This is a genomic window from Shouchella phoenicis (assembly GCF_047238345.1).
GTDB lineage: Bacteria > Bacillota > Bacilli > Bacillales > Bacillaceae_D > Shouchella.
In genome coordinates, this window is sequence record NZ_JBDFMQ010000001.1 from 3,331,285 (window position 1) to 3,561,970 (window position 230,686).

The 230,686-nt window shown below is 40.5% G+C and carries 237 protein-coding genes, 1 pseudogene and 1 riboswitch (2 of these 239 running past the window's edge); of the genes and pseudogenes, 78 read left to right on the forward strand and 160 right to left on the reverse strand.

Going from position 1 to position 230,686, the window contains the following annotated elements:
• The 3 genes in view from ABC361_RS17830 to ABC361_RS17840 are tightly spaced (at most 14 nt apart) and all read left to right on the forward strand, a layout consistent with a single transcriptional unit that may run on beyond the window.
• Nucleotides 1-212, forward strand: the final stretch of a protein-coding gene (locus ABC361_RS17830; RefSeq protein ID WP_413075192.1) for an SDR family NAD(P)-dependent oxidoreductase. Its footprint begins 505 nt before the window's first position; only the last 212 of its 717 coding nucleotides appear in the window; the start codon falls outside the window, past its left edge; its stop codon occupies nucleotides 210-212.
• The gene (locus ABC361_RS17835; RefSeq protein WP_413075193.1) at nucleotides 209-1,219 is read left to right on the forward strand and encodes an S-adenosylmethionine:tRNA ribosyltransferase-isomerase; all 1,011 of its coding nucleotides are present in this window, start codon (nucleotides 209-211) and stop codon (nucleotides 1,217-1,219) included. Before ABC361_RS17830 ends, ABC361_RS17835 begins: the two co-directional genes overlap by 4 nt.
• Before the next feature lie 14 nt (nucleotides 1,220-1,233).
• The gene (locus tag ABC361_RS17840) at nucleotides 1,234-1,686 is read left to right on the forward strand and encodes a VOC family protein (RefSeq protein ID WP_413075194.1); all 453 of its coding nucleotides are present in this window, start codon (nucleotides 1,234-1,236) and stop codon (nucleotides 1,684-1,686) included.
• Here ABC361_RS17840 and ABC361_RS17845 read toward each other — a convergent pair.
• The 4 genes from ABC361_RS17845 to rpsN form a co-directional block, all read right to left on the reverse strand.
• Entirely contained in the window at nucleotides 1,595-2,227 is a 633-nt protein-coding gene (locus ABC361_RS17845) for a response regulator (RefSeq protein WP_413075195.1), read from the reverse strand. The genes ABC361_RS17840 and ABC361_RS17845 overlap by 92 nt on opposite strands.
• Nucleotides 2,224-3,672, reverse strand: a complete 1,449-nt coding sequence (locus ABC361_RS17850) for a GAF domain-containing sensor histidine kinase (protein ID WP_413075196.1) — start codon at nucleotides 3,670-3,672, stop codon at nucleotides 2,224-2,226. Before ABC361_RS17850 ends, ABC361_RS17845 begins: the two co-directional genes overlap by 4 nt.
• 74 nt (nucleotides 3,673-3,746) lie before the next feature.
• Nucleotides 3,747-4,007 carry a hypothetical protein gene (locus ABC361_RS17855; protein WP_413075197.1) on the reverse strand — a complete coding sequence of 87 codons (261 nt, stop codon included), beginning with the start codon at nucleotides 4,005-4,007 and terminating at the stop codon, nucleotides 3,747-3,749.
• A gap of 151 nt (nucleotides 4,008-4,158) precedes the next feature.
• A complete protein-coding gene (gene rpsN / locus ABC361_RS17860; RefSeq protein WP_413075198.1) occupies nucleotides 4,159-4,428 on the reverse strand; it encodes a 30S ribosomal protein S14 in 270 nt (89 codons plus the stop codon).
• Nucleotides 4,429-4,713: 285 nt separating this feature from the next.
• On the opposite strand from rpsN, the gene ABC361_RS17865 reads away from it, so the two are divergent.
• The 4 genes from ABC361_RS17865 (at nucleotide 4,714) to ABC361_RS17880 (ending at nucleotide 8,773) form a co-directional block, all read left to right on the forward strand.
• Entirely contained in the window at nucleotides 4,714-5,679 is a 966-nt protein-coding gene (locus ABC361_RS17865) for a metal-binding protein ZinT (RefSeq protein ID WP_413075199.1), read from the forward strand.
• A gap of 69 nt (nucleotides 5,680-5,748) precedes the next feature.
• Complete coding sequence (locus ABC361_RS17870) at nucleotides 5,749-7,257, forward strand: metal ABC transporter solute-binding protein, Zn/Mn family (protein ID WP_413075200.1); 1,509 nt, start codon at nucleotides 5,749-5,751, stop codon at nucleotides 7,255-7,257.
• Nucleotides 7,258-7,292: 35 nt separating this feature from the next.
• Nucleotides 7,293-8,000: a metal ABC transporter ATP-binding protein gene (locus tag ABC361_RS17875; protein WP_413075201.1), complete on the forward strand. Its 708-nt coding sequence runs from the start codon at nucleotides 7,293-7,295 to the stop codon at nucleotides 7,998-8,000.
• Nucleotides 7,946-8,773: a metal ABC transporter permease gene (locus tag ABC361_RS17880; protein ID WP_413075202.1), complete on the forward strand. Its 828-nt coding sequence runs from the start codon at nucleotides 7,946-7,948 to the stop codon at nucleotides 8,771-8,773. The genes ABC361_RS17875 and ABC361_RS17880 overlap by 55 nt, the downstream gene beginning before the upstream one ends.
• 980 nt (nucleotides 8,774-9,753) lie before the next feature.
• On the opposite strand, the gene ABC361_RS17885 is transcribed toward ABC361_RS17880, so the two are convergent.
• From ABC361_RS17885 to ABC361_RS17935, 11 genes are all read right to left on the reverse strand, one after another.
• Nucleotides 9,754-9,939 (reverse strand): hypothetical protein, encoded by a 186-nt coding sequence (locus tag ABC361_RS17885; RefSeq protein WP_413075203.1) that lies wholly within the window; start codon nucleotides 9,937-9,939, stop codon nucleotides 9,754-9,756.
• Between the two features lie 50 nt (nucleotides 9,940-9,989).
• Nucleotides 9,990-10,208, reverse strand: coding sequence for a hypothetical protein (locus ABC361_RS17890; RefSeq protein WP_413075204.1), 219 nt, complete (start codon nucleotides 10,206-10,208; stop codon nucleotides 9,990-9,992).
• A gap of 343 nt (nucleotides 10,209-10,551) precedes the next feature.
• Entirely contained in the window at nucleotides 10,552-11,811 is a 1,260-nt protein-coding gene (locus ABC361_RS17895) for a ribulose-bisphosphate carboxylase large subunit family protein (protein ID WP_413075205.1), read from the reverse strand.
• Nucleotide 11,812: 1 nt separating this feature from the next.
• Nucleotides 11,813-12,472, reverse strand: coding sequence for a class II aldolase/adducin family protein (locus ABC361_RS17900; RefSeq protein ID WP_413075206.1), 660 nt, complete (start codon nucleotides 12,470-12,472; stop codon nucleotides 11,813-11,815).
• Between the two features lie 14 nt (nucleotides 12,473-12,486).
• Complete coding sequence (locus ABC361_RS17905) at nucleotides 12,487-13,761, reverse strand: TRAP transporter large permease (protein WP_413075207.1); 1,275 nt, start codon at nucleotides 13,759-13,761, stop codon at nucleotides 12,487-12,489.
• On the reverse strand, nucleotides 13,762-14,256 hold the full coding sequence (locus tag ABC361_RS17910) for a TRAP transporter small permease (protein ID WP_413075208.1): 495 nt from the start codon (nucleotides 14,254-14,256) through the stop codon (nucleotides 13,762-13,764).
• Nucleotides 14,257-14,274: 18 nt separating this feature from the next.
• Nucleotides 14,275-15,255, reverse strand: a complete 981-nt coding sequence (locus ABC361_RS17915) for a TRAP transporter substrate-binding protein (RefSeq protein ID WP_413075209.1) — start codon at nucleotides 15,253-15,255, stop codon at nucleotides 14,275-14,277.
• Complete coding sequence (locus tag ABC361_RS17920; RefSeq protein ID WP_413075210.1) at nucleotides 15,227-16,285, reverse strand: zinc-dependent alcohol dehydrogenase; 1,059 nt, start codon at nucleotides 16,283-16,285, stop codon at nucleotides 15,227-15,229. The genes ABC361_RS17915 and ABC361_RS17920 overlap by 29 nt, the downstream gene beginning before the upstream one ends.
• A 15-nt stretch (nucleotides 16,286-16,300) precedes the next feature.
• Complete coding sequence (locus ABC361_RS17925; RefSeq protein WP_413075211.1) at nucleotides 16,301-16,936, reverse strand: GntR family transcriptional regulator; 636 nt, start codon at nucleotides 16,934-16,936, stop codon at nucleotides 16,301-16,303.
• Nucleotides 16,926-18,239 (reverse strand): four-carbon acid sugar kinase family protein, encoded by a 1,314-nt coding sequence (locus tag ABC361_RS17930; RefSeq protein WP_413075212.1) that lies wholly within the window; start codon nucleotides 18,237-18,239, stop codon nucleotides 16,926-16,928. Before ABC361_RS17930 ends, ABC361_RS17925 begins: the two co-directional genes overlap by 11 nt.
• Before the next feature lie 407 nt (nucleotides 18,240-18,646).
• Entirely contained in the window at nucleotides 18,647-18,808 is a 162-nt protein-coding gene (locus tag ABC361_RS17935; RefSeq protein ID WP_413075213.1) for a hypothetical protein, read from the reverse strand.
• Between the two features lie 112 nt (nucleotides 18,809-18,920).
• Between ABC361_RS17935 and ABC361_RS17940 the strand changes: the two genes are divergently transcribed.
• Both ABC361_RS17940 and ABC361_RS17945 read left to right on the forward strand, forming a co-directional pair.
• Nucleotides 18,921-19,142, forward strand: a complete 222-nt coding sequence (locus ABC361_RS17940; RefSeq protein ID WP_413075214.1) for a helix-turn-helix domain-containing protein — start codon at nucleotides 18,921-18,923, stop codon at nucleotides 19,140-19,142.
• A 360-nt stretch (nucleotides 19,143-19,502) separates the two neighbouring features.
• A complete protein-coding gene (locus ABC361_RS17945) occupies nucleotides 19,503-19,706 on the forward strand; it encodes a helix-turn-helix domain-containing protein (protein ID WP_413075215.1) in 204 nt (67 codons plus the stop codon).
• Nucleotides 19,707-19,980: 274 nt separating this feature from the next.
• Here the strand turns inward: ABC361_RS17945 and ABC361_RS17950 are convergent, their stop codons facing one another.
• From ABC361_RS17950 to galU, 14 genes are all read right to left on the reverse strand, one after another.
• Nucleotides 19,981-20,739, reverse strand: coding sequence for an excalibur calcium-binding domain-containing protein (locus ABC361_RS17950; protein ID WP_413075216.1), 759 nt, complete (start codon nucleotides 20,737-20,739; stop codon nucleotides 19,981-19,983).
• 148 nt (nucleotides 20,740-20,887) lie between these two features.
• Nucleotides 20,888-22,207 carry a UDP-glucose dehydrogenase family protein gene (locus ABC361_RS17955; RefSeq protein WP_413075217.1) on the reverse strand — a complete coding sequence of 440 codons (1,320 nt, stop codon included), beginning with the start codon at nucleotides 22,205-22,207 and terminating at the stop codon, nucleotides 20,888-20,890.
• An 80-nt stretch (nucleotides 22,208-22,287) separates the two neighbouring features.
• Entirely contained in the window at nucleotides 22,288-23,289 is a 1,002-nt protein-coding gene (locus tag ABC361_RS17960) for an NAD-dependent epimerase (RefSeq protein WP_413075218.1), read from the reverse strand.
• Between the two features lie 3 nt (nucleotides 23,290-23,292).
• Nucleotides 23,293-24,603 carry a lipopolysaccharide biosynthesis protein gene (locus ABC361_RS17965; RefSeq protein WP_413075219.1) on the reverse strand — a complete coding sequence of 437 codons (1,311 nt, stop codon included), beginning with the start codon at nucleotides 24,601-24,603 and terminating at the stop codon, nucleotides 23,293-23,295.
• 20 nt (nucleotides 24,604-24,623) lie between these two features.
• Nucleotides 24,624-25,532, reverse strand: coding sequence for an ATP-grasp fold amidoligase family protein (locus tag ABC361_RS17970; RefSeq protein WP_413075220.1), 909 nt, complete (start codon nucleotides 25,530-25,532; stop codon nucleotides 24,624-24,626).
• 23 nt (nucleotides 25,533-25,555) lie between these two features.
• Nucleotides 25,556-26,767: an O-antigen ligase family protein gene (locus ABC361_RS17975; protein ID WP_413075221.1), complete on the reverse strand. Its 1,212-nt coding sequence runs from the start codon at nucleotides 26,765-26,767 to the stop codon at nucleotides 25,556-25,558.
• 38 nt (nucleotides 26,768-26,805) lie between these two features.
• Nucleotides 26,806-27,876, reverse strand: a complete 1,071-nt coding sequence (locus ABC361_RS17980) for a glycosyltransferase (RefSeq protein ID WP_413075222.1) — start codon at nucleotides 27,874-27,876, stop codon at nucleotides 26,806-26,808.
• A 12-nt stretch (nucleotides 27,877-27,888) separates the two neighbouring features.
• Nucleotides 27,889-29,022 carry a glycosyltransferase gene (locus tag ABC361_RS17985; protein WP_413075223.1) on the reverse strand — a complete coding sequence of 378 codons (1,134 nt, stop codon included), beginning with the start codon at nucleotides 29,020-29,022 and terminating at the stop codon, nucleotides 27,889-27,891.
• A 17-nt stretch (nucleotides 29,023-29,039) separates the two neighbouring features.
• A complete protein-coding gene (locus ABC361_RS17990) occupies nucleotides 29,040-30,290 on the reverse strand; it encodes a hypothetical protein (protein ID WP_413075224.1) in 1,251 nt (416 codons plus the stop codon).
• A gap of 9 nt (nucleotides 30,291-30,299) precedes the next feature.
• The gene (locus ABC361_RS17995; protein ID WP_413075225.1) at nucleotides 30,300-31,115 is read right to left on the reverse strand and encodes a glycosyltransferase; all 816 of its coding nucleotides are present in this window, start codon (nucleotides 31,113-31,115) and stop codon (nucleotides 30,300-30,302) included.
• 25 nt (nucleotides 31,116-31,140) lie between these two features.
• Entirely contained in the window at nucleotides 31,141-32,001 is an 861-nt protein-coding gene (locus tag ABC361_RS18000; protein WP_413075226.1) for an NAD-dependent epimerase/dehydratase family protein, read from the reverse strand.
• Nucleotides 32,002-32,637: a sugar transferase gene (locus ABC361_RS18005; RefSeq protein ID WP_413075799.1), complete on the reverse strand. Its 636-nt coding sequence runs from the start codon at nucleotides 32,635-32,637 to the stop codon at nucleotides 32,002-32,004.
• A 24-nt stretch (nucleotides 32,638-32,661) separates the two neighbouring features.
• Nucleotides 32,662-34,482, reverse strand: coding sequence for a polysaccharide biosynthesis protein (locus tag ABC361_RS18010; protein WP_413075227.1), 1,821 nt, complete (start codon nucleotides 34,480-34,482; stop codon nucleotides 32,662-32,664).
• Between the two features lie 15 nt (nucleotides 34,483-34,497).
• Nucleotides 34,498-35,379, reverse strand: a complete 882-nt coding sequence (galU, locus tag ABC361_RS18015) for a UTP--glucose-1-phosphate uridylyltransferase GalU (protein ID WP_413075228.1) — start codon at nucleotides 35,377-35,379, stop codon at nucleotides 34,498-34,500.
• 678 nt (nucleotides 35,380-36,057) lie between these two features.
• Here galU and ABC361_RS18020 point away from each other — a divergent pair.
• The 3 genes from ABC361_RS18020 to ABC361_RS18030 all read left to right on the forward strand — a co-directional run bounded on the left by ABC361_RS18020 (nucleotide 36,058) and on the right by ABC361_RS18030 (nucleotide 38,211).
• Nucleotides 36,058-36,681: a rhomboid family intramembrane serine protease gene (locus ABC361_RS18020; protein WP_413075229.1), complete on the forward strand. Its 624-nt coding sequence runs from the start codon at nucleotides 36,058-36,060 to the stop codon at nucleotides 36,679-36,681.
• Nucleotides 36,682-36,747: 66 nt separating this feature from the next.
• Nucleotides 36,748-37,578 carry a MerR family transcriptional regulator gene (locus tag ABC361_RS18025; RefSeq protein ID WP_413075230.1) on the forward strand — a complete coding sequence of 277 codons (831 nt, stop codon included), beginning with the start codon at nucleotides 36,748-36,750 and terminating at the stop codon, nucleotides 37,576-37,578.
• A 45-nt stretch (nucleotides 37,579-37,623) separates the two neighbouring features.
• The gene (locus tag ABC361_RS18030) at nucleotides 37,624-38,211 is read left to right on the forward strand and encodes an NAD(P)H oxidoreductase (protein WP_413075231.1); all 588 of its coding nucleotides are present in this window, start codon (nucleotides 37,624-37,626) and stop codon (nucleotides 38,209-38,211) included.
• A 296-nt stretch (nucleotides 38,212-38,507) separates the two neighbouring features.
• On the opposite strand, the gene ABC361_RS18035 is transcribed toward ABC361_RS18030, so the two are convergent.
• Complete coding sequence (locus ABC361_RS18035; RefSeq protein ID WP_413075232.1) at nucleotides 38,508-38,873, reverse strand: nuclear transport factor 2 family protein; 366 nt, start codon at nucleotides 38,871-38,873, stop codon at nucleotides 38,508-38,510.
• A gap of 542 nt (nucleotides 38,874-39,415) precedes the next feature.
• Here ABC361_RS18035 and ABC361_RS18040 point away from each other — a divergent pair.
• Complete coding sequence (locus ABC361_RS18040) at nucleotides 39,416-41,359, forward strand: hypothetical protein (RefSeq protein ID WP_413075233.1); 1,944 nt, start codon at nucleotides 39,416-39,418, stop codon at nucleotides 41,357-41,359.
• Nucleotides 41,360-41,433: 74 nt separating this feature from the next.
• Here ABC361_RS18040 and ABC361_RS18045 read toward each other — a convergent pair whose 3' ends face one another.
• A complete protein-coding gene (locus ABC361_RS18045; RefSeq protein WP_413075234.1) occupies nucleotides 41,434-42,183 on the reverse strand; it encodes an SDR family NAD(P)-dependent oxidoreductase in 750 nt (249 codons plus the stop codon).
• Nucleotides 42,184-42,465: 282 nt separating this feature from the next.
• Here ABC361_RS18045 and ABC361_RS18050 point away from each other — a divergent pair, with 282 nt between their 5' ends.
• Nucleotides 42,466-43,305 (forward strand): YitT family protein, encoded by an 840-nt coding sequence (locus tag ABC361_RS18050; protein WP_413075235.1) that lies wholly within the window; start codon nucleotides 42,466-42,468, stop codon nucleotides 43,303-43,305.
• Nucleotides 43,306-43,424: 119 nt separating this feature from the next.
• On the opposite strand, the gene ABC361_RS18055 is transcribed toward ABC361_RS18050, so the two are convergent.
• Together ABC361_RS18055 and ABC361_RS18060 are read right to left on the reverse strand one after the other, a co-directional pair.
• On the reverse strand, nucleotides 43,425-43,877 hold the full coding sequence (locus ABC361_RS18055; RefSeq protein ID WP_413075236.1) for a GNAT family N-acetyltransferase: 453 nt from the start codon (nucleotides 43,875-43,877) through the stop codon (nucleotides 43,425-43,427).
• 105 nt (nucleotides 43,878-43,982) lie between these two features.
• Nucleotides 43,983-44,366, reverse strand: a complete 384-nt coding sequence (locus ABC361_RS18060; RefSeq protein WP_413075237.1) for a hypothetical protein — start codon at nucleotides 44,364-44,366, stop codon at nucleotides 43,983-43,985.
• Between the two features lie 729 nt (nucleotides 44,367-45,095).
• On the opposite strand from ABC361_RS18060, the gene ABC361_RS18065 reads away from it, so the two are divergent.
• The gene (locus ABC361_RS18065) at nucleotides 45,096-45,743 is read left to right on the forward strand and encodes a YdbC family protein (RefSeq protein ID WP_413075238.1); all 648 of its coding nucleotides are present in this window, start codon (nucleotides 45,096-45,098) and stop codon (nucleotides 45,741-45,743) included.
• A 271-nt stretch (nucleotides 45,744-46,014) separates the two neighbouring features.
• Nucleotides 46,015-46,380, forward strand: a pseudogene (locus ABC361_RS18070) (nuclear transport factor 2 family protein).
• 306 nt (nucleotides 46,381-46,686) lie between these two features.
• Here the strand turns inward: ABC361_RS18070 and ABC361_RS18075 are convergent.
• A complete protein-coding gene (locus tag ABC361_RS18075; protein WP_413075239.1) occupies nucleotides 46,687-47,166 on the reverse strand; it encodes a GNAT family N-acetyltransferase in 480 nt (159 codons plus the stop codon).
• 1,030 nt (nucleotides 47,167-48,196) lie between these two features.
• On the reverse strand, nucleotides 48,197-49,297 hold the full coding sequence (locus ABC361_RS18080; RefSeq protein ID WP_413075240.1) for a response regulator aspartate phosphatase: 1,101 nt from the start codon (nucleotides 49,295-49,297) through the stop codon (nucleotides 48,197-48,199).
• A 326-nt stretch (nucleotides 49,298-49,623) separates the two neighbouring features.
• Here ABC361_RS18080 and ABC361_RS18085 point away from each other — a divergent pair, with 326 nt between their 5' ends.
• On the forward strand, nucleotides 49,624-49,818 hold the full coding sequence (locus ABC361_RS18085; RefSeq protein WP_413075241.1) for a hypothetical protein: 195 nt from the start codon (nucleotides 49,624-49,626) through the stop codon (nucleotides 49,816-49,818).
• Nucleotides 49,819-49,825: 7 nt separating this feature from the next.
• On the opposite strand, the gene ABC361_RS18090 is transcribed toward ABC361_RS18085, so the two are convergent.
• The 3 genes from ABC361_RS18090 to ABC361_RS18100 all read right to left on the reverse strand — a co-directional run bounded on the left by ABC361_RS18090 (nucleotide 49,826) and on the right by ABC361_RS18100 (nucleotide 53,835).
• Nucleotides 49,826-50,014, reverse strand: coding sequence for a hypothetical protein (locus ABC361_RS18090; protein ID WP_375079515.1), 189 nt, complete (start codon nucleotides 50,012-50,014; stop codon nucleotides 49,826-49,828).
• A 59-nt stretch (nucleotides 50,015-50,073) separates the two neighbouring features.
• Nucleotides 50,074-50,898, reverse strand: a complete 825-nt coding sequence (locus tag ABC361_RS18095) for a hypothetical protein (protein WP_413075242.1) — start codon at nucleotides 50,896-50,898, stop codon at nucleotides 50,074-50,076.
• Between the two features lie 561 nt (nucleotides 50,899-51,459).
• A complete protein-coding gene (locus tag ABC361_RS18100; protein ID WP_413075243.1) occupies nucleotides 51,460-53,835 on the reverse strand; it encodes a family 16 glycosylhydrolase in 2,376 nt (791 codons plus the stop codon).
• A gap of 215 nt (nucleotides 53,836-54,050) precedes the next feature.
• Here ABC361_RS18100 and ABC361_RS18105 point away from each other — a divergent pair, with 215 nt between their 5' ends.
• From ABC361_RS18105 to ABC361_RS18115, 3 genes are read left to right on the forward strand one after another with little or no spacing between them, the layout of a single operon-like run.
• Nucleotides 54,051-54,626 (forward strand): hypothetical protein, encoded by a 576-nt coding sequence (locus ABC361_RS18105; protein ID WP_375079518.1) that lies wholly within the window; start codon nucleotides 54,051-54,053, stop codon nucleotides 54,624-54,626.
• 18 nt (nucleotides 54,627-54,644) lie between these two features.
• A complete protein-coding gene (locus tag ABC361_RS18110; RefSeq protein ID WP_375079519.1) occupies nucleotides 54,645-54,872 on the forward strand; it encodes a hypothetical protein in 228 nt (75 codons plus the stop codon).
• Between the two features lie 56 nt (nucleotides 54,873-54,928).
• Nucleotides 54,929-55,480: a hypothetical protein gene (locus ABC361_RS18115; RefSeq protein WP_375079520.1), complete on the forward strand. Its 552-nt coding sequence runs from the start codon at nucleotides 54,929-54,931 to the stop codon at nucleotides 55,478-55,480.
• Between the two features lie 528 nt (nucleotides 55,481-56,008).
• Here ABC361_RS18115 and ABC361_RS18120 read toward each other — a convergent pair.
• On the reverse strand, nucleotides 56,009-56,329 hold the full coding sequence (locus ABC361_RS18120; RefSeq protein ID WP_413075244.1) for a hypothetical protein: 321 nt from the start codon (nucleotides 56,327-56,329) through the stop codon (nucleotides 56,009-56,011).
• A gap of 110 nt (nucleotides 56,330-56,439) precedes the next feature.
• Nucleotides 56,440-56,985 carry a hypothetical protein gene (locus ABC361_RS18125; protein WP_413075245.1) on the reverse strand — a complete coding sequence of 182 codons (546 nt, stop codon included), beginning with the start codon at nucleotides 56,983-56,985 and terminating at the stop codon, nucleotides 56,440-56,442.
• Nucleotides 56,986-57,259: 274 nt separating this feature from the next.
• Between ABC361_RS18125 and ABC361_RS18130 the strand changes: the two genes are divergently transcribed.
• Together ABC361_RS18130 and ABC361_RS18135 are read left to right on the forward strand one after the other, a co-directional pair.
• Nucleotides 57,260-57,811 (forward strand): hypothetical protein, encoded by a 552-nt coding sequence (locus ABC361_RS18130; protein WP_413075246.1) that lies wholly within the window; start codon nucleotides 57,260-57,262, stop codon nucleotides 57,809-57,811.
• Nucleotides 57,812-59,577: 1,766 nt separating this feature from the next.
• Nucleotides 59,578-60,480, forward strand: a complete 903-nt coding sequence (locus ABC361_RS18135) for an RpnC/YadD family protein (RefSeq protein ID WP_413075247.1) — start codon at nucleotides 59,578-59,580, stop codon at nucleotides 60,478-60,480.
• A 99-nt stretch (nucleotides 60,481-60,579) separates the two neighbouring features.
• Here the strand turns inward: ABC361_RS18135 and ABC361_RS18140 are convergent, their stop codons facing one another.
• The gene (locus tag ABC361_RS18140; protein ID WP_413075248.1) at nucleotides 60,580-61,476 is read right to left on the reverse strand and encodes a DMT family transporter; all 897 of its coding nucleotides are present in this window, start codon (nucleotides 61,474-61,476) and stop codon (nucleotides 60,580-60,582) included.
• Between the two features lie 58 nt (nucleotides 61,477-61,534).
• On the opposite strand from ABC361_RS18140, the gene ABC361_RS18145 reads away from it, so the two are divergent.
• Both ABC361_RS18145 and ABC361_RS18150 read left to right on the forward strand, forming a co-directional pair.
• Entirely contained in the window at nucleotides 61,535-63,001 is a 1,467-nt protein-coding gene (locus ABC361_RS18145; RefSeq protein ID WP_413075249.1) for an aminotransferase-like domain-containing protein, read from the forward strand.
• A 106-nt stretch (nucleotides 63,002-63,107) separates the two neighbouring features.
• On the forward strand, nucleotides 63,108-63,500 hold the full coding sequence (locus ABC361_RS18150) for a cytochrome b5 domain-containing protein (protein ID WP_413075250.1): 393 nt from the start codon (nucleotides 63,108-63,110) through the stop codon (nucleotides 63,498-63,500).
• 162 nt (nucleotides 63,501-63,662) lie between these two features.
• Here ABC361_RS18150 and ABC361_RS18155 read toward each other — a convergent pair whose 3' ends face one another.
• Complete coding sequence (locus ABC361_RS18155; RefSeq protein ID WP_413075251.1) at nucleotides 63,663-64,055, reverse strand: RidA family protein; 393 nt, start codon at nucleotides 64,053-64,055, stop codon at nucleotides 63,663-63,665.
• Between the two features lie 388 nt (nucleotides 64,056-64,443).
• Here ABC361_RS18155 and ABC361_RS18160 point away from each other — a divergent pair, with 388 nt between their 5' ends.
• Nucleotides 64,444-64,899 (forward strand): VOC family protein, encoded by a 456-nt coding sequence (locus ABC361_RS18160; RefSeq protein WP_413075252.1) that lies wholly within the window; start codon nucleotides 64,444-64,446, stop codon nucleotides 64,897-64,899.
• A gap of 32 nt (nucleotides 64,900-64,931) precedes the next feature.
• The gene (locus tag ABC361_RS18165; RefSeq protein ID WP_413075253.1) at nucleotides 64,932-65,804 is read left to right on the forward strand and encodes a GNAT family N-acetyltransferase; all 873 of its coding nucleotides are present in this window, start codon (nucleotides 64,932-64,934) and stop codon (nucleotides 65,802-65,804) included.
• 68 nt (nucleotides 65,805-65,872) lie between these two features.
• On the opposite strand, the gene ABC361_RS18170 is transcribed toward ABC361_RS18165, so the two are convergent.
• A complete protein-coding gene (locus tag ABC361_RS18170) occupies nucleotides 65,873-66,337 on the reverse strand; it encodes an HIT family protein (RefSeq protein ID WP_413075254.1) in 465 nt (154 codons plus the stop codon).
• Entirely contained in the window at nucleotides 66,334-66,747 is a 414-nt protein-coding gene (locus tag ABC361_RS18175; RefSeq protein ID WP_413075255.1) for an NUDIX hydrolase, read from the reverse strand. The genes ABC361_RS18170 and ABC361_RS18175 overlap by 4 nt, the downstream gene beginning before the upstream one ends.
• A 126-nt stretch (nucleotides 66,748-66,873) precedes the next feature.
• Between ABC361_RS18175 and ABC361_RS18180 the strand changes: the two genes are divergently transcribed.
• Nucleotides 66,874-67,137 (forward strand): hypothetical protein, encoded by a 264-nt coding sequence (locus ABC361_RS18180; RefSeq protein ID WP_413075256.1) that lies wholly within the window; start codon nucleotides 66,874-66,876, stop codon nucleotides 67,135-67,137.
• A 317-nt stretch (nucleotides 67,138-67,454) separates the two neighbouring features.
• Here ABC361_RS18180 and ABC361_RS18185 read toward each other — a convergent pair whose 3' ends face one another.
• Nucleotides 67,455-68,207 (reverse strand): MerR family transcriptional regulator, encoded by a 753-nt coding sequence (locus ABC361_RS18185; protein ID WP_413075257.1) that lies wholly within the window; start codon nucleotides 68,205-68,207, stop codon nucleotides 67,455-67,457.
• Between the two features lie 94 nt (nucleotides 68,208-68,301).
• Here ABC361_RS18185 and ABC361_RS18190 point away from each other — a divergent pair, with 94 nt between their 5' ends.
• On the forward strand, nucleotides 68,302-68,997 hold the full coding sequence (locus tag ABC361_RS18190) for a CPBP family intramembrane glutamic endopeptidase (protein ID WP_413075258.1): 696 nt from the start codon (nucleotides 68,302-68,304) through the stop codon (nucleotides 68,995-68,997).
• 89 nt (nucleotides 68,998-69,086) lie between these two features.
• On the opposite strand, the gene ABC361_RS18195 is transcribed toward ABC361_RS18190, so the two are convergent.
• The 5 genes from ABC361_RS18195 to pgsB form a co-directional block, all read right to left on the reverse strand.
• Nucleotides 69,087-69,890 (reverse strand): SGNH/GDSL hydrolase family protein, encoded by an 804-nt coding sequence (locus ABC361_RS18195; protein WP_413075259.1) that lies wholly within the window; start codon nucleotides 69,888-69,890, stop codon nucleotides 69,087-69,089.
• 18 nt (nucleotides 69,891-69,908) lie between these two features.
• Nucleotides 69,909-71,549, reverse strand: a complete 1,641-nt coding sequence (gene ggt / locus ABC361_RS18200; RefSeq protein ID WP_413075260.1) for a gamma-glutamyltransferase — start codon at nucleotides 71,547-71,549, stop codon at nucleotides 69,909-69,911.
• Between the two features lie 153 nt (nucleotides 71,550-71,702).
• Nucleotides 71,703-72,854 (reverse strand): CapA family protein, encoded by a 1,152-nt coding sequence (locus ABC361_RS18205; protein ID WP_413075261.1) that lies wholly within the window; start codon nucleotides 72,852-72,854, stop codon nucleotides 71,703-71,705.
• A gap of 13 nt (nucleotides 72,855-72,867) precedes the next feature.
• A complete protein-coding gene (gene pgsC, locus ABC361_RS18210; RefSeq protein ID WP_413075262.1) occupies nucleotides 72,868-73,317 on the reverse strand; it encodes a poly-gamma-glutamate biosynthesis protein PgsC in 450 nt (149 codons plus the stop codon).
• Between the two features lie 13 nt (nucleotides 73,318-73,330).
• On the reverse strand, nucleotides 73,331-74,518 hold the full coding sequence (pgsB, locus tag ABC361_RS18215) for a poly-gamma-glutamate synthase PgsB (RefSeq protein ID WP_413075263.1): 1,188 nt from the start codon (nucleotides 74,516-74,518) through the stop codon (nucleotides 73,331-73,333).
• Nucleotides 74,519-74,990: 472 nt separating this feature from the next.
• Between pgsB and ABC361_RS18220 the strand changes: the two genes are divergently transcribed.
• Both ABC361_RS18220 and ABC361_RS18225 read left to right on the forward strand, forming a co-directional pair.
• The gene (locus ABC361_RS18220; protein WP_413075264.1) at nucleotides 74,991-75,155 is read left to right on the forward strand and encodes a hypothetical protein; all 165 of its coding nucleotides are present in this window, start codon (nucleotides 74,991-74,993) and stop codon (nucleotides 75,153-75,155) included.
• Between the two features lie 5 nt (nucleotides 75,156-75,160).
• Nucleotides 75,161-75,505, forward strand: coding sequence for a GNAT family N-acetyltransferase (locus ABC361_RS18225; protein ID WP_413075265.1), 345 nt, complete (start codon nucleotides 75,161-75,163; stop codon nucleotides 75,503-75,505).
• Between the two features lie 63 nt (nucleotides 75,506-75,568).
• Here the strand turns inward: ABC361_RS18225 and ABC361_RS18230 are convergent, their stop codons facing one another.
• On the reverse strand, nucleotides 75,569-76,297 hold the full coding sequence (locus ABC361_RS18230; RefSeq protein WP_413075266.1) for a hypothetical protein: 729 nt from the start codon (nucleotides 76,295-76,297) through the stop codon (nucleotides 75,569-75,571).
• Between the two features lie 256 nt (nucleotides 76,298-76,553).
• Here ABC361_RS18230 and ABC361_RS18235 point away from each other — a divergent pair, with 256 nt between their 5' ends.
• The 3 genes from ABC361_RS18235 (at nucleotide 76,554) to ytvA (ending at nucleotide 78,438) form a co-directional block, all read left to right on the forward strand.
• The gene (locus ABC361_RS18235) at nucleotides 76,554-77,156 is read left to right on the forward strand and encodes a CPBP family intramembrane glutamic endopeptidase (RefSeq protein ID WP_413075267.1); all 603 of its coding nucleotides are present in this window, start codon (nucleotides 76,554-76,556) and stop codon (nucleotides 77,154-77,156) included.
• A gap of 121 nt (nucleotides 77,157-77,277) precedes the next feature.
• Nucleotides 77,278-77,445, forward strand: a complete 168-nt coding sequence (locus ABC361_RS18240; protein WP_413075268.1) for a hypothetical protein — start codon at nucleotides 77,278-77,280, stop codon at nucleotides 77,443-77,445.
• Between the two features lie 195 nt (nucleotides 77,446-77,640).
• Nucleotides 77,641-78,438: a YtvA family blue-light photoreceptor gene (ytvA, locus tag ABC361_RS18245; protein WP_413075269.1), complete on the forward strand. Its 798-nt coding sequence runs from the start codon at nucleotides 77,641-77,643 to the stop codon at nucleotides 78,436-78,438.
• 443 nt (nucleotides 78,439-78,881) lie between these two features.
• Here the strand turns inward: ytvA and ABC361_RS18250 are convergent, their stop codons facing one another.
• Nucleotides 78,882-79,259: a YhgE/Pip family protein gene (locus tag ABC361_RS18250; RefSeq protein WP_413075800.1), complete on the reverse strand. Its 378-nt coding sequence runs from the start codon at nucleotides 79,257-79,259 to the stop codon at nucleotides 78,882-78,884.
• A 120-nt stretch (nucleotides 79,260-79,379) separates the two neighbouring features.
• Nucleotides 79,380-80,453: a type I restriction endonuclease gene (locus tag ABC361_RS18255; RefSeq protein WP_413075270.1), complete on the reverse strand. Its 1,074-nt coding sequence runs from the start codon at nucleotides 80,451-80,453 to the stop codon at nucleotides 79,380-79,382.
• Between the two features lie 478 nt (nucleotides 80,454-80,931).
• On the opposite strand from ABC361_RS18255, the gene ABC361_RS18260 reads away from it, so the two are divergent.
• The gene (locus ABC361_RS18260; protein WP_413075271.1) at nucleotides 80,932-81,105 is read left to right on the forward strand and encodes a hypothetical protein; all 174 of its coding nucleotides are present in this window, start codon (nucleotides 80,932-80,934) and stop codon (nucleotides 81,103-81,105) included.
• 18 nt (nucleotides 81,106-81,123) lie between these two features.
• Nucleotides 81,124-81,528 carry a hypothetical protein gene (locus ABC361_RS18265; RefSeq protein WP_413075272.1) on the forward strand — a complete coding sequence of 135 codons (405 nt, stop codon included), beginning with the start codon at nucleotides 81,124-81,126 and terminating at the stop codon, nucleotides 81,526-81,528.
• A 159-nt stretch (nucleotides 81,529-81,687) separates the two neighbouring features.
• Here the strand turns inward: ABC361_RS18265 and ABC361_RS18270 are convergent, their stop codons facing one another.
• The 3 genes from ABC361_RS18270 to ABC361_RS18280 form a co-directional block, all read right to left on the reverse strand.
• A complete protein-coding gene (locus ABC361_RS18270; protein ID WP_413075273.1) occupies nucleotides 81,688-82,713 on the reverse strand; it encodes a flagellin N-terminal helical domain-containing protein in 1,026 nt (341 codons plus the stop codon).
• Between the two features lie 494 nt (nucleotides 82,714-83,207).
• Nucleotides 83,208-83,885: a DUF1129 family protein gene (locus ABC361_RS18275; protein WP_413075274.1), complete on the reverse strand. Its 678-nt coding sequence runs from the start codon at nucleotides 83,883-83,885 to the stop codon at nucleotides 83,208-83,210.
• 8 nt (nucleotides 83,886-83,893) lie between these two features.
• Complete coding sequence (locus tag ABC361_RS18280; protein WP_413075275.1) at nucleotides 83,894-84,211, reverse strand: PadR family transcriptional regulator; 318 nt, start codon at nucleotides 84,209-84,211, stop codon at nucleotides 83,894-83,896.
• A gap of 243 nt (nucleotides 84,212-84,454) precedes the next feature.
• Here ABC361_RS18280 and ABC361_RS18285 point away from each other — a divergent pair, with 243 nt between their 5' ends.
• The 3 genes from ABC361_RS18285 (at nucleotide 84,455) to ABC361_RS18295 (ending at nucleotide 85,818) form a co-directional block, all read left to right on the forward strand.
• Nucleotides 84,455-85,210: a hypothetical protein gene (locus tag ABC361_RS18285; protein WP_413075276.1), complete on the forward strand. Its 756-nt coding sequence runs from the start codon at nucleotides 84,455-84,457 to the stop codon at nucleotides 85,208-85,210.
• Nucleotides 85,211-85,376: 166 nt separating this feature from the next.
• A complete protein-coding gene (locus tag ABC361_RS18290) occupies nucleotides 85,377-85,583 on the forward strand; it encodes a hypothetical protein (RefSeq protein ID WP_413075277.1) in 207 nt (68 codons plus the stop codon).
• Nucleotides 85,584-85,641: 58 nt separating this feature from the next.
• Nucleotides 85,642-85,818: a hypothetical protein gene (locus ABC361_RS18295; protein WP_413075278.1), complete on the forward strand. Its 177-nt coding sequence runs from the start codon at nucleotides 85,642-85,644 to the stop codon at nucleotides 85,816-85,818.
• Nucleotides 85,819-85,855: 37 nt separating this feature from the next.
• Here ABC361_RS18295 and ABC361_RS18300 read toward each other — a convergent pair whose 3' ends face one another.
• The 8 genes from ABC361_RS18300 to ABC361_RS18335 all read right to left on the reverse strand — a co-directional run bounded on the left by ABC361_RS18300 (nucleotide 85,856) and on the right by ABC361_RS18335 (nucleotide 97,315).
• A complete protein-coding gene (locus ABC361_RS18300; RefSeq protein WP_413075279.1) occupies nucleotides 85,856-87,034 on the reverse strand; it encodes an SEC-C metal-binding domain-containing protein in 1,179 nt (392 codons plus the stop codon).
• Between the two features lie 317 nt (nucleotides 87,035-87,351).
• The gene (locus ABC361_RS18305; protein ID WP_413075280.1) at nucleotides 87,352-87,519 is read right to left on the reverse strand and encodes a hypothetical protein; all 168 of its coding nucleotides are present in this window, start codon (nucleotides 87,517-87,519) and stop codon (nucleotides 87,352-87,354) included.
• Between the two features lie 98 nt (nucleotides 87,520-87,617).
• The gene (locus tag ABC361_RS18310) at nucleotides 87,618-90,785 is read right to left on the reverse strand and encodes a glucosaminidase domain-containing protein (protein WP_413075281.1); all 3,168 of its coding nucleotides are present in this window, start codon (nucleotides 90,783-90,785) and stop codon (nucleotides 87,618-87,620) included.
• A gap of 110 nt (nucleotides 90,786-90,895) precedes the next feature.
• The gene (locus ABC361_RS18315; protein ID WP_413075282.1) at nucleotides 90,896-92,617 is read right to left on the reverse strand and encodes a CDP-glycerol glycerophosphotransferase family protein; all 1,722 of its coding nucleotides are present in this window, start codon (nucleotides 92,615-92,617) and stop codon (nucleotides 90,896-90,898) included.
• Nucleotides 92,618-92,621: 4 nt separating this feature from the next.
• Complete coding sequence (locus tag ABC361_RS18320; RefSeq protein ID WP_413075283.1) at nucleotides 92,622-93,767, reverse strand: CDP-glycerol glycerophosphotransferase family protein; 1,146 nt, start codon at nucleotides 93,765-93,767, stop codon at nucleotides 92,622-92,624.
• Between the two features lie 12 nt (nucleotides 93,768-93,779).
• Complete coding sequence (locus ABC361_RS18325; RefSeq protein ID WP_413075284.1) at nucleotides 93,780-94,805, reverse strand: ribitol-5-phosphate dehydrogenase; 1,026 nt, start codon at nucleotides 94,803-94,805, stop codon at nucleotides 93,780-93,782.
• Nucleotides 94,802-95,545, reverse strand: coding sequence for an IspD/TarI family cytidylyltransferase (locus ABC361_RS18330; RefSeq protein WP_413075285.1), 744 nt, complete (start codon nucleotides 95,543-95,545; stop codon nucleotides 94,802-94,804). Before ABC361_RS18330 ends, ABC361_RS18325 begins: the two co-directional genes overlap by 4 nt.
• Nucleotides 95,546-95,800: 255 nt before the next feature.
• Complete coding sequence (locus ABC361_RS18335; RefSeq protein WP_413075286.1) at nucleotides 95,801-97,315, reverse strand: glycosyltransferase; 1,515 nt, start codon at nucleotides 97,313-97,315, stop codon at nucleotides 95,801-95,803.
• Between the two features lie 251 nt (nucleotides 97,316-97,566).
• Between ABC361_RS18335 and ABC361_RS18340 the strand changes: the two genes are divergently transcribed.
• A complete protein-coding gene (locus tag ABC361_RS18340; protein ID WP_413075287.1) occupies nucleotides 97,567-98,025 on the forward strand; it encodes a DinB family protein in 459 nt (152 codons plus the stop codon).
• Between the two features lie 11 nt (nucleotides 98,026-98,036).
• On the forward strand, nucleotides 98,037-98,510 hold the full coding sequence (locus ABC361_RS18345; RefSeq protein WP_413075801.1) for an NUDIX hydrolase: 474 nt from the start codon (nucleotides 98,037-98,039) through the stop codon (nucleotides 98,508-98,510).
• 259 nt (nucleotides 98,511-98,769) lie between these two features.
• On the opposite strand, the gene ABC361_RS18350 is transcribed toward ABC361_RS18345, so the two are convergent.
• The 5 genes from ABC361_RS18350 to ABC361_RS18370 all read right to left on the reverse strand — a co-directional run bounded on the left by ABC361_RS18350 (nucleotide 98,770) and on the right by ABC361_RS18370 (nucleotide 104,394).
• Nucleotides 98,770-100,278, reverse strand: coding sequence for a tripartite tricarboxylate transporter permease (locus ABC361_RS18350; protein WP_413075288.1), 1,509 nt, complete (start codon nucleotides 100,276-100,278; stop codon nucleotides 98,770-98,772).
• Between the two features lie 13 nt (nucleotides 100,279-100,291).
• Nucleotides 100,292-100,750: a tripartite tricarboxylate transporter TctB family protein gene (locus ABC361_RS18355; RefSeq protein ID WP_413075289.1), complete on the reverse strand. Its 459-nt coding sequence runs from the start codon at nucleotides 100,748-100,750 to the stop codon at nucleotides 100,292-100,294.
• A gap of 10 nt (nucleotides 100,751-100,760) precedes the next feature.
• Nucleotides 100,761-101,762 carry a tripartite tricarboxylate transporter substrate binding protein gene (locus ABC361_RS18360; protein ID WP_413075290.1) on the reverse strand — a complete coding sequence of 334 codons (1,002 nt, stop codon included), beginning with the start codon at nucleotides 101,760-101,762 and terminating at the stop codon, nucleotides 100,761-100,763.
• An 84-nt stretch (nucleotides 101,763-101,846) separates the two neighbouring features.
• Nucleotides 101,847-103,478 (reverse strand): AMP-binding protein, encoded by a 1,632-nt coding sequence (locus ABC361_RS18365; protein ID WP_413075802.1) that lies wholly within the window; start codon nucleotides 103,476-103,478, stop codon nucleotides 101,847-101,849.
• Nucleotides 103,479-103,779: 301 nt separating this feature from the next.
• Nucleotides 103,780-104,394: a TetR/AcrR family transcriptional regulator gene (locus tag ABC361_RS18370; RefSeq protein ID WP_413075291.1), complete on the reverse strand. Its 615-nt coding sequence runs from the start codon at nucleotides 104,392-104,394 to the stop codon at nucleotides 103,780-103,782.
• Between the two features lie 164 nt (nucleotides 104,395-104,558).
• Between ABC361_RS18370 and ABC361_RS18375 the strand changes: the two genes are divergently transcribed.
• Nucleotides 104,559-105,341 carry an SDR family oxidoreductase gene (locus ABC361_RS18375; protein ID WP_413075292.1) on the forward strand — a complete coding sequence of 261 codons (783 nt, stop codon included), beginning with the start codon at nucleotides 104,559-104,561 and terminating at the stop codon, nucleotides 105,339-105,341.
• A gap of 335 nt (nucleotides 105,342-105,676) precedes the next feature.
• On the opposite strand, the gene ABC361_RS18380 is transcribed toward ABC361_RS18375, so the two are convergent.
• From ABC361_RS18380 to ABC361_RS18390, 3 genes are all read right to left on the reverse strand, one after another.
• The gene (locus ABC361_RS18380; RefSeq protein ID WP_413075803.1) at nucleotides 105,677-106,342 is read right to left on the reverse strand and encodes a response regulator; all 666 of its coding nucleotides are present in this window, start codon (nucleotides 106,340-106,342) and stop codon (nucleotides 105,677-105,679) included.
• Between the two features lie 5 nt (nucleotides 106,343-106,347).
• Nucleotides 106,348-107,940 carry an ATP-binding protein gene (locus ABC361_RS18385; RefSeq protein ID WP_413075293.1) on the reverse strand — a complete coding sequence of 531 codons (1,593 nt, stop codon included), beginning with the start codon at nucleotides 107,938-107,940 and terminating at the stop codon, nucleotides 106,348-106,350.
• Nucleotides 107,941-108,249: 309 nt separating this feature from the next.
• Nucleotides 108,250-108,810, reverse strand: coding sequence for an undecaprenyl-diphosphatase (locus tag ABC361_RS18390; protein ID WP_413075294.1), 561 nt, complete (start codon nucleotides 108,808-108,810; stop codon nucleotides 108,250-108,252).
• A 186-nt stretch (nucleotides 108,811-108,996) separates the two neighbouring features.
• Here ABC361_RS18390 and ABC361_RS18395 point away from each other — a divergent pair, with 186 nt between their 5' ends.
• Both ABC361_RS18395 and ABC361_RS18400 read left to right on the forward strand, forming a co-directional pair.
• On the forward strand, nucleotides 108,997-109,194 hold the full coding sequence (locus tag ABC361_RS18395; RefSeq protein WP_413075295.1) for a hypothetical protein: 198 nt from the start codon (nucleotides 108,997-108,999) through the stop codon (nucleotides 109,192-109,194).
• 21 nt (nucleotides 109,195-109,215) lie between these two features.
• A complete protein-coding gene (locus tag ABC361_RS18400) occupies nucleotides 109,216-109,839 on the forward strand; it encodes an alpha/beta fold hydrolase (RefSeq protein ID WP_413075296.1) in 624 nt (207 codons plus the stop codon).
• Nucleotides 109,840-109,890: 51 nt separating this feature from the next.
• On the opposite strand, the gene ABC361_RS18405 is transcribed toward ABC361_RS18400, so the two are convergent.
• The 5 genes from ABC361_RS18405 to ABC361_RS18425 form a co-directional block, all read right to left on the reverse strand.
• On the reverse strand, nucleotides 109,891-110,424 hold the full coding sequence (locus ABC361_RS18405) for a YusW family protein (protein WP_413075297.1): 534 nt from the start codon (nucleotides 110,422-110,424) through the stop codon (nucleotides 109,891-109,893).
• A 95-nt stretch (nucleotides 110,425-110,519) separates the two neighbouring features.
• Entirely contained in the window at nucleotides 110,520-112,244 is a 1,725-nt protein-coding gene (atzF, locus tag ABC361_RS18410) for an allophanate hydrolase (protein ID WP_413075298.1), read from the reverse strand.
• A complete protein-coding gene (gene uca, locus ABC361_RS18415) occupies nucleotides 112,241-115,840 on the reverse strand; it encodes an urea carboxylase (RefSeq protein WP_413075299.1) in 3,600 nt (1,199 codons plus the stop codon). The genes atzF and uca overlap by 4 nt, the downstream gene beginning before the upstream one ends.
• Before the next feature lie 21 nt (nucleotides 115,841-115,861).
• Nucleotides 115,862-116,515, reverse strand: coding sequence for an urea amidolyase associated protein UAAP2 (locus tag ABC361_RS18420; protein WP_413075300.1), 654 nt, complete (start codon nucleotides 116,513-116,515; stop codon nucleotides 115,862-115,864).
• A gap of 12 nt (nucleotides 116,516-116,527) precedes the next feature.
• Nucleotides 116,528-117,268: an urea amidolyase associated protein UAAP1 gene (locus tag ABC361_RS18425; RefSeq protein ID WP_413075301.1), complete on the reverse strand. Its 741-nt coding sequence runs from the start codon at nucleotides 117,266-117,268 to the stop codon at nucleotides 116,528-116,530.
• A gap of 44 nt (nucleotides 117,269-117,312) precedes the next feature.
• Nucleotides 117,313-117,415: riboswitch (guanidine-I (ykkC/yxkD leader) on the reverse strand.
• Between the two features lie 210 nt (nucleotides 117,416-117,625).
• Between ABC361_RS18425 and ABC361_RS18430 the strand changes: the two genes are divergently transcribed.
• Entirely contained in the window at nucleotides 117,626-118,972 is a 1,347-nt protein-coding gene (locus ABC361_RS18430) for an APC family permease (RefSeq protein WP_413075302.1), read from the forward strand.
• Nucleotides 118,973-119,006: 34 nt separating this feature from the next.
• On the opposite strand, the gene ABC361_RS18435 is transcribed toward ABC361_RS18430, so the two are convergent.
• From ABC361_RS18435 to ABC361_RS18450, 4 genes are all read right to left on the reverse strand, one after another.
• Nucleotides 119,007-123,671 carry a beta strand repeat-containing protein gene (locus ABC361_RS18435; RefSeq protein ID WP_413075804.1) on the reverse strand — a complete coding sequence of 1,555 codons (4,665 nt, stop codon included), beginning with the start codon at nucleotides 123,669-123,671 and terminating at the stop codon, nucleotides 119,007-119,009.
• 569 nt (nucleotides 123,672-124,240) lie between these two features.
• Entirely contained in the window at nucleotides 124,241-125,059 is an 819-nt protein-coding gene (locus tag ABC361_RS18440; RefSeq protein ID WP_413075303.1) for an STAS domain-containing protein, read from the reverse strand.
• A gap of 125 nt (nucleotides 125,060-125,184) precedes the next feature.
• Nucleotides 125,185-125,652, reverse strand: coding sequence for a helix-turn-helix domain-containing protein (locus tag ABC361_RS18445; RefSeq protein ID WP_413075304.1), 468 nt, complete (start codon nucleotides 125,650-125,652; stop codon nucleotides 125,185-125,187).
• Between the two features lie 58 nt (nucleotides 125,653-125,710).
• The gene (locus tag ABC361_RS18450; protein WP_413075305.1) at nucleotides 125,711-125,914 is read right to left on the reverse strand and encodes a hypothetical protein; all 204 of its coding nucleotides are present in this window, start codon (nucleotides 125,912-125,914) and stop codon (nucleotides 125,711-125,713) included.
• Between the two features lie 241 nt (nucleotides 125,915-126,155).
• Between ABC361_RS18450 and ABC361_RS18455 the strand changes: the two genes are divergently transcribed.
• Nucleotides 126,156-126,770 (forward strand): DUF1541 domain-containing protein, encoded by a 615-nt coding sequence (locus ABC361_RS18455; protein WP_413075306.1) that lies wholly within the window; start codon nucleotides 126,156-126,158, stop codon nucleotides 126,768-126,770.
• 52 nt (nucleotides 126,771-126,822) lie between these two features.
• On the opposite strand, the gene ABC361_RS18460 is transcribed toward ABC361_RS18455, so the two are convergent.
• The 3 genes from ABC361_RS18460 to ABC361_RS18470 form a co-directional block, all read right to left on the reverse strand.
• Nucleotides 126,823-126,954 carry a hypothetical protein gene (locus ABC361_RS18460; protein ID WP_413075307.1) on the reverse strand — a complete coding sequence of 44 codons (132 nt, stop codon included), beginning with the start codon at nucleotides 126,952-126,954 and terminating at the stop codon, nucleotides 126,823-126,825.
• 207 nt (nucleotides 126,955-127,161) lie between these two features.
• Nucleotides 127,162-127,464 (reverse strand): hypothetical protein, encoded by a 303-nt coding sequence (locus ABC361_RS18465; protein ID WP_413075308.1) that lies wholly within the window; start codon nucleotides 127,462-127,464, stop codon nucleotides 127,162-127,164.
• Between the two features lie 80 nt (nucleotides 127,465-127,544).
• Nucleotides 127,545-128,930 (reverse strand): catalase, encoded by a 1,386-nt coding sequence (locus ABC361_RS18470; protein ID WP_413075309.1) that lies wholly within the window; start codon nucleotides 128,928-128,930, stop codon nucleotides 127,545-127,547.
• A 133-nt stretch (nucleotides 128,931-129,063) separates the two neighbouring features.
• Here ABC361_RS18470 and ABC361_RS18475 point away from each other — a divergent pair, with 133 nt between their 5' ends.
• Nucleotides 129,064-129,408 (forward strand): DMT family transporter, encoded by a 345-nt coding sequence (locus ABC361_RS18475; protein WP_413075310.1) that lies wholly within the window; start codon nucleotides 129,064-129,066, stop codon nucleotides 129,406-129,408.
• Nucleotides 129,408-129,722 (forward strand): DMT family transporter, encoded by a 315-nt coding sequence (locus ABC361_RS18480; protein WP_413075311.1) that lies wholly within the window; start codon nucleotides 129,408-129,410, stop codon nucleotides 129,720-129,722. The genes ABC361_RS18475 and ABC361_RS18480 overlap by 1 nt, the downstream gene beginning before the upstream one ends.
• A 16-nt stretch (nucleotides 129,723-129,738) precedes the next feature.
• Here ABC361_RS18480 and ABC361_RS18485 read toward each other — a convergent pair whose 3' ends face one another.
• From ABC361_RS18485 to ABC361_RS18495, 3 genes are all read right to left on the reverse strand, one after another.
• Complete coding sequence (locus ABC361_RS18485) at nucleotides 129,739-130,221, reverse strand: GNAT family N-acetyltransferase (RefSeq protein WP_413075312.1); 483 nt, start codon at nucleotides 130,219-130,221, stop codon at nucleotides 129,739-129,741.
• 72 nt (nucleotides 130,222-130,293) lie between these two features.
• Nucleotides 130,294-131,001 (reverse strand): nucleotidyltransferase domain-containing protein, encoded by a 708-nt coding sequence (locus tag ABC361_RS18490; RefSeq protein ID WP_413075313.1) that lies wholly within the window; start codon nucleotides 130,999-131,001, stop codon nucleotides 130,294-130,296.
• A 55-nt stretch (nucleotides 131,002-131,056) separates the two neighbouring features.
• Nucleotides 131,057-131,209, reverse strand: coding sequence for a hypothetical protein (locus ABC361_RS18495; RefSeq protein WP_176554431.1), 153 nt, complete (start codon nucleotides 131,207-131,209; stop codon nucleotides 131,057-131,059).
• 280 nt (nucleotides 131,210-131,489) lie between these two features.
• On the opposite strand from ABC361_RS18495, the gene ABC361_RS18500 reads away from it, so the two are divergent.
• Both ABC361_RS18500 and ABC361_RS18505 read left to right on the forward strand, forming a co-directional pair.
• The gene (locus ABC361_RS18500; protein ID WP_413075314.1) at nucleotides 131,490-132,158 is read left to right on the forward strand and encodes a potassium channel family protein; all 669 of its coding nucleotides are present in this window, start codon (nucleotides 131,490-131,492) and stop codon (nucleotides 132,156-132,158) included.
• 14 nt (nucleotides 132,159-132,172) lie between these two features.
• Nucleotides 132,173-133,477 (forward strand): TrkH family potassium uptake protein, encoded by a 1,305-nt coding sequence (locus ABC361_RS18505; RefSeq protein ID WP_413075805.1) that lies wholly within the window; start codon nucleotides 132,173-132,175, stop codon nucleotides 133,475-133,477.
• Between the two features lie 38 nt (nucleotides 133,478-133,515).
• Here the strand turns inward: ABC361_RS18505 and ytvI are convergent, their stop codons facing one another.
• A complete protein-coding gene (gene ytvI / locus ABC361_RS18510; RefSeq protein ID WP_413075315.1) occupies nucleotides 133,516-134,562 on the reverse strand; it encodes a sporulation integral membrane protein YtvI in 1,047 nt (348 codons plus the stop codon).
• A gap of 242 nt (nucleotides 134,563-134,804) precedes the next feature.
• Between ytvI and ABC361_RS18515 the strand changes: the two genes are divergently transcribed.
• Nucleotides 134,805-134,981, forward strand: a complete 177-nt coding sequence (locus ABC361_RS18515; protein WP_413075316.1) for a hypothetical protein — start codon at nucleotides 134,805-134,807, stop codon at nucleotides 134,979-134,981.
• 142 nt (nucleotides 134,982-135,123) lie between these two features.
• Complete coding sequence (locus tag ABC361_RS18520) at nucleotides 135,124-135,771, forward strand: GDSL-type esterase/lipase family protein (RefSeq protein WP_413075317.1); 648 nt, start codon at nucleotides 135,124-135,126, stop codon at nucleotides 135,769-135,771.
• Nucleotides 135,772-135,795: 24 nt separating this feature from the next.
• Here the strand turns inward: ABC361_RS18520 and ABC361_RS18525 are convergent, their stop codons facing one another.
• Complete coding sequence (locus ABC361_RS18525; RefSeq protein WP_413075318.1) at nucleotides 135,796-137,049, reverse strand: acyl-CoA thioesterase/bile acid-CoA:amino acid N-acyltransferase family protein; 1,254 nt, start codon at nucleotides 137,047-137,049, stop codon at nucleotides 135,796-135,798.
• 33 nt (nucleotides 137,050-137,082) lie between these two features.
• Nucleotides 137,083-138,261: an MFS transporter gene (locus ABC361_RS18530; protein ID WP_413075319.1), complete on the reverse strand. Its 1,179-nt coding sequence runs from the start codon at nucleotides 138,259-138,261 to the stop codon at nucleotides 137,083-137,085.
• A 295-nt stretch (nucleotides 138,262-138,556) separates the two neighbouring features.
• On the opposite strand from ABC361_RS18530, the gene ABC361_RS18535 reads away from it, so the two are divergent.
• Nucleotides 138,557-138,754, forward strand: a complete 198-nt coding sequence (locus ABC361_RS18535; protein ID WP_413075320.1) for a KOW motif-containing protein — start codon at nucleotides 138,557-138,559, stop codon at nucleotides 138,752-138,754.
• 264 nt (nucleotides 138,755-139,018) lie between these two features.
• Here ABC361_RS18535 and ABC361_RS18540 read toward each other — a convergent pair whose 3' ends face one another.
• Nucleotides 139,019-139,312, reverse strand: coding sequence for a hypothetical protein (locus ABC361_RS18540; RefSeq protein WP_413075321.1), 294 nt, complete (start codon nucleotides 139,310-139,312; stop codon nucleotides 139,019-139,021).
• A gap of 174 nt (nucleotides 139,313-139,486) precedes the next feature.
• Here ABC361_RS18540 and ABC361_RS18545 point away from each other — a divergent pair, with 174 nt between their 5' ends.
• Both ABC361_RS18545 and ABC361_RS18550 read left to right on the forward strand, forming a co-directional pair.
• Entirely contained in the window at nucleotides 139,487-139,924 is a 438-nt protein-coding gene (locus ABC361_RS18545) for a MarR family winged helix-turn-helix transcriptional regulator (protein WP_413075322.1), read from the forward strand.
• Between the two features lie 13 nt (nucleotides 139,925-139,937).
• Nucleotides 139,938-140,588 (forward strand): YczE/YyaS/YitT family protein, encoded by a 651-nt coding sequence (locus ABC361_RS18550; protein ID WP_413075323.1) that lies wholly within the window; start codon nucleotides 139,938-139,940, stop codon nucleotides 140,586-140,588.
• Here the strand turns inward: ABC361_RS18550 and ABC361_RS18555 are convergent.
• Together ABC361_RS18555 and ABC361_RS18560 are read right to left on the reverse strand one after the other, a co-directional pair.
• Nucleotides 140,585-140,965: a hypothetical protein gene (locus ABC361_RS18555; RefSeq protein WP_413075324.1), complete on the reverse strand. Its 381-nt coding sequence runs from the start codon at nucleotides 140,963-140,965 to the stop codon at nucleotides 140,585-140,587. The genes ABC361_RS18550 and ABC361_RS18555 overlap by 4 nt on opposite strands.
• Before the next feature lie 13 nt (nucleotides 140,966-140,978).
• The gene (locus tag ABC361_RS18560; protein WP_413075325.1) at nucleotides 140,979-141,560 is read right to left on the reverse strand and encodes a TetR/AcrR family transcriptional regulator; all 582 of its coding nucleotides are present in this window, start codon (nucleotides 141,558-141,560) and stop codon (nucleotides 140,979-140,981) included.
• Nucleotides 141,561-141,761: 201 nt separating this feature from the next.
• Between ABC361_RS18560 and ABC361_RS18565 the strand changes: the two genes are divergently transcribed.
• The 5 genes from ABC361_RS18565 (at nucleotide 141,762) to ABC361_RS18585 (ending at nucleotide 147,701) form a co-directional block, all read left to right on the forward strand.
• Nucleotides 141,762-142,967 (forward strand): MFS transporter, encoded by a 1,206-nt coding sequence (locus ABC361_RS18565; RefSeq protein WP_413075326.1) that lies wholly within the window; start codon nucleotides 141,762-141,764, stop codon nucleotides 142,965-142,967.
• 436 nt (nucleotides 142,968-143,403) lie between these two features.
• Nucleotides 143,404-144,723 carry a sugar ABC transporter substrate-binding protein gene (locus ABC361_RS18570; RefSeq protein WP_413075327.1) on the forward strand — a complete coding sequence of 440 codons (1,320 nt, stop codon included), beginning with the start codon at nucleotides 143,404-143,406 and terminating at the stop codon, nucleotides 144,721-144,723.
• Between the two features lie 257 nt (nucleotides 144,724-144,980).
• Entirely contained in the window at nucleotides 144,981-146,282 is a 1,302-nt protein-coding gene (locus ABC361_RS18575; protein ID WP_413075328.1) for a carbohydrate ABC transporter permease, read from the forward strand.
• Nucleotides 146,279-147,187: a sugar ABC transporter permease gene (locus ABC361_RS18580; RefSeq protein ID WP_413075329.1), complete on the forward strand. Its 909-nt coding sequence runs from the start codon at nucleotides 146,279-146,281 to the stop codon at nucleotides 147,185-147,187. The genes ABC361_RS18575 and ABC361_RS18580 overlap by 4 nt, the downstream gene beginning before the upstream one ends.
• Nucleotides 147,188-147,260: 73 nt before the next feature.
• Nucleotides 147,261-147,701 carry a ferritin-like domain-containing protein gene (locus ABC361_RS18585; RefSeq protein ID WP_413075330.1) on the forward strand — a complete coding sequence of 147 codons (441 nt, stop codon included), beginning with the start codon at nucleotides 147,261-147,263 and terminating at the stop codon, nucleotides 147,699-147,701.
• A 34-nt stretch (nucleotides 147,702-147,735) separates the two neighbouring features.
• On the opposite strand, the gene ABC361_RS18590 is transcribed toward ABC361_RS18585, so the two are convergent.
• Nucleotides 147,736-149,289, reverse strand: coding sequence for an alpha-amylase family glycosyl hydrolase (locus ABC361_RS18590; protein ID WP_413075331.1), 1,554 nt, complete (start codon nucleotides 149,287-149,289; stop codon nucleotides 147,736-147,738).
• A 243-nt stretch (nucleotides 149,290-149,532) separates the two neighbouring features.
• Here ABC361_RS18590 and ABC361_RS18595 point away from each other — a divergent pair, with 243 nt between their 5' ends.
• From ABC361_RS18595 to ABC361_RS18605, 3 genes are all read left to right on the forward strand, one after another.
• A complete protein-coding gene (locus ABC361_RS18595) occupies nucleotides 149,533-150,708 on the forward strand; it encodes an MFS transporter (RefSeq protein WP_413075332.1) in 1,176 nt (391 codons plus the stop codon).
• An 85-nt stretch (nucleotides 150,709-150,793) separates the two neighbouring features.
• The gene (locus tag ABC361_RS18600) at nucleotides 150,794-151,447 is read left to right on the forward strand and encodes a hypothetical protein (RefSeq protein WP_413075333.1); all 654 of its coding nucleotides are present in this window, start codon (nucleotides 150,794-150,796) and stop codon (nucleotides 151,445-151,447) included.
• 62 nt (nucleotides 151,448-151,509) lie between these two features.
• On the forward strand, nucleotides 151,510-152,130 hold the full coding sequence (locus tag ABC361_RS18605) for an NDxxF motif lipoprotein (protein ID WP_413075334.1): 621 nt from the start codon (nucleotides 151,510-151,512) through the stop codon (nucleotides 152,128-152,130).
• Nucleotides 152,131-152,150: 20 nt separating this feature from the next.
• Here ABC361_RS18605 and ABC361_RS18610 read toward each other — a convergent pair whose 3' ends face one another.
• Complete coding sequence (locus tag ABC361_RS18610) at nucleotides 152,151-152,576, reverse strand: HIT family protein (RefSeq protein WP_413075335.1); 426 nt, start codon at nucleotides 152,574-152,576, stop codon at nucleotides 152,151-152,153.
• A gap of 95 nt (nucleotides 152,577-152,671) precedes the next feature.
• On the opposite strand from ABC361_RS18610, the gene ABC361_RS18615 reads away from it, so the two are divergent.
• Together ABC361_RS18615 and ABC361_RS18620 are read left to right on the forward strand one after the other, a co-directional pair.
• Nucleotides 152,672-153,136, forward strand: coding sequence for an ASCH domain-containing protein (locus tag ABC361_RS18615; protein WP_413075336.1), 465 nt, complete (start codon nucleotides 152,672-152,674; stop codon nucleotides 153,134-153,136).
• A 19-nt stretch (nucleotides 153,137-153,155) separates the two neighbouring features.
• Nucleotides 153,156-153,599: a GNAT family N-acetyltransferase gene (locus ABC361_RS18620; protein ID WP_413075337.1), complete on the forward strand. Its 444-nt coding sequence runs from the start codon at nucleotides 153,156-153,158 to the stop codon at nucleotides 153,597-153,599.
• 79 nt (nucleotides 153,600-153,678) lie between these two features.
• Here the strand turns inward: ABC361_RS18620 and ABC361_RS18625 are convergent, their stop codons facing one another.
• From ABC361_RS18625 to ABC361_RS18635, 3 genes are all read right to left on the reverse strand, one after another.
• Nucleotides 153,679-154,827: an NADH:flavin oxidoreductase gene (locus tag ABC361_RS18625; protein ID WP_413075338.1), complete on the reverse strand. Its 1,149-nt coding sequence runs from the start codon at nucleotides 154,825-154,827 to the stop codon at nucleotides 153,679-153,681.
• A 79-nt stretch (nucleotides 154,828-154,906) separates the two neighbouring features.
• Nucleotides 154,907-155,347, reverse strand: coding sequence for a hypothetical protein (locus ABC361_RS18630; RefSeq protein ID WP_413075339.1), 441 nt, complete (start codon nucleotides 155,345-155,347; stop codon nucleotides 154,907-154,909).
• Between the two features lie 113 nt (nucleotides 155,348-155,460).
• Complete coding sequence (locus tag ABC361_RS18635) at nucleotides 155,461-157,200, reverse strand: glycoside hydrolase family 2 protein (protein WP_413075340.1); 1,740 nt, start codon at nucleotides 157,198-157,200, stop codon at nucleotides 155,461-155,463.
• Nucleotides 157,201-157,733: 533 nt separating this feature from the next.
• Between ABC361_RS18635 and ABC361_RS18640 the strand changes: the two genes are divergently transcribed.
• The 5 genes from ABC361_RS18640 (at nucleotide 157,734) to shc (ending at nucleotide 163,424) form a co-directional block, all read left to right on the forward strand.
• Nucleotides 157,734-158,039 carry a hypothetical protein gene (locus ABC361_RS18640; protein WP_413075341.1) on the forward strand — a complete coding sequence of 102 codons (306 nt, stop codon included), beginning with the start codon at nucleotides 157,734-157,736 and terminating at the stop codon, nucleotides 158,037-158,039.
• Nucleotides 158,040-158,256: 217 nt separating this feature from the next.
• Nucleotides 158,257-159,588: an ABC transporter substrate-binding protein gene (locus ABC361_RS18645; protein WP_413075342.1), complete on the forward strand. Its 1,332-nt coding sequence runs from the start codon at nucleotides 158,257-158,259 to the stop codon at nucleotides 159,586-159,588.
• Nucleotides 159,589-159,608: 20 nt separating this feature from the next.
• Nucleotides 159,609-160,544, forward strand: a complete 936-nt coding sequence (locus tag ABC361_RS18650) for a carbohydrate ABC transporter permease (protein ID WP_413075343.1) — start codon at nucleotides 159,609-159,611, stop codon at nucleotides 160,542-160,544.
• Between the two features lie 18 nt (nucleotides 160,545-160,562).
• Complete coding sequence (locus tag ABC361_RS18655; protein ID WP_413075344.1) at nucleotides 160,563-161,429, forward strand: carbohydrate ABC transporter permease; 867 nt, start codon at nucleotides 160,563-160,565, stop codon at nucleotides 161,427-161,429.
• A gap of 114 nt (nucleotides 161,430-161,543) precedes the next feature.
• On the forward strand, nucleotides 161,544-163,424 hold the full coding sequence (gene shc, locus ABC361_RS18660; RefSeq protein WP_413075345.1) for a squalene--hopene cyclase: 1,881 nt from the start codon (nucleotides 161,544-161,546) through the stop codon (nucleotides 163,422-163,424).
• 57 nt (nucleotides 163,425-163,481) lie between these two features.
• Here the strand turns inward: shc and ABC361_RS18665 are convergent, their stop codons facing one another.
• The 5 genes from ABC361_RS18665 to ABC361_RS18685 all read right to left on the reverse strand — a co-directional run bounded on the left by ABC361_RS18665 (nucleotide 163,482) and on the right by ABC361_RS18685 (nucleotide 167,996).
• Nucleotides 163,482-163,871 (reverse strand): gamma-glutamylcyclotransferase family protein, encoded by a 390-nt coding sequence (locus tag ABC361_RS18665; protein ID WP_413075346.1) that lies wholly within the window; start codon nucleotides 163,869-163,871, stop codon nucleotides 163,482-163,484.
• Between the two features lie 93 nt (nucleotides 163,872-163,964).
• Nucleotides 163,965-165,566 (reverse strand): long-chain fatty acid--CoA ligase, encoded by a 1,602-nt coding sequence (locus tag ABC361_RS18670; protein WP_413075347.1) that lies wholly within the window; start codon nucleotides 165,564-165,566, stop codon nucleotides 163,965-163,967.
• 221 nt (nucleotides 165,567-165,787) lie between these two features.
• Nucleotides 165,788-166,561, reverse strand: coding sequence for a tyrosine-protein phosphatase (locus tag ABC361_RS18675; RefSeq protein ID WP_413075348.1), 774 nt, complete (start codon nucleotides 166,559-166,561; stop codon nucleotides 165,788-165,790).
• A 20-nt stretch (nucleotides 166,562-166,581) separates the two neighbouring features.
• Complete coding sequence (locus ABC361_RS18680) at nucleotides 166,582-167,277, reverse strand: CpsD/CapB family tyrosine-protein kinase (protein ID WP_413075349.1); 696 nt, start codon at nucleotides 167,275-167,277, stop codon at nucleotides 166,582-166,584.
• Between the two features lie 20 nt (nucleotides 167,278-167,297).
• Nucleotides 167,298-167,996, reverse strand: coding sequence for a YveK family protein (locus ABC361_RS18685; protein WP_413075350.1), 699 nt, complete (start codon nucleotides 167,994-167,996; stop codon nucleotides 167,298-167,300).
• Nucleotides 167,997-168,270: 274 nt separating this feature from the next.
• On the opposite strand from ABC361_RS18685, the gene ABC361_RS18690 reads away from it, so the two are divergent.
• Complete coding sequence (locus ABC361_RS18690) at nucleotides 168,271-169,191, forward strand: LCP family glycopolymer transferase (RefSeq protein WP_413075351.1); 921 nt, start codon at nucleotides 168,271-168,273, stop codon at nucleotides 169,189-169,191.
• A 65-nt stretch (nucleotides 169,192-169,256) separates the two neighbouring features.
• Here the strand turns inward: ABC361_RS18690 and ABC361_RS18695 are convergent, their stop codons facing one another.
• Complete coding sequence (locus ABC361_RS18695; protein ID WP_413075352.1) at nucleotides 169,257-169,571, reverse strand: DMT family transporter; 315 nt, start codon at nucleotides 169,569-169,571, stop codon at nucleotides 169,257-169,259.
• Entirely contained in the window at nucleotides 169,568-169,903 is a 336-nt protein-coding gene (locus ABC361_RS18700; protein ID WP_413075353.1) for a DMT family transporter, read from the reverse strand. Before ABC361_RS18700 ends, ABC361_RS18695 begins: the two co-directional genes overlap by 4 nt.
• Nucleotides 169,904-170,004: 101 nt before the next feature.
• Between ABC361_RS18700 and ABC361_RS18705 the strand changes: the two genes are divergently transcribed.
• Both ABC361_RS18705 and ABC361_RS18710 read left to right on the forward strand, forming a co-directional pair.
• Nucleotides 170,005-170,589: a TetR/AcrR family transcriptional regulator gene (locus ABC361_RS18705; RefSeq protein WP_413075354.1), complete on the forward strand. Its 585-nt coding sequence runs from the start codon at nucleotides 170,005-170,007 to the stop codon at nucleotides 170,587-170,589.
• An 88-nt stretch (nucleotides 170,590-170,677) separates the two neighbouring features.
• Nucleotides 170,678-171,325: an SDR family oxidoreductase gene (locus ABC361_RS18710; RefSeq protein WP_413075355.1), complete on the forward strand. Its 648-nt coding sequence runs from the start codon at nucleotides 170,678-170,680 to the stop codon at nucleotides 171,323-171,325.
• Between the two features lie 43 nt (nucleotides 171,326-171,368).
• Here the strand turns inward: ABC361_RS18710 and ABC361_RS18715 are convergent, their stop codons facing one another.
• Entirely contained in the window at nucleotides 171,369-172,586 is a 1,218-nt protein-coding gene (locus ABC361_RS18715; protein WP_413075356.1) for an FtsW/RodA/SpoVE family cell cycle protein, read from the reverse strand.
• 136 nt (nucleotides 172,587-172,722) lie between these two features.
• On the opposite strand from ABC361_RS18715, the gene galE reads away from it, so the two are divergent.
• The 3 genes from galE to ABC361_RS18730 all read left to right on the forward strand — a co-directional run bounded on the left by galE (nucleotide 172,723) and on the right by ABC361_RS18730 (nucleotide 175,531).
• On the forward strand, nucleotides 172,723-173,736 hold the full coding sequence (galE, locus tag ABC361_RS18720) for a UDP-glucose 4-epimerase GalE (protein ID WP_413075357.1): 1,014 nt from the start codon (nucleotides 172,723-172,725) through the stop codon (nucleotides 173,734-173,736).
• 154 nt (nucleotides 173,737-173,890) lie between these two features.
• Complete coding sequence (locus tag ABC361_RS18725; protein ID WP_413075358.1) at nucleotides 173,891-174,160, forward strand: GNAT family N-acetyltransferase; 270 nt, start codon at nucleotides 173,891-173,893, stop codon at nucleotides 174,158-174,160.
• Nucleotides 174,161-174,256: 96 nt separating this feature from the next.
• Nucleotides 174,257-175,531 (forward strand): hypothetical protein, encoded by a 1,275-nt coding sequence (locus tag ABC361_RS18730; protein WP_413075359.1) that lies wholly within the window; start codon nucleotides 174,257-174,259, stop codon nucleotides 175,529-175,531.
• A gap of 14 nt (nucleotides 175,532-175,545) precedes the next feature.
• On the opposite strand, the gene ABC361_RS18735 is transcribed toward ABC361_RS18730, so the two are convergent.
• The 5 genes from ABC361_RS18735 to fabZ form a co-directional block, all read right to left on the reverse strand.
• The gene (locus ABC361_RS18735) at nucleotides 175,546-176,790 is read right to left on the reverse strand and encodes a DNA polymerase IV (protein WP_413075360.1); all 1,245 of its coding nucleotides are present in this window, start codon (nucleotides 176,788-176,790) and stop codon (nucleotides 175,546-175,548) included.
• 260 nt (nucleotides 176,791-177,050) lie between these two features.
• The gene (locus tag ABC361_RS18740; RefSeq protein ID WP_413075361.1) at nucleotides 177,051-178,571 is read right to left on the reverse strand and encodes a C40 family peptidase; all 1,521 of its coding nucleotides are present in this window, start codon (nucleotides 178,569-178,571) and stop codon (nucleotides 177,051-177,053) included.
• A gap of 442 nt (nucleotides 178,572-179,013) precedes the next feature.
• Nucleotides 179,014-179,964 (reverse strand): agmatinase family protein, encoded by a 951-nt coding sequence (locus ABC361_RS18745; protein WP_413075362.1) that lies wholly within the window; start codon nucleotides 179,962-179,964, stop codon nucleotides 179,014-179,016.
• A gap of 114 nt (nucleotides 179,965-180,078) precedes the next feature.
• The gene (locus ABC361_RS18750) at nucleotides 180,079-182,757 is read right to left on the reverse strand and encodes a YhgE/Pip family protein (RefSeq protein WP_413075363.1); all 2,679 of its coding nucleotides are present in this window, start codon (nucleotides 182,755-182,757) and stop codon (nucleotides 180,079-180,081) included.
• A gap of 289 nt (nucleotides 182,758-183,046) precedes the next feature.
• Nucleotides 183,047-183,469 (reverse strand): 3-hydroxyacyl-ACP dehydratase FabZ, encoded by a 423-nt coding sequence (gene fabZ, locus ABC361_RS18755; protein WP_255224195.1) that lies wholly within the window; start codon nucleotides 183,467-183,469, stop codon nucleotides 183,047-183,049.
• 141 nt (nucleotides 183,470-183,610) lie between these two features.
• Here fabZ and ABC361_RS18760 point away from each other — a divergent pair, with 141 nt between their 5' ends.
• Nucleotides 183,611-184,375: an alpha/beta hydrolase gene (locus tag ABC361_RS18760; RefSeq protein ID WP_413075364.1), complete on the forward strand. Its 765-nt coding sequence runs from the start codon at nucleotides 183,611-183,613 to the stop codon at nucleotides 184,373-184,375.
• A gap of 38 nt (nucleotides 184,376-184,413) precedes the next feature.
• Here ABC361_RS18760 and ABC361_RS18765 read toward each other — a convergent pair whose 3' ends face one another.
• The 38 genes from ABC361_RS18765 to prfA form a co-directional block, all read right to left on the reverse strand.
• Nucleotides 184,414-185,040: an FMN-dependent NADH-azoreductase gene (locus ABC361_RS18765; protein ID WP_413075365.1), complete on the reverse strand. Its 627-nt coding sequence runs from the start codon at nucleotides 185,038-185,040 to the stop codon at nucleotides 184,414-184,416.
• Between the two features lie 104 nt (nucleotides 185,041-185,144).
• The gene (locus tag ABC361_RS18770) at nucleotides 185,145-186,221 is read right to left on the reverse strand and encodes a Ger(x)C family spore germination protein (RefSeq protein ID WP_413075366.1); all 1,077 of its coding nucleotides are present in this window, start codon (nucleotides 186,219-186,221) and stop codon (nucleotides 185,145-185,147) included.
• The gene (locus ABC361_RS18775; RefSeq protein WP_413075367.1) at nucleotides 186,218-187,318 is read right to left on the reverse strand and encodes a GerAB/ArcD/ProY family transporter; all 1,101 of its coding nucleotides are present in this window, start codon (nucleotides 187,316-187,318) and stop codon (nucleotides 186,218-186,220) included. The genes ABC361_RS18770 and ABC361_RS18775 overlap by 4 nt, the downstream gene beginning before the upstream one ends.
• 17 nt (nucleotides 187,319-187,335) lie before the next feature.
• Nucleotides 187,336-188,850: a spore germination protein gene (locus ABC361_RS18780; protein WP_413075368.1), complete on the reverse strand. Its 1,515-nt coding sequence runs from the start codon at nucleotides 188,848-188,850 to the stop codon at nucleotides 187,336-187,338.
• 145 nt (nucleotides 188,851-188,995) lie between these two features.
• Nucleotides 188,996-189,616: a DNA-directed RNA polymerase subunit beta gene (locus tag ABC361_RS18785; protein ID WP_413075369.1), complete on the reverse strand. Its 621-nt coding sequence runs from the start codon at nucleotides 189,614-189,616 to the stop codon at nucleotides 188,996-188,998.
• Nucleotides 189,617-189,636: 20 nt separating this feature from the next.
• Nucleotides 189,637-190,413, reverse strand: coding sequence for a flagellar hook-basal body protein (locus ABC361_RS18790; RefSeq protein WP_413075370.1), 777 nt, complete (start codon nucleotides 190,411-190,413; stop codon nucleotides 189,637-189,639).
• An 11-nt stretch (nucleotides 190,414-190,424) separates the two neighbouring features.
• Nucleotides 190,425-191,213: a flagellar hook-basal body protein gene (locus ABC361_RS18795; RefSeq protein WP_413075371.1), complete on the reverse strand. Its 789-nt coding sequence runs from the start codon at nucleotides 191,211-191,213 to the stop codon at nucleotides 190,425-190,427.
• Nucleotides 191,214-191,224: 11 nt separating this feature from the next.
• Nucleotides 191,225-192,229 (reverse strand): rod shape-determining protein, encoded by a 1,005-nt coding sequence (gene mreB / locus ABC361_RS18800; protein WP_413075372.1) that lies wholly within the window; start codon nucleotides 192,227-192,229, stop codon nucleotides 191,225-191,227.
• Between the two features lie 163 nt (nucleotides 192,230-192,392).
• Nucleotides 192,393-192,668 (reverse strand): sporulation transcriptional regulator SpoIIID, encoded by a 276-nt coding sequence (spoIIID, locus tag ABC361_RS18805; RefSeq protein WP_099304463.1) that lies wholly within the window; start codon nucleotides 192,666-192,668, stop codon nucleotides 192,393-192,395.
• Between the two features lie 189 nt (nucleotides 192,669-192,857).
• On the reverse strand, nucleotides 192,858-193,676 hold the full coding sequence (spoIIQ, locus tag ABC361_RS18810; RefSeq protein ID WP_413075373.1) for a stage II sporulation protein SpoIIQ: 819 nt from the start codon (nucleotides 193,674-193,676) through the stop codon (nucleotides 192,858-192,860).
• A gap of 175 nt (nucleotides 193,677-193,851) precedes the next feature.
• Nucleotides 193,852-194,871: a stage II sporulation protein D gene (gene spoIID, locus ABC361_RS18815; RefSeq protein ID WP_413075374.1), complete on the reverse strand. Its 1,020-nt coding sequence runs from the start codon at nucleotides 194,869-194,871 to the stop codon at nucleotides 193,852-193,854.
• Between the two features lie 162 nt (nucleotides 194,872-195,033).
• Nucleotides 195,034-196,332: a UDP-N-acetylglucosamine 1-carboxyvinyltransferase gene (gene murA / locus ABC361_RS18820; protein WP_413075375.1), complete on the reverse strand. Its 1,299-nt coding sequence runs from the start codon at nucleotides 196,330-196,332 to the stop codon at nucleotides 195,034-195,036.
• Between the two features lie 41 nt (nucleotides 196,333-196,373).
• Entirely contained in the window at nucleotides 196,374-197,129 is a 756-nt protein-coding gene (locus ABC361_RS18825) for a YwmB family TATA-box binding protein (protein WP_413075376.1), read from the reverse strand.
• Between the two features lie 103 nt (nucleotides 197,130-197,232).
• Nucleotides 197,233-197,466, reverse strand: a complete 234-nt coding sequence (locus tag ABC361_RS18830; protein ID WP_413075377.1) for a DUF1146 family protein — start codon at nucleotides 197,464-197,466, stop codon at nucleotides 197,233-197,235.
• A gap of 328 nt (nucleotides 197,467-197,794) precedes the next feature.
• Nucleotides 197,795-198,193, reverse strand: a complete 399-nt coding sequence (locus tag ABC361_RS18835; protein ID WP_099304475.1) for a F0F1 ATP synthase subunit epsilon — start codon at nucleotides 198,191-198,193, stop codon at nucleotides 197,795-197,797.
• A gap of 63 nt (nucleotides 198,194-198,256) precedes the next feature.
• Nucleotides 198,257-199,672, reverse strand: a complete 1,416-nt coding sequence (gene atpD / locus ABC361_RS18840) for a F0F1 ATP synthase subunit beta (RefSeq protein ID WP_255225415.1) — start codon at nucleotides 199,670-199,672, stop codon at nucleotides 198,257-198,259.
• Nucleotides 199,673-199,699: 27 nt separating this feature from the next.
• Nucleotides 199,700-200,563, reverse strand: coding sequence for an ATP synthase F1 subunit gamma (gene atpG / locus ABC361_RS18845; protein ID WP_413075378.1), 864 nt, complete (start codon nucleotides 200,561-200,563; stop codon nucleotides 199,700-199,702).
• 39 nt (nucleotides 200,564-200,602) lie between these two features.
• Nucleotides 200,603-202,117, reverse strand: coding sequence for a F0F1 ATP synthase subunit alpha (atpA, locus tag ABC361_RS18850; protein ID WP_413075379.1), 1,515 nt, complete (start codon nucleotides 202,115-202,117; stop codon nucleotides 200,603-200,605).
• Nucleotides 202,118-202,144: 27 nt separating this feature from the next.
• The gene (locus ABC361_RS18855) at nucleotides 202,145-202,690 is read right to left on the reverse strand and encodes a F0F1 ATP synthase subunit delta (protein ID WP_413075380.1); all 546 of its coding nucleotides are present in this window, start codon (nucleotides 202,688-202,690) and stop codon (nucleotides 202,145-202,147) included.
• Complete coding sequence (atpF, locus tag ABC361_RS18860) at nucleotides 202,687-203,178, reverse strand: F0F1 ATP synthase subunit B (protein WP_413075381.1); 492 nt, start codon at nucleotides 203,176-203,178, stop codon at nucleotides 202,687-202,689. The genes ABC361_RS18855 and atpF overlap by 4 nt, the downstream gene beginning before the upstream one ends.
• A gap of 108 nt (nucleotides 203,179-203,286) precedes the next feature.
• Complete coding sequence (gene atpE, locus ABC361_RS18865) at nucleotides 203,287-203,502, reverse strand: F0F1 ATP synthase subunit C (protein ID WP_099304487.1); 216 nt, start codon at nucleotides 203,500-203,502, stop codon at nucleotides 203,287-203,289.
• A gap of 72 nt (nucleotides 203,503-203,574) precedes the next feature.
• Nucleotides 203,575-204,321: a F0F1 ATP synthase subunit A gene (gene atpB / locus ABC361_RS18870; RefSeq protein WP_413075382.1), complete on the reverse strand. Its 747-nt coding sequence runs from the start codon at nucleotides 204,319-204,321 to the stop codon at nucleotides 203,575-203,577.
• Between the two features lie 4 nt (nucleotides 204,322-204,325).
• The gene (locus ABC361_RS18875; RefSeq protein WP_413075383.1) at nucleotides 204,326-204,733 is read right to left on the reverse strand and encodes an ATP synthase subunit I; all 408 of its coding nucleotides are present in this window, start codon (nucleotides 204,731-204,733) and stop codon (nucleotides 204,326-204,328) included.
• On the reverse strand, nucleotides 204,726-204,956 hold the full coding sequence (locus ABC361_RS18880) for an AtpZ/AtpI family protein (protein ID WP_255225416.1): 231 nt from the start codon (nucleotides 204,954-204,956) through the stop codon (nucleotides 204,726-204,728). Before ABC361_RS18880 ends, ABC361_RS18875 begins: the two co-directional genes overlap by 8 nt.
• A 350-nt stretch (nucleotides 204,957-205,306) precedes the next feature.
• Entirely contained in the window at nucleotides 205,307-207,589 is a 2,283-nt protein-coding gene (locus tag ABC361_RS18885; protein WP_413075384.1) for a S8 family serine peptidase, read from the reverse strand.
• A 200-nt stretch (nucleotides 207,590-207,789) separates the two neighbouring features.
• The gene (gene upp / locus ABC361_RS18890; protein ID WP_413075385.1) at nucleotides 207,790-208,419 is read right to left on the reverse strand and encodes a uracil phosphoribosyltransferase; all 630 of its coding nucleotides are present in this window, start codon (nucleotides 208,417-208,419) and stop codon (nucleotides 207,790-207,792) included.
• Between the two features lie 176 nt (nucleotides 208,420-208,595).
• Nucleotides 208,596-209,849, reverse strand: coding sequence for a serine hydroxymethyltransferase (gene glyA / locus ABC361_RS18895; protein ID WP_413075386.1), 1,254 nt, complete (start codon nucleotides 209,847-209,849; stop codon nucleotides 208,596-208,598).
• A gap of 107 nt (nucleotides 209,850-209,956) precedes the next feature.
• Nucleotides 209,957-210,499, reverse strand: coding sequence for a TIGR01440 family protein (locus ABC361_RS18900; protein WP_413075387.1), 543 nt, complete (start codon nucleotides 210,497-210,499; stop codon nucleotides 209,957-209,959).
• Complete coding sequence (gene rpiB / locus ABC361_RS18905) at nucleotides 210,499-210,945, reverse strand: ribose 5-phosphate isomerase B (RefSeq protein ID WP_413075388.1); 447 nt, start codon at nucleotides 210,943-210,945, stop codon at nucleotides 210,499-210,501. Before rpiB ends, ABC361_RS18900 begins: the two co-directional genes overlap by 1 nt.
• Nucleotides 210,946-210,997: 52 nt before the next feature.
• The gene (locus ABC361_RS18910) at nucleotides 210,998-212,317 is read right to left on the reverse strand and encodes a methyl-accepting chemotaxis protein (protein WP_413075389.1); all 1,320 of its coding nucleotides are present in this window, start codon (nucleotides 212,315-212,317) and stop codon (nucleotides 210,998-211,000) included.
• Nucleotides 212,318-212,336: 19 nt separating this feature from the next.
• Entirely contained in the window at nucleotides 212,337-212,768 is a 432-nt protein-coding gene (locus ABC361_RS18915) for a low molecular weight protein arginine phosphatase (protein WP_413075390.1), read from the reverse strand.
• A gap of 64 nt (nucleotides 212,769-212,832) precedes the next feature.
• Nucleotides 212,833-213,375, reverse strand: coding sequence for a manganese efflux pump MntP (locus tag ABC361_RS18920; RefSeq protein ID WP_413075391.1), 543 nt, complete (start codon nucleotides 213,373-213,375; stop codon nucleotides 212,833-212,835).
• A 289-nt stretch (nucleotides 213,376-213,664) separates the two neighbouring features.
• A complete protein-coding gene (locus ABC361_RS18925) occupies nucleotides 213,665-214,468 on the reverse strand; it encodes a ribonuclease E inhibitor RraB (RefSeq protein ID WP_413075392.1) in 804 nt (267 codons plus the stop codon).
• 121 nt (nucleotides 214,469-214,589) lie between these two features.
• Entirely contained in the window at nucleotides 214,590-215,624 is a 1,035-nt protein-coding gene (locus ABC361_RS18930; RefSeq protein ID WP_413075393.1) for an L-threonylcarbamoyladenylate synthase, read from the reverse strand.
• Between the two features lie 223 nt (nucleotides 215,625-215,847).
• On the reverse strand, nucleotides 215,848-216,294 hold the full coding sequence (locus ABC361_RS18935) for a GNAT family N-acetyltransferase (protein WP_413075394.1): 447 nt from the start codon (nucleotides 216,292-216,294) through the stop codon (nucleotides 215,848-215,850).
• A gap of 53 nt (nucleotides 216,295-216,347) precedes the next feature.
• Nucleotides 216,348-216,956: a stage II sporulation protein R gene (gene spoIIR / locus ABC361_RS18940; protein ID WP_413075806.1), complete on the reverse strand. Its 609-nt coding sequence runs from the start codon at nucleotides 216,954-216,956 to the stop codon at nucleotides 216,348-216,350.
• 82 nt (nucleotides 216,957-217,038) lie between these two features.
• Complete coding sequence (prmC, locus tag ABC361_RS18945) at nucleotides 217,039-217,875, reverse strand: peptide chain release factor N(5)-glutamine methyltransferase (protein ID WP_413075395.1); 837 nt, start codon at nucleotides 217,873-217,875, stop codon at nucleotides 217,039-217,041.
• Nucleotides 217,875-218,945 (reverse strand): peptide chain release factor 1, encoded by a 1,071-nt coding sequence (prfA, locus tag ABC361_RS18950; protein WP_413075396.1) that lies wholly within the window; start codon nucleotides 218,943-218,945, stop codon nucleotides 217,875-217,877. Before prfA ends, prmC begins: the two co-directional genes overlap by 1 nt.
• Before the next feature lie 160 nt (nucleotides 218,946-219,105).
• On the opposite strand from prfA, the gene ABC361_RS18955 reads away from it, so the two are divergent.
• Nucleotides 219,106-220,425, forward strand: a complete 1,320-nt coding sequence (locus tag ABC361_RS18955; protein WP_413075397.1) for an FAD-dependent oxidoreductase — start codon at nucleotides 219,106-219,108, stop codon at nucleotides 220,423-220,425.
• Between the two features lie 62 nt (nucleotides 220,426-220,487).
• Here ABC361_RS18955 and ABC361_RS18960 read toward each other — a convergent pair whose 3' ends face one another.
• The 9 genes from ABC361_RS18960 to ABC361_RS19000 form a co-directional block, all read right to left on the reverse strand.
• The gene (locus tag ABC361_RS18960; protein ID WP_413075398.1) at nucleotides 220,488-220,922 is read right to left on the reverse strand and encodes a hypothetical protein; all 435 of its coding nucleotides are present in this window, start codon (nucleotides 220,920-220,922) and stop codon (nucleotides 220,488-220,490) included.
• Nucleotides 220,923-220,998: 76 nt separating this feature from the next.
• Nucleotides 220,999-221,571: a thymidine kinase gene (locus ABC361_RS18965; protein ID WP_099304526.1), complete on the reverse strand. Its 573-nt coding sequence runs from the start codon at nucleotides 221,569-221,571 to the stop codon at nucleotides 220,999-221,001.
• Between the two features lie 67 nt (nucleotides 221,572-221,638).
• Nucleotides 221,639-221,881 (reverse strand): type B 50S ribosomal protein L31, encoded by a 243-nt coding sequence (locus ABC361_RS18970; RefSeq protein WP_035394274.1) that lies wholly within the window; start codon nucleotides 221,879-221,881, stop codon nucleotides 221,639-221,641.
• 100 nt (nucleotides 221,882-221,981) lie between these two features.
• Nucleotides 221,982-223,250 (reverse strand): transcription termination factor Rho, encoded by a 1,269-nt coding sequence (gene rho / locus ABC361_RS18975; RefSeq protein ID WP_413075399.1) that lies wholly within the window; start codon nucleotides 223,248-223,250, stop codon nucleotides 221,982-221,984.
• A gap of 296 nt (nucleotides 223,251-223,546) precedes the next feature.
• Entirely contained in the window at nucleotides 223,547-224,512 is a 966-nt protein-coding gene (gene glpX, locus ABC361_RS18980; protein WP_413075400.1) for a class II fructose-bisphosphatase, read from the reverse strand.
• Nucleotides 224,513-224,542: 30 nt separating this feature from the next.
• Nucleotides 224,543-225,829, reverse strand: a complete 1,287-nt coding sequence (gene murA, locus ABC361_RS18985) for a UDP-N-acetylglucosamine 1-carboxyvinyltransferase (protein ID WP_413075401.1) — start codon at nucleotides 225,827-225,829, stop codon at nucleotides 224,543-224,545.
• Nucleotides 225,830-225,913: 84 nt separating this feature from the next.
• Nucleotides 225,914-226,549, reverse strand: coding sequence for a fructose-6-phosphate aldolase (gene fsa, locus ABC361_RS18990; protein ID WP_413075402.1), 636 nt, complete (start codon nucleotides 226,547-226,549; stop codon nucleotides 225,914-225,916).
• 86 nt (nucleotides 226,550-226,635) lie between these two features.
• A complete protein-coding gene (fba, locus tag ABC361_RS18995) occupies nucleotides 226,636-227,499 on the reverse strand; it encodes a class II fructose-1,6-bisphosphate aldolase (protein ID WP_099304536.1) in 864 nt (287 codons plus the stop codon).
• 227 nt (nucleotides 227,500-227,726) lie between these two features.
• Nucleotides 227,727-228,083: a response regulator gene (locus ABC361_RS19000; protein WP_099304538.1), complete on the reverse strand. Its 357-nt coding sequence runs from the start codon at nucleotides 228,081-228,083 to the stop codon at nucleotides 227,727-227,729.
• A gap of 131 nt (nucleotides 228,084-228,214) precedes the next feature.
• On the opposite strand from ABC361_RS19000, the gene ABC361_RS19005 reads away from it, so the two are divergent.
• Nucleotides 228,215-228,727 carry a DUF2529 family protein gene (locus ABC361_RS19005; RefSeq protein ID WP_413075403.1) on the forward strand — a complete coding sequence of 171 codons (513 nt, stop codon included), beginning with the start codon at nucleotides 228,215-228,217 and terminating at the stop codon, nucleotides 228,725-228,727.
• A gap of 29 nt (nucleotides 228,728-228,756) precedes the next feature.
• Here ABC361_RS19005 and ABC361_RS19010 read toward each other — a convergent pair whose 3' ends face one another.
• A complete protein-coding gene (locus tag ABC361_RS19010; RefSeq protein WP_413075404.1) occupies nucleotides 228,757-229,608 on the reverse strand; it encodes a transglutaminase family protein in 852 nt (283 codons plus the stop codon).
• 136 nt (nucleotides 229,609-229,744) lie between these two features.
• A protein-coding gene (gene pyrG, locus ABC361_RS19015; protein WP_413075405.1) for a CTP synthase crosses the window boundary here: on the reverse strand, nucleotides 229,745-230,686 show its 3' portion. Its footprint extends 666 nt past the window's final position; 942 of the gene's 1,608 nt are visible here — the last part of the coding sequence; its start codon lies off the right edge, out of view — the gene reads right to left on this strand; it ends in the stop codon at nucleotides 229,745-229,747.

The following is a 230,686-nucleotide window of genomic DNA, read 5'->3' on the forward strand; positions in this document are numbered from 1 at the left end:
ATGAACTGTCCGACACCAAAACGGAAATTTGTTTACTCGATCCAGGTGAAATGAATACAGCTATGCATGACCTTGCTGTTCCTGATTGCGATTACCCACTATTAGAAACAGAGGAACTGATGCCGCTGTTTGACCAAATTTTACAAAACCGAGGAACGGTTAATGGAAAACGGTTTGACATCTACCGTTACCTAGAGGAGGTTGGATCATGACCAATCTCATCTCGCTACACGACGCTTTCACATTACCTAAACATCTTCATGCTCATACGCCTGCTGAGCATATCAACGTTAATCGTGAAAATGTGAAACTCCTCCATACAGAGAGAGGGATGGACGGTATTCACCATCGCCAGTTAAACGACCTGCCACAACTGTTACAACCAAATGACTTGCTGATTTTTAACCGAAGCCGAACGATTCCAGCTCAGCTTTTTAGCGAATCTCAACAAGTGACGATTCGTTTAGCCAGACAGCTTAGTGAATGGGAGTGGGAAGCATTAATTCTTAACAACGACGCCAATGCTTCAGAGATCAACCTACAGGAAGGAGTGATGGTTGAACTTCTTGGCACTGGAAGCGAGGCACCGTTAACACAAATCATGTTTCATCACGTAAACGAACCGATGTTGTCTTACCTCCATAAATACGGGGAACCGATTCGGTATGAATACATCAACACGCCATGGCCACTTGAAGCGTATCAAACCGTCTTCGCTTCGGCACCTGGCTCCATTGAAATGCCTTCCGCTGGCCGGGCATTTTCCTGGACACTCATTCAAGCACTTCAAAAACACCAGATTCAAGTCGGCTTTCTGACCTTACACGCTGGCATTAGCTATTACGAAAACAACCAATGGCCAAACCCTACCCATCATCCAGAATCCTATGAAATTCCAGATGATACAGTGACCGCCATTCAACAGGCAAAAGCGAAAGGGGGCCGCATCATTGCAGTTGGCACAACGGTTGTTCGTGCCCTCGAAACCTATGCGCAAGCGCCACATGTTTGCAAAGGCGAAACCAATCTATACATTAAGAAAGAGACACCGTTACAGCTTGTGGATGGCTTACTGTCTGGCCTTCATGAACCGCACTCCAGTCATCTTGATTTATTACGAGCGTTTTTATCCGATGACACCCTGCTCGTAAGCTACCAACAAGCGTTGCAACACGAATACCTTTGGCATGAGTTTGGCGATCTTCATTTAATGCTGTAGAGGAGGCATCGATCATGTTCGTCCATCATATCGGAATCGATGTACACGACATCGACCGCTCGATTGCGTTTTATCGCAATTTATTTGACGCAACACTCGTCGATCGAATGATGCTAAATGGAGAAGAACTCGTTTTCTTACAAATCGACGCCATGCGAATCGAACTCGTTTCTTCACAAACAAAAAAAGAGGAAGAACCGTGTTCTTCCTCCATTCACCTTGCGTTTCGTACCGAGACATTTGAATTAGATCTGGCGCGCTTTTCCCGCCACCACGTCCCAGTTGAAGAAGGGCCGTACACCCTCGAAAACGGCTGGAACGTTGTCTATTTCCGCGGCATCAACAACGAACTCATTGAATTACTAGAAATCCCATCTACATCAAGCCATGCTTCACCGCAAACAACGCCGCTTGCGTCCGATCGTTCACATGAAGTTTCGAGAACACATTCGATAAATGCGTTTTAACCGTTTTTTCCGTAATCCCTAACCGATCTGCAATCTCTTTATTGCTGAACCCTGACGCCACTTCAACGAGAACATCTTTTTCACGTTTCGTTAAGTGGCCAATTGCTTGCTCTTCTTCGGACATCGGCGTCGCAATTCGATTTAACACAAATTTCGTTACTTTATCGTGAAGTTTGTTTTCCCCTTCCATAACGGCGCGCATCGTCTCAACAAGTTGTTCCGGATCAATATCCTTTAATTGATAGCCATCTGCCCCAGCTTGTAACGCTGGGATAACATGGTCTTTATCGGAAAACGAGCTAAGGACGAGGATTTTGATAGCTGGAAAATTCGCTTTAATTCGCTTCGTCGCCTCCATACCGTTTAAAACAGGCATAAACAAATCCATTAAAATTAAATCTGGCTCTACGGTCGAAAGCAGTTGGAGCGCCTCTTCCCCGTTGCTCGCCTCTCCAACAATCTCCAAATCTTCTATCGTTTCAAGATAAAAGATTAACCCCTTTCGCACGACAGTATGGTCGTCAACAATCATAATCTTCATCGCTGTTCTCCTCCCATACGCCCTAACGGCAAACGGATTTCTACCGTAGTTCCTTTATGTAATGCAGATCGAATGTCGAGCGCTCCGTTCATTTCTTGCACCCGTTCCTTCATATTTAATAGACCCATTCCTTTTTGTACTTTATCCATTTCAAACCCGACACCCTGATCGGAAATTTGGACAATCACACTTTCGCTCGCAAAACGAATTCGCACCAGCACATCATTCGTTCCAGCATGTTTCTGGCAATTATTTAAGGCTTCTTGGATCAATCTCCACAAACAAACTTCCAACGGTTCCCCAAGATGCTTTAATCCATCAATTTCAACCTCAACATCCAAGCCAATGAGCCGTGCATAAGCTTCGACTTTTGCCGCAATGCCCGACTCTAACCCCTCGGGGCGCAACTGTCGTGTTAAATCTTTTAGCTCTGCCAGCGCTTGACTCCCTAGCTGATGCACATGACCAATCGACGCTTTTAATTCCAAATCCTCAACTTTCCGCTCAACACCCTTGGCATGCATGATGAGCGAAAACAACAACTGATTGACGCTATCGTGCAAATCCCGGGCAAGCCGATTCCGCTCTTCTCGACGCAATAACTGCTGTTGCTGTCGCTTCAGCTCAAACTGCTTTAACTGTAAGGAAATATGGGTCAACACTTCATACAATACAGGGTCCACACTCGTAAGATGCTGGTCACTAAAAACGCTCAATTTAAAAACATCATCCTCCAATTGAAGCTTAACCGTTTTCATGTAGAACCCACGCTCACCTGTGAACGTCGACCAACCATTGAACGTTAACCAAACGCCCTTCCATTGAAAAAAGGTCTGAAGCGTATCGCCAATCGTTACTAAATACTCGTCTTCATGTTCCGAATTCTGCTGATGGGCTAGATATTTCCCTAATTGACCAAGTAAAAACGATTGCTTCTGCTCTTCCGTATACGCATTGAACCGCTTAATCGTCGCCCCAATTTGATACGCAACCGTTTCAAACAATTCCAATTCTTTCAGCGAAAATTCATCAATCTCTGGCGAAGCCACGTTAATTACCCCTAAAGACTCGACGCCTGCCTTAATCGGAATGGTCGCATGTCGCGCTAATCCATTCGTCTCGCCCCAGTCATTCTCTTTAGCTAGCTTTAACCGCTTACAATTCATAATATTAATCGGTTCGTGGAGCTCACCGTTTTTATACTTGTTTACACAATAGCACGTGCCCTCTTTAAGCGGCGCACATTGGCGATGACTCAAGCCCTCTGGCAATCCCGCTTGCGCCACGAGTTTCTGCGTTCCCTCAGCTGACACAATGAATATCCAACCTGTTTCAAGCCCAGTCGTCTCAAGAAGCGATTCGAGCACAGCTTGAAGAATCTCTTCTAACCGCTCTCCTTCATTTAACGTTTTGGCAATTTGTTTTAACGTCTCTACACTATCCATCCCCTGCTCCTACATCGATGTGTCTTTCTACTAGTTTACCATGAGCGGAGAACAAATAATGGCTAGTTGTATGATCAAAACAATTTGTTAGACAGGATCGACTGAATACCGAAGTAGAATCCCGGTACAACCAACAGGATTAGCGTCAGAACAGCGTACACCTTCTCATTCCTTGTCGGTTTATCCTTTACCATGATTATTGTCACAGTCAAAAATAAACTTCCAACAAAGAGAAATAAGACAGGTTCGCTCCAACCTAAATTAGACAGAATAAAGCGCTCCACGATATACCAACTCACAATAAAAATAGCGACTAACCTTACATATGTATACATTTTCCACTCACCTTTTATGGCGTGTGTTACCTTCCCTCACATCAAACCAACTTTACCATTCTAGTAGACGTTAACACGCAAAAATACCTGTTAAAATCCCTTTTCAGAAATTTTAACAAGTATCGTGATTGTGTCTGGCAAAAGCAAACTCTTACCAACTTGCTTTTTTCACACCAGGAATTTGCCCCTTATGCGCAAGCTCCCGAAACGCGATTCTCGATAATTCGAAATCTCTTAATACCCCTCTCGGTCGACCAGTCACACGACATCTTCTCGTTAAACGAGAAGGAGAAGAATCTCTTGGCAACTTCGCAAGTGCTGCGTAATCGCCCTTTTCTTTTAATTCTTTACGTCGTTCTGCATAACGTTGAACCAGTTCCTGACGCTTTTGTTCCTTTACAACTTTCGACTTTTTCGCCATGTTATTCCCACCTTTTCTTTTTCTAAATCGTAATGATTACGAATTATAGCATGGTCGTTTTTCTTTGACAATAGAATGTTCTCTCTCCTCTTCATACGAATAAAAATTTATTCACTATAATCATGATTAACTCATCATCCTTTCTCTTTCTATTATGCGGACGTTGCTCCATCTACCAATCTCATCACTCTAAGAAAAAATGATTTAATCCTTGACAAGTTTCACATTTAATTATAAATTATAAATCGTAACGATTACGATTAAGAAAATAAAGGGGCGTTCAGTTTGAAGAAATCATCATTATATCTTAGTGCACTTGCATTAAGTCTTACTCTAGCAGCTTGCCAGGACACAAACGAAGGAACAAACGAAACAAGTACCTCAGCAGATGAGCAACCTACATCAAGCGAGGAGCAGGAAGCCGTTGAAGTGGATATTACGGGTCTAGGGGATCATTACCATACAGGCGATACCGTTGAACTAGCTGCAACAGTAAGTGGTTCTGATGAACTCGATCACTGGCATTGGTATACCAAAGAAACCGGTCAAGACGATTGGGAAGTCGCATCTGGTCAGGAAGGCGATACCTTTTCAATGGAAGCTGAAGATGGCTTAGAAGTAAAAGCAGTTCTTTATGGGGATGACCATGAAGTGGCAGCGGAATCGGACCCAGTGACGATCATGATTGATGACCACCACGGTCACGATGAAGAAAGCAAATCAATCTATCAAGGCTATTTTGATGATGACCAAGTAGCGGACCGAGAGCTATCTGACTGGGAAGGCGACTGGCAATCTGTCTATCCATATCTTCAAAATGGCGACTTAGATGAAGTCTTCGCGCACAAAGCGGAAGAAGGCGATATGACAGCAGAAGAATACAAAGACTACTACACAACAGGCTATGAAACGGATGTAGAGCGCATCACCATTGATGACGGTCATGTGACGTTTTATGAGAATAATCAAGAATATTCTGGAGACTATGTGTATGACGGCTACGAAATCCTTACATATGAAAAAGGAAACCGTGGTGTCCGCTTTATCTATTCACTAACAGAGGAAGCAGAAAACATGCCCCAGTACATTCAATTCAGTGATCATATTATTGCCCCTCAAGAGTCTAGTCACTTCCACCTCTACTGGGGAGACGATCGCGAAGAACTGCTTGATGAAGTCGAGCATTGGCCAACGTACTACCCATCTTCCCTTGATGCAGATGGAATTGTCCGTGATCAATTAGCGCACTAATCCTTAGGGAGAGAAGGCAAATGCGCCTCTTCTCCCTCATTTCGTTCTAAGTAAAGGAGTTCAAAAAAGATGAAACAAACCGTAAAACCCCTATTCGTTGGTCTATCCGCCATGATCGTGTTAATGGGGTGCCAAAGTGAAGGAACAACAGGCCAAGACGCTGATGTAAATGTCGTCGCCTCCTTCCTGCCGATGTATGAATTTACAAAACAAGTAGCTGGCGATCGAGCAAATGTTCAGTTGATGGTGTCGGAAGGACAAGATGCCCATGGCTATGAACCGAGTGCGCAAGATGTGGCAGCCGTCAATGAAGCGGACGTCTTTGTTTACAGTAGCGAAGAAATGGAATTTTGGGTCGACAGCTTGTTCAATACCATTGAAAATGACGACCTCGTTATTGCCCGTGCAGCAGACGGCTTAGAAGATGCGCATCACGATCATGCCGACGCAGGCGACATCACGGTTGACGGAGTAGCGGATCATTACCATACCAGTGATGATGTAACACTAACAGCTGAAGTGTCTGAGGACGTGGACTACGATCACTGGCATTGGTACCAGCGCGCCGATGAAAGCGAAGAATGGTCAGCCGTTTCTGGGCAGAGCACAGACACCTTTTCTGTGACAGCTGAAGACGCGAGCTTTGACGTTCAGGCCGTTCTCTATGATAACGACCATAATGTGTTCGCTGAGTCAGAAGCAGTGGCGATTGAAATTGACAACCACGACGATCACCATCACGACGAAGAGGAGCATGATCATGCCCCTTCAAGCGATGAACCAATTGAGATTGTCGGATTAGCCGATCACTATCATACAGGTGATGTGGTCACACTCCAAGCCGAAACCCAAGAAGATGTGGCGTACGATCACTGGCACTGGTTCAAAAAAGAAGAGCATGAAGATGAATGGCAAGCCGTTCCAGAACAAGACTCAAGCCATTTTGAACACAAAACAACTGGCGAAAGTTTCGATGTCAAAGCCGTCCTTTACGATGATGACCACAACGTTCATGCCGAATCTCCTTCTGTTCACGTCCTCATCGATGACCATGACGATCAAGACCCGCACATCTGGTTAGATCCGGTTCTTGCACAAGACCAAGTCATGATGATTCGCGATGCATTAATCGAAGCGGACCCTGACGGCGAACAAACTTACACGGAAAATGCGGATCAGTTTATTAATGAATTACAAGCACTAGATGAAGACTATCGCGCTGCATTAGAAGGCGCAGAAAATCGGACGTTCGTTGTTCAACATCAAGCATTCGGCTACCTTGCCGATCGCTATGACTTAGAACAGATCGCGATTGGTGGCCTATCCACGGAGATTGAACCAAGTCCGTCACGAATGGCTGAGATTGGCGAACTGATAGACGAATATGACGTACCTGTTATCTATTATCAACAAGGAGCAAACTCCTCCATTGCTCAAACCGTTGCGACAGAAACCGGGACAGAAACAGCCGTCTTGTATGACCTTGAAGTGTTATCAGAAGAATTACTAGAAAATGATTTAGGATACGTAGAGGCCATGCGCCAAAACCTTGAAGCCCTACAACAAAGCATTCAATAAGCAACATGTAAAGCATGAAGAAAGGTCGAATTGACGTGTACTACATTAAAGTGAATGAACTATCGTTCCACTACGAGAAGGAACCCGTTCTCACCAACATCTCTTTTGAATTAAACCCAGGTGACTTCATCATGCTGACAGGTGAAAATGGTGCAGCAAAAACAACGTTATTGCGCACGATTTTAGGTATCTTAAAGCCTTCCGTCGGCGACGTCTCCCTATCTCCGACAAATCAAGCCGGAGAAAAACTCGTTGTCGGCTATGTGCCCCAGCAAGTCGCTTCTTTCAATGTCGGCTTTCCGAGCACCGTCCTCGAATTAGTCCAATCGGGACGATACCAAAAAGGAAAGTGGTTTAAACGACTGAATCAAACGGACAGAGAACATGTACGAAAATCCCTCGAATCCGTTGGCATGTGGGACATGCGCCACAAAAAAATTGGCGAACTGTCAGGTGGACAAAAGCAACGCATCTCCATTGCACGTGTCTTTGCGACCGACGCAGATTTATTTGTCTTAGATGAGCCAACAACAGGGATGGATGCTAAATCCAGAGAAGCATTTTATAAGCTCTTGCAGCACAATAGCGAGGTACACGGAAAAGGCATTTTAATGGTATCTCACGACCATGCGGAACTACGCAACTACTGCAACAAGCATATTGAGCTTGTTCGAAAGGAGGACTTACCTTGGAGATGTTTCTCTATGGATTCATGCAAAGAGCTTTCCAAGCCTCCTTCCTGATCTCACTCATTGCGCCGATGCTTGGACTCTTTCTCATCTTGCGCCGGCAATCGTTAATGGCAGATACCTTGGCCCACGTGTCTTTAGCTGGTGTCGCCCTCGGTTTATTAGTCAGCATCAACCCGACATGGACCAATATGCTCATGGTTGTGGCAATAGCCATTTTGCTTGAGTACGTGCGGATGCTCTATCGCTCTTATTCTGAAGTATCGATTGCGATTCTCATGTCTGCCGGAATGGCTCTCGCCCTGTTTCTAATGAGCTTGAATCAAGGCGGAACCACGCTGAACATTAACCAATTTCTATTCGGCTCTATCGTGACGATCAGCCAAGAACAAGTATGGATGCTGTACATCTTAGCCGCTATCCTTTTCACCCTTTATTTCGTCTTTCGCAAAGCGATGTACGTCTTAATCTTTGATGAGGAAACAGCCTTTACCGCTGGCTTACCTGTAAAAACGATGTCCATCTTATTTAACGTATTAATTGGCGTCACGATTGCGGTCATTATGCCAATTGTCGGCTCGCTCTTAGTATCGGCTATTCTCATTTTGCCCGCAGCCATTTCCATGCGCATTAGTCGCAGCTTCGCCAGCACCATCCTCATCGGCATTCCAATTGCGCTAACAGGCATGTTGAGTGGCTTAGTCACCTCTTATGAATTCGGTACACCACCAGGCGCCACGATTACCCTCATTCTTATCATCATTTTCACTCTCACCATCGTGCTCAAACGACTCTTTAGTTTCAAATATAAGCGTGAACCCGTGTAACCACACGGGTTTTCGCTTTTCAAATTTAGTGGCGATTCTCTCCCATATAGATAACGAGTCAATCTTTCTATTTATTTTCTACAATCGTTTACAAAATTAATTAAAGGGAATATAATAAAAGAAGAATGACAGCCTTGGCGGGCTACTATTTTTGTATAGTCATCCGGCGAAAGTCTTTTTAAGTATCATTCTCATTTACAAAGGTTTTCGCAAAAAAACAACCAGACTGCCATCTGGTTGTTTTGCTTTTTTTGTATTGATTTCTCATTAATGATCATAATAATAAAATAGGATTACCCCATAAACGTATTAAGCGTCCCCAAAATGGTCAACAACAACTAATCTAAGGTTCTGCCAAACCTTTTTCTGATTAGTGCCTAATGTAGTCTATAGAGTATCCTACTTCTTTTACGAAGTTATTATCTGAACATGCCGAGAACATATTCGAGTATAACAACAAAAATTGGGACAACACAGCCAATGGCTATGGACTGTCTCTTTTTTGTTGTTTTCTCTTTTTCTCTCCTGAGTCTTTCCACACGGGAGTTTGGCGGGCAAATTCTCATATAGTCACCTCCCCTCGTGGGGATGCGGGCAGTTGTCGCTTGCCTTTCGAGACCATAAATCTATTATAAAAGGAAATTTTTACAATTTCGATATTTCTCTGTAACATTTTAAAAAAAGGTTGATTACTAGATTTCAAGAATCTAAAGAAACATGCTTACAATATTTAATATCCCTCTCAGCGCCCCGTATATTAAAAGCTATTTTGAATGGTACGATTCTAAACACACTCTATACTTCAAATTATAGTTGTTCGTATTTAATTTCTGATTAATATTACGTCTAATCTCAACATCGAATTCATTGACGAGCCATCCATATACATTACAATTTTTAATGAATTCGCGATAAGTAGAACTAAGAGGATAACTTAAACGTAGAAAACGATTATCTTTTAGAAATTGAAGTCTACAACATTAAGAACGACGACTGCCGCTCTTCTTACTCCAGCTTATCCAGACGGCTAAACTAATCCAAAAAGCGAAGCCCATTGAAAGAAAGACGATCGGAAAAGCCTTGCCGTCAAAAAAATAAAAAATCCCAGCTCCAATGAAAAGATACATACTTGCCAACACACCGTACTTTCTCCAATGACCAGTCATCCGTTTCACCTCAGATAAAATCATATTCAGTACTATAAAACAGCTCGCACTTAGAATTCAAATAATTTAAAAACAGCCCACGCATCCACTGTAAAGAAGAAGAGAATCGAAAGAATGACGATCACACTCCCTAACACAATCGATACCATTTTTGCTCTTTTCCGCACATCTCTTAACAAGAATGGAAGTAGAATAAACAGGGCTCCACATGCAGCGAAAATAAATACAGCTAGATAATACGTACGTACAGCAAATTCTCCATAATGCACAAAACCACGCCCCTTTTTCACGTCTTCTCTATAAAGATCCGTTACCCTGTTTACTGTTATTAAATCAATATTCGGAAAACAAATCCCACATTATCGTTTTCATATATAGAAAACGATTTACAAAAAAACTTGTGTCAACGTCGACACAAGCCAGAAATCTTTTCTATTTCTTTAGTAACATAAACATCTGTCGCTAATGATCGATGCGTTTCTCTAAGTCCTCTACTCGTTTTTCTAGCGCTTTAATAGCTACTTTTATCGCAACTCTTTCTTGAGTTCCTTCATTTCCGATTCAAGACGATCAAACCGTTTATTGATGTCGTTTTTACATTCATGAAGGAAGTCAAATAGTTCTTTGTCCATCATGACCCTCAAACGCCTCGATCGCCTCCCGCAACTCCCCGTGCGCCTCCCAGTACTCAGCCAGCGCCACGCCCTTCACCGCCGCCTCCCAGCCTTGCCGCATGCTCCGCACCCCGGCCTTCGTTCCGCTCGGGTGCGCCAGAATCCCGCCCCCGGCCAGATGCATCACGTCCGTCGCCCTCGCCAGTTGATACGTCTTCACCGCACTTCCTGCCCACTGCCCCGACGACAGCACCGGCATCAGCGGACGTGGCCCATCTTCTTCCTGCAAGCATGCCGCAATGGAGCGCGCCACCGACTCATTCGCTTCGTAAAATTTGCTGTCGATCCCGTTGCAATGCAGCTGATCCGCTCCAGCTAGGCGCACCAACGTTTGATAGACGTCGAAGCTCATGCCCAGCAACGGATGGCGCGTCAGCATCCCCCATTGATTGCGATGGCCGTGAATCGGCAGTGTCGCGTACGAGCGCAATTTCGCGAGGCCTGCGAACCCGACACTGTTCACGCTCACCATCACGCCGTTCCCGCCTCCACGCACCACCGCTTCATAGTTCGCTTCCATCTCGTCCACATCCCCGGTAATGTTGCATGCATACAGCGGTCGCTTTCCTGTCACTTCCGCCACCCGGTTCAGCTCGTCCATCACAATCCGCACCCGCTCCTCAAGAGGCAAGTATGGGGGATTCGCCGTTAGCTCATCATCTTTAATAAAGTCGATTTCCGCTTCTGCCAATTCCCGCACCACCGTTCGCAAGCCGTCCTCCCGCAAGCCCACACTCGGTTTGATAATCGTGCCAATGATCGGTCCACTCGCCACACCTGCCGCCGCTCTTGTCCCCGCAACGCCAAACTGCGGGCCTTGATACGCCTCATAAAACGAAGGCGACAGCACCAGCTTCTCTAGACGCAAGCCAGTCAGCTCCCGCAGTTCGTACAAGTTTCCCGCTACCGTTGCCATAAGTTGCGGAATTGACGCGCCGATATTATGGAATGGGAACGACAACGTCACCCGCCCCCGTTGGTAGCGCTCGCCTCTTACCGACGTTTCAAGCGACGGCGTTTCCATGCTTTCCAACGACTCGATGCTGATCACATGCGCCCGATGCTGTTCCTTTACCGCCCGCGTTTCCCCAGGCACAGCGGTAAACGTCCCGGTTGATTGTTCCCCTGCTATGGCCGCGGCGGCATGGGTAAGAGAATATGGCGTTTCCACAAGGTAGGTTGCATACACCCGTTCCACATTAGCGTCCTCCTTCCATCTGTTGGTGAAGCGAGTGAGCAGGCTTGTAGCGTTCCGACCGCAAAAACGCTTCTTGCCTCGCTTCATCCACATGATTCATCGTTGCACCTGATACCTGCGCCAGCACGACCATTTTTGCCGCCATTTCCAATGTCTCAAGCGCCGCCCATGCTGCCTTTAAGCTTGTTTCCGCAATTAACACACCATGATTTTCCAGCAAGAGAATAGTCCCTTTTTTGATCGCTTCCCCAACCGCTTCCGCCAGTTCTACCGACCCTGGATCAAGATACGGCACCCGCTCAATCCGCCGTAAATAATACATCGCCTCTACAAACAGACCAGACAAGTCCTCTTGCTCCTTCATACAGCCGAGCCACGTCGTATAAAACGGTGTCGCATGAATGACCGCACCAACGTCTGCCCAAGTCTCATAGCACACCCCGTGCATCCGCCACTCTTTTGACGGCCTTCGCCTCCCGCTCCACTTTCCATCAAACGAACAAATCCCCACATCATCGAGCTGAAGACTCGCCAAATCACTGCCGCTCGCCGTAATCAACATCGTTTCTCCTTCATGACGCATACTGACATTGCCAGCAGACGCATATACATAGCGGGCTTTCGCTAAGGCTTTGCCCATCTCCCTAAGCGCTTGATTCACGTATCAACACTCCTTTACAGTAATAGACTTGGCAACCACGTTGTGAAAAATGGAAAATAGGTCACCAGCACTAAGCTCGTTACCAACACCAGATAAAACGGAATCATCCCAAGGGTGATCTCATCAATTCGTATGCCTGCAATCTGCGCCGAGATAAATAGATTCACCCCTACTGGCGGTGTACATAAGCCAATCGCCAAGTTAATAATCATAATTAAGCCAAACTGAACCGGATCAACCCCAAGCTCCATCGCCACAGGCGTTAACAACGGCGCCAAAATAATGATCAACGCATTCGCTTCCATAAACATCCCCACCGCAATCAGGAACACATTCACAATCATCAAAAACACGATTGGATTGTCGGAAATCTCCATAAACATGCCGGCAATTTGTTGCGGAATCCCTTCTCGGGTAATGATCCACGCAAACAACCCTGCGCTGGAAATAATAAATAAAATCACCGAAGTCGTAATCGCGGACGACGCCAGCAAGTCTTGGATCTTCTGCCACTTAATCTCTCGATAGATAAAGAAACCGACGATAAACGCATACAAGACCGCAACCCCTGCCGCTTCCGTTGCCGTAAAGAAGCCAAGGTAAATCCCGCCTAAAATAATCACAGGCATTACAAGCGCCAACCCTGCTTCACGAAACGCGGTCCAGAATTCTTTCGCCGTTGCCCGCTTTTCCCGCTTGTAGCCCCGCTTCTTCGCAATCCCGTACACCGCAATCATCAACCCTGCCGCGATCAGCAGTCCCGGAATGACCCCTGCTAAAAACAGCGCGCCGATCGACGTTCCCGTTGTCACCCCGTACAAGATAATTGGGATGCTCGGCGGTAAAATAATCCCAAGCTCCCCTGATGCCGACTGTAACGCCGCCGCAAACCGCTTATGGTAGCCTCGGGCAATCATCGACGGAATCAAGATGCTCCCAACCGCCGCCGCAGTCGCCGCCCCTGAGCCAGAGATCGCCGAGAAAAACAACGACGTCACCACCATGACCAACCCTAAGCCACCAGGCAAGTGCCCTGTAATCGCATTGGCAAAGTTGACGAGACGCTGAGACAAGCCGCCTACTTCCATAATCGTCCCGGCTAAAATAAACAGCGGAATCGCCAGGAGCGGAAAGGAGTCAATCGAGGTAAAGAACCGCTGCACCAAAATAATTAAGGGTAAGTTCCCATCCCATAACAAGGCAATCGCAGACGACAAGCCAAGAGCAATTGCAATCGGCACACCCATCGCAAAAAACAACAGCAACCCAACCAGTAACACAACCGCCATTTAGCTCGCCTCCTCCCCTGCTCGAAGCGCCAGCACCAGTTCTAAAAACAGCGCCACGCTATTCATGAACAACAGCATCGCCCCAATTGGAATCGCCGCATATGGAATGCCCATGGAAAACTGCGCCGCCGCTGACGTTTGCCCAGCAACCGAGCCGACCATAGCCCAGCCTTGCACAATCAAGACGAGGAAAAACCCCATCGACAGCACCAGTGTCGTCAGTTTCAACACCGTCCGCGCCCGAAACGGCAAGCTTTCTGGCAACAGCTCAATCGCAATCAAGCGGGCATGACGCAAAGCAAGCGCCGCGCCAACAAACGTCACGTAAATCATCGCGTAGCGCGCCACCTCATCCGTCCAATGGACGGAAAACGGCAGCACAAACCGACTCGCAATTTGCACGATTACTAGTACCGCCAACAGTGCCAGCATCCCCGCAATCACCCAGCGAATGACCTTATTCACCTGATCAATCGCTCCAATCACTGCTCGCATCCCCATTCCGCCTCCTCTCTACTCATCAGCCGCCGCCACAATCGCATCATAGAGGTCTTGACCGTACCGCTCCGCATACGTCCCGTGCACCCTCGTCGCCAGCTCATTAAACGGCTCCGTATCTGGCTCAATCACGGTCATGCCTGCTTCTTCCAACGTTGCTAGGAGCTCGACTTCCATCTCCGCCACCAGCGCATTCTCATACTCGGTTGCTTCTTGCGCCGCCGCTTCGACCGCCTCCTGCTGTTCAGGCGATAGCTTCTGGTACGTCGCCTCGCTCATTGTCAGCATCACATAGCCATATACATGGTTCGTTAGCATCAAATAATCCTGCACTTCCTGAAGCGTGTTGCTTTCAATCAGCGCCAGCGGGTTCTCCTGCCCGTCAATCACTCCGGTTTGCAAAGAGGAGTACACTTCCCCAAACGCCATTGCCGTCGGCGCCGCGCCCATCTCTTCCCAAGCCGAGATCGACGCTGGAATTTCCGGCACCCGAATTTTCAAACCCGACAATGCCTCAGGTGACTCGACCGCTTTATGTGCCGTTAACTGCCGCGGACCCCGCATCCAAAATTCCAGTCCGCGGACATCCGTTTCCGCCAACAGCTCTTCCTTTAAGCCATCACCCACCTCGCCATATAAGACGTTTTCCAAGTGGGCTTCATCCTCGAACAAATACGGCAGTTCCAAAATCGAAAACGGTTCGTGAAAATTGGACAACACCCCAGCAACAAGCGCAAAATCCACCGTGCCGAGCTGCATCCCTTCAATCAAGTCTCGGTCGCTCCCTAGTTGCGAACTCGGAAACACGTCCACCGTCACGCTCCCATCCGTTTTCTCCTCCACCAGCTCCGCAAACCGAATCGCCCCTTTATGCCACGCATCTTTCTCATTGGCAATATGCCCGAGACTCAGCGTCACCTCACCACCACTCGCGCTTCCGCCGCCACACGCAGATAACACGAACACACTAGCGATCACCCAACTTGCTTGTTTCATCGTCTTTCCCTCCTTCATCTCGAAACGACAGCAACACTTTCATTGCCCCGTCCCGCTTTTCGTGCACAAGCGCAAACGCCTCCCGCGCCTCCGTATACGGAAGCACATGACTCACCAGTGCTTCCACCGGCACGACCCCTTGCGCCAGCATCGTCAGCGCCACGTCCATATCTTCAGGCGTATACGTCATCGAGCCAACCAACTCCCGCTCCCCTTGCTGGAGCGCCACGACATCCAGCGGCTGCTCCCCCGGAAACATCGCCACAGCCACAGCCCGTCCACCTTTTTTCAGCAAATCCATGCTTTGGTTCACCACACCTGGCGCGCCTGCCGCGACAAAAACCGCATCACACAAGCCCTGCTGCTGCGCCCATGCCGCTTCGTCCACACCAAGCTGAATTACCTGATTCGCTCCGAGCACCTGCGCCCGCACTAACGCCTCGGCTTGCACATCGGTAATCGTGACATGTGCGACCCCGACATACCGTGCAACCGCCAGCGTCAGCAAACCAATCGGTCCTGCTCCTAAAATCGCCACACGTCCAGCGATCCCAAGATTCGCTTTCTTCACCGCATGCACCGCCACCGCAAGAGGTTCGGCTAACACCCCAGCCTCATCGCTTATCCCATCACGGAGCTTGTACACACAGCAGGCAGGCACAATCATCTCTTCCACCATCAAGCCCATCCACTCGCCGACGCCTGGCGCTTCTCGCTTCGCACATAAATTGGATCGTCCTCTCGCACAGTCGGCACACACGCCACAGCCTTTTTGCGGCAACACCGTCACCCGCTCGCCAACGTCTACCGTGTCCACATCGCCACCACATTCCACGACGACACCACTTGCTTCATGCCCCATTACCACTGGAGGCACACGAAACGGATGCAACCCTTTGTACGTATGCACATCCGACCCACAAATCCCCGCTACGTAAACCCGGACGCGCACCTCGTCTCGTTTCAACGCCCGCTTGTCCACCTCTTCAATTACCACATCGTATGGTGCCTTTACCATCACGGCTTTCATTCACTCTCCACCTTTCTATAGAAACAACTGACGCTTCGCCCCTTCTAAATGGGCCACTATCAGCCTTCGTGCCTGCCCATCCCCACGTATAAGTGCATCCACTACGTTCACATGCTCCTTGTGAAAATGGGTCATTCTCGTCATGTCTTGCTGTAAATGTTTGAGCGTGATTCGCTGAAGATGGGCATTATAGCGCAACAGCATGTGATAGATCTCTTTATTACCAAAACATTCACACAATAATAAGTGGAACTGATGGTCAATTTCTGTAAAAGCTTCGCCATCGCCCTCTTCAATTGCACGCTGTGACTCAAGTAGATTCGCTTCCAATTTTGCCACATGCTCGCGCAACAGCTTCCCGCTGATCCGTTCGACGACATACGATTCGAGCGCGACACGTAAATCATAGATATGCACAATTCGCTCGACGGTTAAATCACGGATCATCACGCCTTGATTGGATGTGACGGTCACAAATCCTTCGGATTCCAACTTTGCCAATGCGGACTTAATCGGCGTTTTGCTCATCGCCAATAGCTCAATGAAAAACCGCTCTGACAACACTTGCGTCGGATACAGCTCTCCTTTTAGAATTCGCGCTTTAATTTCTTGATACGCCACATCTCGTAGCAACGGTTTCTCAGGCGTCATCAACACAACGCCCTCGCAGCACATCAAGGAAAAAGGATTCTCGTCCAAGCTGACCACCTTTTAACGCAATCTCAAACGGTGCTTCATTGGAGTCTTTTTTATAGCCTAAGCAAAGCGGGGCACCAGGAGCTAACGGCTGTTCCACTTCGAGCGCATGAATGCCCAGGGTGCGGACGACAAAGCCTGATGTATCACCACCTGCTACCGCAACTCGTTGTAAACGATGGGTATCAACGAGTTCTTTTAATAAGTCACCGAGCAATAGCCCGAGTGCTTGTGCGGTATCCGTCACCCCTTCTCCTTGTAACGCGTGTTTCATTGCCGCAATCGCAGGATCACCGCTACCTCTTGCTGTATAAAGCAACACACTTTTGCCCTCTCTTAACGCTGTATGGGCTTGTTGCAACACATCTTCTCGATTCGTCCACGTTACGTGTAGACAACAAAACCCATTCGTTTCTGCATATTCAATCTGTCTCTTCGTTAAGGGCGACGCACTACCAGACACTGCCGCGATTTGCGTGACGTTCGTTAACCGACTTCCATTTGGTACAACCGAGCGATGCCAGCATTTCTCCTTCCAGTAAGACGCACAGCCATAGTTCAACCCGGATGAACCAACGACAAACGTACTGCCTTCATGCTCAAAGGCTTGTTCCAATACCCGTTTAGCAACTTGTTTTTGGTCATCCAACGTGACCGTATCGAACACGGCTACATGCGTACCTTCAGCGACGGTCTTTTCTTCTAGTTCAAGCACGTTCACAAGCGTCACGTCTTCCTCACTTTGCTCTCGTAGTACCTCACGCAGATCACTCTCTTGCATTGGCGTCGATGGATGTACAGACATGGTCGGATGTCGATCCAAGCGATACACCTCATCCCCTTGCTTCGCAAAATGATGCCCAAACACGGTATAGCGTCCTAACTGCGGACAAGCTGCCACAAATGGGATGCGCTGATTGGAAAACAACGCTCGTCCAGCTTTAGTCGCGACACCAAGACTGCCTCGCACCTTTGATGAATCCACCGTCGAGCAGATTTTATACTGGACAAGCAAAGGTTCTAGCTCTTCCAAGGCTCGAAACGCCTTGCTCACTTCTTCTTTCATCGCCTTCGGCGCCATTGATCGACTTGTCCCTGCAATCCCAACACACTGAAGATGCTCATAATCTCTTAAATCCTCCTGCTTTGGCGGTTCAATAAACAGCAACGTCCGCAGTCCATGTAGCGCCATCGCTTCCATTGCATCTGTCGAGCCTGTAAAATCATCCCCATAAAACCCAAGCAACAACTCGCTCATTTAGTCCCCTCCGATCTCATCCAGATCTCCATTAGATCTCGCCTGCCGAAACGATCGCTCAAGCTCCTCCACCTTTTCGACCACATTGAATAATTGTCTGCGGTAATCCGCATCCTCAAGACCGTCATCCATTTTCAAATCATAACCAAGCGATAGAAGTTCGTACCGTATTTCCGCTAAACAAAGACGAACATAGTAAGAGATACAACCACCTCCCCTTTTAGTTAAACGCTTTCATAATGAACTAGATGTTCAAACAAGACGAATGAGATGCTATACTTAACTAAGATTTCTAATGTTTTTGACTTTCGACACAAATATAATTTAAAATTATAAATATTCTGTTTAAAAATTTGATACTCACATAATCACTTCACTTATTGCTGTTTTGTATAAATAATAGGACGTTAGCATTTCTGAATATCTTTATCCATTTCGTCTATTTTATTGACTGTCTTCATGATGTGCTCTAGCAACTCGTTCATGTCGTTCCCTTCGAGCATGTGAGCAACTAACAACAATTCCATACGCACTTCAGCAAGAAGCAACCTTGAATAGATGTTCGACATTGTCACCCTCCAATCATAGGATTATTTACCTCATCCAAAGGTACTTTAAGAACCTATTTACAATATATAGGTAATTTAAGTTCCTGTCAATAAAGAATGAAAGGATTTTTTTATGAGCAATTTATTTTCAGTTCGCGTTAAAGAATTAAGAAAAGAGCATAAAACACCACAGAAAGAAATTGCTGATGCACTTGGCATTTCTCCAAGAGCGTATCGTTTCTACGAATCAGGCGACCGCTATCCAGATTTTGAGGGTTTGCTAATTCTAGCTGATTTCTATGGGGTGTCTTTAGATTACCTAGCTGGTAGAAGTGACGTGCGGGAAAGAAGATAGAAAAATACATAGTTATTAGATACCTTCTAATGAAAAGTTGAATGTAACTACGTGAATTAATTAAAAAATGTTTAAACGTAAAGGTTACATAATTTGCGAAACGCCCAGCATTACGCGACCGGGTCGCGCTACCCTGACTTTGAAAGCCTAATTAAACTTGTAGATTATTTTACTGTCTTGTTGGATTATCTTGTTGGGAGAAGTGATGTGCGGGAGAGAAGGTAATTGATAAAGACTCTTAGAAGTGAATTTCTAAAGTAGTACTATGTTTTTTCAACAAACAAGACGCAAACCGTCCGTTTAATAAACTCAATATTACAGGACGCTTTACGTCTTGTCAATACATACTGAGGTGATTATTTGAACTACTTTGCAAGTCGCTTAAAACAATTGCGAGAAGAACAAAATTATACGCAGCAACAACTAGCAGAATATCTCGAAATTTCTATTCGTCAATATCGTAGGTATGAAAAGGCAGATTATGAACCTAATATAATAACTCTGATAAAAATAGCAGATTATTTTGAGGTCTCATTGGATTATCTTGTGGGAAGAAGTAACTAGCGAGAACGAAACAACCATCAGTAGCTAGACATTTAAATGAAATTCACTGCTCAAATTCATTTTCACTTCATTGTTTGTTTAGTTGTAATTAAATAATCAGTTGCAAAAAAACACTTCACACAGCAATCATTTTAGTAAATAAAAGTGATGAGTAAATCCTGCGCATTAAAAGGAGTAGAATATCCGTCTACTCCTTAAATGAGTTATTATTAATCTTTAACTACTGCTAATAGAATTTGAGTGCTCTATGTTTATATTTACGATAATTCTTAACCTATTCACAGCCGATACCATCACCGTCACGGTCAAGATGCTTACCGTATCCAGGGTCTCCTTCATAAACTGGCGCGGCTCCAGCTGCACGAGCCTCACTACAATTCTTATAGTATGCACTCCCTGAAGTACCCTCTGAAGAAGAAGCAGACCCTTGACCTTGAGAACTTGAGCCAGTGTTCGCACTCGAGCCAGAACTATTAGAAACTTCCACACTTGTGGCATCATCTAATTCCTCTTGACGCTCATTTAACGCTGTTTCTTTTATTGACAATTCATCTTCCTTTGACGCAAGTGACTCTTCTTTTTTACTTAATTCGTCTTGCCTTTCGTCCAGTTCCTTTTTCTGCTGAAGAATGTCTTCAGCTTCCGTTTCTCTTTTTTCTAAGTCTTCTTCTCGTGCTTGCAACTCTTGTTCCTGATCTACTTCTGCCTGCGTGATTAAATTAAATCGCTCATCCAATTCTTGCTCGCGTTTCTTTAAATCTTCCTCTTGCTCATCTAATTCCACCTGCATCTTAGCCAATTTTTCCTCTTGTTGAGCCAAGTTTGCCTGCCTTTGATCTTCCAAAATGTCATCTCCACCGATGGAAAGTAACAAAATTCCCACTATTAAACCTGCGGTGGATATTAAATTCACCTTTTTAGGTAACCCGCTCCAATTAGGCTTTCTCAGTAGTATTCTTAATAAAAACCATACGAGACCTACTAATAACCCGATTATTGCAAAGAAAATCAAAAAACCGCCTAACATTCCCATATCCGATCACTCCATATGTCTTAAGGTTTATGCATGTACTAAATCTTATTTCTATCAAACTAATTTCTCTTTAGATACTAGCCCATGATTGAGCACACTTAAAAACACCTGCATGTTTTTAATCAACATACAGGTGTGTCATAAATAGTTAAACCATTTCTTTCTCTAGTTTCACAACAGGTCGCCCCACAGAGAAGTAATCCAGCTTTGCTTCTTTCATTTCTTCAATGTTAAAACAGTTTCGCCCATCGAAAATAACGGCTTCTTTCAAGTTGTCTTTAAACTGCTCGGTAGTAAGAGAGCAAATCTCATCCCATTCTGTAACAATAAATGCTGCATCAGCATTATGAATCGCTTCTAACGCACTGTCGGCATAGTTTATTGCTTCAGGAAGAATTTTCTTTGCATTATTCATTGCGATTGGATCATAGCCTACGACATTTGCTCCTGCCAGAACTAATTCCTGAGCAAGAATGATTGACGCAGCTTCTCGCATATCATCGGTATTCGGCTTGAACGCTAGTCCAAGCATCGCAATGGTCTTACCACGAAGAGATCCAAAATACTCTTTAGCTTTGTCTACTAATAAACGTTGTTGTTTATAATTCACTTCAATAACAGCTTTAAGCAGTGTGAATTCGTGTTCAACATTCCCTGCAATTTGAACAAGAGCGCTCGTGTCTTTAGGGAAACACGAACCGCCGTATCCAATACCAGCATTTAAGAACTTGTCCCCTATACGCTTATCTTGACCCATACCCTTCGCGACATCATCAATATTTGCATCTAACTTATCGCAAAGATTAGCAATCTCGTTTACGAAACTAATTTTTGTAGCAAGAAACGCGTTAGAGGCGTATTTAATCATTTCTGCGCTTCGAATATCTGTACGGAATACAGGGATTCCAAAAGGTTTATTAATCTCTTCAATTAAGTCACCGGCAATTGGACTGTCAGCACCTATGACAATGCGATCTCCATGGAATGTATCTTGAACAGCAGAACCTTCTCGAAGAAATTCTGGATTCGATACAACGTCAAAAGGAGTATCTGTTCTTTCTTCTATAAAAGACTTAATATAGTCATTAGTTCCAACTGGTACAGTACTTTTTGTAACGATAACAGCATAGTTATTTAAATGGTCTGCGATGTTTGTTGCAACAGACTCTATAAATCTCAAATCAGCTGTACCATCTTCTTTTTGAGGAGTTCCAACAGCAATATAAATTGCATCGGCGCCTTCGAATGCCTTTTGATGTTCTGTTGTAAATGAGAGGCGCTCTTCTTTAATATTTTTCACCATCAACTCAGATAAACCAGGTTCAAAAATTGGTGATACTCCATTAAGCATGCTATTAACCTTATTTTTATCAACATCTACACAATTAACAAAATGACCTACTTCTGACAAAGCTACCCCAGTAACCAGCCCAACATATCCAGTACCAACAACAGCTATTTTTTTCATTAAACAGACACCCCTTTTAAATTGATTACACACAGAAGAGAGACTTTATCTAAAAAGTCTCTCTGAAACAGTTATTTATTCTAGTAGTAATAGGACTTGTACCAATCAACAAACTTGCCAATACCTTCATCAATTGTTGTATCAGGACTAAAGCCAATTGTTTCCTTCAAGTCATCAATGTCAGCATAAGTTGCTTGAACATCCCCTGGTTGCATTGGCAAGTATTCTAATTTAGCTTCTTTACCCACATGTTTTTCAATGGTTCGTATAAAATCCATTAATTTCACGGGTTTATTATTACCAATATTATAGACTTTATATGGTGCATGGCTTGAGCTTGGATCTGGATAATGATGGTCAAAATCCACCGACGGTTCAGGTTTCTTGTCTATTAATCTTACAATGCCTTCAACTATGTCATCAATGTAAGTAAAATCACGCATCATCTCACCATTATTAAAAACCTTAATCGTCTTTCCTTCCATAATGTTTTTTGTAAAAGAAAAATAAGCCATATCAGGACGTCCCCACGGTCCGTATACAGTAAAGAAACGCAGTCCTGTTGTAGGAAGATTATACAAATGACTATATGTATGTGCTAGAAGTTCATTAGATTTTTTAGTGGCAGCGTAAAGACTTACTGGATGATTCACACCATCTGTTGTAGCAAAAGGCATCTTTTTGTTGGCACCGTAAACAGAACTTGAGGAAGCGTATATTAGATGTTCAACATCGTTATGTCTACAAGCTTCCAATATATTTGTAAAACCAACTAAATTAGATTGAATATATGCATGAGGATTTTCTATGCTATAACGGACACCTGCTTGTGCCGCTAAATTTAATACAACATTTATATCATTCGTATTAAACAATTCTTCTACAGATCTACTATCTGATATATCTATATTATGAAAATTGAAATTGTCATCAATTAATAATTTTAACCTATTATTCTTTAAAGACACATCATAGTAATCATTAATATTGTCTATTCCTATTACACTATAACCATCTGTGACCAGTTTCTTAATTACATGTGAACCTACAAATCCCGCTGCGCCAGTAACTAATATTTTCAAAGCTTACGTCTCCTTACTGTATTTCATATTATTTTTATCAAATTTCATTGCATATATATGTGTCATTACTATCAACAGAAGATTCATAAAAGCGGAGGTTAAACTCAGAAAAATTATGGCTACTAAACCATTGTTGTATATAATAAATCCTAGGGTCATCGCAACTAATCTTAGAATGCCACTTATGATTTCATATACTAAAAAAGGACCTTGAATTTTTAACAAGGGAATAGCTTTTGTCGATGGTCTATTAATAAAAACAAAGAAAAACCAAATTGATAACCAACGTGCATAATATCCAGCCTCTAACCATTCAGAACCTAAGATTAATTTAAATATTGATGGACCGAAGACAAATACTACACCAAATATTCCAATGCCTAAAACTGATAAACCTAAAGTTAGCCTAAATAGTGGTTTAAAAATGGATTTTTTATTTTTTGCTGTAATTACTATATGAGGATAAAAAACATCCCCAATTGATTTACTTAATAGCTCAGTTGGTACTTTCATGACTGTTCTTGTTATTGTATAATACCCAGCATATACAGGTCCTAAAAAGCTAGTTAAGAGAAGAACCGGCAAATTAGTTGATATTCCATTTATTAGTTCTTGTGGTGCTCTATATAAAGGAAAGTCCTTATATTTAAGCAGTAACACCTTTATTTTTATGAATTTTAACCTGTTGAGTTTTAGATTTTTCTTTATATTAGGCTTCAACCCATTCATAATTACTAAAGTATGTATGACATCATTTAATACATTTAACAATATTAAAACTATCGCTACAGGATGAAATAATCCAATTCCTACTTTTGAACTGTTAACAACTAAAGATTTTAATATTGTGGCTTTGGCTGTTAATTTAAACTTTTGTACTCTAATTAACCATTGTTCTGACACTTGTAACATAACTGAAAATACTACAATTAATGGTATTAAAAATAAATATGATTGAATCTCTTGTAAGTTAAACAGATTTGAGATTTGTTCATTAAAAAAAATGATTAGAAGTAGTAAAATGAACGCAATAATTATTGATATACACAATGACCCTTGTATTAATAATTTTGCATGGTTATCTCTCTTTGGCAACACTATAGATACTGGATAAGTTAGACCTGACACCTTTGTCAACATGTTTGCCATAGCAACAAAAGCCCCAAATACACCCATAATTTCAGGTCCGTAAAGTCGAGCAACAATTGGAGTTGAAAGTATTGCTATCAGCTGTGCTATAGCTGTCCCGCTTGCAACCATAGTTACTTTTTTTAAAAAACCATTTCTCATAATTTTTTGGATTAACTTACTCATGTTCACTTTCCTCATACTAATTATTTAAGTTTTTCAATGTTAATTAAATCTCCTATCTTTGTATTCCAAGAAGCTGGATAAAAACTTCCCATTCCACTAGTTGGAAAGAAGGTCATTTCCCCGAAAACGATTTCCCCATTAACATAATAAAAATCGACCCTTACGAACGGAAAATTTTTAGATAACTTATTTGCCAAGTCAATCATAACTTCATAGTCAACTGGTTTCTTATGTTCAATTTCTGAATTTGGTAATTTTCTCAAACCATTAAATGGCATTAAGCACCAATCTTTGTCGTAAAAATCTATTGTTTCGTTTTTGCCTCTACCACGAATTACTTGGCAATATTGAGTTATCCCATTGAAGCAAAAAAATTTATAATCTATTAATGATGAACTTTCTTTTTCAGACATAAATTCTTCGACTATTAATTTTGGTTTTATACCTTCATAAACCCATTCTTTATTTCTAGAAGGATAATCAAACTTCAGCCACCTAATTAATTTTTTTTTCTCAATGTGCCAATTTAACTTATCTTTGTCTTCAACGATAATATTAAAACCAGAAGCATGAGTTGTTTTTATAACAAATGACTTCGGTAACTGTTCCAATTTAATTTCATTAGCATCTTCATACACAGCAATAATATTATTTAAGTATTTTTCACCTATAGATTCTTTAATATAGGTTCTAACTTGTAGTTTATCCGCACATAAAGTCGCTAAATCGTCTTGCCAATTCAATTTAAGCCACTGTAGTTTCTCTCCAAAAGTTTTTGGTGATTCTAAATTTAGTTTTTCTCCTCTTCTTTTATAATAAAGTCTTTTAAGAAGATATTCATCTGGAAGGGCATTGTAATATTTAGATTTCAATTTATCACCAAACAAAAGAAGGTTATCATTTTTTTTTATAAGTTGTTTAAGTTTCAATATAACATTTCACTCCAAGCTCATTATTCTAAATATCTATTCTTTGGTAACGACCTACTTTTCAAAAATGCGATATAAATTATAGCTGTCACAATCACCCACATTAGAGTATTATAAGTCACTGCACCAATGTCATAAAATAATTTATAAATTATAAGACATAGAATATATTTAGAGAAGATTGATTGTTTTTTAATTTTCCAGAAATGAACTAAAATACAAATCAGTGGTCCATAAAATGCTATTAAAGAGAATATTCCTCCAGATAGTGCAACTTCGATATAATTGTTATGAGAGTACATCCCTAGGTAGTAGCGAGAATTATCAATACCTATTCCCGTAAAAAAATTTTCTTTAAAAATCTCTAATCCTTGTGTAATAAAATAAAACCTTAAAAAAGCACTTTCAGTCTCTCTTAATTCTCCTGGGTTTGAAAAAACCATTAAAAATCTATCTAATCTTTCCATAATAGGATTATCTGTTGTTAATATCAGAAGAATTGATAATAGGATGAATGATATAGCAACTAAAGTTCGAACACCTTTTTTTCTGCTGAAAAGTGAGTTCATGTTAACTTTTCCAATTATAAGTATTAAAAATAACCCAATTATATTTTTTATTGATAATGTCACGAGGACTAAGAAAATAGAACTTATTATTATAAGAAAGGCCGTTTTTTTAAATTTTATATTAGATTGAAAGAAGACTATGTAACTAGATAATAATGTAGTAATCATAGCAAAAGAATTTCTGTTATCAACGACACCTGAGAAATTTTCCTCGGATAACAATCCCCCTGTAGATACATAGATCATAAAAGTAAAGATACTAATCAATACCCATATAACATTTATGATAATAAATCCAGTATGTCTACTTTCTAAATTAATATTCAACAAATACGATGAAACGATAACCCCTATAAAAATATAAAATAAATGGATTATCATCCTTTCCAAATGTATTGAACCATCAATTAAGTTATTGCTAGTAATATAGATTAAAGGAACTATTAACCATAAAGACATAAGTAAAGCAGCAATGATAACTGACCTCTCTATGTAGCTCTTTAAAAAAGTAGTCATCATGAAATAAAAAACAATAATAAAACCAAGTACCCAGTTAATATAAAATAAGTTATTTCTCATAGTCTCTGTAGATATTAACACTAAAAATAACAATACTATTGTTAGTTCATTATATTTGATAGAAGTTGGATTTAACGAGTAATTCATTGTGTTTCTCCTCATTTACACTCAAGACTTGTTAGATTCTACATACTGTTAAATAGCTCTTCATATTGCTTGATGATAACTTTTTCACTAAACAAGTCTTTTATTGAAAAAGAACTATCATATGTATCATCAAACCAAGACTGACTCCAGTCAAGGTTATGAACAACTCTATGCTCCAGTCTAAGGATTGATAACACTTCATTGGTGCCACCTGGATGATCGGTAGTTACAATAGGGGTTTTTAGAGATAGAGCTTCTAGAACTACATTCGGTAAACCTTCATACCTTGAAGGTAATACAAGTAAATCGGCATTAGAAATCCATATAAAGGGATTATTAACTCTTCCAACAAAGATAACTTTAGAAGTTAATTCTTTTTCGACTACTAATTTTTGGTAGTTATCTCTTAGGGTACCGTCCCCAATTATCCATAGTTTTATATTTTTTGTTTGGTCAGGATTATTAAAGATAGAATTAATTATCAAATCTATACCTTTTTGGGCAGTCAACTTTCCTACTAATACAACATTTTTTTTCTTGCCTTCATGTTCAAAGGGGTTTTCGCCCATTAAAGACATCTCTTTTACTAATTTTGTATCAACCGGATTATATATCCTTTTTAATTTATCCTCTTTAAACGAAAAGTTTTCTATGAAATCTTTTTTCATAAATTCAGACTGACAAATTATTTTATCAAACCTTTTAAAAACTGTATTATAAATCCCTTTCCACAAAACTGAGTTCTTATTACTTTTTATAGAAACACTTGGAGAATTATTCTCTCTGATAACAACTTTAGTTTTTTTAGGAAAAAACCTTTTAATTGAACCTATTAAGAAAGACGTTCCTCTTATTGATGAGAATACAATGTCAGGCTTTAAACTTCTAATTATATTTATTAGCTCTAATCCCGCATAGCGAACTTTATTCGCAGATAAAATTTTAATCCTTATATTATCTGGGATATCCTTTTGGTATTCACCATCTTCGTGAACTAAGATCAATGTTACTTTAAACTTCTCTTTATCAATATGTCTAATGATAGTAGTGATCACTCTTTCCGCACCACCACCACCTAGCTTTGGCATTATTATAGCAATATGCTTCATAAGCGTCCCCTGTTATCTTGTAATAATTTGTTTATATAAATCTTGGTAATCTCTACTCATCCTTATAGAACTAAAGTTTTCAATGAAATACTTGCTTATCTCGTTATTTCTCTCAAGTTTATTATCGAGTATTACATTAAGGCTTTTCATCTTTTGGGCAAGTTCATTAGAATCTCCATGAGTAAATAAATTTAAAAGGCCTTTATTATTCTCATATATCTCATTATGTTCTGGAATATCACTCAATATTGTCTCAATCCCTGTTAACCCTGCTTCTAATACAGAATTTGGAAGGCCTTCAGATTCAGAGGCAGAAACAAAAAAATCACTTGATTTTAGGTAGTCTTGTACATTCTTAACGCTTCCCTTAAAAATCACCTTTTCATTTGCAATCTGACGACAATTTTCTTTTAAACTACCCTCGCCAAGAATTAATAATAAAGAATCTTTATTATTAAGACTATATTGATTAAAAGCTTTAATTACAGTTAACGGATCTTTCCTTTTTATTAGACTTCCAACCATTAAGAAGATTGTCTTGTTAATTGGTACGCCTAATTCTGTTCTAATTCTATCTTTTTCGTATTTGTTCACAGATGAATATATTTCTTTGTTAGCCCCGTTCTGAATAACGTATGGTTTTTTCGAAATAATTTCCTTGTATTTTTCACTCAACGACCTTGAACAATATACTACATTATCGCACTTCTTCATTGAAACGATTGCTGATTTACTAGCCAATTTCCCAACAAAATTACCAAATTTCGCGACGTAATCTTCATAAACAAAATTCCTTACAGTAAGACAGTGTTTAAAGTCTCCTGTTAATTTAGTTAGCTCGACATCTGCTCTGATACCTGATGTGTGAACTATGTCTGGTCTTAACGTATCTATATATCCTTTTAGTAGTTTTCTACCTTTTATTAAAAAGTTCTTTCTACTTAACGATAAACTATTAACAATTATAGAATTCTTTTTAAAGAGATCAATCATTGAATTCTCTGGCTCTGGGGATAATGTTAAAATACTTGCTTCAAAAGAACTTTTATCAAGGTGCTTTATTGTTTCCAGAAGTTGATTAGTTGGACCACTACTTCTCAAAGTAGATACTACATATAGAATTTTAATTTTAGGCAATTCAACCATTTCTATTTCCCCAATTTCTAGTATAAATTAATTATGTATAGACCCCTTTTTCCTTCAAAAACTGAGTCTATGCATATTTTACTACTACTTCTATTCCAACGAGGATGTAAATCGCAGCGGAAGTTATTGTCGTATTTAAATGGGGCGTGAACCCGTGCAATAGTTTTCACTTCTTCTTCTCTAATTAAATATACAGAAGCTATTCTAGATCTATTAGGATACGTGTCAGTAACTGCTTTTTTTCCATCAGGAGAAAAGCTTGGATGACCATCTGCAATTAATTCTTCCCATACTTTTTTATAGTCATTAGTTTTATCTTTTAACAAGAAATAACCGTTTCCTTCTCTTTCTTTTCTTGCATATGCAATTATTTCATTATTATTTTTCCAGTAACAATGCGATACCATATTATCGTCTAACAAATTATACATCTTTTTATCTTCCATGTTGATTGTTAACAATCTACTATAACGTTTAGAACCGTTTATCCATCTATGTAAGACCATGAATTTTTTTCCATCTGGACTTATCATAATATGATTAACTTTGTGTTCAGCTTCTATCATTTCATCTCTAGTTTCAAAATTAAAAAAATCTTTATAGTTTAAGTAAGGTTTTAATTCATTAGTTTTCAAATTTATTGACCAAATACATGGATTTTCCGGCAATTTTTGACCAATAGTATTTTCCACTAAGTTAGAATACCCATACCCTTCACGTAAGCTGTGAAGGCGAGAGAAGTCTAATGTAAGAGCATAATCTCCTTTTGGAGATACACTATAAACAGGAGAATCAATTACTTTTTCAACCTTAGTATTTATATTCATGATTACTGAACAGTAGCTTCCGTCTCGGAAATCATTAAATATAATTTCTTCATCAAAGTTAGGCCCCAGCCACTGTAACATACACCCCTGTTGAACATTCCAAGTAGATGTTTTGGCTAATACTGTAATCTCATTTTCGTTTTCAGTATCAATTAGTACAATTTCGGCTTTTTCTTTTGGCGCTGTACTTTTTGTCGTATTTTTAGCTCTTAAACAAACTAAAAATCGTTCATCGGCATTCCAAGGTGACTTATCATAGTAACCAAAGAAATACTCCATGCCATCTTTGGGGCTAATTCTCTCAATATCTCCCTCAGCTTTAATTTTTGAAGATACACTGTACATAGCAAGTTGATAACTTCTTTTTACATACTTTTTTAATCCAGGTAACTTATTAAAAGTACTATTTATTTGATTTTCTACTTTTTTCAACATTGACATGTATCAAGATTACACCCTTCTTGGATCAAATTTTTTTAAAGCCTCAGACAAAGGTTTTCTCAATTTATATGGTAAAACCCCTTTTATAAACGCAATTGTCACACCTACATAAGCAAGTGGTGATGCATTCACTTTAAATGACCCCTTATAACCCATTTTTGCTTGATCAATTTGGACTCTAGTATTATTCTTTTTATAATATTCGTCTGTCATTCTATAATACACAAGAGGCTTTTCAATATTAGCGAATCTAAGATTAGTCTTTAAACACCTAAACCATAAATCATAATCTTGCCTTCTTCTTAGATTAGCATCATACGAACCTGCTCTTTTTATTGCTTCTACTTTAAATAACACTGACGGATGAATAAATGGGCAAGTCCAAATCAATTTTGAAATCTTCTCATGTGTTGAAGGTACTTTTCTTAATTCAATTTCTTCACCATTATTATCGATGTCTATTACGTAACTACCTACTATATCTATATGTGGATTTAATTCAATATAATTTAACTGCTCTTTGAGTCGATCTTTAAAAGCAATATCGTCAGCGTCCATTCGTGCAATCCACTTAGACTCAGTCTTTAAGACCCCCTCAGCCAAATTGTAACTTAATCCCTTATTTTCTATATTAAGAACCAGTTCAATCCTCTTATCTTTTGTAGCATAGTATTGTAATATTTCCTTACTTCCATCAGTGGAAGCATCGTCATAGATTAAAAAAAGAAAATCACTATATGATTGATTTAGTACACTTTCTATACATTCAACTAAGTGCTTTTTATCATTATAAACACTCATTAGAATAGTTACTTTTGGAGTCATTATAATTACCTCGTCTTCACAACTCTTAGTCTAATTCAGTTCTCTTAACACTCTCTTCAAAAGATACGACTCTATAGTTATCTTTATACTCACTTAATCTTTTATCAAACTTTAATGAGCCGAACACTTTATTAAATAGACTGACCCTCTTTATAAGAGGTTTTAAAATTACATTAAAATTTTTAGTAAGTATTATCTGCTTGCCATTTACCATTGCTATTGAAGTAACTAATTCACTCGTATTTACATATTCTTTGTTTTGCGGGAAAAATACTCCACTATCCTTATTATCGATTATTCTTTTAATAAATTCACAAAGATTATCTATATGGATCATACTTCTTTCATTATCTATATGGGGAAAAATCGGTGAACTTTTAGCAATTTTAGATAATCTCTTATAATTACCTACAGAATCCTTCCCATAAACCATTGGTGGTCTAATTATTGATAAAGTAGTGCTACTATTTTGTAGTAGTTTGCTTAATCCAGTTTCTGCATCATATTTACTTCTACCGTAATTATCATTTGGCATAGGAAGAGTACTTTTATTAATCTCCCTACTAATTCCTCCCCAATTTCCATAGACTGCCATCGTACTCAAAAAAACAAATTGAGCTACGCCTTCTTTCTTTGCCTTTGTTGCCAACTCTAATGTTAAGTCAATATTGGTTTCTTTATAAACATTTTCGTCAATTTTTTTTGAATGAACAATTGCAGCAAGATGAAGAACACAATCAAATTTAGAGAAGTCAATGTTTTTCCACTGAGAATCCCTTACAGAAATTCTATCTATCTTATAATTGCTTGAGTCTAATTTAACATAACTCTCAAACATCTTACCTATATAACCAGACTCACCGGTAATCAAGATATTCTTTGTCATTTAGGAAGACTCCTTTTTACGCTGTTTTTCTTCCTCTTCTTTATAAAGCTGTTCTACTTTTCCTTCTACCACACCATCTTTTTTAATAACACTTATGATGGTTCCAAAGAAACATTTAACATCCATCAACACACCAATTCGATCGACATATTCACCATCTAGTTTCGCTTTAATTGGAATAGGAAGTTCATCTCTCCCGTTGATCTGAGCCCAACCAGTAAGACCTGGCGGTACATCATTTGCCCCGTATTTATCTCGTTCAGCGATTAAATCGAACTGATTCCATAAAGCAGGACGTGGACCAATAATACTCATCTTCCCAGCAATGATGTTAAAGATTTGTGGCAACTCGTCTAGGGAAGTTTTTCTTAAAAACTTCCCTACCTTGGTGATATATTGATCTGGATTTTCTAGTAAATGTGTAGGTGTGTCTTTTGGCGTATCAATGCGCATCGTTCTAAATTTATAAATATAAAAGTGATTTTTATTGATTGCAATTCGTTTCTGTTTAAATAAGATAGGCCCTTTTGATTCTACTTTAATGGCAATAATTAATATTAGAAAAATGGGGGATAGGATAATAAAGCCTATCAATGATAATAAAAAGTCAGCCACCCTTTTTATTTTTAAGTACATGTTCACACCGACCTCTTTAACGTTCTACTTTACTGCATGTAATACTTTTAAATTCCCTATTCTAAAGTTGGATATATCCAATAAACGTTCTCTAAGTTCATCAGGGGTTTTATGTTCTACTCGATCCATTAGTTGGTAAGTTAAATTTATATCAACTTCAGGCGTCTTCCCTCGATAAATCATTGGATACACCTGCTCACTATGAACCTCATCTGCACCAAGTAATTCCTCAAACATTTTTTCACCAGGTCGCATGCCGGAAAATTGAATAGGAATTTCTTCTTCTGAAAAGCCACTTAATCGAATAAGATTCTTTGCTAAATCAACAATCTTCACTGGCTCTCCCATATCAAGAACAAAGACTTCCCCACCATCTGCTAATGAACCTGCTTGTAAAACCAAGCGTGAGGCTTCCGGAATCGTCATAAAGTAACGAACCATATCAGGATGCGTAACCGTAACTGGGCCACCAGCCTTAATTTGATCTTTAAATAGCGGAATCACACTTCCGCGGCTTCCAAGTACATTACCGAAACGAACAGCAACAAATCGAGTCTCGCTAATCATATCCATATGCTGAATGACCATTTCAGCAATACGCTTTGTAGCTCCCATAACACTTGTTGGATTAACGGCCTTATCGGTAGAAATCATGACAAACGTATTTACACCAGCATGATCGGCGGCTTCCGCAACGTTACGTGTACCAATCACATTATTTTTAACAGCTTCTTCGGGATTCCGTTCCATAAGAGGAACGTGCTTATGTGCTGCCGCATGAAAAATAACATGTGGTTGTCTCTTGTACATAATTGCCTGTATTTTTTCTTTGTCTTGAACATCCGCAATTTCGGTATCAATCATCAAATCAGGGAGGTTACGTCGTAATTCCATTTCAATTGAATAAATGCTATTTTCACCATGTCCTAACAAGATAATTTCTTTTGGAGAGAATCTTGCAACTTGACGACAGATCTCCGAGCCAATTGATCCACCTGCACCTGTGACAAGGATGGTTTCACCTGTAATGTAATCAGCAATTCCATCTACATCTAGTTCAACTGGTTCACGACCAAGTAAATCTTCTACTTCTACGTCTTTAAATTGGCTAACTTGAACAGCTCCAAGTACTAAGTCTTCCATACGGGGAAGAATTTGTGTTTTTATTTTTGTATCCGTGCATAGTTTTACAATATGATTAAGATCGGTTTTATTTAATGAAGGAATCGCAATAATAATATGTTCAACATCTTTATCTGTAACAATCTCTTGTACGTTTTTTGTCCCGCCTAATACAGGGAGATCGATAATTTCTAACCCGTGTTTCGTGAAGTTGTCATCGACAAACCCTACAGGCGTCAATGTTGTATCTTGATCTTGCTTTAATTGTCTCGCAATCATCGTTCCTGCTGAGCCCGCTCCAATTATGAGGGTACGTTTTCCGTCCTTTTTGTTTCCCATATATGTATCCTTATACATTCTCCAAGAAAGACGAGAACCACCAATTAAAATAACGTGCATCATCCAAGTCATAATAAGTGTACGTGCGTAGAAATCTTGGAAGAATATTGCTTGTGTAAGCCCCGCAGCGACAATTGAGATCGTAACGGTATACACAATAGCTTTTAGTTCCGTAATACTTGCATACTCCCAAGCTTTCTTATAAAGCTTGAAACGATACGCACAAAGGTGATGGACAAGCAACAGAACAATTGAACTTGCAACAATAACCTCTGTTACAGGTGATTCACCTGCCGTTAAGATTAAACTGCATATATAAATAGAAAAAAGAACAATTGCAGAATCAATCCCAATAAGAGCAAACAATCGTTGCTTTAAAGTCATTCCCCTACCCCTCTCTTATGGTTTTACAAGTGAATCATTGATGTATTGTTTAAGTTTCGCTAACAAATCATCTCGAAGATCTTCTCGTTGCATCGCAAACTCAATTTGTGTTAACACAAAACCCAGCTTCTCCCCGACATCGTAACGAGAGCCTTCAAAGTCATAGGCGTACACATTTTGAGAATCGTTTAATGCTTGAATCGCGTCCGTCAGTTGAATTTCGCCACCTGCACCGGTTTCTTGTTTTTCTAGAAATTCAAAGATTTCTGGCGTTAAAATGTAGCGACCCATAATCGCTAAGTTTGATGGGGCTGTCCCTTGTGCTGGTTTCTCCACAAATTGGGAAACGCCGTACAAGCGACCGTCTTTTGATTCAGGATCAATGATGCCGTAACGATGGGTTTCCGTATCAGGAACCGACTGCACCCCAATAACCGAGCGCTCTGTTTCTTCATATTGTTGAATCAACTGTTTTAAACACGGTGTATCCGCTTGGACAATGTCGTCCCCTAGAAGAACCGCAAATGGCTCATCGCCAATAAACTTTCTCGCACACCAAACTGCGTGGCCGAGTCCTTTTGGTTCTTTTTGTCGTATGTAGTGAATGTCAATCTTTGAGGAAGCTTCCACCTTCTCAAGCATCTCAAGCTTTCCTTTATTAAAGAGATTCTGTTCCAGTTCAAAGGAATGATCGAAGTGATCTTCAATCGCGCGCTTCCCTTTCCCTGTCACAATGATCAGGTCTTCAATTCCTGACTCAATCGCTTCTTCAATGATGTATTGAATTGTAGGCTTGTCCACGATCGGTAGCATTTCCTTTGGCATCGCTTTTGTCGCAGGCAAGAATCGTGTGCCAAGTCCTGCTGCTGGTATAATCGCTTTTTTAACTGTTGTCATTTTGAAAACTCCCCCTTTTAATGTAACTCCGACAATAAAAAACAGTTAGAAAAATTCCTACATTATAAATGTAAGCGCTCTTCTAACTGTTTTTTTGTATTGGTCGTATTGACCAGAGGCATTAAACCTCTCCTCACACCATGCCGTCGGCGACCTGCGCCTAAGGTGTGTACCCTTAGCATAGCCGAGTGCCTTCATTGATAATGGTATTGAAGACATGACCATTTGTTTCAAATAGTGAGACGCTCCCAAACATTAAAAAAGTGGATTCATACCACTCTTTTTGACATTTATTCTGTCTTTCTTTCTTTTTATGACAGCGCTACTCATAATCTACCACAATTCAGAAGTTTAGGCTAGAAAACTTTTTGAAATTTAGTAACTTATTTCGCAGTCTGTTAACCATAAATACAAATTTTTAACAGGAAACCATTACAATATTACCCAGACTCACTAGACATGGACAATGCTTTTTCTCCTTATTCAATGTAAGTATCACAAATCCCTCTTTTTCGACACCAATTGTCATGGAATCTGACAGGGAATTTAGTATAAGCTAATGAAGAAGCCCTTTCTTAATAGAGGGAACGTAGTTGTCCGCTAAATATCAGTCTATCTGACTCTTGAAACTTCGTTAGGATCTACAGTCTTTTTAAAAGCAAGATCAGAGAAGGAGTGATGATTATTTTTAATTTCGAAAGGAACATAAAGCAATTTGTGCGCATGTATCCAATAACCGTGATCTTTGTATGCATATGTATCGTCTTCTCCCTAATAATGATGATCGTGTTTAATGGCTATAGTGAAGACTCGTTATTACGTATGGCGGCTTTGAGTGGAAACAGCATTGAAAGTGGAGAACTTTGGCGATTCGTTACCTATTCATTTGGACATATGAGCCTGTTTCATTTGGTTTTAAATATGCCGTTTCTCATCCTTCTCTCAAGACCGTTAGAGAACTATTATGGTCCACTCCTCTATCCGGTGATCCTTATCTTACTATCTGTATTGGCTGGAATGTCGGTTGAATTCGTTCAATCTAGCAATTACCCTTTAGCAGGATCTTCAGGAATCGCCTATGGCTTAATAGGCATTTATATCTATTATGTCATTTTCAATAAAGATAAATTGAATCAAGATGACAGAAGATTCATAACAATATTTAGTGCAATTGGCTTCATTATGACGTTTACGATTCCGGATATCTCGATTATCGGACACTTGGGTGGGTTTACGTTTGGCTTGTTAGTCGGGTTTATCACGGATTTTATAATTAAGAAGGAAAAGAGGATTACGGATTAGTTTTGTTTGAATCGTTAGAAGGAATGGGGATGGAAGATTCATTTAGATCGATATAGGGGTGTTGTTATGGAAACAGAAAGAACATACAAAATTGGGGAAATCGCATCGATGTTTAATATCCCTCAACAAACATTGCGTTATTACGATAAATTAGGGGTAATCAAACCCTCTTTTGTAAATGAAGAAAATGGCTACCGGTATTATTCAATAGAAGAAACAAGGAAATTACACAGCTTAAACCTATTGAAACGAATGGGTGGCAGCGTAAATGAGATACGTGATCTCTTTTCTAAAGAAGGAACCTTACCTGAAATGAAAGAGAACTACGGCAAACTCATTGAAAAAATTGATGATGAAGTAAAGCATTTATCCTTACTTAAGAACAGCATTCAAAACAAATTAAGCGAGTTAGATCAACTGAACCAACAGCGTAACCACTTCGACATTCAACAGCGTGAAGAAAAGGTAGTCTATGTAAAGCCTGTGCAGATTCGTTCTACAGAAGATCAGGAAACCGAATGTTATCGTGCGTTTCTACCAATTGCTTCTGATGTTGATTTTATTAATACACGAACAGGCTTCATTTTAGAGAAAAGGAATTTCTTGAACGGTGAGTCCTACGCAACGTCTTTTATCATTGAAGGATCTTCGCCCATTAAAGGCTATCATGAGCATATTATAAGAAAAGGAACATACTTAACGTTAACCATTGAAGATGATTATTCGAAAAGCTTTACGTATTATAATGTATTGAGAGCACATATCTTCAAGAATGACATTGAGGTACTAGGCGACATTTATGAGTTTTCTTATGAGCACCTCCCCCATGTATCAAAGAGTTATGCGATTTGGCAACTAATGGTCGAGGTAAATCCGTTGACCCTACAAGCACTGTAGGGTTTATGGTTACATCATCAAATGAAAAAGGATGGTTTTGTACTCATGAGAATTCGATTAATTGTTGCTCACCCAAGAAAAGAAGCATTGACGATGAAAGTGGCGGAGCATTTTGTTAATGGTGCAGAAGAAAAGGGCCATAAAGTTGACGTGGTTGATTTATATAGAGAAGAATTTAACCCCGTTCTGTTCGAGAAAGATGAACCAGATTTTGAATCCAAAAACAATGTGTATTCAGAGACAGTCATGAAAGAAGTCAAACATATAGAAGAAAGTGATGCCCTTGTCTTCATTTTTCCCATATGGTGGTACGGGATGCCCGCGATTATGAAGGGGTATGTCGATCGCGTGATTAATTATGGGGTGGCTTATGGCCAAGGAAAAGACGGCATCGTTGATAAGGTACGATTTATAGGTCTAGGAGGCGTCGATCGAGACTTCTATGAAGAGCAAGAATTCACATCCGCGATTGACATCCAATTAAACAGAGGAATTAGCAACTACATTGGCATTCACGATACGGAGACCCACTTGTTCTTAAACACATTTGCAGAAGGCATTGACCAAAAAGAGATTGAGGACTATTACAAGAAATTCTTAAATGACGCTTATTGGATTGGAAATGACCTTTAAAGAGAAAATAAAGCTAAAACAATAAGTTTGTCTTCTATAGATTTGAAGAAAAATCAAAAGACCTCCTTCTACTATTAGGAGGTCTCTTGTTTCTAATTAGCTATCCTAACAAAGTACATCATCACAAACATCGGTTGCCTGTACACCCGAACTTTCATTTACATAACCTTCAGCCAAAACAAGATTTATACGAACATCATCAAGTACTTTTGCGTCACAATATAAAAAACAACAAGAGCATGTATCTCAACGATACATGCTCTTGTTATGCTAGAGTCCTTGTTAGTGCATTAGAATTAATGTGATTGAGCTGTTAGTGTACCTTGATGAAACTGCATTTTCCACTTTCCATTAGTTAAGCTCCATATCGAACTACGTAAGGAATGTTGTTTACTTACTTCGTTATAGATTCTGTAAGTGGTTAAAACGATTTGTTCAGACAATGGATGAATTTCATAGTCACTTAATTTCATACTTACAGTACTAAGATTCACTTCATCAATGCTCTCATTTTTATACAAAACCTTACCAGAACTTCCGAACTCAAAAAAACCTTCTGACAGTAATTGAGTAACCTCATCTCTTGATGCCCTGATTTCTGGTTTTAACAATTTTTCTTCCAAATCAAGTAATACTTCTTTTAAAGTAAATGTATCATCCATTTCAGATTCACCTCTTTCCATCTCTATATAGATAATATTACGTTGAAGGCTATGCTCTTCAGGCAACGTGCTTCAATAGTTTAATACAGTTTTATTATTAAGGACCCTCATAAGGAGGATTATTAACATGGTCTGCAAAATCTTCTTTATATGGACAGCCATCCAATAATATTTCATTTGCTGCTCTTTCAAAATCATACTCAGTTATCCTTAGGTTATATTTATCAGAATCAATTAATAACCAACAGGCTCCTTTGCCTCTACTCTGTAAGCCTACACTACCTAGCTAAATACTTTATGATGCTCCGTTTCTTCATTAAAGCGTTTTTATCTTCCATCTAATATCTCCCTTCGAAGAATTCATTAATACTTTTTATTTCAAATATTTGTTACTATAACATAGTTTTAACTCAGGAATAATTTGTTATGCTAATGCCCCATGTTTCACGCCCGACTATTTTCTTTTTAGGCTGTTAACAGCTCAGCTTTTAAAAGTTTGAATAAAATGTGCAGAGTAAATCTGTAAGAAGAAAGGAGATAATATGGCTGTTGTTACAACGACCGATGAATTAGCGTTAGCTATCGCATCACGAGACCCTGATATCACGATTGCTGCGAATTTAACTATAGACCGAGTTTTAGTAATTTCTTATGCTGTAACAATTCGAGGAAGTAGTCCTGCTATTACAATTACAAGAGCCCCCACGTTTGGAGGGCATTTGTTTAATAATCTAGCGACTGGAAATGTTGCGTTCCAAGATATAATTATAGAAGGAAACGAACTACTGTCTCTTTCTTTAGTGCGTACGAATGGTGCACTCTCAATGAATAACGTCACGTTACAAAATTCAAATGCCGATCGAGCAGGAGCGCTATATATAACTGGCAACACGTCGCAGTTAACAGATACAACCGTAATTAATTGTTCGTGCGAGGGTATTGGTGGTGCTATTTATATCAGTGATGGTGGAATTCTTAATGCTAATGCTTCCACGATATCAAATAATCGAGCTGCTGGTAATGGTGGTGCCATCTATATCAATCAAACGAGTCAACTTCAATGCGAAAATGTAGAATTTCAACAGAATGTCTCAGGCGTAAATGGTGGTGCAGTCTTTGCTAACCTAAATACGGCCACTTTTTTTATAAACACGCAACTGGTTGAAAATCGTGCCTCAAATGGAGCGGGGGTATTTGTTAACTCAAACGCAACTCTAACGGTAGAAGCTGGTATGATTGTCGGAAATGAAGCCATCGCCAATGGCGGGGGCATTTATGTAAACCAAACAAGCGTAGCAACCATCACAAATAGTTCTTTTGATGGGAACGTCGCTAATAATGGTGCGGGCTTGTTTTTAAATGTTACGGGTACACTGAACATGAATACAACCACTTTTAATTCGAACCTCGCCAGAAATAATGGTGGTGGCGTTTATTTTAATAATGAGACCACAACAGAGTTAGGAGATTGTTTGTTTGAAGGAAATGCTGCTGTACTTGGAGGTGGGATATTTGTTAACCAAGGAGCAGGCTTGTTGCTGGTGAATAGTGCTATTCAAAGTAACCAAGCATCGTCTAATGGTGGTGGTCTCTTCGTTAATAACAATTCTGATGTGGGATTAACAGAGGTCGCGGTTCGTAACAATGCAAGTGGAGCCAACGGAGGCGGGGTTTACGTCAATTTTAATGGTCAATTAAGCGTGATTAACAGTTCTTTAGACAGTAACATGGCAACAGAAATTGGTGGTGCGATTGCCAACTTTGGATTATTAGTATTTAGAGGTAACGTTACAGTAGGTGAAAATGGACTTAATTCAGCTGGTACTGCACCTGGAATTTACAATGGAGGAACCAATATTATTCAAGATTTCGTTGGCAATGCAAATGGTTTATCCATTCCATCGGAGGACAATGTTATTCAAATAAATGGACCATTGTTGGCTGGTTCTGTCAATCAACTGGATCTAACGGAATACGTGGCACCTATCCCAGAAAATAGTCCCATTGTTGTAGCTGTACCAACTGATTTATATCCTGTCCTAACACAATCTGATGCGGATGCTTTCTTGAAACCTGTAGTTGGCTTTGAAGATTGGAGAGTCGTTCTTTTAGATAACCAAGTAGTTTTATTATTTGATCCAGTAGTGATATTTACGATCACGTATAATAACGTCAAAGGAAACATGAATCCAAACCCGACGACATATCAAGCAAGTGACTTGCCAATTGAGCTACAAAACCCAGGCTCGGTTCAAGGTTTTCTCTTTGTGGGTTGGTTCGATGTGTTTGGGGAGCAAATTACTGTTATTCCAGAGGGAACGACTGGTGATTTGGTCTTGTTCGCCCGTTATATACCCGTTTCCCCTTATCCTGTTAGACCGCCGTACTATTATAAAATCTTGGCTTGCAGGAAATTAAGACTTGCTGGTCAATGTCATTGTACGTGTAAGCAAGAAAGAGATATAAAACATTGTTCTTCCAATTAAATACCAAAGTAATTCGACCATCCAGTGGTTGTGTATAACCATTGGGTGGTCGGGATGTTGATAGAACAAATAATTTATTTAAATGACAAATAGCCATCGTCTGCAAAGATCGTACTACCATTAATGGCAGAAGCTTTATTGGAAGCACTAAAGTAGATGAGTTCAGCAATTTCTTCAGGCTCTAATAGTTCTCCACCTAACATCTGATTTCTAAAATAATCAACTTGGTCTTGACCTAAACCATTTAACATGGGGGTATTTACACCTGCTGGGGCAATCCCAATAACATGGATATTCTGTTTCGCAAACATTTGCGCAGCAATCTTAGTCATAATAACGATAGCCGATTTTGAAGCACTATAAGCGTAGGCACCACCACTGGAAATAAAAGCCATTACTGAAGAAATATTAATAATAGACCCCGCTATTCCTAGTTCAACCATTCTCTGGCCTGCATGTTGTATCCCATAATAGACCCCGTGTTGATTAGTATCAATAATTTCATGGTATTGCTCAAGGGGATCATCTGACTGAGCAGTCTGTCCTGATATACCAGCATTATTAACCATTATATCGATTCTCTTATAGGTATCAATTGTTTGATCAATTAAATGTTTAACTTCTTTTTCAATTGATACATCAGTTTCAATTATTTTTGCATCGGCCTTTTTGTTTTTCTCGTATATTAAACGTAACGTCTCCTCGCTACCTTTTTTGTTCCGGTCAGCAATCACCACGCTGTAATCTTTACTACTAAATAGTAGAGCAGTTGCTCTTCCTATCCCACTTGCAGCACCTGTAATGACAACTACTTTTTTCTCCATTGTCTAACTCCTTTTCAAATGTCCTAATTACAAATATATTATCATCTAAGAAAATCATTACATTTCCTTTATACTAAGACGTTGAAAACAATTAAAGAGTTAAGTGTTCATAAACTTTGTCATTATTTGTCTGAAGATCCTAGGTGACCTAACAGTATCCATAAACTGTAGGGGATTTATTTCAGAAATTAGGAAGGCACCTAAAAGATGGGTGTATTACTTTTCCTCAACGTAAATCTATGGGAAACTCAAAGAAAACGCTTTATAGGAATAGGGGTATTTATGAAAAATACAATCTTCATTGTGGTGGGCACGTTATTAACAGCTTTAAGTATTACGTTTATAGGTATGCCAAATAACATTGCGGATGGTGGACTTACGGGGATTGCATTACTTTTTTATCATGGTTTTGGGGCATCACCAGCTATCGTAAATATTGTTGGTTTTCTTTTTATTTTGTTAATCAGTTATAAGTATTTAGAGAAAATGATACTTATAAAAAGTGCTATGACCATTTTGCTTATGTCAGTGTTTATTTATTTAACAGAAGGTTTTGGAACAGCATTGTCTGAACCAGTTGTTGCTGCTGTATTTTATGGATTTATAAAGGGATTAGGATTTGCATTAATTCTTCAAGCAGGTAGTTCAATAGGTGGAGTGTCAACGATTGCGCTTGTTTTACATAAGAAATTTCGCTGGAACGTGGTAATGGTTACATTCATCCTTGATTTTCTTGTTGTCGCTTCTAGCGTGTTTGTCATTGGCACACAAAATACGCTCATCACAATTATTGCACTGGTCGTAGGAAAAGTTGTAACTGATTATGTGTTGAATGCATTTAATTCAAAAAAAGCTTTTGTCATTATGTCCCCCAAGACGTACAAAATCGCTCAAAAAGTCACATCAGAACTATCATCAACTGCTACATTTTTTAACGGGTCTGGTGTCTATGAGATGACCGATCAAAAAATCTTATACATTATTGTGAAGCAATCAAGCATATCCCATCTGAGAAGAATTATTGCTGAAATTGACAATGAAGCTTTTGTTGTCGTAAATCAAGTGAAAGATGTAACTGGTGGTACTTTTTATATTGGAGATGAAGAAAAAGTCGTTAATTAAAATAAAAATTTACCAGACAGTATGAATATACTGTATGCCATCTCTCTTTAACTAACCTGTCCCGATAGTTCATTAAGAAAAGCGATTATTGAATAATCGCTAACCTAAAACATGATTTTTTAGTTATTGCTCTCATAAATTCTTGAACTACTTCCCCAAGGATGGTATCCGTCACCTATATAAGTAAATCCATATTTTTCATAGTATCCAATGTGGTCAGTACAAAGGAAAACTTGATTAAATCCTGCTTTTTCGACATCATCTTTAGCACGTAGAAGTAGCTCTTTACCTAAAGACCTACCACGATAGCTTTTTTCAATATAGCTAGCACATATCCAAGGGTATAAATTCATACGACTAATAAAATCATTACTAATAAGACCAGCACAGCCAATAATTCCACCTGAATCCTCCATTAAATACCAAATAGGGAGGGAATTGTCCGTTGTTATACTGTGTGTAATACAGTCCTCATATACTTTCATACTGTTTTCGTTTGCCCATTTACACTGAAAATATTTAATTGCTTTATCTTTATACTCTGGATGCTCTCTAACACTAATAATTTGCACACCGAATTCCCCTTCTTTTGCTCGATTTTTCGTAAGTTAACTAACTGATTTTAATAAATCTTTTTTAATAAAAATTAGACTTCATTTTTAGTATGTATAGGGAGATTAGATTCTAGCTTTTTTTCTAAGTGCATTGATTAATATGAGGAAAATGGCTGTGAAGATTACGGGGTAAATTGCTAAGGCGTAGACAAAGCTCCCATACAGCATGAACATCTCACCAGGTCCATGAATCAGCTCTCCGAAATGACCGTATACAATCTCTTCACCGGCTTGCACCCTTTGTTCTATTTCTTCCGAATTTAATATACGTCCGTAATGATGAACGCTGACACCTAGGAAAAAAATGACAACTGGGTAAAGGCTTAACATGAATGTAGCGAACCACTTATGAATCTTCACGAGATACAATTTGTAGATATAAATAATCAATGAGATAAAAAGAACGATACTAAGCAAGGGTAAACCAAAATACAAAAATATCTCCATGCAAACACCTCTATGAATAAACATTCGATATGGATGGCGTTCTAACGAATAGAATCATCATAAGTGAATTATACTGATTTCTGTGATGCAACAACTAAACTTTTTTCCTAACGAGCGGACGATAACGAAATTTAGGTCAAAACAAAACCAAAAACGATCAGTCAACAACATTGTGAAGCCCCTGTAATCAACGCTAGGCGATCTCTTAATAATGTTTTGATTCTTAATTTTTGGGAATATTAACCATAATACATAATCACAGAGGATGTCATATAGGTTTTATTAGGAGAAAGTAAACAAGCGCCTACTTTATACTATTGTTTAAGAATTGGGGTGTAACATTGGGTAAAATGATAAGTGGTGCTATATTCATTCTTGCATCCGTAATAATTTTTGTCTCGAGATATTTAGTAACAGCCACCATCTCCAACGGACAGAATGGTGGTCATCAAAACTTTTATGAAATCATGAACCAGTATAGCTTCTCAACTACCTTTCTAACCCTTTCTATTATTCTTGCTCTTATAGGTTTGTCTTTCGTCGGATGGGGAGTTCTAAAAAAAGAAGCCTAAGACCTTTCTATTAAACCTCTGCTTAAAAGAGGTTCTTAATTCCCACACAGTTTGTGCATACTGTGTAGCTTGCTTGATTTTCATTGTGGCGCTATCGGAGCAAGTTAGTAAAATTATAAGAAGATTTCCCCTAAGATGAATGATAAGGAGGGCTAGTATGTTTATTAAACAGATTTTATGTCAAGTTAAGCATAATCAAAAAGAGTTATTTTCAAATGGACAAACCAAGTGGAATGCGTTAAAAGATGTAGAAGGTTTTATAGGGCAATTTGGAGGTTGGTGCGATACAGAAAAGGATGTGGCTTATATATTTTCTCTTTGGGATAATAAGAATAGTTATCACCGATTTATGGAAAGTGAACACGATAGCATAGCATCAAATGCAAATCAGGCAGGAACTGTCACATCAATTAAAGTAAAAGTATTCGATATTAAGACTAAAATTGAAGGTAAAATACATACATACAACTTCTTTATTAACAGTAATTATATTCGTTTTACAAATTCTAAAGTAAAAGAAGAAAGAATGTTTCATTTTGAAGAAACACAGTTAAATTTGTGGAACAATTCTATGTCTAGAGAGAGAGGCATGCTAGGAGGCTATTTCGCTAAAAATGAGTTAGATAAAGAATATCTCGTTCTAACTGGGTGGAGTAGTGAGGACTATCATAAAGAATATTCTACTAACACTTTACCTCGATTAATTTCTGAAAGTAATCTAAAATCAGATATAATCAATATAGATGGTTCTCACTTTAATGCTGAAAACTCTTGGCTAATCACATATAACGATAGAACGAAATAAGTAAGGAATATTCAATAAATAAGGGGTGTTCAAGCAAACGTATAACATATGGACGGAATGAATAATGTATGTAGTCTAGGTTATAGAGACACGAATAAGGGAATTTTCTCAAAAGCATACACAGATAGAATTATTTGTAACCTTTATAACTACGATCGGGTACTTAATATCAGGTTACCCTTTCCTTATTTAAAAACGGGACAGGTTGGCTGAAGAGCCTAGCCTTCAACGTAATATTATCTATATAGAGATGGAAAACGGTGAATCTGAAGTGGATGATAAATTTACATTAAAAGAAACATTACTTAGTCTGGAAGAAAAACTGTTAAAACCAGAAATCAGGGCATCAAAAGATGAGGTTACTCAATTGCTTTCAGAAGATTTTTTTGAGTTCGGAAGTTCTGGCAAGGTTTTGTATTAACATGAGAGCATTGATGAAGTGAGTCTTAGTATGGTAAGTATGAAATTAAGCGATTTTGAGATTCATCCATTGTCTGATCAAATCGTGTTAACCACTTACAGAATCTATAACGAAGTAAGTAAACAGCATTCCTTACGTAGTTCGGTATGGAGCTTAACTGATGGAAAGTGGAAAATGCAGTTTCATCAAGGTACTCGAACAGCTCAATCACATTAATTCTTATGTCACTAAAGGGCCTTAGGATAACAAGAACTTTTATCTATCAATTGTGACGTGAGATAATTGGTGCAATTTATTTATATGCGTTTAAAGTACACCTAAAAAAACAGAATACAATACTTAACAATATCGATTGTCACTTTAGGAGTTATTTTGCACTTGTGTTAGCTGCTATTTTTCACTATATGTAAATCGAAAAAAGTCCGATTTTCCAGCAATTAAATTGAGACATTTTGCTTTTCTTCATTTCATAAACGCGCTAAATAGCGTAATAAAAAGAGATACCCTATCCTAAATATAAAGTTATTTGGATACTAACTTTTTGATCATCTTATAATTAATCAATGTTATGCTTCTACGTCCTACGATTTGAGATTCAATGATCTTGTATCCACGACGTTCAAAAAATGGTTTAGCTGTAATACTGGCTTCTGTATTAATTTCCGAAATCCCTCGTTTTCTTGCTTCGGATTCAAGCATATTTACCAAAGCCGTAGCGATTCCTTGTCCCTGAAAGTCCTTATGCGTGTAAAGTCTGTCTAGGTGTCCATTATGACTCATGTCACTAAAACCAACAATTTTATCGTTTATTTCAGCGACATATGCGATGTTAGGATTTAAAGAATCCTTCCAATTTGTCAGGGTATCATCTATTTCATCTTTTGGTGCCCACGCGTTGAGTTGCTCTAGTGAATAATCCTGTGCGTTTACAGAATGTACTGTTTCATAAAAAAGTGAAACAACCTGATGAATATCGGCACCTTGAAATCTCCGAATTTCCATGGCCCTGTGTCCCCTTTCCAAAATCCTATCTTAAATGTCGTTGCGACTATGTCATCTACTACAAGTATGCTCACCCAACAACTTCGATTTACATACGAATAATTCTTTCTCTTCTACAACCATATGGCCATCTGACAACTGTTCCGAAGAATTAATTTGCTTCCTAGTATGGTTTTAGTACTTTAAATACAAACATACATGAAGGCAAGCACACAACTATTTGAATTCCATCCTCATAGTAGAATTCCAGGATTTGATAAATTATTTATGTAAGTGTTTGCATACACCCAAGACAGACGTACTTCAATCTTTTATTAAACAGTATGACCATACTGCATAATAAAACGATGCATCAAAAATGTCCCATGATACTCTCTTGCTATGAATAAACAAAAAGAACCATCCTCAGATGATTCTCATACAAATAGGTCTTTGATATGAATGTCGAGCCCTTCAAAAGATGGAAAAGAGCACATCATCGTTTGCATAGGTCCCTTCTTTTTGATAAACACCATTTTTTAAGATAAACACATCAATTGATTCGTACACTGGATCGACAATCCAATATATTGATTCCAGCCTTTTGATCGTGATGGAACTTGATCATCTTATCAAGTTTCAGAGTCGATTTTGAGAGGATCTCCATGGCGATATCTGGAGAGCCAATGATCTTATTTGCCTTCCTTTTATCAGGGTCACAGACAACGATCAGATCAAGTTTCACCCATTCCGTTATCTTCTCTTCATCTTCTTCATCCGTTAAACAAACATCTAATCCATAATAGGCTTTGCATGTCTTTACCTCTTAGTTAAATACTGAAAAATCCTCGTCTGTTAACAGACGAGGATTGATAAAATTTTTAATGAAAATTTAAATAAATAAAAAATTAATGTTCATGTTTGAAAGTTTCCACTAATGTAGAACTAGTAGGGCTATGTTCATGCTTAGAACTTGCGTCGTAAGAATTAGTTGTTGTAAAACCTATAGAACTTAGAACAAAGATAACCACTAAACCAGTTAAAAATTTTTTCAACTTTGATCAACTCCTAATATTGTTCTATTTCGCATTTCATTTGCACACTCCAAAAAGTATAGAGCCATCTTATAGTCATCAATCTTTTTATAATGTTTGGAGATTTCTTCGCACAATTCACGACATTCCACATAAAACTCGTTTGACTGTAGTATACTCAATCCTTTCTCTATAAATGAGTACCCTTCGTTCAAGTAAAGACCGCGACATATTAAAAGTTTCCCTTTAATGTCTCTCGCATCTATATTATGTACCTCTTTCTCTAATTGTTCAATACCTTCTGTATAGTTTCCCAACCTCATTTGTAAATTTAAGACGTGATATTTTGCTTTTATATAAATTGCTGAATTTCTAAATTCTTCAAACTCCAAGGCTTCGTTAAAATGTTGTGCTGCTTCTTCCAATCGATCCACTAAAATCCTATTTAAACCCATATTATAGGCTGTAATTGCTTGATAATAAGGATATGGTTTCGATAATAGTAATAATTCGTTATAAATTTCTTCTGCTTTCTCGTATTGCTGAAGTTCACTGTAGATACCCGCTAAGATTTGCTTACAAGATATAACATTCATGACATAACTAGAGTCTTTTTCAAAGATTTCTAATGCTTGTTCTAAATAGGAAAACGCAAATGTATATTGATCAATTCGATAATAACTAATTCCTAGTTTTTGATAGAATTCGGCTTTCTCCACCGGATCTTTCACTTTTTCAATTAATCGTTCTGCTATCTTGTATGTTCGTATTGCCGATTTATATCGTTGTTTATAAAACTCAGTCTGCCCCCATACATAATAATACATAAAGTTCAGATAATCGTTCGTTTGAACGGCAATGTTTTCGAGTATCGTTTCATCCAACGCTTTCGTCTTTTCGTCTGGTGCTTCTCTTAGAACCAATAGATCATATTGTAGCGAGACTAATTGGTAATAAGCGAGCATTTTATCGTCAGGTTCCATTTTGGCAATCATGATATCAATTTCTGGTTTTAATAGCTTTGCTTGTTTTATGTCTTTCGTAATAATACAACTATACCATTCCACAATCCTCTGACCGACATCCTCAACCGCTAAAGCTTTCATAGACACCCTCATTTCGTTATCTCTTTTTAATATCCATTATACAGGAAATTATAGGAAAATTAACACTTTTCATGTTGGGAAAATGATTTGGTGAGAACGTAGAGGATGTGTATGTTTTTGTCGAATTTCGTTGAATAACTACATCGATACTAGGTGAATAGTTAATGATAAAAGTTTAATTACTCTCTGCTATAAAGAAATAAGATTGTATCACCATGAATGTTTACAATTGCGTATAATCGCCCACACTTGTTGATGCAGCTGTCTCACTGATCATCTCAGATTATTGACTTCTAATTCTAGGAGACACTGCATAATAGTCAGATAGAGGTGAGTAGATGAAAAATCTAAATCAAAAAGGTGTTCTTGCAGAAAAAAACCGTATACATAATACACCAAAAAAAGATCGACCACCTATTGAATTGTATACAGATGTAGAGATGGAATATGCGGCTAAATTTACAAAAGCAGATAAAAAACTTCTTGATAAGATGCGCAAAGAATTTGGAGTAAAAAACAAACAAAAAAGCTAGAGCCACGTTAACGCGCTCCAGCTTTTTCGTTTGTTTTATGCGTGCGACGACCGTACATATTAATATAAGTCTGTTCATCTTCATTTATAACCGGTAATTGAAAATCCGGACGTTCTTTCCGTGGCTTGTCGGAGTTGAAAAGCTTGCGTACGTTCGCACGACCTCTTGCTTTCTGTTCAGCTGATAAATGTTTCATAGCATCGCCTCCTAATAATCACAGTATATAATACTATTAATAAGTTGTCAGCTAGTTTGCTAGACTTCGTCATTTAAAACAGAGACGGAGTAGGCATAATCATAAGCAGTCCTAGCCGAGTTGGCCAATCCTTTACAAAAGTGAATATCGTGCTGATCAAATACTTTTGTAGGTGAGGAGATAACGATATACAGTGGCGGGGATTCTTCATCAACTATTGATTTAACATAGACGAGAATTTGATTTTTGTAACCTTTTCTAAAGTCAAGATCATCATTATTTATTTCTGAAACATGACCTGATTCAGCAATCTCTTTTTTATTCTTAAGTTCTATTCTAACATCGCGACTAGCCATCATCCTTTTTCTAGTTTCAAAGATTTGATGAGAGACATCTACTTTTGCTTCGCCGTATACTTCAGAAATGGCGATAGTAAAGACTTCATTAAAATAATTTGCAATTCCACCAGAATCGTAAGCACTGTCTGTTTCTGCTTCAAATGCATCACGACTATTAAATTGAGCTAAGTATTTTATTGTCCCTGAAGAAATAGCAAGACTTTTAAACTCTTCTTTTTGCTGCTCTTCTCCTTCAAAAGAAATGCTTCCAAGGGAAAGCTTATTAATCCTCATGAGAGTAATTGGCGTTAGGATGAATAACGCCATAACGACCAACTGATAGAACGTGTGCTCAACCAAAGCCTGATTGAAAGTAGATGAAAAAATAATTTCAATAAACCCGTCACTATTTTGATAGGCATCAAATGAAGGAAAGAGTTCTGAAAGAGAGCCTGTCCCAATAATAAGTCTACTTAGGAAAGTGACAAAATTAATAGCAGATAAAGTCATTAATGTGCCGAGTGCAAAATTTTTATTAGTGGCCATCTCTAATTCTCCATACTGTATTTTCAATTACACTCATCTTTCGTCGAGCTTTCTAACCTAAAATCGATTGAGCGTGTAAAGGATAACTTTTCGCGTTTCATTGGTTAATTTGTTTCCCAAATAAACCCAATCCTCCACATCAGATTCGAGCGCTTCTAAAATAGCTTGCATGATATGAAGGTCGGAAATCGCTTTGATATTTTCAAACCTTTTACTATATGAGTGAGACATTCTCACCTTATCTGTCAGGTCTTGGACTGTTAAACCTCTTGCTTTCTCGAAACCTTCTCACCATTTTATCAACGAGTAAATTTTCCACATCGTCACCCTTTTGATAAACTAGATAAACCGTCTATTAGATAATTGTACGACAAAAAGGAAATAATATCCATAAAACACACTCAACTAAAAGGTAAATATACTCATGAAGAATGAACTAATAGTAACTAATTTACGGGATAGCCACAAATAAAGCATTAGATGCTCTTGTTTTTAAGTCTCGCTTTAAACTTTTAAAAAAGAACCGCTGCGACGCAGCGGTTTTTCATCTATCCTCTATCCTCATTTCACTTCTTCTACTTCAACTAAGCGGACATTGTCTAGTTCCATATCATATGGCACCGCTAGTTGCGCATCTCCTGCTCGTCTGCCAAATCCAAACATGAGGCTGTAATCGCCATTTTCGTCTACTTCAATAATCGCTTCATGCGTCTCCATTTCTGTTCCAATCGAATGTCGGTTCACATCTGACTGGCTGCCGACTAATTCTGTATTAAGGAAGCGCGGGGAATCTGACCGCATGTCAAATGCCAATCTATACACACCTTCTGGCACTTCTAGGTTCTGAAACAGCTGGATGTGCCACCATTCCCACCCGACTTGCTGAACCGTTGTTCGCAAGATTTCTTGTTCAATTGAGAAATCAGCTAAACCTGCCCAGCCTTCATACCAACCTTGGTTGTGGATATTCCACGTGTCCGACAATTGGTCAGGCGTACCAAGTTCTGTTGTTTCCGTAAAAGCGCCATCTCGCACTAAGTTCTCTCCTATTTCAATCCACTCACGATCGTCTGGTTCACCTGGCTGTGGATAATTGGCTCCGACTTCTTCATACACACGCACATAATCCACAAGGACTTCACCAGGAAATTCGGTTGTCGCGTCTGGCTCACCACCGTACCAGCCACCAACGGCTAAATTCAAAATTAGAAAGAATTCTTGATCAAACGGTGCTGGATACTCGCCGTTATCGGAATGCCAATCCGTTAATCTTGTATACAAATTTCCGTTTACATACCAGCGAAGTTCCCCTGGCTCCCATTCTACGCTATATACATTAAAGTCTGTTGTGGACTGCCCTTCTGGAAAACGATAGGCCCCACCTGAATATTGATTGTTCGGCCATTGACCACCGTAATGAATCGCAGCCCCCACTTCATCAGTTTCAGAACCACGGTTTTCCATAATATCAATTTCCCCTGATAGCGCCCATCCACCGTAAAGATCTTCTTCAGGCATCATCCAAAAAGCTGGCCAGTACCCTTGACCTTCTGGCAACTTCATTCGTGCTTCAAATTTTCCGTATGCCTGGCTGAATAAGCCATTCGTTTGCACTTTACCTGACGTAAAGTCATACGTCCCATGCTCATCCTTAACCGTTTCTTCCTCAGCACGAAGAACAAGATTTCCGTCTCTTAGTTCAACATTCTCTTCTTGATAGTATTGGGATTCATTGTTTCCCCATCCAGGAAAGTAGTCGCCTCCTGAATAAAACCCATTGCCCGTGTCAATATTCCATTTAGAACGGTCTAGTTCCGATCCTTCAAACTCATCATTCCAGACCATTTCCCACTCTCTGTCGGGTTCGTTATCGCCAATCCCGCCAATTCTTTGAATGGATATATTGTCAAACGTAATGGTATGTGGGCGATTTTCTGTCTCGTTTTCCCCATTTTGAACATTCCCTAATAAAAACATCAGCTGTAGCTCGCTTTCCTGAAACAAGGAAAACTCGATTCGCTTCGTATCCGTATTCGTATCGACATCAAAAGCATGTTTCGGATTGTTGGACAAGCCATTAAGCTCCACTTCAATCGGACGCGCCATTGTTGAAGACACATCAAAGCTCAATTCATAGACACTTCCACCTGCAAGAGAGATCCCCTCTTGAAACAATTGATTCGACCAGCTAATGGGGATGTTCCAATCAGGATGCATCCCGGCAATCTGATGGATCTCCATTTTCCCTGCTTCATTTTCTACGGAGAATGTGGACTGTCCACCTTCCCCATCCCACGTATCCCAATATTCTGTTCCCTCAGAAAAATCGCCGTTCCGCACAAGATTTTCACCTGTGTTCGGTGATTCAACGCGATCTTGTTCAAGCTGATACGGCAACTGCAAGTTTGAAGCAAGTTCTGGCGCATTCACTTTGATCTCTGCATCGCCATTGCCAAACCGCATCGAGACTTCAATCTGTACCCGGCCGTTTTCAAATGCTCGATACGCATCTCCCTCCACGTGAACCAATTCTTTCGTAAATTGTTCATACGACCCTTCCTCTAAAACCCCATCCGTTGCGATTAAATCCGTTTCCTCGACCCGATCCCATTGTCCATCCCCATTAAAATCATAGGAAACCCGTGCATCAATTCCAATACCGACAGCCGTTCCATTTAAAAATAAATCCGCAACCGCTGTACCGCTTCCATCATACGACCCACTTAAATTTTGGATGGCGTAGACATTCCCCTCCCCGTTTGCACGAATCGTATCTGCCTTTAACCCCGTTCCTTGAACACTCGACAATGCACGTTCGCCCTCCTCTTCTACTAAATAAAGAGTATCAAAAAGAGTCGAAGCTTGTGTGTTGCTACTCGCTGCTGTAGGAATAAACAATAAAGCCACTAAAAAAACGATTAACCACTTTCGTTTCATACCAACGCCTCCATTTAAAATGTTTTATAAAAGCGCTTACATAAATGAACTCGTTCAACGAAAGCGCTTTCGTTAACGGTATCCTAGTTCTATGAAACTTTCAATTGGGAAAATGAAACCAACACAACAAATAGCCGATAAAATTGGAACAACCCTAAGCATTCTGTTAAAATAGGGAAATTGAAAAGGAACGTTTAATAGAGGAGCATTTATATATGAGGAAACACGCGTTACCTGTCTTATTCATGCCACTGTTTTTACTCTTGAACGCATGTACAGATGCTTCAGAAGAAGACGCGGTACATATCCCTTATGAAAACGGGACTGAAGCAGTACCCACTCATGAGATACGCACAGACCAAGGCGTCACGTTTCATTTTGGTGAAAATTATGAGCTGAGCGATGAAGAACTTATTATCACGAACACCTCACTTATTACCCATAAAGAAAAAGAAGTTCAAATCGCTGTAACCAAATACAACGTACACAATATGATTGAAGAAGATATAATTGATGAAGATATGGATTATTTTGAGCAAGGGAATTTTTTTGCTGATCATGACTACCTTGAGGTTGATGTAGACACAAATGTTTTCCCGAACCTATCGAATATAGATGTTTATGAGAGAAATGATAACTTATTTACAGGATTGATCTTGTATAAAGGTTTAAATGAAGAAGAGTTTCTTTATGTTGAGACTACGATGGCACCTGATCACTTCACAGACGATTTCAAAACAGAATTACTAGCTTTTTTTAATACGATTGAAAGAAATGAAGAAAACGAATAGATAAGAGGTGTGAAACGAATGGAAGTGTTCATGTTATGGATTGCACTCATTGTAGCGATCGTATTCCTAGCTGCTATTTTTAAAAAGAATCAACTACGTCGAAAAGAAGATGAGAAAATTTTAGCAGAAGCGAATGCTTACAGGAAAAAAGTTGAACAAAATCTAGAGGAAATTAGAGCAGACCAAAAACGACTACTGGAAGAAATACAAGACTTAAAAGCAAACAAAGATCATTCGAATCGATGAATGATCTTTTTCCATAAGGCTTTCCAAAGTCAAATACAGATTGGAGGAAGGTTTCTATGAAGAAACAAGCATTAACTGTCTTACTCATACCATTAATTTTGATTTTGTCTGCATGTACAGGTGCTTCAGAAGACACCAGTAATGATGTTGTGCTCGTCCCCTACGAAGACGGAACTGAAGAAGTACCCACTCATGAGATACGCACAGACCAAGGAGTTACGTTTCAATTTGGGAAAGAGTATGATCCTGAAGTAGAAGGTCTTCGAGAAGACGCATCGATCTTTCATCATAAAGAAGAAGACATTAGTGTGCTTGTTCAGAGAGGAGAACATAGCCAAAATCAAAATCGATTTAAAGACATTAATCACCATGAATATTTTACTTCCTCCTATGATTATGTAGAAATGGACACACAGCCTTTTGAACAATTAAATCAATTTGGATTTTACAAGTTGCCTACGACGGGGCATACGTTAATTGTCATGTTTAAGGACTTAAATGAGCAAGAATTCCTTATTGTTTCAATTGATGTGTATGTGGAAAGTCTGCCCGATAATTTAAGAACCGAACTATTAGCTTATTTGAATACGATTGAGATTGAAGAATGACTGGGCCAAGTATGTGAAGTTCCGTTTTAAAGATTTCTATAAAGGGAGGTGCATGCACAATGGAGTCTAAAAAAGTTTATTTAATCAGGATAAAGATCCTTACATATGCTTCCCTTGTGAATGGAATCATTTGTTTATTACTGAAATCCTTAAAAAACTCTTATCATTTTCCCTTAGAGAACATACACAATTAAAATTAAAAATGTCATTAATAGTACGTAAAAAATCGAGGGTAGCGCAAATAAAATATAAATAACCAATAGCCAGGAACGTTCAATAAAAAACATTCCAGCAATTGTAATGAAACAGAATAAAAACATTAAAGCAACAGAAGGAACAGGAAAATTTATAACGAGTAAAACGTTGACCACTGTAGCTAAAGCACCTACACCAAAAGCGATATACGATTTTAACTTTAACTTCTTAAAGATACTAACCACGACCTTAATAAGGTTTTAATTCTCGATTTTAAGCCCTTCTTTTCATCCAAAAATAGCGCATTCTAGAGGGCTCACGCCCGTAGAGCTATTAAAACAGTGACCTTATTAAACCAACCAAGTACACGTTTACAGAAACATGTAGTGGTCCGTCTCTAAAAATCATGAAGATCATTCCGATGTAAAGTAAAAACAGAACAGTAGGAATCGTAAGGAGGATACCAATAACTAGTAAGTTGGACCACTCAATAAAGAAGATACAGGCAATTGTAACAAGACCAAGTAGCAAGTTAATAAAAATTGATTCAACAGTGCCAACTGTTGTGAATACGAAATAGTTTAATAATGTAGACAAGATTAATGTAGCGAATGCAATATAGGATCTACTACTTAAATTTAAGATCTTTATCACGCCTTTTATAATTTTTTAGAATCTGCACGATTCAAAGTTCTTATTTACAAAAGCATCTGCAATTTACGCTTCCTTCCATCATATTCGGATTAACGAGAGTCCCCTAACCGTTACTGAAAGACATCTTCAACGATAATTCCGTCATCGACTCGTTCTTCGTTCTCATCAAGAGGAGCCTCAACGATGAAGTCGACTTGCTCAATTTCATTAGCAGGAATCGTTTCTAACGGAAAATACATTCTTCGGTTAATTAATCTCTCAGTAATCAGATCCATTCTAACTGTATTGCTAACTTGACGTTCAATCTCTTCTAACGTTTCTTCCCCATTGATCTTCACTTTAACATGATTTGTATCAAAGGCCAGTTCTTCATTCGTCACCTCCGAAGTAAGATCAAAATCGACATAGATGTAAGAATCCTTAGGTGAATCAAGCCCATCAACGATAAACGATACGTGCCATTCAACATCTAACACACTCATTTCCTTTATTGAAAGCCATACGGGTCCTGTTTCAAATTCTCCTAAATCAGATGCTTCCTTCCAGACCTGCGTTGTGGCTTGTTCTGTTTCGTCTATTCGCAACGGTTCTCTCTCCGCTGACTGATTACATGCGGCAAGGGATACTAACGCAAAAAGAATTAAATAAAATCTCATTTCTGTACCTCCTCAGAAGCTCTCTTGACAGCACGTTTCTTTAACAAAAGAAACGAACTATGATAATGTGTCCACATAGATGAAAATAATTGCCAGAACGGGTTACTAACGTTTTCAAATCTACGACTCTATCTACTATACCGTTAATCATTCATCTAGACCATTATGAGGATCTATAATAAGACTAACCATCCCTTCAACTTTCTCTCGTCGTTTGAAGAATTTGCATGGTTGATTTTAATATATGTCGGATGCTTTCACAGGAGGATTTTTTATGAAGAAACACATTTTACCAGTCTTACTCATGCCATTATTTTTAATCTTAACCGCGTGTACAGATGCTTCAGAAGAAGAAGATGTGGTGCATATACCCTATGAAAACGGGACTGAAGAAGTACCAACTCACGAGATTCGCACAGACCAAGGCGTCACCTTTCATTTTGGTGAAAATTATGAGCTGAGCGATGAAGAACTTACTATTCCTGACGCCTCCCTTATTACTCATACGGAAAAAGAGGTGAATATTGTCGTAAATAGATACAACGAAGAAAATACAACTCTAGATAAGAAGGAACTTGAAACCGGGGATTATTTTGCTGAATATGATTATATTGAGGTAGATGTGGACACAAACCTTTTTCCAAACTTAACGAACCTCGGTGTCTATGAAAGAGATGATAACCTGTTTACGGGTTTAGTTCTGTATAAAGATTTAAATGACGAACAGTTTCTTTATATTGAGGCTACGATGGCACCTGATCACTTCACAGACGATTTCAAAACTGAATTACTAGCTTTTTTTAATACGATTGAAAGAAATGAATGAGTAAAGCTTTTATGAGAAAATCTTGATAGAAATATTATCTATAAAAAACGCACAAAATGTTTTTAAATGACTATGATTCTTGCTTATAAATTGAAAGAAGGTGGTACTTATACTGACAATTGATATGTTCCCTATTTTATTAACAGCAATATTCTATATAGTCATTGCTTCATGCACCATATTCTTCCTTTCAGCAGTTGTCATTTTTATAAGTAAACATTTAAAGCTCAGACGCTCTATAAAATTTTTGTGTGTATTACTTTATGCCATGGTTATTTATGTTACAGGCAAACAACTAGTGTCTTATGGAGAGAATTTAAATAGAAGAGAGATGAGAGAAAATACCCATTTATTTTCAATTGATTTAGGTTCTAATTACTTGTTTGGTGGATATGTCCTTTTAACATCACTTATCCCTATTTTCTTCATAATTATTTTTCTTATAATAAAAGTGTTTTTCAATAAATGAAAAGAAAAGCGACTATCAAGAACTTGGTTTAAGTAACGAGCCAATTCTATATATGTAAGCCGTCATTCCCTGTGCCTTAACCAAATAAAAAAATGAGAAATAAAAAATAAGGTAAACGAGACGATTTGTAAAGGAAATATCAGCGCTGCAGAATCACTAATACCATTTGGATCTGTTTGCGTGTGCGTATCGCCGGGTGAAAAAGATAGAGCTATACTTAATATAAAAAGGATAGACGGAATTATAAAAAGAAGAACTGAATATTTTTTATTAACCTTAACTAGAATGAATTTGTAAATAATAAAAATAGGTATTGATGGTAATAAAACGAACAGGAATAATAAGTACAGCAACAGAATAATAGTAACTCACACCTTTTTGTTATATTTTAACTATTGTTTGGAGGTTCTTGCGCTAATTTATTGTCGGTTGCCCTTTTTTGACGGGCACTTAATGACTAGCTCAATCCGACTAAAATTAGTAATAGGAGCCCAAATGACCACCATATGAACAGAGGCATGATAAATAAGACTAATAAAATTTTGTGTTTTCGGTTTGAATTTATAAATATACTTATTGTTAAAATTGGTGTTAACCAAAAATAAATGGTATAAATTCTATCAAAATATTGCGCTAAAATGGGAACATAATAAAAAATATAATAGATGCTAATGAATGTTGATAATACGATTAATAGTATGAGATTTGTTCTTTCACTCTTTTTTGTTTGGAACAATCTTTGAAATTGGTACATTTTATCCCTCATTTCTTTGTCTAAAAGCACCATAAATATTTTGATCATGTACGTTCTAAAACAGTGAAAGTCTCTATAATTAGTTTCGTTCTAAGACTCTCCGATCCAACATTTCCAGATTACAATTCATAAAAGTCCTAGGTCAAATATTAAGAAATATAATACTGTTCTAAAATCAATTGTTGAACCAGAACACATAACACGATCAACCACTAAAATCATGAACATCTCCTATTACAAAGGCATTAAAATAAACGACACTTGATTAAGTAGCCATCATATGTTCAATATCCGATGGTTCTTCAACATAGAATATTTGATAATACCATGGCACTCACCATTTATATATTTATAAATATAGAATTAATTGGTATACTCATTACAATCTCTTAAAGCATTCATCTACCTTCAACGTTTGCCTCTTTAGTCTGTAAGTCAATACCCTTACGCCCCCCCACCCACCTTACACATTCTAAACGGCTACCTCCAAACCCATCATACCTTTATTAATCACATCCAAATACATTTTGGAAGGAGCATTTAGTGGATAAAGACTTCAAATCCGACCGAATGATTAACGATGCCATGCAGAAATATGCGATGAGCATCTACAAGCGAGGAGACAACCCTCTTAATGGATTACACATTCAAACGGCAGGCTTTAAGACCGCTGTCCCAAATGAAGTGCCTGTCAGGTTGAACCATCGCATCGATTACGCCTTTATTGATACGGACGATGTCCTACACAATGTTGAGTTCCAATCACAATTTAATGCAAGCGATTCAGCCCGTTTCCAACTGTACAATGCTGCCCTTTACTTCACGTATCGAGACGAGGTAAACTATGTAGTAAGTTACATCGTCTATCCAAGTCACATTCGCCCAAAACCTACTCACGTCATGCAATTAACGCAAGGCTCGCTAATTTTTGAACCTACCCTCATATTTCTTCACGACTATTACGCCGAAGATGAATTAAGCGACATTCTTACAAAGAGCGAACAAGGAACCATGATAAGCAATAATGATGTATCCACATTAGTCTTTAGCTTATTAATGAACCGTAGAAGCACATTTAAAGAACTAGCACTTAAAGTCTTCAGTATAGCCCGTAACATTGAAGATAAAAATAGACAAGAAGAAGTAACGGGCTATATAAAGTCACACGTTGAAAAACATATTAGTCGGGAAGAACGGACCAAATTAGAGGAGGCGATCGAATTGACCTTTAAAGAAATGTTGCAACAGCGAGAAGACAAGGGGTTAGAACGAGGGTTAGAACAAGGATTAGAGCAAGGATTAGAGCAAGGCGAGGAAAAGAAACTTTGCGCTTTGATCACAAAAAAACTAGCAAAAGGGAAACAGATCCCGACCATCGCTAATGAACTTGAAGAAACCGAACAAACGATTAAATCCTTAATTGAAAAGCATCGCCTAGGTAGTTGAGTCTTTTTATTCGAATAAACGCTTAGACAATCCCCTTATATGAAAGAACCGCCTCCGAGGAAGCGGCTTTTTTGCATAATATTGTTAACAGAGTGGTGCCTAGGTTGAATGATTCGCTAGACTTTCGTTCACATGTATCGTTTGCTTGTTCGTCATGCCTACCCCTATCAATGTCAAAATCCCACCTACTATTGTAATGATTGTTGGAACCTCCTCCAACCATAGCCAAGCGATGAGAATAGCAAAAGCAGGTGTTAAGTAAAGGACGCTCGTAGCTTCTGACGCTCCTACTTTTGACGTGACATAAGCAATACAAAAGTAGGGAATGAGCGTGGGGAAAAGGCCTAGATAGACAACGGTCATATTGATAGCAGCAGGCGCAGTGGCGATGGCTGATCCTAATCCTGGTAGAAAAAGAAGGAGAAAGATGGTTCCAGCTAGGATCGTATAGACCGTAAATGGCAAGAACCCATATTGTTTGAGGTAATGACTTTGAAAAACAAAGTACATGCTCTCACCTAAAGCCCCAATAAGGATAATGAAGACACCCATCTCTAAAACGAAGGAATCACCTGTCCCGATCATAATGATAAACACACCTAAGAATGCAATGACAGATCCAATCCACGACAACCCCCTCATCCTCTCTTTCAGAAAGAACGTCGCCAAGATTGCAGAAAAGATTGGTGTCGTTGAAACGAGCAATGATGCCGCCCCAGCGCTTACCGTCTGTTCTCCTATGCTTAAAGCGGTATGATAAACAGAGAACCCTAAAAAACCTAATACGAATATGACTGGAACATCTTTCAAACGAGGTAGTCCAATCTTTGCAATGAAAGCAAATACAAGTAAACCAATAGAGCCGATAAGCAACCGTACTAACGATAAGTGTTCCGGTGAATAATGCTCAAGACCAACTCGTATACCTGGAAACGCAGAAGCCCACAGTAGGACTGCCAGTGCGTAAGCAATAATGATCTTCATTTTCCCTTTCAAGAGTTGTCACCCCATCCCCTCATCGATTTGAAGTTCATTGTATAATAGGGTGTGTCAGTTGAAATCAACAAATGAACGGAAGGTTAATCCAACAAATTGGAAGGACGTTACCAGCAGCATGACAAATTCACACCGCATTGTGACAGAGTTAAAAGAGAAAATTATTTCTGGAGAATGGCCCGTTTATACAAAACTTCCTACTCAAAACGAACTCGCTCAACAGTATCAAGTCAACCGCAGTACGGTCGTGAAAGCCATTGATGAATTAAAATCATACGGATATGTAACAGCTGTGCAAGGAAGTGGCGTTTATGTCTCCACCGAATTAAGAAAAGCCGATTTGAAGCAGTTTCTCATGAATTGGGATCGTTTAAGTCAATGGTCGTTCTATTCAAGCAATAAAAGTCTCGTCAAAAAGATTAACGATCATGAGAATCATTCCAACTATATTCAGTTAAGTAAAGGCGTATTAGGAAAAGAACATATTCCAGAAACCCTAATTAGAAAAGCAATGACGAACGCCTCCACGCAACCTTTCGACCATGATTATGGCGATGGAAAAGGCGATATTCGTTTTCGAAAAGCGATTTCTAAACACTTAGAGAAACGAGGTATTCATGTCGGTACTGAATCCATCATGGTTGTGTCAGGCGCGCTGAATGGCATTCAATTGATTGCTTCCTCTATTCTCCAAACCGGCTCACAGATCTATCTCGATACCCATTCTTTTCTCAACACGCTAAACTTTTTTCATTCCCTAGGGATTCGAACGTCACCGGTCTCTCAATATGGAAATATCCATAACCTGAAAGACATGAAACCAAATCAGGCTGTTTATGTCAATTCACCTTTTCAAAACCCAACGACGTTATCCTTACATGCAAACGAACAAGACGACATACTCAAATACACACATTCAAAAAACATCGCCATAATAGAAGACAACATTTATGGCGATTTAGTATACGAAGGGAACTATCCCTCCTTAAAATCAAAAGATCAAGCCGGGAATGTCATCTACCTTTCCAGCTTTTCTAAAACCCTCAGCCCTGCTTTAAGAATAGGATGGATTGTCGCCAAGCCAGAAATTATACAGAAAATGAGCGACGTCCGCATGCATACGGATTATGGGACAAGCAACATCACTCAGGCAATCTGTACAGAATTGCTTGCAAGTGGGGATTACGACGCTCATCTAAGCAGGTTACGAATACATTTAAAAGAAAAAAGAGATTACCTCGACTCTTTGCTAAAGCTTCATTTATCTAAATTTGGCTCGTGGCACATTCCAGCAGGTGGGTTCTTTATCTGGTTCACCTTTCATGAAGAATGGAACCTCTCGATAAAAAAACTCTTTCACGCATGTTTAAAGCAAAACGTGCTCTTTAATCCAGGAACCATCTATGGGAAAGACGAACAACCGTCCATTCGCTTCTCTTTCGCCTATGAAACCAAAGAAAACCTAAAGCTTGGCATCACAATCCTTGCGGAGACCCTTGATCTTTTCGTACAAGAAGGAAAATAGAAAATGTGCAATCTGACAATTATGTGAAATGCCTATCGACCATCAAACACAAATGGTAGGGTGTATTTATAAAGCATGACGATCTATTTTAAGGAGTGAGTGTACTGTGAAAAAATTGGCACTGATTTTAGGTAGCTCAGCTATGCTACTTGCTGCTTGTGGCGGAGAAGATGCAACCGATGAAGGCGACGCAACGAATCAAGAAGAGACAACAAATCAAGAAGAGGCAACAAATCAAGAAGAGGCAACTGATCAAGATCGAACATTCACAATGGAAGAACTCAGTGAGTATGATGGTCAAGATGGAAACGATGCCTATGTAGCCGTTGATGGCGTCGTTTACGATGTGACAGATGTTGGCGCTTGGGCAGATGGCGAACACGCTCCTGCTGGTGGATTAGCTGCTGGTCATGACCACACTGAAGAAATTCAGTCGTCCCCACACGGTACGAGTGTATTAGAAGACTTACCTACTGTAGGTACGCTTGAAGAAGAATAAGTAAACGTAGCGTAGGATTGGTATTCGCTACTATTAACTAAAGAAAAACCGCCTTTTAGCAGGCGGTTTTTTTATTGCTTATGAAGATTAAGAAACGGTAACCATGGTTTAGATAGACTACTCCCTCATGGAATTTTGTGAAGTTGAAAATCCCTCTTATAGTTAAACTTCAGCACACCATAATTCAATTTCTATTTTCAGTTCAGGCAAACCTAATGCTGTTACATACGCAATCGTCATAGATGGATAGTCTTTTTTAAAAAGTTCGTTCCACTTCAAATCAAAGTAACTCCAATCGATTTCTTCTGTAGCCCAGATGTTCACTTTTATGATGTTATCTTGAGACAATCCCTCAGACTCAAGCGTTTTTGTGATGTTTGTAAACGTATTTTGGACTTGATCCTTTAAACCTTTAGGAACATTTCCATTCTTATCGGTCCCTATTTGACCTGATGTGACAACCAAACTTGCTCCTGCAGGAACTCTTGTGACATGGCTGTAATCGCCTACTGGTTCAGGCATATTATTAGGGTTCTTTCTACTAATCTTTCTCATAACATTCCCTCTATTCATTATAAGTTTTCTCGCAATTTTTTACTAAACAGATAGACTTCACCAATTATTGTCTAATTAATAAAAAACAGCAGTTGAGTATCCATAGCCCATTGATAAAAACAAAAGCATGTTCTTTTTCATAGCGTGAATACTCCCTTCTTATAGAATCTAGGCAATCCGTTATTTATAGCTCTACTAACATTTACTTTACTAAATAAAGGATAGAGTAGCAATTATATTCACTAAACGATGCTCAAAATAAGAATTTTTGAATATCTCCCCTACAACAAAAGTTGTAGGGAGCGTTAGCCTTTTGACTGATCATCTTCACCAAAATTTCAGCTATAGTCTTGATAGAAACGACTATTTCTATCAGGAGTGAGACATTATGATTAAAGGATTATATGAAGCACATTTACCAGTAAGTAACCTGAAAGAATCGATCATGTTTTATCAAAAACTAGAATTAGAACTGGCTCATCAACAAGAAGGGATTGCATTTATGTGGATAGAAAAGGGGAAAAGTTGGTTAGGTCTATGGGAGACAGAAGCAGTTAACACTCCGTATCATCCCTCTATAAGACATGTCGCGTTCTATATACATCAAGAGAGGATGAACGATGCGAAAGAATGGCTTAACAAAAAAGGGATTGACGTATCCACTAATTTTGGATTTTCAGCGGATACACAACCATTAGTTTTACCGAATAATCCGCAAGCTCATGCTGCGATTTATTTTCAAGATCTCGACGGTAATAGCATTGAGTTCATTACGCCTTTGCGTTTAGATTTTGATGAAGAGTTTCATATGCAAACATTAGAAGAATGGCATCAAAAAGGGTAAAATGACTGTATTAGACATCAAGAGGTGATCTTATGAAGACGACCGGTGTAACTGGACTGACATTATCAAAACTTACTAAATCGGATGTATCAGGTTTAATAAAACTTTCTTCTTCAGTAGGTTGGGACTACGATCAAAATGAAATAAATACAGTTCTTGCTTCTGGAGAGATTTATGGTCATAAAAACGACTATGGCGAAATTGTTTCAAGTGCTGCAATCGTACCATATGAAAACAATCTTGCATCAATAGGAATGGTCATTGTTCATCAAACGTATAGAGGTTTCGGCTTAGCAAAAGAAGTCACAAAAAGGTGTATCGATTCCGTTTCCACCAATACTAAGATTATGTTGATCTCAACTGAAGAAGGTAAGCCATTGTATGAAACTTTAGGTTTCAAATCTATTAATCGTGTACATAAATATTTGAGCAATACATGCCGTCCCATAGAATTAAGCGTTAAACAAAACATCATTATTGAAGAATATCGTAATCAAGATTTTGAAGAGCTCGTTCAATTAGATTCAAATGCTTTTGGGGGTTGTAGGAGGACGTTACTTGTTAATAGAATAAAACAATCAAACCGTTGTTTGATTGCGAGAAATAGGAACCGAGAAATTATTGGATTTGGGCTATCTATTATGGGCTCAGCTCATTTACTCATAGGACCCATTGTTGCTATAAATGCTAGCATTGCTACCCAAATCATTCATGAGCTAACACAACATCATACAGGCAAACTAAGGATTGATGTACCTGGTGACATGAATGTTGAAATAGCTGATTTTTTAATGAAGATTGGATTTGAAGAGGTTAATCAACCACCGATCATGATGAGAATTGCTACTCACCTCCCTAAAAGGAATAATCAACTCTATGCAATTTCCGCTCAAATGTTTGGATAACTTGTTTAAATAGGGAACACATAAATCTTAAAAAGACTGCTAAATCATTAGCAGTCTCGTTCTGTTATTTAGAACAACCATGAGCGTATTTTCTCTGCGTAAAACGGTCGTTCATCTGGTTCAGTAGAATAGCCTTTCGTTTTATATAGATGATCGTTTTCATATCTCGGATATACATGGAGATGATAATGCCAGACATCTTGGTTCCCTGCAGGTTCATTATGCTGTCTTGTGGAAATGCCATCACAGCCGTACGTACCTTTCATCGCAAGCGCTGTTAATTGCGCAACACGGTGAATTTCACCTGCAATATCAACAGGTAGCTCATACATATTTTCATAATGCGTATTTGGGACAACAAGCACATGGCCTTTATTATTCGGCCACCATTTACTCGCAATAAACGCCGTTACGTGATCATTACGATAAACAATGTCCGTTTGCTTTGTACCTTTATTTTGTGTTTCTTTTCCGGCTACCACCCTACAAAATGGACACTTATACCCTTCCGGCTTATGGGAATATACAGTCATGACCTTCCCCCTCCTTTATTAAATAAAAGCTGAACTTTTAGTGCAACTTCTTTCGGTTTGATATCAATGAGTGAACATTCATCTAAATCAATCCAAACCGGCAAGTACGTTCCACGATTTCTACTTTTATTCGTGTACTCTTCACCTCGTCCCGTACCAAAATGACCTTTCATGATTTCAGCAAGGAAATAGTATTCCGTTCCGTTATAGTGAACTTTCGCAACACACTCCCCTATGCGAACCTCCACACCCAATTCTTCTAACGCCTCTCTTTTCGCCCCATCTTCTGGTGTTTCTCCATGTTCAATGCCGCCACCAGGAAATACATAATACACCGTTTTTTCTTTCATTCTTTTAATGAGCGCAACGCTATGATTTTCAACAATGATGACCGATGCTCTTCTTCGCAACACAATCCCTCCTAACGATCCATACTCTTTAATCCGTTTGATCTTAAAACCTAACCACCAATCTCCATTAAAAAGGAAAATAATGTTACACTGTTTAAAAAACTGATTTAACGGAGGATTCTAATAATGAAGACGAGAGCACGAAAGATTATTTTGATTAATGCCGTTCCAAGCTTTCTTATCGCACTCTTCCTCTCATTGTTCCTCGCACAAGGGGGCATTGCGGAGAATTATTCAGGCGGGACATTTGTGTTTCCACAAGCATTTATTATTCTTGGTACATGGTTTTTAGGACTAGTGATTGGCCTCCTCACGCAAAATATTGTCTTGTCCGTCCCGATTATGTATGTATCGTTTGTCTCCATCTATGTGTACTTTTTACTGTTTTAAGTAGCTTTTTAACAGGTAACTTGGGGAAGAGTGGTCTTATTCACGACACAACCCTATTTCTCGTTTCCGCTTTTTGCGCAGTCCTATCGTTACTCTTCCTTTATCTTATGTCTAGCTCAAGTCAGAGTATCCCGTTACCTCTTATGGTCGTCGCCACTTTTATCCTCCTACTAATGGGGATCGGATCGAGCCTTGCTATGAGAGACAAAACAAAATACTTTTTATTTGCTTTTCATCTTATCATGCTTACACTCTGCCTACTGTTTATCGCATTCGTGACAATCATGGAAGCTAAATCCTTATTTTTCTCCTCATTTTCATGAATGGTTTTCAAAATGAAGGATGGCTTCTTCCATAAAGGCGACCACTTCTTCTCGAACAGGATATAAATTCAGCTCAGCCGATGTTTCTTTCGACTTACGCGCGAGCCAGAACTTGTCCGCTAATTCAGCATTTCCTTTAAAGGTCTCGTTTGATAAAAGCAATGTATCGTGAGCGATTAGTAGACCTTCTCGAGAAATAGGTGATTTATTTTCCTCTATACATAGATCAATTCGTTTAATGAGATTGATCCATTTCGCCATCGTATCGGGATCGTCCCCCATTTTTGGGAGTTCAGCTAAGACTTCTTGTTCCTCATCGTTGAATAATGTTTCGAATGCTTTCTTTTTCATATCCTGCTTCAAAGATTGATTCTCTTCTGATAAAAGGGGCAGCAATTGATCCCACTGAATTTCTCCTTCTAACTTTAAAATGTTCATTAATGTATGTGTATAGGCTAAGGATTGCTGCAGCTGCTGGATCGTTTGTTCAAGCTGTTCTTTATGGACAACAAGCGTTTTTTGAATGGTGACACGCTGGATCACGTTGCGAATATCATCTAACGACATCGACGTAGCCTTTAACAATAAAACCTTTTGCAACAATAATAAATCATCAGGGGTATAGTACCGCTTGCCGTTCAGCTCTTTCCGCGTAGGTTTGACCAACCCAATTTGGTCATAATAACGCAGCGTACGTAAGGAAAGCTTTAATTTCTTTGAAACATCTCCAGTTGAAAAATAATCCATCTTTACCCTCCTCCTAAAAATAACCCTTGCAGGTTCCGTTACGTAACCAATTATCTTAAAAGTATCATAATTAAGGTATAGGAGGAATGAAAGAATGAAGACAACCTTTTTTTCATCGATGAGATGGTCCTATAAGGAGCTAAGTCTATTGCTTTTGCTTACGCTCGTCGTCGTTCCTATTGGAATCGAATGGATCTTGCACGATTTTCTACAGCAACATTTTCAAAACAGCCTCTATGCAGGCACGATGACAGGTCTTGTCATGGCAATCGTGTTTACTTTAGGCGTATATGCCATTGCGTTGCGACCGCATCAACTAAGTTGGCACGCAGTTGGGTTACGGCGCTTTTCCCGAACGTACTGGAAATGGATCATCGTTTGGACAATTGTTCTAATCGTGGCGAGTTTATTGATCGTCATCCTTATGGACCTGTTTCAAGTGACGACCGAAAACAAAAAAACCGAATCGTTAACAGCAGATATGAATTGGCTAACATTTAGTATTGGGTTCATCTCCGCAGCCATCATCTCGCCAATCTACGAAGAAATTTTTTATCGTGGATTTCTTTATAGATGGTTTAGAGTGAAGTGGGGAATGTGGGCGGGCCTTCTTTGTAGCTCTTTTGTCTTTACAATCGTTCACATTCCTACATATAACACACTCCCCGTTAACTTGATTTCCGGACTCATTTTTGCGTGGACCTACGAAAAAACAGGCTCGATCTTACCAGCTATCCTTATACATGGAACCTTTAATGGGATTGCAGTCATTCTCACGGCCTTAGGGTAGGCATTTACGTTAACGAAATTTCAAACGAGTTTTAGTCCAGACCAAAAAAAAACTGGATGTTCACATTACATCCAGTCTCTTTCTAGAAGCTATTCTGCTGTGAGAAATTGTACGAACGCATCGCTCCATACATCATGCCCTTGTTGGTTCGGTTGAACAGTGCCCATGTCATTCTCAACGATATACTCATGAATGGCTTCATCGTTTGTTGATGGCCAAGCAGACCAGTGATCCAAATAAGCGACATCGTTTTCGGAGGCAAAGTGTGCGATTGCATCGACTTGCTCTTGGTAAGCGGTTGGCGAAGCGATTGGATTTGCTGGCTGGAGCATAAGAAAGGCATCATAGCGTTCTGTTTGAATCTCTTGGATGATTTCGTCTGTAAACTGTACGGTATCTTCAGGAGCCATCAACCTTGTATCATTTAAGAGAAACGGCTCAAGTACGATCATATCCGATTCACCCGTTTTTAGATCCTCTATCATATCGGACTGGACGACGTCTGCCGATGTATACCCTTTGTATGGTTCTAAAAAGGAGAACGAGAATGCGTCTTCACCATAATAATCATTGAGTGCTTTTTCTGCTTGCTGATACCAAGCGGTCATATCCTCACCACCCTCGTGCACATCCGACCCGATCACCGTCACATGGATCGTTTCATTCGCTTCGTATTGTGCTACGATCTGATCCGCTTGTTGATTAAATGCAGTATCCCCTAGTGCGTTTCTTAATGTATCCATCTTTTCTTGCTCGGCTTCAAGTTCGTAATGAAATCCCTCAATCGCTACTTCTTCCGCCCTTGTGAGTTCTTCATCATAGCTAAAGAGATCGAGCACAACGAGTAGCACGGCCATAAATCCAAATGGCGCAATGCCCTTTATTATCTTCACATTCATCCCTCTAATCTTTTAATTCGACCCCCATGTTCCATTCCGACGAGGGTCTGAACCGCCGTAAATCTCTTGTTCTTTTTTGGCAAGTGATTGCACACTCCCATAAAACATATCGTCTTCGTATAGTTGAACCTTGTAGCCCTTCTTTCGGAGAAGGGGGATTTCTTCTTCACCAATATCGTTCTCTAGAAAAACCGTATTATCTTCAAGAATAAATCGAGGTTCATCAATCGCTTCTTGAAGATCATCCTCATACAAAACCTGATTGGCCACCACCTGCATGAGGATCTGCGGAATACGCCTCCCTCCCGGAGAACCAATTCCAAGAATCTCTTCTGTCTCTTCATTCACCATAATTGTTGGCGCAATAAAGCTCCTCGGCTTTTTGCCAGGTTCATACGCATTCGGTGATTGAGAAGATTGGCTAAAGTTTTTCAGTTGATTATTTAAAAAGAATCCCCCTGTCATCGAACCCGATCCAAAGAAATTGCTTAATGTATTTGTAGCCGAGACGATCATGCCGTCTTGATCAATAATCACGAAATGCGTCGTGTTGCTATGATCATTCCGTTCCGCTTCTGAATCATTGAAATCCAGAGAAAGGCCGGAGCCACTTATTGAGATATCTTCCGCCAACGCTTCTGAATAAGCCTTACTTGTTAATTCATCCACATCATGATCATTGAAGTTAGGATCGCTAATCGTATTGAGGCGATCATCATACGCCACTTTTGAAATCTCGCTCCATAAGCCAATATAATCGGCTTTTCCTCTTTCATAGTCCTCAATGTGCAGACTTTCGGCCATCTGCAACATTTGAATAAAGGGAATCCCCGCTAATGGTGGAGATGCAGAATAAATGTCATAATCATAAAATTGTCCTTGAACAGGCGTTTTTGTTTCAACTTCATACGCCTCAAGGTCCTCTCGCTCAATGGCGCTTTGATCGTCGTTTCCAATTTTTGCGGCAACGTCTCCATCGTAAAAATCATTGAGTCCGTTTGCTTGTAACGTTTTTAACGTTGTCGACAGCTCTTCTTGTATAAGTGGTTCACCTGGTTGAATCGCAGCTCCATCAGGGTAGTAATGAGACGCCACCTCACGATTAATTCGTGCTTGCGCTGAACGGATGCGGCTGCTAAGCTGTGCACTCACGTCAAAGCCTTCTTCTGCGAAATCAATGGCCGGCTGTAATAATTGTCCCATCTCGATAGACCCGTAATCCGCATGAACCTTGTCCATACCTTTCACAAATCCTGGCACACCAATCGATTGGCGTTCCTCACTTTGAGGAGCGACTTCTCGATAGTCGTATGACACCGGTTCATCCGCATCAGGAGGGAGGATGAGCATGGAGCCGCCCCCACCAAGTCCAGATCCATATGGCTCAACAACGCCGAGCACAAACCCAACGGCAACTGCAGCATCTACCGCATTGCCCCCGTTTTCTAAAATATCCATTCCAACTTGATTGGCGTATTCATTCGACGAACTAATTCCGAATGATTCCCCGCTATCGCTTGCCGTTTGCGGCGCTGATGGTTGTGCAGAATGTTGATTCATTACACGTTCCCCAGTTTCTTGATTTAAATAAAAAATAATCGCTAAGATCACAAACAATCCCGTCGCTAGTAGAGTGGTTGATTTTTTATTCAATGAATCTACTCCTCCCATAAAGAGTAGCAAATTGAGAGTATGAACAGTCTCTTAAAATGCTGTGATGTCAAAGCGAATGGTACTAAGCATTCTACTACCTGTCAAGCAATGGTCAAAGTCATACTCTTCTCAACCAACTCGATGGTCCCTCTACTATTCCGTTGGCAAAACGTGGCGATGGTCTACCTCAAAAAATAAGCGGTCATCCTCTTTTTTGAAATGGTCTCGATTCTCCGTGTCTTTTGTTAACTGCCTAAAGATCTTCTCACGATAATACAAGGATGACGTCCCTTCAATCGGTCTCGGTTGCGCCTCGTTGATTCTGAACGGAATCAGTTCAAGTTGTGCCGTTCCATCATCAAGTAAATGGTATTGCGCAATTGCCGTATCCCGCGTCCGTGTCCAGCCTTGATCGGAGACAAAATTTCCTAACGAGTAAAGCATGAACGTATCGTTATACACATCAACCGATTGCAACACATGGGGATGATGACCAATGACTATATCTGCTCCAGCATCGGCGTATGCTTTCATCAACTCTTCTTGCCTTGTCGTTGGCGAACTATCATACTCCTGCCCACCATGTACATGCACCACCACAAGATCGGATTGACGATTGGCTTCATGGATGCGTTCAAGCGATTCGTTCGGATCGGCGTCCAGCAATCCTGCTGTTTCACCTGCCTGATTTGCGTCATTAAATCCTAGTGTCGCAATCGTAAGACCGCCATACTCCCCGTAGACGACACCACGATCGGCCTCTTCATCAATTTGTACACCAACCGGTTCCACATTCGAATCATGGAAAGCTTCCACTGTATCCCGTGCACCTTCTAGACCAAAATCATACGTCCGATCGTTCGCCACATTGATAACCGAGAACCCATTGTCTTCTAATCCAGCAACCGCCTCGCGATTCGTATAAAGCCCTAACTCATTCCGCTCCGTCACATAAGACTGCTCTTCATCAATAATCGACGATTCGAAATTACCCGTGACATAATCGGACTCCGCAAAATACGGAGACGCATATTTAAACAAGTAATCAAAATCATACCGGTCAACAACCTCTTCAACATGTCGACCGACCATCACATCTCCAACCATAGAAGCTGTGAATCGAGACTCAGACGGCACAGCCACTTCTGGTACATCGTCATTTCCTATAAAATTAAATCCGACAAGGACAAGCGATGTCACGATTAATAGAATAAGAGAGTGTTTCTTTGCTTTTCTTTTATGTTTCTTTGTACTTAACAAGATCTTCTCGGAGAAGCTTAATTTCTTCGTTGTATTTTCACTCATATTAAAGAATCCCCTATATTAAATAGAATAAAGAAATAATCACAAATGTTGCTCCACTAAGTAATAGCGTACTCAAAATCGTTGGCGCAACACCCTGTTTTTGTATCGTATTCGCAATCAACCCAGGGACAATGACGCCTAATCCGCGAAACTCCATAATCTCAAACGGCATGACTGGATAGAAGAAGTCAAATATCAACTTCAGAACGATTCCGGTCGTCAACATCGCTGCGAATTTTCTTCTTCCATATAAAATTGTCACTTTGGCCACACCGTATGTGACAATTAAATACGTTAATAAACTAATCAGGAAGATCGTTAATAAAAAGATCGGTTGATCAAATACGAGGGCTAAATACCCTGGAACGATTAACCCCGCTGGCATGATGCCTGTTTTTTCTGCAAAGATTAGGCTCAACACCACGCCAATTACAAGTGCTATGTATAAATCGGTACCAAACAAAAGATAAATCCTCCTACGCCACGTTCTGTAATTTTATTTCTTGTAACTTTTCAATTAAAGGCTCAGCTGCGCCATGGATGTTGCCCACTCCGTAAATCGTCGTCGCATCCATCATGTCAACAAGATAGCGATACACATCCTCAACGGCGTAGCCTTCGAAATTCACAAGTTCATTAGCTGGTAATTTGCCTTCATTAAACGCATTTACAACAGGCTGAACACTCTCACCAATGACAAGTAATTTATTTGCTTTCATATATGGAAGCACATCATTCGCAAACTGCTCCGTACGATCAACTCGATCTTCACGACAATTCATAATAATGACCGGCTCTTCCGTCGGGTAGCCTAAAAGCTTCACACGTTCCCAAATGTTAAGGGTTGACGTCGCATCATTTGCTGCAAAACCATTTACAAAGAAAGAAGTCTGATTCGCCTGATCATCCATTGGAATAATTCGCATTGCCCCAGGATCGGGAGGCGCATTTAACATTCCTTTAAACGCTGTCGCTTCATTAATACCAACGGCTTCTGCAACCGCTAAAGCAAGCGAAGCATTATCCGGGAATACCATATACTCGAATTTTTTTAGAAACGATTCGGAGATACGCGTATTATCCGCAACGATCACCTTCGTGTTCCGTTCCCGCGCAATTTCCTTATAATAGTGTTCATAAGGACCCTCTGTAATGATCAAATGACCGCCATATGGAATGGTGGACGTAAACGCCTCTGCCACTTGATCCAATGTCGGTCCCATTACATCCATATGATCCTCAAGCACATTGACAATGACCCCCACATTCGCTTGAACCATTTCGTCTTGATAAGTAATTTGATAATCCGGATTCACCGCCATACATTCGCTGACTAAAACCTCGGCGCCTCGCTGTGCAGCTTCTTCCACAACCACACGTTGCTCGCGAATATTCGGACCCTCTAACCTTCTCACAATCGGCTTCTCTTCTGGTGTATCCCAATAAATCATTCTCGCAGACGTTCCTGTTGTCTTTCCAATCGTTCTCTTACCCGATTCCTTTATCACACCAGTAATTAAGCGCGTCACTGTAGACTTCCCGCGAATCCCATTCACATTAACCCGAATCGGAATCGAATCAATGTGTTTACGGTGTCTTCTTTTCTCCCTAAAACCCAGTCCCAACAATAAAGCCAAAGGAACCAAAATCATGAAATAAACCATTCCAACCTCCAATTAACCTAACAAACACGACAGATTATCTTACATACTTCTAATACAACAGAAATTATCGTAACAATAAAAGCCGACGCATAGCGTTTCAATCCCATAACAAATTATTTTAAGATAGTTTCAGTTTGAAGACACAATAGGCCAAACGAATCGAAAGTACGGAGAAAACAAAAACCAATCTACCACGACTTAAGACACGTGAAAGATTGGTTTGATTCACCAAGTAGATTAAATTCGTGTATAGGAAGAAGCCACCATTCTTTTTAACCTTTGACATTAGTTATGTTTACCTGCAAGGCCATCTAAAGAAAAAGATTTCCGTAAACGTGTTTGCAAACTGGTATGTCTTATACCAATATAGAAAGTGACTAATGACAAACACACTTTTGACGCATGCGCCGATCTCCTCCACTGTTACCATGTATGAACAAACAGTGAAACCAGCTATCAACAGGAGGAAGTCATGGATATTCAGAAGATTACAACCGACAGTCATGAGCTCGCACATCTTAAAGCAATCTATTTAGAATCATTTCCACCAGAGGAGCGGCTAGATTTTGAGCTATTGCTGGCTAAACAACAAGCAGGAAAAGGGAATATCCTTGGTTTTTTAAAGACGAAGCATTAGTCGGGATGATGTATTATGCCGAGTATCAGGAAATTCTCTATATCTTTTACTTTGCTATTGACCCACACCATCAATCAAAAGGGTATGGAAAACAGATGCTCACGTATATGCTTGAACGATTTAGCGAGCATAAAATCATTCTCTTAGTAGAAGAAATAGATGAAAAAGCGGACAATTATGCGCAACGATTAAGAAGGAAGAACTTCTATTTACGAAATGGTTTTGCAGACAATGCACAATTTTTGGTTGCGTTAGGGAATGATTTTGAGATGCTCCATCGTCAAGGGCATCCAGCATATGTTTCTGATTATGAAAAAGTTCAAACGTATTATTATGGTGACGACAAGTAAAAGAATCTTTATGAATGCTGGCATTCATAAAGATTCTTTTTAAAGGATGGTTTCGCCTAAACTCTATGATTCTGGATCGGTGTGATCGCCTCGTTCTTTCTCATCTCGATCACGATTCTCTTTTGTTTCTTCTTGCGCTTCTGTATAACTACGTTTTGTATCGTCTGATTCTTCCGTTTCAGGAGTCGTATGGTCGCCTCGCTCTTGATCATCTCGATCACGGTTTTCCATCGTCTCCTCTTGTGCTTCTGTCCTGCTTCTCTCCTCTTCTTCGTGCTGTTCTTCTTCCTTGGCTTCTCGTTCCAGTCTCTGTTTCTTATAATCAGAGCGTTCGCCATGCCACATTAAGTCAAAGATCGCACGTCCATTCGTAGGCTGTCCATCCGGTAAATAGACCGGAATCACATCAAAAAGCATGTAATAAAAACAATAAAAGATAAACGTGCTCCAAAAGATATTAGCTGGCAAAACCCCTTCTAGTACTAAGGCGTTCGCTACAAACGCAAAAATTGCAGTTGTCAAAATAGGAGCGGCATAGATGATCCCGTGCCAAGTCCGATTGCTTGGCTTCACCCCATCGTATTCCATCCAGCTAAACATAAAAAAATACCGTCTAACCTCAATCGTCGGAATTTTAAACAACGTTGGACCACTGCCGATAATTAAGTTTTTATTTTCTCCTTTTAATAGCGTCACAGCTAAGTAATACCCAGATTCTCGAATTACTGTCACAATCGGCAAAATTAAAAGGGCAGACATAAATAAGCGAATCCAATCCGTCGGACTAAACAATACGTGTGTTCTCCTCACAAAAGTTGTGTCTTTTTCTAAGCTATTGAGCCATCATACTACTCGCAATCTAAAAGGAACACAATTCTTAAAACAAAGATTGATTACTTTTCCATGCTTTCACATGGATGAGAGGACAAATGGACTGGTTCTTTAAGCATCATCTTCTTATTTTAATAATAGTGACTAGAGTCACGTTACAATAAATGGTTATAGGGAATTGGGAAACTATTCATTTGCATAAGGAGTTGAGTTTGTCTTGAAATTTGAATCCTATATTCGTAAACGGACTTTTCATTATCTACTTTTGTTTAATGGTATCTTTTTCATTTCTACCGTTATTTTTATGTATCCAAGTCCATCTGCTTTTATTGAATTCATTGGGGTTGGCCAGCCTGTCCCTTTGCTAGGATGGTTGTTGGCGCTCACCGTGGCCAGTCTCTATGCAGCTTATACGTTGTATATGATACCAGAAACGCGTCATATGGTTTTTGAAATATCTATGCTCAAGTTGCTCGCTATCCCTTTAGCAGTCCTTTCAGGAGTAGTGGAAGAAGCTTTTTTTCGTAAAGTTATTATGGATGCATTAGAGGGGATTGGACTGGGATCCATTCTTCAAGTTCTTATTTCCGCACTGATCTTTTCTTTTGTTCATGTCGTTTGGGTAGTATTCGCAAAAGACTGGCGTTATCTGTTCGCTGTTTTTGTGAGTACCTTTGTATTAGGTATAGGTTTAGGATGTGTCTATCTTCTATCGGACCGTAATATCTTACCCGCTATTGTAGCCCATATTTTCATCAATCTCCTAATCGAACCTGGCTTATTGTACAGTGCGTTTCGTCAAGGCATGAGCAAAAAATAGTATTGTCGACATCGCCATCAGTCTCCATCTTCTTTCATTTTTTCATAAAGATTTGTTTTATAAATTTCGGGAAGACAAGTGATATAGGTATCAACCTAACAACTTAGTGAGGAGGATATCTATGCTTAATCGCTTAGAGCGAGTGCTGTTTCAACGAGAACTGGACTTCCTCAAGATGCTAAAGGGTAAAGCGACGAAAGAACATAGTCGCTTTTCAGCAGTAATCGAGGAAGAGATCACGCATCTAGAACACGTTCTTGAAGAAACAGAGATGCAAGTTAATGATTAGTACAGGGTGGGGCGGTTCCCCCATCCTACATATCACTTTAACAGTGACGGAGAATCTCCTCGCGTTACGGTTGATAGCTAATGATTTCTCGCTCTAGGTGTAGAAAGAGCACACATCAGGATGTGTGCCCTTTTTTTGTTAAAAAATTTCATTTTAGAACGTATGTATGGTACGATAATATACGAAATATTGGGGGTGCTTATCATACGATCTATAGCAAACAAAGAACTCTTATTCGAAGCATTAGATTATACGCGTGCGGGTGTTTTAATTACTGATCCGCAGCAAAAAGATAATCCAATTATTTATGCCAATCAAGGCTTTTTTGATATGACTGGTTATTCAGCCGAAGAGATAGTGGGACAAAATTGTCGCTTTCTCCAAGGTGAAGAGACTAATATGCAAGAAGTAAAGAAACTGAAGCAAGCGATTGAAAAAAGAGAATCGAGCTCAGTCATACTCTATAATTATAAAAAAGACGGCACAGGCTTTTGGAACAGCCTTACCGTTGATCACTTATATATTGAAAAAGAAGATCAACACTTTTTCATTGGCGTACAAAAAGACGTGACCCATGAAAAAAAGATTGAGGCATCACTTCGGGAGTCTCAACAGGAGATCGAGAGCTTAGCTTGTCCAATTGTACCTGTTATTCAAGGGATTGCCGTTTTGCCTCTAATAGGAAAAATGAATCGCGATCGTTTTTCTAAGGTGTTAACGGTAACAACAGATGAGATCGTAAAACAGAAGCTGAAACGAATTATCGTTGATTTATCTGGGCTGACACATGTAGATGACGCCATTTTGGTTGATTTATCCACCTTACAAAATGTCATTCGATTACAAGGCGCGAACCTTGTAGTGACAGGGATTTCTCCAGAGATGATCCTGAATTCTCTGCAAACCAATGAATTGTTATATATGACGCTACACACAGAAAAGTCTGTTCAAGATGTCATAAGCAAATATGTTGTCATGAAGGATCCAATTTAATGAATCCTTTCCACATTCCCTCTATCTATTCAGACGTTCGTTTGTGAATCTAGAAGCATAGAGGGATAACATGTTTGTTCACGATTAAAATGTAAACGGTAACGCGCCACTTTTAATGAGTGGCAAACAACCCAACTTCACTACATACGATGAAGCCACTACGTTCGCGACAAAATGAAACGACATGCTATTAAAAGAGATTGATGTTTCTGATCATTGGTCCGTAAAAGAGAATCATTCGTAGCCCTTAAGAGGGTTTTTTCTTTTACCTCCTTATGCTTGATAAAAAAACCTTGGCGTTTTAATACGCCAAGGTTTCACTTTATGATTGTGCTTGCAACTCTTCTTCCGACGCTTCCTCTTGACGCTTCTTTGCAGAAAACGTGTAATAGATAATCGTGAACACATGGAAAGCAACAAAAAGAACGAGTAAAATCGTCATTTCAAACCAAGCCGTTCCACCTATGGGAATTGCCTCCCTCCCGGAAGGCATTTACAGAATGGGTCATCGGCAAATATGGATGAACCGCCTGAAAAAAGCTGTTCAATAATTCAATTGGGAATGTTCCTGCGGCTCCACCAAGTTGAATCGTCATCAAGATAAGCATAACGAATCGGCCAACATTTCCAAGCAAAACGGAAAAGAAATGGACCATCGACATAAACGCAAATGACGTGACAATCGCGACTAGGAAGGTTCGCGGTGTATCAACTGGTTCCAATCCGACTAAGGAGACCATAATCCCGATCATAATGACCGCTTGGAAAAACAATACAAATGCTAAACTTCGATACCCACCATATAATCCCTGACATTGTATTGGTTGACTTCTTTATCTCTTATGAATTAGTTGACTATTAATTTATAAATCCATAAAAAAGAACAACCTGACACTTGCTGGTTGTTCTTTTTTAAACGTTAAGTCCTGAATCATGTAAAATCAACCATTCTTAACTGTAAGGCCCTCTACTACTTCAATAAGTTTTTCTTTATAATTTTCGAGGTCCGCAATTTTCTCAAGTGTAGCCGTTGTACGCTCCTCATCATTAAATTGCACCATTTTATTGGTACCATTTAAATATAATCTGCATATCCAACGTCGAATTGTATTATCAATTAGAATGTTAAAATAGCTTTTATTGTCTCGATAGAAAATACGTTCGTCTTCAATTGTGTCTTTTAATAGCATCTTGGCAATGGCATAGCCTTCAATCTCTTCCTCTGTCGTCACAATTTCAGGCTCTTCCATTACAGGTAACTCTTCTAATGTTTTAGGTTCTTCTTGTTCATGTGGAGTGGAGGTTGATTTCAATGCAGCGTTAATTTTGTCATTAACAAGTTCATTAATGTACTGTTTAAAAGATTTTTTTACAATGACCTCAAAATTATCCAGCACAGCTTTTGTCTTGCGTCCACTATAGACTTGTGAAACGATGAAGCTCGTAAAATCCTCGCTAGGATGTTCCCACAATTCATCAAATAACTTCTTTATTTTATTAGAATATTTCAAGTCAGAAGCCGTATCAAAAATCTTATTTAAATCAAAACTACCTTTGCGAAATTTAGCTAATTCAATCAAGCTTGACTCTTTTAGTTCAGCAAGATTAAATTCAAAGAATGGAACGGAATCCATCTTATTCTGTTCATCTAAATCTGTATAGAAACGATAGATAATACCGTTCGTTAAGATAGCAAACTTTGCTGAAGTCGTACCAAAATATCGAAATAATTGCGAATTATGATTTTGTAAAGCCTCCGTAATTGATTTAGCTTCAATGAGAATTAAGGGCTTGCCCTCACTCATAATCGCAAAATCTACTTTTTCCCCTTTCTTAATCCCTACATCAGCAATAAATTCTGGAAGAAATTCCTCAGGATTAAACACATCGTATCCTAATGTTTGAAAGAACGGCATAATAATAGATGTTTTCGTCGCTTCTTCCGTAGTGATATTGTCCTTCAATGTGCTCAAGCGCTTTGATAAATGTTTAATTTTTTCGATAAAATCTTCCATTATAATCCCCCTACCCTTGTGAATTTAGCCTAAATCCACCTATAATTTACATCTATTATACCACTACCCAGAGATGAATAAATATTATTTTCAGAAAAAAATGATTTTATATGCACTTCTACCCATCTACTTTTAAGAAACCTAAATGGAATGCCCTGTTTCCTTCAAAAAATTTTATCATTCTTTGATTATTAGCCCCAATGTTTCTCATTACTTATTAGCAAGGTCCTAAAACAATGGTCACTATACGTTAAGGAAGAAAAATTGTTATGTACAGACATTTGTTAAAGAGTTTTGACGTCAACAAGTTTGAATTTCTCTCTTATGTGCAACAAAAAGGTTTTGTTCATTCTCAAGATTCGACAAGTATTAATTGGAATTACATACGAATTCCTGCTTGTCAGCAGTATGGACAATTATTGATTCTGAGAGTCAAATTGTACCAGGCATTCAGAAAAAATGAAATGGGGTCAGGTTCTTGTACGAATATGAAGAAAGAAAAGATGGTGGAATGAACGTTTATAAAGAAGGAAGGTATTGCGGTCAATATATCCCTATTTATGGCGGAGTAGCTATTAAATTGAAGAATAGAAAAGGTTACTTTGTGAGTTCAAGACAAAAAGCAATTAAACTATTAAAAACTGAATCTTAACGGAAAGGAGACCTCCTTTTGACTGTAGAGACATTAACAAGAAAAGAAGATATTAAAGTGATTGAATCCATTCTTAGAAAGTACAAAACATATCAAGCAGGAAAAGAAAATTTAAAAAATCAGTTACACAACTTTTCTACCATTAAACGTGAAACGGATAATCCCTTTATACACGAAAGTGATAATAAACATTCAAAAATAGCTTATTCCGACTTTAAAAATTATAGCTTAATAATCGATTCAATTGATATTGCTGCCCAACACCTTGATGGACTTGAAAGTAACTTTGTGCACTATCGTTATTTTGAAAATAAAACAATGAAAGAGATTTCTATAGAAATGGGATACGGAGAAAAGCACCTTTTTAACCTTAGAAAACGTTTATTAGAGAAGTTATTAATTAGTTTAAGAGGTCTCTATTAAATAAATCTTAATAGAGTTATTAGCCAATTGCTTATGCTGTTGGTTTTTTCTATTCTTAATTTTATTTCTTTACCGAGCAATTTATTTAAAACGTACAACAACATGTTCAGATAAAAAACAAAAAAAGCCCCTTCAAAAGAAGGAGCGTTAACCTTACGATTATCCAAGTAACTGAAGGACTTGTTGTGGCTGTTGATTTGCTTGTGCAAGCATGGATTGAGAAGCTTGAGAAAGAATGTTCTGCTTCGTGAACTCCATGATTTCTTTTGCCATGTCAACGTCACGGATACGAGACTCAGCAGCTTGAATGTTTTCTGAAGAATTATCTAAATTAGAGATTGTGTGCTCTAAACGGTTTTGTGTTGCTCCTAGTTTTGAACGTTCAGAAGAGACAGCATCAAGTGCATTTTGAATTGTTGTGATAGCAGCGTCGGCACTTTCACGACTAGAAACATCTAATTTCTCTGCTCCATTAACCGTTGCATTATCGTCAGCTGCTTCTGTTGCTGCTGCAACTAACGCACCACTTTCACTATAGTAACCAGCTGCTTGAGCTTCAATTCCTTCTTGCTCATTAGCTTCAACAGCTTCTCTAAAAGTAGCAACTGTGTTGCCATTTTTATCTTGAAGAACATTATCTCCATCAACAGTTGCCGCAGTTAATTCTTGCTTTCCAACTCCTAGAGCATCAGCACTCATATCACTGAAACTAATAGAGATGTTTTGATTACTATTCGCACCAATTTGGAACGTTACACCCTCTGATTTATCACCATTTATGAGTTTTTGCGTGTTAAATTCAGTGTCTGCAGAAATACGAGTAATTTCTTTCGCTAATTCATCTACTTCTTTTTGGATTTCGCCACGATCGGACTCAGTATTCGTATCGTTCGCTGCTTGGGTAGCTAATTCACGCATACGTTGAAGAATGCTCTGTGTTTCTGTCAACGCACCCTCAGCCGTTTGGATCATAGAAATGCCATCTTGTGCGTTACGGCTTGCTTGGTCCAAACCACGAACTTGCGCGCGCATTTTTTCAGAGATTGCTAGACCTGCTGCGTCATCCCCTGCTTTGTTAATACGAAGTCCAGAAGAAAGTTTTTCTTGTGCTTTTGCTGCCATTCCTTGGTTTACGCCAAGTTGACGGTGAGCGTTCATTGCGCTCATATTATTGTTGATAATCATTGTTCAACACATCCTTATGTTTTTTGATCTCCACATCCGTTTGGAGATAGTCTTGCAATGTTGCTACCTTATATATCGAACAAATTTAATAGATGTTTATAGTTTGGAGAAAGATTTTATTTAAACATTAACCGATCCGATGTGATCACTTGATAAAAACCTAATTTTTTGATATCTTTTGAGTATAATACTTGCAATTTCGAGCATACCATGAAAAGAACCCGTGACTGCGCGAACAGTCAACGGGTGAATTGAACAAGTCCCATCGGGGCAAGGTTCACTCTTAATTAGGAGTAACCACCACCTATTCGACGGTCAATCGGTTCAGGGGTGGTTACTTTTTTGTCTTGTTTGCATCCTTTGCTACTAGATACACAAGCGTAGATAGCGTAACAATTAGCATAGCTAAACAGACATTGAAAGTGAACTCCCACCCCTGAAACTTATTCAACTCTTACATTTCATTATAACAGAATTATCCGAACTCACTTCAGTTACTTCTTCTTTTTAAATACCTTTGTCCCTAAATACAACACACCCCCTACACTGAGATAGATCCACCAATCGATCTGTATAACCGCCCCAAAATCAGGTACAAACGTATAAAATAGGAGAAGAGGAAGAAACCAAAGCATTCCATACAACCCTGCTTTTATTGTCACCCATCTCTCGCTATTTTTTTGATTTTGATTAAATAAGGATTGGCGAATTAGAGCGAAGAGAACAACGATAGCAAGAGGAATGGATACAATCACATATAGCCCTATTATCAGCGAATTTCCTACAGCAATGGTTTGATCGATTTCCGTAAAGAGTGGCAATACCCCATACAAAATGCCTTGTAGTACAAATAGAAACGCAAGTGTATAGGCTAACGCACCACCCAATAATCCAAACCAATGTCTCTTCTTTTCTGTCGGTAAGTATGCAATGAGTTCTTCTGCGTATGCCTTTGGATCATCTCCGAAAAGATGGTGAGCTGATTTTCCCTCTTTTTCTGCATCTAACAAGTGATCCAGTATATCCATGAGCACTTCTTCTGCCTCTTGTTCCGCAATTCGGATATCTGTTCGTAAGTACATTAAAAAATCTTCGTAGATACGCTTATTTTCTTCTGTTAACGCTTCTCTCTTTTTGTTATTTGCTTCTATTAAAGTCTCTGTGTGCGTCATAAAACAACCTACCTTCCAAGAAGTTCATTTACAGGGATGACAATCGCATTCCACTGTTCAACAATAGCTTTAAGCTCCTCTTCACCTTCTTTAGTTAAAGAATAGTATTTCCGTTTAGGTCCAGAAGGCGAGTCTTTTAATGTGCTGCTGATTAACCCTTTCTTCTGGAGTCTAAGTAAAACGGGATAGATTGTGCCATCGCTTATTTCTGGAAGTCCAACCTTTTGGAGTCTTACAGCAAGTTCATATCCATACACTTCTTCCTCTTTGATAACCGTCATGACACATGCATCCAAAATCCCTTTTAGCATTTGCGTTTTCGACATTTTGCCACCTTCTCACTACATGGTTAAACCATATAGCGTATAAAAAATATAGCTACTTGGTTATACAAAGTAGTTATGGTTATGATACACAAAGGGTAAGTTAATAGCAAGGTCTCCTCATCTGTTTTTTTATATCCTTATCCGTTCTACATATGAAAAACTTGTCCTTCCCAAGCCGCGCACTTATACTTTTTTACGATACTTGCCAGACTATATAAAAATAGGGCTAAAAAGGAGTACATTTTGTTTAATCCAACAGACTGGATACGTCTAATCATGGCAGCACTCGTGATTTTGCCAATCGTAACTGTAATACGTGAATCTGGTTATTATTTAATCGCCACCTTGCTTAGAGGAAAAAATAAGCATCTAATTATTGGAAGTGGGCCGACGTTATTTACCATTCCTACAATTGAAGTACGACGCTACTTCTTTATGTTTAGTTGGATGGAATACGATGAGTTAAAACCACGTAATCGTTTTTGGCATGGGTTAATTTATGCGGCTCCGATTATAACGACTGGACTCTTTGCTTTTTCCGTGAATAGTCTCGTGTTAAACGAGGTACTTTCCCCAAATATTTTTTGGACTACCTTTATTTTTTACTGTTTCTACTACATGCTTTTTGACTTGATCCCGGTTTATTTGCCAGACGGCCAGCCAACAAATGGGCGTGCGATTTTTGACCTTATCTGGCATGGAGAGCGGTCCGATTATAAAAAAGCGCGCTTAGAGCGAGAGGCACAAGAAAAAGAAGAAAATACGAACGAAGAGGAGGGTGACCGTTCGAACACAGAAGCTCAAGAAGAGACAAAAGAAAATCGTGACCGAGATGATGAAGAACGAGGCGATCATACAAATCCAGAATCGTCTCAAGAAAAGAAGCAATCAAATGACGAGGAGAACAAGCAACGGAGCTATACCGATGCGCAAGAAGAAACGAAGGATAACCGTGATCGGGATGATAAAGAACGAGGCGATCATACAAAATTTAACTAAACCGATGGACAGCACGCGAAAACCTTCGTGCTGCCCTCTTTTTGTTATCAAATGTTTGATTTATCGACTGTAGGGTATAAGTTAATTCTTGATAAGGTTACCGTTTTTTTCTTTAGAAAGGTAATGTTAAACCTTGTTATGAATAGATATACAAGAGGTGAGGGAATTGAAACGAAATACAGTTATTGCGCTCCTTTTATCCATTAGTACGTGGCTACTATTCATCCTAATTACTGGGATCAATGGAACGAATATTATTGCTTCAAGCGTTGTTGCCTTAATTGTATTTTTTTCTGTGAGGGCATTAACAAAGGAAGCTATTCAAGAAACACGAATTGGTATCGGCGAAATAAAAGAGCTTAAATTGAAATAACTTTCCCTATATCATAAGGCGATTGAGATGAATCGCACCAGATTAAAAGGAGGGCCCAATGTTTGTTCTTTCCCGAAATGTGAACGGTCACTCATTGCTGTTAACAAGTGGAAAACAACCTAAATACTTTGACACCTATGATGAAGCGGAAGCTTTTGCTACTAAATTGAATGGTATGCTTTTAAGAGAAGTTGACGCTTCTGATTATTGGACCGTCCGTAAAAACAAAGTGTAAAAAAAGACCTGTTTGTACTCAGGCCTCCCGTTGCTCTTTACCCACAGCATTTTTTGAACTTCTTTCCACTCCCACATGGACATGGATCATTTCGTCCAACTTTTCGACCTGTCGATAAAGAAATGACGTTTGTTCTTGGCTTGCTTGGATTCAATTCATTCGGCGTATGACCTTTTAATTCCCAATTTGGTGTATTGTTAAAAATTTCTTTAACCAGTTTTTCATACTCTTTTTCATGTTTCCTTGAAGGAAACTCTAGACGGTCCCTCAAGAAAAGCATGAGTCCGTCTACACCAAGGTTTTCATGAGAGAAATGTATTAGATCAAAGCCGATATCATCTAATTGCTCAGCATGATCAATCTCGTAGTCTCTCTCAATAATGGAAAATAACTCCTGCATAGGAGGTGATACCTCATAATACATATCTGCCGAAGCTTGGATAAGCTGCTCTTTCGAAAACAATCGATAGTCTAGATCTTCTCTTTCTTTCACTTTCCCTAATAATTCGTCCACATCCCCGACAATTTCATCCGAAAAGTATTGATGATCTGAATTGAAATCTCCAGTCATTTTCGCATCCAAGTCGAGTATTTCCAGGAGATCGAAACCTTCTGAAAGGAAATCAAAAACTTCCAGCCCTTCTAATAACTCAAAGAGCTTACTAGTAGACAGCACTCCGTAGTGATACAGCAAGCCTTTCGTAAGCTGAACCCATTCTGTATTGCGCTGGATTTTTTGTTGTATAGCAATAGATTCTTCTTCTTCATTAAAAGCGGCTTTTATTTCTTCAGGCATGTACCAAATCGTTGTCCCATTAAAGGAACCTGGGAATAGCATGCCTCTTTTCATTAAAGGTCTTAAATCAAGTTCCAAATCCCGATCAGACATACCATGGTCACTGGATGTAGCCATTTTTAGCAAGTCATGTTTCGGCTGGTCGAGCTTTTCAAGAAGTATGGGTACAAACTTTGGAATCCTTTCACTTAGTACATCAATTAATTCATTCTTATTTAACTGACTCGCTCTTTGAACATTCAAGCTTTTTCTGATGGCATCTAATTGATCCTTCGTTAGCCGCTGCAAGGATTCTCTTAAGCCGATTGGCAGTTTGACAGGCTTCATCATCTTCTGTCTATGCTTTCCTGCTATTTCAGCTTGGTCTTCTCTCAGCTTCATCATCGCTTCTAAAAGCTGTTCCGCTTCTCTTTCATCCACTGTTAACGCCTCACTTTGTTCATTCAGTTACTACTATTGTAAGATAAATTGAGACAGAACTAAACACGCTATAATTCAAGTTTAGATTTAGCACCTTTTAAAGAATCTATTACCTAACTTTTCATAACGAAATAGCCAGATCAAAAAATTGCTTACCGATGGGTTTTCTACCTCATAATGACGGCCTTTTTATTATAGTCAATGTACCTTAAAAAGAACGTATACAATAGGCTCGTTGCTTTCTTCGCTAGTGGGAACAACGCAACTCCGACTAGTAAAAGCACGATACTAAGAACCGTTTGAATCACATCAAAACTCTAAATGCCTATTAAGTTTACTCCCGCAAGCAGGATGGGTGATAATGAAAACGAGATCATGAGTATCCAGAGCGAGAACAAGAGTGCAACAAGAATAATGGCAATTCCTAACCCAAAGATAAGATTAAACGCGATCACACCAGCTAATGTAAAATAATTCACTCGCATGACAACCTCCCTTTCTACAATTTATATTAGCGTATCACAAACAAGAATGATAAAAGAAAACCCCTTCCGCTTTTATTTTAGCGGAGGGGGGCTCAACGTTAACCTTTGTATTCAGGTATATCTAGGGTTAGTGAATAAGCGCCAATTTCTTGATAAAGATTATACATTGTATGCACTTGCTTACGCGACCAACCAATATCTGTTGCATATTGATGAGTTGGTCTTCCATTACTCACTAATGCAGCTGGATTCCAACGCATTTTGTATAGGGTGTTTTGACCTCTCTTGATGTAGCTGTTTCCGATAAAACTAGCCCCACCAACAATCGCCTTGTATGGAGTATCCCATCCTTGATCATATGCATACTGTGAACCACATTGTATTGGACAATTATCTCTGGCACCAATACCAAACATGTTGTAAACTGTCTTTCCGTTTACTTCAATTCCTTTTGCTAGAGTTGAACCACCATGCCCTGTTTCAAGAATTGCATGAGATAAAAGATAAATGTCGTTTACGCCATGTCTTAATCCCGCATCAATAAAAGCTTGACCTTGTCCACTTAAATTCCCTTTGCCTTCAAGATATTGATTTAATACAGATGCTGTTGCACCGCTTGGTTTTGATAAATCCAAGAACTGGAACTGTTGACGATAGTCATTTATAAAATTAGTTGGGTTCATGTGGTAAGCAATATCTTCCTTTGTTGCCCTTACCCACATTAAATGATGCCAGCCATTTACTGTTCTTCTAATTGATAAACGCTCGCCTCTTGTCACTTGTCCTACAACAGCATGTGCTGTACTTGGACCACTTCGTACATTTAATACGTCTACATCGACATAGTAAGCACGGTTTGCTTCTGAATATCGTACATGTTGGGATGATACATATTGCGTATACGTATCCGTTAGAGCAAACGCACCGTATTGACGATTGACAGCCTCATCTAAAGTGATGTTATAGGGGGAGTAATTTTTAACAGGTCCTATCTCTTCAACAGTTTGGTTTTCATGAAGCCATACTTGTTGCCCATTTAACATTCCTCGATACCACGTGCTATCCCCAACAGTTTCAGTGAGGTTAACGAGAAAAGAACTTTCCATATATTCATCTAGATTGCTATAAACAACATCTTTATGGCCACCCCATGCTTTCGTATAAGCACGTCCATTCCCTTTGACAAATAGCTCTTTGCTTTCTCGGCTAACGGTACGATGGTTTCGGACATTCACATCACTTGCTTTTGCCCACCCCACTGTTCCGTTCGTCGCACTCGGTTGCGTGCTTAGCAAATAGTAGACATCACCTCTATATGTTGCTTCTCGTTTAATATAATAAACCGTATCATATAATTGATTTACATTAATTGAAGAGGCATTATCTAGCTGTTTAAATACGCTTGCCCCTTTATGTAAATGACCTAATCGACTTGTTGAACGTTCTGAAATTGTAGGAGCTTCTTCCACTTGATTTGCACGGACAAAGACAGTTTTTCCATCTAAGACCCCACGATACCATGTTTCATTTCCGACCTTCTCTTCAAGGTTAACTTGTAACTCTTCACCTTGATACTTCGTTAGATTCTCGTATACAACATCATGGTGGCCACCCCACGCATTAGCAACTGCCCGTCCAGTTCCTTTTATGTACATCTTTTTTGATGAACGACTCACAGTTGAGTGTGTGCGATCGTTCACATCACTAGCCTTTGCCCAACCAACAACACCGTTAATCGCGGAAGGTTGTGTACTCAATAAGTAATAGGTATCGCCATTATACGTTGCCTCTCGTTTAATAAAATAAACATAGTCAAGTAATGGCTGTAAATTGATTGAACTTGTATCACCTACATTTTCGTACACACTGGCTCCTCGATATAAGTGTCCTAATTTACTTACAGACCGCTCTTGAATATCCGCTTTATCACTTACTTGATTCTCTTGCAAAAATACTGTTTGTCCATCAATCGTGCCACGATACCAGATTGTATTACCAACGTGCTCTTTTAAATTAATTGTGAATGGCTGGTTTTTATAATCATCTAAGTTTGATAGTACCACGTCATTATGGCCACCCCAAGCCTTAGAAAGCCCTCTTCCATTGCCGTTTATGTAATAAGTATTTGAAACACGACTTACGGTATGATGAGTTCGCTCATTCACATCGTCGGCATGCGCCCAACCGATCGTTCCATTCGTTGCACTAGGCTGTGAGCTTAATAGATAGTATAGTTCCCCATTTACACTTGCTTCTTGCTTTATGTAATAAACGTAATCCAATAGAGGGTTTAGATCCAATGACGTTGAATCGCCAATATGCTCATACACACTTGCTCCTCTATAGAGATGCCCTAATTTACTGGTAGATGAGACATGGTTATTGTGCACACGTGCGAATGTTGAAAACTGACGATATGATTCTAAACTCGGTTCGAACGTCGCTTCTTGCTCGTCTGGTTCTACTTCTTCTTCTCGTTGCTTCTCTTGCGACTCGTCTGCACCTTGCTCGTCTGGTTCTACTTCTTCTTCTCGTTGCTTCTCTTGCGACTCGTCTGCACCTTGCTCGTCTGGTTCTACTTCTTCTTCTCGTTGCTTCTTTTGCGACTCGTTTGCACCTTGCTCGTCTGGTTCCACTTCTTCTTCTCGTTGCTTCTCTTGCGACTCGTCTGCACCTTGCTCGTCTGGTTCTACTTCTTCTTCTCGTTGCTTCTCTTGCGACTCGTTTGCACCTTGCTCGTCTGGTTCCACTTCTTCTTCTCGTTGTTTCTCTTGCGACTCGTTTGTACCTTGCTCGTCTGGTTCTACTTCTTCTTCTCGTTGTTTCTCTTGCGACTCGTTTGTACCTTGCTCGTCTGGTTCTACTTCTTCTTCTCGTTGTTTCTCTTGCGACTCGTTTGTACCTTGCTCGTCTGGTTCTACTTCTTCTTCTCGTTGTTTCTCTTGCGACTCGTTTGTACCTTGCTCGTCTGGTTCTAAAAACATTTCTGGATGGTTCTCCACACAGGAAATGAGAGCCTCTAACGTGGCTTCATCCAGTTGCCCCTCAAGTACATCATCTTCTAACCATTCAGACAAATCATGATCTTTCTCTTCCTTGATACAATTGTTCAAAATCTCTCTTTGTTCATCATTTGCATGTTGCATCTTTTCTAATAAATTTTCCAGAGCAGAGTTTTCCTCTGACTCTTGTGCATAACCCAAGCTAGGTATAGTCACGTTCACTAATAAGCTTAAGATAAGTAGAATTATGGAAACCTTTTTCATCTCGCACTCCTTTATACATTCTCTCTTTTTCTCTCAATCTAGTGACATATTACTACAACATTCTACATATTCCTATAGAAAAAATAAAAATAGGTATAAATACTTTATACCTATTTTTCGCTCATCTCTTCTTTTATTAATTGATTTACAAATCGTTCACTAGCCTTGCCATCAAGCTCATCAAAGAAATAATGAATAAACGGTTCGATCCGGTCTGATTCAAATTCTTCCGTTACAATTCGATTGATCATTTCATCCGTCGTTTTTGTTAATACTCCTGGAATAAAAGATTGATATTCAAAATAGAAATCACGTTTCTGTATATATTCTTCTACGTCAAATGAGAAAAAGATCATAGGTTTCTTTAATAATGCGAACTCAAAGCAGACTGATGAATAATCTGTAATCAAGATATCAGTAATAAATAAGAGATCATTTACTTCTCGATAATCTGAGAAATCATAAAAGAAATCTGTGTATTGATAAGGAATGGAAAGTTTATTTTTTACGAAAGGGTGAACTTTTAATAAGAACACATAGTCGTCTTTCAACTGTTCATAAAGTTTATCTAACTCGAGCATATCGTAAGGATAATGTGCAGACGCTTGTCCATTCCCTCTAAAAGTTGGCGCAAAGAGAATAACTTTCTTGTCACGCAAGTACGGGTATTTGTTATATAATTCGTGTCTTTTATTTTCTTTATATGCCTCATCAAAAAAGACATCCGTTCTCGGAACACCTACTGGCGCTACTGCTGACTCTTGAATACCGAAACCTTCTGCATATTGGGGAACTATATTGTTAGAACTCACGACCGCTTGTGTATAATTACGATGATTAAGCGATTTAATAGAAGGTCCACCCGGCTTTCCGACACGACTATAACCAAATGTTTTAAATGCACCAACTGCATGCCACACTTGAATTAAGTCTGATCCTTGACGTATCTTTAACGGATAAATAATTGGATAAAAATCATCTAAAATAATTTTGCTTGATGTCGCAAACCAATAAGCAAGCTGAATTTGTTCTTTTAATGATTTCCTATCACTAATGCTATTTTTCAGCATAAACTTATAATCGTACTTTAAATTCTGCTTGCACATCTCATCATAAACAAAGCCAAAATTCCCATTCATTTCCGTCCGACTATCTGACGCAAATGTAATACGATCACTTTTTACTTTTGCTAAATGAAAGAGCTTATAGAAGAATTGAAAGAGTCGTTGCGAACGTTGCTTTGATTTTTTTGTTTGTTTGACTTGATTATGTTCCAAATCTGATGGTTTCAGATCTTTCAATTTTGTTGAATCAATTTGTAACGTCTTTAATCGTTGATTAGGCTTAGCCATTAAATTGTATTCAAGTATACGCTTGGCTGAAAACATCTCCAATTTAGCTGAATGGAAATCGTTCTTCAGAAACGAACGGACATTTCCTAATGGCACTTCTTCAGTCATTTTTCCCATGTATGGATCATCGTAGATTAACTGAATATATGCATTGTACGAGCCATTCGGTAAAGGTGCGCCACCTTTTGTGATCGTCGATAAATTAACCTTGCCTCTAAAGCCAGCCCACAAGTAAAAAGGATCCACATCTGCTACTTCATCGAGTAATGGAATCTCGAATTTAACTTTGGATTCTTTATCATTTGTTTTAAAAATCAATGCTTTATAGATTACATCTTCCGATTCTAAAGAAAAACCCTCTACATAAGCATAACCAGCTATGTGCAACAAACCTCCGTTAAAAGAAAGGTCTGTGACGTTACGCCTAATGATATTTCGAACAAGTACATCTTCTTCATTCAAATCTTGTAGTACACTCATTTCCTCACCCCAAACTCGGTTTACCCGCGTCTTTTAATAATTCATTAACAAACCGTTCGCTTGAGCGCCCATCTGTCTTATCAAAAAAGTACTCAATAAACAATAAAAGTTTTTCTTTATTTAACGTGGGGTCTTTAATGTTTTTTACTAGCTCACTTGTTGTCTTCACCAGTTCACCTGGAATAAAATCTTGATAAGCGTAGTAAAAATCTCGGTCTTTCGTATACTCATCCACGTCAAACGCAAAGAAAATCATCGGTTTCTCTAGCAAAGCAAATTCAAAACATACAGAAGAGTAATCTGTCACAAGCACATCCGCTACAAAGAGTAAGTCGTTTACTTCTCGATAGTGTGAGAAATCATAAAATACCTCTTTGTATTTATCTGGAATTGATAATTTGTTCTTCACAAAAGGATGCCATTTAAAAAGCACGACAGAATCATGTTTCAATTCTTCATACATATGCTCAAAATTTATTGAATCGAAAGGATAGTATGCGGTAGTCTTGCCTTTCCCTCTAAAAGTTGGTGCAAAAATGACAACACGTTTATTCCTTAAGTAAGGATAACGACCGTACAGCTCTTCTCGTTTATTCGCTTTATACGCATGATCAAAGAACACATCGGTTCTTGGCACACCTGTTGACTTTACTTTGTCCACTGAAATTCCAAAACCTTCCGCATAATACGAACGCACATTATTTGAACTCACAATCGCTTTTGTGTAGTTTCTATGTGTTTTTGAATTTGCTAATGGCGCACCAGGTTTCCCTTTTCTACTGTGACCAAAGCGCTTAAATGCACCTACCGCATGCCAAACTTGAATTAGATCAGCTTGTTTTCGGACTGTTAATGGATAAACAAACGGATAATAATCGTCAACGATAATTTTTTTTGATGTCGCTAGAAAATACGCAAGCTGAATATAATCGTAAGCCGTCTTTTTTTGTTTTTCTTTCAACAAGAACTTGCATATTAATGGAAGACGTTGTCGTTGAATCTCCTTATAAATATAAAAGAAGTTTCCACTTAGATCATTTCGACTATCTGATGCAAAAAGAATTTGATTTTGACGAATGGGTAACAAACAAAAGCACGTATAGAGAAGACGAAAAACGAGTTTTGATACAAATCTAAAAAATGTATTCATCTCATTCGCCTCTTATATATGCCATTCCATTACAGTCTTGCCCCAAGGAGAGATCTGATCTTCATCAAATGCTTGGCGAATGTCTTCAATCGTACGAACAGGAATCACTTTTGTGACTAAGTGCTCTAAATAACCAATGACATCAGGATGTTCATCTAAAAAATTAACTGTGTCAACAAAGTCTTCTCGCCCACTTCGACTGCTACCGAATAACGTAATCCCTTTCTCTAAAACCAAACGTGTGTTAATCGCAACAGGGTCTTCACTGACACCAAGAAGCGATACCGAACCTTGAGGCACGATATGATCAATGATTTGACTAATGGCCGACTCGCTTCCAACACCGCCTACACACTCAAACGCATGATCAATTTTCAAATCACTCGGAATGCGATTAATTAAATGTTTTTCATCGATAAACGTAAAATAGTCCAATTTACGTTTTGTCTTACCAAAAACAACAATGTCTGCATCTGGAATCATTGTCTTTAATAAGATAGACGAAATATACCCTAAATTTCCGTCTCCCCAAACGCCAATGCGTTGCTTTCTATCGTGTGATCGTTTTAGAAATCGTGTAATTCCATGCATGGCTACACTAACAAGTTCCAAAAAGGCAGCAGGGTGACCAGTTATTGCCTTTGATAACGGTACAAGACGATCATGTCTCATAAATAAATAATCTTGCATAAATCCATCATATCCACTTGACCGAAAACGAGATGAAATCATATAATTCTCTTCCATATATTGATCATCTTCAACAGGAACATTCGGAATCATGACAACGGATTGTCCAACTTTATATTGACCAGTTGGATCATGGACAACTTCCCCAATTCCTTCATGAATAAGTGCCATTGGCAGTTTCTTCTCTAAGACTGCAACATCACGTTTGCCTTGATAGTAGCGTTGGTCAGCATTACATACAGATAAATAAGTTGGTCGTATAATTACTTTTCCATTGTTAATGGCTTTCACTTTATAAGATATTTCAAATTGCCCCGGGTGAACCAGACGATATACTTGATTAATCATACTGGTAGTGCCTCCTCTGGATCACGCTCCACAATTGACTTATCATGAATAATGGCTTCTGCTACTTTTAGATCAAACGGTGTTGTGATTTTTATGTTATACACTTCCCCTTTAACTAATTTTACACTCTGCCCTCTCAAAACACATATTTTTGCAGCATCAGATAAGACATCTCGTTCATCTTCTGTCAAACGATCATACAACAATTTTAATTTATTTATATTAAAACTTTGTGGTGTCTGCCCTTGATACATTGTCTCTCGAACTGGAATATCTGTAATAGAGTTGGAATTGGTCGATTCCACAATTGTATCAATTGCACCAATAACGGTATCACAAGCGCCGTGCTCTAATGCAGCGTTAATATTATCCTCAATAATACGATGAGTTAGAAATGGACGAACCGAATCGTGTGTCACAATTACATCGTCTTTGTTAATTCCAAAGGTACGTTCGATATAAGTAATACCGGACATGATCGTTTCGTTACGCGTCGCACCACCTTCAACTAGCTCAATATGATCGCTTTCACCAATGTATGTGTGAATAATATCTTGTGTATAGTTCATCCATTTAGCTGGAACTAAAATTAATAATTTCTTAAATCGTTGATTCAATAAAAATTTTTCTATTGTATGAATTAAAATTGGTGTTTTGTTTAACGGAAGAAACTGCTTTGGTAAATGAGTGTTCCCCATACGACTCCCGTTTCCTCCAGCTAATATTAACCCGTAGATCATACGAGCCCCCCTCTACATAATTTTACATAGTCCGACAAAAATAACTTTTCCATAATACCACACTCCTCTTTATTATGAAACGAGTTTTTGTCGCATAACAAGGGGGAAGACTTACCAATTTAATAGGGCTGTAATCCGTCGACATGAAGATAAACACTACTACGAGAAAGCTTTCTACCTTCTTCTCCTTTCACTTTGCAAGAAACGAAAAGACGGTCAATCCAGTTAGGACCAATCGTCTTTATAAGATGTTTTTTATTTCGTCGTTTTTTTTTGTAGAAGGACATTCCATTTATTATAAATTTTGTCTATTGATAAATCTTCAAGAACCTTTTGTCTTCCTCTTTTGCCAAAAAGGGTTCTTTGTTTCTGATTATGGATTAATTCGACAATCTTTTGTGCCATTGCACTTGTATCGCCATCTTCAACGAGATAACCATTATACCCATCTTCAATTAAATCAGATGGACCATACCTTACATCCATTGCTACTACAGGTACTTCTTGCATCATTGCTTCACTAATACTTAAGCCAAACGCCTCATATTTAGAGGTAGAGATGGAGATATCGAACGTTCCAATAACTTGGTTCATGTTTGACGAATATCCTTGTAAAAAAACCGTCTGTTGTAGATGTTTTTCATCAATAGCTTGGCGTATGGATTGTTCGAGCCCACCTTTTCCATATACATGAAATTTAATCGTTGAATCAATCGTTCTCACTTTTTCCGCAACTTCGATTAGCCGGTCAAACCCTTTGGTTTCATGCAACCTTGAAGCCATTCCAACAACCTGACGTTCGTTCTTACTCGTAATTTTTTCTATTTGAGCTGGATATTGAAAGTTTGGTATGACTACTATATTTGAAACGTTATATTGCCTTTTCACATCTTCTTTTTGTTTTTCAGTAAACACCACAATAGCATCGATATTGTTAGCATTTTCTATAATATGTGCTTCTTGTTTTTTTACTTTTGAACCGTATGTATATGGATGCATAAAATGATTTGTATGAATAACAGCTATTTTCATTGTATTTCTAGGGTTAGACTTAAGCATCTTGTTAAAACTACCCGGTCCATCACAAATTAGAATCGTCTCGTCATATTTATCAAGTAATTCTTCAATAAAGAAAGCGGCTAATTCAACATTATTTACAAACTTCCGTTTATTATAAAGTAAATAATTTCCTTCAACGGTTTGTTTTTCAGGGTGTATTGCTCGATTAAGAAAGGGATTTCCTTTTTCGTTAAAAAAAACCTCATGGTAACGCTCGTTTTTCTCATTAAAGGATTCAATCTTATCTAATTTTTTCTTTTTGAAACGAAACCTACTTTCTCTTTTATGTTTAACAAAATAATCGACATGTTTATACGCCGTCCGCTCCGCGTTTGTCCACCTAACGAAGTAGACATATTCACCTGTTTGTTTTGAAAAGAAACGACTCGATGTTGAATCAGCTTCTATTTCAATACAGGTATGTATTTGATTATGCATATTTTGATAAAAGTCAGGTTGCTGGTCTTCGGCACTACTCATTGAACGGTTTTTAAAAAAATTGATCATGTTATGAAGTTGTGTATCTTGATGCATTTTTCCTGAGTTTTTTAATTCCCTCACCACGTCACCATAGTTAGGATCATCATCAAATGTAATGATATCTGCTGGCAACCCTTTTTCATAAAACACTTTACTTCTCGTTAACATCGCGTTTGTCAAGCCAGCTCTTCCTAATTTTAAATCGTGTATAATCATATATGCTTTAGTCATTTTCGCACCTACTCTCATCCCTTTTTTATGTTCTCATTAGAGCAAATAAACAATCAATAGTCAAACCGAAACAGAGAACGACCCTGCCTTACACCATTTTATCTCATCACGCAGTTAAACTATTGAATTACAACTATTACTCATTGTTACGTTGAACGTATCCACCTTGTACACATTCGTAATGAGAATAAGACTACTTCTCTTCCACTCTTACTGCCACTCCTCTATACTAAAACCAAGGAGGCGATGTTGTGTCAGCGATTCGTGATTTAACACTAATGATTGAAGAAGTAAAGCCGTTAAAGGATCAAGAAGAAGCCGTTCTGACCGAGCCAATTTCAGAGGGAAAATGGTCGTTACGAGAAATCGTGGCTCATCTGTACAAGTGGGATGCGTACAATACGACGCAAATGGTTGCTCTAATGGAAGATGGCGCACAATTACCTGCATTCCCGAACCATGACTCGTTTAATGCAGCGGGAGTAAAAGAACTTGAAGGCATTCCTGTCTATGAGATTGTGAATCGTTTTATTTCGCAGCGTGCTTCTCTTATTGAAGCGCTAGATGCGGTCGATCCACAGGCACATTTTACGATTGGAAAGGGCAAGCGAACGTTTACCGCAGAAAGCTTCGCAAAAATATTTGTTCACCATGACGGGGAACACTTGCCGCAATTTCATGACCAGCTAGGCCCGGAGAGCCGTTCTTGACGAAGCTCGATATGTATTGGGGGGAGAATCTTGTGCAATTAACATGGCTACCGATGAACTCGCTTCCATCTACAAAAGATGTGACAAGCGCTCATGGATTTTGCTTTTACCAGGACAAAGTCATGCTTGTTCACTTAATTCATCGGGGATGGGATCTTCCAGGTGGACATATTAATAAAGGCGAATCGCCAGAAGATGCCTTTAGGCGTGAATGTATGGAAGAAGGATATGTCACAGGTGAATGTACGCTGCTCGGCTGTGTGGAAGTCAATCATGTTCACAACGTCAACTGGAACGAAACGAGCCCTTATCCCCAAATTGGCTATCAAGCCTTTTATCGCATGGATGTCACGGGTATTCACCCTTTTCATGCAGAATTTGAAGCAACGGAGCGATTATTTGTAGAGCCAGCAGCTTATGCAGAATGGCATCATGGTTGGCATCGTGTGTACGAAGCCATTTTAACTCAAGCGGTACAAACCTAACGTAGCTAAAAAGTTGAATGCCTATATGAACATTCGAAGCTATTGTCGAAAAAATTTTTTCCGCTCATTCCCTTTTTTAAAAACAATCATGATAAACTTTACAAAAAGAGGTGATTGTGCTGAACATTGCCATTCTATTAGGATTGACGATTGGTCTACCAGCTCTCATTGTATTCATTATTTTAAAACAAACAAAACGGTCTGTATAAAGTAAAAAAGCCTTATGAGCGTTAGACTCATGAGGCTTTCTTCAATCATCTTACATTCCAATAGAACCGTCGTGATTCGCACGACGTTTTCGTGCGTTACGCCAAGCAGGAATGACAAGAGATAAAACCGTTAAAACGATTAACGAAATGGCAAGTGGACTTTGTGCGAAAATCATGAGAGAACCGTCCGAAATAGTTAATGATTGGCGAAGCATTTGCTCCATCATGCCACCAAGAATGAAGGCTAGAATAAATGGCGCTGCTGGGAATGCGAAGATCCGCATTAAGTAGCCAAGTACCCCGAATAAAACGAGCAAATAAAGATCAAACGTACTGAAGCTTACGGCATACACGCCTACTAAGCTAAAAATAACAACAAGTGATATGAGAAGTGGCCTTGGAATGGATAACACTTTTACGAAATAAGGAATGAGCGGTAAGTTTAAAATTAATAAAAACACGTTGCCTAGATACATACTGGCAATGACGCCCCAAAAAACTGTTGGATTTTCTGTAACGAGCAGTGGACCTGGTTGCACACCTAAGACGAGAAACGCACCTAGCATGACCGCTGTTGTGCCCGAACCTGGAATCCCGAGTGAGAGTAACGGAACAAACGCGCCGCTTGTTGCAGCGTTGTTGGCTGTTTCAGGTCCAGTTAACCCTTTTATTGAACCTTTTCCAAACTCTTTTGGTTTTTTTGCTAATTTTTTCTCAGAGATATAAGCGATAAACGAAGAAATCGTTGCTCCTGCCCCTGGAAGAACCCCTAATAAGAAGCCTAGAAAGGATTGCCGTGTCATCGGTCCTTTCATTTCGTTTAAGTCCGATTTACTCAACTTTAAACTACCGATGTTCTTAAACCCACTCATGGATTCACGACGATTTAAAATTAAGAAACATACTTCCGCTAATGCAAATACACCTAAGGCGATAACAAGGAAGTCAATTCCGTCGAGTAAATTGACGTTGCCAAAGGTAAAGCGTGTTGTACCTGTTTGCGAGTCAATCCCGATCGTCACAACCATAAAGCCAAGAACAGCTGCGGTTAACGCTTTTAAGGTGGAGCCGTCACTTAAGCTCGCAATAGCTGTTAAACCAAGCAACATAAGTGCAAAATATTCTGGTGGTCCAAAATAGATCGCGACGCTCGCGAGCATTGGTGCAAATAACATTAACAAGATGACACTGACCGTTCCACCGACAAAAGAGGCAATGGCAGAAATGGCTAACGCTTTTCCAGCTTTCCCTTGCTTTGCCATTGGATAACCATCAAACGATGCGGCAACTGTGCCTGCTACCCCCGGCGCATTTAATAGAATTGATGATGTGGACCCGCCATACATGGATCCATAATATACACCTGCCATCATCACAAGGGCAATGGTCGGATCCATCCCGTACGTAATCGGAATCATAATGGCAATTGCGCTTATGGGACCAAGCCCTGGAATCATTCCGATAATCGTTCCTAATAAGACACCAATAAAGACAAACAAGATTCCTTCCCAGCTAAAAGCTGCAGCAAATCCTTGTAATAACCCATCAAAGGCTCCCATCTTCTATCCCCCTCTATAACGGCAGGATGCCAGCCGGTAGGCGGATCGCTAAGCCATAATTAAATAAACTATAGACACCAATCGAAAAAAACAACGCTGTTAAGATGGTGACGAGCCACTTTTTATACCCAAGAAGTCGAGACGAAATAAGAATAAATAAAGCCGTCATTATGACAAAACCTATGACTTCTAAAACGGTGATATACGCTAGCACAAGACCCATCATTCCAAGCAACATGTATGTTTCCTTTTTGGGAATGGTTCGTCTTTTCTTTTGTTCCTCCGTGTCCGTATCTTTTGCAAAGAAAAAACAGACCCCTAAAACAAAAAGGCAGATTCCTAATAGTTTCGGGATTAGGTCCGAATCAACAGGAACAAAGGCATATTCTGGTAACTGAAATGCCATCAATAAATACCCAGCAGCTACAACCATTAATACAATGGAAATGCCGCGATTTACGGTTACTTTCATCGTTCTCCTCCTATCTTCCACCAAAGCCCAGCTCTTCTAATGCCGCTTCTAGCTCTACAGATTGTTGGTCTAGAAACTCGGAGAATTCCTCCGGTCCCATGTAACGTTCATCCCACCCATACGCTTCTCGTACTTCAGCAAATTCAGGGGACTCAGACGCCTCTTTAAACACATTCTCATAATAAGCAAGTTGCTCATCTGTCATATCTGGTGGACCAAATACACCTCGCCATACAACAAATTCTGCATCAATACCTTGCTCTATTCCAGTCGGTAACGTTGACAAAAATTCGCCTTCCAACCGCTCAGGTGCCGTAATACCGAGTACTTTCATCTTGCCGGCGCGAGCTTGTTCAGCCGCTTCTGAAACACCTGTTGAAATGACATCAACACTGCCATTTAAAACCGAAGTCATTGCTCCACCATCTTGATCTGACACATAACGAATTTTGGTAATATCTACTCCTGCTGCTTGTGCAAACAGAATAAACTGCATGTGATCCATACTCCCTGGCGATGAGACACCGATCGTCGTGACTTGCGTCGGATCTTCTCTCATATCTGCAAATAATTCCTCGAGGGTATTCCATTTAGCATCTTCCCGAACAGCAAATGCTCCGTAATCGGCAATCAAGTTTACGATTGGCGTAAAATCTTTGTAGCCATATGGTGATTGTCCTGCTAACTCAACAAAATGAAGCGGTGGCGAGCTAATGAAAATATTATGCGGGTCATTCCGTTTGTGAATGTATGCCCACGCAACAGCTCCTCCTCCACCTGGTTTGTTTACAACACCAAAGCTTTGATCCGATAAATTGTTCTCATCAATCGTCTTTGCTAGCATTCGAGCAGTTGTATCCCACCCTCCTCCTGCAGCAGCTGGAGCTATAAATTCAATTGATCGATCCGGCTGCCAGTCACCACTTGCATCAACTGAACCATGCTGCACAGGCATTGAACATGCCCCTAGCAATGTCGCAAACACAAGCGGAACAAGCCATTTCTTTTTCATCGCACACACTCCTTTTAAAGATATAGAAGATCTTTAATAACTTTATTTTAGATAAAGGTAGCCTTTCAACTACCTCTTTTTCATTTAAAGCGTTTTCAATTTTTTGATTGCCTGTTCCTTCAATTTAAATTTTTGGATTTTACCTGAAGCGGTCATTGGAAATTCATCGCAAATTTCAATGTAACGAGGAATCTTATAGTGGGCAATTTTCCCTTTGCAATAGGCGATTAATTCCGATTCCATCACATCTACACCCTCTTTCACTCGTACCCAAGCCATTACTTCTTCTCCATACTTCGGGTCCGGTACACCTATCACTTGCACATCAAGCAGCGCTGGATGTGTATAAAGAAATTCTTCTACTTCACGAGGATAGATGTTTTCGCCACCACGAATAATCATGTCTTTTAAACGCCCGGTTATCGTGCAATTGCCCACCTTATCCATGACTGCTAGATCTCCAGTGTAAAGCCAACCTTCCTTATCAACCACTTTGTTTGTCGCATCGGGGTTTTTGTAATAGCCTTTCATCACGTTATACCCACGACAACAGATTTCCCCTTGTACACCATGAGGAACTTCTTTTCGCGTCGCTGGATCAACAATACGCACATCTAAATGCGGCATGGCTCTTCCAACTGTTTGCACGCGAATGTCTAACGAATCACCTGTCCTTGTTTGCGTAATGCCTGGAGATGTTTCCGTTTGACCGTACACAATCGTCAGCTCAGAAGCACCCATATCACTGGAGACTTTTTTCATTACTTCAATTGGACAAGTCGAGCCTGCCATAATCCCTGTACGCAACGAACTCAGGTCGAATGACTCAAAATCTGGATGATTCAATTCGGCAATAAACATCGTTGGTACACCATGAATAGCCGTACAGCGCTCTGTTTCAATTGAGGTGAGCACTTGAATGACATCAAACTCCTGCACAGGCACCATTGTTGCTCCACTTGTTACACAGACAAGCGTCCCAAGTACACAGCCAAAACAATGGAAGAAAGGAACCGGGATACACAAACGATCTTTATGAGTGAACCGCATTCCATCCCCAGCGTGTTTAGCCGTGTTGACTAAATTATTGTGAGTCAACATCACACCTTTCGGAAAACCGGTCGTCCCTGATGTATACTGCATGTTAATGACGTCTTCTGGTTTAAGCTGGTTTAATCGTTCATTTAATGCATCATCTGTCACGAGATCGGCATAGCGCAGTAAATCCCGCCAGTTGAACATGCCCGGATAATCTTCCTCACTTAAGACGATGACATTTTTTAGAAAAGACAACGTTTTAGATGCTAGCTTCCCTTTTTCCGACGTTTTCAGTTCAGGAATGACTTCGTATACAAGGTCTAAATAAGACGTTCCCTTGTACGATTCCATTAAAATGAGCGTTTGTGAATCGGACTGTTTCAGCAAATATTCTAGTTCTCTAGCTTGATAATTTGTATTCACCGTGACAAGAACCGCTCCCATTTTCCCTGTAGCAAATTGAGTCGTCACCCACTCTGGCGTGTTTGAAGCCCATATGGCTAGGTGATCGCCTTGTTGAATCCCAAGACCCATGAATGCTTTAGCGACACGTCGACATTCCTCATTAAACTGTTTATAGGAATAACGCAATCCTCGATCCACATAAACAAGCGCGTCATGTTCCGGAACTTCCATCGCTTTTGTTTCGAGCAAATTCCCGATCGTCTTATTCAGCATGTTGCCCATAAATGCAAATTCACCTCTCATTCAAAGACTAGTAAAAAAAAACACAACCTATAACTGAAAAGTCCGAAAATAAAGGTCGTACTGACTTGATTAAAGACGAACTCACCACTATAAAGCTGCATTCTTTTTATCTTTTACTGATTCTCTTCTAATTGACTGAACTCCTTCTTCCATTTAGAAGCGCGCATGAGAGGAACCGCATCCGTAAGCTTTTTTTATCATACACGGAAGAGTCAGAAATGTAACCGTTTCCAAATTAATGTTCATTTTGTTCATAAAGTTCATGGAAGTTTTAAATGGAATGTACGCTTGTAATCATGAACGCTTTAGCGAACGAATCAAGTATGTGAATTAATCGCTTCGACATGCTGTCTGGGCTAAAAGGGTACCCTTTTTCAATCCAATCAAGCAATAAACCTGCTGTCCCGTGCGCCATGTACAACTTATGTGCATCATAGTTAATATCTCTGTTTGGGTTAACAGAAACAAGCTGAAAATGTTCTGATAACACCTCATAAATGGCTTGTGGCAAATCTCGATGCAAGCCTGGAAGTGTATCTTCAAGCAAATATAAATTGAAAAAGGGTTGATTGGCATAGATAAAGTGGGTCAATTCAAATGATGTCGCGTTCATTGACACCGTTATGATGCTCACACCCTCCTTATATTTGTTCATACTGGATTCTTTAATCTTGTTGTACATCTCTGTTTTTAGTTCATCTGCGAGACAAAACTTATCCTGATAATACAGGTAAAAGGTTGTTCGGTTATAATCTGCTCTTTTTACAATGTCTGTTACGGAGACATGACTAAATCCATGTTCATGAATTAATTGAATTAGTGCTTGCTTAAAATTAGTCTTTGTTCGTTCACTTTGTTTTGATGTTCGCCCTTGATGAAAGGTCATGTATGTTTCCTCCAGAAATCTACATAATAATAAAAGGTGTTGATTCTATCGACAGTTTCGGAAGGATTAACGATTGTCGCCCACCATGAATCCGTTTACACTTTGAGTAGAAATCAGGTACCTTAAGCTTTTCTATTATAGCATCACTGAAAGGAGACGATTTTATGAATCGTTTTGAAGAAAAAGTTGTTATTATTACAGGTGGTGGTTCCGGCCTAGGGAGAGCAGCTGCGAAACAAATTGCCTCTGAAGGTGCAAAACTTGTTCTCGTTGATTTAAATATGGAAGGGCTTGAGGAAACGAAGCAAGCCATTTTGGAAGACACACCTCAAGCGATAATGGAACTTGTTGAAGCCAACGTGACCAAAGAAGAAGATGTGAAACACTATGTTCAGTTTACAAAAGATACATTTGGTAAAATTGACGCGTTTTTCAACAACGCTGGGGTTGAAGGCAAACAAAACCTTACGGAAGATTACGGCATAGAAGAATTTCAAAAAGTCGTTGATGTAAACTTAAATGGTGTATTTTATGGAATGAAACATGTTTTAAAAGTCATGAAAGAACAAGGATCTGGTTCAGTTGTAAATACTGCATCTGTCGGCGGAATTCGTGGTGTTGGAAATCAATCTGGATATGCGGCTAGTAAGCATGGTGTTGTTGGCTTAACCAAGAACTCAGGTATTGAGTACGGTCAGTTTGGCGTCAGCGTAAAGGCAATTGCTCCAGGCGCTATTATGACCGCAATGGTCGAAGGATCTCTCCGTCAAATGGGTGGCGATAACTGGGAAGAGTCTGGGAAAGAGTTTGTAAAAGCAAACCCTATGCTACGTTTCGGGAAGCCAGAGGAAGTTGGTTACCTTGTTGCCTTCTTATTGTCATACCAAGCAGACTTTATTAACGCGACCGTTGTACCGATTGATGGTGGTCAGTCGTATAAATATTAATACTGGAACGGGCCACTGATACGTGGTTCGTTTTTTCATTAATATCGTTAGCTCTATCCAGTAATCGTAGTATGTAAATAACTGAAACAGTGAGGTGCTAATCATGATTAAAACAATTGGTTGCATTCTTAACGTTAAATACGGTACTCGACCTATTTCACCCTAACCTATAAGAGACGCAAGTTTGGATAAACACCACTCATCTGGTTACGTTGACAATGATCAATCAGAGCAACTGGATTATCTCAGGTTTGATGATTCCCACTGATTTGATGAAACGACCGTCCGACTGCCACGATTTCAAGGGTGGATTCATATGGAGATGGCCTAAACCCTCACGCCCTCTTCCAATATTTCCGCTCTGGACGTCCGACGATTCCGTATTCCAATTCGGCTTTCGCTTCATCAATGGAAATTAAGTATTCCAAATAGCGGCGGGACGTGGTTCTGGAAGCACCAAATTTTTTGCCGAGTGCTTCCGCCGTAATGCCTTCCTGTTGGTCGTTAAGAAGCTGGCGCACTTTTTCTAACGTTAATCGGTCAATCCCTTTAGGAAGTTCCTCTCCTTTATCGCCACTTTCCTTAACACGTAGAAAAAAAGTATCAGCAATGGATTGTGTAATGCGCGTGGTATGGGTTAGTTTTTTTCGCTGTTCACTTGCTTTTTCGATGGCTTCTTTTAGTCTTTCAAATGCAATCGGCTTAATGAGATAGTCGACTACGCCATGGTGAAGCGCCTCAGTAAAGATGTCTTTCTCTGTAGCGGCTGTAATGAATATCACTTGCACATGTGGAGCAACTTCATACAATTGTTCGAGCACATCAACACCAAGCTGGTCTGGCAAATAAACATCCAGCAAGACCAGGTCAGGTTGATGTTGATCCACAAGACGGATGGTTTCACTTGCGGACTGCGCTTTTGCAATGACATGCACACCTTGTAGTTGTTGTAAGAACTTTTCATGGATATCGGCTACATGATAATCATCTTCGGCAATCATAATGTTCACGTTGTACCCCCACCTGTCTTTTTTGGAATATATATGCTGACAATTGTCCCTGTTGGTTGATTGTGCTCCATTTCAAGCGTGCCTTTTAATTCTGCTAACGCAGCTTTTACTAACGCTAGCCCATAACCTCGTCTGCCATGTTTCGTCGTGATCCCTTGTTCAAATAATTGCGCTTCTATTGACTCATCAATCCCTTGTCCATTGTCAGCAACTTCCACAACAAGCTCATTCCCTAAGTCTGTTAAAAAAATGTCCACTTTAGCCGATTCTTTCCCCATCACCGCATCAAATGCATTATCAATGATATTTCCAATAATCGTTACGAGAGGTGCGGCGGCGTCCGATGGCCACTGCCATTCCACTGTACTCGCTGAATCAATGGTGAACGTCACTTTTTTCTCAGATGCCTTCGACCGTTTCCCTATGAGCATCGCTTGAATCGTCGGATCATGAATTTGTTCAAATACGATTCGATCCCCACGTGTCTGCGTGCCTGTCTCTTCTTCAATAAAAGCGATGGCTTCTTCGTGATAGCCAAGCTGAAGATAGCCCGAGATTGCATATAGTTTGTTCGTATATTCATGGGTTTGGGCGCGTAGATCTTTTGAATATTGTTGAATTTCCGAGAGCGCATTAACCAATTCTTGCAACTCTGTTCGCTTTTGAAACCGCGCGACCTTTCCAGCATATTGTCCATCTTCGTTTATCGTCTGATAATGCACGATCAATCGTTTTTCCTGATACGTCATTTCATTTTGCCCAGACGTCTGATCATGTTTTAAGACAGCTGCCATCTCTGAATGAGGTAACACCTTATCGATCTTTTTGCCAATTGCGTTATCAGAAAGTTGAAGAACGTCTTTGGCAATCGCATTCAACAGCGTTACTCGCCCTTCTTGATCCGTCGCAATTAAGCCTTCACTAACCGCTTCAATGACGGCGTGTCGCTCTTTATAGAGGCGGGCAATTTGGAACGGCTCCAATCCAAAAGTGTCTCGCCGAATGCTCCGTGCCAATGCACCGCTTCCAATTAACCCGATTAAAAAAATGATCACAATCGCCGTACAAAAGATCACAAATCCTTTTAAAAATGTTGAATTGATATATTCAATCATATAGCCAACCGAGACAACACCAATAATCGTCCCGTCCTCTGCCCGTACAGGTGTCTTCCCTCGAACTGCTTCACCGAGAGAACCTACCGCAACAGACGTATAGCTTCTACCATATAGAAGAGCGTCATCGTTATCACCACCGACCATGTGTTGGCCGACTTGATCTTGATTCGGGTGCGTCATTCGAACGCCATCCGTATCACCGATGACAATATATTCTGCATTCGCATTGGCTTCTATCGTATCAATGAGCGTTTGCAACGCAGCTTCATCACCGTTTCCTAATAACACTTGCCTCACTTCAGGAATTTCCGCCACAGTGAGAGCCGTCGTTAGCGCTTGTTCGCCGATTAAATTCCTTGCTTGCTCTCGCTCTAAATAAACATATACAACGGTTACGAGCAAGATAATTAATGTAATTAACGCAATGACATATCGACTAAATTTCCGCTCCAACGTCTTTCTTTTTTTCATCATATTGCCACCTGATGTCTCTTTAAAAGATTAGGTTCCGCTTACATTTTGTTCATTTTATTCTAACATGGTTTTGAAACACATCGCGTTATAAATTTCCATCAAAAAAATACTCTCCTATTCGTCGCAACGTTCGAACAGAAAAGTATTACTCTTAAAAAATGATATCTCTCATGACATCAACTAGTGCAAACCCTAAAATCCATAACAGGAGTGAGAGAGGGATTGCAAAGAGCATTCCTCTTATCAATCCATTTCTCATGAACACGCCTCCTCTGTCCATCACGTTTCACCACGGTCGCCCATTTATTAATAGTGAATTTCTTTCGATCCTCTTCTCGATTGTTGTTTTTCTTTTTGTCTAAATAACCGGTTGTAGAGCAACTTTAACAAGCTTACAACTACTAGCGCGATCACGAATCCACCTAGTACATCTGATGGATAATGGTGACCTAAGAAAATACGCGAGAATCCAATAAACGTTGCGAGCACAAGTAAAACCGTCCCCACTTTTTTATGAAATAGAAAAATCGACAAAGCAATCGTAAAAGCAGCCAGCGTATGGTTTGATGGAAAACTGGATGCTGTATTATGAGCAATAATGAGATTGACATCATGCTCTAAAAAGGGGCGGGGTCGGTATGTAAGTCCTTTAATAAGATAGCCAATTCCCATAGATATTCCAGTCGCTACAATGGTGAAAAACGCAGTTCGTAAAGCGTTTCGTGATCTAAAACCAAGAATCATGAACGTCACCACCGCGATCGCTAGTGCAATCGTGACATATTCAGAGCTCCACACCATTAACGTATCGAGGAATTCACTCTCTCCAGACAAATTATTAATCTTTCTAAAAATCGTATAGTCCATCTTGCTCTCCTTCTAGTATGCAAAGCGTTATACTCAAATCGTAGCACTAGTTATTTTTGAAAGGAAGTTAAAAGATACGGAGATAATATGTGAAAATAAGAGCGAAACGAGGAATCCTTCCTACCACACAGTTCCATCTCTTTGATATACTTTCATTACGCAATACGACTCAACCGTTAAAAAGGTGTGTTTACAATCGGTACATTAATCATGTTATTCGCTATTGCGATCATCGGCATTCTCTTCTTAATCGTATCTTTTACAAATGGCTCCAACCCACATACTCAAGTCGAAACCTATGAATTGCTTTATTTATTACCACTAGTTCCAATTTTGATTTACCTTGCTTGGATTGTGATTCGCGACCAAAAAGGAGACAAATAACGAATGGAGGAGGCGTTACGGATGAACATTTTTATTCATGGCCTTGGTCAAGATGCTTCTAGCTGGACAACTACAAGAAGACACCTCTCAACAAAGGATCATAGTGAAAGCGTTCACCTTCCTGATCTCGTTCACAATCAAGAAGTCATTTACCACGAGCTTTACCATCAATTTACAAGGTATTGTCAACACTATGATCAGCCACTCCATTTAACCGGTTTATCGTTAGGCGGTATACTGGCTTTGAATTTTGCAATCGAGAATCCTGAAAAAGTTGCGACTTTATGTTTGATTGCCACACAAGATAAGATGCCTAAAACTTTACTCAATCTGCAATCGCACGTCTTTAAATGGTTACCAAATCGCTCATTTTCACAAATGGGTTTTACGAAAAATCAGTTTATCTCTTTAACTCGTTCAATGGGTCATCTTAATTTTCGAGATGACTTAAATAAAGTGGCTTGTCCCACTATCATCATTTGTGGGAGTCAAGACATCGTAAACAAAAAAGCTTCCTATCGATTAAAGAAAGGCATCCCTAAAGCCAGTATGGTCTTGATTGATCGTGCGGGGCATGAAGTTAACCAGCACCAACCCCTGTCACTTGCGAGTATCCTTCATAACTTCTACCAATCAAATGCTTGATTCTACTGAAAAAAGGTTTGGGTGTCATACACCCAAACCCTCTAGTTCACGTTATTCTTGTTCGTCTTCTGCCTCAACTTCATCGTCGTTGAAGAATTCTACTTCTACTTCAAGCTCACTGTACGTTTCATCGAGCATGAATGCATCGATGCTTGCTTGAATTAATTCATCTTCCGTTGATTGCTCATCAATTTCGAGTTGAGTAAGCATTGGCTCAAGTTCTGAAAGGGCTTCTTCTCCCTCTAGCTGTACCTGTGCACCATCTCTTGTATCTTCAATCTCCGCTTGAGGTTGACCGTTGTTATAGTCATATTGAACGTCATATTCTTCATTATCGTACTCTACTTCAAGCTCAAACTCAGCAAAGTTTAACTCTTCATACCATGCAGGATCGGCACCTTCATCTGTTTCTGTACCTTCGTCCTGGTCAGTGTCACCGTTTGTTGTATCATCCGTCGTGTTATTTTCTGTTGCTTCATTGGTTGTATCTTCACCGTTCGTTGATGTCTCTTCTTCGCCATTTCCGCATGCCGCAAGCGTCAAAGCCATAGCTGTTGTTAATCCAACCAATCCGTATTTCTTCATCTTAAATAACCCTCCAAAAAAAGTGTCTCCTCCTCTCTACCTGCTCGATAAATCCATTAAACATCCTGGAAAATATTCTTTTTATTACCAGTTTTCTATCCTTTTACCTTTTGCGCTTCTCTATACGTACGCCAGCTACCATAAGCCGTAAGATCCGTAGCATGCTCCACTGCATTTGCCTCACAAAGGAATCCGACGACGGTTCTTCCGTCCACTAGTTGTATCGTTCCTAATCCTAAAGGAGCTGGAATCATGGATAAGAATGACCCAATTTGATTTGTCGGCATTTCCCATACCTCCACTTCGATCGACTCGCCACTCTCCTCACGTACGAGTCCTGGCTTTGCTGGATCTGTCGGGAGCTGGTATAAACGATAGGTAGGTGCGGTACGAGTTGTCTCGATAAATTTCGCTTGATGTGCGTGCATCTGCCACTCTAATGGAAAACCCTGCATATGCAGCCCACAGACAGCGATGTGCGTTGATTCATTGTTCGTCGTGAATGCCTCTGCAGCACCAACGATTAAATCTTCGCAATGATGCAGCGCGAAGAACGAAATGCCGAATGGGAAATCGTTTGTTGTCTTTCCAGCAGGTGCTGCTAGCGCACATAAATCAAGCAAATTGCAATGGTTTGTATAGAGCCCCATCTGACTGTTTGTATGAATAGGATCTTCACGCACTTGTTCCCGCGAATACGTTCCTCCATTTGTCGGCATAACCAGGACCGATTCTTCATCTAGCACTCTTTCAACTTGACGCTTTATGGCCTGCAGACGATGCTGAGCACTAAATAGATGCGCTGCATCAAACTGAGGGTTTTTTGCTGTCTCGATGACTTGTTTTGTTACAGGAAACACATCTTCTGGATGCTCGTCAATGAAATCTCCAACTGCCGCCCACCGCTCTGCGACGAGAGGTCCTTCATATAAAAGCGCAGATGCTTCAAACAACTGTGCAGGGTCAAACGTTTCCACTTTCCCTAAATGACGTAATTTCTGCACAGCATCGGCCCAGCTTTGCTTAAATCCATGTTTATCTAGACCAAAGAACATCAGACTTTCTTCTTCTGGAACCAAATATCGCGTAGGCGCCGATGATTTTAATGGTAGATGGTTTTTAGAATAAGGGTCCTTCACGTCGAACCCACGAACAACCGCATCTACTTGTTTCATCTCTTTAATCGTATGCGTAAAAACGGTTACGCAATCAATGCTTTCACAAGCCGGCACAACACCAGCTGTTGACCATGCGCCGAGACTTGGTTTGAACCCATAGAGACCGTGTAAGCTTGCGGGTACACGTCCAGACCCTGCTGTATCGGTGCCCAAAGCGAACGGAACAAGCCCGAGTGCGACTGCTACAGCTGACCCTGAACTAGATCCACCACTTATATAGTCTGGTTCATAGGCGTGTTTTGTTTCTCCATAGGGGCTACGCGTGCCAACAAGTCCAGTCGCAAACTGATCTAAATTGGTTTTCCCTACTGGAATAGCACCTGCGTTGATCAAACGTTGAATGGTTGTGGCTGTCTCATCTGGAAAATATGCGTACGCCTCACAACCTGCTGTCGTACGAAAAGACAACACATCCATATTATCTTTAACCGCAAACGGAATGCCCCAAAGCGGTGCGTCCTTTGATATATAGGCTAACTGCTGAAGAAAAGGCTTAATCCTCTCAAGCGTTGGCGGCGTAATCCAGACGTTGTAATCTGACGTTTCCTCACTTTTCGCAATGAGCTCAGTTATGACGTCTTCCGGGGTGCTCCTTCCCTCTCGATACGCGCACGTTAATTGTTCGATCGTCATTTTTCTCATGATGAAACAACCTCGCTTTCTGCTCGAATCGATGCAATTCGTGTCCCTGCCTGAACCTCATCACCGGGTTTCACATAGACTTCATGAATAACACCTGATTGTGTTGCTCGTTGAGGAAACTCCATTTTCATCGATTCTTCAATGACTAACGCCTCGCCTTCTTTCACAAATTGACCCGGTTTAACGAGGACTTTCCATACACTACCAGGCATTGAACTTTTCATCGGTTCCACTCCGTCAGGTAATAACGCTTCTTCGTCCACATCAGCAGACGGGGCTTCTGTCACATACTCTGCAATGCCTTTTTCCTTCCAATCTTCTCGTTCTCGTTGGAAGGCAGCCTGTTGATGGTCCTTATACGCTTTTCGTTCTTCTTCAATTCCTTCTAAAAACGCCAGATAGTCCGCTAGCTTGAACGTTGTTTCTTCAATTTCTACTTCATATTGCCCGAGCTCCATTTGTTTACGAATCGCTGTTAATTCTTTTTCTGTAACCGGATAATAGTTAATTTGGTCAAAGAAACGAAGTAACCAAGGCTTCCCTTCTTCAAAGCTCTTCGATGGTTTCTTGTGATTCCAAACTTGAAGCGTTCGTCCAAATAATTGATAACCTCCAGGTCCTTCCAAGCCGTAAATACACATATACGCGCCGCCAATACCGACTGCACTCTCTGGAGTCCATGTTCGAGCAGGATTGTACTTTGTTGTAACAAGACGATGCCTCGGATCTGTCGGTGTCGCAACTGGTGCACCAAGATAGACGTCACCTAGACCCATCACTAAATAATTCGCATTGAAAACGGTTTGATACACATCTTCTCGCTCATCTAACCCATTTATTCTACGGATGAACTCAATATTATCTGGACACCACGGGGCATCTTTTCGAACATTGTGTTCATAGCGCTCCATTGCCAGTTGTGCAGAAGGGTCATCCCATGATAATGGCAGACGGACAATTCGTGACGGAACCTCTACTTCTTCAAGAGGAGGTAGGTCTGCATGAATAGCAATGATTTTTTTTGTCACCTCTTGGACCGTTGTTTTACTAAGATCAATATGAACTTGGAGCGAGCGAATACCTGGTGTTAGGTCAAGTACGTGAAACTCATCTGCATCTTTTATTGCTTCCATTAACAGATGGGCTTGGAAACGATACCGTAAGTTCAATTCCATTTGACCAAATTCGATTAAGAGGTAGGCATCTCCAGCAGCTCGAATCGTCATGTGTAATGGAAGCGAGTGATCCTCTTCATATAAAATGGGGTACGCCCCTGACCATTCCTTGTTTCTTTCTTGTAACGCCGGTACCCGCAATCCCTCTTTTATGAACGTTTCTTGCTTGTGATAAAACGATGTCGCTTCTTCAAATGTGACGAGTTGAAAACGGACCTTATCGCCAGGCTTTAATTGGCCAATTTTCCATCGTTCCGCCGCTATCGTCGTCACGGGACAAACAAACCCTCCTAAACTCGGTCCATCTGGACCTAGTAAAATCGGTGTATCTCCTGTCAAATCTAGCGTACCAATCGCATAGGCGTTATCATGGATATTAGACGGATGAAGTCCCGCTTCGCCTCCATCTTCTCTCGCCCACAAAGGACCTGGACCAATTAAACGGACGCCGGTTCTGGAGCTATTAAAATGCACTTCAAACTCTGTCTCAAGTATCTGTTTGACGTACGCTTCATCCATATAATCACTTGAACTATGTGGCCCTAAAATAGCTCCAATCTCCCACTCGTGCGTTAGTTCCGGCGTCTGATCATAGATTTGTTTCTCCATCGTCGAATCTACTTGCTCTATTCGTAGCACATCTCCTGTCCGCAACTCTCGTCCGCCATGACCGCCGAAACCTCCAAGGGAAAAAGTCGATTTACTTCCTAATAAAGAGGCCACATCTAGGCCACCTTCTATAAGCAAATACGTACGCATCCCTAATTCTGCTTGTTGAAAGGATAAAACGCTTTGTGCTTGCGCCTCCATGACCACGTATGGTTTTACTGGCACGCCATCCAATTCGGCTTTCATATCAGCGCCTGTTACGACGAAAGCAACGCTCGTTCGAAAGCGATAAGATCCACCACTTAACGTCATCTCAAGACCCGCTGCCTCCTCTTTATTGCCAAGCAATTGATTGCCGATTCGAAAATTAAGCGAATCCATTGGGCCACTTGGGGGAATTCCAACATCCCAATGCCCTAACCGACTCGGAAAATCTTGGACCGATGTTTGCACACCTCCATCTAGTACTTCAAGCGCTCGTTCCTCCGTTTGAAAAGAATCGAGAAACGTTGTATACACATGCGCTCTTTCAAACTTCTCATCTCGTAGAATGTTTTCTAGATAGCTTACATTGGAAGTCACCCCGTAAAAACGCGTCTCCTCTAACGCTTCAAGTAACTTCATCCGCGCTTCTTCTCGCGTCTCTCCTTTCGCAATCACTTTTCCAAGCATTGGGTCATAATACGACGAAATGGTCGTACCTTTCTCCACCCAAGTCTCGTTCCTCGTTTTTGAACTAAACAGAACATCATCAAGCGTTCCTGTACTCGGTCTAAATTGAAGCAGCGCATCTTCGGCATAGATACGGGCTTGAATGCTATGCCCTTTAACCACAAGTGTTGGCGGTACTCGCCACTCACCAATTGCTTCCAACACCATCCACTCAACGAGATCGATTCCGTAAACTTCTTCTGTCACACCATGCTCCACTTGAAGTCGAGTATTCATTTCTAAAAAATAAAAGGATTCCGTCTTTTCATCGTAGAGAAATTCTACTGTCCCTGCACTTTGGTAACCAACCGTCTTCGCTAAAGAAACCGCAGCTTGATGCATTTTTTCTCGGGTCGTGTGACTAAGATTCGGCGCCGGTGCTTCTTCAATCACTTTTTGATTGCGTCTTTGAATTGAACAATCTCGCTCCCCAACTGCAACCACTTCCCCAGACCGACTTCCGAATATTTGGACTTCAACATGACGTGCAGTTTCAATATATTTTTCCAAAAAGACGTCTGCTCGATTAAAATGTTGAGAGGATAAGTGCGATACTCCCTCAAAATTTGTTCGTACGTCTTCTTGATTCTGACAGATGCGCATCCCAATCCCACCACCGCCTGCCGAACTTTTCAGTATGACCGGATAACCGATTTCTTCTGCTAAGTCGATTGCTTCATGAACAGACGTTAATACTTCTGTTCCTGGTAATAAAGGGACATCCGCTTTTAGCGCGAGCTTCCTTGCCTCATGTTTTAAACCAAACTGTTTAAGCTGACTAGGCGTCGGACCGATAAAAATAAGTCCCTCGGCTTTACAAGCTTCAGCAAATTGGTCATTCTCACTTAAAAACCCATAACCCGGATGAATGGCATCGCACTTCGTTTCTTTTGCTATTTGAATGATTTTCTCCATATTTGTGTAACTGTCTTGAACAGGTCCATCCCCTATACAAATCGCTTTGTCTGCTTGTTGAACATGAAGACTTGTCTCATCTGCTTCTGTATAGACTGCAACCGATTCAATGCCCATCTTTTTTAGCGTTCGACTAATGCGAGTTGCAATGGTTCCTCGGTTTGCAATTAACACACGTTGTACCATATCGCTCCACTCCTCTGTTCTCTATTTTTTATTCCAGATGTAAAGTCTAATTGGGGTCGGGTTAAAACCTGAACACGGATTATTCAGCTGTGGACAATTTGAGATCAAAACGGTTGTATCTGCATGTGCAACCATTTCCACATACGCCCCTTTATGGGACAGTCCATCAGCAAAGGACAATCCGCCCTCTGGTGTAATAGGTACATTCATAAAGAAGTTAACGTTTGGTGCTAAATCACGCTTCGTAAATCCTTTGTCGTATTTAGCAAGCTCAAGCATAAATGTATCTCGACAATTATGCATATACGCCCGATCATGCGCATAACGGACTGTGTTGCTTTGTGAAGAACACGCGCCTCCTAATGTATCGTGACGTCCGACTGTATCTGCCACGATCTCTACTAAGGGCTTGCCTGATTCAGCGCGAAGTATGCTTCCTGTTGTCAGATAGACGTTGTGCTGAGCGGTCACTGTCCTAACGGCACTATAATGATCACTTGGATCGTGCGTATTATAAAACAACGTATCAGCCGCCTGATTCCCTGTTTCATCCACGATTCGAAACACTTGCCCTTCTTTTAATTCATACATCCAGCCTTCTCCTGCAGGCACCACGTTTTCATAGACTGCATTAGCAGGATTCATATTGCTTTTTGTTAGTGACGTTGTGAACATTGAAGCGCCTCCTTATTGATTTACATATACATGCTGATTTGACTTCCCTGCTAACTGCTCGTCTTGCCACGTATTTTCAAACGCACGACGATTTTCTTCGCATTGATTTAAGCATAGATCGTCGTTCTCAATCTCCGCCGCATCGGTAATGGTCCATTCAATTTCTGCAGATGGATAATGCTGACTTCGGCTTAATGGATGTGGCGTGTTTGAGAAAAAGAACACACTGTCCACTTCCGTTCGTAACACGATGTAATCGCCACTTTTGCCATGGTTTTGCTCAAACGTTATGGCACCACTTTCATCGTAAGATAGCTTTGAAAACAAATTGACGACTGGACCTAAGTCTTTTCTTTCATACCCTTGACGAACAAGCTCCATTAAAAAATTATCTTCACCATTTCGCTTGTACTGATTTAACTCTGTTTGAAAACTCGTCACCCCGTACTGTTCACTCGTTGATTCTCTAGTTGTATAGCTACTAATTGGGTCGTGCCAACCAAGCGAGTCTTCAATGATGCTCACCATGGCTCGCCCGTTATCGCTCATAAGAAGATGACCCTTCGTAAACATCGACGTGTGCTGCGCTTTTAACGTGTCTGCCATGTTGTACCGTTCATCCTTCCGATCTGCACAAAACACCATCATGCCAAGGTTGGCGTTTGTTCCATTTACTTTTATGGTGATCTTCTTTCCTTTTCGAATAATCCCTGACCACTTTTCTCCTGGGCGTAGTGACTTTAACCAACTCATTTGTTTTCCTCCTTTTTCATAATAAAAGCCCGAGAGACAATTAGGTCTCCCAGGCTTTTTTCCTTCCGTGTATGCAAGTCCGTGACCTACACGCTCTCTCTCGGACCAGCCTGCATCTTCTGCAACGGAACCCTAGAAAGCTTTTTTCGTCCTATTTAGAACCTTTATCTACTTGTTGTTCCTATAAGTTTTTCATGTATTTTATTGCAGTGCTATAACCTTGTCACATCTTCTACCAAACTATTTTAAATAGACAGAAAGTTTGTTAAATCATCTAACGAACTGCTTGAAAATGAAAGAATAGCTTTTAGGATTAGAGACTATCAAATGGTTTTGTTTAACGTGAGGGAGGATAATATGGCTAAAACATCACTAAAACGAACATTGTCTTTATGGCAAGTTACAGCATTAGGACTCGCTTGGAATACACCTATGATCTATTTTTCAACCTTTGGCATTTCCTACGAAAGTGCAAGCGGACAGCTTCTTATTACGTATGTACTATCCTTTCTAGCGATTCTTTTAACAGGTACTAGCTACGCTAAACTAGCCAAAAAACTTCCTTTATCCGGATCTGCGTATACGTATGCAAAAGCGACCATTCATCCAAACGCTGGCTTTCTTGTTGGTTGGGTCGTTCTATTAAACTATTTATTCGCCCCAATTATTGCGTGCATCACGTTCGGTGTGTTTTTAAGCGCTCAATTTCCTTCTATTCCGCCCTTTGTATGGATTGGTGGTTTGCTTATCTTACTCACACTAATCGCCATTCGAGGCGTCGGCGCATCTGCTAACATCAGTGCTCTCTTCGTTGCCATTCAACTTTTGTTTATAGGCGGATTTGGCGCTTTACTCCTTTTTAACTTGATACAAAATGGCTCTACCTTACCATTTACACAAACATTTGCTGATCCGATTCTATCCATAGACAACCCAGTACACGCCTTATTCATGGGCACATCTGTTGTCGTCTTCTCATTTTTAGGGTTTGATACGATTACAACCCTTTCTGAGGAAACGAAAAATCCAGAAAAAACCATTCCTAGAGCCATATACATGATTCTTTTTATTGTCGGTGGATTTCACTTAAGTTCTTCTTTTTTTATCCAATCTTCTTTTCCATCCCTATCGTTCTTAAACCTCGACGCTGCAGCCTTAGAAATGATGGCAACCGTTGGAGGACCGATCTTGCAGGGAATTTTTATTCTTGTGTTAACAATGGCGATATTCACTCAAGGGCTAGCATCCATAACCGCGGTCTCCCGCTTACTGTTTGCGATGGGCCGAGACAACCTTTTACCAGAACGCCTTTTTAGCTATATCCACCCAACGTATAACACACCCGTTTTTAATATTTTACTCTCTAGTACACTTTCATTAACCGCTATCTTCTTATCTGTCGATACAGCTATGCGCTTTGTAAACTTTGGTGCCTTAACCTCCTTTTTCTTCGTCAATCTTTGCGTCATAAGCCTTGCTTATAAACAAAAAGAAAATGTACCTTTCTTTAAAAGTTATTTTGTGCCAGCGATAGCAGCTCTAATAATGATGAGCCTTGTCTCATTTTTAGACTTGGTGACCTTAACGGTTGGACTCATTTGGATGACGCTAGGCTGTTTGTATCTCCTTTATTTAACAAAAGCCTTCCGCCACCCATTAGCTAGATGGCAACCAGGCAAACACTCCGAACGAACAATCGTATAAAAAAACTAGTGCTGAAGGCACTAGTTTTTTCGCTTTAGTTCATTTGAATAATCGTTAACGCAGCCCCCACTGAAGGAGAGGGTAAAAGAACTGCTGTGGCAATTAAGCCAAATAATTGTAAATAGAGGGTATCTCCTGCATTAAAATTTGTGATCAGCGAGCAGTTAAATGCTTCTGTTGAAACAGCCGGACTGATGACAGAACCTGGAATGACAATATTATTTCGTAAAAGCCGTGTCCCTACAAGCAACCCTGCTGTTGTATTAAGCTGATAACTAATCATATATCTTCCAGAGGCAGGAAACGTAAACGTATTGTTTGCCACATTCACTGTAAACGTATTTAAGTTTTGATTGGAAGGCAGCGGTACCGTTGTCCCCACTACCAGCACAGCAAGAGTGGTTCCAGCAGTATTTCCCGCATACATGGAGTTTGCTGTTGTATTCGTGCCAGTAGTGCCCGTTGGCCCAGTCGGTCCCGCCGCACCTGAACCTGTTGGACCTGTGAACCCTGTAGGGCCAGTCAAGCCGGTCGGTCCTTGAGCTCCAGTAGAACCTGTTGCTCCTGTGAGTCCAATTGGTCCTTGAGAACCAGTGCTTCCTGTAGCCCCGGTTATTCCAGTTATTCCTTGGACTCCAGTAGAACCTGTAGTTCCTGTGACTCCTTGAATACCTGTGACTCCCGTTGGCCCTTGAGCTCCGGTCGGTCCTGGTACGCCTGTTACTCCCGTGCTTCCTGTTAAACCTGTAATTCCAGTGTTCCCTATACTTCCTGTAGCTCCAGTCAACCCCGTATCACCTTGGATTCCTGTTGCACCTGTAGCTCCTGTACTTCCCGTTGCTCCGGTTGAACCTTGTGCGCCAGTGACTCCGGTCTGACCTTGGATTCCTGTAGCACCTGTCAAACCAGTGTTACCCTGAGCCCCCGTAGAACCCGTAACTCCCGTGGGTCCCGTTATTCCAGTTGGCCCTTGAGCACCCGTTGTTCCTGTAAAACCTGTTACTCCTTGGGCTCCAGTAGAACCTGTAGTTCCCGTTATTCCTGTAGCACCAGTCAATCCCGTAACACCCTGAATTCCGGTAACTCCTGTAGCTCCTGTACTTCCCGTTGCCCCGGTAGAACCTTGTGCGCCAGCTAAGCCGGTCGGTCCGGTCGGTCCGGTCGGTCCTGTCACTCCCGTTACACCTTGGAGTCCTGTTGTTCCTATTACTCCGGTAACTCCAGTGTTTCCTGTTACCCCTGTATTCCCTTGAGATCCTGTTGGTCCGGCTGATCCGGTAACTCCTGTAGCTCCAGTTATTCCTTGAGCCCCTGTTGCTCCAGTAGAACCTGTCAATCCTGTGTTTCCAGTCGGTCCTTGGATTCCGATAGATCCTGTTACTCCTGTTGAACCGGTAATTCCAGTGTTGCCTGTTACTCCTTGAATCCCCGTTGCTCCGTTTGGTCCCTGTGCACCGGTTAAGCCGGTCGGTCCTTGGATTCCTGTAGGTCCTGTAACTCCCGTAGCACCTTGAGTTCCTGTTTGCCCCGTGACTCCCGTTACACCTTGTAGCCCTGTTTGTCCTGTTACTCCGGTAACTCCAGTGTTTCCTATTATGCCTTGAGATCCTGTTGCTCCTGTCTGTCCCGTTACTCCAGCGTTCCCCGTCAATCCTTGTGCTCCAGTTAAGCCGGTCGGTCCTTGGATTCCTGTAGGTCCTGTTACCCCTTGAATTCCCGTCGGTCCTGTTGGTCCGATCGGTCCCGTTATTCCAGTGTTTCCTGTAGATCCCTTTGCACCGGTTAAGCCGGTCGGTCCTTGGGTTCCTGTAGGTCCTGTAACTCCCGTAGCACCTTGAGTTCCCGTTTGCCCTGTGACTCCCGTTACACCTTGTAGCCCTGTTTGTCCTGTGACCCCGGTTACACCTTGCAACCCTGTTGCACCAGTACTTCCCGTTATCCCTTGAGTTCCTGTTGGTCCGATCGGTCCCGTTATTCCAGTGTTTCCTATCGAACCCTGTGCACCGGTTAAGCCGGTCAGTCCTTGGATTCCTGTAGGTCCTGTAACTCCCGTAGCACCTTGAGTTCCCGTTTGCCCCGTGACTCCCGTTACACCTTGTAGCCCTGTTTGCCCTGTGACCCCGGTTACACCTTGCAGCCCTGTTGCACCAGTAGTTCCCGTTATCCCTTGAGTCCCAGTTGCTCCGGTTAATCCCTGCGCACCTGTTAAACCCGTCGGTCCTTGGATTCCTGTAGCACCTGTCAAACCTGTGTTACCCGTTATTCCTGTAGGACCAGTTAAACCCGTAACACCCTGAATTCCAATAACACCTGTAGCCCCCGTTATTCCTGTACTTCCAGTTGGACCCTGGACACCCGTGCTCCCTGTAACCCCGGTTGAACCTTGAGCCCCCGTTGCACCTGTCAAACCTGTGTCACCCTGAACTCCAGTAACACCTGTAGCTCCTGTTATTCCAGTGGCTCCTGTACTTCCTGTAGAACCAGTCAACCCTGTAACACCCTGAATTCCAGTAACACCTGTCGCTCCTGTGTTCCCAGTTGGTCCCTGTGCACCTGTTAAACCCGTCGGCCCTTGGATTCCTGTAGGTCCTGTAGCCCCTGTAATCCCAGTTGGTCCCTGAAAACCCGTTGATCCTGTGAATCCTGTTACTCCCGTTGCTCCTTGAAAACCTGTAGAACCTGTGATTCCAATTGATCCTGTATTCCCCGTTATTCCGGTAGGACCAGTTGGACCCTGGACACCCGTGCTCCCTGTAGCCCCGGTTGAACCTTGAGATCCAGTTGGACCTATCGGGCCTTGGGTTCCTGTAGCACCAGTCAACCCTGTGATACCCTGAGCCCCCGTTATTCCTGGAGTCCCCGTTGCTCCGGTTGGTCCCGTTATTCCCGTAGCACCTTGCAGCCCTGTTGGTCCTGTTACCCCTTGAGTCCCCGTCGCTCCGGTTAATCCCGTTATTCCAGTGTTGCCTGTCGATCCTCGTGCACCGGTTAAGCCGGTCGGTCCTATTTCACCAGTGCTCCCCGTTGCCCCGGTTGAACCTTGTGCTCCTGTTATGCCTTGAGTTCCTGTCGGTCCGATCGGTCCCGTTACTCCAGCGTTCCCCGTTGAACCCTGCGCACCGGTTAAACCCGTCGGTCCTTGAATTCCTGTAGACCCAGTCGCTCCTGTAGTCCCTTGAGTTCCTGTCGCTCCGGTTAATCCCGTTACTCCAGCGTTCCCCGTCGATCCTTGTGCTCCTGTTAAGCCGGTCGGTCCCGTTATTCCAGTGTTCCCTGTCGATCCTTGTGCACCGGTTAAGCCGGTCGGTCCTTGGGTTCCTGTAGGTCCTGTTACTCCCGTAGTACCTTGCAGCCCTGTTGCACCTGTAGTTCCCGTTATCCCTTGAGTCCCAGTTGATCCGGTTAGTCCCTGCGCACCTGTTAAACCCGTCGGTCCTTGAATTCCGGTAGATCCTGTAGGTCCTGTAGGTCCTGTTGCTCCTATAGTCCCTTGAGTTCCTGTTGGTCCGATCGGTCCGGTTACTCCAGCATTCCCCGTCGATCCCTGTGCACCGGTTAAACCGGTCGGTCCTTGGATTCCTGTAGGTCCTGTTACTCCGGTTACGCCTTGCAGCCCTGTTGGTCCAGTAGAACCTGTCAATCCTGTGTTACCCGTTATTCCGGTATTCCCTGTGAATCCTTGTGCTCCAGTTAAGCCGGTCGGTCCTGTTACTCCTTGGGCTCCTGTTAACCCGGTTGGACCTGTTACTCCTTGGACTCCGGTTACTCCAGTAGGTCCTGTTACTCCCTGAATTCCTGTGGCCCCGGTTGGGCCTGTTGCTCCAGTTTGGCCCGTTATTCCTTGCACTCCGGTTGATCCAGTAGGTCCCGTTATTCCTTGAATTCCTGTTGCTCCAGTTAGGCCTGTCACTCCCTGAATTCCTGTTAACCCGGTTGGACCTGTTACTCCTTGGAGTCCGGTTGATCCAGTTGGGCCTGTTATTCCTTGCGCTCCTGTTGCTCCAGTTGGTCCCGTCACTCCTTGGGCACCTGTCGCTCCGGTTGCTCCTGTTACTCCTTGGACTCCGGTTAATCCAGTTGGGCCTGTTATTCCTTGGACTCCGGTTGATCCAGTTGGGCCTGTTATTCCTTGCGCTCCTGTTAACCCGATTGGACCTGTTATTCCTTGCGCTCCCGTTACTCCTGTATTTCCTGTCACTCCTTGAGTCCCAGTTGCTCCGGTTGAACCTTGTACGCCAGTAATCCCGGTCGGTCCTTGGATTCCTGTAGCACCTGTCAAACCTGTATTCCCCGTTATTCCTGTACTTCCAGTTGGACCCTGGACACCCGTGCTCCCTGTAGCCCCGGTTGAACCTTGAGATCCAGTTGGACCTATCGGGCCTTGGGTTCCTGTAGCACCAGTCAACCCTGTTATACCCTGAGCCCCCGTTATTCCTTGAGGACCTGTCGATCCGATTGGCCCCTGGATTCCTGTTGCACCAGTAGAACCTGTAGTTCCCGTAGCCCCGGTTGGTCCTGTTACTCCTTGGACTTCGGTTGCTCCAGTAGGTCCTGTTACTCCCTGAATTCCTGTGGCCCCCGTTGTGCCCGTTACTCCTTGAGTTCCTGTAGCACCAGTTGTGCCTGTTATTCCTTGAGCTCCAGTTTGCCCAGTTATTCCTTGGACTCCGGTTGGTCCTATCGAGCCAGCCTCCGCCATAAGCGTATACTCATTTGATTCGTTAGGAAACCCGATTGGATTATTCGTGTTTACCATATACGTACTGCCTTCAAATGTAACAATTTGCCCAAACTGGTATTCAAATGATCTTCTTATATCAAATGGCTCCAAAGATTGCAAACCAATTCCTGTTGCTCCAGTCATCCCCGTTGAACCTGTAGGTCCTGTTTCACCTTTAGGCCCAGTTGAACCTGTAGCACCTGTCACTCCCGTTATACCAGTTATTCCTATAACACCATTTGCACAAAAAGATGCACCGCCATTTGTAGCCGTCCTTGGAAAAAACTGAATATCCCCAAAGCACTTTTTAGATCTTCTAAATAAATCCCCCACGATACACAACTCCTACATTAATCTTCTATAATAAATGTATGCATGGGGGAATGTCTGTGTTATTAGGCACTCTACAACAAAAAAACAGTGCTGCTAAGCACTGTTCACCACATCAATATCCTATAAATACATATTACGAGAACCATTGAAATTACGAAAAAAAGGGCAAAAATATCAGCGTAATCTCCAAATTTTCACCCTCCCTATTTTATTAATTATTGACCGATTGACACTTTACCAAATGCTTGTTTTAACGACGTATATATTTTTAAGTCAACTTTTATTCCAAGTGAAACCATGGTTTGTGCAATTTCTGGACGTACGCCACTAATCATTGTTTCGATGCCAACAAGCTTTAATGCATCAACAACTTTAAAGATTTGTGCGGCAACCATCGTATCAATTACACTCACACCAGATAAATCAAGAATGATATACTTAAGCCCTAATTGGGAACCTTTATCTAAAGCATTTGTCATCAAATATTGCGCTCGTTTTGTATCAATTTCACCGATAATAGGAATAATTCCAACCTCATCTGTTAACTGAACAAGCGGCACCGATAATTCATCAATTGCATATTTCGCTACTTCAATATTGTTTGCGAAGTCTCTCATATACGTTTGACTAACTTTTTGAGTGGCCAAATCAACAATTTGGTTAAATTTTGTAATGATGTCATACAAATGATTAAACGTAAACCCTTCTTTTTCGGCTTCATTTTTAATGATTTCACCGATACGATCTCGGTAATACGTAATCTCGGTTAACGCGACATCTAAATCTAAATCGAGTGATACAAGCAAGCCTGCGACAGCTTCTCCCCAATTCTCAATCGCTTTCTCTGATTCTTCTTTATCCTCTAGAAATGAGTTTGCATAAACTTCAATTAGCTCGTGTCTCCACGGCTTAAGCTTCGAAATTAATGTCGCTTCATCCATATGATCATAAGAGGGAGGCATACTCGCGAGTGAAACCTTTTCAGCCAGAATTACATCGGTAATTGGCTTTAAATAGTCTTTGGATTTGATCATTTTTATATCTTCTCCTGCATTTTAATTCTTTTCATAGCTAAATCTTACTATACCACAGCGTGACATAAATTTTGCAGTAATAACTTTCCTGATCTAATTTTCTGACTTCATATCTTCGGTACATTTTATCTTTTCTCAAAACGATCTTTTGCCAGTCGATCTAATGTTTCAAACGCTGTTTCCTTATTAAATGTACTTTTTAGACGGTAATCTAAATCATCAATAATTCGATAATGCTGGCTAATTACATTTTGTTGGAGCTTGTATCTCCCTAATGATTTTATATTTTTCCACCAGATTTTACCGCCTTTTGTCTTCGAACGAATGATTTTTTCTTGCTCATCACTTAGTAACTTAATAACTTCTAGAGGATCTCCACCAAATAACCGCTCCAGCACTTCACTTTCTTGAAAAATGGCACAAATGGCACACACAAGCGTCCAATCGGCTCGAGTTTGACCAGATTCAAGTTGGACAACACTCTTTTTTGTTATCCCAAGTGCATTTGCCAATTGATTTTCCGACAGTTGGCTTTCTGTTCTAATTGCACGGACATTTCTCGATACAATAATTATTGCGTGATTACGGTCCATCCTCGCCACTCCACTTTTTTATCATCTTACTCTAATTTAAATTATCTGACTATACTTTTTAAGTTAATTGTCCATTCTTTTTTAATGTATGAATTAAGGATCGAATCACTGTATCAACAGTATGTAAATCGACATGTCCATTATGATCAAATTCAATTTTTGCAAACGACTTAATTAGCGGAGACTGTTTGGAAACAGAAATAAATCTTCCTGCTTCTTTCAATTTTATTAACTGTCTAACGTCTTCCTGCAACGTATGCAAACCGTACACCTCCTAGCCTTATCATCCATACCCTCTCCACCCCAATCGTACACTCATTTTTACAGTTTACCTTTTCTTTTCCATTTATGCGAAAGACTTTTGTAACAATTGAACAATGTTAACTAAAAAGAGACATCTATTAAAGCCTGTTCTCTAATAGGGTGGTCCCTCTTATAAAAAAAGAGCATGCTTTTTCCTAGAATGGAGAATCTAAGAAAAATGGTAGGAAGGAGATGAGCATGTGCTCACAAAACGATTGTTAAGACAAACGATTATGCTAAGCTTCGTTGTCATTCTTTTCTCTGGTTGTGGGGTTAATCAAAATGGAGGAAAGCCTCACCCACTTAAAGAACATACCGACCAGTTTCAATCCCTTCATCAACCGTCGGACCGACGAGATGTTGGTGACGTTCGTTACCATTATGCTGATCGTGTACCAGAACAACTTGCCATTGCGGAGGACCCTGCATTTCCTATCGGTTCAAAAGCAATCATTAAGTCCGATGAATTACCAGGTATGCAGTATGCCGTTGCCACCATTAAAGGGGCGTATGATACAACTGCTTATGAGATTCAATACACCATGGCAGACGGGTCTGATCAAATGACCTATAAATGGGTACTTGCGGAAGAATTCCTAGAATATCATGATGATCCTTACAAAAAAGGTGAGTTGGTACAAGTTGACCCTAATGCTCTTCCAGACTTAAATGGTGCAAATGTCCAGATCGTTAACCATCAGGAGACCACTGTGTACATGGTTGATTTTATTTCTACATCTAAAGAAGAGATCCAAAACTTTAAGTGGGTTTCAGAAGAGGAGTTACAACCGTTTACACAGAAACGCGTAGACTAAACATGCATTAAAAAAAGAGAATCTCCATGGTTCTGCCACGGAGATTCTTTATTTACGATTGCTTGCGATTAAAATAACGAATTCCCGAAATCAGAAATGTAACAACAAGTCCACCCAATCCAAAGAGAACGATAAAAGATAGAACTTGGAAAATCACTGTTCCCCAATCCACTATTTCAAACATGTAAATCCTCTCCTTTTCTTTCTTAAAGTGTAACACAAACTGTAATTATTATAAAATTTAGTCAAAAAATCTGAATGAGCCATACTCATATTCAGTCATTAGTAAATAACGTTCACGTTCTGTTTAAACTAGGTACGCAGGATTTCTCCTATACCCCGATGAAACGGTAAAGCGTTCATTTTCTAAGATGCTTTTCATCACAATTTTTTATAGACGCTCATTATAAATTTCTTCGTCTGTTTGAAGATCAACAATGATGACCCGTTCTTCAGATTTAATAAACACACTCTTATACCGCTCAATGCCTTGCTCATCAATAAATAAAATGACACGTGTCCCATCATTATCTGTATCAATGTTGACTTCGTACTCATTGCCCTGAATTTCCTCGTTAACCGTCATGTATTCAGGGAATGAAGCCCATTCATATTGATCTAGAGCCTGACCACTGCATCCTGTTAACGTTAGTACAATAAGAATCATACTCATGACGTATCTTCTTGCTGTCATTCTTTGCCCTCACTTTTTTTGATCTATGTATAGTTTACCCGTAAATGAGACGAAAAAAAACACAAGTATTTAACTTGTGTTTATGCTTGCATCGCATTCTTTATTCGATTGGCTAAGTCCGTTGACACTTTATTCATTTCATTGATCACAACGGTCTGAACATCGCCTGCCACACTTTTAAGTTGAGACGCGATATTGTCCACCAAATCAGCTTTTTCTTGAGGAGGTAATGCTTCATAGAACATGCGCGGCTGAGCATAATCATCTTGCTTTTCTAAATCCGAACGTTGCAAGACGCCTTCTACATAACGACCATCGCCACTCGTTACGAGATTTCCCGGTGACCAACCTTTTTGATGATTCACAGGGACTTTACGAAATTCCGGACCAATTCGATAACGCTGAGAGTCCCAATAAATATTCGCTCTCCCTTGGAGCATCTTATCATCTGAGAGCTCTACACCATCGAGCAAATGACTAGGAGAAAAAGCAGCTTTTTCTACTTGCTCCATATAGTTATCTGGATTTTTATTTAATGTCATTTTTCCAATGGGCATGAACGGAAACTGCTGCTCATCCCAAATTTTTGTGTCGTCTAGCGGATCATAGGGCAACTGGTCCGCCGCCTCCATATCCATGACTTGAACGTATAATCCGTATTCTACGACTCCGCCACCTGCAATTGTATCGTATAAATCTTGACCGGCACTATCAGGTTGCTCTCCAGCTAATGTCACTGCTTCTTGATTGCGAATATATTGTTCTCCAGCAAACGGAAACCAAGCAAGCTTAATGTAGCGACGTTCTCCTTGATTGTTTTTCCACACATATGTATTGACGCTATGTCCTGGTATGTGGCGCAAGCTCTTCACTGTTCCCATGTTGGAGTAAACGCGTAAGACAAAATGAAGGGATTCAGGCGCACGGGCCACAAAGCTCCAAAAACGATCAGGATCAATGAGATTGTTTTTCGGCGAAGGTAAAAACGCTTTAATGGCTTCCGGGAAACGAATTGTATCCCTTACGGAAAACACAGGGATATGGTTGCAGACTAAATCGTAAATCCCTTCATTCGTATAAAATTTCGTTGAAAAACCCCGAACATTTCTTGACGTGTCTGGCGTTCCTTTTGTACTTACCGCCAAGGAAAACCGAACGAACACAGGCACCTGTGTTCCAGGCTGTTGCATAAATGACAGAGATGTATAGGGTGACATGGAATAATACGTTTCAAAATAGCCAAAAGCACCAAACCCTTTAACATGCACAGGTCGCTCGGTAATCTTTTCATGGATAAAGGTTTGAAGCGTTTCGTGCTCAATGTTGTCTTGCTTGAGAATAGGTCCTCGTTTGCCAACTGTTTGAGAATGTAACCTTGCAGGCTGATCCTGGTCCCATTTATGTAAATCACGATACGACCCATGTGGCGGAGGATAAGAATGACGGTTTCCCTCTTGCTGATCCATACGAACACACCCTTCAAATTAATAGCCTTCATCTATATTTATGTGGTTCTTCTTTTTTTAACCCATTTTCAATCGTTTATTTCAGACAATTTCTACTTTCGATGATAGGGTAAGAATAGAAAGGAGCACTTACATGAAAAACGTGATTTTACTCTTTCTTGCGATTGGAATTGAAGTGGTGGGCACGATGTTTATGAATCAGTCAGAGGGATTTACTCAATGGTTACCGTCTGTCATGGTGTTTATCTGTTATTTAACCGCACTTGTTTTATGCATTTATCTTCTTAAAGAGCTAGAGGTTGGATTAGTGAATGCATTGTGGTCTGGTTTAGGCACGTTTGCTGTTGTCTTATTAGGCATCTTGTTTTTGAATGAATCTGTCTCATTATTGAAAGCGCTCGGAATGATTTTCGTAATCGTTGGTGTTGTACTTTTAAATCTCCACAATCATTTCCATCAAAAAAGGAGTGTCATGTAGTGGGCTATATTTTTTTAGGAACGGCGATACTTTTTTCTGTTATTGGTAACTTATTTATGAAGCTGTCTCGAGGATTTAAAGAAAAAGCAGCTACTGTTTTAGCCGTTCTTTCATATATTGTTGTGACTGTCGCTTTGACCTTCTCAATCCAATACATGGAAGTGGGCGTTGCTTATGCCGTTTGGTCTGGTACAACGATTCTCCTTGTGGCCTTAATCGGCATTTTATTTTTAAAAGAATCCCGAGGCTGGTTAAAATACGCATCCCTACTGTTGATTTCCCTTGGTGTAGTTCTACTTCAGATAGCAAATTAAAAAACGAAAGCGTCTCTCACGCTTTCGTTAACTCATTCCATGTATAAGTAAGCAGCACATTTCCTGTACCATACCCAGGCACTTCGGTTCGCTTTTTCAAGCTTGCTCCCATCTTCTCGTAAAATAATTTACTGTTATTTGCCTCTAAAACGGCAACAGAAGCTTCTTGATGATTGAGATCCATTAGGTCTTTAAACAAAGCCGCAAGTAGTGCTTTTCCTCCGCCTTTTCCTTGATAGTCTTTTAAAATATATAGCGTTAGCACGTTAGAAGTTGATTTCGTGGCACTGGCAAAACCGACAACGGCATCATCCTTTTCAAAGACATAAATAATTTGGTCACGGTCGTTTAAATGGCGCGTCCATAATGTCGTGCGATCTTCAATATTCATTCGTGCCAGAATTTCTTCCTTAACAATCCCCGTGTACGTGGTCAGCCATGCATGCACATGAACTGTGGCGATCCCTTGAGCATCTTCCAATCTTGCCAATCGAATCATCACATTCTCCCCCTTTAAACAACCTCTTAACCCATTCCACTTTATTGAAGGAGAATCCTGTTCACGATTTCATTATTTTTTTCCAATTGAGAATCCAGCAAACATCGGTCCACCAGTATCTTCAAGTGCTTGCTCAACAAGTGCCACTACCTTTTTCGCATCTCCTGTTTGAAAAAAGTGCTGAAAGGAAAGAAAGAAAAATTCCGCATAATCAGAATCATATGCGTACAAACTTCGATAGAGCCATTTCGAGCGTCCCATCCATTGTTGATTCATTCGTAAAACAAATTCTCCTAGCTGTTCCATTAAATGATTTACGATAAACCATGTTTCCTCATGCAGCGTTGCCCCTCGTAAATCTTCCAGTGTATCTGTTAGAAAATAGCGTTTTTCCACTTGGGTTCGCGTTGACCATAGTGGTGGGCCTTCCGTCAATATTGCCTGAGCCTCTGTTTTTATTTGTTGATAAAAGGGGCGATTTCTTTCAATAAGGACACGTCCTTCCGCAACCATTCGCGGCATAGAAGGAGTCCCGTTCTCTTGATCCGCTGTAAAAATGGCTTGAAAAGACGTAAGAGAGTGAACAAAAAGCTCAACTGGCCATGTCCCCTCATAAAACGATTCTCGAAACGACGAATGTACGCTTTGATCAAACACAACAATGTCTAAATCAGATGTTGCGGTTTGTTCATTTCTTGACACACTGCCTGCAAGTAACGCAAGTTCACACGAAGGAAATCGATCAGCCACGATCGTTTTTGCACAATCATCTAAAGTCATTTACACCCCACCTTTTATGATACCGTTTACATTAATATGTAGAAGAAACACGCCGTTACTTCGAGTGTTCTTTCTTATTTAATCCTTTTTCGATGAGCTGATAGACCGCTTTAGAAAAGGTCGATATATTCTGTTCGTTTTGATAGTTTTTTACCCTTCGAACAATTTCTTCAGGAAACTTGATTAATTTTGGTATGCGATTCAACATCTGCATCTCCCCTGCATCCGATTCGCTCTAATATAGGAGATCATAGTGGTTTCCAAATTCATTGTCAATACTTGTTTTTTTCCTATCTCTCGGTGCGTATCTTATAAATATGAAGGAACTTTTTTATTTTTTTTTGTAAATAAAAAAAGGTTTGACTTTCATGATTTAGAGGCGTAAGTTGTTGGCTAGAATCAAGACGTTTTTCTTTATTTATTACCGATGATGTGGCCACATCGCAAAGCATTGTTGCTCATGAAAGACATTCGAAGGGAAGAAAACCATGCGACATGTAAGAAAATCATGTATCGTTGTTGGACTTGGAACGTTCGGAAGAAGTATCTGCGAAGAGCTCACTCGCCTTGGGCATGAGGTTCTAGCGGTCGACATGAATGTTCATAAAGTGGAGGACGTTCGCGACATCGTTTCTCAAAGTGTATGTTTAGATGCAACAGAAGAACGTGATTTAAAAACACTAGGATTAAATCAGTTTGACATCGGTGTCGTTGCGATTGGCTCGAGTATCCAATCAAGCATTTTAGCCGCAGTCAACTTAAAGGAATTTGATGTGCCAACCGTTTGGGCAAAAGCAGAAACCCCACATCACCGATTACTACTTGAACGGCTAAGCATCGATCACATTGTCTTACCTGAAGTGGATATGGGTGTGCGCATTGCTCAGAACATGGTCTCTTCCTCATTTGTAGACCGAATTGGGTTGTCTAATCAATATAGCATTGCAGAACTTGTGGCCGATCGACAAATTGCAAAAAAAACCATTGGTGAATTGGCATTAAAAAAACGCTATCAGCTTAACTTAGTCGCTTTGCAAACAAAAGATCACTTAAACGTTACACCTATGGTAGATGATCCTGTTTCTGAAGGGGATTTACTCATTGTTCTTGGTAGAGACGAAGATATCGCTCGTTTCCAAGAGGCGGAATTTGCGTGAAGCACGTACGTTTGATGAAAGTAAACCCACCTCAAGTGCTAGCGTTTGGTTTTCTCTTTGTCATTCTTATTGGTACAATTTTTCTTAAACTGCCAATTGCATCTGAAGGGTCGCTTTCATGGACAGATGCTTTTTTCACTGCTACATCTGCCACTACAGTAACCGGATTGGTTGTTGTTGATACTGGTACCTTCTTTACGACATTTGGTCAGGTTGTGCTTATGATTCTCATGCAAATAGGTGGCCTTGGCTTGATGACATTTGCTGTTGTCATTGCGCTTCTTTTAGGAAAAAAAATTGGTCTCACAAGTCGACTACTTGTTCAAGAATCGTTTAATCAGCCTACCGTCGGTGGAATGGTTTCCTTAGTGAAATTAATTGTCATCTTCACATTTACTATTGAAGCCATCGCGATGATGCTGCTTGCTATTCGCTGGGTACCTGAATATGGTTGGCAAGAGGGACTATTCGTTAGTGCATTTCACGCCATCTCAGCGTTTAACAACGCAGGTTTCTCCACATGGGGTGACAGTTTATCAGGGTATGTCGGCGATCCACTTGTGAATCTCGTGATTACATGCTTATTTATCATTGGTGGAATTGGCTTTGTTGTGCTAGCGGACGTTTTGAAGCGTAAATCGTTTCGAAAATTGCAGCTCCACACAAAGCTTATGCTTGTTGGAACGCTTATTGTAAATAGCAGTGCGATGCTGGTCATCTTTTTGCTTGAGTATCACAACCCTGCAACCATCGGGTCATTTTCGTTACCAGATAAACTATGGGCCTCGTACTTTCAAGCGGTCACACCACGAACTGCAGGTTTTAATTCCATTGATATTGGCTCAATGAGTGAAGGAAGCTTGTTGTTAATGGTTTTACTCATGTTTATAGGTGCAGGAAGTGCTTCAACCGGAAGTGGCATTAAATTAACCACGTTCATTGTCATTCTTATTGCGATGTTTACGTATTTAAAAGGTAGAAAAGAAGCAGTAGCCTTTCAAGAAACCATTTCCGGCACGATTATTCATCGAGCGTTAGCCATTACAACAATAAGCGCATTACTCGTTTTTGGCTGTGTCTTTATCCTGACGATTACTGAACAAACGCCGTTTTTAGCAACTCTATTTGAAGCGGTATCCGCTTTTGGTACGGTTGGCCTGTCGATGGGTATCACCGCAGACTTGAGTGAGTATGGCAAATGGATCATTATGGTGCTCATGTTCGCGGGGCGAATCGGTCCAGTCACCCTTGCTTTTGCCCTTGCAAAAACAGAAGCCTCATCCATACAATACCCAAAAGGGAACGTCATTACAGGATAAGTAAAAAGGAGTAAAGCGTCCTATCTACGCTTTACTCCTTATATTTTACCCTTTATTCGAATCATCCCAGCCTCTTTAGCTGATGTAAATGCAATGACAAGTAACGGTCCAAGAAATAAACCCATTACACCCAATAAACGAGCACCTAAGTACATGGAAATGAGCGTTAACAACGGCGACAAACCAATGTGTGTGCCCATCACTTTTGGCTCCACCGTTCTTCGAATAATAAGCAAAACGGCTGCGAGAACGAGAAGCTGTATGCCTAAAGCCATCTGCCCCATAAACATTTGATAAATGGCCCACGGTGCTAGAATGACAATCGACCCGATTAACGGGATGAAATCAATGACCCAAATAACCAGTGCCATCATCAGCGCAACCTCAGGCACAATAATAAATAAGCCAATTAACGATACGAGAAAAATAGGGATACTCACAATAAATTGTGCTTTTAAAAAGCCAATCAGGACGCCAGAAAATCGTTGCAGCATATAATGAACTTTTTGCTTTGTTTCATTCGTTAAATAGTGGTAGAACCCTGCTTGAATACGTGGTAGCTCTAATAAAAAAAGAAATAATGCGATAACAAAAACGAGAAATGAAATGAAGTAACCCGGTATGCTTGCCATAATACTTGTTGAAATACCAATGATATCAATTTGACTCACACTTGTACGTAAACTATCTAGTAAATGCGTTGTCTCACTGTTAATCGCGACAATCATCTCTTGTGGGAATTGTTCCGATAAGGCCTCCAATGAAATTAACCAGTCATTCCACGCTTCATTAATGTTTGCGATATACGTCGGTAACCGCTCTAAAAATAACGTTCCTTGAGCAATTACAACGGTTATAAGAAGATATCCTACTCCAAGTAAAAGCACAAGGAACGTAGCAAATACAAGTAAAACAGCAATCATCCGATTCACCTTTACATACTTTATACAGAGTCGGACAAAAGGAGCTAAACAAATTGCAGTAACAAACGCTACGATGAGAGGAAGAGAAACTGGTAGAATAAAATAACCCGCAACAATGACGCCAATCGCACCAATTAAAAAGCCCATAGATCTCTTTGACATATGTCGACGACCTTTCTTCTTAAATCTAGTCATCAAGGGGATGTTTACTTACTAGTATGATAAAAACCTAGAAAATATTAATAGAAAACAACTTGAGTCAATTTCATCATTCAAGGTAGATGTGAAAATAACTACTACTACATATTCAGATAGCAGCTGTTTTAATAGGAAAGACTTTCTAGCGAAGTAGTTTTTGCGGTAAACTTTAACTAAAACCTACTAACGATTGAGGTGAAAACAACATGTCTACACGACGGATTTTTGTATTTGTTCCTACTGTGTTATTCATTGTCCTAAACCTTATGCACCTAATTGGCGTCTGGTCTGCTGCTCCCTTTATTCAAATTCTTTATTTCTTCATCATGATTACACTCATTTTTCAAGCTGGCATAATGATTGGCAGGCATACTGTAGATTAAGAAGAGCGATTTTTATACCTTTAAGATAGGCTTCATGGGAAGCTCTGCTTTTATTTTCACATCTCCGCTTTATTAAGGGCAATGGCCGTTGCCTCTTTCTTTCTATAGAGTAAACTATAGAAAGGAGGTGAATCGAACCCTCATGCATACGTACCTAGCAATAGGGGATTCACTGACGACAGCGGAAGGATCTTCTAGCCAATCGGAAGACGATCAAGGCTTTGTACTTCCTTATTTACGACATTTAAAGGCGGAATTAAGGGAGCCTTTCCAACTTAAAACGCTTGTTCAAAACATGGCAACGGCACGCCAGTTATACTGGTTTGCATCTAATTATCAACATGAGCAAACCATTTATGACGCAACCGTTATCACGATTACAACAGGTAGGAATGATTTTCTTGATGCGTTTGAAATCGCCAAGCTCACCAAATCGGATCGGGCTCTATCACAAGCAGATACGCTCACGTACCAAGCATTAGAAGCATTGATTCGATATATTGTCGAAACGAAACAACACGCACGTCAGCCTTATTTTATTCGAATTTTCAATCTATATAATCCGTATCCTGAAACTGATTTACTCGATGAAGTCATTCGTCGCTACAATAAGAAATTAATGACTTTAGAAACATACAAACAGGTCAAGATTATTAATGCCTATGATGCGTTTCAAAAGCACACAGACGCATTGCTTGCAACAGATCATGAGCAACCGAATGATGCCGGCTATCAAACGTTAGTAGCTGCATTAATTGGATCTGGCTTATCACCACTAAAAAAACCGTAAAAGCAGCTGCATCATCACCTGCTCTTACGGTTCATTTTTTAAATGTCTCTGAAAAAATTGCACGGTTCTTTTCCATGACACAATACTCGCTCTTGCCGTTTCTCTTCTTCTACCACCGTGAAACACTGTAGCAAAAATAGGGAGATATGGAATTCCCATTTCGTGACCAGCTTCAGCAAAGAGCTGTTGGTGAATATGCGGATTGTGTTCCACATCGTTCATTTGTTCAGCTGAGAACATTCCATCGTCTCTTCCAGCTAACAACAATGTCGGCTTATTTGTACGTTCAATCGGTATTTTGGCCTGAGGGTACGTGTGCAAATACTCGTAAAGGGCATCATACCAAATTTTAAAAGGGTTCTTCCCTTCAGAAAAAAGCTGTTTGCATAATAATGCTGCTTCAACTGGATTTTCTGGTGTTAAATAAGGGAGTGTTTGACCGTTGTATACCCATGCTGGTGGCAACCTTTTATCGGAAGACCATGGAACAATGCCTGCCATGGAATACCTCATCCCATTTAGCGCTACACACGCTGCAAGATCGTCTACATAAACACTGGACCAAAGCGCAAATTCGCCTCCACGGGAGGTTCCGTGTATACCGATCTTCTCGGTCGTTTCTGATCTCTGCTTTATCCATTTCACTGCCTGATCCACGATAGAAAGATCGATCCCTTCAAGACGATCTGGTTTACCCTCTACACCAAAATAACCAATGGCAAATGTATGAAACCCTTCTGAAGCAAGGGCAGCGGCAACATATTCGTACACACCGCCCTCTGACCCTCCAACCACCATAATGGTTGGTTTGCTTATACCCTCTTCAAAAAAATACGTTCCGATCAGACCAGCATCATGAACCGGTAGTCGTTTGATCTGTTCTGGATACCACTGACGTCGGAGTTTGACCGAATCAAGTTTAACTCCTGCTTGAACTAACGTCAGCGTGTAACAGTGCGGGTCAACTTTGTTTGCATGTACGAGGGACGGCCCTATTGCTTCTGTGTCTTTTTTTCCCATTGACCAAAACAGACCCATTGAATCCGCTTCTGAATAGCTCCCTCTTAATGGCGCTACTTCAGCTGGTTGAATTTTCCCATTTTCGTCCGCTCGAAAAAGCGCATTGGCTTGAAGCGTATATGGATTTCTCCCCTGTACTACTTGTCTTTCTAGCACAAGTTCATATAATTGACTTGCTTCCAATTCAACAACGCTCCACTGGATTTCTTCCGTCACAAGCGAAACGGAATCACCTGCTTTAATGTGTATTTTCCCCATGGTCATGCCTCCTGTTGTTCACACACAGCTTACTTATTTCACTTTTATCTTCGTCCATGAAAAGAAACAGAGCAATAGGAATAGCGCAGATAACCCATAAACAATTCTTATATCAAAAGCCTCCGCAACCACGCCAACGAGTAGCGCTCCAATCCCAAATGATAATGTGGAAAGTGAAGCTTGGACGGCATAGACATAAGGAAGCTTTTTGGCTTCAATATGCTGTTGGAGAATCGTATTTAGCCCAACACCTCTTACCTGTTCACACATACCGATTCCGATAGACAAAACAAGAGCGACGACTGGAATCGTGTTCAATGTAAAAAATGCGGTAACAACCGCGCCTCCGGCAAATCCAATTTGCAGCAACCGCGACGTCTGTTTCTCGAGAATATGAGCTCGTTTATACAGAAAGAACCCGGTCACAATCAGACCAGTAAAGAAACTAGCATTGATCCATCCCCACCAAGCCTCAGATACTTGCAATACTTCTTCAACAAATAGGTAAACAGCAGCTGCCATCCATACTACACCAGCAACGGCATCGAGACTTGTCGTAAGCATGACTTGTTTTAACCATTTTGTCTGCAGTACGACGTTCCATCCGATCATCATCGATTTTTTCCAATGAGATTCGTTCGTTTCATACAGACTTGGCACCTCATGTCGCATAAGCCAGAACGCCACTGTCGCAATCATAGAAAAACCAATTACAAAAAGCAACAAGCCTTCCGCACCTACAAAAACAAGCAGAATCCCTCCGATTGCCCAACACCCTACTCCAACAGTCTCAAAAATGACAGAAGCTGTACTATTCGCCTTAATTAGCTCCGTTTTTGCTACAATTCGTGGTAATAGCGACTGACTCGCCGGATCAGCGACTCCGTCTAATAATGCAATCATACTGATCACAAAAAAAACTGTTGCACCGGGCATAAAGAAGATCATTAGAAACAAGCAGATAAACAGGATTCCTTTTAAGCCTTGTGCGAAAAAAAGGATACGAGGAAGTGAAAAGTAGGTAAACAACAAAGGGGCAAGTAAGCCAGATAAAAAGCGAGTAAAGGTAATAACAACTGGAACCATGCTCATCATAAAAGCAGATCCAGATTGTTCATAAATGATGTGCATCAACGCAACAATATACAGAACCATCACAGCACTGTTGTTGCCTTGACCGATCATTAAAAGGAAGAAAGATTTTGAGCCCAATGCGATTCACTCCTTCTCATTATTCAGTTTTATTTAGCTGATATGAGAAGGAAGGTTTACACCGCCATGATCGCTCCATTCGTTCGTAAAGTATGATTAGTTTAACACTTAATTCTGCAGGAACAAATATCTTTTTCAATCCTTTGTCTGATTTATATGGAAAAAATTATTTTAAAAGAAGGGGGGAGAATTCTTGAAATTCCCTTCTATCCTATGTTAGAAATAAAGCAAATCATGTTTTCTTTATCTTAAATCCGGGAAAAAAATAAAAAGTGAGCTAAAAGGAGAGATATCCATGGCAGAAGAAGCAAAAGTAGAAAATTTACGACGTGTCGTTGTAACACAAGGAGAATTTAAAAATAAAAAAGCACGCGTCATTAATATATATGACAATACCATCTCGGTAGAGTTCGACGATTACACTGGTCGCGAAGACGAAACACAGCGCACCGTCATCAAGCATGAAGAATACGAAAAAATTGAAGAAGAATAAAGAAACCAACAAGCGCCTAGGAGACACCCTAAGCGCTTGTTTTACCCTTCATTCCTTAAGATTCCTAGCGTAACCCAATATGCGTTAAAATGGATTACGATTATAAGCCCCAATATAATTGTAACAAATGTCGATTGAGTAAAGATCCATACAATTCCAAGAGCTATTACGAGCAGCCCGCTCGTTATGAGCCAGCTAATCCTTGATGCCTTCCCTACGATGCTGAAATCTCTCTAAAGTAAAGAAGAACCGCAAAAACGGCTCTTAGTAATTGTTAATCGCAATAACCTCATATGCTGCTAACCCAATAAACAAGACCGAAATGACTGTCATCAATAGGAAAGCGCGCTGTGATTTTTTTTCTTTATCCGTTTTTTGATAATGATCTAAAGAGAGAAAGAAAATGCCTAGTCCTGCTGAAGACATTAACACTGCCATAAGCCAGCCCATAAATACTGGGTTTGACGCCCCGCCAGTTACTAAAGCAATAAAATTGGCCAAGAACGTTAGAATTAATAAACAGATAAACCCATAGCCAATTTTTCGGTAAATCCCCATAACAAACACCTCCGTACTGCATCAAACATTCTTCATTTATTATATCAAGCTTGTCTCAATGGTCCAACTTAAACCTCGTCAACGCATATAGTTGTTGCACGAACAAAATTGACAGCCCCATCCCTTGATGATATAGTTGTTGCACGAACTACATTGAAAAGGAGCACAATTGCTTTGTTTGAATCGTTTGATGAGTCAATTGGGTTTATGACCGCACAGACGCACCGAACCATGTTTCGTGCGTTTACAGCCTATTTAAAAACATACGGAATTACGCCAGAACAATGGACCGTCATAAAACGCCTCCATACACATGGTGACCTTCCCCAAAAGGAACTAGCCTCTGTTTCTGAAAAAGATAAAGCCACGCTAACCCGTATTGTTGATCTATTAGAACGTAAGACCATAATTGTTAAAAGAAGCAACCCTGAAGACAAACGCTCCCACTATGTAAGTCTGACCGAACGAGGTCTTACCTTGTATCAACGCATTCTTCCAGGTACAGAAACGTTTTATCAAGACATCGTAGCCGACATTAGTGAATCTGATCTTCAGACGTATGTGCAAACCTTAAAGAAAATTCGGCAAAAAAGCCGTCAATATTTAGATTAAAGAAGGGATTTATTTGCAGTCATTTAACCGATACGCTCTTTTTTCGTTCGGTCTCTTTTTTATGGGTTTAGGCATTGCCCTAACCACACGATCGGAATTAGGAACATCACCAATATCAAGCGTCCCATACGTATTAAGTTTGTCGTTGCCTTTATCAATTGGCACATTTACATTTCTCCTACTCGCTTTCTTTGTGCTTGTGCAGAAATTGATTTTAGGCTCGACGTTTCCAGCTTTACACTATTTACAACTTTTAATAGCGCCACTCCTTGGCCTTTTTATCGATTTCGGGATGTTCATAACGGCATTTATTCACCCATTTTTTTACGTTGAAAAATTAAGCCTTGTAGTCATTGGTTGTCTGTTCCTCGCTTTAGGAGTAACGTTACAAATTGAAGCAAAAACCATTATGAATGCAGGCGAAGCCATTGTTAAAGTGCTAGCGGATCGTTTAAACAAACCATTTAGTTCGGTTAAAGTCTCATTTGATTGGGGCCTTGTCGGTGTCGGCATCCTCTTGTCCTTTACGTTTTTTGGTGAGCTTGTTGGGATTCGTGAAGGAACAATCCTTTCAGCCTTTCTTGTGGGCTTCTTCATTAAGCTTTTAAGGAAAGGTCTTTTTGCAGGAAAAGGCAGAAAAAAAGCTACAAACCCGAGTAATTAATCAGGTCTGTAGCATGTTAGACGATCAAATTTCTTTAATTGCGATGCAGATAAATCTGTTTCAATTATTGATAAGGCGCTTGTTTGTTCATGTTGAAAGCCGAGCAAATAGCGCTTTTTATTTTTGGTCTTTTCACTTGCCCCTTGCGAAGTTCGTTCACAACGAAACGTTTCCTTCGCTTTCCTTTCGCTGAGAGCCTGAACCGTTTCATATGTGTCGTCTCCAAAGCCTAAAAACAAATACCGTACGCCATCAATTTTGACAACATCGGTTCGATCTTTTACAAACATAAGTGCATAGGTTGGTTCTATTCGTGAGCCGATTTGACCTTTTTTCCGTTTAACAAAAATCCCTCTTGCTTTAAAGAAATGGATCATTTCCTACAGCTCCTTATGCTTTAATTCCACGCCAATACACTTTCCAAGATTTTTTTGCCTGTTCAATAATGTCTTCAGGAGCGTAAAACACAACTTCTGTTACGAGACCTTCAATGAGCGCAAAATATGTGTACGCCATTGTTTCTGCACCTAGTTCATTGGTCAAAATACCCTTTTGTTGTCCGTCTCTCATCAATTCAGTTAAAAGACCTCGCACTTTACGCTCTGTTTCTCCTAACGTATCGGTTAACTGCTTTGCCAGTGGTTGAGGTGGATATTGTAAGAAACGACTGTAAAATTGGTTCCCTGCATCATCTTGGGTCCAGTCATGAACATACGTTAGAAAAGCTTTGTAGAGCTGCTTTTCAATTCCTACGTTCCCTTGGTCGAGGGATTCCTCAATAAACTTGACGTAATCCGTTGACATGTCCATCACCAAATCCAAGAACAGTGATTCTTTGTTTTTATAATGCGCATATAGCGAAGGTTTCTTGATCCCAACATTTTCAGCGATATTCGCCATAGATGTGCCTTCATATCCTAATAACGCAAAAAGTTCCAAACTCTCTTTTTTAATTTTTTCTTTAGTATGCATATCATTCCCCTTTACATCATTCAACGTTTGCGATATAATCCTGATCTAACGACCGATCGGTAGGATACACCATCATTGTACTGATTTTTTTTTGTCTTGTAAAGCCAGCTTACACGTTAAACCTACCTACCGTTAGGTTTTTGTACATGATCAACCATGAATCGGTCATACTATTCTTATCGAATTAAAGGAGATCATACTATGGCACAAACCTCTTTATTTAAGAACCGCACCTTCGTGCTCCTGCTCATTGCAGGTATTTTTGCCGTCGTTGGTTTCAGCATGTTCTTAACAACAACGACATGGTATGTGGTCACGATTCTTGGATCTGCAAGCTCTTTAGGTATTGTCTTAATTGCAGCAACGGTTCCTCGATTATTGATGATGACATTCGGTGGTGTTGTTGCTGATAAATATAAAAAAACGACTATCATGTTCGGAACCAACTTAGCACAAGGAATCTTATTATTATCGATCTATTTCCTTGTTGACTTAGACCAGATGACTTTTCTCATCTTACTAGGGTTAGCCGCTATTTTTGGAACGCTAGATGCATTTTTCGGACCAGCAAGTTCATCAATGATTCCTAAAATTGTTCCAAAAGAACAGCTCCAAAAAGCCAACGCCTATTTCCAAGGAGTTGACCAAGTTTCTTTCATCCTTGGCCCGATTTTAGCTGGGTTAATTATGGAATCTGGCACTGTTGCAACGAGCTATCTCGTCGCCACAATTCTTGTTTTCCTATCTGCGGTTGTGATTTTCCCACCATTTATTAAAGAAGCACCTGTGGAAAATCAAGTGAAACAAAGCCCGCTTAAAGACTTACGTGAAGGATTTAGCTATATTAAGAGCTCAAATTTCTTATTAGTCGGCTTGCTCGTGTTAATTACACTGAACTTTTTCGTCTTTGGCGCACTCCATATTGCGATTCCATTACTCGTTGATCTGCACGGTGGAACGCCAATTAACTTGAGTTACATGGAAGTAAGCTTAGGTGTAGGGATGGTTATAAGTACATTCCTTCTAAGTTCAATTCAAATTAAAAGACGCGGCTTTACATCGTTGATGGGGCTATTTGCTTCTGTCGGTACGTTACTCATTTTTAGTATCGCACCAAACTTATTAACATTGACGATCGTCGTGTTCTTCATTGGTTTCTCGATGTCGTTTGTTTATATTCCATTTTTCACAGCAGCTCAAGAAAATACCGAAGGCCGTCTAATGGGACGAGTGATGAGCATTATCTTCCTAGCCATGAACGGATTTGATCCAATTGCATATGGATTAGTTAGTGCGCTTGTTGCAGCAAATGTCAGCATCCAGCTTATCTTGTTTAGCCTTGGAGTTGCTGGTCTACTCATTGCCTTCATTGTGAAATTCAAAGCACCACATTACGCAAAGTCTTAAACTTAAAACCTATCGACTCTTGTCGGTAGGTTTTGTTTTTATCTATTTGAATGAATGCATTTCATAACGCAAAATTGGTTCAAAACATGAACAGTTTATTTAAAATAGCATACACTTCCACTATCAGTTTTGCGCTCACGGTGTCTTCTTTGTTTCGAGCATAACAGCAGCCATAATGAATTTGACACCCTTATAAACTTTTGGAATTCTAAATTCATGTCGAAAAATATTTACAACACGATATGCTGCCTTATTTATGCAACCGTTTGCCCTTTATTTTCAAGGAAAGACAAGCTATACATGCACCAATTGCACGCCTAGACTCGTTCTTTCCCAGTAATATTCTATCTGTTGTCCAACATAAACAGTCCTTCTTCTACATACTCCTTTAGTAATGCGTTTGCTTTCTATTATGCGCTCAAGGGGGAGAATGTAAATGGTGTTCAAAAAAACAGTTGGTACACTCATTTCAGGAGCATTGTTAACGAGTTTTTTAGTTGGTTGTAATGGTGGAGACAAGCAAGAGTCGGAAACAACAGAACCAAGTGACCCTAATAACGAACCAACTGAAGAAGCTCTGGTGCCTGAGGAAGGTGCTCACCTTGTTCTTTGGGATAATAGTGATGAAGAAGCAGAATGGGCTTCTGTAGTAGCTGAAGAGTTTGAAGCAGAATACGGAGTACCCGTTGAAGTACAAGAAGTTGGACATACAGAAGCCTCAACAAAATTAGAAACAGATGGACCTGCTGGACTCGGCGCCGATGTCTTTAATTCCGCCCATGACCATTTAGGAAAAATGGTTTCTGCAGGCCTTGTTTATGAGAATTATTATGCAAACGATTACAAAGATACATTTATGGATGCCGCCATTAGCGGAACATCGTATACCGATAAAGATGGAAATTATCAGCTCTATGGTTATCCAATTGCCATTGAAACATATGCGCTTTTTTACAATAAAGATATCGTTGAAGAACCACCTGCTACATGGGAAGAGTTGTTTGCCAGTGCGAAAGCATTCCAAGAAGAATCTACAAGTAGTGAACGAACATTTGGCTTTATGATGGAACCGGCGAATTTTTATTATACCCATGCTTTTATGGCAGGCTACGGAGGTTACGTATTTGGCGATAACAACACGAACCCTGAAGACCTTGGAATAGATAATGAAGGCGCAATTCAGTCTGGCGAATTTTTAAAGACGATGCATGATGAATTACTTCCACTCGCTATTGAAGATATTACGTATGACGTAATTTCATCCTTTTTCAATGATGGGAATTTAGCTTATCGCATTTCGGGTCCTTGGGATGTACACAATCATCAAAATGCTGGTGTGAATTTTGGGGTTGCCCCCCTTCCATTACTTGAAAACGGAGAAGCGCCACAATCCTATTCCGGTATCAAAGCCTACTACGTAAATTCTTATAGTGAATACCCGATGGCTGCTACATTGCTTGCCCAATTTGCTTCGAGTGAAGAAATGTTGTTAAAACGCTATGAAATCACCGGGCAGCTTCCACCTGTTGAGTCGTTAATTGATCATGAAACGATTCAAGCAGATGAGATTTCAACGGCATTTTTAGAACAAGCGTTAGAAGCGGTCCCGATGCCGAATATGCCAGAAATGATGTCTGTTTGGGGGCCTATGCAAGTTGCTTATACATCCATCTGGAATGATGGCATGGACCCAGAGCAAGCGCTCAAATCTGCTCGCGAGCAGATTGAAGATGCCATTGAAACACAGAATCGTTAGATCTTAAATAATCCATAAACTTCCAATTGGTTTGTTTTTTGGCGGACGCTTTCCGTGGGGCACACCGTGAGCCACTACGTTGTCTCACCGGCACACGGTTCCCACTGGAGTCGTCGCCATTTTAAACAAACAAGTGTAACACGACCTTTTCAAAAGTGTACATGAATAAACGAGTCTTGTTTCCGACTTATCTATTCAATTATGGAATTTACGTTATATTCGCTTATACCTTCTACGCTATAAAGGAGTGAAGACACATGCGTAGTCATAAAAATCTCGGAACGCTGCTATCGATTTTCTTCATGGGATTTGGACAGCTTTACCACCGTCAATATCTTAAAGGTTGCATATTTATTGCTTTAGAAATCTACTTACTATTATTCTGGACTTTGCCCTTTCGCAATGCCATGTGGGGACTCTATACATTAGGGGAGACTGAGCAAACACGAGTAGGATTTAACATTGTTCAAGGTGATCACTCGATTTTTTTACTCATTGAAGGGATTATTTTCTTACTATGTGGACTGTTGTTTTTGTGGATGTATTATTTATCCATACGTGATGCTCGTAAAGTAGGATTTCAACGAGATCAGGGAAAGAAACCCCATACGTTTAAACAAACGCTTCATTTTCTTTCAGATAAAGGTTTTCCCTATTTCTTATTAATGCCATCTGTTTTATTTACTGCATTTCTTACGATTTTACCGCTTATTTTTGGGGTCGCGATTGCATTTACAAATTATTCGGCTCCAAACCATATTCCTCCAGCATCGTTAGTCGACTGGGTCGGCTTTCAAACGTTCATTGATCTATTTAATATGAAAACGTGGAACCGCACATTCCTTGGCGTCTTTTCATGGACCATTATTTGGGCAATCTTGGCAACTGTTACAACGTTCTTTGTTGGATTATTCTTTGCTGTATTACTAAATTCAAAAGGAATTCGCTTTCAAAAATTTTGGCGCAGTATCTATATTTTGCCTTGGGCCATTCCGACGTTCGTCTCCATTTTAATTATGCGAAATTTATTCAATGGCGAATTCGGACCAATTAATCAATACTTTGAATTTCTTGGACTTGCTGCTGTCCCTTGGTTGAGTGATCCGAACTGGGCAAAATTCACCCTTGTCCTCGTTAACATTTGGTTTGGTTTTCCATTCTGGATGGTGTTAATGAGCGGCGTGATGACGAGTATTGACCGTGAGTTGTATCAAGCGGCAGAGGTGGATGGCGCAAACGGACGACAGCGATTTTGGCGAATTACACTTCCGATTGTGATGTTCTCGACAGCCCCATTGCTCATTATGAACTTTGCAGGCAATTTCAATAATTTTAATTTGATCTATTTGCTCACTCAAGGAGGACCTGTTAACGTCAACTATTCTTATGCAGGTTCAACGGATATTTTGATTTCTTGGATCTATAAGCTAACGCTCGACCAGAGCCAGTTTGCCATTGCATCGGTGATCTCGATCTTAATCTTCCTTGCGCTCGCCGCCATTTCGATCTGGAACTTCAGACGGACTCGAGCGTTTAAAGAGGAGGATACGATGCTATGACACGCAAACAAAAAGAACGTCTGGGCTCATTCTTAAAGCACCTTCTCTTAGTACTTGTTGCCATTTTCACCATTTATCCAGTTATTTGGATTGTGATGGGCTCGTTTAATCCTGGAACCTCCTTATTTGCCGCACAAATAATACCAGGCATGGACTGGACTTTGTTTTGGGAAGGGGTACGTCACTTTAGCCCGAGCACCATGTTAGAAGCATTTAGCTCCATTCGCCTCTCGCTCGCTCATTACAGTCATCTTTTTAGCGAGACACAGTATTTATTGTGGTATAAAAATACGCTTAAGATTGCATTTTGGAATATGATTTTATCTACATTCCTTGTTGTGACAGCAGCATATGCCTTTAGTCGTTTTCGCTTCCCAGGACGAAAGCAAGGACTTATGGCGATGCTTGTCCTGCAAATGTTCCCTGGTTTTATGGGCATGATTGCAATTTATATTTTATTGTTACAGTTAAATTTGCTTGATAACCATTGGGGATTGATCCTTGTCTATGCTGGTGGCTCTATTCCGTTTAATGCATGGCTCGTAAAAGGGTATTTTGATACATTACCTAAAAGCTTAGAAGAAGCAGCCAAAATCGATGGTGCTTCAAACACGACGATCTTTGCCCGTGTGTTAATGCCGTTGTCCGTGCCCATTCTTGTTTTCGTTGCCGTCTCAAACTTTATTGGGCCATGGATGGACTTTATCTTCGCTCGACTCGTGTTACGATCGAATGAAAACAAGACTCTCGCAATTGGTTTATTCGAAATGGTCACAGGACGTGGGAACACAGAATTTACGTTATTTGCTGCAGGAGCGGTTCTTGTTGCAGTCCCTATTACCATTCTGTTCATGATGTTTCAACGATTTATGGTGGAGGGGCTTAAAGCAGGTGCAAATAAGTAAGCCACATCGTGTATAGAGTAGCCAAAACCTCCATACTACTAAGAAAAAAGTTGCACGAAAGGAAGGCACACCCATGCACATGGATGCACATGAAGTGGAAACGTTAAATCAATTATTGGAAGGGCAATACATGGGGATTCATACGTATGAGCACTATTTAAAACATCTCTCAGAAGACTCCTCTTTGCACGAAACCATGTCTCATATACATGATGATTTAGAAGAACATGCTTCGTTACTCGCAACCCGTATTCGAGACCTCGACGGTGTACCGGTGAAAAATGAAGGCACATTTGGAACAATTCAACGCTGGATGAGCGAAGTGTTCGATCACCCTCATGGCGAACAAGATATTTTAAAACACGCGATTAAAGGCGAAAACATTTACGGCATTCGGATGTCGGAAAAAATCGCGAGGCACGGTCTCGATGAGGAAAGTTTAGCTGTCGTGCACCGTATTATCGATGAACAGCGTGAGCATGTGGATACGTTAAAAAGCAAACTCCATCATTAAAGAAAGACCAGCTGATTAGCCAGCTGGCCTTTTTTTATTCTTTGCTGTATATGACCGTAGAATACGGCGGTAGAGTTAATGATTCGTTTTCTTCGTTTAAACCGTTAGAGTGATAGTAAAGACTATTCCATTCGGCTGGCTTTTCCACATCGACCTCTTCACCTGACACATTATGAAGGACGAGTAACGTTTCGTCATCTAACACACGTTCAAACGTAACAAGGCCGTCCTGTTTCACATCGGAAACAGCTACTTCGCCATCCATTAATACCCGATGACTTCTTCTTACCGCAACTTGTTCTTTATAATGGAGAAGCAAAGAATGTTCATTTTTAAGCTGTGACTCAACGGCGACTTTTTCGCGATCCGTGCTGTAGACTCGGTCAATCCAACTCGTCTCTTCTGCACTTTTTTCCTTCTTCCAAATCATTGGTTCGCGGATGTGCTCATCAGGCTTCATCCCTTCTAATCCAACCTCTTCCCCATAGTAAAGATACGGATTTCCAGGCAACGTTAATAAGAGCGATGCCGCCATTTTTGCGTGCTCTTCATTTCCGTTAAGCTGACTCATGACCCGATCCATGTCGTGGTTTGATAAAAATGTACTGTCCACATAGCTGTCCGTTACGGAAGCGAAATGGCTCCGCACTTTTTCCAAGCTGGAGGCAATGCCTGTATCCCTTTCCTGTTGAACCGCGGATAGTAACCTTGCGGACAAATCAAAATTAAAGCCACTGTCCAATCCTTGTAAATACTGTCCAACGATAGAGGCGCTATCCCACACTTCTCCAACGAGCATCGAGCCCGGTTTGACCGACTCAACATGCTCACTAAAATCGCTCCATAACGCCACATTTTCATCGTGGTGATTCTCGATCTGATAAGAGCTATATAAATATTTTGCTGCGTCTAAACGAAAGCCGTCTAACCCGACTTCCTCTAACCAAAATGCACTTGCGTCTTTAAACTCATCCATGACTTGAGGGTTGGCAAAATTCATGTCCGGCATGCCGTGCCAGAATACCCCTTCATATTTCGGTTCACCATCTCCATGCCAAACCGGTTGGTGCCAATCCCCAACTTGATTGAGGTTTGTTGTTTCATCGCTCCAAACATAGTAATCCCGATACGTCTCATCCCCTGCCAATGCTTTTTGAAACCATGGGTGATCATACGAACTATGATTCATAACAAAATCCATGATTACCTCAATGTCACGCTTATGAGCCTCTTCCACAAACACCTTCATATCCTCGACTGACCCATATTCAGGATGGATCGCTTTATAATCTGTTACATCGTAGCCATGATAACTAGGTGACGGGTTTATAGGCATAAGCCAAATCCCATTCACACCAAGCTCTTGTAAGTAATCTAATTTTTCCGTAGCCCCTTTTAAATCGCCAATGCCGTCTCCATCGCCGTCTGCAAACGCTCGCACAAAAATTTCATAATAGACGCGGCTATTTACATCTTCAACAAAGGCTTGTTCTTTTGACCACTTCATTTGTGCATCCTCCTCCTGTAGCGCGTTGCTACAACCGCTGGCGAGTAAGACTGGCACGATCAATGCTAGTACTTTTTTCATTGATGCAGCCACTCCTTTCAGTGAAAAATATCCTACATAGTTATATATGAATATCTTCCAAGCACTATGCCCGTGCAATGGGTTTCCTCCGACCTCGACGGTAAAGCTCATTAAACGCTTACATGGTTTCCGGATTTAAATAATCGGTATTTTTTCGTACAAAAGACTAGACATCATGAGCATCTTCCTGTATCTTAGGAATTCGTTTGTGAAAAAAGGAAATAGAGAGAGGAGTGGAGGTTTATGTTACGTTTCGTAAATAATCGCCGCATCGTATTAACAATCTTTATGTTAGGTACGTTCGCCATAGGGATGACAGAATATGTCGTAACCGGCTTACTAACGGAGTTTGCACGTGATTTAAACGTTGCTGTTTCAACAACTGGATTATTGTTAAGTGTATACGCGATAAGCGTAGCTGTCTTCGGACCTCTCTTACGTGTCATCACAATAAAATATCCGCCAAAACCACTATTAATTGCTCTTACAGCAATCTTTGTTATAAGTAACATTGTGGCGGCTACCGCGCCTAACTTTGAGGTACTCTTGCTATCAAGATTACTATCAGCAGCTATGCACGCTCCGTTTTTCGGTCTTGCCATGATGATGGCGATTAATATGTCGGCACCTGAAAGACGTACTCAAGCCATCGCGATTGTGCAAGGTGGGTTAACCATCGCAATCATGATTGGTGTCCCGTTCGGTTCATTTATCGGAGGTATGCTCGATTGGCGCCTCGTTTTCTGGTTCTTAGTCTTACTAGGTGCCCTTGTACTCATTGGTTTAGCTATTTTTGTGCCAAATGAAAAGCAAGCAGAAACACCAAAGCTAAAATCAGAGCTAAAAGCTTTATTAAACAAGAACGTACTCTGGGTTCTTGCTATTATTGTCTTCGGTTTTTCTGGTGTCTTTACAGCCTACACATTTAAAGAGCCGATGCTTCGTGAATTTGCAGGCTTTGGCGTTCCTGGCGTTACGCTTGGTTTGTTCTTTTTCGGTTTAGGTGCTGTCATCGGGAACTTCACGTCAGGTCGCGTGCCACCAAGATTATTAACGAAAACATTAATGTTTTCGTTAATTGCACTCGCGCTTGTCTTGTTCTCGTTTACGTTCCTTCTACAAAGCCCTGTCTTGGCATTAATTAGCTGTTTCTTATTTGGTGCAGGGACATTTGGAACAACCCCGTTACTAAATGCAAAAGTCATTTTAGCAGCAAAAGATGCACCTATGCTATCTGGTACCATTGCTGCATCCATCTTTAACGTTGCAAACGCACTAGGCGCAACGCTCGGCACATTGTTCTTAAATATGGGGTTAGACTTCCGCATGATTACCTTTGCAGCAGCAGGAATCATCTTGTTAGGTCTCGTACTCACAATTATTACGAGCAAAGTAGAAGACAAAACCTTATACGAATAACGCACAAGCTCGCCGACATACAATTGTCGGTGAGCTTTTTTATTATCCATATCCTCCCACTTCTAGTAAACTATGATTGAAGGAGGTGTTTATACTGGTAGAGATCGTTCAATACGTCGTTTTGGCTGTACTGATCCTTGTTGCAGTGCCAATGCTCTTATATAAAGGGATCTTCGGGAAAGGCAAACATCGCGATCAATTAGACGATGAGACCGTCGTTGTGAAACATTCCTACTCACTCTTTTCTTCCAATAAGGAAGAAACGCCTTACTTTGTTGACGACGTTGAGAAAGGATCGTTTAAGCGCAAAGATGCTAATGCTCTCCAAGGCCTAGCTAGGTGGCAACATATACACTTTGATGTCGTCAATCATGTCACAGGTGACTCGTATCATGCTGAGCAAACTGGGTTCAAACTAACTTTTGGCGCAAATGCGTGGGATATTTATGAAGGCAGAATCAAAATTGGTGAGATTAACGCCGAAGCGCTAAAAGCTTCAAAAGTTCAGTACACTCTCCGCATCCACGGTGAAGAATATCGCGCAACTGTTCACGTTCGAGATGAGCTCATGCTTTACCAGAAAGACCATTTCGAGCATATATTGATTGGCATTTCGACCATCAGTTTCGCTGGAAAAAACGTCACCACCGAGCTTAATGCAACGGCCTACGATGAAACAACCTTGCAGGAAATCATGTTGCTCGTCCATGCTGTTTGGTCAGCGACAGGAAAGGTTTAGGAGGATTCTGATGGAAACATGCGAATAACTTATTATGAGGTCCTATGTATTGGAGTGGTTTTTTGAAAACTTTTAGTCTAACGCTATGTTTGAGTATGACCGTTCTTTTTACCGCTTGTTTTCCAGAAGAGCAAGCAAGGATTGTTGAAGAAGAGGTCGAGAAAGCTGAATCACTTGATACCTTCTCAATCCCAACGCATATTTTTAAGTCTGATGTTACACATCAGACCCTATCAACAGATGAACTCCATGCAAGTATTCAAGATTATTTAAACGCGAGTGCAGATCTAGATCATGTGATCGCTCAGTTTGAACACACGCTTTATGCACAAGATCCACTTACAACAGAAGAAACGGCCAAAGCTGTTGAAGTCATGACCTTACTTAAGGAAAATGATGAAAACTTCTCGACCTATATTGAATCCAATACGTTACCAGAGGGATACGGTGAAAACGTTGAGCGAATCCAACAATATATGACTGGCTACCATGAGTACTTAGCTTCTTTTCATGATTCGGTAAACCAGTTTGATCAAGCTATGTCGGACCTATTGGATGGTTCTATCGATCTTGAGGCGCTTTTGTTTATAGATACAGTTCCTAGCCACGTAAACGGACGAGAGCAACAAAAGATAGAAACATTCCTCGAAGAAAAAGGAATTGAAACGCATCTGTTTGATTAAAAGATATGTGTTTGCCACCCTTAATCGACTGCTGTCAGTTTCTCTTTCATCTTATTTAACGTATCATTTGACGCCCGCTTTATCGTCCCATCTAAATAAAATTTCGATGTCAGATCATGGTACTCATGCATCGGCACTAAATGAATATGCAGATGATCAATATCTAGTCCAACGACTGCCAGCCCAACCTTAACTGGATTAAGGTTCTTTTGCAGATGATGACTCATTTGCTTCACGACAGCCATGATGGCTAAATAACGTTCATCGCTTAATCCATTTATGTCTGATACATGTTGCTTTGGAATGACTAGCGTATGACCTGAACGGATGGGGTTAATGTCTAAGATTACTAGACAATGCTTATCTTCATATAATACGTTCGATTCACTAGAATCATTGATGATGTTACAAAAGATACAACTCACGGTCTTCACCTCGTTTTTCATTTTTGCTAAACGTCTCTTCTTTTATCATAAAACGTTTTCATGATAAACTGTAGGAATACTTTTTGATTTTCGACAACTAAAAATGAGGTGTTACGATGACTGAACATCCATCGATTCACGCTATGTGGCAATCTTTCGTTAAAGAGAACCCTGCCTATACCGATACACCTTATCAGGCGTGGGCATTTGGTGACGGTACGAAGAAGATGGCAGACGATTTATGCGCCCTTGTATTAACAGAAGAAAAGCAAGGCACTTCCTCCTATTATTTGGCGTATGAAAAAGAACAAGAGCCCCTTCCAACAAAAGGACAGTTTAACATTATTTTAGATGGCGATGGCGTCGCACAAGCGATTATGCAAACAACAAAAGTGGATATCCTTCCTTACAATCATGTAACAGAAGCACATGCTCATGCAGAAGGAGAAGGCGATCAAACGCTCACATATTGGAAAAGCGTTCATCAACCGTTTTTTTCCAAGTTAGCCTCTACTTTGGATTCTTCCTTTAATGAAACCGATCTTGTCGTATACGAGTGGATAAAGCTTGTACATAAGTAAATGAGAAGGAGGACAACGTTTGATCTATACATTTGTTCAAAGTACATATGAAGACAAACCGTACCTGTCACAATTAAGAATGAATGTTTTGCAAGACGATTTTGTTCGTCTAGCACTTCCACGCGCGCGTGTGCTTCAGCGATTTGAAGACCATTTCCGACCAGAGTCGATCTATTTAATTAAAGACCAAGATGTGAACACAATTGGCTGTATCGGCATAGTTGAACATGAACACTCAGTCGAATTAAAAAACTTTTATCTCGAACCAGCTTTTCAAGGACAAGGCATTGGTAGAACGGTCTTTCAACATATCCTTTCTCATTATAAAGACAAGGAAGAGATCTCCTTAAAAATTTTTAATGGAAGTCGAGCAAAACCGTTCTATCAATCGTTTGGCTTCATCGTTACAGAACAAGATGAACGAGTCGAAACCATGTGCCTGTATCAAACGGTTTCCACGTAACAAGTCGTGTCCCGTCTGAAAAAGGAAAGAACCTTGACGAATGGTCAAGGTTCTTTTGTACCGTACAATCTCTTTGCTTTTATTTCGTCACTTCTTCGTTTTCAATTAGTTCGATCTCCAACTCTGCCTTGGAGATCGCCGCAGGTGGCGTCGTATTATTTGTTAAGATATTTTTCACGTGACTCACTTCCATTAATGCTTGTCCTTTTTCAAAACGATTCGGAAAGTCTGGTTGGACAAGGGCTTGTCTACCTAACGCAACAAAATCACAATGCTCCATCCCCACTAGTTTCCCAGCTTCAATCGGATCTTCTAGCGAACCGCAGGCAATGATCGGCTTATTAGAATAACGTTTGGCCGCCTCTGCCATGAGCATAGAACCTTCTCCAAAAGCAGGTATTTTCGCATCGCCTTCAGAAAGATGGATATAATCCACTCTTGTCTTTCCAAGCGAAGAGAAAATCGTTGCCGCCTCTTCTTCCCCGCCTTCCCATTTATAAGACGGATCGGTTGCTTTCATTTGCGAAATGCGAACACCGAGCAACATGGTTTCTCCGACGGCTTCTCGAACTTCATCAATTAGCTCCACAATGAGTCTTACACGATTTTCTGTAGAGCCACCGTATTCATCTCCACGTTGATTACTCGCTTCAGAAAGAAATTGATCTAATAAGTAACCATTGGCTCCGTGAAGCTCAACTCCATCAAACCCTGCTTCTTGAGCTCGAAGCGCCGCCTTCACAAAGTCTGTTTTAATCGTTTGAATACCGTCAACCGTTAATGGACGAGCTTCTGGAAAAGGGCCTTGTCCACCATAAAGCGAGACTTTCTCTCGTGGGGGCGTAAATACGCTTGGCGCAACGGTTTCATCCGTATATGCATTGCCTTGTGATTGCGCACCTGCATGCATAATTTGCGCAATGGATAAAGCCCGATTTTCTTTCATTGTCTCCACAATTGGCTTCCATGCTTCCATTTGTTCATCTGTCGCTAGTCCAGGTTGGTTTTCGTAACCTTGGCTATAGGCGGTATCTGGATAAATCCCTTCTGTTATGATGGCCGCAAACCCACCTTTTGCAAATCGTTCATAGTAACGATGGACCGTTTCATTTGGAACACCCTTGTCCGACGAAGACACACGGGTCATTGGTGCGACAATATAGCGGTTTTTTAAGATATGATTGCCGATCGTGGCTTGGTTTAATAATAACTCTTTTTCGTTTACCATATGCATATTCTCCCTACTTTCTTTAGACTGCGCTACCCCTCCCTTTCCTTTTGTTTACGTATCTTAAACCTTTCCACCATTACTTAACAATGACATTCTCGAGTTCGCTTAAATCAATTGGACCATTTACGATTCGATAGGTTCCTTGATCGACAACATGCACACCAGCCTCTCCAATGAACACAACCGAAGCATTGTGAGAGTAATGACTAATGAACACTTCTTGTTGAGAACCGTATAGTAACTGCTTTTGATAATAAGACTGGGATACTCGTTTCACTTGATAATTTGAAAGAAACGCTAATAGTTCTTCCATTTCTTCTTGTTCATCAAGGTAATGATCATAGCCTTCTTCCCTTTCTGTATTCGTTCGATCAATAGTGACACCGATAATGATAATGTCCTCTTCGTTATAATAGATCAGGCTTGCCAGCGACCGCTCACTGTAAGCATGAAAAAAACAGATTCCTATACTAAAAAGGCAGCATCCTATCGCAATGGTTATGAACAAACGTTTCATCCGCACATCACCCCTTTTTATTAAGGTATACGGGAACGTTTGTCCTTAGGACTATAAACGACAAACAATCCTCTCACAAAGGGAAAAAACCTGTGCAAGAGAATTGCTTCACTCTATTTATCGTTTAATGCTTTTATTTTTTCTTCTTTTATTTTGGGCTTTCGGTTTTCATCAAGTAAGCCATTAACCTCTTGCTGCACATCTGTAAGTTGCGTATAGCAAAAGCCGCTCACATAGGGCAATGTTTTAATCGCGTCAGTCATTCCTTCATAGCGCATGAGAAAATCTTTCTCCGATTTCACTTGATTTCCATATCCCCAACCATCATCTGTTGTAAATGCGATTCCACCATATTCACTGATCATAACAGGTTGTCCTTTGTATTCGTATCCTTCTGCAAACGCATATTTATCAAGGTTATGTGGGTAAGCATTTCCTAAAATCGCCGTTTCATCCTCATATCGCCTTAAGAAACGATCGGCAAACTCCTCATAATCATGCAATGTGATAATATCAGAAATGGTATGTTCCCACCCATCGTTCACAATGACCGGCCTTGAATCAAGTGACTTTGTGCCATAATAGATGCTTTCTGTGAACGCTTGCTGCTGTTCATTTGTAAAGATCTGGCCAACACCCCATGATTCATTAAAAGGAACCCATGTCACAATAGATGGATAATGAGCCAGTTGGTCCACTACATCAAACCACTCTTTAGAGAACGCTTTCACAGCTTTCGTTGAAAATGAGTACGCAGATGGCATCTCCGCCCATACAAGCAATCCTTTCCGATCACAAAGTGCGTAAAATCGCTCATCTTCAATTTTTTGATGTTTTCGGATTCCATTAAACCCAAGCGCTTTTGTCGCATCGATATCCGTTTCAAGTGCTTCCAGAGAAGGTGGTGTTAAATGCGTGTCTTCCCAATACCCTTGATCCAAAATTAACTTTTGGTACACGGGACGATTGTTTAAGAGCACTTGTCCATTTTTTATAGAAATTTTTCGTAAGCCAAAATAAGAGGTTGCCTGATCTATGATTTCCCCATCTTTTCGAATGATAAAGGTAACATCATAAAGATTCGGTTGCTCCAGTGACCAAACCGCTACGCCCCATTCATGAATTGAGGAGGTTAACGCTACTTCCATATTAGTCTCGTGACGCTCAGGTTTAAACGAAAAGCGGCGCACCTCATAATCGTTAAACGTAATCACCGTCTCAACCTCTACCCCTTGTGTCTCCCCAGCCAGTTGGTACGTAAATGCCACTGACGCCTGATCCAAATCTGGCTGGATGTCCACTTTTTCAAAATGCTGTTTGTTTACATACTCTACCCAGACGGATTGCCAAATTCCTGTTGTTTGTACATACCAGCACCCGAAGTTTTTGTTGATCCAGCGTTGTTTTCCTCTCGGTTGCTCGGTACTCATACAATCTTCCACCCGAACCGTTATGGTTTGCGAGGAATCGTCCACTAAAAAAGGGGTAAGATCAAACGTAAATGAGGTATATCCACCTTCATGACTTCCTGCACAGCATCCGTTCACCCAAACGGTCGTATGGTAATCGCTAGCTTGAAAGTGAAGAAGAATTGTCTTGTTTTTATTTTCATCTGGAATAGAGATGTTTCGTTCATACCAAACGACTGGATGAAAACGTTCATCCCCAATCCCACTTTTTTTCGTCTCATATGTGTAGGGAACGGTTATTTCTTGTTTAAGTTTAGCGCCAGCAAACCAATGTTGTTTCAATCCGATATTTTCATCATCAAATGCAAACGACCATGTGCCATTTAACAAGTCCCAGTCTTGACGGACAAATTTCGGTCGAGGAAAATCGAGTGAATGGTTCATATGCTTCGCTCCTTTTCGGTAAAGAACATCGTTTACAGGCAGTATGAGTGGTTTTGTATGAATTGTCAAACTACTTTGTCTTGAATCTTTTTTAGTGATATGATTTAAGTAAGTTAATATAAAGGGGCGTGTTCAGTCATGACAAAATCAGATTCAACCAAACACGTTACAATTACGACATATTCGGCTTTGATTATAGGTTTTACCTGTTTGTTCATAACGTTGCGAGCCGGTTTCACAGGCTATTTTTATAACGAATACGTTCTTCTTATTCTCATTTTATTAGGCACCACACTTTCCATTTACTCACTCATGAAATCAACCAAAAAGGTTTTACCAACCCTGTCTCTACTCTTCTCACTATCACTTCCACTCTCATTTATTTTCGTTGTTATTTTTTTTGATTTTGCACCTTAACGAGCACGACAGACACTCTTTTCCCCTATACGAAAATGACGTTTCAATAACAGGTTTGTATGTTTACTCGTAAGCTTGCTTCATATTGAGCGTTTATCTAGAAAGGACTGATGGCTATGTATGAGTGGTTAAATCTAGGAAGTCTTGTGATTGGATTGCTTGCATGGACGCTTCCCATTCTAAATTTGGTCAAACATCATAAAAGATGGGTAATCGTTTCTTTAGCAAGTATGAGTGCCTGTATCGTCTCGATATGTTTTCAGCTCCTCTACAATGATTATCTAGTGAGGATAGAGGATTGGTCAGCGCTTATGGACACTTCTCAAAGTGTCATTCTCCTCTCATTTATACTTGCTGCAGGAACCATTTTTCTCAATGGCATTACAGTATTCATTTATAGAAAAAAAAGAGAGTACATGTAAAAGTAATACAAAAAAATTTTAGTAATTCATGCTCAAGCCGATATAAAACAGCCCTCTAATTTTTACCACCTTACCTGTGCTTTTCACCCATTTTTTTCAACCTCTGAATAGCAGGAATGATTTTTGCATAATGTACAGGAAACAAAGCAGGATTTTCTACAATCATCAAGAAGCATTTATGAAAGCGCTTTCTAAAATGTCTCATGGAGGGATTGTGATGAAAAAAAAGATTCAAGCAGTCTTACTCGTCCCTATTGTCGCAAGTGTTTCTTTGCTAGCTAGCTGTGCGGATGAAGAGTCCGCAGGTGCAAACGGTGAAGTCGTCTTAACATGGCTTGTGCGCAGTGATCCAAACTTAATTGAATGGGAACATCGTGTTATTGACGCCTTTGAGGAAGAAAATCCAGGTATTCGTGTTCAGCTACAGACGATTCCTCAAGGAGAAATTGATCAAAAGCTGCAGACGATGATCGCAGGTGGCAACGTACCTGATGTGTGGTCGCCAAACTGGGCTGACTCTGGCTTTGGTAGTTACTATGCAATGGACGCGTTAAAAGATCTAAGTCCTTTTCTTGAAGAAGAACCTGACGTGTTAGATGGCATTGATGAAACCTTAACCGATGTGTATGAGATGGAAGATGGGGTTTATGGGATTCCGATTCTTTCGATGGGCTCGTTTCTTTATTACAATCGTGACCTCTTTGATGAAGCGGGTGTTCCTTATCCGCCTACTGATTGGAATGATGAAAGCTGGGATTATGATGCGATGATTGACGCCGCTCAAGCGATTACGCAAAACGATCTTCCTCCAACCCAGCGCGTTTATGGTGTGCTAGATGAAGATTCACCGAATAAAAATGCGTGGGCATTTGGTGGAGATTTCTTTGCTGATGAAGATTATGAAACGGGAACTTTATCAGAACCTGTCGTGACTGAAAACCCTCGAAATCGAGAGGCGATTCAACAGCGATCAGATTTAATTAATCTTCATGAAGTGATGCCTCCACAAAGTGAAATTGCCGCACTCCAGCAATTGAGTGATCCATTTCTTAGTGGCCGTGTTGGGATGGTGATGAAAGGTGGATGGGGCACGAAACAATATGCAGCAACCGAGCTGAACTGGGGATTAGCCGCCTATCCTTACACGAACGAAGAGCGCCAAATCTCGCTATACGTAGACCCTTGGTCGATTAGCGAAGGCAGCGAACACCCTGAAGAAGCTTGGGAATTCCTAAAATTCCTTCTCGATCCTGATAAAGCGGCAAAATGGATGGTGGAAATGACGTTAGAAAGTCCCGCCAACTCTGATTTGAAAGAGCTATGGTTCGAACTCATTTCTGAGCGGACCGGCATTCCTGTTGAAGACTTACGCATTGCAGAAGAAGGGGCCCTTCAATATGGTCGACCGACTGACAATCACCTTATTTCAAATTTTGCACCGGTCTTAAAACATCAAAACATGACGATTAATTCGATTTACGATCGACGGAAAACGGTTGATGAAGGCATGCGTGAACTTCAAGAAAATATTACGTCACTTACCTATTAACAGGATAGGAGGGAAACTCTATGGAATCGAGCACATCGCCAAAGCAAAGTCGTAAACCACTTAAACGTACATCAATTGGGGCTAAGCGTGAGGAAAAATACTTCTGGCTGTTCATTTCTCCATGGATACTCGGCTTTACAGTCTTTATCGCAGGGCCAATGATCGCTTCCCTTTATTTTAGCTTTACTGACTATGCCATCATGGGAGAAGCGACATTTGTGGGGTTCCAAAACTTTATGAATCTCTTTTCTGACCCTTTGTTCTATCGCTCGTTATTTGTGACAACCGCCTATGCAGCCCTAGCTGTTCCGTTTACGATTATTTTGGCCATTGCCCTCGCTTTATTGCTTAATGCAAAAATAAAAGGTCAGGCGTTTTTCCGCACATTCTTTTATGCGCCTTCGATTATTTCTGGCGTATCGGTGGCATTTCTCTGGATGTGGATTTTAAACCCGCAATTTGGGATCGTCAATTCATTTTTATATGAAGTGTTTGGCATTACCGGTCCTGGTTGGTTTACAGACCCTTATACGGTGATTCCATCTTTTGTGCTAATGCAGCTTACAGCAGTCGGCAGCACGATGATTATTTTCTTAGCAAGTCTGCAACAGTTACCAAAAGAACTTTATGAAGCCGCAGTCATTGATGGTGCGAGTGCTTGGCGACGGTTCCGAAATATTACCGTTCCGCTTATTTCGCCGATAATCCTTTTCAATGTCATCATTTCCATTATTGCATCCTTTCAAATCTTCACCCAAGCGTACGTCATTACGGATGGTGGTCCTGACTGGATGAGTTACTTCTATGTGTATTATTTATTTGAAACAGCATTTTTCCAAAATCGCATAGGCTACGCTTCTGCACAAGCATGGATTTTGTTTATCCTCATCTTTGTTCTTACGTTCTTAGCGCTATATGTTTCCCGTAAAAACGTTCATTACGAATACGATAAATAATCCAAGGAGGTCAAGCAGATGAAGCATTTGTTTAACAAAACCCATTACGCTCCTGGCGAGTTATCAAAGGGAGGAAAAATCCTGACGTACGCTGGTTTACTTGCTTGTCTATCTTTGTTTTTGTTTCCCGTCGTATGGATGGTTTTTACATCGGTTAAGACGCTTGATGAGATTGTTGCAAATCCACTCTCTTTTTTTCCTGATACCTGGAATTGGTCCAACTATCTTGAGGTCTTTCAGAATCACCCTTTTGCCACGTACCTCTGGAATACATCGTGGTATACCGTTGTGACCGTAGTCAGCACCGTCTTTTTCTCAGCGATGATTGCGTTTGGCTTTGCTCGCTTTCGTGCCAGAGGGCAAACATTCTTGTTTGCCATCGTGTTAAGTACAATGATGCTTCCTCAGCAAGTTGTGATGATTCCGCAATATTTGCTTTTCAACTCCATTGGCTGGGTTGACTCCTATTTACCATTGACCGTACCCGCCATTGCCGGAAGTGCCTTTTTAATATTCTTATTACGGCAGTTTTATCTCGGCTTACCAAAGGAACTCGATGAAGCCGTAACCATTGATGGTGGTGGCTATCTCACGATTTTCTTCCGGATTATCCTCCCACTTTCCTTACCAGCAATGGCAACAGCGGCGATTATTGAGTTTATGTTCCGTTGGAATGATTTAATGGGACCGCTCATTTACTTAAATTCTCAAGAGCTTTATCCGCTGTCATTAGGTTTAGCAAACTTCACTGCTGCATATGCTGCCACACCTTGGCAACTACTTATGGCTGCATCGGTGATGGCTGTGCTGCCACCGCTCATTCTATTCTTTTTTGCGCAAAAATATTTTATTCAAGGGGTTGTTATATCAGGCACAAAAGGCTAGACGCATGGGTAACAGGCAGATTCTTACGAGAGTCTGTCTTTTTTCTTTCCATCGGCATGACAGCTTTTCCGACTGAATATGTTGTAGAAACGACAGTTCGGAGAGAGGGATCCCATGAAAATTGATGAAGCAATCGAACGGTTGGTAACGAGGCTTCAAGAAGATCAGCAGGAAGATGGCTCGTGGCAGTACCCGTTTGAAGCAGGCACCTTCACAGATGCATATATGGTTATTTTGCTGAGAACGTTAGAGCAGGATGACGAGACACTCATTCAAGCGTTGGTGAACCGGATGCTGCACGTGCAAGAGGAAAATGGTGCTTGGAAGCTTGTCCAAGATGAAGAAACCGGAAACCTGACAACGACAGTCGAGTGCTATTATGCCATTTTGTATTCAGGCTATGTCAAAAAAGAGGATCCTCGAATGAAACGCGCGAAGGCATTTATTTTAAAAAACGGCGGCCTTGAACAAACTACGTTGTTAACAAAATTTGTCCTTTTGCTAACAGGTCAATATCGTTGGCCAACCTTTTTTCCTGTTCCCATTGAATTGATCCTTTTACCGATCGCCTTTCCATTTAACTTATTTAGTATGTCTGTTTACGGACGTGCACATATGGTTCCGCTTCTTGTCGCAGCAGACAAGAAGCTGGAAGTAAAAACGGCGAGAAGTCCAGACTTGTCGGACTTACATGGGCATTCAAGACATGACCCTTTTTTAGAATGGGCAGAAGGGGACGATTCACGTAAACTGCATGGAACCATTCACTATTTAGTGAAAAAAGTAACGAACCTTCCAGAAAATCTTCATCAACTCGCGATCAGTCGCGCAAAACAGTATATGATGAGCGCAGTTGAGAAAGACGGGACGCTTTTCAGTTACTTCACCTCCACTATGTTTATGATTTTTGCCCTGCTTGCTCTTGGACATTCTAAGAAAGATCCTCTTATTCAACAGGCAGTAAACGGGCTCAAATCATTTCAAACAACTGTTAATGGGCACGCTCACATTCAGTTTACGACGGCGTCCATTTGGAATACGTCTTTAATTAGTTATGCCCTCCAAGAAGCGAACCTGAAGCCTGAAGACACAACAATTAAAAAAGCAACCGAATACCTACTCGCTAAACAACATCACAAATATGGTGATTGGGTCGTTCACAATCCTGCTGTTAAACCCGGTGGCTGGGGATTCTCAACGGTGAATACGATTCAGCCTGATCTTGATGACACGACTTCTTCCCTTCGCGCCCTAACAGCATCTGCGATAAAAGATAAAGACCTACTCGAAGCGTGGAAACGGGGAATGGCTTGGACATCCTCTATGCAAAATAAAGATGGTGGGTGGGCTGCTTTTGAAAAAAATACAGACAGTCGCTTACTTGCCTTACTCCCAATTCAAGAAAGTAAGGGCATTTTAACGGACCCTAGCACACCTGATTTAACAGGCAGAACCATGGAGTTTATTGGAAATTTCGCACATACGAAAGACAATCATTCGGCTCTTAAAGATGGCGTACGATGGTTAAAAAAGAATCAGCAGAAAGACGGGTCTTGGGAAGGGCAATGGGGCGTTAACTATATTTATGGTACGTGGGCTGCATTAACGGCTCTTGATGCAGCAAATGTCTCGTCTAAACAATCGACTATAGTAAAAGCGGTTAAGTGGCTAAAATCAATCCAGCTTGATGATGGTGGCTGGGGAGAGTCTTGCTTAAGCGATCGCCACAAGCGCTACAAATCTCTCTCGGCAAGTACCCTTACGCAAACGGCTTGGGCGGTAGATGGCCTTATTGCTGTCTCTGAATTTCCCGATAAATCCATTCGTGACGGCATCCGCTATTTACTTGCTCATATTGAAAAACACCCGTGGACAGAGGATTATCCTGTAGGCAAGGGACTAGCCGACAGGATTTACTTTCACTACCATAGTTACCGTCATTTTTATCCGTTGCTCGCATTAGCCCACTACCGGAAAAAGTTTAAGAATGTGTAGGGAAACATTGACCTCGTTTTCACATTTTCGGCACATAAAGCTACCGTTTTGGTAGCTTTAGTTTTCTTTTACGTAAGTGATCCAGTCTCCTGATTTGATCGGGTTAGAGATATGCTGGAAAAAATCGGTTGCGATATAGCCGTACGCTTGGACAACTTCGTCCTTATGTACGACGTCCATGACGATTCGCTCGTACTCGTTCCCTTCTTGGCGACCTTCTTCATATCCTTCTAATCGATCAATAGCTTTTAACATATTTACGGAAACGATATAAAGCTCACCTTGAATAAACTGCCCTTTCTTATTTCGTGCAATTGGATAGCCGTAAGGCGTAGCATGCAACTCTCCTTCTACCGCACATCCCACCCCTATACATTCTGCACCTTTTAAGAAACCAGCGTTTGAACCACCTTTTCGCAACGTACCGTATACAAATAATAGATTCATCTTATGGTCACTACACCTTTTTAGTATCGATCTTAGCGGTTTTTTTATTAAACACAACAAAAAGCAGCCATTGACTGCTTTTCGTATGTGGTTTTATCTCGACTTTACAATTTCGTCACGTAACGCTCGCTTTAAAAATTTTCCGACAGACGTTCTCGGTAGCTGATCCATAAAAATAACGTCGTCTGGGAGCCACCATTTCGCAAATTGTTGCGCTAAATAGTCGTTAATCTCTTCTTTCGTCGCGCTTTGTCCTTCTTTAAGAACCACACACGCAACGGGGCGCTCTTGCCATTTCTCATGAGGAACGGCCACGACCGCCGCTTCGAGAACAGCTTCATGACCCATTATCGCATTTTCTAAATCAACAGATGAGATCCATTCTCCTCCACTTTTAATTAAATCTTTTGTACGATCGACGATTTTTATTGACCCTTCTTCATCGATTGTTGCAACATCACCAGTATGAAGCCAGCCGTCACGAAAAGCTTGGTCACTTCGATCATCTTCATGGTATTGATCTGCAATCCACGGCCCACGGATTAGCAACTCCCCCATTTCCTTGCCGTCCCACGCAATTTCTCCATTTTCATTCACGCCTTTAAGATCAATTAACGGAACAGCCATTCCTTGTGTAGCACGTACGTTAAACCGATCGGCTTCGTCCCAATTTTGTTGATGGCTTTTTAAGCGTGAATAGGAAACGATCGGTGATGTTTCAGTCATGCCGTATGCATGAAAAAACGGCACCTTAAGCTTTTTCTCAAAGGTTTCAATCATACTTTTTGGCGCAGCAGAACCACCGCAAATGACTGCACGTAAGCTACTTAAATCATAGTTTCCTTTTTGAACGACCTGTAGCAAGCCGAGCCAAATAGTCGGAACGCCGCCTGTAAATGTAACTTTTTCGTTTTGAATTAACTCCGCTAATAATTGTGGCGTGAATTGAGGACCAGGAAGCACTTGCGTTGCCCCGTAAAACGTTGCGCTAAACGGCAGTCCCCACGCGTTTACATGGAACATCGGAACGACTGGCATACACACATCATTCTCTGAGAGTGCCGTAGTATCAACCATTCCTTGAACCAGGCTATGAAGGGTAATCCCTCTGTGTGAATAAAGAACCCCTTTAGGCTTTCCTGTTGTAGCAGATGTGTAGCACATTGCCGCGGGTTCATGTTCATCAAGGTCGTCTAAAAACGGAAACTGCGGATTCCCTTTTTCAAGTAATGATTCATAAGAATAAAGCGGACGTAGCGTTGATTCGGGTAGTTGCTCTTTATCTGTCATGACAATAAACGTATGGACAGTGGTCAACTTATCTTGAACCGCTTCTATTACTGGCAATAGATCTTCATCAATAAGAAGAATTCGATCTTCAGCATGATTAATTACGTACACAAGATGGTCGGCAGATAATCGCATATTAATCATATGCAAGACCGCCCCAATTCCAGGAGCAGCAAAATATGCTTCTAAATGGCGATGATGATTCCAGGCTACAGTTCCAACTCGCTCACCTCGTTTAAGACCAAGCTCTGTCAAAATACTTGCTAAAGCTCGTGTGCGCTTGCCAATTTCTTTGTACGATAACCTGTGAGTCTTGTCTAGTGTTCTTGAAATGACTTGCTTTGTTGGAAAATATCGTTCCGCACGTTCAAGCATTGGCGGAATGGTTAACGGTGTATTCATCATAATGCCAAAACCCCTTCCCTCTCTATGTATGCGTTTTCAAATCCTTATCTATTATTCTACCAACCACTCAGAAAACAAGCAATTTATATTTATAAGATTCTTAATTTAGTCAATTTCACAACATCAAATTAATGCGAAAAAGGCGTACAATCCATTAAATTGACGATCCTACCAAACCATAAAAAAAAGAAACTCTAAGCAGAGCTTCTAGCAATTGATCGTTAAAAGAACCCAAATAATTTCTTCTTTTTCTTCCCTACTCTTTCTGGAGGGTTTAAATAAATATGCTTATTTTCAATCATTAGTCGAGCGTTTTCTTGGTATTCGTACATCAGGTTTGAATCAAAGCGTTCTTCCACATAAGCATACGCTTCCCGCATTCGTAACGTACGATTTGCTGTGTTATGTACGTCAGAAGCAATCACGTGAACAAGGCTTGCTTCCATTAATTCCTCGCTTAGCTTTTGGATATCCTTCCCAAAATAACCGGTTAAACTTGAGGACGTTAATTGCGCAAGTGCCCCATTTTTAATTAATTCATATAGCTTATTAGGTGAGTCCATGATGACTTTATTACGCTCAGGATGAGCAATAACTGGGATGTACCCTTGAGAACCTAAATCATAAAACAACCGATTTGCGTAGACTGGAATATCGTTAGAAGGAAACTCAACGAGTACATATTTGCTGTTCCCTAAACTTAAACTCGCTCCCGAAGCCAAATCACTTTGGATGTCCCCATATAAACGTATTTCTTGACCAGGTAAGACTGTTAAAGGAATCATTTGCTTTGCAAGCTCTTGATTTAGTTCCGCTACAGCATCATGTAAATGGGACCCATCTAAAAGTGGGAAGCTAGGATGCTGATGATGAGGCGTTGCCACCATTTTTGTAATGCCCACACTTACCGCTTCTTCGGCAATGGCAATACTTTCTTCAATGGTTTTAGCACCATCATCTAGCCCAGGTAAGATATGACTATGAATGTCAATCATCCAATTCGCCCCATTTCTTTTTATTGATAATAATAATATGTGTTTTGATCAATTGGTTTGTTATTTAAGACAACGCCAAGCAGGTTTGCTTTTGCTTTTTCAAGGTTTGCTTTTGCTTTTTCCAATTGATCGCGATCGGTTTTCCCACTTGAAGTCACAAGAATCGTCCCGTCCACTTTGCTTGATAAAATTTGTGCATCTGCTACAGCCATAACAGGCGGCGTGTCAACGATTACAACGTCAAAATTTTCGCTTGCTTCATTGATCACAAGCTCCATCATTTTAGAATTTAATAGCTCCGCTGGATTCGGCGGGATCGGACCACACGTTAATAAGCTAACGTTTTCGATAGATGTTTCTTGTGCAACATCAACAAGCTTGTGCTGTCTTGTTAATACATTTGTGAGACCATGCGTATTCATCACACCAAACGTATAATGTGCCGTTGGCTTTCGCATATCTGCATCAATTAATAAGACGTTCTGTCCATTTTGTCCCATAACAACAGCTAGATTCGAAGCGGTTGTTGATTTTCCTTCACCAGGACCTGCGGATGTAATAAGTAATGTACGAATGTCAGTATCGATAGCGGAATATTCAATATTTGTACGGATATTACGGTATTGTTCAGTAATCGGCGAATGTTTACTTACATCAGCGATTAGTTGTCGTTTCTTTTGTACTTGACCTTTTTTATTACGCGTTGACCTGGCCATGAGTCACCTACTTTCTTAAACTATGACGATTTCCTTGTTGTTTCAACTGCATCCATCGTTGAGACAGCTCCAAGCACAGGGAGGTCTAAGATTTTCTCAATATCTTTTTCTGTTTTTACCGTAGTATCTAAGTATTCAAGTAGAAAGGCTAGACCTACCGCACCCATTAACCCTACAACAAACGCGATTGCCATGTTTAAGACCGTATTTGGACTTGATGGCGATGGATCTTCTCCTACCACTGCTTCTGATAAAATTGTGACGTTATCTGTGCTCAAAATATCAGGGATTTGCGTTTCAAACACGCTTGATAGTTCATTTACAATGTCAGTTGCTTCGACTGGATCATCAACCTCCACTGTAACGAGTAAGACTTGAGAATTATTTTGATTTGTTACAGACACCATATTTTGTAGTGTACTAAGACTATAGTCTAGGTTTTGGTTATCAATCACTTCATTTAAGATACGAGGACTTTTAATAATTTGCGTGTACGTTCCTACCAACTCTAAACTTGTTCGGACATCATTTTGGGTGACGCCTTCTTCTGTACCAGCTTGATAGATTAAGAGTTCTGCTGAACGCTCATACTTTGGAGTAAGGATAAAAGCACTAACAAGTGCACCAGCTAACATTGCTAACAACGGAATCGCTACTAATAATTTCCATCGTTGTTTTAATGTTTGAAAGATCTCTTTCAAACTAATCGTTTCTTCCATCTAATCGCTAACCTCCTAAACATATACCATAACTCAAATCGAATTATATCACAATTTGCTTGTAATATTGCGAAATTGTCGTCTTTTTTTATTCATGATTCTACCATTTTGTACAAGATCAGACGGAATTCTTCTTTTTGCATGGTTACCTTTTACGAAAAATTACAAAAGAATTGTCTTGTCCTTCTGAACAGCTTCTTTTATCCTAGTAAGAGGGACATTATTCCATACTCTATTACACACTTACATTCCAATAGTAGAAAGGCGTACTTAAATGAAGAAAAAGACGGCATTGAAAGTTACAGCACTCATCTTTGGCATTCTTTTTTTAGCGGTGATTGGCTTTGGCCTTTATATTTTTAATGATATTCGCAGTACAGCGAATGAAATGTATGAGCCATTAGGTGATCGTCAAGGTTCATCTCCAATAAGAGAGATTGAGATTCAAGATGGGGAGCCTATTTCCGTACTATTAGCTGGTGTTGACCATACGCCAGGCCGAGAAGAAGACGTTGTTGGACGTTCAGATTCTATAGTTGTAATGACATTAAATCCTACAGATGGGTCCACAAAAATGTTATCGATCCCGAGAGATACAAGGGTTGATATTGTTGGCAGAGGGACAACCGAAAAAATTAACCACGCCCATGCTTACGGTGGTCCAGAAATGTTAATTAATACGGTAGAAGAAGCGTTTGATATTCCAATTGATCATTACGCAGGAATTAATATGGAAGGTTTCACACGCTTAATTGATGCGTTTAATGGCGTACAAGTTTATAACGATTTATCGTTCACAATGGATGGCTCACAATTTCCTGAAGGAACAATTGAACTTGATGGAGAGGAAGCATTAAAGTATACGCGGATGCGCTATGATGATCCACGTGGAGATGCCGGTCGTGCGAATCGTCAGCGCGACGTGATTGAAGCATTAATGAACGAAGCAGCTTCCTTAGGTTCTGTTACGAAAGCTGGTGAGATTTTAGACGTACTTGGATCAACTGTTCGTACAGACTTATCTTTAGGAGATATGTGGTCTTACCAATCAGACTATATGGATGCACTAAATCAAGTCGAGCAAATCGAAGTGAATTATACCGGACAAACCATTGATGGTCTATGGTATGCGATCGTGTCTGATGAAGAAAAAGCACGGGTTCGTGATGAAATGCGCAACCACTTAGACATATAGTCATCGTTAAAAAATCGTGCTGATTGATCCAGCACGATTTTTTTCTTCTATTATAATTGGTGTATCTAAGAAACGAGTCTCAATCCAATAACAGCCACAACGACTAGCCCAATAAAGAAAATGCGAAGTCGATCTTTTGACTCATTGTAATAAACCATGCCAACTAGCGCACTACCAACCGTTCCAATTCCTGTCCAAACTGCATACGCTACGCCAAGCGGAATTGTCTCCATAGCCAACCCGAGAAGGGTGAAGCTTATAATAAAACCAATAATTAGAACGGCAAAGCCTTTTCTCTTTTGCCCTTTCGTAATCATTTGGATTCCACTTACACCGACCACTTCAAAAATACCTGCGATAATCAACATTACCCAGCTCATGCTTCATCCATCCTTTCTACTTTCTTATCACCAGTGACGAGCTTAAGACCAAGCACACCTGCGAGTAATAAGACAATAAAAAAGAGCATCCATATATTAAACGGCGCATCAAATAGAACAATATCAACAAATACGGTTCCAACAGTACCTAACGCTACGAAAATTGCGTATACTGTACTCGTTGGCAAAACTGTAGCAGCACGAACGAGCAGGGTGAAGCTTATGATGATTCCAATCACCGTGAGTGTCCACTCAAATGGTGTACTAGCATATTTCAAACCGGTTGCCCAACCAACTTCGAAAATACCTGCTATAATAACTAAAATCCACATAGGTCTCACGCACCTCTTATAAAAAATGAAATACTAACTAACGGTAGTTAGTATAGCACCGATTTTTAAGATTGACAATGACTTTTTGAAAGGATGGAATAATGAGCACAAAAGAACGAATTATTGATGCGGCTTTGCAAGCATTTTCAAAGCACGGTTTTGAAGGAACGACGTTGGCCCAAATTGCAAAAAACGTAGGCATTCAAAAACCGTCTATGTATAATCATTTTAAAAGTAAAAATGAACTCTTTTTACTCATCTCCGAGCGAATTACGAATCAGTTGGTCACGAACATACAAACGACTGCTAAACATTATGAAGAGACGGATATAGAGACAAGGCTTTACGCTGTCCTTAAACATAGCTGTGACTTTATCATTCACGAACAAGAAGGTGTTATGTACAAACGTTTTATGCTCTTTCCACCAGCCGAGCTTAGGTCGAATGTACGAGAGATTGTGCAAGCAGGAGATCAAGAAATCAACCAGGTTCTTCACCAACTTTTTCAACAAGGCTTAGATGAAGGGCGACTTCGGCATATACCTGAACAAATGTTTCATTCTGCTTATTATTGTTTATTAGATGGCTTATTTACCGAAAGCTTCATTTATGATGATTCTGACTTTCAACGCCGATTTAAAGAAGCCTGGACCGTTTTCTGGTATGGGATTTCAAAAGAATGTTAACCCCCCTTTCATTTTTTTAGGTTTGAGGGTCACACCCTATGGGAATTCATACACACAATACTGAATTTCTATTAGAGGAGAGATCATCATGAATGTACTCGTCATTGGTGCAAATGGACAAGTCGGAAAACATGTTGTTCAACAATTAAAGGAAAGTGAACATACGTCGATTGCAATGGTTCGTAAAGAAGAACAAGTTGCCACTATGAACGATTTAGGAGCAGATGAAGTGGTTATTGCTGATTTAGAGGACGATTTTAGTCATGCCTTTAAACAAGCAGATGCTGTCATTTTTGCAGCTGGCTCAGGTGGTTCTACTGGAGCTGACAAAACATTAATTATTGATTTATGGGGTGCGATCAAGTCATTTCAATATGCCGAAAAAGCATCAATTAACCACTTTGTTCAGCTAAGTTCAATTGGTGCCGGTGATCCAGACGCCCAGCCTGACAAAATTAAGCATTATATGGTGGCGAAAGCCGTATCGGATCAAATGCTCATGTCTACATCCTTATCTTATAGCATCGTCCGCCCAGGTCCGTTAACGAATGAAGATGCTACTGGCAAAATTAAAGTGGCTGACGCATTTAACGATGTTGGTGAAGATTCCATCACACGAGCAGACGTTGCTACTGCTCTCATTGATTCTCTCACGAACAAAGCAACGTACGGAAAGGCATTTGAAATTCTCGCAGGTGAAAAAGAGATCTCAGACGCCCTTTCCACTCTTAACTAAATCGATACAACAAAGACCTGCTAATATGCATTAGCAGGTCTTTTTATCCTCGTACGCGTTCCATATTGGCTGCTTCTCTTGATGTCTCAAACATATAGCTTTTTTGCCTCATCGCAATGTTTAGCACAACACCAATCGCAATTAGGTTCGTCATGAGTGCACTTCCTCCATAACTTAAAAACGGAAGCGCAATTCCTGTAACAGGCATTAAGCCAACTGTCATCGCGATATTTTGAAAAATTTGAAACGTCAACATCCCAGCTATCCCTGCAATAATATACGTCCCGTATAAATCCTTGCATGCCATTGCCAGCACGACCATTCGATAAATAAGTAGAAAGAATACACATATGACAAAGGTTGAACCAATAAAACCAAACTCCTCGCCAATGACTGCAAAAATAAAATCGGTATGCAATTCTGGTATAGCGGCATTCGCTGCTTGAACGCTATTTAAAAACCCTACACCTGTCAATTGTCCCGAACCGATACCGATGGTTGCACCTAGGGTTTGCATCGCATAACTCGATGCATATTCCTCAGGGTAGAGCCACCCGTAAATTCGCTCAAGTTGATGTGACTCTAATATCTCCCAAGCAATAAGTAAATCGACATAGTTAAAAAAGAGATAAAAAATGAACGCCACAAAAATGACTCCCGCACCTGCCAAGGATAAAATCATTTTTAATGACATGTTAGAAACTAAAATTGCAACAGCCACAATAGAGACAAGAACAAGAGCTGAACCAAGATCTGGCTGCTTTAAAACTAAAAAGATCGGTGGTAAACTCACTGCTACAATGAGACCTAATTTTATTAAATCAGCTTTCAATCCTTGTTCGGGATAGCGTCGGTTCAAATAGAAAACAAGATGTGCTAGCGTAAGCACTAAAATAATTTTCATAATTTCCGATGGTTGGTAAATGGCAGATCCGTTTACGCCAATCCACCTTGTTGCATTATTAACTGTTACACCAAAAAATTCTACAATTAAAAGTAAAATCATACCAAACGCATAAAGTGGGATTGTTAAATATTTAAAATATTCGTAATCAATAAGCATGATGATTGCAATTAAAATGGCTCCAATTATCATCCAACGCGCTTGTGACAAAACAAAGACATGACGATAGGCTTCATCTGAAACATATTGAGCTGTCGTCCCCGCATATATGGCCATCGCGCTTATACATAAAAGCAAAAATACTAGGAAGAGTAACGTATAATCAATTCGGTCACGCCAATGCTTATCCCGTTCCATGATACCCCCCTTTTTTCCTTTACATCCCTACTATCATACCATGTTTTTCGTTGCAACGTCGCGAATCATCTTGCATTTTACTTTTCGATTTTTTATTTGATATAATTAATCTAACCTATTATAAAGGAGTTTTTTTATGTCCATTCTTGTCACTGGAGGCGCTGGATACATCGGAAGCCATACATGTGTAGAGCTACTGAACGCTGGATTTGATGTGGTCGTAGTAGATAATCTTACGAACAGTCGTGAAATCACACTAAAAGAAGTTGAATCGATTACAAATAAAAACTTAACACTTTATTCAGTAGATTTACTCGACTCGGAATCCTTACATAAGGTTTTTGAAAACCACACCATCGACGCAGTGATTCATTTTGCCGGTTTAAAAGCGGTTGGTGAATCAGTTGAAAAACCACTCTATTATTACGAAACGAATTTACGTACTACGATTAACTTATGTAAAGTCATGGAAGCACATCATGTACATAAACTTGTATTTAGCTCTTCTGCTACTGTATACGGAATTCCTGAACAGGTTCCTGTCTTAGAAACGGCACCGATCCAAGCTACAAATCCGTACGGTCGTACAAAGATTATGATCGAAGACATCTTACGTGATGTTGCCGCAGCGAGTGATAAATGGAGCATCTCACTATTGCGTTACTTTAATCCGATCGGCGCTCATAAAAGTGGACGTATTGGGGAGGAACCAAGCGGGATTCCAAATAACTTAATGCCGTATATCACTCAAGTTGCAGTTGGAATAAGGGACGAGCTCTCCGTCTTTGGCGATGACTATCCTACAGAAGATGGCACATGCGTCCGTGATTATATTCACGTTGTTGATTTAGCATTAGGTCATCTAAAAGCACTTGAAAAACTTGATTCTTCCTCTGGAACTCAAGCATACAACTTAGGAACCGGAAATGGATACAGTGTTTTCCAAGTGATCTCAGCCTTTGAAGAAGCTTCAGGAAAAACCATTCCAAAAAAAGTTGCCCCACGTCGTGCTGGAGATGCCCCTGTCACGTACGCCGATGCAACAAAAGCGGAACAAGACTTAGGTTGGAAAGCGGAACGTGGCCTTCTAGAAATGTGCGAAGACTCGTGGCGCTGGCAATCTCACCGATCAAAACAAAACGCAAAATAAAGAGACAAGCTTCGGAGGCGACAAGATGCTTCGAAGCTTTTTCTTCGTACCTATGTATACAGCCCCCTTTAACCGTTGACACTAATCTTATTGTGTTAAGCAGTAGACATTCTGGGTATAGATAAAAAAGTAAAAAAACGAAAGAGGGATGGACATGCAGATAAAGAAATCAGCTGAACAATACTGGATGGAGTCGGATCAGCAAGAGAAGATTGCTGAACTAACGTTTACAGATAATGAACAAACACTTACGATCACCCATACATTTGTAAAACCAGATCATCGAGAACAAGGGCTAGGCGCTAAATTGATTGCAGCACTTGTGGAAGACGCTCGAAAAAATAAGCAGAAAATTGATCCTGTCTGTCCATATGCCGACGCACAATTTGAACAACATCCTGAATATAAAGACGTCCTTCTCTAAGGTTGTACAAAATCTTTCATACTTTCGTCCTTGTTTTCATGTTAAGATAGGGAAAGATTTGCATGATTATAAATTTATTTACACGGAGGACTTTCGATGAAAACAACCTTCACTATTTGCACTCGTTTGCGATTTGTGAGTGTTCTTTTTGGTGTCATGTTACTAGCAGCATGCACAACACCCGAAAGTAGTCCTGCTCCTAATAATCCCGATGATCCAAATAATCAATCGAATAGTCAAAACGACGAGAATAACGTAAGCGAAGAAGAGCATCACCGTCAAACAAACGAGGAGCATGACGAAAGTGAATTAACTTTCTCTGTAGGAAACGAAACCCAAACACTTTCTGCTGAAGTCATAACAGCCCCGTTTGACGCCATGTATACCGTACCCGATGAAATGGACATATCCACCAGTGATCAAGCGTTAACGTTTACCGGTACTTCTACTTTGCCCTATGACTTACAGATTACGGTCAGCACGGAACCACTTCCTTCCGACGTTGATTTAGCTAAACAACGGGATTATACATCTTTATCTTTGCGCTCAAATGAAAATGAGCCGAATGACATCGACTTAGAGCTTTTTCCGGAGCTGCCATTTGACTACTATTATTTAATCGAAACAGATAACGAAACAATCCATCGACTCGGTCTTTTTGATGAAGAAACGGACAAGATGTATCGCGCAACTTTAAATACACCAGAAATTGCAGCCACAGATCCAGATTCTTATCGTGCCGTTGTAAGCCTTTTTCACGCAATTGTGTCTTCAGCCAATGATATAGATGAAGACATTAATGTGGATGACGACCTTGCCTCTATGCCTCTTCTTGATAAACTACAGGACCGATCCACTCACGATGAACAGGAAGAAACTGTTGATGAAGATTCTTCTGTTATGTCCATTCATTTTGAAGAAGAAGAGCATAACTTTTTTGTTGAGTCGCACACTCTTTTTGACTCCATTACGATTTCTCTTCCACAAGGCTACGAGAAACGATCTTTAGGCGAGAATTCATATAGTTTTACAAACCGAGAGGATGATGAATTCAGTGCTATCACACTCATTGTCGGGTTAACGCACCCTGACATTCCTCTTGACCTACATGTGAATGCTTTACGCTCATCAAATGAAGAATTACGAACAGAAGAGTATCCAATGCTTGATGTCTTCGACTATGTGTTTGTAGAAGAAATCAATGAAACGAAATTATTTCAGAGCGCTACGCTAATAAAAGAACGAGAAGATGGTCGAATATTTGAAGCATCAATTCGAACGACCGAATCCTCTCTTGATGATCTTGCTTTTACAAAGCTCATGACTTCTTTATTAGATGTAACCGATGAGGAGGAGGAGCCTGTTAAATAAGCAGGCTTCTTTTTTTATTTGTAATGTCCGCCGATTTTTTTGCTTCGATCAAGAAGCTGAGAAGCTTGCGTTAATGAAGATGCTCGTTGAATCGAGACTTTTCCATACCTGTCACGAATTTGATCCATGACATAACCGATTTGGGAAAGCCGATCGCGATTTTCGTTATCATCCAGCAAACTCATTTGCCAATTTTGATCGCTTTGAAGATTGGTGATCCCTACACTTACGCGACGAACGGGAAAACCATCCCAATATCGCTCTAAAAGCTTATTGACACCTTTAAATACTTCCATTGTAATATTTGTTTCAATTGGCAACGTTAGCTGTCGATGAATGCTTCGCTTCTCAACATGAGTCGCCCCGTTTAATCCTAAGCTAATCGTCGCCCCCATCTTTCCAGCGTGACGCGCTCGTGAACACACCTCTTCACATAATTCCAGTAGCACAACATGTAAATCGGCTTTTTTTACATAGTCACGGGGGAGGGTCATCCCGTTGCCAAATCCCTTTCTTCCGGCATGAGCCGCTCGGGTTACCGGTGAGTAATCAACGCCATTTGCAGACATCCATACAACCTGACCATGCAAGCCAAACTTTTCTTTAATACGCGCACCCTCTGTTTGCGCGAGCTGACCAATGGTACGAATGCCCATGCTTTTAAAGTGGAGCTCCATTTTCTTACCGACTCCAAATAAGTCACCGATAGGAAGCGGCCACATCTCCAACTCAATCATATCTTTCGCTAATGTATGAACGCCGTTTTTATTCTTTTTTGCAAATAGGTCGCATGCCAGTTTAGCAAGGATTTTATTTTCCCCAATGCCTATTCGCGCTCGTAAACCCATTTCATGTTTAATCCGTTCTTGAATGATGTGGGCAATCTGTCGAGGACTACCAAACAAGCGCTGACTCCCGGTCACATCCATAAATTGTTCATCAATTGAATAAGGTTCTACCAAGTCCGTATATTCACCGATTAGTTTAGAAATCCGAATTGATACATCTACGTATTTCTGCATTTGAGGTTTGACAACGACGACGTCAGCACATTTTTGCTGGGCCTCATACAATCGTTCTGCATTTTGAATGCCTTTTGCTTTAGCAAGTGGACACGCTGCTAAAATAACCCCACTTCTTCGATTCGGGTCTCCTGATACGACAAGAGGCCTTCCAGCATACTCTGGATTTTCTACATGTTCAATTGAAGCATAAAAAGACTCCATATCGATTAATAAAATCGCTTGTTCCTTCGTCATTTGCCTACCTCCTCTCGTATAGTATACCCGAATATACGTTCCTAAACTAGCTAATATACGTATATACGTTCGTTTATTTTTGGTATCGCCGCCGAATATTTCCAAATAAAAAGACAAGCCTCCCTTTCCTAAGGGAAACTTGCCTTTTATCACGTAATTTTCCAATAAGTATAAATGGATAACCAATAAATTGGTTTAAACAAGAAAAAGCGTGGTATAGATACATATATCCATCCCACGCCTTGTTAGTAGTTATACTCTTAATGTAAACGTTTTGCACCTAAGTATCTCGGACCCCAGTATACATTGTTAAGATCAGATACTTCAACACCACGTGAAGAACCAGTGTGAATGAACTTGTTATCGCCAATATAAATACCGTTATGAGTCGGACCAGCTGCATATGTCTCAAAGAACACAATATCGCCAATGCTTGGAGAACTTACTGAAGTTCCAGCATTCCATTGAGCTGCTGCTGTACGAGGTACTTCAAGTCCATTTTGACGGAAAATGTATTGAATCATTCCGCTACAATCAAATCCTGCTGTTGTCGTTCCTCCCCATAGATAAGGCACACCAATAACTGATTGCGCTGAAGAAATCAAACCTGAAACAACATTGCTTGAGCTAGCAGTAGATGTGTTGCTTGTGCTCGTATTTGTTGCTGGAGCTGCATTGTTATTCGTGCTTGGTGCAGGAGCAGCTGCATTTGATGAAGAATTGGAGCTCTCAGAAGCTGTAGACTCACTGCTTGAAGATGAGTTTGAGCTATTATTTGAGCTCGTGCTCTCGCTTGAAGATGAGCTATTGTTTGAGCTTGTGCTTTCGCTTGTAGATGAGCTGCTCGTGCTTGCAGATGCTGGGCTACCGTTAAGCGTACTTTGTGTGCCTGATCCTACGATACCGTCAACAGAAATACCATTTGTGCGTTGGAATTCCATAACTGCATTTTTTGTAATCTCACCATAGTAACCAGTTGGCTCTTGATTAAAGTAACCAAGTGTACGTAATTGTTGTTGTAATTCTGTTACGTTTTCACCACGTGTACCTACACGCATAGCAGATGAAGAAGATGATGGTGACTCAGAAGCTTGCTCTTTAGGCTCTGAAGTCTCTTCTGTTGTCGTTTCTGCTTCTGTTGTTGTTTCTGTTGTCGTTTCTGCAGGCTTTGTTTCTGCAGGCTTCGACTCTGTTGTAGTCGTTTCTGACGCTACAGGTTGAGCATCTACATTATTTAACGCGCCACGTGTCTCTGGACCAACGATTCCATCAATTAAACGTAATCCTTGCTCTTTTTGGAACGCAATGACTGCATCACGTGTAATTGAACCGTAGTAGCCAGTAGAAGATTGGTTAAAGAAACCTAAAGAGCGCAACTCGTCTTGAAGATTTGTTACACTGTCTCCTCTACTACCGATTCGTAATAAATTTGATTGTTGTGTCGTTGTTTCTTTCTTTACTTCTGTGTTTGAAGATTTTTTATCTAATAGCGCACCGAATGTTTCAGGCCCCGCAATGCCGTCCACTCGAAGGTTATTTTCTTTTTGATAATCCAATACAGCGTCACGCGTGTATGTCCCAAAATAACCTGTTGCCGTATGATATGTAAAAAATCCTTTTTCTTTAAGTATGTTTTGCAGTTCTGTTACATCTTGATGAGACATACCTTGTTTTAATACCTGATCACCGACTGCCGCTTCTGATTCCTGTGGAGCAACTGCTACAACTCCAGCAACAACGGCTGAAGAGAATAAAAATTTGTTTAAAGTTGATTTACTCAAGAGAATGCCTCCTCAAAATTTTAAGATTGATCTAGTTTGTTATGACATGAATGTGTAAGTTAAAATACTACATTATCTTCTTCGACAAGATTGACTAAATTTTACACGATATTTCGCTTCTAATCTATCAATGTAATCAAAATGTAATATTACAATTCAAGAGAAAACGTCAAAATCGCGATACTATCCCCGTTTTTTGCAGAAAAAAATTTTTCCAATCAGTAGATTACTAGCTTAATGATACAAAAAAACTTGGTGCCATTTAGACACCAAGTCTATTAAACCGTTTTTTATCGACTGAAGTGACGCTATTTCATACCGGCACGGCCTTAGCTATTCCGCAATAAACGCTCCATCGCTATTTAATTGACAATTGTTACAAACAATATTGCTATTATCATTCGTTAAATGACGAATACTATCTGTTATGAAATTCAATCAATTACTTAACAAGGCCCTTTGCTTTAATATGTCCTGCTAAGGCATATAGAGCTAGTGTTGAAGCGAAATGAGACGATACATCATTGGCATCTTGCTGTGGATAGACTTCCACAAAATCCATTCCTACCACTCCTCTTGATGTAAATTCATGGACGAGCGTTAGCAATTCATACGATGTAAGACCGTTCGTATCGATTGGACCACCTGGGTTATAAGCAACATCTAACACATCGCTACAAACCGATAGATATACGAAGTCCACATCTTTCGCTGCTTCTTTGTAGAGTTTAGCCGCAAACTTCCGAAGATTATCTGTTTCTTTCATCTCTGTAAGTGTATACGTTTTTGCGCCAGCTTCTTGTGCGTAGCGCCCTGTTTCTGGTTTGTTTCTCGGCCCATGAATACCTAGGTGCAGCAAGCTTTCGTTGCGAACCTGATCCAGCTCATAAAGTCGAGCAAATGGCGTAGAACGCGCGTATTTTTCCCCTTCAAAATGTGGCATATTATCATAGTGCGCATCTAAATGGAGAATGCCAATTTTTTTATTTGGGTTTTGCTCCGCTAATCCAGCTAAAATCGGATACGTAATACCGTGGTCGCCTCCAAGCGCAATAGGGAAAGCATCTTTCCCCCATACATCTTTAGCGAACGTTCGAATTCGCTTCATTGTTTCTTCCACATCTGCTGGAACCACGTCAATATCACCTAAGTCAGCAAGCTTCAGGTGTTCAAATACATCGATATGGTTCAGCTCAGGCAAATACCCCGAGTAGCGTCCTGAAGAAAGACGCATCACTTTAGGACCTAACTCACATCCCGTGTAGTCTCCCCATGTTACAGCCCCCTCCCAAGGGACACCGTAAATAAGAACATCTGCATCTTGAATCTGTTCAACTGTACCATTTTTTGCCCCTAAAAAAGGGGGCGTATTTCCATAGATAGGCTCTGTCATCAATGATCGCTCCTCTATAAACCATTTCTCCCTGTATTCATACCTGTTTGACGAAAAAGAAAACATCTTTTCATAAGCATGTAGAATCGAAGAAGGTTTTTAAAAGCAACATATCTAGTCAATCATTCGACTTGATTTTGACTTTGCAGTTGTCGCTTCCATTCGTTTTGCTAGAGGTTTTTTTAACAATAACCCAAAAGCAAGCGCAAGCACAAAGATCAAGATAAGCCAACCAATCATGGACCACACCGTCGGCCACACCATACCAGCTACCGCTTCTCTTAACAAATTAATGGCGTACGTAAACGGCAAAAACGGGTTAATCGCTTGAAAAAATGGTGGCGCCACTTGAATAGGAAATGTACCGCCTGCCCCTGATAACTGAAGTACCATCAACACAATTGCCAGCGCTTTTCCGATATTCCCAAATACAGAGGCTAAGGTGTAGACAATCGTCATAAACACGAAGCCTGTTAGAATGGTAAACAAAATAAAATAAAATGGGTGAGCCGCGTACGTACCTAATAAAAGCAAATTCCCCACGCTCACTATAACCCCTTGTAACAAGCTAACGAGTAAAAACAAGACAAGTCGCCCTAAATAAATATGATGATAGCGATAGCCTTCTCGCATATCCTTTGGGTGCACATCTGTTTTCAATAAGTTAACTAATAATAACGAGCCAACCCATAAAGACAAGGCTGTATAGAACGGTGCATTTGCAGAGCCATAATTCGGTATTGGATAGAGTTGATTTTCGACAAGTTGGACGGGTTCTCTAAAAAAAGCACTCTCTTCTTCAATATCATTCCGTAGAAGCGAAATCATGTCGTTTAAATCGTGATTCTCATCAAATTCTCGGATTCGATCTGCCGCTGTTCCGACGGATTCCTCTAAATCTGGTAGTTGTTCATTCGAAAACTGGGCAAGTTCTGCCAACGTTTCTTCAAACTGAGGCAAATTCGTTTCAATGACATCAATTACGCTTGATAATTCCTCTTCAATCGTTGGCAAATCCTCACGAACAAAATCTGCTGCCTGATGAATCTGGTTTTCAATACCAGGAAAATCGTCCGCGAAAAATTCGTTAACATTGTGAATGAGTTCTTTCATCCTTGGTAATTCCGTTTCAATAAACGCAAGTCCTTCTTGTAGCTGAGCTCGAACTCCTGGTAATTCAGCGAGTAGCGTTTCGATTTGTGCCTCTCCAGAAGCACGTACATCGTCAGCTCGATCGAGTAATGCTTCAATTTCTGGTAATCGTTCTTCCTGTTCCCGAATCGTTGCACCAACACTATTCACATCTTCTTGCAGCTGGTTTATCCCCGATTTTATGGAGGTTTTCGACTCGTCATTAAATAAACCTTGTGCCATCTGTGCATGTTCTTGAACAGATGTAACCTGACTACGAACCGACTCAAGCTGACTTGAATCGAGTTCAGATGTAGAAGCTAACGTTTCGATTCCTTGGTTAACAACAGATTGCAGTTGATTGACCTGTTCGTTCAGTGCATTTAGTGTCTGCACGAATGCATCTATTTCATTATTTGGTGCTACCATTTGCAACTGTTCTAAAAATGAAATCGCGTTCGTCAATGCTTCTTGATTCGAAACAAGCAAGCGATTTGCTTGTTCTAATTGTTCAATCGCATTATCGACGCCTTCCCCTGATTCGGCTTGTGCTATCGCTGTTAAGATAAGATCAGCTGCTTGATCAATAATGTGAGCCTGTGTGTTTACCACCTCAACAAACGGATCAACCGCTTGCTCAAGCTGATTTAAGACCTCATTCATTTGTTGCGTATATTGCTCCATATTCCCGCTCATTTGTGAGACAGTTGGCAATGCCTCTTCTGCCTTTACAAGTGCATCTTCCGCTGTTTGGAGCAGTTCCAGCGTATTAATTAATTGTTGCTCAATCTCATCAAGACGACCATCTACTTCGTTTGCTTGCGCGACGATCTCGTCTATTTCTGGTAAAACACGCTCTACCTCCACTAATCGATCAGAAACTTGATGAACGGTAGGAAGATAGCCTTCCATTTGTACAATGACATCGGCGCCTTCGTTAATGGTGTCAAACTCATCTTCAACTGCTAGGAATCGATCTAATTTTTCTCTTAACTCCGGCCAATCATTTTGTAACGCCACCACTTTAGAGCCAACGTCATTAATTTCTGGAAAACGATCCTCCAACTCAAAAATGAGCGTTTCAATACGACGAATCGTCGGTAATTCGTTTTCTAACTCAATTCCAATATCATTCAACTGACTAAATAACGATCGAGAAGCTTCTTCAAGAAACTGCTGGCTAATTTCATCTACAACCGCAGAAGCACCAGCAGAAGTCATTTTGGGCGCAATCGCGTTCATTTTTTCGTTTACTTCATAATGAACTTCGGGCGCTTCGGGATTGCCATCAATTACGCTGGTTAGCTGGGCTGAAAATTGTGGTTCAATGTAGACACTTGCATAGTAATCGCCGTTTCGAACACCTTGTTCTGCCTGATCTCTGTCAACAAAGACCCAACCCATTTGATTGTTATCTGCTAAGTTATCAACGAGCTCGTCTCCAACGTTAATCGCATCATGATCTACCGTTGCCCCCTCATCTTCATTCACAATTGCTACTTTAATGCCTTCTGTATTGCTATACGGATCCCAAGAAGCCGCAATATTAAACCAAGCATACAGAGCAGGCAAAAAAGCAAGACCTATCAAAAGAAGCGCAACTAGAGGGACTCTTTTCAAATTCCGAAAATCTTGCTTAATAATCTCAAGCACCTGTCTCATTTGCGTATCGTTCTCCTTCACTCATTACTGATACATATGATACAAGAGAGATTAATAATAGACAATAATTATCCACAAATAGAAAAAAAGCGTCAAATCCCTTACACATAAAGGCTTTCAAGGTCAAAAAACAACGTAATGCAATCATATAAAATCGTGTGAAATTAAGGATCATCCGGTTATTTTCATACAACATTTCCAAATGCAAAAAAACACGTTGAAAGACGTTCCCGTCTCACACGTGCTTTTCTTCATGTCGTTTCTAACATTTACTTACGTTGGAATCAAATTATTTAAAGGCAAACGTCATGTCTGCTTGAGCGGCTACCTCTCCATCAACATAAGCCACTCCTGTAGCCTTAGCAACAGGACCTTTCATGCGCGTAATTTCAATTTCTAAGCGCAGTTGATCCCCAGGACGGACTGGTCGTTTAAACTTACACTGATCAATGGCAGCGAACAAGCCAATTTTCGTTGTTTCTTCATGTGCTTTCGCAACAGCAATTCCAGAAACTTGCGCCAGTGCCTCCACAATAAGTACACCTGGCATAACCGGATAGTCTGGAAAATGCCCATTAAAAAATTCTTCGTTTACCGTGACATTTTTTATACCTACTGCACGTTTTCCTGCCTCTAACTCAAGCACCTTGTCCACTAATAAAAATGGATAGCGATGAGGGATTAACGCTTTAATCTCTTCAATTGTTAACACGAAAGACGCCTCCTTCATTCCTTTAAGTTCGCCTTATTCTATCATAACTTCTTCTTGAATCCTAAATGCTAGAGGGTTTTTAAAAGGAACAGCGAATACACAATTGGACAAGATGAAACGCTTATAAGGAGAGAAAATGCAATGGCACTTATACATATGACAAGTTCATTTCAATCAATTGGAAAAGATGCAGGTGTCCAAATGATTTTACCTGATCATGCAGCAGCACCTTATCGCACGCTTTATTTGTTACACGGTTGGAGTGACAATGAAACTGCTTGGATGCGCCACACGGCAATTGAACAATTAGCAAACGAGTACCATTTAGCTGTTGTCATGCCTGATGTTGGCCTTAGCTACTACACAGATATGGCCTTTGGTGGGAACTATTACACGTTTATAAAAGAAGAACTTCCACGCTTAGTCGAGCGGCATTTTTCCTTATCAAAAAAAGCAGAAGACCGTTATGTCGCTGGTTTATCTATGGGTGGCTTTGGTGCATTTAAACTTGCTTTAAATGAGCCACAATCCTACCGTGCTGCAGCTAGTTTCTCTGGCGCCCTGCTAATCGACGAGTTACTCAAACTTCAAGAACACAATCAAGACACCACTAGAAAACCATACATGCAAGCAGTCTTCGGTTTAAAAGGGAATGTTCAAAATACAGAAAATGATCTTCTTCACCTGCTAGGTCAACTTGAAAACAACTCGACCACAACCGCCTTCTTTCAATATTGTGGCACTGAAGATTTCCTCTATCCGATCAATCAACTGTTTCGTAAGCATGCAAAGAGTTCTTCCATTCAATCTTTTTATTCTGAAGGTCCAGGAGATCATGAGTGGCATTATTGGAACGAATGTTTGTCGAACTGGCTACAGCGCTTAGTCGAGTTACGATTTCTATAAAAAAACGCATGAAAGGAGATCCCTTCCATGCGTGACGATTAAAAGCGTTCAGCTACTGCTGCCACTTCTTTTAATCCTTCTTCTAAAATCTGATCTTTTTGATCTGGAGCGGCATTGTGCCCTTCAATAACAAGCTCTTCCGGGTCAATAATGCCCCACAAGGAAATCGTTTGACGGACAAGCTTCATCGCCATTTCCGCATTTGCCATTGGGGAGCCTTCAGAATACACACCACCGCGAGCACTAAGAAGCGCAACCTCTTTGTCTCCGGCTAAGCCAATTGGACCGTTCGCTGTATAGCGGAACGTAAATCCAGCTTGCGCTAAATACGACAAATACGTAATGAGTGGAGCTGGTACAGTGAAATTCCAAAGTGGAAATGCGATCACGACTTTGTCAGCTCTTGTAAACTGCTCTTGGTAGCTTTCAATCGTCGCAACAAGCTTCTGCTCTTCTTCAGTCAGCTCTGCGTCTTGCGCTTTCTTCGTTTGCGCAACAATCGCTTTCTCCCCATAGTAAGGTAAGTTTTGTTCAAAAAGATTGACCTCTTCAATCGTGTCTTGCTCGTGGTTCTTTTTATATGATTCAAGAAATTGATTATACATCTTTACGCTTACGCCGTGTTCCAGACGGTCGCTCGCATTAATCATTAGCACATTAGCCATTTCTTTTCATCCTCCTCTAAAAAAATGAACGTTTATCATTGTAACGCTATGACTGAAAATGTACAGTAGGTACTTTGAGGAAAGATAGTATATAAATGATACTGTCACTGACTCACGCCTGATTCGACAATCTCCACATCAACTTCCACATCTATATCCATGTCTTGGAACATCTCATACCATTCGTCTTCTGTTAGATTCTCTTTTTCCAGTTGTCGAGCACCAAATCCAATTGGATCAATTTGATACTCTTGCATCAGTTCAATAATACGCTCTACGCCCTTTGTCATATCCTCTTTTGCTGCTGCTGTAATTGCTTGTACTTGCTCGTCATTGATTAGGCCTCCAGAGTACTCGCTAATTCGTGTACGTATATTCACATGGGCTTGTAACAAATTAGCGTCTATATCTGATTTTAAATCTAAATTCGACCGAATTTCTCGAAGTACTGCAACTTCTCCCTCATCCTTAAGTTGAATCTCAATTACACCACCATTTTGATAACCATCCTTAATTAACTTTAAATAAAATGAATCTTTTAAATCAATATCAGTAGCGAACTTATCGTCTTTGAACAACGCAATGCCGTCAACTCTCAGTGCATCTTCTGTGTACGACATCATTGGCATGATTGGATCTTTCCCTTTTTCAAAATAAGCGCGCATAAATAAGTGCATATTAGTAAGTGGCAAATTACTATACTGTACATTGTGATTTAACATATCACTTATGTATGTGCCAATTTCCGTTTGCAACGGGAATTCACGACTTAACATTGTCTCTGTACTTCCACGCGTTACACACAAAAACGATTTAAGCGCAATCGTCGGATCACGGTAATAGGTGTCAAGAATTGAAAAAACCCCTTTTTCAGCTAACTCATCTTGAACGACAATGGCCGATATTTTCCCTCCATGTATAGGTCGAGATGACATCGCATTTAGCTTTAGACGAAGCTCTCTAGTAGAGCTTGATGTCGCTGATAACGTTGCATTGTTCATTTCCTCTTCAATGGAATATGCGGTTAATGTGACCGTGCCTTTAAACCGTTCATTCTCATCTTCGTCAAATCCAACAACTGTAATTAACTGTAACTCATCAATAATATTTGTTCTTAGTACACTAAAAAAAGGAAGCATCGCTAAAATGGTAATGATTGCAATGAACACAACCCTTTTCATACGTTCCTTCCTCCATTCTTTTTACGAATCAAACTAACGAGCAGTAGCAAGGGGATGATCCCAAAAATAAATACTGGCCCAATATAATTGATACTTGTGTTTAATAAGTCTACGGATGCACGTGTTGTAAATTGAATTGTAATAAGAAAAACAAGAAGCAATGTAAGCAAAAGCGTCGAACGATGCGTGACGTTAAACTGTTGTTTAAGCAAACGACTTGAGGCCCAAATTGTCAGAGCGATATTTGGAAAAATCACGAGAAGCCAAGTTGCAATGCCGATATATTCAATTCGTTCAATAAAAACAAAAGAAGCAATTTTCCAAGCACTTAACGTTGGCCAAATGGTTAATTCTAATTGTTCCGCGCTATAATAAACGAACGTTACGAGTGTGACGAATAAATAAGCGAACGTTGTCGCTAAACTGCCTAAGTGAGCATATCGCTGTACGCTTTCTTTGTTTTGAAGAAAAGGATAATAGACTAGAATGAGCTCTGCTCCAGCAAAACTTAACGTCAGAATAAATGCCGCATATAGGAGATCAACACCACTGGTCGATAGTATTGGATACAGATGATACCATTCTGCGTACTCTAAAACAGGAACAATGGTAGGTATTAAAAAAATTGGCAGCATAGAGAATAAGAACGTCAATCCCACTAACACGCGAAACCCTTTTAAGATGGCATAATAGGTGACAAGTAAAAAAGCTAAAGCAATTGACCACGTTGTAAGTTCAATATAAATCCACACCTGAATAATTTCGATATACGTTCGCAGCACCACTACTGCAAGCATTGCAAAATATAAACTGAATAGAAACGTCATGACACTTCCAAGCTTTTTTCCAAACAACGCTTTATGGATCGAATGAAGGTCTTGTTGTTGAGTCCGCTTAATCGTTTTAAAGATCATCCATATAATGATTTGATTCACCGCACCTGCAATTAAAACGGACAACCACGATTGATACCCTGCAATCTCTGCAATATAGCGAGAAAACCCTAAAACCCCTACACCAAACTGTGCGCTATGCACAAGAAAAAAAGCCATATACGCCGGGACTTGAAGTTGGTTTGGTGTTTGCTTAGCAGGCATCACGATACTCCTTTCCGTTAATAACCATCATCGATATCTTTTTTAGGCTGTCGTTCTTTTTTAAAAAAGCGTTTCTTTTCCTTTGTTTGTAAAAACCGAGGACGTGTTCCTTGCACTGATTGAGGTAGGCGCAAAATTGAATCTTTCATGTCAGCGAACGAGAAAGGATAAATTGGTGACATATAAGGTCTACCTAGAGAGGTCATTGATAACAAATGGCTTAAACATAAAACTGAGACTAAGGCGATGGCAATCAATCCCCATACTTGCGCAGCAATAATAAAGGGAAAACGAACTAATCGAATGGTTGTGCCCATTCGATAGACTGGAATTGTAAACGACGCTAAGGCAGCTAACGCGACGATAATTAGCAACACATTACTTGTTAATCCAGCTTCAACTGCGGCAGTTCCAATAACAATCCCGCCAACGATCCCTATGGTTTGACCGACTTTAGTTGGCAAGCGGGCTCCGGCCTCTCTCAACAATTCGATCGTTATTTCTAAAAAAAGGGCTTCCATTATTGGCGGAAAAGGCACAGCCGTCCTTGAAACAACCAGACTTGCAAACAAATCTTGAGGAATGATTTCTGGGTGATACGTTAAAATAGCGACATATAAAGGAGTTGCAAAAATAGAAAAGAAGACGGCCATCATCCTGACCAATCGCAGTGCAGAAGCCGCTTGCCACGAAAGAAAATAATCTTCAAACGCTGAAAGAAACTCTAATGCTGTTACAGGCACCACCAAAGCTTGGGGAGAACCATTCGTTAACAGCACAACCTTCCCTTCTAACAAGGCCCCTGCTGTTCGATCTGGCCTTTCTGTGTCAATAATTTGCGGAAAAATCGAGCGATTATCTTCAATTACATTTAAAAGCATTGAAGCGTCTTGAATTTGGTCGATTTCTAAGTCATGGATGCGTTGTGTAACCGTTTGTACATTTTCTTCATTTGCAATGGACTGGCAATAGACAATGTATACTTCCGTTTTAGAGTGAGTACCAACCGTATATTTTTTCATATACAAATCTGAAGATGGAATACGCTTCCGAATCAAATTTATGTTTACTTCTACAGATTCTATGAAAGACTCTTTTGAGCCAAAAACACTGAACTCAATTTCCGGAACGGTCACTTCACGATCTTCTTGATACGAAAGATCTACTAATACGTTCTTTTTCTTACCATCTTCAAAAAACTGAAACAATAACGAGCCTCGCAACAGCCCTTCATCGGCTTCAAGCGCAGTGTTGCATTCTTTCATTTCTGTTGTGTACAGCTTTTCTTTTAGCGCTTCAAACGTATAGGTGTGAATGCCAACTAACGGATGAAGGACATGGGAAGGCAGCTTTTGCATATCAATCATTGATTCAAAAAAATGAATGGTAAGTTGCTCATGAGCAAGGCTTAATTCTTCTCGTTTCTTATAGTCACTTGATTGACTAGCATGCTTCAAAACTTCTTCAATTGAGCGGAAGGAGGCAACATGTTTTTTTGCGTTATTTCTTCTTTCTTTATTTGAAAAAACCAATATGCTTCCCTCCCCATTTTTTTCTAGTATGTGAGACCTAATTGAATTCATACATCTTTCTTCGCTGATAAAAAAAAGAGATTGCCTCTAAAGTCATTGACATGACTTAGAGACAATCTCCTTTATTTACATTCTGGAATTGCGATTACTGCCCTCTGATGGTATCAATAATGTTGTACCAGAGTTCAGGGGTAAGAACTTCCCATGTATTGTCTTGACCACCGATAACGGAAAAACCGATAATTAATCCTAGTAATAGCGCCGCACCGGCAAGGATAGTGACAATGATAACTCGTAACCATATTGGAACAAGACGAATACGTTCCCGCTTATAAGGCTCATGGTTACCCTGTTCCTCTTCTTGTCTTCGTTTTCGCTCTTCCCTCGTCATCTTTTCTACTGCTGACGTAACTTCTTGTGATTCGTGTTGCTCCTCTAATTCGGCTATGTGCTCTTCGTTAGAAGCACTCGTGCCTTCTGAGGGTTGTGGTTCCTCACTTCCAACTTCTACCTCATCTAAGGACACTTCATCGCTTGCATCTTCTGAACTGTCTTTCGTTGAGTGAGCACCTGCTCCTGTAACAACAGCTTCCTCAAGCTGTTGATCGCTCGAAGAATCTTGTTTATGAAGGTGAGAGGTATCCTGGTTTATTGCATCCTCATCCGGTGTCTCATTCGAATTCTCATCCATCTCTTTTCCATCATCTGTATTGGACGAAGCTTCTTCTGACTCTTTTTCTGAAGCATCGCTACTTTCCTTACTCAAGTCCGCACCTCCCCCTCGCCTTAACGTCTAATGTTATTAACGAGGCCAGCCATATCATCGGAAAACGTGAATGCTCTTGCTTGTAGCTGGATTTGTCGCTGTGTCGCAATCAATTGTGTCATCTCTTGACTTATATCTACATTAGACTGCTCAAGTGCTTTTTGCATCACTTGGTCGTCTCCTGCTTGTAAAAATGCAGCATCGTCTAGCTGATACAAAAATTGATTTTCTCCAACTGCTTCTAGAGCTTGAGGTCGTTCAATTTCGGTCAACCCAAATGTCGGGATTACCTGCTCTGTCCCGTCAGCAAGCTCTGCGATGAGCCCCGTACTCTCTAAACGTACCGAAGTTGTTGATTGAGGTAGTGTAATTGGTTGTCCATTTGCGCCAAGAACTGGATCCCCGTTCTTCGTTACGAGTGAAAGACCGCCTCCCGTTTCAGAGAAATAAAACGTACCGTCTCTCGTTAATCGTTGACCTTCACTTGTAGCTATTGTAAAGAAAACATTCGGCTCAGTCAAAGCAAAGTCTAAGGCCCGCTCTGTTTCTTGAATACTTCCTTGAGTCATGGATAAGGCAGTTAAGGATGTTCTCGCACCGGTCCCTACTCTTAAACCATGAGGCGTTGAACGACTTTCATTTGGTTGATTTGTATATTCAGAAGAGAGCACATCCGAAAAAGAAACCGAGCGCCCTTTAAATCCAACTGTATGGGCGTTCGCAATATTATTTGAAAGTGTCTCTAGTTTCCTTTGAAGTTGATTAAGCGTTGCTGCTGAACCATACCCAGATATCATCTCAAGCCCCCTTAATTAATGCGTCCGACTTCATTAACGGTTTTTTCTAAACTTTGATCGTATGCTTGAATGACTTTTTGATTGGCTTCGAATAAGCGATAAGCTTGGAGCATTTCATTCATCGTTCTTGTCACGTCGACATTGCTATTTTCAAGCGCATATTGTTGCACTGAAAACATAGTATTTGTTTCATAAGCGGATTGCATTATCGTTTGATCATCTCGTACGTATCCATTGCCTTCTTTACTTAACGCATTCGTATCTTCTGCTATCATCACTTCAATGGTCCCTATCTCTTCTCCATCTACTGTAATGATTCCATTAGGTTGAACGGTAAATGAATCGTTCTCTACTTGTAACGGGTTTCCGTCGGTTCCCAAAACCATTCCACCACTTCCCGTCACTAGCGTACCATTCGCATCAACTTGGAAATTACCGTTTCGCGTATAGCGCGTTCCGTTTTCCGTATCGATAGCGAAAAAGATTGCTTGATTTGCTTCAGCGCCATTTTGAATTAAAGCGAAATCGGTTGCTTGTCCAGTCTGTTGAATATCACCTTGAGCCGCATTCATTACATGCTCCTGCAAGTAAACCGCTGTTGGAAGCTCACCTACAACTTGACGATTCTGTAAGGATTGTGCGTTATTTGCTTGCATCAGCATCGTTGGAAAAGAACGTGTCACCGATTGATCTGCTTTATAGCCCGTCGTATTTGAATTAGCGAGGTTATTGGATAACTGGTCTTGACGATATTGCATGGAAAGCATTCCACTCGTTGCTGTATAAAAGCCTTTTAACATGTGCGACCTCCTTAAATTTGAGCTTTCTTATTAGACATTCGATCAAGATTCTCTAACAAAATGCCTGTTCCTGTCGCCACACAATGCATCGGCTCTTCTGCAATTAAAACGGGTATTTTTAGTTCTTCTGCAAGCAACGTATCGATTCCGTGCAAATAAGCACCTCCGCCGGTTAACATCACACCGCGATCAATAATGTCGGCTGATAGTTCCGGAGGTGTTTTTTCTAGAACTTGTTTTGCTGCTTGTACAATATAGTCAACAGACTCGACAAGCGCCTTTTCAATTTCTTCTGATCGAATAGTAATGTTACGAGGTAAACCGCTGACCATGTCTCGCCCGCGAATATCCATTTGTTCATTCCGTGCTCCTGGGAACACTGTTGCCACTTGTTTTTTAATTTCTTCAGCCGTCCGTTCGCCAATGAGAAGCTTGTACGCTTTTTTAATATAAGACAAAATGTCGGAATCAAAGCGATCGCCTGCTACTTTAATTGACGATGCCGTCACAACATCGCCCATTGATAGCACGGCAATGTCTGTTGTTCCACCGCCAATATCCACGACCATGTTTCCACTTGGTTGAAAAATGTCCATGCCAGCACCGATTGCTGCAACTTTTGGCTCTTCTTCTAAATAAATGTTTTTGCTTCCTGTTTTTTCAACGGCTTCTCGAATTGCTTTTTGTTCAACCGACGTAATATTTGTAGGGCAACAGACTAAAATCCGAGGTTTAGAGAATAGACCTTTCACATTGATCTTGTTTAAGAAATGTTTTAACATCGACTCTGTCATCTCAAAGTTCGCAATGACACCGTCCTTCATTGGACGAATAGCTACAATATTTCCAGGTGTACGTCCAACCATGCGAAAGGCTTCTTCTCCTACAGCTAACACTCGTTTTGTCGTCGTATCGAGGGCTACGACTGACGGTTCATCTAAAACAATCCCTCGACCTTTGACATAAATAAGTACATTTGCTGTACCTAAATCAATTCCAATATCACGACCAAGCATGACTTTATTCCCCCTTCTTTCTTGTCACAATTTATAGGGTGGTGTGCGTAAAACGTCCGATTCTTATGTATTGTATACCTGATTCTTTATTTAAAGACGCACTTTTTACCTATTATAAATAGTAACACAAATTAGGGAGAAACGACCTTATTTGTCGAAATATTTATCTTTGAGTCTTGACAGCTGGTTGTTCAACTTTTCGATACTTTACTTTCGTCGCTTCACCGCCTCTTAAATGGCGAATCGACTTGTGGTACTCAAGAATCTCTTTCACGTCGTTAGCAAGCTCTGGATTTATCTCAGGTAACCGTTCAGTGAGATCCTTGTGTACAGTACTTTTTGAGACTCCAAATTCTTTTGCAATCGTTCGTACAGTCTTTTTCGTCTCAACGATGTACTTACCTATCTTGATGGTTCGCTCTTTGATGTAATCGTGCACACGACTCGCCTCCCTGATTCTGTTAAGGTGATTGATAAAGTGTATTAGCAAGTCGAGCATGATATACCACATTTTCACAGAGTTTATCTCTTTTTCAAAAAAATCAGATCGATTGATTTAAAAGGAGTCGTCCAACATTGAAAAAAGCATAGCTCGTAAAATACGCGCTATGCTCGTCATTTAAGATGATTATTCTGTTGTGCCTTCTAAATCGTTTTCAGAAGAAGGTTCGTTTTCTTCTGGTTTTTCGTTTTCATCAGGCTTTTGATTTTCATCTGGCTTTTCATTTTCTTCTTTTTCGTTCTCTTTTTCTTTTTCTTTCTCTTCACCTTGAGGTGCAAAAGCAGCAAGATCTTCTACAGACTTTTCAATTGCATCCATTGGATTTACTGCAATACCATCTTGACGAACTTCAAAGTGTACGTGGACGCCTGCTTCTTGATTATAAGAATTGCTTCCTGCTTCGCCAATAACATCACCTTGTGAAATCTCTTGACCTTGTTCCACTTCCATTGATGATAGACTTGAGTAATGTGTGACTACGCCATCGCCATGATCAACTTCAACCACATAACCTAGCAACGAATCTTTCATCGCTTTTGTGACGTTTCCGCTCATAGAAGCCATAACTGGGAATTCGCTCTGATCTTTACTTGCAAAATCAATCCCCTTGTTTTCTACATACATGTTGTTAAAATAAACAATAGCTTGCTCTTGCTCGTCTGCTTCAGCTTGTGCATCGTAAAAGATGCCAACTCTATCGAAATCCGTTTCGTTCTCTACTGGTAAATGAAACGATTCATTTGCAACATCTACAGGAGCTGTTGGCTCTTCCGTTTGTTCAGGACCTTCACTAATCTCTAATTCTCTTTCTGTATCTTCACCACTTTGAAGAAATAAAACTGTACTCAAAAGACCAGCAGCAGCAGCAAGATAAACACTTGGCAATACCCAACGCTTACGCATCAAATTTTGGATTTTGTTTGAAGAATTTTTTTCTTCTTTCATTTCTCATCACCTCTGTCAACCATTCTGAGCAAATTACTAGAAATATATACATGCGAACAAAAAAATTTTTCGTTAAAAGTCATTTTCGTTAGAACCTGCTCATAACAAGGATTGATGAATGAGTTTACACACAAAAAAAGCTGCTCTTCTATAGAAAAGTCAGCTTCTTCATCACCTATTCTTCCATTTCTTCCATCATTTCTATCGTTACATCGGAATAATAGTGTTCAATAATCTCTTTATATGTTTTTCCTTCTTTTGCCATTCCGTTTGCACCAAATTGGCTCATTCCAACACCATGGCCCCAGCCTTTTGTTTGAATTACTACTTCATTTCCATTCATAAACCATGAAAAATCAGACGAATCCAATTCAAGTTTTTCTCGAATGTCTCTACCCGTCAATTGCTGATCACCAATTTGAACACGTTCGACTCTTCCGCCTTTTGTACGCGATTGAATTTCACCAATTGACCCATCACCAGCTAATGTCACACCAAGTTTTTGTTCAAATTCCTGAATCGGGATGGCTTTTTCTTCTTCAAATCGAGGAGATTCATGATCCCATGGACTTTCAACACTTTTTAAATAAGGAATCTCTTGAGTCCAATAATCTTCCGAGTTCTCTGTAAAGCCATTGCTTGTAGAAAAAAAGGCTGCAGTAATTGGCTGTTCGTTATACACAATCACCTGTCCTGCTGTCGCTAGGACGGCTTCTTCTACTTTCGCCCAGTTTTCTTCAAATGCATCGCCCCATTTTTCTTTAAGTTCTTCTTTGTTTAGAAAAACCTGATGGTTTACTGTATCTGTGACGAGTGCTTCTTTAGGTACGTTTCTACTCTCTTCATCGAGTCTTAATTGCGCCATCACGTATGTTTGAGCGGCCAATGACTGTGCCTTTAGCGCCTCTATCTCGTATTCAACTGGCATTTCCGAAGCAACAACTCCGATTACGTAATCCGTTAAGGGAATCGATTCAACTTCTTCTTTTTGCGAACGATACACGTCAATTGCAAGTTCTGGTACTGTAACTTCTGACTGTACCTTTGGTTCACTGGACTGGCTTGTCTTTTCTAAAGGAGCTATTTTGAATGGCCCCATTTCTTCTTGAGCACTTCCATTCATACTAACCATCGCCGCTGGTATTAGAAGGATGACTACGATTAATAGGATCGCTACAATTAAAATACGTTTCATGGCATTCCTCCTACATGTAACAGTTGCTTACTTTAAAGACTATGAAAACAATGCATAAAAAAGACGTTTTTTCTACAGCAAAAAAGCATGCCGATGTCGGCATGCTTTTCTCGTTTCATGCAATTGTTCTACAAGATCTAACTATTTCCCTGGAAATACGACTTATAGCAACTCTGCAGTCTTTTCAAATTCATTTTCTAACTGTTCTTCTACACGCTCAATATCAGCGCCTAACGCTTTAAGCTTCTCTGTTAATGCCACGTATCCACGATCTAAGTGCTTTAATTCTGTGACGCGCGTATATCCATCTGCTACAAGCCCAGCAATGACTAACGCTGCACCTGCACGTAGATCTGTCGCGCCTACTTCAGCACCTTGTAAAGAAGTTGGACCTGACACAATAGCAGAACGACCTTCAATTTTAATGTTTCCGTTCATTCTGCGGAATTCTTCTACGTGCATAAAGCGGTTTTCAAACACCGTTTCTGTTACAACACTTGTGCCTTCCGCTCGAATAAGCAGTGCCATCATTTGCGCTTGCATGTCTGTAGGGAAGCCTGGATGAGGCATTGTTTTAATATCAACTGCTTTTAACACTTCAGGTCCAATAACGCGAAGTCCTGTTTCGCCTTCTTGAATCTCAACACCCATTTCACGCATTTTCGCTACGAGTGGGCGCATATGCTCTGCAATTGCACCTTCAACAAACACATCTCCACCAGTAATTGCTGCAGCAACCATAAACGTTCCTGCTTCAATTCTATCTGGAATAACCGAGTGTACAGCACCGTGAAGCGCTTCTACACCTTCAATTTTAATGACACCTGTTCCAGCGCCTCTTACTTTTCCACCCATTGCATTTAAATAATTCGCTAAATCAACAATTTCCGGCTCTTCAGCAACATTCTCAATAATTGTTGTCCCTTCTGCAAGGACAGCGGCCATCATAATGTTTTCTGTCGCTCCTACACTTGGGAAATCAAGATAAATCTTCGTTCCTTGTAACTTCCCATCAATGCGAGCTTCAATAAACCCGTTCCCAATTTCAACTGTTGCTCCCATCGCTTCAAACCCTTTTAAATGTTGCTCAATTGGACGTGAACCGATGGCACACCCACCAGGTAATGCGATTCTCGCTCGACCAACACGTGCAAGTAATGGACCCATTACTAAAAAGGACGCACGCATTTTCCGAACATATTCAAACGGTGCTTCTGTTTTTAACGTGCGATCTGCATGGACGACAAAACGACCATCTTCATAATCAACTGCAACGTTTAAATTGGTTAGAACCTCTTTCATTGTATAAACATCTGTAAGAGATGGCACTTCTTCAATAACACTATTTCCATTTTCCGCTAAGATTGATGCTGCTATTACAGGTAGTACGGCATTCTTTGCACCTTCTACCTTCACGGAGCCGTGCAGCTTGTTGCCGCCACGGACAATGATTTTTTCCAACGTATTCCCCTCCGCGTCTGATATTTTTCTCTTCTATATTATCAATATTCAGTCGTAATTATAGGCGTTCCAAAAGTTACTGTTGTTCTAGAGCCCAACTCTTGATTTTCGCGCAAAGCGATTTGAACATTCATCTCTTTATCACCGCTTGTAGCAATACCATTCATCCATTCTTCATGATATGCAGATAAAGACACAAACGTTTTTTCATCTAGGGCTTCTAATTTTGTTGCGCCCAATTCACTTATAAATCGTTCTGCCTCAACGACTAAGTCTTGAGACGAATCATCCATTTCGGCTGTTAATTCATAAAAAGGCATGGATGATTGTAAATCAATACCTAATTTGTCCATTCGATCTTCTAACCATTGTTCATCCTTCATTACAGGACCATCACTTGAAATAAGCTCATATGTTTTTTCGATTTCGTACCCATCTGATGTTTTTGTTGCCAACATCTTTATGTTCTCACGTATCTCTTCCTCGTAAAAACCATTTGTAAACGTCACGTGTATATAGTTCCCATTTTCTTCAACAGCAGTTCGTTTGAATTCTGAAAAATCCGTTTCAAACGAATTCAGTTCTAAAGAAAAATCTTCCACACGTTCCGTTTTGCTTTTTATACGTACATGCCAGTCTGTCACTGTCATTTTATTTCTCTCAACAAGTTCTTGAAAGGCACTGATCTGATTATAAAATGTACTGTCGTTCTCCGATGTCCCTTTATCAAAAGCGAATAATGCGCCACAGAATATAAAGATTAGCAATAAAAAACAAACAGAATACATTTTATTCATATCAACATTTCCCTCCAGGACTAAAAAGGTTTCTTACTACCATTTTTACCTGAAGCGAAAAAAGCATACATAAAAAACAAAGGTTCTTATCATATATTTTTATTTAGAAAAAATATGGAAGGTACCGAACAGCTTGGGCATACTCAATAAAAAACCGAGCAATTAAATGACCCAGTGCAATTGCCACCAAAACTTTTAATAACGTTGCTTGGGTACTTTTAGGATTTTTCACGAACAAATCAAAGCGAAACGCTTGTAACGCCCACCATGCAATGACTAAACCAAGGAGATTCGATAGAATATGTATAAATGCTTCCAAACCTAATTCGCTTGTCAACCTTATGACCCCATTTCCTACTACATCTCCAAATAAAACTAAAGTCAAGCTGAAAGTTCGCAATCCATTTTCAATCATAACGGATTTACGCTTAAAAAGCTACCGCTTTCGTAAAGGAAATCTTTCCACTTTCATAACAAAAAATGAAGATTTGGTTACAATTTAGAATGATCTTTAAGTAAAGCGCATTCAATTAATTACATACCCGACTTCAAAAAATTTAATCTTAAATTAGAGGATTTCAATTATGTATTTTTACAAGTTTTACTATTTCTTGAACAAAAAAATCACTAGTCGTTGAATGATCGACTAGTGATTTTTACTTTTATTATTGTTTCGCCACTTCTAAACGAGTTACTGCTCTTCTTAACGCAGCTTCTGCACGTGCTTTATCAACATGTGCACCACTGTCATTTAAGCGTTTCTCTGCACGTTCCTTTGCATTCTCAGCACGCTCGGTGTTGATTTGCTCAGGACGCTCAGCAGTCTCAGCTAATATCGTGACTTGATCTGGACGAACTTCGATAAAACCACCGCTGACGGAAACTTGGTCTTCTTTGCCGTCTTTCAAAAAACGAGCAGGTCCAACCGTGAGCGGAGAAACAAGCGGAATGTGTTTTGCTTTAATTCCAAGCTCTCCTTCTGTTGTCTTCACAACAACAAGCTCAGCATCACTTGTATATACAGCACCGTCTGGAGTTACGACACTTACTTGTACGGTTTCCATAGAACCCCTCCTTATCGGCTAGCTTTAGAAAAGGAAACGGTCTAACCCGCATCCTTTTCTCTATTACTGGGCCATTTCCTTCGCTTTTTCAACAACTTCTTCAATGCGTCCTACTAAGCGGAATGCATCTTCAGGAAGATCATCGTATTTACCTGCAAGAATATCTTTAAATCCTGCGATCGTTTCTTTTACAGGAACATAAGATCCAGGCTGACCAGTAAATTGCTCTGCCACGTGGAAGTTTTGTGATAAGAAGAATTGAATACGACGCGCACGAGCAACGACTAATTTATCATCTTCTGATAATTCTTCCATACCAAGAATCGCAATAATATCTTGTAATTCACGGTACTTCTGTAAAGTCTGCTGGACGTCACGCGCAATATTATAGTGTTCTTCTCCAACAACTTCTGGAGAAAGAGCACGTGATGTTGATGCAAGTGGATCTACTGCAGGGTAAATCCCTTGCTCTGTTAATTTACGCTCAAGGTTTGTTGTCGCATCTAAGTGGGCAAACGCCGTCGCTGGAGCTGGATCCGTATAGTCATCCGCTGGCACGTAGATTGCTTGAATCGATGTAACTGAACCTTTTTTCGTTGATGTAATTCGCTCTTGAAGTTGACCCATCTCTGTAGCAAGCGTTGGCTGATAACCTACCGCTGATGGCATACGACCGAGTAAGGCAGATACTTCAGAACCGGCTTGTGTAAAACGGAAAATGTTATCAACGAACAGAAGTACATCGGCACCTTGGTCATCACGGAAATATTCAGCCATTGTTAAACCAGATAGGGCTACGCGCATACGTGCACCAGGTGGTTCGTTCATTTGACCAAATACCATTGCCGTTTTCTTAATAACGCCAGCATCTGTCATTTCATGATATAAGTCATTTCCTTCACGCGTACGCTCACCAACACCGGCAAATACTGAGATACCGCCATGCTCTTGGGCAACGTTATTGATAAGTTCTTGAATAAGTACGGTCTTCCCAACTCCGGCACCACCGAACAAACCAACTTTACCACCTTTTGTATAAGGAGCAAGTAAATCAACAACTTTAATACCTGTTTCAAGGATTTCCGTTGTTGTTGTTAGTTCATCAAAGCTAGGTGCATCACGGTGAATTGGATCGCGACGTGTTCCTGCTGGTACTGGTTCTTTTAGGTCAATTTCTTCTCCTAAAACGTTAAATACGCGGCCAAGTGTTTCTTCCCCAACGGGTACAGAAATCGGAGCACCTGTATCTTCTGCTTCTGTTCCACGCATTAATCCATCAGTTGAACCCATGGCTACCGTGCGAACTGTATCATTTCCAAGGTGAAGAGCTACCTCTAGTGTTACGGTTACATCAACAGCGTTGTTTGAGCCACCAGTTTGGTTTACTCGAAGCGCGCTGTTAATTTGAGGTAGTTGACCACTTGGAAATTTAACGTCCACGACCGGTCCTGTAATTTGAATAATACGGCCTGTTGACATCATGTTCCCTCCTAATTCACATACGTTCTATTCTAAAGCGGCTGCACCGCCAACAATCTCAGTAATTTCTTGGGTAATTGCTGCTTGTCTTGCTCTGTTATAAGAAAGTGTAAGATCATCAATAAGTGATGATGCGTTATCTGACGCTGCACTCATTGCTGTCATACGAGCACCAAACTCACTTGCTTTTGCATCTAATAATGCACCGTATATTAAGCTTTCTGCATAACGAGGTAGAACAGCTTCAAGAATTTCTCTTTCAGATGGCTCATATTCGTAAAGTCCAACGCTCGAAGCTTCTTTTTCTTCTTTAGAAGCAAGCGGTAGAAGCTTTTGTTCAGTAACGGTTTGCGTCATTGCCGATACGAAATGGTTATACCAGATATAGAGTTCGTCAAACACGCCATCTGCAAACATTTCTACAGAAGTTTTTGCAAGTCCTCTAATATCAGAAAAACCAGGTTGGTCTGGCACCTCAATCATTTCTTGGATAATCGGTTGGTTTCGTGTACGTAACAGATCGCGCCCAATTTTACCCAAGACAATAATTGCATATTCATCTGTTGAAGAGTGTCTAGATTGAATGGTTTTCATCATGTCTCTTAAAAGACTTGAATTGTAACCGCCAGCTAAACCCGTATCTGAAGAAATGAAGATATAGCCCGTTTTTTTGACTGGACGTTCTTCTAGCATTGGATGAGTGACATCACTACCAGCAGCGGCCATATTGTTAACAACCTCACGCATTTTTCTAGCATATACTTCGTAGCTTTGAGCTTTTTCCTGCGCACGGTTCAATTTTGCTGCTGATACCATTTGCATTGCTTTTGTAATTTGACGTGTTTTCTTTGTAGAATTTATACGATTTTTTATATCGCGCAAAGAAGCCATTTGTTCACCGCCTTTCTAAGCAAAACTTAAGAAAATAGACTATTCATTCGATGCAACGAAACCTTTTTTGAAAGATTCAATTGCTGCTTTGAAATCACTTTCTTCAGGAAGGTTTCCTGTTGTGCGAATGTGCTCTAGTAATTCGTTGTTATTGCTCTCAAGGAACGTAAACAATTCTGATTCAAAACGTAGGCAGTCGCCTAATGGAATATCATCTAAATAACCTTTTGTTAAAGCAAAGATGATGGCAACTTGCTTCTCAACCGGAAGCGGCTGGTTTAAATCTTGCTTTAAAAGCTCAACTGTACGTTGTCCACGATTTAAACGAGCTTGAGTAGCTGCATCTAGGTCAGAACCAAATTGAGAAAATGCTTCTAACTCACGGTAAGCTGCTAAGTCAAGACGAAGCGTACCTGCCACTTTTTTCATTGCTTTGATTTGTGCAGAACCACCTACTCGTGATACGGAAATACCCGGGTTAACAGCTGGTCTTACACCAGAGTGGAACAAGTCAGACTGTAAGAATACTTGTCCATCTGTAATGGAAATAACGTTTGTAGGGATATACGCTGATACATCGCCTGCTTGTGTCTCAATAAACGGAAGGGCTGTAATAGATCCGCCGCCTAAATCATCATTTAATTTCGCTGCACGCTCTAGTAAGCGAGAGTGTAAGTAGAAAACGTCACCTGGGAATGCTTCACGACCTGGAGGACGACGAAGAAGTAGAGACATTTCACGATACGCTGCTGCTTGTTTTGATAAATCATCATAAATAACAAGAACATGCTTGCCATCATACATAAACTCTTCAGCCATTGATACGCCTGTATATGGTGCTAAGAATAGCATTGGCGCTGGATCAGATGCACCTGCAGAAACGACGATCGTATAATCGAGCGCACCACGCTGACGAAGGGTTTCCACAACACCAGATACTGTTGATTCTTTTTGACCAATTGCCACGTACACACAGATCATATCTTGATCTTTTTGGTTAAGGATTGTATCAATCGCAATCGATGTCTTTCCTGTTTGACGGTCACCGATAATAAGCTCACGCTGTCCACGACCGATTGGAATCATTGAATCAATTGATTTAATTCCTGTTTGAAGGGGCTCATGTACTGATTTACGTGCCATAACACCAGGAGCAGCACCTTCAACAGGACGTGTTTTTGTTGTGTGAATAGGACCTAATCCATCTACAGGCTGACCAAGTGGGTTTACAACACGACCAAGAAGTTCGCTTCCAACTGGAACTTCCATGATACGTCCTGTACGCTTCACTTCGTCTCCTTCACGAATGTTTTCGTAAGGCCCTAAAATGATGATACCAATGCTATCTTCCTCTAGGTTCTGAGCCATACCCATTACACCAGTAGAGAACTCTAAAAGCTCCCCTGCCATAACATTATCTAAACCGTATGCGAAGGCAATTCCGTCCCCAACGCGAATAACGGTACCAACGTCTTGTACATCTACACTGGTTTCAAATTGATCAATCTGCTGCTTAATAAGCGAGCTAATTTCAGTTGCTTTAATGCTTGCCATTCGTTTTCACCCCTAACTGACAAATTGTTACTTCCCTGCAAGAATTCCTTTTTCAAGGCGATCAAGCTGTCCTTTTACACTACCATCGTATACACGATCGCCAATGCGGACTTTTATTCCACCAACGAGTTGTTCTTGAACGACATTCGTTACTTCTAACGCACGCTTTCCTACTTTAGGTGCAAAAACAACTGCGATTTGTTCTTTTTCAGAATCACTTAACGGTTTCGCTGAGTAGACAAATGCTTCAGCAATGCCTTTTTGTTCGTTGTTTAATTTCTTGTATTCAGAAGCAAGTTCGGGAATAACAGAATAACGGGAGCGCTCCATTAAGCGCATCATTAATGCTAACGTTGTTTCCTTTACATTGTTCTGAAATGCTTGCTTGATTAATTGAGCTTTTTTCTCTTGAGAAAGGCCTGGAACTTCAAGTAGTCTCTGTAATTCTGGAGTTTGTTCAAACACCTCAGAAACCAGCTCCAAATCCTGTTCAAAATCGTCCGCTTGACCTTTTGCTACACCTAACTCAAAAAGAGCAACAGCGTAACGATTGGCTACCGCTTTGTTGCTCATAGCTCTTCGCCCGCTTGTTTAAGATACTCTTGAACTAGCTTGTCTTGTTCACTTGCGTCAAGTTCTTTTTCAATCACTTTCTGTGCAATTAAGACAGATAGAGATGCGACTTGCTCACGCAGTGCCGTAACAGCTTGCTCTTTCTCATTACGAATTTCAGCAAGCGCTTGCTGCTGAATACGATCTGCTTCAGCCTTCGCTTCGCGGACGATATCTCGGCCTTGCTGTTCGCCAACTTTTTTAGCATTCTCAATTAACTCACGTGCTTCAACACGTGCTTGTTTTAACTCATCTTTTTGATCTTCTAGCATTTTCTCCGCATCTTTGCGGTTACGCTCTGCAGAGTCAATTTGGTCATTAATCATGTCTTGACGCTTTTGCATAACACCCATCAATGGCTTAAGTGCAAATTTCGCAATAAGAAGCATTAATAACGTGAAAGCAAAAAGTTGATAAAGCGCTGAGCCCCAATCAAGTACTTCAAACATCGTTACACCCCTTTTTCTATCAGAAGTCGGTCCTTACATAAGGAAAGGCGAGAGGTTCTAAAGTAGAACGCTGTCGCCTCTCCATGATTTCCGTATGAAAAAATGCAGTTAGCCTAAGAAGTACATTAAGAAAGCAAGAACTACTGCAAGAATAGGAACAGCCTCTGCAAGCGGTGCACCAATAAACATAAGCGTTTGTAGTGGACCACGTTGTTCTGGTTGACGAGCCACCCCTTCAAGAACTGCTTTTACGATGATGGCAACACCAATTGCGCCACCAAGTGCAGCCAAACCTGCTGCAATACCTGCTGCTAAGTGCGTCATAACTATTTTTCCTCCTCAAAATTGGTTAGTTGGTTTATTTCCTATAAATAATCGCTCTAAAAAGAGCAGAGATTAATGTTGTTCAACTTTATGCGCCATATAGACCATTGCGAGCATAGCAAAAATGTATGCTTGAATGGAGCCGATAAAGATACTAAATGCTTGCCAAGCCATAGTTGGTAAGAGCGTAACGATCCCAAGACCAACTCCTTGAAATACACCGTAGTTAAATCCCAGTGTACCAAGTGTAACTAAGAGAATTAATAACACTTCTTTTGCGAAAATGTTACCAAACAAACGCATTCCAAGTGTTAGAAAGTTCGATACTTCTTCAATAATTTTGAATGGAAGCAGTACCCATACAGGTTGAACATATCCTTTTAAGTAGCCGCTAACACCTGTCATCTTAATTCCATAAATATGTGTTAACACTATGACAAACGCTGCCATTGTTAAAGCTAAGATTGGATCCGATGTAGGGGAGCGCCAAATAACATAGTGATTTGAATCGCTTGTTACAAGTTCGAATGGAATACCCATCATATTTGCAACGAACATATAGAATAATAGCGCATAGGCAAGGACAATAAATCGACCGCCTGTTTTCCAATCCATATTCGCTTTAATAATTCCACGAACAAAATCGATAACCCACTCAATAAAGTTCTGTAACCCGGTTGGTCTCATCGCAAGTTTTCTTGCACCAATCACTGAGATCAAAAATACAATTAAACAGGCTACGGTTGTCGTAAATACAGTTGTTAGGTTAAACGGAATGTTAAACCACGGGTCGTACCAATAAATATCTTGTGAATCCATTGTTTCACCTCTTTCGCCTATTAGCTTTTATTACTAAATCCACCATCATGACAATGTACATAAGCGCAATCCCGATCACGACCGCTATCAGATGAAACGTATCAGGATACAGGAGTGCAAGTCCGACTGCCACGAGTGCGAGGAGCATTCGAAAAACATAACCGAGCCCTACTATCAACATTGAAAAGGTGCTTGAGGATGTTTTTCCAACGTGCCGTGCGTTTCGATAGGTTGTCCAAAGGTTGAGGTAGCTTGCTCCAAATCCAAGGAGCAGACCAAGAAAGACATGCTGAACCGAGGAAACAAAATAGCCTACGAGAAAAACAGCTGCCACTAGCATGGATACAAGTGAATAACGCTTCATCTGTGACCGTGCGCTTATCTGTTCATGGCTGTGTTGCATTTCAGTCATCGTCTCCTAAAAAAGGCTGAACCGCTTTGTAAATTCCGTACATTCCGGAGAACATTCCGAAAAAAAGGCAAATTAGAAAGAAAATTGGTTCAGTACCTAACCATCTGTCGAGCCACAATCCAAGAAATAAGCCTCCGATTGTTCCTCCAAGTATGCAAGATGTGATGGTTGAAACTAACACAAACGCTCGCATTGGATTCTTATTTGGTTTCGCCAATGACATGTCTCCCTTCATTGAATGAAAACCTATTCAATCGCATATGTAACCCTTATCATGGTAACCCTTAGTAATCGTACAATAGCCACTTTCCTCTGTCAACGAATTTTGAAAGAATCTCAAAAGAGTTTAAAAATAATGAATGATTGTTCACATAACTGTCATAGATGCTCACAAATCCATTAGCAATACGATTGAACAATGCATTTTCACTAAAAAATTATGCGCCATCCTACTTAAATTCACTTTATAGTGAACCAGTTAAAAGCAATTCGTTTGACAATCGTTTTTCAGTATGGCCAAAAAGCACGCAAAAAAATCAACACAACATTGCTGCATTGATTTTCTTGCCATGATTATGGACCGATCCACTCTTCACCAATATCGACGACCGCTTCAATTGTATCTGATTTTCCTTCATTCACCGCATGAATAAACGCTAAATATCGCCCAGGCTCTACATGAAGATCATCAATTTCACCACTCACCATACCTCGTTTTTGATTCTGGTTTTCAACAATTGTAGCAATGTATTCGAACGTATCAGGATCGTACAGATATACACTAGACTCTTCCGCACCACCAGGTAAGTAATACTCGTAGTAGTATCCGTTTTCCTTATCACTATGGGCCATTTGAAACGCCATAACGCGAGGGTAATTCGGTTCTTCCATAAACAGCATGTAAGGAATCGTAATCGAATCATCTTGTTCGTTCACATGAATTAAGCCCGTATGAAGACCACTTTGTAACAAATTCGTGTCGATTTTCGCTTTCAAAGTAACCGATTGTGTCGACATAGCTTCGACTTTTACTCCTTCTACCATTTCCCATGTGACGCCATCCAATTCACCAATAGGAGGATCAATCGTGTACTCTTTTGCGCGATTACTTACATTTTCAATTTCAATTACTAGCTCTCTTGTAAGTGTGTTGTTCTCTTTTTTCATTGCGCCAAATGAAAGTGTCGCAGGGGAAATGAGGGATTCCGTATTGACCGCTTCATCCACTTGTAAGCGACCTGTCCCCTGTTCAAAGGGAAGATAATCATTACCCTGTTCGTCTTGTAAACGTTTTGTTGTATTCATTAGCGCAGCTTTTACTTGTTCAGGTGACCATTCAGGGTGTTGTTCTAAAAGTAATGCAGCAGCGCCTGCCACATGTGGGCTGGCCATACTCGTTCCATTTAGATCAAGATATCCTTTTGGGACAGTGCTTTGAATCGCTACTCCAGGAGCGACAATGTCAGGTTTAATTGCCCATGTTTCCGTTACAGGTCCTCTTGAACTAAAAGGCGCCATCAGATCTTGTTTGATTTCATAGTGGGTTTCAACTTTTACTTTGTTCTTTTTATCACCTAGTAAAGAAACCAATGCTTCGCCCTCTGCCTTACTAACGGTAGCACCTGTAATTGGTATCGGTTCAGTAACAGCACCTGCAAAAGATCCATCTAAATTGTTGTAGATTAACGCCGCTTTCGCACCTGCTTTAGATGCTAAAGCGAGCTTTTCAGCAAAATTAGATCGACCTCTTTTAATAAGAACGAGCTTATTTTTCACATCTTTTCCGCTATAATCGGACAATAATCCGTGACCTACATCAACTAAATCAAGACTTTCTTTTAACTTCCAACTTTTTGCCCCTAAAATTGGTACAAGCGAAAGTTCCTCTTCAAGTCCTTTCACCTGTATTGAAGGCACTTCAATTGGTGGAAGAGACGCCCCGACCGAAATTGCTTTTGTCGATGTACCAGGAGACCCTACAGACCACATATTCGGTCCGCTGTTCCCATTTGATGTAACAGCTACAACCCCTTTTTCCACTACCCGGTCTAACGCCAAACTTGTTGGCCAGTCTGGTCCATTCACTGTATTGCCTAACGATAAATTCAAGACATCCACTTCGTCCTCTACTGCTCGTTCAATCGCTTCTAAAATATGCTCTGTCGTCCCTTGACCCCCAGGGCCAAGCGCGCGATAGGCATAGATATCTGCTTCAGGTGCAACCCCTTTTATTCTGCCGTTAGCCGCAATAATTCCGGCAACATGGGTTCCATGTAACGTTGGTTCTCCTTGTGACTTTTTCGTTTCCATCGGATCTTGATCTTGATCGACAATATCATAACCACCTTGATAATTCTTTTGTAAGTCCGGATGCTTATAATCCACTCCCGTATCAATAATCCCGACCTTAACGCCTTTTCCAGTGAGATGACGCTCTTTTCCGTCCCTCATATCAATTAGATCTTTGCCAGCTCCGATAAACGGAATGCTCCCTTCCAGACTAGGTTGATAATGAGCAACATCATCTACTCGAGCAATGACGCTTAATTGCATCAATCGATCTATATCTTTTTCGGCTATTTCTAATGAAAAGCCACCGTATACATTTGCATAAATATTTCTTATTGATGCTGAAGAAATTCGTTCCTCAACAACTTGTACGGCGCGGTGAACATCTCCAGACGCAGACACAATGACAACTCTTTTGCTACCATCAATGGTATGTTGCTTAACAATTGGGCTCCGTTCTGCTGCAAAGACAGATTCTGTTCCAATTGGTATGATGAAGGTTTGAATTATAAGAAGGATACTTATTATGCCTAGTAATAACGGCCGCACGTTCCCTTGATTAATCATACTTTCTGTCTCCCCTATTGCTTGTCGTGACGTTTAGTATGAGTGCTTACGTGCCGTTTTATGCAAAAAAAAGAAAGGCTGAAACTAGTTCATAAAGCACGAATAACAAGGGTTAAACACGTTTATTCAAACAAAAATATTTAAAAAACCCCATGAATGATTTTCATCACTCATGAGGCGTTTATTGGTGTGGTTACTATTTACTTTGTACCAAACAAGCGGTCACCAGCGTCCCCTAACCCTGGAACGATGTACCCTTTTTCATTTAGTTTTTCATCAAGAGCGGCTAAATAGATGTCTACATCTGGGTGCTCTTCTTGTACATATTCAACGCCTTCTGGTGCCGCAACTAAACAAATCAATCGCATGTTCTTTGCGCCACGCTTCTTCAAGCTATTAATCGCTTCAACTACAGATCCTCCTGTAGCAAGCATTGGATCAATAACGAGAAGCTCTCTCTCTTCAATGTCCTTAGGTAACTTTACGTAATATTCAATGGGCTTGAACGTTTCAGGATCACGATATAGTCCAACGTGACCAACACGAGCTGCTGGAATCATGTTAAGAATTCCGTCAGACATCCCAATTCCCGCTCTTAAGATCGGGATAAGGCCAAGCTTTTTACCAGCAAGTTTTTTCACACGAGCCGGTCCAACAGGCGTTTCAATATCTGCATCTTCCAACGGTAAATCACGCGTTACTTCGAAAGCCATTAACGCGGCAACCTCGTCTACAAGCTCACGAAATTCTTTTGTTCCTGTTGTCTTGTCGCGTATATAAGATAATTTGTGCTGAATGAGTGGATGATCTAGTACATGGACTTTTCCCAATTTCGTCACTTCCTTTTAAAAATTCGTCAAACCTCGACATACTCTGAACGATTTTACCCGAAAAGTGCCTGCTCATACAAGTGTATAAATAAAGAAACCTTTGTTAAATGTTCCCTAGGTGCAAATCTCTCAGGAAAAAGCAGTAATAGGCTAAGCCTACTACTGCTCATTATTTTTTATAGATTGGCGTACATTGGGTACTTTGATGTGAGTGTAGAGACCCGCTCCCGCACTTGCTCAAGCACGTCTTCATTCTCAACGTTCTTTAACGTTAGCGCAATTAACTCACCAATTTCATCCATAGCAGCTAAATCAAGTCCACGAGACGTGACAGCTGCCGTACCGATACGAATACCACTTGTTACAAATGGTTTCTCTGGATCATACGGGATGGTGTTTTTGTTTGTTGTAATCCCGACTGCATCAAGTGCTTTTTCTGCAACTTTTCCTGTTAATTTTTGTGAGCGTAAATCAAGTAAAACAAGATGGTTATCCGTGCCACCAGATACAATATCGACACCTTCTGCTTGAAGCTTTTGACCAAGTCTCTGTGCATTTTCAATAACTGCTTTTCCATAAGCTTTGAAATCACTTGAAAGGGCTTCGCCAAACGAAACAGCTTTCGCTGCGATGACATGCATTAACGGGCCACCTTGAATGCCAGGGAAAATGGATTTGTCGATCTTTTTGCCAAACTCCTCACCAGTCTCTTCATTGCACAAAATCATGCCGCCACGTGGTCCACGTAAGGTTTTATGGGTGGTTGTCGTGACAAAGTGTGCATAGGGAACTGGATTTTGATGAAGACCTGCCGCCACGAGACCTGCAATATGAGCCATATCAACCATTAAGTACGCGCCCACTTCATCCGCAATTTCACGGAATTTCTTAAAGTCAATAGCCCTTGGATAAGCACTTGCACCAGCCACAATTAATTTTGGTTTGTGTTCTTGTGCAATTTGGCGAACCACATCATAGTCGATGCGTTGATCATCTTCGCGTACACCATACTCAACGAAGTTATATTGAACACCACTAAAGTTAACAGGGCTTCCGTGGGTTAAATGACCACCGTGGGATAAATTCATTCCTAGAACCGTATCACCATGCTCTAAAACCGTGAAGTAAACCCCCATATTTGCTTGCGCTCCCGAATGAGGCTGAACATTTACATAAGCAGCACCAAATAACTTCTTGGCACGATCACGAGCAATATCTTCCGCAATATCAACATACTCGCAACCACCATAGTAACGACGACCAGGGTACCCTTCTGCGTATTTATTTGTTAGAACAGATCCTTGCGCTTCCATAACCGCTTCACTTACAAAGTTCTCAGACGCAATTAACTCAATCTTATCTCGTTGACGACCTAATTCTAATTCAATCGCTTCAAAAAGAGTTGGATCTTGTGTTTTTAAATTTGTCATCTCTTCCCCGCCTTTGTTCGTAAATAATTTAATTTATTTATGATTTTAGCTCATCAGAAGCAAAAATAACAGCTTTTTCCGTAAATTAAGTTCTATGAACTTACAAATTATTCACCAATTCTGTAATTGGCTCGCTCTCCACCAATTAACTTTGGACGACTGCTAGCAAATGTAACGTGCGCTGAACCAATTGTTGTAATACCTACGCGAATTGGCACTAATACAGGCTTGATATGCATGCCGATAAACGTATCACCAATGTCAATTCCTGCATCGGCTTGAACGTGTTCAACCAGAACAGGGTCCTCAAATTGTCGGAAAGCATAGGTTGCCATTGCGCCACCCGCTTGGCGTACAGGAATAGCACTGACTTCTGTAAATCCTTTTAATTCAGCTACTTTACGCTCAACGACAAGCGCACGGTTTAAATGCTCACAACATTGAAAGGCGAATTGAACATTGGTTTCCTCTCGAAACCGAGATAATGCCCGGTAGATATCCGCTGCTATGTCCATGGAACCTTCTTTGCCGATAGACTTCCCCGCAACTTCACTCGTTGAGACTCCCACCACAAAAAGTTTTGCATGTAAATGAGGGACTTGTCGTTGAAAAGCTTGCAACCCTTCATATAAACGCGCTTCGATCGACATTAGCGGTGCGTATCCTCGTAACTTGAAATCTTATCAATTCGATTTGTATGGCGGCCACCCTCAAATTCTTCGCCCAACCATGTGCGCACAATTTCTCCTGCCAGACCTGGCCCAATTACACGTTCACCCATTGCAATCATATTTGTATCATTATGCTGACGTGTTGCCTTAGCACTGAAAACATCGTGAACAAGGGCACAACGAATGCCTTTTACTTTATTCGCAGCAATAGACATCCCAATGCCTGTACCACAAACAAGAATACCGCGGTCGAAATCACCTTGAGCAACTTTTTCCGCAACTGGCAACGCATAATCCGGGTAATCAACAGACCCTTCACAGTTACAACCAAAATCTTCGTACGTAAACCCTAAGTCCTTTATTACCTCAATTAACTCGTCTTTTAACCGAATTCCGCCGTGATCGGATGCAATTGCTATTCTCATTGTGCACACTCCTTCATTTTCCCCATACAAAAAGCGTCTAGTTAGGACGCTTTTATTGGTTTGATTCTATTGTAAACTTTTCGATCGTTGTCTTCAATTGCTTGGCTTGATTTGCCAAGTCTTTTGACAATGTTTCAATTTCCTCTAACGCCGTAGTCTGCTCTTCAGTCATTGCCGTTACCTCCTGAGCACCTGCAGACGTTTGTTCGGCAATCGCAGCAACTTCTTCTGTTTTAACAGAACTTGCTTCAATCGATTGCTTCTGCTTGTCCGACAAATTGGAAATGACTTCAATCATTTCCGTAACGATCTTTGCAGATGATTCCATTTCAAGAATTGCATTCGTTGTCTTTTCACCTTGTTCCGACTGCACCCTCGCAACCGTCACTTGTTCCTCGATATTTTTCACAACTTGCTTCACTTCTTCTTGAATGGTGGAAATTAATTGATTAATGGATTCCACTGCTTGTGTACTTTCATCAGCAAGCTTTCGTACCTCACTCGCTACAACCGCAAATCCACGGCCGTGCTCTCCTGCACGAGAGGCTTCGATTGACGCATTCAAAGCCAGTAAATTCGTCTGCTTTGCAATCGTACCAACGAATGCTGTAATGCTACCAACTTCTTGCGCTTGCTCCTCTAAACGATGCACTGAGTCAAGTGAATGCTCTTGCTTTGTTGTTAAATCTTCAATCCCTTTAACGAGACTCGTTGTCATTTCGCGACTCGTTACAAGCAATCCGCCCATTTCATTGGCTTGTTCGGCGGATTGAGACGCTTTATTTTGCATTTCATTTGCCATCTCTGTTGTTTCTTCAAGAGAAAACACCGTTTCTTGAATCGCTTGGGCCGCGTTTTCAGCACCGCTCGCAATTTCTCCCATCGTGAAACCAATCTGTTCCGCTTGAGATGAAGATGTGGCTGTAGCAAGACTTAATTGCTGCACACGTTCTTCCGTTTCCACAAAGTTACGATCAATATCGTGAACCATTCCATGTAAACTTGAAAGCATTTTATTATAGGCAACGCCTAACGCTCGTAATTCGTCATCGGATTTTGATAGCTCTACATTTTGATCAATTACACCTGAAGCCGCTTCTGTCACCGCTTGTTCAAGTTGCGCTAACGGCTTCGTAATGATCGTTGATAAAAAGTAACCTAAAATCCCACTCCAAATGACTCCGGCTAATAAAACAAGCAACGTTAACCATGTAGGATCAATGTTCAACATTGAAGCAACGTAATCTGCTAAAAAGTACAGAATGATGGCACTCGTAGCAAACGTAATGCCTGCCACTGCACTAACACCTAATACAATCTTCTTTCGAATACTAAACCTGTACCTTTTAGAGACCTTTTTCCCTGCTTCCATTCACATTCATCCTTTTCGATTAAGTTTGCCGCAAGAAATCTTTTATCGCTGTTTTGATTTGTCTTGCAGCTTGTTTATAATCCTCATCATTGCCGCCAAAAGGATCTTCAATATCGTGTCCTTCTTTTCCAGCTGCTTCTTGCAAAGTTGACACACTTTGATGAGGGTAACCCTCTTCAACAATTTTTCTATGAGAAGCTGACATCGTTAACACTTTATCAGCCCAGTGAATTAATTCGTCAGATAGCGGTTGTGACTTATGGTCAACTTTAATGCCTTCTTTTTCCAATATTTTTTTTGAACCACTAGACATAACCTGTCCATGATCAGCACTCACGCCTGCTGATTTAACATTATATCGGTCTGCGCCGTATTTTTTTAAATAGGCTTCTGCTAATGGAGAACGACATGTATTGCCTGTACATATAACTAAAATATTTTGCTTTTTCATCTTTCCACTCCTTAAATTGTTATCAACGTTTCATTAGTTTAGCACAAGTGACCCCGTTGATTCATCAAAGTGGAAGCATAATTTTTAAGCCAAAACCAATCAAAATAATTCCGCCTAAAACTTCTCCATAAGATCCAATTAACTTATGAAATTTCGAGCCAATTAGTAAGCCGATCCAAGATAAACACATACTAACTGCACCAATAATTAAAACGGTCAGCATGACTTTTGTCCCTAAAATACCAAACGACAAGCCAGCAGAGAAACTATCTAAGCTTACACCTAAAGCAAATAATAAGAGGCCAAACCCAATTGGTTTCAATTTAGAATCCTCTTGATCAGAAAAAGAAGCCAAGATCATTTGAACACCAATTATAAGTAGCATGCCTCCACCTATGTATGTGGCGATTACGTCGTATTTACTTGACAACCATTGCCCTGTCAACATTCCTAGTAGTGGCATAAAAACGTGGAACAAACCAATCGTGACACCTATACGAAAAATTTGTTTCCCTGTTAGACCTAACATCCCCATACCAAGGGTTACAGAGAATGCATCCATCCCTAAAGCTGCTGCCATAATCATTATCGTCACAATCTCGTGCATTGTTTAACTCCTCCCGTAAAAACATGCTATTCGAATGTATGCACGGGCACGGGAATTTAGACAGGCTAATAAAAACCCCATGTAAAAAGGATGAAGACAAACATAGCACGCCCTTAGCACGGACGTTGGATTTGCAATAATGAAATCCACTCACATAAAAAAATCCCTCCAATGTTTGCACTTTTTAAGTGCCTACAATTAGAGGGAGACAGTTTGCTTACTCACTCAAAACATTTTCTTTTATAGGTCGACTGAATTTTTATTGTTTCTACTCTGAACATCGCATCGTTTATTCAGCCATAGCTCCCCAACCATCTATGGTGACTTCGTATTTTGCCGTTAAAGATTCTAAATCTCTTAACCTTCGAATAATCTCCTGGTGTGTAAGGGGAATCGTGCGTGTGCACGCTAAAACGTACTCGCCTTGGTCACGATCCTCATCGACTTCGACGGTATAGCCTTCTAATTCGATAATTTTCGCTACTTTCCGAGCCATTCGTCGATTCGAACAAAGCAAGATAAATTCTACTTCATGAGGTTTGCTCATATCGACGCCTGCATCTTTTAAACTTTGCAGGACTGCACCGTCGTCATCATTCGGAAAGTCGACCGGGGTAATGTACGTCACATTGTAAAAGTAAAACGACTTCTGTTCTTCTTCAGAGGACAGCACTTCTTCAAATCCTAATTCCTCTAACGTTCTCATATATTGAGTACGTCCGCCTTGGTTATAAGAAACAAGAAATCCAACATCCTTTACATTGCTAAGAAAAAAATACCGTTGCCACTGCTGCAGGATCTCTCCAAACGATTGCAAACGCACGATTTCATCTGGAATGTTTGGGAAAATCGCCACTGTGTCGAGCAATCGCTCTGACTCCGTATAGAAGTATTCAATCATTCCTAACAGTTCTTCCATTTCGGGCTGATTGGAAAAATAGCTTTCGTCGAGGCCAAATACCTCATCCGAAATTAAATAATAAGGGATCTCACATGTTTTACGATCGACTTGCATCGTAATTGTTCCATAAATGACTTCTGTTGCTGGATCCACTTCCGCCCTATACAAAAACCGTTGCTTTGAATGCTCCATTTTATGCTCCTTTGCACCGCAGTCTTGTCTTTCTCGATATTGTTGCAAAAACACCATACATAAACGTTAGGCTTATCCCACTATATTCACTTATTGTAGCATTCATTACACGTTCAGCGCTTTAAGATCTCTTCATTAGGCGCTTTCCTCCTGATGCTTTTTCAAGTCGATTCATTACGGCTTCTCCTACCCCACTGGTCGAAACGGCTTCAACAAAAATGATGGAAACTCCTCTTTTATCAAATTCTCGCAACGCCTCATAAAGAACTTGAGCCAGCTTTTGAACCGATTGAGCATCGATGCTTTCGTCCGCCTGATCGTAATAGTGTTTAGCCAATACGCCCACACGCTCTCCTCTTGCCTGTGCCGTTAGAATAGCAGAATGAATTTGATTTGCATCCTCCACAATATACACAGCAGCTTCTGGCGCATAGTGTGTATATTTCATTCCTGGTGATTTCGGTTGTTCTTTTTGGTTTAACAATGAGCGATCCACATCAATTTTTCCGATAACGTCCTCAATCTCTTCTTTCGTCACACCACCAGGTCTGTACAAAACAGGCGTTTCTTCAACAATACTTAAAACCGTTGATTCTAGCCCAATGCCAGTCTTTCCGCCATCAACAATGCCATCAATCCGCCCATCTAAATCTAGCAACACATGTTCAGCCGAAGTAGGAGAAGGACGCCCAGAGCGGTTTGCACTTGGAGCAGCGACCGGCACTTGACACTCTCTTAAAAAGATCTGAGCGATTGGATGAGACGGCATCCGTATGCCGACAGTTGATAACCCAGCGGTTACATTCTTAGCAATAGTCGGCTTTGCTTTAAAGATCAGCGTTAGAGCACCTGGCCAAAACGCATCCATAAGACGTTGAGCATGATCTGGAATCTCTTCCACTAACTGATGAAGTTGCTCTTTTTCACCGATGTGGACAATCAGTGGATTATCGCTCGGTCTTCCTTTCGCTTTAAAAATTTCACTGACAGCATCGTCTGATAGCGCGTTGGCACCTAGCCCATAGACCGTTTCCGTTGGGAACGCCACAAGCTTATTATCCCTTATCCACATTGTCGATTCTTGTAAGAATAAGGCTTGATCGTCAATGGTTTTATTTTTATCCACATTCCAAACTCTCGTATGTTTATAACTCACTATCTGTTCGCCTCTTTCATTGTAAAACACTTTTTTTCATTTATTGCTCAAATGCTTGCTATATTAACATTCACTCTATTTTATCAGACTAATCTATCGATTGCATCAAAAGAAAAAACAGTTTATCCACGGCTGTGGATAAACTGTTTATAAGTTGATAAACCGAGCTATATTTCACCACATCTTCATTTATTCACAAGACTTATACACAAATCCACAAGCATCATCCAATATGCGAACACGAATAGGACCAAACCAACGTGTCAGTTGAACGGGCAATCTGTTGATAATGGTCTAATTGTTTTATTTCAGGAGGGATAAGGCCTTCAGCTACTCGTTCAAATCCAAGAGGTTCAAACAGTGACGCTTTCCCTTCACTAAGCGCGTACACTTGATTAACGCCTTCTGAATGGGCAAACGCTAACGCAAGCTGGATAAATTCAACAGCCGCCATCGCGTGAGTCTTTTTACTATCAATAACTAACGTACGTAACAAACCGACATCCGATACTTTATCTAAACCCACTGTACCAACTAAAGTTCCCTCTTCGTTTTCCACGATAACAAAACTATCTATTTGACTCGGTGTTGTCGCTGAACCGACTCGTGCAAACAAGTGCTGAACAGCTAATACATCCGTTTCTTCCATTTTTCGTACGGTTAATGGCATAAGTACGCCCTCCTTTTTTTCATTCTATGAGAAGGCTTGTACATATATGCCTATTAACCAAATAACCGATCCCAAAAAGATTCAAACATATCCACAACAAAGAATGACGTTTCAACTTCATCTTGATTGTCCACAGGTTCTGTTTCTTCTGCTTCTTTCGCTTCAGCATTGTCCATATCTAAAAAGCAAAGCGGCGGAAACAATACACACCACCAGTTTTCACCTTCACCATCGCCAAGCGTAACAAGTACAGCCTGGTATAAGCCTGCCGGATAAACCAAGTCGCCATAAAGTTTAGTTGGGAACGAGACATCTTCATTGAACGCCACATCAAATTGCTGGTCTTTGCCGTACTTTGCTAATTCGTTTTCTACAATGGCTTCGATTTCATCCATATTTCCTTCAATCGTTGTTACCGCTTCATCAAATGTCTCAACATCGTTGACCCATTTTGTAATTTCTGCATTTATCTCATCGCGGATGTCCCGCTTTAACATTTGGTCACTGACTGAATCACTATTGGCGAGAATGCGTAAACGAATAGCATCATCTGTATTGACTTCTTGATGAAACTGACTGACCGCTTGAACGCTTTGCGCTTCCCAACTCATTAGTCCTACACATAAAGAGATTAATAGATAAATGATTGCTTTTGCTTTCATTGTAAGCACCGCCCCTTCCTCCATAGCATGGTCAGGGCGCTCACAATATAAACAACGAATCGTTCGACAATCTTGTAGTCTATTAAGTTACAGAGATGAGGACAATTCGATCTTTTTTATTAATATCCTCGATGACATCAATTACCGCTGTCGGAAATTGTTCTTGGAAAAGGGTTTTTACTGACTCTCCTTGCCCTGCTCCAACTTCAAGGGCAATCATCGACCCAGAATGAGTGTATAACGGCGCGTCTTTCGCAAGCCGTCGATAAATGGCCAACCCATCGTCTCCAGCAAACAAAGCAAGCGCTGGTTCGTACTCTCTTACTTGTTCAGCCAGTGATGCGCGATCGGTTTCTGGAATATATGGGGGATTTGATACAATGACATCAAACGTTTTGCCACGGACAGGCTCAAACAAATTTCCATGCTTAAACAGAACGTCAGCCTTTAACGTTTTCGCATTTTTTTGCGCCACAGCAAGCGCATCTTCTGAAAGGTCAATTGCAGTGACAAGAGATTCTGGCGATTCTAGCTTAAGGGTGATCGCAATCGCCCCACTACCAGTTCCAATGTCCACAATTCGCTTCGCCCCATTGATCCGTTGCAAAATTGCCAGCACAAGCTCTTCTGTTTCTGGACGAGGGATAAGAACGTCTTTTGATACGTTAAACAATCGCCCATAGAACGACTCCGTCCCAATTAGATGTTGGACAGGCACACCAGTCGTCAACGTTTTGACATCTTCTTCAAACGCCTTTAACGTTGATTCGTCCATAAAATCGTGAAAACCCGCTAATAAAGACGCACGATCTTTTTGCAAATGGTGCCGCAATAACCATTCACCTGCTGGTTCTTCAAGCTGATGATCTCGCAAAAAAGACGAAGCCCAGTTCAGAGCTTCGTATACCGTCTTCTTCATCACGATTCCGCATTCTTCATTGCTTCGGATTGCTCTTCCACAATGAGTGCATCAATAATTTCATCCAATTGGCCTTGCAAGATCTGCTCAAGCTTTTGAATCGTTAAGCCAATACGGTGATCCGTTACGCGACTTTGCGGAAAATTGTAGGTACGAATTCGCTCAGAGCGATCGCCTGTGCCAATCGCACTTTTACGTGCATCTGCGTATTCCGCATGCGCTTCTTGCTGCACTTTATCAAAAATACGCGCGCGCAGCACTTTCATTGCTTTTTCTTTATTTTTAATTTGTGATTTTTCATCTTGGCACGATACGACGGTATTGGTTGGTAAATGGGTTAACCGAACCGCTGACATTGTTGTATTAACACTCTGCCCACCAGGACCGCTTGATGTGAAGGTATCCACGCGAATGTCTTTCTCGTGAATATCAATTTCCACTTCTTCCGCCTCAGGTAATACAGCTACTGTTGCTGTCGACGTATGAATCCGTCCGCCAGATTCTGTCTTCGGCACACGCTGAACACGGTGAGCACCGTTTTCATATTTAAGCTTTGAATAGGCGCCTGATCCATTCACCATAAAAATCACTTCTTTATAGCCACCAATTTCATTTGCCTGAGCTTCAATAATTTCCGTTTTCCACCCTTGCACTTCTGCAAATCGATAGTACATTTTAAATAAATCCGATGCGAAAAGCTGCGCTTCATCTCCACCAGCTGCTCCACGAATTTCAACAATAACGTTTTTATCATCATTCGGATCTTTTGGTAGCAAAAGAATTTTCAAGCGAGCTTCTAACTCTTCTTTACGCGTGGACAATTCCTCAAGCTCTTCTTTCACCATTTGGTACATCTCGTCATCTAATTTATCTTCTAGCATCGCTTTTGCTTCAAGATGCTGCTCATGAACTTCTTTATATTCGCGATAAGCTTGAACGGTTTCTTCTATTTGCGCTTGCTCCTTAGAATACTCTCGTAGTTTGTTTGTATCACTAATTACATCTGGATCACTTAACTGTTCATTCAAAAAATCATATCGATCTTCAACAGATTGCAAACGATCTAACACGACGTCACCTCATCTTTATTCCGCTAGCTACATATCCTATCTATTATAGTATATGGCGCTTCTACTGGTCAATGCACCCTCATGATGCGGTTTGTATTCTGCCTCTCTTGGGAATACTACCTAGAGCGAATACAAGTTCAGAAAAAAAGGCGGGATAACGGTGAAATATGTCATTATTGGCGGTGATGCGGCAGGGATGAGTGCAGCGATGCAGCTTGTACGGAACGACGCCCAAGCAGAAATAACCGTTTTAGAAAAAGGAGACCATTATTCATACGCACAGTGCGGACTTCCTTACTGGATCGGCGGCGATATTGAAGGGGAAGAAAAACTTGTTGCGCGTGACGCAGATACGTACCGAATTAAACACGGCATTGATGCGCGAACTCAACACGAAGTCACATCCATTGATGTCAAAGAAAAGCGCGTAGCAGGAAACCATTTTGACCTACCCTACGATAAATTATTAATCGCATCTGGTGCTAGACCTTTTATACCTGATTGGGAGAATAAAGAGTTAAACGGAATCTACACATTAAAAACCATCCCAGATGCAAAGAAAATTATTGAGCGTCTAGAAGGAAAGCGACGCAATATTACAGTTATAGGCGGTGGATCGATCGGTCTTGAAATTGCGGAAAATGTTTGCAAAGCCGGTCACCAAGTCCGCATTCTTGAACGATTCGCACGACTCGCGATGAATTTTGATAAAGAAATGACGGATCATATTCATGAGAAAGCGATTGATGAAGGGATTCAACTTGATTTAAATCATGATATTCAAGGATTTAAAAGCGATGAAGAAGGAAATGTTACCGCTGTGGTGACCAACTTATCTGAATGCAAAACAGACCTCGTCATTGTCGCGGTAGGCGTTCGTCCAAACACAAATTTCCTTGCTAGTACAGGCATTCATCTTGATCAAAACGGAGCAATTAAAGTAAACCGTTACATGGAAACGAATGTAGAAGATGTTTATGCAGCTGGCGATTGCGCAACCCAATACCATCGCTTAACTGATAAAGATACGTACTTCCCTCTCGGCACACACGCCAATAAACAAGGGAGAATTGCCGGGTTAAATATGTGCGGAAAACCTCGAGTCTTTAAAGGAATCGTCGGCACACAGATTTATCAATTTTTCGATTTAGCGTTAGCGCGAACAGGCTTATCTTCACGAGAAATTGAAGAATTAGGTTTTCCTTACAAATGTGTACAAGCTAAGCTCCCTCACGTTGCCGCTTATTACCCCACTCATGAGCCTCTTCTTATTCGGCTTCAATACAACGAAAAAACAGGCGAAGTGTTAGGAGGTCAATTTATCGGTACAAAAGGTGTCGATAAACGATGCGATGTGCTCGCTACAGCGTTGTACCACGGCATGACCATGCAAGACCTTGAAGAGCTTGATTTAGGTTATTCACCACCGTTTAATAGTGTCTGGGACCCTCTTCAACAAACAGCTCGCAGACGAACGTAGCCTAGATAAACAAAAAAGCTGACCCACAAGGTTCGAATCGAGCCTCTGGGTCCAGCTTTTTTTTAGCGGAGATGAACATCGTAACGCGGTATCTCATTTTTGAGCGCCTTCTCTAATTCTCTATGGTGCTGCTCCGTTTCCGCTTTGTCCCAATCATGATCAGGATGTGCTTTTGCATAGATGTGGCCGCCATTTACAATGGCAACACCTGAACGGAAGCCATGTTTTTCAATGATTTCTTCAACGAATTGAGCATCATCTTCTAGCGTCGTATGCTTAGCATTTGGATTCACATAACTGGCACCGAGATTCGTTTGTCCTTGCGGGTATGAATCATTCTCATGCTTCATGTGTCCGAAGTTAAGCGGCCCTGGACCAAATGCACCCATGCCACGATCATGTTTCTCGTGCGCATTTGTCGCATTCATATCGCTTCCACATCCTGATAACAATACAAGGGCAGCAAACCCCGCTGTCATAACTTTTGCGATCTTCATGTTTCTCCCCCTTTTACCATATCGAAATATGGCTACCTTAGGGTTCCACAAGAACGATCATCCCATTCTCAATTGTTCACAACGGTGGGTTACTGTGACATTTTCGGCAAACGGGGTAGTACTGATCGTTGCCTCCAATTTGAATTTGATCCCCTGTATAAATCGGCTTGCCTTTATCGTCAACACGTAAGTTCATAATCGCTTTTTTATGACAGAACCAGCAAATGGTTTTCATTTCTTCAATCTTATCTGCGTAAATCAGCATATGTCTACTACCTTCAAACAGCTCGTTTTGAAAATCGTTCTTCAATCCAAACGCCATTACTGGTATGGATAACTCATCCACGATCATAGCTAGCTGGCGCACATGTTCTTTTGATAAAAATTGAACTTCATCAATTAATACACAGTACGGTTTTTGTTCCGCGTGTTTCACAACCTCAAAAATATTCGTATCTGCAAAAACCGAAATTGCGGCTCGCCTTAAGCCGACACGACTGGATACATACCCAACTTCATCTCTCGTATCTATGCCAGATGTAAACAACAATACAGGTTTGTTCTGCTCCTCATAATTGGAAGCCACTTTTAAAATTTCAAAGGATTTTCCACTATTCATTGCACCATATTTAAAAAACAGTTGTGCCATATGACCCTCCTAAAGCGTGTGTATCATAAAAAAAGACAGGCAATCGTGACTGCCTGTCTTTTGCTTCTTATAGGTTGTATTTCTTTTTGAATTTATCAACACGACCACCAGCATCAGCAAGCTTTTGCTTACCAGTGTAGAATGGGTGTGAATCCGAAGAAATCTCAACTTTAATAAGTGGATAAGTGTTGCCATCTTCCCACTCAACTGTTTCGTTAGAACCACGAGTAGAACCAGTTAGGAACTTGAAGCCCGTGCTCGTATCTAAGAATACAACTTTTTGATACGTTGGATGGATTTCTGCTTTCATTGCATTTCATCTCCTTTTGCCCTGAATCAAATTTGAAACAGAGTTTTCCTCACATAACCGAAATTATATCAAGACAGCCACCATATTGCAAGATCAAGTTTTAAGAGCGACGCTTGCCTGTCATTTCTGCCTGCATTTCATCAAAAAACTCGACATTGGTTTTCGTTTCTTTCACACGACGAATAAATTGGTCGGTAAAGTCAGGCGACTCATTCATTGTTTTACGGATCGTCCAGAGCTTATCAAGCTGCGATTTCGGCATAAGAAGCTCCTCTTTTCGTGTACCGGAACGACGAATATCGATAGAAGGGAAAATCCTTCTTTCTGCCAAACGACGGTCTAAATGAAGCTCCATATTCCCTGTCCCTTTGAATTCTTCGTAAATGACGTCATCCATTCGTGATCCTGTATCAACGAGTGCCGTTGCTAATATTGTTAAGCTTCCGCCTTCTTCAATGTTGCGCGCTGCACCAAAGAACCGTTTTGGACGGTGGAAAGCCGCTGGGTCAATCCCCCCAGATAGCGTGCGTCCACTTGGTGGAATAACAAGATTGTACGCACGAGCAAGGCGAGTAATGGAATCCATTAAAATAACCACATCTTTTTTGTGCTCAACGAGACGCATTGCACGTTCCAACACGAGCTCTGCCACTTTAATATGATTCTCCGGTACTTCATCAAACGTCGAGCTAACAACTTCGCCTTTAATGGAACGTTCCATATCTGTTACTTCTTCAGGTCGCTCATCAATTAACAATACGATTAATTCAACAGAAGGATGCTTCTCCGCAATGCTATTGGCAACTTCCTTCATTAAAGAAGTCTTTCCTGCTTTCGGCGGGGCAACAATTAAGCCACGTTGTCCAAATCCAACTGGCGAAACCATATCAATAATTCGTGAAGATACACGACCTGGCTTCGATTCTAGATCGATTTTCACATCTGGATAAAGTGGCGTTAGCGCCGGAAAATGAGGTCGCTCTTTAGATGATTCAGGCGAATCGCCATTAACCGCTTCAACATGAAGTAGGCCATGATAACGCTCATTATCTTTAGGAGGACGCACTTTCCCTGAAACTTTATCGCCATTTCTTAAATCAAATCGTCTAATTTGAGATGCAGAAATATAAATATCTTCTGTACTTGGTAAGTAATTTATTGGTCGTAAAAAGCCAAAGCCTTCACTTTGGATAATTTCAAGTACGCCTTCCATAAACAAGAGTCCATCTTGCTCCGCTTGTCCTTTTAAAATAGCAAAGATTAGTTCTTTTTTTGTTAGTTTACTGTAATAAGAGACTTTAAACGTTTTTGCTTGTTGATACAATTCTTTTAACGTCATATTCTCTAATTCTGAAATATTTACGCTCATTAAGGTCACCACGCTTTATCATTATCGTTCTATTCCTTTTTTGACAGACGACGAACGAAAACATCTATCTACATATATAAAATTTACTCATTTAACTTTAGTCATGAATTTTTTTAACAAGGAAGGAAAATGGAGAAAAGTATTTATAGAAGGAAGTAACTAAACTTTATTTTAACCATATTTACTAGAATTAATCAATAAAAAAAGGGAGAAAAACTCCCTTAGATTATTTTACATCAAATGGACGCGATTCGCGCGTAACAACAGCAGAATCGCGCCACCGTGTTGACTATGTCTTAGCGCATAACAAGATCTGGTTTTTTCTTCATACTATGCGTGCCGTCAACAAATCGCACCGTACCTGATTTCGCACGCATAACAAGGGACTGGGTATTTGCTTTCGTTCCTTTGTAACGAACTCCTGTAAGTAATTCTCCATCAGTAACGCCTGTAGCTGCGAATATGCAATCGTCTCCGCGAACTAAATCTTCCATACGAAGAATTTTGTTTACATCTGTAATGCCCATCTCTTTACAGCGTGCAAGCTCAATGTCTGATTGTGGCAACAGTTTTCCTTGGAAATCGCCACCTAAACATTTAAGTCCTGCGGCGGCAAGCACACCTTCTGGCGCCCCACCTGAACCCATTAATAAGTCGACACCTGTATCGTCAAAGCCAGTATTTACAGCAGCAGCGACATCGCCATCAGACAGTAATTTAATTCGTGCACCAGCTTTTCGAATGTCATGAATTAATTTCTCATGGCGAGGTCGATTCAATAACGTCACAACAAGATCTTCAATATCTTTATTTTTTGCTTTAGCAACTGCTTTTAGATTATCAAGGACAGGGGCATCAATATCCACTTTTCCTACAGACTCAGGGCCAACTGCGAGCTTATCCATATACATATCAGGCGCGTGGAGCAAATTGCCATGATCCGCAACCGCTAAAACGGCTAATGCATTCCACTGACCATATGCCAGGATATTTGTCCCTTCAAGTGGGTCTACTGCAACATCCACACGAGGACCGTATCCATTGCCTAACTTTTCCCCTATATAAAGCATTGGTGCTTCGTCCATTTCCCCTTCACCAATAACAACTGTCCCTTTCATCGGGATCGTGTCGAACACGTCTCTCATTGCTTCTGTTGCTGCTCGATCTGCCTCTTCTTTGTTCCCTCGACCCATCCAACGACCAGAGGCAAGCGCAGCCGCTTCTGTCACGCGGACAAGTTCCATTGATAAACTACGTTCCATTGTTTTGTATCCTCCCGAATAGTAAAGCCCTTATGATTGATTCACTTGCTCAATTTCTTCTTCGTTTAACTCTTCACGCCACACAATCGCTCCTAAATCACGAAGCTTTTCTTCAAGGTGTTCATAGCCACGATCGATATGTTCGACCCCAGAAATTTCCGTCACACCGTCTGCCATTAATCCAGCAATAATAAGTGCCGCTCCTGCACGTAAATCACTGGCACGGACATTTGCACCTTGAAGCTGAGAACGACCATTTACAATCGCTGAACGTCCTTCCACTTTCACATTTGCACCCATGCGTCTTAATTCATCTACATGCTTAAAGCGGGCATCATAAATCGTATCCGTCACAATGCTCGTGCCTTTTGCGCTAACTAAAAGACTTGTAAAAGGTTGCTGAAGATCAGTAGGGAATCCCGGATAGACGAGCGTTTTAATATCAACACCGTTCTTTTCAATCATTCCTTCAACGATCATTTGATCGTCTTTTTCCTCGACCTTTGTACCCATCTCTCTAAGCTTAGCCGTAATCGAATCAAGATGTGTTGGAATTACATTATCAATTTGAACCCGTTGGCCCATTGCAGCAGCCATAATCATATACGTTCCCGCTTCAATCCGATCAGGAATAATAGAGTGAGTGCATCCTGTTAACTCCGTTACACCTTGTATGCGAATCACATTAGTTCCTGCACCTTTAATCTTGGCACCCATACTTGAGAGAAGGGTAGCGACGTCAATAATCTCTGGCTCTTTTGCAGCGTTTTCAATAATCGTTTGCCCTTTTGCTTTTACCGCTGCCAACATAATGTTAATCGTTGCGCCGACGCTTACAACATCAAGATAGATCTTTGCACCACGCAACTCATCTGCTCGTAGATAAATGGCACCTTGTTCATTTGTCACACGGGCACCTAGCGCTTCAAATCCTTTAATATGCTGGTCAATCGGGCGTGGTCCTAAATTACACCCACCAGGCAAACCGATCACCGCTTTATTAAATTTCCCGAGCATCGCACCCATTAAATAATAGGAAGCACGAAGTTTTTTCACACGCCCATTTGGTAAAGGCATGGCCACCATTTTTTCAGGCTCAATTCTCATCTGAGTATCATCCATTGTGACCTCGCCACCAATTTCACGTAAGAGTTCAGCTAAGAGCTCTACGTCTGAAATTGATGGAAGATTATCAATCACAACTGGACTATCTGCTAAAATAGCGGCCGGAATGAGGGCAACCGCGCTATTTTTCGCGCCACTAATTTGTACAGTTCCTTCGAGGGTTTGCCCACCTTTAATTAGCAGTTTATGCATAATAATCCCTTCCTTTTATACCTAATCCCTTTTGAATAAGTATGTTCAGAGTTATTCGTGATGCACAAATCCATGTCGCTTTCCTTACTTATTCCAGTCGGATAGAAATTGTTCGATCCCTTTATCTGTTAGCGGATGCTTTGTTAATTGCTTAATCACTTTAAGCGGAATCGTTGCAATATGAGCACCGCGTTTCGCCGCTTCGTTTACGTGAATCGGGTGTCTAACGCTCGCTGCAATAATTTGTGCGTCTAGTCCATGTGTATCAAAAATCGTCCGAATATCTGTAATTAAGTTTAATCCATCATGACCAATATCATCTAAGCGGCCTAGGAACGGTGATACGTAGGTTGCACCAGCACGGGCCGCTAACAACGCTTGCGCTGCTGAAAAAATCAGCGTTACATTCGTATCAATTCCTGCTTCCGTCAAAGCACGAACCGCTTTTAGTCCATCCACTGTCATTGGTACTTTTACTGTAATGTTATCTGCGATTTTCGCAAGCTCTTTTCCTTCTCGAATCATTTCGTCCGCTTCAAGAGAAATGACTTCTGCACTGACGCTTCCAGGTACAACAGCAGCAATTTCTTTTATGCGATCATGAAATTCAACATTTTCTTTTGCTACTAAAGAAGGGTTTGTTGTCACTCCGTCCAAAATTCCAAGATCGTGTGCTTCTTTTATTTCAGAAAGGTTTGCCGTATCGATAAAAAATTTCATTTTTACATCCCCCTATAAAAAAACGGTTTCATTCATAAATGGAAATAAAAGCAGTCATTGACTGCTTTTATAAAATTTGTTCACACTTACGCTTTATTTGAAGAACCAAATTCTTTCATTTTACCAGCGACAGTTGCTTTAATCGCGTCGCGAGCAGGCCCTAAATATTTACGCGGGTCATACTGTTCAGGCTGAGCTGCAAGTGTTTCACGAACAGCTTTAGCTGAAGAAATCTGACTTTCTGTGTTTACGTTAATTTTCGCATGTCCAAACTCAATCGCTTTTTGAACATCTTTCGTTGGGATACCTGTTCCACCATGAAGTACTAATGGAATTCCGACTAAAGAATCGATTGTTTTCATGTGATCGAAACCAAGGTTTGGTTCGCCTTTGTAAGGTCCGTGTACAGAACCTAAAGCTGGCGCAAAGCAATCAACATTCGTTGCTTCAACAAGTGCTTTACACTCTTCAGGAATTGCGTAAGCTGCTTCTGCATCATCAACAATCAAATCGTCTTCTTGTCCACCAATACGACCTAGCTCTGCTTCAACAGAAACACCAAGTGCATGAGCAACATCAACCACTTTTTTCGTAAGGGCAATGTTTTCCTCTAGTGGATAGTGAGAACCATCAATCATAACAGATGTAAATCCAGCATGAATTGCTTCTACACATTTCTCAAAACTTGAACCGTGATCTAAGTGAATCGCAACTGGAACCGTAACGTTGTACTCTTCCATAAGATTCTCTACTAATCCCACAATTGTCTTAAAACCACCCATATATCGAGCAGCACCTTCAGAAACACCAAGAATTACAGGTGATTGTTCTTCCTCAGCTGCTTGTAGAATTGCTTGAGTGAACTCTAAGTTGTTTAAATTAAATTGACCAACCGCGTAGCTTTCCGCTTTCGCTTTGTTCAACATGTCTTTCATCGATACTAAAGGCATAATTGTCCTCCTTCATTTCTCTTACCTTAGGTCGAATAAGTAGATCTTATCTTTGTTAAAATAACCTTTTATACTAAAGTTATGTAATCAAATCATTATAAAATTACCATCCTACCTAGGCACACGAATCTTTAACCGAATCTATTATAGCATAACTTTTTTCGATATGACCCAGGAAAGAGCTAGAAATTAAATGTAAACGGATCCAATTTTAATCTTTGACACTTTTAGAGATTTTGACGAATTACTTGCCTTACATCTTCAATATCAAATGGTTTCGCCATATAACTAATCGCACCATTTTCAAGTGCTTCATTGACCATTTTCAACTCCCCATAAGCTGTCATCATGACGACTTTAATCGTTGGCTGACGTTCCTTCATTTTCTTTAAAATTTCAACGCCGTCCATACCAGGAATTTTCATATCCAATAAGACAATATCGATTTCCTCCATCTCTTGAATATCCAATGCCTCTTTCCCATTGGCCGCTTGATACATCTGATAGCCGTCTTTTTGTAGAATTTCCGTTAACAGTACACGTATCCCAAATTGATCGTCAACGATCATCACATTGTGTTCCATCTTATCCTCCTCCTAGTCATCCTCTCCATTGTACTCTTATTCGTGTTGTTTCGCGGGTTTCCTTTAATAATTTGCATTTTATCTTAGCAGAAACTAGAATATGAACAGGATTATGTGAGAGAGGATTCGATATGGACAAAATTTATACGACTCAACTAATCGGTTTGTTAAAAAAGATGAATGACCTTCATCTAGAAGAATTAGAGAATGCGGCAAGACTTTTATCCCAATCGATCATTGCAAATGGGACGATTTATGTCAAGGGAATCAAGGAACTTCGTGCGCTTGAAGAAGCGGTTTCGTCTGGATTTGAGCCATTCCCTAATGTGAAAATCTACGACCAACAAACACCAACGGCTCTAGATCGTTTTCTCCTTTTCTCGCCGGATGGAACAGATCAAGAGACTGAATCGATTTTATCTACATGCCAACAAGAAGGAACGCCTGTCATTTTAATCGTTTCAGAAAAAGAGTATACAGGGTCTCACCTTGTAGATAGTTTGTTTGCACTTGGAGCTTCAAAGGGCCTAACACCAAATGAAAAAGGGGAGCGTGTCGGACATCCTGGATTACTCGCTGCGCTCTACTTATCGAACCAACTTTATTTAAATATAGACGACATCCTTAACGAAATTGAAGACTAGAGGTACCTTCCCTCTAGTCTTTTTGTTCATCATTTCTCTAGTAAATGTACACCGACACTGACATCTAACGAATGCCCGCCTCCGCGATAAACGCCTTCTACTGGACTCACATCACCATAATCTCTGCCTGTACATACAATTATATGATTTTCCAATGCTTCCACATTATTAGTTGGATCAAGACCGACCCATCCAATTCCAGGTATCATCACTTCTACCCACGCATGACTAGCCGCATCTCCAATCAAAGCAGAATCTTCACCTACATAGAGATAGCCACTGACATAACGCGCTGGAATCCGCTGTGAACGTAATACACCAATCATGACATGAGCGTAGTCTTGGCACACGCCTCTAAGTGTGTCAGCTGACTCTGATGCCAATGTTTGAACATTACTCGCTTCTGTATCATACGTAAATACTTCATATAAATACGCCATTAAATCACGAGAAAACGTAATTGGGTTTAATGGATCGCCCACTTTTTGAACGATTTCTTCCGTTTGCTCAAATGATAAGTTGGTGTATGGTGTTTGTTTTGAGCTCGCTAAATACTGCCTTCTAAATACTTCAGAATGGAAAATTTTCTTACTTTCAGGTGTGTAATCAAGATGATTAATTATCGGGCTTCGCTGTACGCTTACTACAGAGGTCGTTTTAATTTCAAGGTATTGATGCGATTCTGCAATAAAGAAGGTCTCGACATTATTTCCCCATATATCAACGGATTGAGCGGTCGTTGAATTTGGATTAATATCCACTCGGTAAGAAAGTAACCGCTGCAACTCGTCTGTTTTCGGCTTTAATCGAAACGAATTTAAGCTTTGCTCAACAGAAGTATCATAATAAAAACGATTTGTATGAACAATCTCTGCTTTCATGTTCAATCCCCTTTAAGGTTTTTTGAAATCTTAGTCTTGTACCCTCTTCCACTCAATTGGAAACCTTCTGAAAAAATATGAACATAAAAAATACGGCGGGACAATCAATCCCACCGCACTTCTCTAGAAAACGATCCTATTGCTCTTTCATCTCTAGAGATTTTGACACAAATTCTCTAAATAAAGGTTGTGGACGTGTTGGACGTGACACAAACTCTGGGTGAAACTGACTCGCGATAAAGTATGGGTGATCGGCAATTTCAATGATCTCCACAAGTCGTCCATCTGGGCTTGTCCCAGAGAAGATAAATCCTGCGTCTTCCATTTGTTGGCGATATTCGTTATTAAACTCATAACGATGGCGGTGACGCTCATACACCACTTCTTCTCCATACGCTTCACGGGCAATTGAACCCTCTTTAAGTTTACAAGGGTAAAGACCTAAACGTAATGTACCGCCTAAATCTTCCACATCCTTTTGTTCAGGAAGTAAATCAATAACAGGATACGGCGTTTCAGGATTTAATTCCGCAGAATGGGCTCCCTTCATGCCCAGCACGGTACGGGCAAACTCAACAGAAGCAAGTTGCATCCCTAAGCAAATGCCGAGGAAAGGAATTTTATTTTCTCTTGCATAGCGAGTTGCTGCAATTTTCCCTTCAACACCACGGTCGCCAAAACCACCAGGAACTAAAATGCCGTCTGCATCTTTCAAGCGAGCTGCTACATTTTCATCGTTTACTTGCTCAGAGTAAACCCAGTCAATTTCAATATCTGCATCAACATTGTATCCTGCATGACGAAGCGCCTCGGCTACAGATAAGTATGCGTCTTGTAATTCAACATACTTTCCAACTAAGGCAATACGTACTTTTTTGCTTAAATTGCTTACACGTTCAACAAGCGCGTTCCACTCATCCATGTTTGCTTCTGCACAGTTTAAGTGCAAGTGATCGCAAACGATCTGATCAAGTTTTTGTGCCTGAAGATCAAGCGGTACTTGGTAAAGCGTATCTGCATCTCCTGCTTCAATCACCGCTTCTTTGCGAATGTCACAGAACAACGCAATCTTGTCCTT

Excerpts from the sequence above, each read along its gene's own strand:
- ABC361_RS18380 (WP_413075803.1), bottom strand. The coding sequence starts at position 106,342 with ATGATTGCCGAAGATGATTATCATGTAGCCGATATCCATGAAAAGTTC.
- ABC361_RS18220 (WP_413075264.1), top strand. The coding sequence starts at position 74,991 with ATGGATATTCAGAAGATTACAACCGACAGTCATGAGCTCGCACATCTT.
- ABC361_RS18100 (WP_413075243.1), bottom strand. The coding sequence starts at position 53,835 with ATGAAACGAAAGTGGTTAATCGTTTTTTTAGTGGCTTTATTGTTTATT.
- ABC361_RS17920 (WP_413075210.1), bottom strand. The coding sequence starts at position 16,285 with ATGAAAGCCGTGATGGTAAAGGCACCATACGATGTGGTAATTGAAGAG.
- ABC361_RS18270 (WP_413075273.1), bottom strand. The coding sequence starts at position 82,713 with ATGATTATCAACAATAATATGAGCGCAATGAACGCTCACCGTCAACTT.
- ABC361_RS18155 (WP_413075251.1), bottom strand. The coding sequence starts at position 64,055 with ATGAGAAAGATTAGTAGAAAGAACCCTAATAATATGCCTGAACCAGTA.
- ABC361_RS17905 (WP_413075207.1), bottom strand. The coding sequence starts at position 13,761 with ATGGCGGTTGTGTTACTGGTTGGGTTGCTGTTGTTTTTTGCGATGGGT.
- ABC361_RS18000 (WP_413075226.1), bottom strand. The coding sequence starts at position 32,001 with ATGACAAAGAATATCTTGATTACCGGTGAGTCTGGTTATATAGGTAAG.
- ABC361_RS18240 (WP_413075268.1), top strand. The coding sequence starts at position 77,278 with ATGCTTAATCGCTTAGAGCGAGTGCTGTTTCAACGAGAACTGGACTTC.
- ABC361_RS18650 (WP_413075343.1), top strand. The coding sequence starts at position 159,609 with ATGGAATCGAGCACATCGCCAAAGCAAAGTCGTAAACCACTTAAACGT.
- ABC361_RS17955 (WP_413075217.1), bottom strand. The coding sequence starts at position 22,207 with ATGAAAAAAATAGCTGTTGTTGGTACTGGATATGTTGGGCTGGTTACT.
- ABC361_RS18205 (WP_413075261.1), bottom strand. The coding sequence starts at position 72,854 with ATGAGTGAAAATACAACGAAGAAATTAAGCTTCTCCGAGAAGATCTTG.
- ABC361_RS18520 (WP_413075317.1), top strand. The coding sequence starts at position 135,124 with ATGCATACGTACCTAGCAATAGGGGATTCACTGACGACAGCGGAAGGA.
- ABC361_RS17985 (WP_413075223.1), bottom strand. The coding sequence starts at position 29,022 with ATGGTTGAATTGCCTAAAATTAAAATTCTATATGTAGTATCTACTTTG.
- ABC361_RS17855 (WP_413075197.1), bottom strand. The coding sequence starts at position 4,007 with ATGTATACATATGTAAGGTTAGTCGCTATTTTTATTGTGAGTTGGTAT.
- glpX (WP_413075400.1), bottom strand. The coding sequence starts at position 224,512 with ATGGAACGTAGTTTATCAATGGAACTTGTCCGCGTGACAGAAGCGGCT.
- ABC361_RS18655 (WP_413075344.1), top strand. The coding sequence starts at position 160,563 with ATGAAGCATTTGTTTAACAAAACCCATTACGCTCCTGGCGAGTTATCA.
- ABC361_RS18825 (WP_413075376.1), bottom strand. The coding sequence starts at position 197,129 with ATGAATAAAATGTATTCTGTTTGTTTTTTATTGCTAATCTTTATATTC.
- ABC361_RS18390 (WP_413075294.1), bottom strand. The coding sequence starts at position 108,810 with ATGGACTATACGATTTTTAGAAAGATTAATAATTTGTCTGGAGAGAGT.
- ABC361_RS18875 (WP_413075383.1), bottom strand. The coding sequence starts at position 204,733 with ATGACTGAAATGCAACACAGCCATGAACAGATAAGCGCACGGTCACAG.
- ABC361_RS18470 (WP_413075309.1), bottom strand. The coding sequence starts at position 128,930 with ATGGATCAGCAAGAGGGAAACCGTCATTCTTATCCTCCGCCACATGGG.
- ABC361_RS18460 (WP_413075307.1), bottom strand. The coding sequence starts at position 126,954 with ATGTTTGAAATAGTGGATTGGGGAACAGTGATTTTCCAAGTTCTATCT.
- mreB (WP_413075372.1), bottom strand. The coding sequence starts at position 192,229 with ATGCTTGGTCGTGATATTGGAATTGATTTAGGTACAGCAAATGTACTT.
- ABC361_RS17995 (WP_413075225.1), bottom strand. The coding sequence starts at position 31,115 with ATGACTCCAAAAGTAACTATTCTAATGAGTGTTTATAATGATAAAAAG.
- fsa (WP_413075402.1), bottom strand. The coding sequence starts at position 226,549 with ATGAAATTTTTTATCGATACGGCAAACCTTTCTGAAATAAAAGAAGCA.
- ABC361_RS18725 (WP_413075358.1), top strand. The coding sequence starts at position 173,891 with ATGCAGATAAAGAAATCAGCTGAACAATACTGGATGGAGTCGGATCAG.
- ABC361_RS18110 (WP_375079519.1), top strand. The coding sequence starts at position 54,645 with ATGGAAGTGTTCATGTTATGGATTGCACTCATTGTAGCGATCGTATTC.
- ABC361_RS17980 (WP_413075222.1), bottom strand. The coding sequence starts at position 27,876 with ATGAAGCATATTGCTATAATAATGCCAAAGCTAGGTGGTGGTGGTGCG.
- ABC361_RS18645 (WP_413075342.1), top strand. The coding sequence starts at position 158,257 with ATGAAAAAAAAGATTCAAGCAGTCTTACTCGTCCCTATTGTCGCAAGT.
- ABC361_RS18735 (WP_413075360.1), bottom strand. The coding sequence starts at position 176,790 with ATGACGAAGGAACAAGCGATTTTATTAATCGATATGGAGTCTTTTTAT.
- glyA (WP_413075386.1), bottom strand. The coding sequence starts at position 209,849 with ATGACAAATTTAAAAACACAAGATCCAACTCTTTTTGAAGCGATTGAA.
- ABC361_RS18675 (WP_413075348.1), bottom strand. The coding sequence starts at position 166,561 with ATGATTGACATTCATAGTCATATCTTACCTGGGCTAGATGATGGTGCT.
- ABC361_RS17870 (WP_413075200.1), top strand. The coding sequence starts at position 5,749 with ATGAAACAAACCGTAAAACCCCTATTCGTTGGTCTATCCGCCATGATC.
- ABC361_RS18515 (WP_413075316.1), top strand. The coding sequence starts at position 134,805 with ATGTCTACACGACGGATTTTTGTATTTGTTCCTACTGTGTTATTCATT.
- ABC361_RS18525 (WP_413075318.1), bottom strand. The coding sequence starts at position 137,049 with ATGGGGAAAATACACATTAAAGCAGGTGATTCCGTTTCGCTTGTGACG.
- ABC361_RS17850 (WP_413075196.1), bottom strand. The coding sequence starts at position 3,672 with ATGGATAGTGTAGAGACGTTAAAACAAATTGCCAAAACGTTAAATGAA.
- ABC361_RS18775 (WP_413075367.1), bottom strand. The coding sequence starts at position 187,318 with ATGCCTGCTAAGCAAACACCAAACCAACTTCAAGTCCCGGCGTATATG.
- ABC361_RS18335 (WP_413075286.1), bottom strand. The coding sequence starts at position 97,315 with ATGACTAAAGCATATATGATTATACACGATTTAAAATTAGGAAGAGCT.
- ABC361_RS18535 (WP_413075320.1), top strand. The coding sequence starts at position 138,557 with ATGGCAGAAGAAGCAAAAGTAGAAAATTTACGACGTGTCGTTGTAACA.
- ABC361_RS18090 (WP_375079515.1), bottom strand. The coding sequence starts at position 50,014 with ATGAAACATTTATCAGCTGAACAGAAAGCAAGAGGTCGTGCGAACGTA.
- ABC361_RS18770 (WP_413075366.1), bottom strand. The coding sequence starts at position 186,221 with ATGAAAAGGGTTGTGTTCATTGCAATCATTACCATTTTAGCGATGCTT.
- spoIIQ (WP_413075373.1), bottom strand. The coding sequence starts at position 193,676 with ATGAAAGAAGAAAAAAATTCTTCAAACAAAATCCAAAATTTGATGCGT.
- ABC361_RS18475 (WP_413075310.1), top strand. The coding sequence starts at position 129,064 with ATGAAAAACGTGATTTTACTCTTTCTTGCGATTGGAATTGAAGTGGTG.
- ABC361_RS18910 (WP_413075389.1), bottom strand. The coding sequence starts at position 212,317 with ATGGAAGCAGGGAAAAAGGTCTCTAAAAGGTACAGGTTTAGTATTCGA.
- fba (WP_099304536.1), bottom strand. The coding sequence starts at position 227,499 with ATGCCTTTAGTATCGATGAAAGACATGTTGAACAAAGCGAAAGCGGAA.
- ABC361_RS18695 (WP_413075352.1), bottom strand. The coding sequence starts at position 169,571 with ATGAGCTGGGTAATGTTGATTATCGCAGGTATTTTTGAAGTGGTCGGT.
- ABC361_RS18505 (WP_413075805.1), top strand. The coding sequence starts at position 132,173 with ATGAAAGTAAACCCACCTCAAGTGCTAGCGTTTGGTTTTCTCTTTGTC.
- ABC361_RS17835 (WP_413075193.1), top strand. The coding sequence starts at position 209 with ATGACCAATCTCATCTCGCTACACGACGCTTTCACATTACCTAAACAT.
- spoIID (WP_413075374.1), bottom strand. The coding sequence starts at position 194,871 with ATGAAACGTATTTTAATTGTAGCGATCCTATTAATCGTAGTCATCCTT.
- ABC361_RS18585 (WP_413075330.1), top strand. The coding sequence starts at position 147,261 with ATGCACATGGATGCACATGAAGTGGAAACGTTAAATCAATTATTGGAA.
- ABC361_RS17925 (WP_413075211.1), bottom strand. The coding sequence starts at position 16,936 with ATGACGCCTGAGAAACCGTTGCTACGAGATGTGGCGTATCAAGAAATT.
- ABC361_RS18635 (WP_413075340.1), bottom strand. The coding sequence starts at position 157,200 with ATGAACCATTCACTCGATTTTCCTCGACCGAAATTTGTCCGTCAAGAC.
- ABC361_RS18125 (WP_413075245.1), bottom strand. The coding sequence starts at position 56,985 with ATGAGATTTTATTTAATTCTTTTTGCGTTAGTATCCCTTGCCGCATGT.
- ABC361_RS18360 (WP_413075290.1), bottom strand. The coding sequence starts at position 101,762 with ATGAAAAAGAAATGGCTTGTTCCGCTTGTGTTTGCGACATTGCTAGGG.
- ABC361_RS18900 (WP_413075387.1), bottom strand. The coding sequence starts at position 210,499 with ATGTCGATCGAAGCGCGTTTATATGAAGGGTTGCAAGCTTTTCAACGA.
- ABC361_RS18670 (WP_413075347.1), bottom strand. The coding sequence starts at position 165,566 with ATGATGAATACACCGTTAACCATTCCGCCAATGCTTGAACGTGCGGAA.
- ABC361_RS18710 (WP_413075355.1), top strand. The coding sequence starts at position 170,678 with ATGAATGTACTCGTCATTGGTGCAAATGGACAAGTCGGAAAACATGTT.
- ABC361_RS18960 (WP_413075398.1), bottom strand. The coding sequence starts at position 220,922 with ATGAAGATCGCAAAAGTTATGACAGCGGGGTTTGCTGCCCTTGTATTG.
- ABC361_RS18165 (WP_413075253.1), top strand. The coding sequence starts at position 64,932 with ATGAAGACGACCGGTGTAACTGGACTGACATTATCAAAACTTACTAAA.
- ABC361_RS18400 (WP_413075296.1), top strand. The coding sequence starts at position 109,216 with ATGAACATTTTTATTCATGGCCTTGGTCAAGATGCTTCTAGCTGGACA.
- ABC361_RS18685 (WP_413075350.1), bottom strand. The coding sequence starts at position 167,996 with ATGGAAGAAACGATTAGTTTGAAAGAGATCTTTCAAACATTAAAACAA.
- ABC361_RS18170 (WP_413075254.1), bottom strand. The coding sequence starts at position 66,337 with ATGACTGTATATTCCCATAAGCCGGAAGGGTATAAGTGTCCATTTTGT.
- ABC361_RS18640 (WP_413075341.1), top strand. The coding sequence starts at position 157,734 with ATGTATGAGTGGTTAAATCTAGGAAGTCTTGTGATTGGATTGCTTGCA.
- ABC361_RS18320 (WP_413075283.1), bottom strand. The coding sequence starts at position 93,767 with ATGAATACATTTTTTAGATTTGTATCAAAACTCGTTTTTCGTCTTCTC.
- ABC361_RS18445 (WP_413075304.1), bottom strand. The coding sequence starts at position 125,652 with ATGGACCGTAATCACGCAATAATTATTGTATCGAGAAATGTCCGTGCA.
- ABC361_RS18425 (WP_413075301.1), bottom strand. The coding sequence starts at position 117,268 with ATGAGTTGGTTAAAGTCACTACGCCCAGGAGAAAAGTGGTCAGGGATT.
- ABC361_RS17975 (WP_413075221.1), bottom strand. The coding sequence starts at position 26,767 with ATGAATTACTCGTTAAATCCAACTTCTATCAAATATAATGAACTAACA.
- ABC361_RS18760 (WP_413075364.1), top strand. The coding sequence starts at position 183,611 with ATGGCACTTATACATATGACAAGTTCATTTCAATCAATTGGAAAAGAT.
- ABC361_RS18700 (WP_413075353.1), bottom strand. The coding sequence starts at position 169,903 with ATGTGGATTTTAGTTATTATAGCAGGTATTTTCGAAGTTGGTTGGGCA.
- ABC361_RS18075 (WP_413075239.1), bottom strand. The coding sequence starts at position 47,166 with ATGGAAATTCGGAGATTTCAAGGTGCCGATATTCATCAGGTTGTTTCA.
- ABC361_RS18065 (WP_413075238.1), top strand. The coding sequence starts at position 45,096 with ATGTTTATTAAACAGATTTTATGTCAAGTTAAGCATAATCAAAAAGAG.
- ABC361_RS18590 (WP_413075331.1), bottom strand. The coding sequence starts at position 149,289 with ATGAAAAAAGTACTAGCATTGATCGTGCCAGTCTTACTCGCCAGCGGT.
- ABC361_RS18345 (WP_413075801.1), top strand. The coding sequence starts at position 98,037 with ATGTATTGGGGGGAGAATCTTGTGCAATTAACATGGCTACCGATGAAC.
- atpD (WP_255225415.1), bottom strand. The coding sequence starts at position 199,672 with ATGTCAACAGGCCGTATTATTCAAATTACAGGACCGGTCGTGGACGTT.
- ABC361_RS17935 (WP_413075213.1), bottom strand. The coding sequence starts at position 18,808 with ATGTCGAACATCTATTCAAGGTTGCTTCTTGCTGAAGTGCGTATGGAA.
- ABC361_RS18625 (WP_413075338.1), bottom strand. The coding sequence starts at position 154,827 with ATGGTAAACGAAAAAGAGTTATTATTAAACCAAGCCACGATCGGCAAT.
- uca (WP_413075299.1), bottom strand. The coding sequence starts at position 115,840 with ATGGTACAACGTGTGTTAATTGCAAACCGAGGAACCATTGCAACTCGC.
- ABC361_RS18355 (WP_413075289.1), bottom strand. The coding sequence starts at position 100,750 with ATGAAAGTAACCGTAAATCGCGGCATTTCCATTGTATTAATGGTTGTA.
- ABC361_RS18610 (WP_413075335.1), bottom strand. The coding sequence starts at position 152,576 with ATGAAAAACGAGGTGAAGACCGTGAGTTGTATCTTTTGTAACATCATC.
- ABC361_RS18580 (WP_413075329.1), top strand. The coding sequence starts at position 146,279 with ATGACACGCAAACAAAAAGAACGTCTGGGCTCATTCTTAAAGCACCTT.
- prmC (WP_413075395.1), bottom strand. The coding sequence starts at position 217,875 with ATGAAGAAGACGGTATACGAAGCTCTGAACTGGGCTTCGTCTTTTTTG.
- ABC361_RS18405 (WP_413075297.1), bottom strand. The coding sequence starts at position 110,424 with ATGAAGAAATACGGATTGGTTGGATTAACAACAGCTATGGCTTTGACG.
- rpiB (WP_413075388.1), bottom strand. The coding sequence starts at position 210,945 with ATGAGAATAGCAATTGCATCCGATCACGGCGGAATTCGGTTAAAAGAC.
- ABC361_RS18595 (WP_413075332.1), top strand. The coding sequence starts at position 149,533 with ATGTTACGTTTCGTAAATAATCGCCGCATCGTATTAACAATCTTTATG.
- ABC361_RS18565 (WP_413075326.1), top strand. The coding sequence starts at position 141,762 with ATGGCACAAACCTCTTTATTTAAGAACCGCACCTTCGTGCTCCTGCTC.
- ABC361_RS17940 (WP_413075214.1), top strand. The coding sequence starts at position 18,921 with ATGAGCAATTTATTTTCAGTTCGCGTTAAAGAATTAAGAAAAGAGCAT.
- ABC361_RS17845 (WP_413075195.1), bottom strand. The coding sequence starts at position 2,227 with ATGAAGATTATGATTGTTGACGACCATACTGTCGTGCGAAAGGGGTTA.
- ABC361_RS18575 (WP_413075328.1), top strand. The coding sequence starts at position 144,981 with ATGCGTAGTCATAAAAATCTCGGAACGCTGCTATCGATTTTCTTCATG.
- ABC361_RS18465 (WP_413075308.1), bottom strand. The coding sequence starts at position 127,464 with ATGACAGCAAGAAGATACGTCATGAGTATGATTCTTATTGTACTAACG.
- atpG (WP_413075378.1), bottom strand. The coding sequence starts at position 200,563 with ATGGCTTCTTTGCGCGATATAAAAAATCGTATAAATTCTACAAAGAAA.
- ABC361_RS18385 (WP_413075293.1), bottom strand. The coding sequence starts at position 107,940 with ATGAAAAAAAGAAAGACGTTGGAGCGGAAATTTAGTCGATATGTCATT.
- atpA (WP_413075379.1), bottom strand. The coding sequence starts at position 202,117 with ATGGCAAGCATTAAAGCAACTGAAATTAGCTCGCTTATTAAGCAGCAG.
- ABC361_RS18560 (WP_413075325.1), bottom strand. The coding sequence starts at position 141,560 with ATGCATACTAAAGAAAAAATTAAAAAAGAGAGTTTGGAACTTTTTGCG.
- ABC361_RS18035 (WP_413075232.1), bottom strand. The coding sequence starts at position 38,873 with ATGGATGATACATTTACTTTAAAAGAAGTATTACTTGATTTGGAAGAA.
- ABC361_RS18970 (WP_035394274.1), bottom strand. The coding sequence starts at position 221,881 with ATGAAAGCAGAAATCCATCCAACGTATCAAAAAGTTGTATTCTTAGAT.
- murA (WP_413075401.1), bottom strand. The coding sequence starts at position 225,829 with ATGCATAAACTGCTAATTAAAGGTGGGCAAACCCTCGAAGGAACTGTA.
- ABC361_RS17840 (WP_413075194.1), top strand. The coding sequence starts at position 1,234 with ATGTTCGTCCATCATATCGGAATCGATGTACACGACATCGACCGCTCG.
- ABC361_RS18965 (WP_099304526.1), bottom strand. The coding sequence starts at position 221,571 with ATGGCACAACTGTTTTTTAAATATGGTGCAATGAATAGTGGAAAATCC.
- ABC361_RS18925 (WP_413075392.1), bottom strand. The coding sequence starts at position 214,468 with ATGGAGCATTCAAAGCAACGGTTTTTGTATAGGGCGGAAGTGGATCCA.
- ABC361_RS18430 (WP_413075302.1), top strand. The coding sequence starts at position 117,626 with ATGGCTAAAACATCACTAAAACGAACATTGTCTTTATGGCAAGTTACA.
- ABC361_RS17915 (WP_413075209.1), bottom strand. The coding sequence starts at position 15,255 with ATGAAACAAGCAAGTTGGGTGATCGCTAGTGTGTTCGTGTTATCTGCG.
- ABC361_RS18115 (WP_375079520.1), top strand. The coding sequence starts at position 54,929 with ATGAAGAAACAAGCATTAACTGTCTTACTCATACCATTAATTTTGATT.
- atpE (WP_099304487.1), bottom strand. The coding sequence starts at position 203,502 with ATGACGCACTTAGCAGCAGGTATTGCAGCAGGTTTGGCTGCACTTGGT.
- shc (WP_413075345.1), top strand. The coding sequence starts at position 161,544 with ATGAAAATTGATGAAGCAATCGAACGGTTGGTAACGAGGCTTCAAGAA.
- spoIIR (WP_413075806.1), bottom strand. The coding sequence starts at position 216,956 with ATGAAAGCAAAAGCAATCATTTATCTATTAATCTCTTTATGTGTAGGA.
- atzF (WP_413075298.1), bottom strand. The coding sequence starts at position 112,244 with ATGAGAAAAATGACGATCGAACAATTAACGTGCGCGTATCGAGAGGGA.
- ABC361_RS18365 (WP_413075802.1), bottom strand. The coding sequence starts at position 103,478 with ATGCTGAATAAGACGATCGGGAATTTGCTCGAAACAAAAGCGATGGAA.
- ABC361_RS19005 (WP_413075403.1), top strand. The coding sequence starts at position 228,215 with ATGGACAAAATTTATACGACTCAACTAATCGGTTTGTTAAAAAAGATG.
- ABC361_RS18540 (WP_413075321.1), bottom strand. The coding sequence starts at position 139,312 with ATGGGGATTTACCGAAAAATTGGCTATGGGTTTATCTGTTTATTAATT.
- ABC361_RS18025 (WP_413075230.1), top strand. The coding sequence starts at position 36,748 with ATGGAAACAGAAAGAACATACAAAATTGGGGAAATCGCATCGATGTTT.
- ABC361_RS18185 (WP_413075257.1), bottom strand. The coding sequence starts at position 68,207 with ATGGATTATTTTTCAACTGGAGATGTTTCAAAGAAATTAAAGCTTTCC.
- ABC361_RS18040 (WP_413075233.1), top strand. The coding sequence starts at position 39,416 with ATGGCTGTTGTTACAACGACCGATGAATTAGCGTTAGCTATCGCATCA.
- atpB (WP_413075382.1), bottom strand. The coding sequence starts at position 204,321 with ATGGATTCACAAGATATTTATTGGTACGACCCGTGGTTTAACATTCCG.
- ABC361_RS18315 (WP_413075282.1), bottom strand. The coding sequence starts at position 92,617 with ATGAGTGTACTACAAGATTTGAATGAAGAAGATGTACTTGTTCGAAAT.
- galE (WP_413075357.1), top strand. The coding sequence starts at position 172,723 with ATGTCCATTCTTGTCACTGGAGGCGCTGGATACATCGGAAGCCATACA.
- ABC361_RS18630 (WP_413075339.1), bottom strand. The coding sequence starts at position 155,347 with ATGAAACGTTTGTTCATAACCATTGCGATAGGATGCTGCCTTTTTAGT.
- ABC361_RS18370 (WP_413075291.1), bottom strand. The coding sequence starts at position 104,394 with ATGACCTTTCATCAAGGGCGAACATCAAAACAAAGTGAACGAACAAAG.
- ABC361_RS18880 (WP_255225416.1), bottom strand. The coding sequence starts at position 204,956 with ATGTCATTGGCGAAACCAAATAAGAATCCAATGCGAGCGTTTGTGTTA.
- ABC361_RS18795 (WP_413075371.1), bottom strand. The coding sequence starts at position 191,213 with ATGTTAAAAGGCTTTTATACAGCAACGAGTGGAATGCTTTCCATGCAA.
- ABC361_RS18095 (WP_413075242.1), bottom strand. The coding sequence starts at position 50,898 with ATGGCCACTAATAAAAATTTTGCACTCGGCACATTAATGACTTTATCT.
- ABC361_RS18225 (WP_413075265.1), top strand. The coding sequence starts at position 75,161 with ATGATGTATTATGCCGAGTATCAGGAAATTCTCTATATCTTTTACTTT.
- ABC361_RS18330 (WP_413075285.1), bottom strand. The coding sequence starts at position 95,545 with ATGATCTACGGGTTAATATTAGCTGGAGGAAACGGGAGTCGTATGGGG.
- ABC361_RS18715 (WP_413075356.1), bottom strand. The coding sequence starts at position 172,586 with ATGGAACGGGATAAGCATTGGCGTGACCGAATTGATTATACGTTACTC.
- ABC361_RS18495 (WP_176554431.1), bottom strand. The coding sequence starts at position 131,209 with ATGTTGAATCGCATACCAAAATTAATCAAGTTTCCTGAAGAAATTGTT.
- ABC361_RS19010 (WP_413075404.1), bottom strand. The coding sequence starts at position 229,608 with ATGAAAGCAGAGATTGTTCATACAAATCGTTTTTATTATGATACTTCT.
- ABC361_RS18680 (WP_413075349.1), bottom strand. The coding sequence starts at position 167,277 with ATGGCCAGGTCAACGCGTAATAAAAAAGGTCAAGTACAAAAGAAACGA.
- ytvI (WP_413075315.1), bottom strand. The coding sequence starts at position 134,562 with ATGTCAAAGAGATCTATGGGCTTTTTAATTGGTGCGATTGGCGTCATT.
- ABC361_RS18485 (WP_413075312.1), bottom strand. The coding sequence starts at position 130,221 with ATGATTCGATTGGCAAGATTGGAAGATGCTCAAGGGATCGCCACAGTT.
- ABC361_RS18310 (WP_413075281.1), bottom strand. The coding sequence starts at position 90,785 with ATGAAAAAGGTTTCCATAATTCTACTTATCTTAAGCTTATTAGTGAAC.
- ABC361_RS18790 (WP_413075370.1), bottom strand. The coding sequence starts at position 190,413 with ATGATATCTGGGTATGGTTCAGCAGCAACGCTTAATCAACTTCAAAGG.
- ABC361_RS18705 (WP_413075354.1), top strand. The coding sequence starts at position 170,005 with ATGAGCACAAAAGAACGAATTATTGATGCGGCTTTGCAAGCATTTTCA.
- ABC361_RS18885 (WP_413075384.1), bottom strand. The coding sequence starts at position 207,589 with ATGATTAATCAAGGGAACGTGCGGCCGTTATTACTAGGCATAATAAGT.
- ABC361_RS18280 (WP_413075275.1), bottom strand. The coding sequence starts at position 84,211 with ATGTCGAAAACGCAAATGCTAAAAGGGATTTTGGATGCATGTGTCATG.
- ABC361_RS18085 (WP_413075241.1), top strand. The coding sequence starts at position 49,624 with ATGAAAAATCTAAATCAAAAAGGTGTTCTTGCAGAAAAAAACCGTATA.
- ABC361_RS18060 (WP_413075237.1), bottom strand. The coding sequence starts at position 44,366 with ATGGAGATATTTTTGTATTTTGGTTTACCCTTGCTTAGTATCGTTCTT.
- ABC361_RS18375 (WP_413075292.1), top strand. The coding sequence starts at position 104,559 with ATGAATCGTTTTGAAGAAAAAGTTGTTATTATTACAGGTGGTGGTTCC.
- ABC361_RS18500 (WP_413075314.1), top strand. The coding sequence starts at position 131,490 with ATGCGACATGTAAGAAAATCATGTATCGTTGTTGGACTTGGAACGTTC.
- ABC361_RS18190 (WP_413075258.1), top strand. The coding sequence starts at position 68,302 with ATGAAGACAACCTTTTTTTCATCGATGAGATGGTCCTATAAGGAGCTA.
- pgsB (WP_413075263.1), bottom strand. The coding sequence starts at position 74,518 with ATGGTTTATTTCATGATTTTGGTTCCTTTGGCTTTATTGTTGGGACTG.
- ABC361_RS18920 (WP_413075391.1), bottom strand. The coding sequence starts at position 213,375 with ATGCACGAGATTGTGACGATAATGATTATGGCAGCAGCTTTAGGGATG.
- ABC361_RS17950 (WP_413075216.1), bottom strand. The coding sequence starts at position 20,739 with ATGGGAATGTTAGGCGGTTTTTTGATTTTCTTTGCAATAATCGGGTTA.
- ABC361_RS18160 (WP_413075252.1), top strand. The coding sequence starts at position 64,444 with ATGATTAAAGGATTATATGAAGCACATTTACCAGTAAGTAACCTGAAA.
- ABC361_RS19000 (WP_099304538.1), bottom strand. The coding sequence starts at position 228,083 with ATGGAACACAATGTGATGATCGTTGACGATCAATTTGGGATACGTGTA.
- rpsN (WP_413075198.1), bottom strand. The coding sequence starts at position 4,428 with ATGGCGAAAAAGTCGAAAGTTGTAAAGGAACAAAAGCGTCAGGAACTG.
- ABC361_RS18750 (WP_413075363.1), bottom strand. The coding sequence starts at position 182,757 with ATGAGACAGGTGCTTGAGATTATTAAGCAAGATTTTCGGAATTTGAAA.
- ABC361_RS18305 (WP_413075280.1), bottom strand. The coding sequence starts at position 87,519 with ATGCGAGTGAATTATTTTACATTAGCTGGTGTGATCGCGTTTAATCTT.
- ABC361_RS18080 (WP_413075240.1), bottom strand. The coding sequence starts at position 49,297 with ATGAGGGTGTCTATGAAAGCTTTAGCGGTTGAGGATGTCGGTCAGAGG.
- ABC361_RS18350 (WP_413075288.1), bottom strand. The coding sequence starts at position 100,278 with ATGGGAGCCTTTGATGGGTTATTACAAGGATTTGCTGCAGCTTTTAGC.
- ABC361_RS18050 (WP_413075235.1), top strand. The coding sequence starts at position 42,466 with ATGAAAAATACAATCTTCATTGTGGTGGGCACGTTATTAACAGCTTTA.
- ABC361_RS17910 (WP_413075208.1), bottom strand. The coding sequence starts at position 14,256 with ATGCGAGCAGTGATTGGAGCGATTGATCAGGTGAATAAGGTCATTCGC.
- ABC361_RS18835 (WP_099304475.1), bottom strand. The coding sequence starts at position 198,193 with ATGGAAACCGTACAAGTAAGTGTCGTAACTCCAGACGGTGCTGTATAT.
- ABC361_RS18130 (WP_413075246.1), top strand. The coding sequence starts at position 57,260 with ATGAAGAAACACATTTTACCAGTCTTACTCATGCCATTATTTTTAATC.
- ABC361_RS18180 (WP_413075256.1), top strand. The coding sequence starts at position 66,874 with ATGAAGACGAGAGCACGAAAGATTATTTTGATTAATGCCGTTCCAAGC.
- ABC361_RS18855 (WP_413075380.1), bottom strand. The coding sequence starts at position 202,690 with ATGAGCAACAAAGCGGTAGCCAATCGTTACGCTGTTGCTCTTTTTGAG.
- ABC361_RS18325 (WP_413075284.1), bottom strand. The coding sequence starts at position 94,805 with ATGATTAATCAAGTATATCGTCTGGTTCACCCGGGGCAATTTGAAATA.
- ABC361_RS17930 (WP_413075212.1), bottom strand. The coding sequence starts at position 18,239 with ATGAGCGAGTTGTTGCTTGGGTTTTATGGGGATGATTTTACAGGCTCG.
- ABC361_RS18490 (WP_413075313.1), bottom strand. The coding sequence starts at position 131,001 with ATGACTTTAGATGATTGTGCAAAAACGATCGTGGCTGATCGATTTCCT.
- ABC361_RS18105 (WP_375079518.1), top strand. The coding sequence starts at position 54,051 with ATGAGGAAACACGCGTTACCTGTCTTATTCATGCCACTGTTTTTACTC.
- rho (WP_413075399.1), bottom strand. The coding sequence starts at position 223,250 with ATGAGCGTAAATATTTCAGAATTAGAGAATATGACGTTAAAAGAATTG.
- ABC361_RS18570 (WP_413075327.1), top strand. The coding sequence starts at position 143,404 with ATGGTGTTCAAAAAAACAGTTGGTACACTCATTTCAGGAGCATTGTTA.
- ABC361_RS17990 (WP_413075224.1), bottom strand. The coding sequence starts at position 30,290 with ATGTCAATGTTGAAAAAAGTAGAAAATCAAATAAATAGTACTTTTAAT.
- ABC361_RS18615 (WP_413075336.1), top strand. The coding sequence starts at position 152,672 with ATGACTGAACATCCATCGATTCACGCTATGTGGCAATCTTTCGTTAAA.
- ABC361_RS18420 (WP_413075300.1), bottom strand. The coding sequence starts at position 116,515 with ATGTTCACAACGTCACTAACAAAAAGCAATATGAATCCTGCTAATGCA.
- ABC361_RS18255 (WP_413075270.1), bottom strand. The coding sequence starts at position 80,453 with ATGGAAGATTTTATCGAAAAAATTAAACATTTATCAAAGCGCTTGAGC.
- ABC361_RS18665 (WP_413075346.1), bottom strand. The coding sequence starts at position 163,871 with ATGAATCTATTATTTGTATACGGTACGTTGCGAAAAGGTGGTTCAAAC.
- ABC361_RS18005 (WP_413075799.1), bottom strand. The coding sequence starts at position 32,637 with ATGTACTTAAAAATAAAAAGGGTGGCTGACTTTTTATTATCATTGATA.
- ABC361_RS18275 (WP_413075274.1), bottom strand. The coding sequence starts at position 83,885 with ATGACGCACACAGAGACTTTAATAGAAGCAAATAACAAAAAGAGAGAA.
- ABC361_RS17965 (WP_413075219.1), bottom strand. The coding sequence starts at position 24,603 with ATGAGTAAGTTAATCCAAAAAATTATGAGAAATGGTTTTTTAAAAAAA.
- ABC361_RS18555 (WP_413075324.1), bottom strand. The coding sequence starts at position 140,965 with ATGATCCATTTCTTTAAAGCAAGAGGGATTTTTGTTAAACGGAAAAAA.
- atpF (WP_413075381.1), bottom strand. The coding sequence starts at position 203,178 with ATGTTTGAAGTACTTGATTGGGGCTCAGCGCTTTATCAACTTTTTGCT.
- ABC361_RS18010 (WP_413075227.1), bottom strand. The coding sequence starts at position 34,482 with ATGACTTTAAAGCAACGATTGTTTGCTCTTATTGGGATTGATTCTGCA.
- ABC361_RS17885 (WP_413075203.1), bottom strand. The coding sequence starts at position 9,939 with ATGACTGGTCATTGGAGAAAGTACGGTGTGTTGGCAAGTATGTATCTT.
- ABC361_RS18935 (WP_413075394.1), bottom strand. The coding sequence starts at position 216,294 with ATGCCATTAACCGTACGAAAAATGGAAGAAACGGATGTATTAGCTGTT.
- ABC361_RS18690 (WP_413075351.1), top strand. The coding sequence starts at position 168,271 with ATGAAGAAAAAGACGGCATTGAAAGTTACAGCACTCATCTTTGGCATT.
- galU (WP_413075228.1), bottom strand. The coding sequence starts at position 35,379 with ATGACAACAGTTAAAAAAGCGATTATACCAGCAGCAGGACTTGGCACA.
- ABC361_RS18295 (WP_413075278.1), top strand. The coding sequence starts at position 85,642 with ATGTTTGTTCTTTCCCGAAATGTGAACGGTCACTCATTGCTGTTAACA.
- ABC361_RS18745 (WP_413075362.1), bottom strand. The coding sequence starts at position 179,964 with ATGACAGAGCCTATCTATGGAAATACGCCCCCTTTTTTAGGGGCAAAA.
- ABC361_RS18730 (WP_413075359.1), top strand. The coding sequence starts at position 174,257 with ATGAAAACAACCTTCACTATTTGCACTCGTTTGCGATTTGTGAGTGTT.
- ABC361_RS18045 (WP_413075234.1), bottom strand. The coding sequence starts at position 42,183 with ATGGAGAAAAAAGTAGTTGTCATTACAGGTGCTGCAAGTGGGATAGGA.
- ABC361_RS18020 (WP_413075229.1), top strand. The coding sequence starts at position 36,058 with ATGATTATTTTTAATTTCGAAAGGAACATAAAGCAATTTGTGCGCATG.
- ABC361_RS18030 (WP_413075231.1), top strand. The coding sequence starts at position 37,624 with ATGAGAATTCGATTAATTGTTGCTCACCCAAGAAAAGAAGCATTGACG.
- ABC361_RS18435 (WP_413075804.1), bottom strand. The coding sequence starts at position 123,671 with ATGGCGGAGGCTGGCTCGATAGGACCAACCGGAGTCCAAGGAATAACT.
- ABC361_RS18765 (WP_413075365.1), bottom strand. The coding sequence starts at position 185,040 with ATGGCTAATGTGCTAATGATTAATGCGAGCGACCGTCTGGAACACGGC.
- ABC361_RS18440 (WP_413075303.1), bottom strand. The coding sequence starts at position 125,059 with ATGATCAAATCCAAAGACTATTTAAAGCCAATTACCGATGTAATTCTG.
- ABC361_RS18915 (WP_413075390.1), bottom strand. The coding sequence starts at position 212,768 with ATGAAAAAGCAAAATATTTTAGTTATATGTACAGGCAATACATGTCGT.